Here is a 222,897-nt window from a genome sequence, read left to right on the forward strand (position 1 = left end):
GCGCGATGGCGGGCAAGCTCGAAACGCTGATCGCAGGGCATCAATGGGGCCGGATGGACGAAATCGCCGCGCGCGAGGCGGCACGGCTGAAGACGGAGAAGGCGAAGTGAACGCGCCGTTGCTCGCCAAGCCGATCGCGCTGCGCGTCGCCAACCTGGCCGACGAGATCGAGCGGGCGCGGATCGGCGCGTTCGTCCACGATCATCCCGAGGGCACGCCCTTCCATCTGCCCGCCTGGAGCGTCGCGGTGGCGCGGGGCTGCGGGCAGAAGAGCCATTATCTGGTCGCCGAGGATGCCGGCGGCAACCTGACCGGCGTGATGCCGCTCACCGAGATCCGCTCGCCGATCTTCGGCAAGGTGCTCGCCTCGGCCGGGTTCGGCGTGGGCGGCGGCATCCTGACGCATGATCCGCGCATCGTCTCGCAGATGGCCGAGCATGGCTGGGCGATGGCGCAGGCGCTCAAATGCCCGGTGATGGAAGTGCGCGGCGGCCCGCTGCCGGGCCCCGAATGGAGCGTGGACGACACGCGCTATCTGGGCTTTGTGCGCGACCTGGCGGCGGACGACGATGCCGAGCTGCTCGCCATCCCGCGCAAGCAGCGCGCCGAGGTGCGCAAGGCGCTGGAGAACGACCTGCAGATCTCGATCGGATGTAATCCGGACGACATCGCCGCCCATTATGCCGTCTATGCCGAGTCGGTCCGCAATCTCGGCACGCCGGTATTCCCGCGCAGCCTTTTTTCCGAGGTTTTGCGGGAATTTGGCAATTCGGCGGACGTGCTTATAGTCCGCCATGGCGGGGTGGCAGTGTCGAGCGTATTGAGCCTGTACTGGAAGGGAACGGTCTATCCCTATTGGGGTGGCGGCACGCGCGCGGCGCGCGGCCTGCGCGCCAATGACCGCATGTATTTCGAGCTGATGCGCCACGCTCGCGAGAAAGGGTGCCGCCGCTTCGACTTCGGCCGCTCCAAGACCGGCACCGGGCCGGCCGCGTTCAAGAAGAATTGGGGCTTCGAGCCGAAGCCGCTGAGCTATTATGATCGCATCGCCGAGGGCGCCAAGCCGCGTGACGCGAGCCCGGTGAACCCGAAATATTCGCTGCAGGTCCGCGTCTGGAGCAAGCTGCCGCTGTGGATCGCCAACCGCGCCGGCCCGCTGATCGCGAAGGGGCTCGGCTGATGGGCGACATCCTGTTCCTGGCGCACCGCGTGCCCTATCCGCCCGATCGGGGCGACAAGATCCGCGGCTTCCACATCCTGAAATATCTGTCGGGCAAGCAGCGCGTCCACCTGATCGCGTTCGCCGACGATCCCGCCGACCTGAAGCAGAAGGGCGGGCTGACCAAATATACGGGCAACCGCTCGATCGTGTGGCGCGCCAAGAGCCAGGCGGTGGCGGGCTTCCAGGCGCTGATGCAGCACCGGCCGGTGTCGCTCACCGCGTTCGACAACGACGCGCTGCGCCAGGCAGTGGACAACATCCTCCAGCGCCACCGGATCGATACGATCTACGTCTTCTCCAGCCAGATGGCGCAATATCTGCCGCCCAGGCCGCGCCAGCGCGTGATCATGGACTTTGTCGACATGGATTCGGCGAAGTTCGCGGCCTATGCCAAGAGCTCGAAGGGGCCGATGGGCTGGATGCTCGGCCGCGAGGCACGGCTGCTGCTCGCGCACGAAAAGGCGATCGCGCAGCGGGCCGACGCGAACCTGTTCGTCAGCGAGGCCGAGGCGGAGCTGTTCCGCCAGCGCACCGGCGCCGACCGCGTCCAGGTGATCGAGAACGGCATCGACACCGACTATTTCGATCCCTCGGCGACTTTCAAGCGCGTCGATGTGATGGGATCGACGATCGTCTTCACCGGCCAGATGGACTATCGCCCGAACATCGAGGGCGTGACCTGGTTCGTCGAGACGATCCTGCCGCATGTTCGGCTGGCGCACCCCGACGCGCGCTTCATCATCGTCGGCCGCAACCCGACCGATGCAGTCAAGGCGCTGGGCAAGCACCCCGGCGTCGCGGTGATCGGCGAAGTGCCCGATGTGCGCGGCTGGCTGGCCCAGGCCGCAGTGGTAGTGGCGCCGCTCAAGCTGGCGCGCGGCATCCAGAACAAGGTGCTCGAGGGCATGGCGATGGCGCGGCCTGTGGTGGCGAGCGAAGCCGCTGCGACAGGCATCGACCATGGCGGCACGATCCTGGTCGGCGCGACCGTGGGCGAGATGGCCGAGCATGTGACGCGGCTGCTGTCGAACCGGCGCAAGGCCGCCGAGCTGGGCGACTCCGCCCGCCAGCGCGTGATCGACCGCTACAGCTGGGAAGCGCGGCTGAGCCCGCTCGGCGAAGTACTCGGCCAGCCGCTGCGCCCGGCCAAGGAAGAGCGCGTCGCGCGCGTGACCGACGTGCCGAAGAAGCCGCGGCGCGCGGCGTGATGCGCTGTCCGATGGGCCACTCCATTCGTCATCCCCGCGAAGGCGGGGATCCATCCTGGCCGGTCGCGGTGAGTCTCGCTGCCCTTCGTGCCAATGGATCCCCGCCTGCGCGGGGATGACGGGGGATATTGCAATGGTCGATGTCGCGATCCCGGCAGCGAGTGCCGCGCCGAAGGCCACCGCCTTCGACTCCCGCTGGCAGCGGCATGCCGCGATTTTGGCGGGCGTGTGGGTGGCGCTGCTCGCCATCTTCCACCGCGACACCGCCGACCTGGCGACGATCTACTGGACCAACACCACCTTCGGGCATTGCCTGTTCATCGCGCCGGTGATCGCCTGGCTGGTGTGGCAGCGCCGGGTGGAGCTTGCCGAGGTGCCGCCGCAGGGCTGGTGGCCCGGCCTCGCGATCGTCGCGTGCGGCGGGCTCGGCTGGATGGTGGGCGATGCCGCGGGCGTCGCGCTGTTCCGCCATGCTGGCCTCGTGCTGATGCTGCAGGGGGCGGTGGTGAGCGTGCTGGGGCCGAACGTCGCCCGGGCGCTGCTGTTTCCACTCTGCTACATGGCCTTTCTGGTGCCGTTCGGCGACTTCCTGGAAGGGCCGCTGCAGGACATCACGATCACGATGATCATGCCGATGCTCCATGCCTTCGGGGTGCCGGCGAGCGTCGACGGGGTGCTGATCACCACTTCCAACGGCTATTTCGAAGTGGCAGAGGCCTGTTCGGGCGCCAAGTTCGTGATCGCGATGATCGCATTCGGCGTGCTCGTTGCCAATGTCTGCTACGTCTCGTGGCGCAAGCGGGCGGCGTTCATGGTCGCGGCGATCGTGGTACCGGTGCTCGCCAACGGCCTGCGCGCCTTCGGGACGATCTATGCCGCCTGGTGGACCTCGGTGGAGGCGGCGACCGGCTTCGACCATATCGTCTATGGCTGGGTGTTCTTCGCGATCGTGATGGCCGCGGTGCTGGCGATCGGCTGGAAATGGTTCGACCGCGATCCCGATGCGCGCTGGTTCGATCCTGCGAAGCTGCAGGCCGTGCCGCTGAAGCGCATCGACGCGCCGATTTCGGGCGCGCTGGTGCTGCTGGTGGCGAGCCTGTTCTTGGGCTGGTCGAGCCTCAACGACGCGCGCGCCGCGAAGCTGCCGGCGCAGATCGCGTTGCCGGAAGTGCCGGGCTGGCACCGGGTGCCTTCGAGCACGCGCGCGGCCTGGTCGCCCAATTTCCCGGGCGCCGACCATATGCTGATCGGCCGCTATGCCGATGACGGCGGGCGCACGGTCGATCTCGCGGTGGCGGTCTATGCGACGCAGCATGAAGGGCTCGAGCTGGTCGGCTTCGGCATCGGCGCGATCCGCGAGAATGACCGCTGGGTGAAGATCGAGGACCTCGGGCCCGTCCGCCGCGGCGCGGCGCTGCGGATGACCGGTCCGGGGCGCGTCGAGCGCGAGACGGTTACCTGGTACCGGATCGGCGGCGTGCTGACCGGCAGCGAGAAGCGGGTGAAGCTGGAGACGCTCAAGGCCAAGCTGCTCGGCGGCAACCAGGCTGCGGCGGCGGTGCTGCTCTCGGCCGAGCAGGGCAATGAGAACGGCGCGCATGCGGCGATCCAGGATTTCCTGGGGGCGCTTGGTCCCGTCGAGGGGCTGGCTGATCGCATGACGGGTGCGCGCTGACTTTCCCGCACGCTACTTCGTCACCCCGGCCTTGTGCCGGGGTCCACCGGGAGGCAAGGAACGGACAAGAGGCTCTCGCACACAGCGAGAGGCTTAGTGGACCCCGGCACAAGGCCGGGGTGACGGTTGGTTATCTGGGGGATCTAGCCTGAATGTGCGGCATCGCCGGCCTTTACTATCCCGCCATCCCCAAGCCGGTGGATCCGGCGCGCATCGTGCAGATGACCGATGCGCTGGTGCATCGCGGGCCTGACGGTTCGGGGGTGTGGGCGACCGCCGGGGTGGGGCTCGGGCATCGCCGGCTGGCGATCATCGACCTGGAAGGCGGCGTGCAGCCGATGGCAACGCCGGACCAGGGCGTGGTCGTCACCTACAATGGCGAGATCTACAATTTCCAGGAGGTCCGCGCCGAGCTGGAAGCCAAGGGCGCGCGCTTCACGACAGATAGCGACACCGAGGTGCTGCTGCACGGCTGGCGCGCCTGGGGCCCGCGGATGCTCGACCGGCTGAACGGCATGTTCGCCTTCGCGCTCTATGACGCGAGCAGCCAGAGCCTGTTCCTCGCGCGCGACCGCTTCGGGGTGAAGCCGCTCCATTATGCCGAGCTTTCCGATGGGGCAGTGGCCTTCGCCTCGGAGCTCAAGGGCTTGCTCGCCCACCCGCTGTTCCGCCGCACGCCGGACTTCCGGGCGGTCGAGGACTATCTCGGGCTCGGCTATGTGCCCGACGACACTTCCATCCTGAGCGGCGTGAAGAAGCTGCCCGCCGGGCATTTCCTGTTGCTCGAGCGCGGCAAGCCGGTGCCGCAGCCGCAGCGCTGGTGGGACATCGATTTCTCGAAGCGCGCGACCGGCAAGGCCAAGGACCTCGAGGCCGAGCTGATCGACCTGATGCGCGGCGCGGTGCGTGCGCGGATGATCGCCGATGTGCCGCTGGGTGCGTTTCTCTCCGGAGGCGTCGACAGCTCGGCGGTGGTCGCGCTGATGGCCGAGGCGAGCAAGGCTGCGGTGAAGACCTGCACGATCGGCTTCGACGAGGCCGATCATGACGAGACCGGCTATGCGCAGATGGTCGCCGAGCGCTTCGCCACCGCGCACCAGACGCGCAAGGTGGCGGCGGACGATTTCGCGCTGATCGACACGCTGGTGGGCGCGTTCGACGAGCCCTTTGCCGATGCCTCGGCACTGCCGACCTACCGGGTGTGCGAGCTGGCGCGCGAGAGCGTGACGGTGGCGCTGTCGGGCGACGGGGCGGACGAGGCGCTGGCGGGTTATCGCCGCTACAAGTTCTTCGCCGCCGAGGAGCGGATGCGCGGCCTGATGCCGCAGGAGCTGCGCGAGCGCGTGTTCGGCACGCTGGGGCGGCTCTATCCCAAGGCCGACTGGGCACCGCGCCCGTTCCGCGCCAAGACGACGCTGCTGGCGATGGCCGAGGGCGGCGAGTTCGCCTATCCCAAAGCCGTGGGCGTCACCGGGCCCGCGCTCCGGAACGCGCTTTACAGCGATGCGATGAAGAAGGCGCTGGCCGGGCACAATGCCGAGCAGCGCTATACCGACACGATGCGCCAGGCCCCGGCGCGCGACGGGCTCGACCGCGCCCAATATGCCGATATCAAGCACTGGCTGCCGGGTGACATCCTCACCAAGGTCGACCGCGCCAGCATGGCGGTGAGCCTGGAGGCGCGCGAGCCGCTGCTCGACTATCGGCTGGTCCAGTTCATGGCGACGCTGCCGCTGTCGCTCCGCATCAAGGCGGGACAGGGCAAGTGGCTGATGAAGAAAGCGCTGGAGCCCTATCTGCCGAAGGACGTACTGTACCGGCCGAAAATGGGGTTCGTCACGCCGATCAGCGCCTGGTTCCGCAAGGCGCTGGCCGACGAAGCAGCGGCGCTGGGGCGCTCGAAACTGCTGGCGAGCACGGGCTGGTTCGACCTCTCCGCAATCGAGAAGCTGGCGGCGGACCACAAGGCGGGGCGCGCCGAGCATGGCCGCACGCTGTGGCAGTTGCTGATGCTCGAGCGGAGCCTGACGCGGCTGTTCGGCTAGGGGGATTTCCCCTTCTCTGTTCCCCGGCGAAAGCCGGGGCCCAGGGTTTCTCCGCCGTGTCGCCTGTGGCCCTGGGCCCCGGCTTTCGCCGGGGAACGATTGGATTCACTCGTTGACGAGTGTCGCGTTTGCCACTGTCTCGATCGCGGAGCGGGGTGCTGCATCCGGCAACACTGCCACTGCCGCAAGAACGGTCATCACCGCCAGCACCAGCGTCGATAGCAGGAAGAACAGGAAGCGCACCGCGACCTTGTTGAAGGTCGCCTGCACCAGGCTGTGCGCGATGCGGAGCAGCACATAGGCCCAGGCGAGCCAGAGCGCGGGGCCCTGGCCCTGGCCGGTAAGCGCCAGCACCAGCGCGACCGCGTAGAACAGCGTCGGTTGCTCGTGGAGGTGGTTGTAGTTGTGCGCCTTCCACTGCGCCTGGGGCGGCAGGATCCTGTCGGCATCGCTGCCCTTGGCGCCGACCAGCTTGCCCAGATCGACGCCGGCCTTGCGCATCGCCGGCATGCGGAGCGTCAGCATCCAGAACAGCATGACCAGCGTCCAGGCGACGAGCGCCACCACGGGCGCCAGGATCTCGCTATGCATTGCAGCCCCTCCCACTGCGGCGTCGCGGGGAAGCTGCCGGAAACCTTTCGGAAACGCAACTAGGCCGGGGCGAGCAGGCTGTCGAGCAGCAGGTGAGTCGCGCGGGCGAGCGCCGCTTCGTCCTGCGCGGGCCAGACGGCGTTGCGGCAGAGCACGCCCATCACATGCGCCTGGACGATCCAGCCGATGGCCTCGGCATCGGCATCGGCGCGCGCGTGGCCCGCGGCGATCAGGCTGCACACCGCGGCTTCAACGGCGTGGCGCAATCGTTCGAGATTGGCGGTGTTGCGATCGCGCAGCCCGGAGTCGCCGGCGCTGGCGGCGGTGATCTCGATGCCGAATCGGGCATTGGACGGGGGCAGGGCGGGGGCGATCTGGCGCGAGAAGATCGATTCCGCCAGCCCGGCGACGCTGCTGTCGTCGAGCGGGCCGAGCTCGGCCGAGAGCATGTCGGTCACTGCATGGATCAGCGCCTCCTTGCTCGGAAAGTGGCTGTAGAAGGCACCCTTGCTGATCCCTGCGACGGCGCAGACATCGTCGACCGAGGTGGCGAGCAGGCCACGCTCGAACAGGCAGCGCGCTGCGGCGTTCAAAATGTGCAGGCGGCGTTTGGCGGCGGTCGCTTCGGTCAGACGGGGCATTAGATACTCACTGCGGCGTCAACCACATGACTGCAACCGGATTGATGCCCCGATGTTGCAGCTTGCGGGCGCATAGAAGACTGTATAGTCTCTTTTCTCGGAGCGGGACAGATTCCGTAGCGTCCGAAATGGGGGGACAGGCTGATGCTGCTGGCGGCGATCGGGTGGGTGGTGCGCGCGTGGACGGGGTTGCTGGTAGTGGCCTCGATGGCCCTGGCGCCGATACCGGCGGGGGCCGCCGAGGTGCGTCGCGGGCCGATCGGCACAGCGTTGATGCCGCATTCCTCGTTCTCGATGGTGCCCGACGAGCTGGCGCTCAAGTTCCGGCCGATGGTCAACGGGCCGGGCTGGTGGGAGCGGGTGGTGGGCGTGGTGAAGGGGGTGCTGCCCGCCGACGTGGTCGAGCTGGCGCGCTTCGCGATCGCGCATCCCGAGGAGGCGGCAAGCGTCTATGGCCATGCGGCGGCGCAGGACTATCCGTTCTTCGCGCTGATCGCGGCGGTGAAGATCGCGCGCAAGGCGAGTTCGAGCTTCACGCTGAAGATGTGCCGCACGCCGGTGACGCTGATCGGCACGGTGTTCGGCAAGGCCGCCGACACGGTGAGCAACGGCGTGGGCAAGCAGGATACCAATGCGGTGCTGGCGGCGGCGCAGAGCTACGCCGAGGAAGCGGCGAATGCGGCGAGCCAGCAGGCGCAGGAAGCGATCAACGACCAGCTCAAGCAGACCGTGCCCTATTTCGGCGAGATCGACACGATCTGCCTGTTCGCGTTCGATACCAACCTGAAGGCCGAGAAGGACCTGCAGATGGTGTTCACCGCGACGGTGAACAGCCTGGTCGCGGTGTATGACGCGCTGGCGGGCGGCGACGTGGTCGGCGCGGTGCAGGGGCTGGTGACGCTGGGCGTGGGCTCGGGCGTGGCGTGCAAGCTGATCGACAGCGCGCTCAGCGACGGGCTGCTCGGCAAGGTGCCGGGGCTGAGCATCCTGGCGACCGGCGTCTGCTCGACCTTGATGGCGGTGCTCGTCGCCATCGCCGAGGCAGTGATCGAGCTGGCCAAGGACACGCTGGGCTGGGCCTACAACACCGGCAAGGCGATCTATTGCGGCGCCAAGGAGCTGCTCGGCGGCAGCTGCCCGAGCCCGCCGCCGCCCAATGCGATCAACAAGGGGCTCGACTATTGCAAGCCGTACGGCGGCATCCTGCGGATGATCTACGACGTCAGCAAGAGCCCGGACAAGCCATACTGGGTGGAGTGCAACGACGGGCACATCATGCAGCATGCGCCGGGCTCGCCCGACTGGTTCACCACGCGCGCGGCGGAGGACGCCAAGAAGGCCAAGGCGATGGCCGCCAACAAGCTCGAGGCGGACAAATGGGTGGCCGCGGTGAAGAAGGCGGCGGACACCGAATACCGCCCACGCTGCGCGAGCGGCGACCCGCAGTGCCAGACCGAGATCAACCTGGCGCTCAACAAGGCGATCTCGCAATTCTGGATCGCCTTCCAGAAATACCCGCTCGATAACCCGGGCTGGGTCGCGGACAAGACCACGGCCTATCCGCCGCTCTGGTTCGACATCTACGCGATCACCGAAGCCTCGCGTTTCCGGGTGTTGCCCGAGCGCTGGCACAAGGAGTTCGTGCCGTTCTGGAGCGCGCGCTGCCTGGACGACAAATGCCGGATGGGGATGAAGATCGTCGGGCTGGGCATCAGCCTGTCGATCAAGCAGCGGCACGAGAAGACGCCCAAGGCGACCTATGAGCAGATCGCCCAGCCGCTCTATGCCGAGGCGCTGAAGAATGCGGTGTCGCTGATCAAGGAATCGAAGGCGCGCTTCGCGGCGACGAACAAGGCGATCACCGCCGACGCCTCTGACGGCTGGGCGCAGCTGGCGATCGGCAGCTGGACGCCCAAATGCCGGGATTCGCAATGCGTGCAGGAAGTGAAGGCGCTGGCAGCGGAGATGTCGGCTACGGCGAAGACGCTGCAGGCGCAGCAGCCGGGCTCCTCGTCGCTCAACGTGCAGGGGCAGGCGAGCAAGCTCTACGGGCCGAAGTTCCAGAAGGCGGTGGAGGACTCGGTGGCGCGCGAGAACTTCAAGAAGTTCGGCGGCGTCCAGCAGCCGGGCACGCGACCGACACCGGCGCCGACGGGACGGCCGACGCCTGCGCCGGTGGTCCGCGGCTTGCCGCCGCGCCCCGCGCCGTCGCCGAGCCCCAGCGCGACGCCTGCGCCCGCGCCCACGCCGACGGTGCTCCGACGCCTGCCGGCACGACCGGCGCCGACGCCCAGCCCGAGCCCCACGGCGCGGCCCTGACGGGGCAAAAGAAAAAGGGCGGCCGGGGATGTCCCGGCCGCCCTGTTTGCTTGCGATCGTCAGGCGATCAGGCGAACAGCTTCGCCCAGCCGCGCTTGACGCGCTCGCGCCAGTGGCCGCGGTGATAGGCGTCCGACGCCAGCAGCGGCATGACCGAGCCCGCTTCCGCGAACACCATCTGCTCGATGCCGGTGTTGACCTTGCCCCACGACGCCGCCTCCTGGAGGGTCGAGGACGAGCAGGCGCCGTCGCGCACGTCGGCGACGGTGATCTGCACCGCATATTTGTGCACTTCCACGTCCTCATGGCCGAGGATCTCGGCGCAGACGACGGTGTCCTGGATGAAGTTCTTCGGCACGCCGCCGCCGATCATCAGCAGGCCGGTGGTGCCCGCCTGGATCTTGATCTCGGTCAGCTCGCGGAAGTCGGCGATGGCGTCGAGCACCATGTAGGGGCGGCCTTCCTTGGCGGCGTCCACCTGGTGCTTGACCAGGCCGAAGCCGGCCGACGAGTCGACGAACGCCGGGCAGAAGATCGGCACGTCATGCTCATAGGCGAGCTTGACGAGGCTGTTGTCCTTCTTGCCGTGCTCGACGAGATACTTGCCCATCTCGCGGATGAAGGCGCGCGACGAATAGGGCTTGGGCTCGAGCGATTCCGCGATCACGTTGATCGTGTGGTCGCAGTCCTGGAGCTGCTCCTCGTCGATGTAGGTGTCGTAGATGCGGTCGATGTAGAGCGAGCGCAGCGTGTCGTCGTCGGGGATTTCGAGCGCCTGATAGTGCTTGTGGCCAAGGCCCTCGAAGAAATCCATGTCGACGATGGTGGCGCCGGTGGCGACGATCACGTCGACCATGTTGTTGCGCACCAGCTCGGCATAGAGGTCCATGCAGCCGCCGGCCGAGGTCGAGCCCGCGATCACCAGGACCACGGTGCAGTCCTTGTCGGCCAGCATCTCGTTGTAGATCTTGGTGGCGCGGCCGAGGTCGCGGCTGGTGAAGCTCATGTCGGCCATAGCATCGACGATCGGGCGCGCGTCGAACGACTTGATGTCGATGTGCTTGACCTGCTTCGACAGCAGCTCCGCCTTGCGGGTGTCGTTGATCGGGGCGTTGGCGCTCGCCTGCTTGTTGAGCGTGTTGGTGTCGGTCACTGGGGGTTCTCCCATGCGCAATGGCCGTCGTCGTTAAGGGGACGCGGAAACCCGGTTGCGGGGTCCCTTAGACCCCAAAAAACCATCCGTCATCCCCGCGCAGGCGGGGATCCATTTTCGCCAAACGCAGCGAGTCTCACCGCCATCAGCCGGAATGGATCCCCGCCTGCGCGGGGATGACGAACATAAAGTCCTTGGACGTTACAGCTTGACGACGTTCCAGGCCGGCTGGCGTTCCGAAAGCTCGACATACATCGAGGCCATCGGTTCGTCGGCCACGATAACGGTCGCGTCGGTGCCGAAGCCGTTGAACGCGGTGCGCATCGCCGAGCCATAGGCGCCGAGCATGCCGATCTCGAAATAGTCGCCCGCACGGGTGTCCGCCGGCAGAAGGAACGGGCCCTTCATGTGATCGAGATCGTCGCAGGTCGGGCCGTAGAAGCTGAACTCGACGTCCTTGGCGTTCGATTCGGGCTCGCGCAGCAGCTCGACCGGGAATTTCCAGTCGATATGCGCGGCGTCGAACAGCGCGCCATAGGCACCGTCGTTGATGTACAGCTCGGCGCCGCGGCGACGCTCCACGCGCACCACGATCGAGCTGTACTCGGCGCACAGCGCACGGCCCGGCTCGGCCCAGAGTTCGGCCGAATAGGAGATCGGCAGGCTCTCGAACGCGCGGTGGATCGTCTCGAAATAGGCTTCGAGCGGCGGCGGGGTCATGCCCGGATAGACCGAGGGGAAGCCGCCGCCGACGTCGATGACGTCCACGGTGACCGCCGATTCGATGATCGCGGCGCGCACGCGCTCCATCGCGTTCGAATAGGCGTCCGGCGACATCGCCTGCGATCCGACATGGAAGCAGATGCCCAGCGCGTCGGCGACCTGGCGGGTCTCGAACAGCAGCTTGGCGGCTTCGCCCGGGCCGGCGCCGAACTTCGACGCGAGGCTCAGCTTCGAATGCTCCGACGAGACGCGCAGGCGCACGCAGAGCGTCAGGTCGCTCGCGGGCACGCCGTCGCGGCTGGTGGCGCGGACGATCTTCTCCAGCTCCTCGAGGCTGTCGAGCGAGAAGGTGCGGACGCCGTGGGTGAAGTACGCCTCTTCGATCGCTTCCTCGGCCTTGACCGGGTGCATGAAGCAGAGCGTGGCTTCGGGCAGCGTGCGCGCGACCAGGCGAACTTCGCCGATCGACGCCACGTCATAGCTGGTGATGCCGTTGTCCCACAGGATCTGCAGCAGCTCGGGCGAGGGGTTCGCCTTCACCGCATACATGGCCTTGCCCGGGAACTTCTCGACGAAGAACTGGGCAGCCCGAGCCGCGGCGTGCGGACGGACGAGCGTGACCGGCTGGACCGGACCCTGCTTGGCGATGTCGATGCCGGTGACGTTGCTGCCGGCGGTCGAAAGGGGTGCTAACCCCAGCGCGCAATGATGCTGGTGCAACTCAAGGGACCTCCAAGTGCCTTACGGCGATCGTTGACAAAAGCTGCCTTGCGGTTGGAAGTCCCATGGGGCAGCGGGAGAGCGGCACATAAGGACGTTGGATCGGGGTGTAAAGTGATTCGCTGTCCGGAAATCTACCGCGGGGGTGAACTGTGACGATTGTGCGACAGCCGACGCGCGCCGGGGTGCGGGACGCCGCCGCCAAGATCGCCGGTATATTGCCGCAAACCCCTTTGTTCGTTCACGAAATCCGCGGGGTGCCGGTGTGCTTCAAGGCCGAGTGCCTGCAGCCGATCGGCGCGTTCAAGATCCGCGGCGCCTGGCATCGGCTGACCGCGCTGGACGGCGTTGCGCGCGAGCGCGGCGTGGTCGCCTTTTCCTCCGGAAACCATGCCCAGGGGATCGCCTGGGCGGCGAAGCGGCTGGGGATGCCCGCCGTCATCGTGATGCCGGCCGATGCGCCCAGGGTGAAGCGCGAGGCGACGCTGGCGATGGGCGCCGAGGTGGTCGACTACGACCGCATGGCCGAGAGCCGCGAGAAGATCGCCGCGCATCTCGCCCATGCCCGCGGCGCGACGCTGGTGCCGAGCTTCGACGATCCCTGGATCATCGAGGGGCAGGGCAGTGCCGGGATCGAGGCGATGACCCAGATCGTCGAGGCGAGGCTGCCCGATCCCGTGAACGTGCTGGTGCCGTGCGGCGGCGGCGGGCTGGCCGCCGGGCTGGCGCTGGCGCTGCCCGATGCCGAGATCACCGTGGTCGAGCCCGAGGGCTGGGACGACATGACGCGCAGCCTGGAGGCAGGCTGGATCGAGCCGGTGGGCGACAACCCGCCACCCACCGCGTGCGACGCGCTGCAGACGCTGCGCGTCTCGCCGCTAACCTTCGACGTGCTGTCGCGGCGCGGCGCCACCGGGCTGGCGGTGAGCGAGGCGGAGATCCGCGCGGCGCAGCGCTGGGCGGCCGCAAAGCTGCGCGTGGTGGTGGAGCCGGGCGGCGCCGTGGCGCTGGCGGCGCTGCTCGCCGGCAAGGTGGATGTGAAGCCGGGCTTGCTCGTGGTGCTTTCGGGAGGCAATGCGGATCCCGATGCCTATGCCCAAGTCCTTTCCGGGAAAGACTAAGCCCGTGGCCAGCCGCTTCGGCAGCGTGATCGCAAACGTGATGAGCATCGGCGCCCGCGCGCTCGGCTACATCATCTACGGCGTATTGCTGATGATCTATCGCCGCGACCCCAGGATGATCGCGCTGTTCGGCGGCGTGTTCGCGCTGATCGGCCTGGGCATCTGGCTGCTGCTGCGCTGATGTTCGATCCCGCTCTGCAACCGCTGTGGCTCAGCATCGCGGTCATCGCGATCGGCGTGCTCGTCTGGGGCGGGTGGAAGCAGCTGAAGCAGGACCGGACCAAGGCGATCCTGATGTGGATCTGCGCGCTGGTGATCCTGGGCAATCTGCTGATCCTCCACGCCTGAGGTGTAGTGCCTCCGCGCGTTTGCCCGCGAAGGGTTTCGCCGCGTCCCGCGTTATGCAGGCGGACGGCGGCATCCTGCCGATCCGTGTTGCATGGGTTCGATGAGGTGTTTTCGATGCGCAAGCTGCTGCTATTGCTTTCCTTCTTCCTGGCTGCCGCCACCCCGGCGCTGGCCCAGCCGGCGGCGCGCGAGATCGCCTATGGCTCGGCGCAGCTCCAGAAGCTCGATTTCTACAAGGCGAACCGGGGCGATGCGCCGCTGGTCGTCTTCATCCATGGCGGCGGCTGGAAGCGTGGCGACAAGGACAATGCCACCGGCGCGGAGAAGATCAGCCACTTCACCGGCAAGGGCTATGCGTTCGCGAGCGTCAATTATCGCCTCGTCCCCGATGCCACGGTGGAGCAGCAGGCGCAGGACGTCGCCGATGCGCTGGGCTGGATCGTCGGCCATGCGCGCGAGCTTGGCGTCGACCCGCGCCGCATCGTGGTGATGGGGCACAGCGCCGGCGCGCACCTGGCGGCGCTGATCGCGACCGATCCGGGCTATCTGCAAAAGGCCGGCTGGGGCGTGGACAAGCTTGCCGGCGTGGTGCTGCTCGACGGCGCAGCCTATGACGTGCCCAAGCAGATGCGCGAAGGGCCGCGCGTGATGGGCAAGACCTATCAAGCGGCGTTCGGCAGCGAACCGACGCGCCAGCGGGCACTGTCGCCGACGCTGCAGGCCGCCGCACCCAATGCACGGGACTTCCTGATCCTGCATGTGCAGCGCGACGACGGCACGCGCCAGTCCGAAGCGCTGGGCCGTGCGCTGACGGCGGCGGGGGCGCGGGTGAAGGTGCAGGGATTCGAAGGGCGCGGGCTGCGCGGCCATATGCAGATCAATCGCGAGCTTGGCGATCCCGGCTATCCGGCGACAGCGGTGGTCGATCGCTTCATCGACGCTGTGACGGCGCGCTGAGGATTGGACGTGGCGATATGAGCGCCTAAATGGGCGCCATGTCGCTTCTCGCCGAACTCCATTACGACGCGTCCGATTTCGACGTGATCCGCCCGGGCACCCATGTCGTCTGCGCCGTCACCGGCGATCCGATCCCGCTCGACCAGCTGAAATATTGGAGCGCCGAGTTCCAGGAAGCCTATCGCGGCGCGCACGAGGCCACCGCGGCGATCCTGGCGGGCGGGGCGAAGAACCTCAAACAGGCTTGATCTGCCGCGCGCCGCGATTTGACTCGGCGGCACGTAGCTGACAGCCTGTCGCCCGCTATTCAAAGGGGGGGTGCATGGGTTGGCATTTGCTTTCGCTATTGGCGGTTTCGCTGGCCTCGCCAGCGACGGCGCTCATCGGGCAGGACGTGCCGGCGACTGCCGCGGTTCAGGATAAGCCCGAAGATGCGATCGTCGTGAAGGGCGAGAAGGATCCGAAGAAGAAGATGGTCTGTCGCTCGTCCGTCGCGACTGGATCGATCATGCTCAAGCGCACCTGCATGACCCAGGAGAGCTGGGAAGCGCGCCAGGCCAAGGACCAGGAAACGGCCCAGGCACTCAAGGAAGAGCAGGCTCGCCGCCAGGCGACGAAGCAGGCGATCTGCATGGCCCGCGGGATGTTGTGCTGAGTTGCGGGGCCGTCGTGCTGGGCTTCGCATCCGCCGCGCTCTAGCTGGCCGCGCGGCATGCGGCTGACTGGCCTAAGATGCAGCGGCCCGGCCTGGCTGTTCGGCTGGGTTACGGCCGTGTTCCTGCCGAGCCTTTTGATCGCGTTCGAGCGGCGCGGGCTGGAAGGGTTGCCGGGGCATAGCTGGAAGGTAGCGGACGATGTCGGCCCCTTCGCCAAGCTGCTGCTCGGCGGCTTGCTGATGCTGTGCTTCTGGCTGGCGACGCGGGTGCGGGTGGGGCCGCTTGCGCTTTGGGCCGCGCTGGGCGGGCTGGCGGCGATGGCGCTCAGCCTGGCGCTGATCCCGGCCGGCTATTCGCGCGGCTTCGGCATCGGGCTGACAGGCGCGCGCTTCGATCCGGCGATATTGCCCTGGTATGCGATCGGCGCGGTGGCAGCAGGCTGCGTCTTCGCGCTGGCGCTCGCGCGGTGCCGGGCGCGGCGCTGAGCCCCGCGCCCGTGCGATCTCAGCGGATCGGCGAGTTGGGATCGAGCCGCATGTCGAGATAGCGGTCCACGCTCTTCATCAGGTCGTCCATCTCGTTCTCGAAGAAATGGTTCGCGCCCGGGATGGTGTCGTGGTGGATGGTGATGTGCTTCTGGGTGCGCAGCTTGTCGACCAGCTTCTGGACGGCGCCCGGCGTCACCACTTCATCCTGCTCGCCCTGGATGATGATGCCCGAGGACGGGCAGGGCGCGAGGAAGGTGAAGTCGAACATGTTGGCCGGCGGAGCGACCGAAATGAAGCCGCGGATTTCCGGACGGCGCATCAGCAGCTGCATGCCGATCCAGGCGCCGAAGCCGAAGCCCGCTACCCAGGTGCTGCTCGCTTCCGGATGGAAGCTCTGCACCCAGTCGAGCGCCGAGGCGGCGTCGGACAGTTCGCCGATGCCGTTGTCGAACGTGCCCTGGCTCTTGCCGACGCCGCGGAAATTGAAGCGGAGCGTCGCGAAGCCGCGGCGCTGGAAGGTCTTGTAGAGTTCCTGGACGATGCGGTTGTTCATCGTGCCGCCCGCATTGGGATGCGGGTGGAGGATCATGGCGACCGGCGCGCGCGGCTTGGGCGCGGGAGCAAAACGGCCTTCGAGGCGGCCTTCGGGGCCGGGAAAGATGACTTCGGGCAAGGCTTTTCCCTGTTGAACTGGAGGCGCGCTGTGGAGCGCGGTGAGTTGGGCGCTATATAGGCAGCGCGCGCTTTTGCGCAAACATTACGAGAGCAGCTTGCCAGACCGGATCTATCTCGACCATGCCGCAACCACACCGATGCTGCCCGAAGCGCTGGCAGCGGTGGAAACGGGGATGCGCCATTGGGCCAATCCCAGCTCGCCGCATGGCGAGGGGCGAGCCGCCCGCGCCGCGCTGGAAAAGGCGCGCAGCGACGTCGCGGCAGCCTATGGCTGGGCGCACGAACTGATCTTCACCAGCGGCGCCAGCGAATCGCTGCATCTGGCGCTGACCCGATCGATGGCCGAGCGGCGGCTGATCAGCGCCGTCGAGCATGATTCGGTGCTGCGCCATGCCGAGGGCGCGCAGGTGCTGCCGGTGGACGGCAACGGGGTGCTGAACCTCGACGCGCTCCGGGCGGCGCTGGCCGAAGGACCGCGTGCGCTGGTCGGCGTCCAGCGGACCAACAGCGAGACCGGCGTGATCCAGCCGATCGAGGCGATCGCGGAGATCGTGCACGCGGCGGGCGGGATATTGCTGGTCGATGCGGCGCAGATGCCGGCGCGCGCCTCGGCTGCGGTGCTGCGCCATGCCGATCTGGTCGCGGTGTCGGCGCACAAGCGCGGCGGGCCGCCGGGGATCGGCGCGCTGCTGGTGCGCGACTTCGGCACGCTGCTGCCGATGGGCGGGCAGGAAAAGGGCTATCGCGCAGGCACGGAGAACCTGCCCGGCGCGCTGGGCTATGCCGCGGCGGTGTCGGTGGCCGAGGATCTCGAGCCGATGTTCGCGCTGCGCACCCGGCTCGAGGCGGCGATTTCGGCGGAGGGCGCCGAAGTGGTGGGCGCGGGCACCGCGCGCAGCCCGCTGATCGGGGCATATCGGATGCCGGGCGTCTCTTCCGCGGCGCAGCTGATCCGCTTCGACATGGCCGGCATCTCCGTCTCGGCGGGCAGCGCCTGCTCCTCGGGCAGCATGCGGCCGAGCCATGTGCTGAGCGCGATGGGCTGGGAAGAACCGGCGCTGCGCGAAGTGGTGCGGGTCAGCTTCGGGCGGGGTACCAGCGAAGCGGAGGTGGATGCCTTCACGACGCTCTGGCGTCAGATCGCGATCGAGGCCAGAACCAGGGCCGCATGATCTATCTCGACTATCAGGCGACCACGCCGCTCGCTCCCGAGGCGCTGGCCGCGATGCTGCCGCTGCTGGAGGGCAATTTCGCCAATCCGCACTCGGCGCATGCCCCGGGGCGTGCCGCCAAGGCTGCCGTGGAAGTGGCGCGCGACGACGTAGCCGGGCTGCTGCCGCCGGGCGGGACGGTGAGCTTCACCAGCGGCGCGACCGAGGCGCTCAACTGGGCGATCAAGGGCAGCACCGGCGGGATCGTGACGATCGCCACCGAGCATGCCGCGGTGCTCGACACGGTCGAGGCGGAGCGGCGCAGGGGCAGGGACGTGACCGTGCTGCCGGTCGGGCCGGAGGGGCTGGTCGACCTGGCGGCGGCGCGCGAGGCGATCAAGCCGGGTGTCGGGCTGGTCGCGGTGATGCTGGTCAACAACGAGATCGGGGTGATCCAGCCGATCGAGGAACTGGCGCACCTTGCCCACCAGGCGGGCGCGCTGTTCCTGTGCGACGCGGTGCAGGGCTATGGCCGGGTGCGGATCCCCGATGGCTGCGACCTGATCGCGGTTTCCGCCCACAAGATCCACGGGCCCAAGGGCGCGGGCGCGCTGTGGATCCGCGACGGCGTGACGCTCGAGCCGCTGCTGCACGGCGGCGGGCAGGAGCCCGCGGGGCGATCGGGCACGCTGTCGCCGGCGCTGTGCGCCGGGTTCGGCGCGGCGGCGCGGATCGCCAAGCAGCGCTTCGGGATCGATCACGCGCATGCCGAGCAGCTCTATCGCGCCGCGCTGAACCGGATTGCGGGCGACTGGACGCTCAACGGATCGCAGGAGGACCGCTATCCCGGCAATCTCAACCTGCGCCATGACGGGCTCGATGTTGCCCGGCTGATGAGCGACCTGCGCGACATTGCCTTTTCCGCGGGATCGGCCTGTGCCAGCGGATCGGGGCGGCCCAGCCATGTGCTGGAGGCGATCGGGCTCTCCACCGCCGAGGCACGATCGAGCATCCGCATCGGCTTCGGCCGCTACACCAGCGAGGACGAGCTGCTCCACGCGATCGACCGGATCGTCGCCGCCGCCCGCGCCCAGAGCCGCGCCGCATGATCCGCATCACCTTCGTCAGCGCCGACGGCCATGGCCGGCACGAAGTGGAGGCCGAGACCGGGCTGCGCCTGCTCGAAGTCGCGCAGAACGACGGCCAGCCGCTCGAAGGCACGTGCGAGGGGCAGATGGCCTGCTCGACCTGCCATGTGATCGTCGATCCCGAGCATTTCGCCCGGCTGCCGCGCGCGGCGGAGGAAGAGGAGGACATACTCGACCTGGCGCTGGGCGCGGTGCGCACCAGCCGGCTCGCCTGCCAGATATTGCTGACGCCCGAGCTGGACGGGCTGGTGGTGCGGATGCCGGGCGGGCACCGCGACATGCAGGGGCGCTGAGCCGGGCGGGCAATCGATCCGGATTCCCGCAGCGCCGGAGCCTGTCGGCAGCGCTTACACATTCCAGCAACGCGCCAGACATTCAGCCTCGCGCAATCCGCCGCGTTTCAGGATCGTGCATGGAACCGAAACGATCGTTCCGGTTTCCGCCCCCGTAGGGATTGTCCCTGCCAGCAGGAGAGAGAAACATGAAGCTGCTTCCGACCCTCGCGGCCGCTGCCGCCGCCGCCCTGGCCATTCCGGCCGCGGGCGCCGTCGCGGCCCCGGCTGCCCCGGCGATCGTCGCCAAGGCCGAAATCCAGCACCACCGCCCGCATGTGCGCAAGCGCGTCTATTATCGCACGGTGTGCAAGACCAGCTGGCGCCATGGCCATCGCTATCGTTCGTGCCGCAAGGTGCGCTACTACCGCTAAGACTGGCGCCAAAGGTTGAAGGGGGCGGGAACACGGGAAGGTTCCCGCCCCCTTTCGCCTTATCGTCTTGCCTAACCGACGGACTTTCCCCATATGGCCGGCCGGGAGTCGGGCGGACGTAGTCGTCGCCAACCTGGTCAGATCGGGAACGAAGCAGCCACAACGATTTCGCTGCGGGTCGTTCCGGCTCCCACCTCAGCACAATCGACAGCGTTATTTCGGGCCCTGGCGGCACGCTGCGTCTTGGACGCGGCGGCGAGAACACGCTAGGAACAGGCGGCATGTCCGATTCCCTGCTTGGCCTCGACGAACCCCCGCAGCCGCGCGACAGCGCCTATCGGGTGCTGGCGCGCAAATACCGGCCGCAGACCTTTTCCGAGCTGATCGGCCAGGATGCGATGGTCACCACGCTGGGCAACGCGATCAAGCGTGACCGGCTGGCGCATGCCTTCCTGCTCACCGGCGTCCGCGGGGTCGGCAAGACCTCCACGGCGCGGCTGATCGCCAAGGCGCTCAACTGCATCGGGCCGGACGGGCAGGGCGGGCCGACGATCGATCCCTGCGGCATCTGCGAGCCGTGTCGGGCAATCGCCGAAGGCCGCCACATCGACGTGATCGAGATGGACGCCGCCAGCCATACCGGCGTCGACGATGTCCGCGAGATCATCGAGGCGTCGCGCTATTCGGCGGTCTCGGCGCGCTACAAGATCTACATCATCGACGAAGTCCATATGCTGTCGAAGAGCGCGTTCAATGCGCTGCTCAAGACGCTCGAGGAGCCGCCGGCGCATGTGAAGTTCCTGTTCGCCACGACCGAGGTGAACAAGGTGCCGGTGACGGTGCTGTCGCGCTGCCAGCGCTTCGACCTGCGCCGCATCCCGGCCGAGCTGCTCGCCGAGCATTTCGCCAAGGTCTCGCAGGCGGAGGGCTTCGAGGCGGAGCCGGAGGCGCTGGCGCTGATCGCCCGCGCCGCCGAGGGATCGGCGCGCGACGGGCTGTCGATCCTCGACCAGGCGATCGCGCATGCGGGCCTGGAAGGCGAGGGCGTGAAGGCCGAGGCGGTGCGCCAGATGCTCGGCCTGTCCGATCGCGGCGCGATCCGCACGCTGTTCGGGCTGCTGCTCGAAGGGAATGCGCCGGGCGCCCTCGCCTCGCTGCGCGGGCAGTACGATCTGGGCGTCGATCCGCAGGCAGTGCTGCGCACCTTGCTCGAGACGGTCCACGCCGTCACGCTCGCCAAGCTGGGGACCGACGCCAATTCGGGCCAGTCGGCCGAGGAGCTGAAGTCGCTCGAGCGCTGGGCGGCGGGGCTGAGCTTCCCGGCGCTGCATCGGCTGTGGCAGCTCGTGCTGCGCGGGCATGACGAAGTCGCGAGGGCAGTGCTGCCGATCGAGGCGGCGGAGATGGCGCTGCTGCGCGTGATCCATGCCTCGCAGCTCCCCGATCCGGGCGAGCTGGCGCGGCAGATTGCCAGCGGCAGCGTGACGATCTCGGGCGGGGCACCTGCCGCCGCGCCCGGACCCAATGGTTCGGCGATGCCGACCAGCCTGGGCCAGCTCGCCGATTTCCTCGAGGAGAAGAAGCGCTACCAGCTCGCGACGCAGGTGCGCGATTATCTGCGCCCGGTGCGTTTCGAGGGTACCGAGGTCGAGTTCGCCGCGGCGCGGCCGCTGCCCTATGATTTCATCAAGGAGCTGGGTGCCGCGCTCAAGGAGTTCACCGGCACCAATTGGAAGCTCCAGTGCGTTGACGTTCCTGCGGAAGGGATGACATTGCGCGAGGAGCAGGCCGCCAGCGAGCAGGCCGAGCGCGACGCCGTGCTCGCCTCGCCGATGGTCGCCGCGGCGATGGAAGCCTTTCCCGATGCCGAGCTGATCGGCTGGTCCAAGACAGGAAGTTAGTATGGATCTCGAAAAGATGATGGCCATGGCGCAGAACGTCCAGGCCGAGCTGACCAAGGCGCAGGCCGATCTCGACAAGATCGAGGTCGAAGGTGCTGCCGGCGGCGGGCTGGTCAAGGTCCAGGCGTCGGCCAAGGGCCGGATCATCGGGCTGCACATCGACGATTCGCTGATGAATCCGGCCGAGAAGGGCATGCTCGAGGACCTGCTCGCCGCGGCGTTCAACGATGCCCGCGCCAAGGCCGATGCCGCTTCGCAGGAAGCGATGGCCAAGATGACCAGCGGGCTGCCGCTGCCGCCGGGCTTCAAGCTGCCCTTCTGATTTCCGGAACCATTGCAACGCCTTCTCGGTTTCCGCCGCAGGAGTTCGAGGAGGATGCAATGGTGGAACGCGTAACCGAGCGTACCGACGGTGTGACCGCAGAGCGCGTCACCGAGACGGGTGGCAGCACGGTGGTGGTGGAGCGCAGCGGCGGTGGCGGCGGCCTGATCATCGGGCTGGTGCTGCTGATCGCCGTGGTGATCGGCGCCGTCTATCTGTTCAACCAGAACAACCGCGAGAACGCCAAGACCGATGCGGTGACGCAGGCGGCGAAGGACGTCGGCGGCGCCGCCAAGGACGTGGGCGACGCGGCGCAGGATGCGGCCAAGAAGATCCAGTAACCCGCGCCGGCTTGAATCATGATCATCGATCGGTGAAGCTTTCCCCGGCAGTTCCGGGGGAAGCATGAAACGTCTGATTTGGGGATTGGCGGCAGCCGCGGCGTCGTGCGCCGGACAGGCGGCAATGGCGCAACAGGCCGAGCCGTTGCGTCTGCTAGCGCCGCTGGGTGCCACCGACAGCGACTATCCGCGTTGGGCGATCGACCATTCGCTGGGCGGCCGCGTGGTGATGCGCCTGGAAGTCTCTCCCGAAGGCCGGGTGAGCAAATGCGAGGTCGTGTCGAGCAGCGGCTATGCCTCGCTCGATGCGCGGGCCTGTGAGGTCTATCGGACTCGCGGCTTCTTCAACCCCGGCGCCGGCATGCGCGTGGCGCGGGCGCCGTTCAGCTGGGTGCCGGGCGATGGCGGCACTGCCGATCCGCTGCACGTGCTGGGGCGCTTCGCCGGCGACACGGGTATCGCGCTCGGCCGGCCGGTGGGGCCGCTCGTTCCGTGCGAGCCGCGCGACGCGACCACGGCGACCTGCCGCCCGCCGGTGACCGTGACCGAGCTGTGGCTCGGCAGGAACATCGGCGACGGCGCTTCGGTGCGGATCGATGCGCGGGACCGGCGTGCACTGCTGGTGCGGCTCGCCATCGCGAGCAAGTCGCGTCGGGGTGATGCCGACCGGGTGCTGCGCGAGCGGCTGGGCGCGCCCTGCTTTGCAGTTCCCGAACAGGATGTCCTGGGTTGGCGCAACGGCAAGGCCTATGTCATTCGCGACAGCGGCGGCGTCTCGGTCTTCCTGGCGGCGGGCGATCCGATCGGCGCCCAGTTCATCGAACAGAGCTGTCCGCCGCTTTCGTGATAGCCGGCGCGGCGGCGATGCGGGATCGGCGGCGTCAGCGCAGGCAGGCGTCGAGCCCGTCGCCGCGCACCGTGCCGATGCGCGCGGTGATCGCATTGCCGTAGCGGCGGGTGAAGCCGCGCGGATCGATGGCGGCGCGCTTCTTGGGCAGCGGCAGCACCGCGGCGATCTGGGCGGCCTCGCGCGGGCTCATCTGCGAGGCGTCGTGCTTGAAATAGCGCATCGCGCCGGCGTTGACGCCATAGGTGCCGATCCCCGTCTCCGCGACGTTGAGATAGACTTCCATGATCCGGCGCTTGCCCCAGATATTCTCGATCAGCACGGTGAAATAGGCTTCCAGCGCCTTGCGGGCATAGCCGCCGCCCTGGAACAGGAAGACGTTCTTGGCGGTCTGCTGGCTGATCGTCGAGCCGCCGCGGATCTTCTTCTTGCCGGTGGCATTGCGGGCATAGGCCTGCTCGATCGCAGTGAAGTCGAAGCCGTGATGCGAGCAGAAGCGCGCGTCCTCGGCGGCGATCGCGGCGCGCGGCATGTCGGGATCGATCCGGTCGATCGACATCCAGCGCTTGGTGACGCCGTGGCCGGAGACGACGTCGCCGATCTGCGTCCAGGTGATCGGGGGCGGGACGAACTTGTAGATCACCACCATGCCGATCGAGACGGCGAGGAAGAGCAGGATCGCCTTGAGCAGCAGGAAAGCCAACCGGCGCCAAAGAGGCTTCCGAGGCTTAGGTGCAACCTCTTCTTTCCCCGGCGAAGGCCGGGGCCCAGACTTGGAGTCTGGAATAAGCGCTGCCGCGCTTGAGTCTGATTCAGGGCTGGGCCCCGGCCTTCGTCGGGGAGAAGCTTGGGAAGAAGCGAAAGGATCGGGCTCTTCGCCGAGCGGGCGCAAGTCCGGCATCGGCGGCTGGCCGAGGTCGGGCTGCTGCGCCGTGGTCGCACGCGGCGTCCAGTCGCGCGGGCGGGGCGCGGAATCGGAAGGCGCCGGCGGGATGTCCGCCGGCGCTTCCGGGAGGCGCGGGGCCTCCTCGTCGTTCCGATCACTGTCACTCATGCAGGCGTCTTAGGCGGTGAGGAGCCGCTTTTCACCTGCGATGCGCATCATCGCCTTTTGCAGCTTCTCGAACGCGCGCACCTCGATCTGGCGGACGCGCTCGCGGCTGACGTCATAGACCTGCGAGAGCTCCTCGAGGGTCTTGGGATCGTCGGTGAGGCGACGCTCGGTGAGGATGTGGCGCTCGCGCTCGTTGAGGTCCTCCATCGCCGACACGAGCATCTCGTGGCGGACGGTGGCTTCCTGCGCCTCGGCGACGCGCTCGTCCTGGAGCTGGTCCTCATCGGCCAGCCAGTCCTGCCACTGGCCCTCGCCATCCTCGCGCATCGGCACGTTGAGCGACGTGTCGCCGCCCATCGCCATGCGGCGGTTCATCGAGGTGACTTCCTCCTCGGTGACGCCGAGATCGGTGGCGATCTTGGCGACATGCTCGGGGCTGAGATCGCCATCCTCGAACGCGTCGAGCTTGGCTTTCATCCGGCGCAGGTTGAAGAACAGCTTCTTCTGCGCGGCCGTGGTGCCCATCTTCACGAGGCTCCACGAGCGGAGGATGAATTCCTGGATCGAGGCACGGATCCACCACATGGCGTAGGTCGCCAGGCGGAAGCCCCGATCGGGCTCGAACTTCTTCACGCCCTGCATCAGGCCGATATTGCCCTCCGAGATCAGCTCGGAGACGGGCAGGCCATAGCCGCGATAGCCCATGGCGATCTTCGCCACGAGACGCAGGTGCGAGGTGACCAGCTGGGCCGCGGCATCGGTGTCGCCATGCTCCTGGAAGCGCTTGGCGAGCATGAACTCCTGCTCGGGGCTCAGGATCGGAAACTTCTTGATCTCGGCCAGATAGCGGTTGAGGCTCTGCTCACCGCCAAGCGCGGGGATCGTCGCCGGGACGTTGCTTCCGCTTGCCATGATCACTTCTCCCTTTCACTAGGCGCGCTTCCCCGAAGGCGAAGCGCCGCCGAAAATTCATACGATGAGATTATCGAACAGTTCCTGCATATCCGCAGGGATTTCGCTTTCGAACGCCAAAGCGGTACTATTGATGGGGTGAATGAACCCCAGATGCGCCGCGTGCAAGGCCTGCCGCCGGAAATTCAAGGTTTCCAGAAGTTGACGGTGGGACTTGCGAACACTGCCATAGACCGGATCGCCGACGAGCGGATGACCCAAAGAGGCCATATGCACCCGCACCTGATGGGTACGTCCGGTCTCGAGCTTGCACTCGACCAGCGCGGCATCCGAAAGTTCACGAAGTACACGCCAATGCGTGACCGCGCGCTTGCCGTTGTTCACGATCGCGACCTTCTTGCGATTGTGCGGCGAGCGCGCGAGCGGGGCATCGACTATGCCCTGGAGCGTGCGCGGCTTGCCGCTGACGATCGCCTTGTAGCGCCGGTCGATTGAATGGGCCTTGAACTGCGTAGCCAGGCCGACATGCGCGCGGTCGTGCTTGGCGGCCACCATCAGGCCCGATGTATCCTTGTCGATCCGGTGGACGATCCCCGGCCGCGCCTCGCCGCCGATGCCCGAAAGCGAACCGTGGCAATGGTGGAGCAGCGCGTTGACCAAGGTCCCGTCGAGATTGCCTGCCGCCGGGTGGACGACCAGCCCGGCCTGCTTGTCGATCACGATCAGATGCTCGTCTTCATAGACGATGTTGAGCGGGATTTCCTGCGCCTCGTTGTGCGCCGGCTTGGGGTCCGGCACCGCGACGCTGAACAGCGCGCCACCGGTGGCCTTCTTCGCCGGATCGCGAACCAGGCCCTGCGGGCCGGTCACGGCACCGGACGCGATCAGCACCTTCAGCCGTTCGCGCGACATGGTCGGCACGGCGTCGGCGAGCGCACGATCCAGACGCCAGCCATCGGCTGCGTCCGCGATACGTGCTTCGATGATGGAAACCCCCTGATTCATGTTTTATCGTAGATGGGGATGCGGTTCACGATTTCAAGTTCTGTACTGATCGGTATTCGCGAGATTTCCGCGGTTTCCGGCGCGCGCGAGGCGTGCGGATTGCTGTTCGGAACCGAAGACGCGGTAACCGGCTTCCAAGCTGTTGAAAATGTTCACGAAGCGCCGGATCGGCATTTTGAGATCGATCCCGTTGCATTGTTCGCGGCACTGCGCGCAGAGCGTGCGGGCGGGCCGCGGATCCTGGGCTATTGGCACTCGCATCCGAGCGGCGACCCGACGCCCTCGATCACCGATGCGGCGATGGCCGCCCCCGACGGAAAACTCTGGGTCATCGTCGGGGGAGACCAGGTGACCGCCTGGCGCGCCGTGGAGCGGGGTTCGCTCCACGGGCGCTTCGATCCGGTCGAGATCGAGGGCTAGGGCAGGCGAGATTGCCAGTACCAGTTCCCCGGCGAAAGCCGGGGCCCAGCTGCAATGTCGTTCGAGAGGTTCACGCGCCTGACTTCTTGCGCCGAAACTGGGCCCCGGCTTTCGCCGGGGAACAGCTTTGTGAACCGTCCCGTGACGATCCGCCTCAGTTGCCGGCCGGTGCGGCGGGCGCCGGAGCGTCGGCCGGCGGGGGCGGCGGCGGGCCCATGCGGTGGCCGGGGCCACCCGGGCCGCGCGGGCCTTCGGCGCCGGGACCGCCCTGCGGGCCGCCATGGGGACCGTGCTGCCAGCCACCGGGGCCGCCCGGGCCGCGATGGCCGCGGCCGTGATGCTTGCGCATCTCCTCGAAGCGGCCGAAGCGGATCTCCTCGCGCGACAGCTTGCCGTCCTTGCTCACGTCGAACTTCTCGAAGCGCGCTGCGGCGGCCTTCATCCACTCGTCCTTGGTGACGACGCCGTCCTTGTTGAGGTCGATCGGGTTGTGGCGCGGGCCTTCGGCCTTCTCGGCCTTGGGCGGGGTGCGATCCTGCGGGGCGGCGATTGCGGCGCCGGTGCCGAAGGTGAGTGCGCTGGCTGCGAGCAGCGCGGCGAATTTCAGTTTCATCATGCCTTTTCTCCGCTCCAGGTGATGTCTGGATGAGGAAGAATTAGGCGCCGAGTGTCGCGTGGATTTCTCGTGCCGGAGGCGAAATTGTCGCAACTTGTCGGGTGTGGCGCCGCCCCCAGCGGCGCCTAGGCGGCGCCGATTTCGGCGTTCTCGAGCGTCGGCAGGGTGAAGACGAATTCGGCGCCGCCCTGGGGGGCGTTGCTGGCGGAGAAGACGCCGCCATGCAGCTCGACGATGCGCTTGGAGATCGACAGGCCGATGCCCATGCCGTCGCTGCTGCCATTGGCGGAGAAGCGCTGGAACAGCTGCGCCAGCGTCTCGGGCGGCAGGCCGGGGCCGTTGTCGCGGCAGCGTATCTCGACCATCGCATCCTCGGTGGGGCGGGCAGTGATCCAGATGCGCGGCGCGGGCTGGCCGCTGTCGCGCAGCGCCTCCACGGCGTTGCGCATCAGGTTGACCAATACCTGCTGCACCTGAACCCGGTCGACGAAGACGCTGAGCCCGGCGGGCTCTACGTCATAGTCGAACTGCGCGGCGAGGCGGCTGGAGCCGACCAGCACGAGGCGCGCGGCATCCTCGATCATCGGCTGGAGCGGCTCGACGCTGCGTTCGGTATCGTTGCGCTCGGTGAAGCTGCGCAGGCGGCGGATGATGTCGCCGGCATGCATCACCTGCTCGCGGGCATTGCCGACCAGCTCGGTGCCCGGGCCCTCGGCACCGGTGTTGCGGGCGAGCATCGTCGCGGCGGAGAGATAATTGGCGGCGGCAGTGAGCGGCTGGTTGAGCTCGTGCGCAAGATCGGCTGCGGCTTCGCCCATCGCGCTCTGGCGCGCGAGATGGGCCAGCTCGGCATTGAGCTGGGCGACCTGATCCTCGGCGCCGAACTGCATCGACATGTCGCGGACGAACAGCGTGAGGCAGCGCACGTCATCGGCCTGCACCCGGCCGGCGCGTGCCTCCAGCGGGAAGAGCGAGCCGTCGCTGCGCCGGCCGACGGCGCTCAGCGGCTCGGCGCTCCACGGATTGGGCTCGCGCCCGCCCAGCGCGGCGAGCTCGCCCTGGTAGCGCTCCGCATGCTCCTCGGGCGCAAGCATGGTCACCGGTTTGCCGAGCACTTCCTCTGCCCGATAGCCCCAGAGCCGCTCGGCGGCGGCACTGAATTCGACGATCGTGCCGTTCTCCTCGATCAGCATGACTGCGTCGGGCACCATCGCGAGCACCGCGCTGAGCTTGGCCTCGCGAATGGCGAGCGCCCTGGCCTGGCCATCGGCGTGGCGGATGGCGCGCATCAGCACCCAGGCAAGGATCAGCACGTTGCCGGCCAGCACCAGGAATTGTGCCGCGCTGTAGCCGAGCAGGTGCATCTGGTAGGCGGCGAAGCCCATCAGGGAGGGGATGGCGGGCAGGATGATGATCGCCGGGGCGAGGCGAACCAGCAGGTGCCAGCCCTGTTCACCGTCGCGGCGACGCATCGCGTAGAGGATCACGCCGGCGGCCGGGAGCAGCGCCACCGCGCTCGACACGGCGGAGCGGCCGAGAAAGGCAGGAGAGGTGCCGCCGGACTCGGCGATCAGCGCGGTGGTGGCGAGCAGGGTGAGAGCGATCGAGGCGCTCGACAGGATGATCGCGATCACGCGGTGGATCTTGCGCTCGAAGGTGATGGCAACCGCGGCGAGCGCGCCGATCGCGGCGACCGCGACGGTGCCCCCGGGGCTGAGCCCGTTGTTGCGCACGCCGAGGCGCTGGACGTCCTCGAAGAAGAACCAGCGCTCCACGGCGACGGCGCCGGTCAGATATTCGAGCACGATCAGGCTGAGCAGCAGCACCGCAGGCGCGATGGCGATGCGGGCGAGCCGCGGGCGCCCGCTTACCGCGAGGAAGCCGGAGAGCGTGATGAGGCAGCCGTTGATCGCGCTCAGCGGCGCGACCGCATAGCCGGGATCGCCGAAGCCGCGCAGCACCGGCACGTCGAGCATCCAGCCGATAAAGGGGAGCGACAGGATCAGGCAGCCGATGCCGGTCAGCCATTGCGGCAGGCTGGACGCGCCGAGACCCACCCAGCCGGAGCCGGGAATCGCCTCATCCTGCATGGTCACTGCACTGCGCGTCATCGATGGTCCCAGGAGACGGGTCGCACCCGCATTTGCACATTGTAGCAGGAATGCACCATGGCGACGTAATCAGGAAAAAACCGCAGGCCGAATAGGTTGGAACGTTTCGGTGGCGCAACCCGTTGATGGGGAAACACTGAAACGGAGCGCGTTGCGATGCTTTGGACGATCGTCGTCATCCTGCTGATCCTGTGGTTGCTGGGCTTCACCTTCCACATTGGCGCAGGCCTCATCCACCTCCTGCTGGTCGTCGCCGTGGTGATCGGCCTGATCCAGCTCTTCACCGGGCGCAAGGTAGTCTAGTCGCCCGCCGGGCCCAGATAGGCGTCGCCATAGACCGCCCGGCGAAAGTCGCGGTGGAGGGTCGCCTGGAAGGGCTTGGTCTGGACGAAGAAAACTGCGGCCAGTCGGTTCGCGGGATCGACCCAGAACAGGGTCGATGCCGCACCGTCCCAGAAGAACTCGCCCAGCGCGCCGCGATTCTCCTCGGAAGTGAGCGGCCGGCCGATGCGCACCGCGAAATCCATGCCGAAGCCAACATTGCCCTTGCCGGGCAGCCAGCTCTTCTCGGTGATCCGCGGATCAAGCTGGTTGGTCGCCATCAGCCGCACGGTTGACGGCTTGAGGATGCGCACGCCGTCCAGGCTGCCCTGGCCGAGCAGCATCCGGGCAAATCGCATGTAATCGTCGATGGGCGCGACGATGCCGGCGCCGCCCATCGTCATCGCCGGCCTGGGGAAGTTGCGCGCGCGGGTGATCGCATCGGCCTCGCGGACGAGTTGCTTGTCGGCACCGAGGACATAGGTGGCGGCGAAGCGATCGAGCCGCTCGATCGGCTGGGTCCAGCCGGCTTCCTTGATGCCGAGCGGATCGAGGACGTGCCGGCGCACATAGTCCTCGAACTTCTGGCCGGAGAGTCGCTCGACGAGCAGCGCCTGCACGTCCACCGCCGAACTGTACCGCCATTCGCTGCCCGGCTCGAACAATAGCGGCAGATGGGCGAGACGGTGGCCGAACTCTGCCAGATCGTGATCGAGGCCGAGCGGATCGGCGGCGGCAAAGGCCTTTTCCGCCGCGCTTGGGCCATCCCCGTACGCAAAGCCGGCAGTGTGACGCAGCACGTCGCGGATCGTCACCGGGCGCTTCGACGGGCGCCAGACCGGCTGCCCGGCGGCATCGGTGCCGTCCTGCACCAGCATCGTCGCGAATTCGGGGAGGTAGCGCGACAGGGGATCGTCGAGCCCGAACTTGCCCTGCTCCCATAGCTGCATCAGCGCGACGCCGGTGACCGGCTTGGTCATCGAATAGATCTGGACGAGCGTGTCGCGCCGGAACGGGCGGTTGGCTTCGCGATCGGCAAGGCCGGTGGTGCCGAAATAGACTTCGCGCCCGTCCTTCCACACCAGCGCGGAGACCCCGGTTGCGCGGCCGCTGGCGACCATGTCGGCCAGCGCGCGGTCGATGCGCGCCTTGTCGATCCGGAAAGTCGTGGTGGCGGCGGGCCGTTCCTGCGCCGGGGCGGGCAGGGCCAGGCCGGTGGCGGCAAGCAGCAGGGCAGGCAGCAAGGCCTTGCGCATCATCCCCTCCATCTTTTCCACCGATGCTATCGTTATTGGATGCATCCGCAAAGGGCCGCGCTTGCAGCCGCGGGCGGGGTGCGCCAAAGAGGCTCGACCTTGCGGGGAGCCTGCACCTTGAACATCAGCCCGACCGACTTCGCCAGCCTGCTCTGCTCGCGGCTCTGCCACGATTTGCTGAGCCCGGTGGGGGCGCTCAACAACGGGCTCGAGCTGCTCGCCGATGAACATGATCCCGAGATGCGGGCGCGCTGCCTCGAGCTGCTCAACGAGAGCGCCAAGGCGAGCGCCAACAAGCTGAAGTTCTTCCGGCTGGCGTTCGGCGCGGCGGGCGGCTTCGGCGAGACCGTCGACACGCGCGAGGCGCAGGCGGCGATCGAAGGGCTGTTCGGCGAGAACCACCGCGTCAATGTCGGCTGGATGGTCGAGGACCCGGTGCTCCCCAAGCAGGCGATCAAGGTGCTGATGAACCTGTCGCTGATCGGCGGCGACGCGCTGATCCGCGGCGGCCAGCTCGATATCGGCGCCGAGATCGTTGACGGCCAGATCGAGATCGTGGTGCGCGCCGACGGCCCGCGCATCGTGCTCGATCCCGAGCTGCGCAGCGCGCTGGCCGGCGGCAAGGACGACCTGCCGATCACCCCGCGCGCGGCGGCGGCCTATCTCGTCCATGCGCTGGTTACGCAGGGCGGCGGCGTGCTCCAGGTGAGCCCGCCCGATGCCGATGTGCTGCTGTTCGGGGCGTCGTTCCGGGTGGCATGATGCTCGGGCTGGCGTTCCTGCTGGCCCTGGCCGCGCCGGCACCCCTGTCGATACACCAGCCGGCGCCGGCTGTCGGCACCGAGCGCCAGCTTCTCGGCGGGCGCAGCTTCACCGTTTCGCGAAGCGTCCGCCGCAAACGGTCCGGCCCGTCCGACGACGGCAATTTGCCTCCCGAGCTTCGCTTGAACCGCAGGCTGGTGCAGATCGCCCGGCCGGCCAATGCGAGCGAGCGCGGGTGGAATCGGGCGATGCAGGCCTGGCTGCGCGAAGGCGAGGCGCTGGCATTCCCCGGCGAACCCCGGGGCTTCGCCAGCTGGGAAGGGCCCGGACAGGTCGATGTCGAGGTCGAGCTGGTCGCGGCCTCGCCCGACCTGATCGTCACACGGCTGGGCGCCTCCACCTATTTCGGCGGCCCGCATCCGAACTTCGTCTCGCGCGTGATGCTCTGGTCGGTGCCGCTCGGCCGGCCCCTGCGCAATGCCGAGATATTCGCCGATGTCGCCAATCCCCGGTTGCGGGCGCTGGTGCTGCAGCATTTCGACCAGCAGGGTTGCGAGCTGCCCGACCTCGCGCGCACCAAGTTCCTGCCGATGCCGGATGCAATGGTCTTCGAGTTCGATCCGTACGAGATCGGCCCCTATACCTGCGGCGGGACGAGCCGGGTGGCCTGGCGCGAGGCGGCAGGCTTCCTGCGGGCACGATTGCCCTTTGACCGGACGAAGCTGGAGCGCGCGCCGGAGCGGCGATGATGCTGACTGTTATGGTTGAATAATACACGTCGCCGTGTCACACCTGCTGTCTCGGGAGCAAGGGAGTGGCGTATGCGTGGCTTGAAGATCGCGGCGGCGATGGTGGCGTTCGGAATGGCGGCGCCCTGCGCGGCGCAATCCCAGGGCAGTCCGGCCTATCACGACCTGGTCGATGCCAGCGAAGGCTTCAACGGCGTCGCGCTGGTCGGCACGGGCGATCACGTCACCTTCGTCGAGGGGGTGGGCCGGGCGGATGTCGCCAACGGCGTGCCGATGCGGGCGAACACACGGTTCGAGACCGGATCGGTATCCAAGTGGATCGCTTCGATCGTGATCCTCAAGCTGGTCGACCAGGGCAAGCTCGATCTCGACGCGCCGATCACCCGCTATCTCCCCGAATATCGTGCAGATACCGGCGCCAGGCTTACGCTCAAGCGGCTGATGAGCCATTCGAGCGGCGTGCCCAACGACATCCTGGCGGTGCGCAAGGACCCGGCGATGCGTGGCGTGGAGCTGGAGCAGATGGAAGCGGTGCGGCGCTACGCCAGCGGCGACCTGGCGTTCGAGCCGGGCACCGCCTGGGACTATTCGCATTCCAACTGGCTGATCGCGAAGGCCGTGGTCGAGCGCGTCAGCGGCAAGCCCTATGCCGCGCTGGTCGACCAGCTGCTGGTCAAGCCGCTCGGGCTGAAGGACAGCGGCGTCTATGGCGGGGATTCGGGCGCGGTGAAGGGGATGGCGCTTGGCTATGCCGGGCTGGTGCCCGAGCCGGTGCGCAAGCCCAATCCGGTGCCCGGCTTCATGGCGATGGCCGGCGGCTATTACACCAGCGCGCCCGAGCTGATGAAGCTGATGAACGCGGTGCTCGACGGCAAGCTGCTCAGCCCGGCCTCGCGCAAGGCGCTGATGACGGTGCTGATGCCCGACCAGCATTATGCGCTGGGCGGCCGGGTGCGGACCGAGAAGATCGGCGGCAAGGAGCGCGAGGCGGCGTGGGAGGACGGTTCGAACGGTGGCTTCCGCATGCTGGCGCGCCGCGTGCTCGCCGACGGGCATACGGTGATCGTCTTCACCAATGCCAGCTACGACTATCAGAAGCTCGGCGACCTCGGCACGGCGCTGCTCGACGCGAGCTATGCGCCGGAAGCGCAGGCGGGGCGGCCCAGCCGCTAATTCCCCTCGACCGTCCAGACGGTGCAGCGCGCGATCCAGGTTTCGAGCTGCTCGATCAGCTCGGCATAGGTGGCAATCTCGGCCCGGTGCATCAGCTGGATGCTGGCATCGGGCGCGACCGGCGCCTCCTTCAGCCGCCGCCCGCGCGCGTCCCGCGGCCAGGGCAGATATTCGACGCTCAGGTAGAAGCGGCCCTCGGGATCGTGCTCGGGCCGGAACTCGACGTCGAGGAAGAAGCGCTGGTTCCGGTTGCTGGCGTAGAAGACGCTGGAGCCGCCGAAATCGCCATCCTCGATGCGCTTGTCGCGGTGGAGGTTGTTCCAGCCGATCGTCCAGCCCGCCGGAATGCGCAACGGCACCAGCTCGCGATAGGCGGGCGATTGCTCGAAATTGGCGCCGAGCACGCCGACCGACTTCCTGTACGCGCGGGTGCCGTCCATCGCGGTAGTTTCCATTTTGCAGGCTCTGGAGGCAAGCGACGCCGAAAGGGCCGGCGCAATGCCTGCGCCGGCCCTCCCATCACCCCTTGATGTTGACGATCTGGCAGAGCCGGTGGCGGATCGCCACCAGGTCCTGCTGCGCGTCCATCACCGCGCCGATGTCCTTGTAGGCGGCCGGGCTCTCGTCCAGCACCCCTTCGTCCACCCGCGCCTCGATGCCCCGCATCGCCGCGACATGCTGGTCGAGCGTGATCCGCCGCTTGGCCTCGCCGCGCGACATCACCCGGCCGGCGCCGTGCGAGCAGGAGCAGAAGGACTGTTCGTTGCCCAGTCCCTCGACGATGAAGCTGCCCGTGCCCATCGAGCCGGGGATGATCCCCAGCTCGCCCGCCCGCGCGCTGACCGCGCCCTTGCGGGTGACCCACACATGCTCGCCGAAATGCATTTCCCGCGTGGCATAGTTGTGGTGGCAGTTGATCGCCTGCTTGTCGGTCTTGAAGCCCCGCACATGGCTGCGCAGCGCCTCGAGCACCCGGATCATCATCAGCTCGCGGTTCACCATGGCGTAGTCCTGCGCGAAGTGCATCGCTTCGATATAGTCGTCGAAGAGCTGCGAGCCTTCGCCCAGGAACGCCAGGTCGCGATCGGCCATGTGGAAGTCGAGCCGCTCGCGCGCGATCGCTTCCTTGGCCGCATCGATGAAATAGGTGCCGATCCGGTTGCCCGTGCCGCGCGAGCCCGAGTGGAGCATCACCCACACCCGGTCCTCCTCGTCGAGACAGACCTCGATGAAGTGGTTGCCGCCGCCCATCGATCCCAGCTGGTCGCTGGTCTTGCCATCGACCTTGGGATGCTTGGCGACGATCGCGCGCCAGCGCGCCTCGAACTTGTCGTACCAGGCGCGGGCGACCGAATTGGGCGTGATCGACCAGCCGCCCCGGGCGTGGTTGGCAGACTGGCTGCTTTCCATTCCCTTGGGCACGGCCCGCTCGATCTCGGCGCGGATCGCGGCGAGATTGTCGGGCAGGTCGCCGGCGGTGAGCGAGGTGCGCACCGCCATCATCCCGCAGCCGATGTCGACGCCCACCGCGGCCGGCACGATCGCCGCCCTGGTGGCGATCACCGAGCCGACGGTCGCGCCCTTGCCCCAATGGACATCGGGCATGCCGGCGACATGGTGGAAGACGAAGGGCAGGGCGGCGACGTTGCGGAGCTGCTGCATAGCACCGGCCTCGAACGGGCCGGCGCTGTCCCACAGCTTGAGGGGCGCTCCCTGGGTCTCGTGAATGCTATACTGGTTCATGGCTCACTCCTGTGGTGTGCTGCTTTTCAGGAGTGCCCGCGCGTCTCGCGGTATTTTGCTTGTGCCCAACCAAGCTGCACCCCGACGGGTGCAGCGCCCCGTCTCGTTACCCGTTGCGGGTACCGACTGCTTCACGCAGGCTAAGGGGCATGTTGGTCTTCATAGCGGGAGGGCCGTTAGCGCAGATCGTTACGGAAGGGAAGCGGGGAAGTGTGAGGCACTAACGCCCTTTTAACCACCGCGCGCGCAGAACGGCCCGGCAAATTTGCTTATCCGGGGCCCCATGGACGACCTGCTGCAGGAATTCATCGCCGAAACGCGAGAGACGCTCGAAGCGCTTTCGGGCGAAATCGTCGCGTGGGAAGCGCATCCCGAGGATCGCGCCCGGCTCGATGCGATCTTCCGCTTCGTCCATACCGTGAAGGGCAGCTGCGGCTTTCTAGACCTGCCGCGCCTCGGCCGGCTGAGCCATGCCGCCGAGGACGTGCTTGCCCAGGTGCGCGAAGGCAATCGCGCGCCCGATCGCGCGCTGGTCAACGCGGTGCTCGCCGTGGTCGACCGGATCGGCGAGCTGGTGGAAGCGATCGAATCGGGCACCGGGCTCGACGATAGCGGTGACGAGCTGCTGATCGCGGCGCTGGCCGAAGGCGCCGAAGAGATTTCCGCGGCCACCGGGCCGGTCGGCACCCGCGCCCCGGCGCGCAGCGTGCGGCTGAACGTCGACCTGCTCGACCGGATGATGTCGGGCATGTCGGACATGGTGCTCGCCCGCAACGAGCTGGCCCGGCGCCTGCGCCAGGGCGAGGTCGATCCCACGATCGAGGCCGCGCTTGAACGTCTGTCGCTCACCGTCGGCGAGATGCGCGACACGGTGACGCGCACGCGCATGCAGAAGATCGACGCGCTGTTCTCGGCGCTGCCGCGCATGGTGCGCGACACGGCGGCGGGGCTGGGCAAGTCGGTGATGCTCCAGGTCGAGGGCTCGGACGTCGAGCTCGACCGCGAGATGATCGAAGTGATGCGCGACCCGCTGGTCCACATCATCCGCAACTCGATCGACCATGGCATCGAGGCGCCGGGCGATCGCCGCGCGCAGGGCAAGCGCGAGAATGGCCGGCTGTCGGTCTCGGCGCGCCAGTCGGGCAACCAGATCATCATCGAGATCGCGGACGACGGCCGCGGCATCGATACCGAGCGGCTGATCGCCAAGCTCGTCGCCCATGGCCGCGACGAGGCGCAGCTGCGCAAGCTTTCCGCTCGCGCCAGGCTCGACCTGGTGTTCGAGCCGGGTCTATCGTCCAAGGATGCGGTGAGCGAGATTTCCGGCCGCGGCGTCGGCATGGACATCGTCCGCTCCTCGATCGAGCAGATCGGCGGGCGCATCGAGCTGGACAGCGCGCCGGGCAAGGGCCTGCGCATCGCCATCCATGTGCCGCTGACGCTCTCGATCATCTCGACGATCGTGGTCGGCGTGGGCGGCCAGCGCTTCGCGATCCCGCGCCAGTCGATCGAGGAGATCGTCACCGAGCGCGGCGAGGCGATCCGCGTCGACGAGATCGGCGGCTCGCCCGTCGCAACCGTCCGCGAGCGCCGCATGCCGCTGATCCATCTGGCGAAGATGCTCGGCCTCTCGGCCAACGCCTCGCACGAGGACGGCGGGCAGATGCTCGCCATCGTCAGCGTGAGCGAAGGCAGCTATGCGCTCGCCGTCGACACGGTGCTCGACAATGAGGAGCTGGTGATCAAGCCGGCGTCGCCCGCCGTCATGTCGACCGGCCTCTATGCCGGCCAGACGCTGCCCGATTCAGGGCTGCCGATGCTGCTGCTCGATTGCGCCGGCATGGCCAAGGTCGCCGGGCTGGACTTCGCGCGCGGCGAGCAGATCTTCGAGGAAGAAGAGGAAATCGAGGAAGCGCACGGCCTGCCGGCGCTGCTGTTCCGCGATCTCGACGGCGTGCGCCGCGCGGTGCCGCTGGCGGCGGTCGATCGGGTCGAGCAGGTCGATGCCGGCGCGGTGCGCTTCGCCGCGGGGCGCTTCCGCGTGACCATCGACGACCGCATCCTGCCGCTCGCCGCGCATGGCGACCTGGACGGGCTGGAGCGGATCAACGTGCTGCGCCTGAAGGACGGCACCAACGAAGTTTCCTATGCGATCGACGAGGCGGCCGACATCGTCGTGCTGCCCGAAGAGATTGCGCCGGCGCGGGAGCCGGGGCCGATTGCCGGCGTGGTGCTGGTCGATGGCGAGCAGATCGAGCTGGTCGACATGCTCTGGGTGTTCGACGAGCATGCCGAGCGCGAAGTCGAGGACAGCCCGCCGCTCTGCCTGATCGCCGGCGACAATGACGGCTGGATGGCTTCGTTCGTGAAGCCGTTGCTCGAAGCCTCGGGCTATCGCGTCGCGCTCAAGCTGGCGGCCGGCGAGACCCCGGCAGTGGTGCTTTCCTCCGACGAGACTCCCACTGGCGGCGAGGCCGCACCGGTCGTTCGCCTGCGCAGAAAGCGCGCGGCAGGCGGTTCGGGCGACGACAGCGTCTATAGATATGACAGGGCGGGGCTGCTCTCCGCACTCGAGGCCCGCGTTTCGGGCAAGGCAGGCCGCTGATGTCGCATCTCTATCTCATCGCCCAGATCGCCGGCCGCGCCGTCGCGATCGATTCCGAGCAGGTGGAATCGGTGGTCGATATCGGCGAGGTCACCGCGGTGCCCTGCGCCTCGACGCATGTCCGCGGGCTCGCCGCGCTGCGCAGCCGCGTGGTGACGGTGGTCGATACACAGTCTGCGCTCGGCATGGAGGGCGGCAGCGCCGCCCGCCGCGCCGTGATCACCCATGTCGAGGGGCATCACTATGCGATGCTCGTAGATGCGCTGGACGATGTGGCGCCGTTCGAGCTGCTGCCGCTGGCCAGCGGTGTGGCGCTCGATCCCGCCTGGCGCGAAGCCGGGCGCGGAATCGTGGAGCGGGACGGGGAGCCGATCCTGGCGATCGACCTCGCCAGCCTGGTCCCCGGCACCGCGATGGCGAATTGATCGGGGCGATTAACGTGGCGCTTACGCCTTTCGTGCACTGTCCACTCCTACCTAGACACCTGAAAGCGGGGAACAGGGGAAAATGAAGACTTGTCTGGTTGTCGATGACTCCAAGGTGATCCGGAAGGTCGCCCGGCACATCCTGGAGACGCTCGACTTCGAAGTGCGCGAGGCTGGTGACGGCCGCGAGGCGCTCGACTCCTGCCTGCAGACCCCGCCGGACGTGATCCTGCTGGACTGGAACATGCCCGTGATGAGCGGCATGGACTTCCTGCGCGCGCTCAAGGATTCGGGCCTCCCGCAGCGCCCGAAGGTGGTGTTCTGCACCACCGAGAACGGCATGGCCTATATCCGCGCCGCCATCGAAGCCGGCGCCGACGAATATGTCATGAAGCCGTTCGACCGCGAGACGCTGGAAAGCAAGCTGCAGATCGTCGGCGTCGCCTAAGCGGCGCAAATCAGGAGCCACATGTGGCGCACGCATCTCTTGCGGAACCCGGGTTCGGCGGCACCACCGCCGGGCCGGCGCAGGTGCTCATCGTCGACGATTCGGTCGTCGCGCGGTCGGTGCTCGGGCGCATGGTGGAAGGCACGCGGCGGTTCCGCGTCGCCGCCGCCTATAGCGACGTTCGCGCGGCGCTCGACTATCTCAAGAACCATTCGGTAGATATCATCCTGCTCGACATCGAAATGCCCGGCATCGACGGGCTGACGGCGCTGCCCGACATGATCGCCGCGGGGCGCGGCGCCAAGGTGCTGATCGTCTCGTCCTCGGCGGAGCAGGGCGCGGCAGTGAGCGTCCAGGCGCTCGCGCTGGGCGCGGCGGACACGCTGGTCAAGCCCGGTATCGGCGCGTTCGGCGGCCGCTTCGCCGAAGTGCTCGAGGAGCGGCTGAGCAAGCTTATCGAGACGCACGGCCATAACGAGGTCCAGCATCCGCACGGCCCGGTCGCAACCCCCGACGATTTCGAGCTGGTCGCGATCGGCGCCTCGACCGGCGGCATCCATGCGCTGAGCCAGCTGCTGCGCGCGATCCCGGCGAGCTTCCAGGTGCCGATCCTCGTCACCCAGCATCTGCCGCCCAGCTTCATGAGCTATTTCGCCACCCAGCTCGCCGTGCTCGGCGGGCGGCCCTGCGAAGTCGCGACCGATCGCATGCGCATCCGGCCCGGCCGGATCATCGTGGCGCCGGGTGATGCCCATATGCGCGTCGTCCGCATGTCCGACGGCGCGGCGATCCGGCTGACGCACGAAAAGGCCTCGAGCGGCTGCATGCCCTCGGTCGATCCGATGTTCGAGAGCGTCGCCGAGGTGTTCGGCAACCGCGCACTCGGCGTGGTGCTGAGCGGCATGGGCCGCGACGGCTGCGAAGGCGCCAAGGATCTGGTCGATTGCGGCGCCCGCGTGCTGGTGCAGGACCGCGGCACCTCGGTGGTGTGGGGCATGCCCGGCGCCGTCGCCAATGCCGGCCGTGCCAGCGCGGTGATGCCGCCCGACGAGATCGGCAGGCTGATCGCCCGCCGCGGAGGCGCCGCATGATCCCGCCCGGGAGCGCGCCGATGGCTTCTTCGGGTGCGATGAACATGCTCGCCGCGCTGCTCGAACAGCGCGCGGGCCAGCAGATCGCAGCGAACCGTACCTGGCGGATCGAGACGGCGCTCAAGCCGATCCTGCGCGAGCGGGGTCTGGCCAGCCTGGATGAGCTTGTTGCCAAGCTCATCACGGCGCGGACGGGGGAGTTGGCGGACTTGGTGGTCGATGCGCTTCTCAACCAGGAAACGAGCTTCTTCCGCGATGCCGCGGTGCTCGACATGATCGCAGATGCCGCCCAGGCGATGCAGGAACAGGCCGGTCATCGGCGGCTGCGCATCTGGTCGGCCGGCTGCTCGACCGGGCAGGAGCCGCTGAGCCTGGCCATGCTGTTCTCCGAGCGCGGCATGCCCGATCCCGAGATCGTGGCGACCGACGTCTCGCCCGCCGCGCTCGCCCGCGCGCGCAGCGGCCGCTTCTCGCAGTTCGAGATCCAGCGCGGCCTGCCGGTGCGCCGGATGATGACCTGGTTCGACACGGTGGGCGCCGATTGGGTCGCCAAGCCCGAACTCGTCCGCAAGCTGCAGTTCCGCCAGCACAACCTCACGCAGGATGCGGCGCCGGCCGGGGCCTTCGACATCATCCTGTGCCGCAACGTGATGCTGTATTTCTCGCCGGTGGTGCGCCGCCAGGTGTTCGATACGCTGGCATCGGCGATGCGACCGGGCGGACTGCTGGCGCTGGGCGCGGGCGAGACGGTGATCGGGCTGACCGATCATTTCACGCCCTGCGAGACCTATCGCGGCTTCTATCGCGGCGTGAATGCGCCGGGGGCGATGCGCGCAGCGGGTTGATCCGGGCGGCGGACCGGGGCTAGCCTCGATTGCGATGCATCACGGCCTGCACTTCATCGACGCGCCTTCGCCCAATTTCGACGATCGGGCGCTGCCCGTCACGATGATCGTGCTCCATTACACCGGCATGGAAAGCGCCGAGGCGGCGCTCGAGCGGCTGCGCGATCCCGAGGCCAAGGTCTCCGCCCATTATCTGGTCGACGAGGACGGCACGATCCACCGGCTGGTGCGCGAGGACAAGCGCGCCTGGCATGCCGGTCGCTCGCACTGGCGCGAGATCACCGACGTCAATTCGGCCTCGATCGGTATCGAGATCGTCAATCCCGGCCATGAGCATGGCTATCGCCCGTTTCCCGCCGAGCAGATGGGCACGCTGATCCCGCTCGTGGCCGAGATCAAGGAGCGCTACGGCATCACCCGCGGCAATGTCGTCGGCCATTCGGACGTGGCGCCGGCGCGCAAGCAGGATCCTGGCGAGTTGTTCAACTGGCATGCGCTCGCCCGGCTGCGCCTGGCGCTGCCGCGGCCGACCAAGAACCTGATGGATCCGGGCTGGCCCGATGCAGGCTTCATCATGGCGCTCGAGCGCTTCGGCTATGACGTTACCGACGAGACCGCCGCAGTCACCGCCTTCCAGCGCCGCTTCCGCCCCGAGCTGATCGACGGCGAGATCGACATGGAATGCCGCTGCCTGTTGCTCGCGCTGCTGCTGCCCAAGCCGCAGGGGGACGAGTGAGCGGGATTTAGTTACGGCTCCGTGCACTATTCCCGTGCAGGCTTATGCAAGTATAGGATGGAATATAGGAAGCGGAGGCAGTCCGCTTTGACCAATATCTCGATCTCCCTGGGGCCGGTGCAGGCCTATCTGTCCGGCGTGGCGCGCGCCGATGCGAAGGGCGAAATGCCCTCGTCGGTCAATATCCCCACGGTGCAGGAGGCGACCGAGGCCGTCGACCGGGTCGCCAAGGTGCGCGGCGCGGACGGTGTGGCGGGGATGGGATCGGACTATCGGCGGATCGCGCTGGCATCGGGCCTCAACGTCACCTGGAAGGTGGAGGTGATGGCCTGGGGCACCGCGATGCGCACCGTCGATGGCGAGGACGGCTCCTCCTGAGCCCTTGCGCCGGCGCGTGGGCGCGCTAGAGCGGTCCCCGCCAGAGGGTCGGGCGGCCGCGGGTGCGCAAGCACGCGAGGAAAGTCCGGGCTCCACGGAAACACGGTGCCGGGTAATGCCCGGCGGGGGCGACCCCAGGGAAAGTGCCACAGAGAGCAGACCGCTAAGTCCTTCGGGACCAGCAAGGGTGAAAGGGTGCGGCAAGAGCGCACCGCGCGACCGGTAACGGAAGCGGCATGGTAAACCCCACCGGGAGCAAGACCGAATAGGGGCGGCATATGGGCCTGGTTCCGGCCCGTCGCCCGGGTTGGTTGCTGGAGCGGCGGAGCAATCCGTCGCGTAGAGGAATGGTCGCACATCGCCGAAAGGCGAGGACAGAACCCGGCTTATAGACCCTCTGGCATTTTTTTCCGGGACAGAAGCGGGCATCCCCGCGCTTGCACCTGCGGGCCGAGTGGCTATCTGGACGGCATGGCTAGATCGACACGCTCGACCGACTGGGGCTTCCCGCGCTGGCGCGCCTATGGCGCCGAGCGCGAGGCGGTGCAGGTGCGGATGTGTGATCGCCATGGCTGCGACCAGCCGGGCGACCGGCCCGCGCCGAAATCGCCGAACAGCCGCGAGCGCTGGTATTTCTGCGAGACCCATGCAGCCGAGTACAACCGCAACTGGGACTATTTCGCCGGCCTCACCGCCGAGGAGGCAGCCCAGCGCGAGGCGGACGAGCGGCGCGACGCATCGGGTTTCGCCGAGGCGAAGTACAATGGTTGGGCAGGGCCGGGCGACGGCAGCCGCTCGCGCGACGAGATGAAGGCGCTCGAAGTGCTCGAGCTTGAAGTCGATGCCGATTTCGAAACGGTGCGCATGAGCTATCGCCGGCTCGCCAAGGTAAACCATCCGGACGTGAACCAGAACGACGCCGAGGCGGCCAAGCGCTTCCAGGCGATCCAGGCCGCCTATGACGTGCTCAAGGCCGCCGAGGAGCGGCGCACCTGGAAGGGCGATTGAAGCTCCGCGTCCGCTCCAACTGGGACCATACGATCCTGGTCTGCGCCAAATGCTCGAAGAAGCTGGACGGCGGTTTCGGGCCGAAGGGCCGCACCCCGCTCGCCAAGGCGCTGCGCAAGCATCTGGGCCTCAAGAAGGGTCGCAAGGCCGAGGCGGGGATCGTCGAGGTGAAGTGCATGGGCATCTGCCCGCGCGGCGCGGTGACGGTGATCGACGCCGGCGGGCCGAGGGAATGGCTGATCGTGCCCAAGGGCGCCGATCTCGACGGTGTCGCGGACGAACTCGGGCTCGGCCGCGACCGCTAGCCGCTATTTGCCGTCCACCGGGCGCGACAGGTTGAGCCGGCGGATCTCGCGAATCCGGTCGCCGGTCACCGTGCCTTCGATCAGCTCGGTGCCCGACAGCGCGAAGATCCGCCCGTCGGTGAAGATCGGGCGGGTGTTGCCGTACCAGTCGATGCACGAGACTTCGCATTTGTAGCTCTCGTCGACCGCCGCATCGCCCTTGGTCGATTCCAGCTCGCCGATGCGGCGGGCCTGGCGCCGGGTGTCGACGGCGAGGAAGCTCACGTCCGAGGCTTCGCTGCGCCACCACCAATTGTCGTCGTCGCCGCGCGCAACGGTGGGCAGGCCGAACAGCCCATCGCCCTTGGGCCCGATCATCGCGTTGAACGCATGGCTGCGGCCCTCGCTCTCGAACCGGTCGGCAAGCAGCACCGGCACGGTGAGATGCGGCGTGCGCGACAGGTCGAGCACGCTGACGCTCAGGCCCTTCTGGTCGCGATAGCCGTCGAGCATCATGTCGTCGCCCATCCGCTCGAGCCGGTTGAGATTGTGCGGCACGCTGAGCGTGGTCGGGCTGCCGCCGCGCAGCGGCAGCGCGACCACGGTGGCGCTGCCCGGCACTTCGTCCTTCTCGGGCGGCCGGACGTGCCAGCTCTGGCGGCCGGCATAGACGACGTACTTATCGGTGAAGCGGTTCTCGATATAGTTGCTGCCCACCGAAGGCGCGTAGCGATAGGCGCGGCGCGGGGCCCGGCCGGGCGTGTTGCCGAAGGCGGAGAGCGGCACGTCGAGCAGCTTGAGCGGCTTGACCAGGCTGCGCCGGTCGCGATCGGCATCCCTCTCGTCGCAGGCGATCGGGACGAAGCGGAGCAGCGCACGCAGCCGGCCGCCGCTCACATCGAAGGAGAACTGGTCGCTCGGCAGGCCCGCCGCGGCCATCGCGGTGGGCGGGGCGCCGTTCACCGGCAGGCGGAAGGCCATCGCCGGATGCCCCTCCGACGGGCCCTTGCGGCCCCAGGTGCCGCACTTGCCGCCCTTCGCCCAGCCATAGGTGTCATATTCGTTCCAGCCGGGCGTCACCCACAGATAGACGTCGCTCGGCGTCACATAGAATTCGCGCTGGGGCGGGCCCATCACCGCGGTGGCGCGGCAGGCGAGGTCGCCACCCCTGGCGACGGGGCCGAGCGGGCAGACCGAGACGGTATGCACGGTCGGCTGGAGCGTGGGCTGCACCGGCTTGTAGATGCTGCGCGCATCGAACAGGTGGCGGCCGGGCATCTTGCTGTCGTCACGCTCCTTCTCGGGCACCCAGCGGCGGATCAGCGGCCAGTCGAACTTCTTGTCCGGATCGACGTCGGACAGGTCGAGCGGCGAATAGACGACCAGGCTGTCGCCCACGAGCCGGGTCGCATAGTTGCTGGTGTCGTAATAGTCGTCGGACGAGAGCAGGAAGGTGCCGCGGCGCTCCAGCTTGCCGCTCGGGCCAAGGCGGAAGACCGAAAGCTCGGTCGCGTCCTCGCGATAGGAATAGCCGGTGATGAGGACCTGGTTCCCCGCGACCAGCATCTCGTCATACCACATGTCGTCGCTGGCATCGCGATAGACATTGGCGCGGTCGACCAGCTTGAGGCCGTTGCCGCCGGTATCGATCGAGAAGATGCGCCCGTCCTGCAGCACCAGCAGGAAGCGGCCGATCTGCTTGACGATGTCGCCTTCGTCGACCCCGGCTTCCTGGACATTGGTGATCGTCGCCGGCTTGGACGTGATGCGTGAGCCGGTGACGACGACCGAATCGTTGGCGGTATCCGGCGGGCAGAGCTTCGGATCGGTGCAGGGCACGTCCTGCGGCACGTTCTGGGCGACGCGGAACGGCTGGAACAGCCCGGCCCACAGATCGCGCAGCTTGGCCTCGCGCTGCACGCGGCGCAGATAGGTGCGCAGCTCGGCCTCGCTGGCGAAGCGTTCGAGCCGCGGTGCAACCAGGCCGGGGGGAAGGGGGGCGGTGGGCGATGCCTGCTGCGCCTGAGCAGCCGGCGCTAGCGCGGCGAGCGCCAGCATGAAGGACAAGCCGCGAACCATGGTCATGGAACCCTTCCCCCTTTTGCGGGGAGGATAGGCGATCCGCTCAGCCTGCCAAGCGGATTTCAGTCCGCGTAGCGCTGCGCCGTCTCGCGCACCAGCGCGATCATGTTCGGGATGCCCTGCGTCCGGTTCGAGCTGAGCTGGTTCTTCAGGTCGAACGGGGCGAGGGCGCCTTCGATGTCTGCGTCCAGGATCTCGGCCGGGGCCTTGTCCTGCACCGTCAGCAGCACCAGCGCGATGATTCCCTTGGTGATCGCCGCGTTGGAATCGGCCAGGAAATGCAGCCGACCGTCGTCGAGACGGGTGGGATAGACCCACACCGCGGCCGAGCAGCCGCGGACCAGGGTAGCGTCGGTCTTGAGCGCTTCGGGCATGTCTTCCAGCCCGCGGCCCAGATCGATCAACAGGCGATAGCGGTCATCGGCTTCGAGGAACGCATATTCGTCCTGCAGGTCGGCGAGGCTGGTCATGGGTGGCGCTATAGCGGTCCTGCGCCGCTCGCCTAGCCCCGCTCTGTCTTCCGTCATCCCCGCGCAGGCGGGGATCCAGCGCCAAGAGCGACGTCGCTTGTTACCCTGGATCCCCGCCTGCGCGGGGATGACGGGATGGAAAGCGACGGCTCCTTACAAATCCACCCCGGCCGCGATCGCTTCGAGCTTGCGAATGCGCTCCTTGAGGTCGGCGATCTCGATCCGCGAGCCTGCGGTCGGGGCGCCCACCGGAGCGGCATCCGGCGCGTGCAGCGCGTTCAGCTCCTGGCGCTTGAGGGCGAGCCAGCCGCGCCAGCCCGAAAGCCCGGCGGTGGTGATCATGCCGAGCCCGGCGAGGCCGGAAACGGCGAGCGTGAGATACATGGTCGGATCCTGGGTCACGTCGTGCCTCCCTTGGTCTGACGTCAGTTCTTGTCGCGCAGCGATTCGATCTCGCGATCGAGGCGGACGCTGCCTTCGGTGTCGGTAACCACGCGCTCGAGGACCTGGACGCGCTCCTTGAGAGCGCGGATCTCGTCCTTGAGGCGGGCATTCTCGGCGGCGGAGACGCTATCCGCGGCGCCGCCGCGATAGACCTCGTTGCCGTCCTTGTCCTTGTGGATGCCGTAGCGCGCCTTGAGCACGCTGCCGATCGTGACGATCACGATAATCGCGAAAACCATCTCGAACGGGTTCATTCCACACCTCCTTCAAACACGCTGGGCGGATCAGTTCTGCTGGGCGGCCCGGGCGAGCCGCTCGGCGCGGCGGACGGGGCGATCACGCATTTCCGCGAGGTACATAGCTCCCCCGCACAGTGCCGTCAGCACTGCGACCATCACAATCGCAATCATGTTGGACTTCCTCTTTACTGGCGGCGATCTTGGGCGCCGCGATGGGTCTTCAGTTCAGCGGGTTCTCGTCCCGCAGTCGTTCGATCTCGTCGGAGAGGTCGAGGCCCTTGTCGGTCACGATCCGCTCCAGCACCCGGACCCGCTGCTCCAGCCGCTCGGTCTGGGCGGCATATTGGGCAGCCTTTTCGGCGACCATCTGCGCTTCCAGCTCCATCTTGCGCTGCTGCAGCGCGAGCCAGGGCTTGAGGAACACGCCGCCGAAGATGGCGAGCAGTCCGCAGCAGATGCCCAGGATGGGGATGAGCAGGGGGCTGATCATGATCGTGTCTCCTCAGTTGCGCGGGCTGCGCAGGGCTTCGATCTCGCGATCGAGGCTGTGCGAGCTGTCGGTCACGATCCGCTCGACATTGGCGAGCCGGTCCTTGATCGACCCCAGTTCCGCACGGAGCTGGGCATTCTCCTGGCTCAGGAGCTTGATCCGCTCCATCGCCGCGTCGTCGTTCTTCGGATAGACTGCCTGGCCCCAGGCGCCATCCAGCGGATAGCCGTGCTTGATGCGGAGCCAGGTGGTGAACACCCAGCCTGCCACCGCGAGCGCACCGATGATCAGGGCGACGGGGGCAAAGGCTGCGAAGGGAAAGCTCATCGTCTCGCTCCTCAGCGCAGGCTGTCGATTTCGCGGGCCACTCGCTCGGCGGGATCGGTGGCGATCCGCTCGAGCACTGCGATCCGCTCCTCGAGCCGCGAGATCTGGCCGGTCAGCCGCTCATTCTCGGTGGAGAGCAGGGCGATCTTGCGCTCGGCCTCCAGGTCGCTGCCGCCCCGCTGTCCGCGGTAGCTGCGGCCGCTGCAATTCTCGTCCTCGACCGGATAGCCGTGCTTTGCGCGGACCCAGGTCTGGAAGGCCCGGCTCGCCATCACCGCGGCGACGATCAGAACCGGAACCAGCCAACCAAACTCCCTCATGTCTTCCTCCTGTTGACTGCCCGGCGTTCAGCGCAGGCTGTCGATCTCTGCCTCAAGCCGGCGCGGCTGATCGGTGACGATCTCCTCCAGCACGGCGAGGCGGTTGTGCATATCGAGCGTTTCGCGACGCTGGAGGCCCTGCTCCCGGGCTTCCGGGGCGGTGCGGGCGGCATCTGCCAGTGCCCGCTTCACCTTCCGCTGCGCGAGGGACTGGATGGCCAGCGTTCCCATGCTGCCTGCAACCATTCCCAGTATGATCGGCGTCGGATCCATGTCTCTTCCCCTTTTGACCGCCTGCGCCTCAGCGCAGGCTGTCGATCTCGTCGGCGAGGCGCGTGTTGCGGCTCGTATAATACATCTCGATATCGGCCATGCGGCGGTCGATGTCGCGGAACTTGGAGCGGACCTCGGCGGTGGTGCGGCTCGGGTTGGAGCGGACGCCCTGCCAGAACTTCGCTTCTTCCGGGCCCTGGTAGAGGCCGTAGGGCTTGTTCGGCGCCATCCAGGCGATCAGCACATAGGCGACCAGGTTGATCGGGAAGATCCCGAAGGACAGCAGCACGAAGCCGAGGCGGAGCCAGATGGCGTCGATGCCGGTATAGTCCGCAAGCCCCGAGCAGACGCCCAGCCACTTGCCGTTGGCCTTGTCGAGATAGAATTTGGTACGGCTCGACATGATCAGTTCCTCCGCGAGATATCGTAGGGGCTCTCCTCGGGGCGGTCGCCACGCAGGGGCCGGAAGTCGGGGTTGTCGGCGGCGATGATCCGCTCGATCGTGAGCAGGCGCTCTTCGAGCTGGCGGGCTGTGTAGTGCAGCTCGTCGAGCAGCTTCTCATCCTCGCCCGTGATCGTCGCCGACTGCTTCCACTTCGTGATGTAGTGCATGATCACCCAGGGGAGCCCGATGAAGAGCATCCCGACGATCATGATCGGCAGAAAGACTTCCTCCATGGCTTAGGCTCCCTTTGCCAGGCGGGCCTTCAGCGCCTCGAGTTCGGCATCGACCTTCTCCGACGAGCGGAGTTCGGCGATTTCCTCGTCGAGCGTCTTGGGCGCGCCGCCCAGGCCAGCCGCATCGGCGCGGCCCTCGGCCAGGTCGACCCGGCGCTCGAGCACGTCGAAGCGCGAGAAGGCGTCCTGCATGCGGCTGCCATTGGTCATCTCGCGCAGGCGCACCCGGTTGTTGGCGCTTTCCATGCGGGTGACGATCGAGTTCTGGCGGGCACGCGCCTCGCGCAGCTTGGTCTGGAGCTTGTTGATGTCCTCTTCCGAAGCCTTCAGGGCCTCGTCGAGCACCGAAATCTCCTCCGAAAGCTGCTCGCACATGTCGGCGGCCTTCTGCTTCTCGACCAGCGCGGCCTTGGCCAGGTCCTCGCGGCCCTTCGAGAGCGCCAGCTCGGCCTTCTCGGTCCAGCTCTCCTGGAGCTTCTCGAGCTTGGCGATGTGGCGGCGCATCTCCTTCTGGTCCGCAATCGTGCGGGCAGCAGAAGCGCGGACCTCGACCAGAGTCTCTTCCATCTCGAGGATGATCATGCGGACCATCTTCGCCGGGTCCTCCGCCTTGTCGAGCAGATCGGTGACGTTGGCGGCGATGATGTCCCGGGTTCGCGAGAAGATACCCATTTCGTCGTTACTCCTTCGTTTTGTTTCCTGCCGGGAGGGGCCTAGGGGGTGACCCCTCCCGTCAGGTGTGCCGCTCGCGAGGGGAAGCGAGCGGGGGACCCTGTTGTCAGGCGAGGACCGCCGGACCAACCGCGCCGGCCATGAAGACCAGGCCTGCCGCGACCGAAAAGGCCACTGCGAAGAAGGCGTTGCGGTAGTAGGCGGCGTTGTTGGCGTTGGCGTTCATTGTGTTCGTCCTGAACCTTGGCGTTTCGATTGGCCCGTCAGTGGGCTTGCCCAATGCATTGCAGGGGGCGTGCCAATTTGTGAAAACCGCAGAAATCTGCCGTTTTTGCCGTTCACAAGGCGTTCAGCTGGCGGATTTTACTTGCCAACTGTTGGGAAAATACACCAAGGATTTGGCATGGAGCGCATAACCCAGGTCATCGGCGAATCCTCGGCCTTTCTCGACGCGCTGGAACGCGCCAGCCGCGCCGCCGCGCTCGATCGCCCGGTGCTGGTGATCGGCGAGCGCGGCACCGGCAAGGAGCTGGTCGCCGAGCGCCTCCATCGCCTGTCCCCGCGCTGGGACCAGCCGCTCGTCACGATGAACTGCGCGGCGCTGCCCGAGACGCTGATCGAGGCCGAGCTGTTCGGCCACGAGGCCGGCGCCTTCACCGGCGCGACCAAGGCGCGGGTGGGGCGCTTCGAGGAAGCGCATCGCGGCACTTTGTTCCTCGACGAGCTCGGCACGCTGTCGATGGGTGCGCAGGAACGACTGCTGCGCGCGGTGGAATATGGCGAGGTCACCCGGATCGGCTCGTCGCGGCCGGTTACCGTGGATGTGCGCATCGTCGCGGCGACCAACGAGCATCTGCCCGAGCGGGTCGAGAAGGGGACGTTCCGCGCCGACCTGCTCGACCGGCTGAGCTTCGAGGTCGTCACCCTGCCGCCGCTGCGCCACCGCGGCGGCGACGTCGAGGTGCTCGCCGAATTCTATGGCCGTCGCATGGCTAGCGAGATCGGCTGGGTCGACTGGCCGGGCTGGGGGCCGCACGCGCTTGATATCCTCACCAATTACGACTGGCCCGGCAATGTCCGCGAGTTGCGCAACGTTGTCGAGCGCGCGGTCTATCGCTGGGAGCAGGACGGGCCGATCGATGCGATCGAGATCGATCCCTTCCAGTCGCCCTGGCGGATGCGCCCGATGCAGGGCAGCGCCTCGAGTCAGTCCATGCCGGCCGCCGTCGCCAGCGCGGCGCCGATGGCGCTCGAGGAGCAGCCGGCGACGCTTTCCGGGACGACCGATTTCAAGGGCCGGGTGGCGCGCTTCGAGAAGGAGCTGCTCCAGCGTTCGCTTGCCGATCACCGCTTCAACCAGCGCGCCACGGCGGAAGCGCTGGGGCTTACCTATGACCAGCTTCGCCATGCCTTGAAGCGGCATGAGTTGCTGCAGGCGGGGGGCTAGGGCTCGGCGCCTGCCGCGTTCGTCATTCCCGCGAAGGCGGGAATCCATTCAATACTGATGGTGCCAATGGATCCCCGCCTTCGCGGGGATGACGGAAGAAAAGTCGCAACAGCAGCCTCGAAAGCCGTGTAAATCCAAGCTATTGCCTATCATTCGCAATAGTAATTCTGCCAATTGCCCGCGATCGGAATTTTCATTTGCCGGGTGCAACGATTTTTCCGCGACAGCGGGGATTTTTGCGCGCTAGGGGAGGGACCGCATCGCCCGGCGGTTCGTTGCCCGGGTGAACCCCCTGGTGAACCCTGGAGAGACCAATGGCCTTCGAACTTCCCCCGCTTCCCTTCGACAAGGACGCGCTGGCGCCGCACATGTCGGCCGAGACGCTCGAGTTTCACCACGGCAAGCATCACAAGGCCTATGTCGACAAGACCAATGGCTTCATCGCCGAAAAGGGCCTGGAGGGCCGCAAGCTCAGCGAAGTGATCGCGCATGCGAAGAGCACCGCCGACAAGGGCCTGTTCAACAACTCGGCACAGATCTGGAACCACAGCTTCTTCTGGCAAGGCCTGACCGGCGAGAAGACCGCGCCGAGCGGCAAGCTCGCCGAGATGATCACCGCGCAATACGGCTCGACCGACGAGCTGGTGAAGAAGCTGATCGCGGAATCGACCAACCATTTCTCGAACGGCTGGGGCTGGCTGGTGCTCGACGGCGACCAGCTCAAGGTCACCTCGCTGCACGACGCCGACACCCCGGTGGTCTATGAGGGCATGAAGCCGCTGCTCACGATCGACGTGTGGGAGCACGCCTACTACATCGACTATCGCAACCTGCGTCCGAAGTATCTCGAGACGATCACTGCGAACATCATCAACTGGGACTTCGTCTCCCAGAACCTCGACGGCAACGGCATCAGCCGCGCCGACCAGGACAGCTGATCCTTCGCGATCGGATCTGCAAAGGAGCGTCCGGGCAACCGGGCGCCCCTTTCATTGTCCGGGTAGAGCTTCTGCTGTTCCCCGGCGAAAGCCGGGGCCCAGGGTTTCTCTGCCGTGTCGCTCGTGGCCCTGGGCCCCGGCTTTCGCCGGGGAACGGCTCCGGTTCGGGCCGCATTAAGCCGAGGTTCAACCGGCCGAGGCAACCTTCGGCGCACACTTCTTCGGGGAAAAACGTGATGCGCCGTTATCTGCTCCTTGCACCCCTGCTGCTCGCTGCCGTGCCGGCTTCCGCGCAGATATGGGGCGGGCCGACCATGCGGGGGCCTTCGGGCAGTTCGATGGGGCGCGACCAGAGCGCCGCCGAGACCGCCAGGATCCGCAGCGACATTCGCGATGGTCGTTCGAGTGGCCAGCTGACCCGGCGCGAGGCGAAGCAGCTCAAGCGCGAGGCATTTCAGATCGATACGCTGGAGGAGCGCTATGCCGCCGGCGGGCTCAGCCCCTCCGAGGAGGCCGAGCTGTTCGCCCGGCGCGAGGCGCTGCGCAGCGACGTGATCGCCAAGCGCAGCGGCGCCCGGAAATAATACTCTTTCGTCATCCCCGCGAAGGCGGGGATCCATTGGCGCTGACGGTACTGAGTGGATCCCCGCCTTCGCGGGGATGACGGATGGAGGGCAGCGATCAAGCCTCGCCGTACAGCTCCCGCTGCGAACGCTCCAGCTCCTCGGCATAGCGGCGCCTGGCATGCCGCTCGGTGATCAGCCCGAGTACGGCGCCGTCGGGCGCAACCACCGCCAGGTCGTCGGCGGCGACCCGGTCGAACGTCTCCAGCACTTCGCCGATCCCCATCTCGGGCGCGAGCCGGGCATGGCCGAGCCGGCCGAGCGAGCCGATCTCCGCCACCGGCGCCACGTCGGGCGCCCAGGCCGCCGCGGTCTCGACGATGCCGGCATAGCGGCCCTTCACGTCGAGCAGCACCACGCGGGTGGTCGAGCCGAGCGGGAAGCGATCGCGGAATGCCGAGACGCTGGCATCGGCGGCGAGCCGGGACACGTCGCGGCGCATCATCTGCTTGGCGGTCAACGCGCGCATCCAGCCGACGTCGCGGCCGCTGCGCAGCGTCTCGCCGCGCAGGTGCAGGCGCCAGGTCGAGAAGTTATAGCCGAAGATCGCGCGCGACACGGTCGAGGAGATCAGCGTTGCGGCCACCGCGACGCCGGTGATGCTGAAGTCATGCGTCACTTCGAGCACGAGCAGCGACATCGTCATTGGCCCGCCGACCACCGCCACCGCCAATGCGGCCATGCCCACGACAGTGGCATCGTCGGGCGCCAGCACATGCAGGTGCGGCACCTGCGCCAGCACCACCTGGTAGAGCCGCCCGACCAGCGAGCCGAGGAACAGCGAGGCGAAGAACAGGCCGCCGCGAAAACCGAAGCCGAGCGACAGCGAGGAGGCGAGCAGCTTGAGCAGGATCGTCAGCGCCAGCCCGGCGATCGTCACTTCGGCGGCGAGGTTGAGGTTGAGCGCGCCGTGCCCGCCCGACAGCGCCTGCGGCGTGATCAGGCCGAAGGGGATGAGCAGCAGCCCGCCGACCAGCGGTGCCCAGTGCATCGGCAGTTTCGAGCGGTGCACCGCGCGCTCGACCAGCGACACCGTCCGCATCAGCACGATGCCGGTCAGCGCGCAGATCAGGCCGAGGATGCCGTAGAGCACATAGTCCGCGGTGCCGATCGGATGCATGCCGCCGGCAGCGATCACATAGGGCGTCATCCCCATGCCGCGCGCGACCACGGCGGCGCCGAGTGCGGCGAGCATCACCGGGGCGACGGTTACGGGGGTATAGGCGCCGAGCACCACTTCGAAGGCGTAGAAGGCGCCGGTAAGCGGCGCGCCGAACGCGGCACTCACCGCGGCGCCGGCACCCGCCGCCATCAGCGTGCGCAGGTCGCTGCGGCGAAGCTTGACCTTCTGGCCGAGCAGCGAGGCGAGTCCGCCGCCCGCCTGGGCATAGGCCGCCTCGAGCCCTACCGAGGCACCAAAGGCGTTGGAAAGCAGCGTGGTGCCCACCACGGTCGCGGTGTCGCGCGCCGGGATGCGGCCGCCATGCAGCGCATTGGCCTCGACGATATCGACCGGGGTGCGCCGGCGCAGCAGCCACAGCACCAGCCCGAGCAGCGCGCCGCCCACGGGCAGCGCGATCAGCCGCCAGGGCTCGATGGTTTCGACGGCGCTCAGATGCTCGCCCTGGGGCAGGCCGAACAGCAGCCGCTGGGTGCCGCGCGCGAGCTGGCCCAACGCGATGGCGCTCAGGCCCGCACCGGCGCCGACGAGCAGCGACAGCCCGAGGAACCACAGCGAATTGGAGCGGATCTGGCGCCGCAGCCAGTTGGCGGCGCGCACCGCGCGATAGAGGTTGCTCGACACCGCCAAACTACTCCTGCGGCGGGATCGGCGCCTCCTCGGGCGTCTCCAGCTGCAGGCCGTGCTTGAGCAGCATCGGGATGTTGAGCATCGCGAAGACGAGCGTGACCGGGATCATGATCCACGTCTTGAACAGCACCCACTGGTCCCAGCTGACGACGTGGCGCACGGCCTCGTTGGCGACCGCCGCGACCGCGAAGAAGATCGTCCAGTTGATCGTCAGCAGCCGCCAGCCCTTGGCCGAAAGCCCCGGATAGGCCTGTTCGAGCAGCGTCTGGAGCAGCGGCTTGTCGGCGATCAGGCCATAGCCGAGCACAGTCGCGAACATCGCATAGATGATCGTCGGCTTGATCTGGATGAAGGTCTGGTCGTGGAAATAGAGCGTCAGCCCGCCGAACAGCAGCACGAAGGCGGCGGTGATCCACAGCATCGGCGAGACATGGCGGGTCTTCCACCAGCTCAGCGCGATCGCGCCGGTCATCGCGATCATGAAGGCGATCGTCGCGGCGAAGACGCGCGCCAGCACCGGGCCGTGCGCGAGCGAGTTGACCGCGAAGAACACCGCGAGCGGCCCGTAATCGATCAGCATGCGCACGCCGGGCGAGGCGGCCTTCTTCTCAGCCATTGGTAAGCTCCTCCACGCCCGCGATGATGCGTGCCACTTCCTGCGCGTTGAACGGGCGCAGATCGTCGACCTTCTCGCCCACGCCGATCGCGTGGATCGGCAGGCCGTATTTCTCCGCTGCCGCCACCAGCACGCCGCCGCGCGCGGTGCCGTCGAGCTTGGTCATCACCAGCCCGGTGACGCCGGCGACTTCCTTGAACACCTCGATCTGGTTGAGCGCGTTCTGGCCGGTGGTGGCGTCGAGCACGAGCACCACGTCGTGCGGTGCTGCCGGATTGAGCCGGCCGAGCACGCGGCGGATCTTGGCGAGCTCGTCCATCAGCTCAGTCTTGTTCTGCAGCCGCCCGGCGGTGTCGACGATCAGCACGTCGGTGCCGATCTCGGTCGCCTTCTTCACTGCCTCGAACACGATGCCCGCAGCATCGCCGCCTTCGGGACCGGTGACGATCGGCACGCCGATCCGCTCGGCCCAGGTCCTGAGCTGGCCGATCGCGGCGGCGCGGAAGGTGTCGCCCGCCGCGAGCATCACCGCATAATCCTGTTCCATCAGCAGATTGGCCAGCTTGGCGATCGTCGTGGTCTTGCCCGAACCGTTGACGCCGATGACCAGGATCACCTGCGGGCGCGGGAACGCCTCGATCTCCAGCTTCTTGGCGACGGGCTCGAGTGCCTTGGCGACTTCGTCGGCGACGACCAGGCGGATGCCCAGCTCCTCCATGTTGCGCTCATACTGGCCCTCGGCCAGCCGCTGGCGCACGCGCGCCGCGGTGGCGGGGCCCAGGTCGGAGGCGATCAGCGCCTCCTCGATCTCGTCGAGCGTCGCATCGTCGAGCCGCGCCAGGCCCAGCCCGGCGAGGTTGCCGATCAGCCGGTCGGACGTCTTGCGGAAGCCGCCGAGCAGCTTCTCGTGCCAGCTGCTCACATGCTTTCTCCTTCGTCATCCCCGCGAAGGCGGGGATCCATTATACCCTGCAGCGAGAATGGATTCCCGCCTTCGCGGGAATGACGGGGGAGGGTGGCGGTGAGCGTGTTGCTCTCCACGCCGGTAATCTGAACTTGCACGATTGAACCAATCTCCTGGGCGGAAAACCGTACCTCGGCGAAATTGCCGGCATGCCCGCGATCACCCGGGCGCTCTACCAGCACTTGCTGCGTGCTGCCTACCAGGCTTTGCAGCCAATTGTCCCGCACCCGGCCGGCCTCGGCGCGCAACCGGGCGGCGCGGTCCTTCACGATCGCGGGCGGCACCTGCGGCATCCGCGCTGCCGGCGTGCCCGAACGGGGCGAGTAGGGGAAGATGTGGGCATGGACGATGCCGCAATCCGCGATCAGGGCGAGCGTGTTGGCGAACATCGCCTCGTCCTCGGTCGGGAAGCCGGCGATCAGGTCGGCGCCGATCGCGATCTCCGGCCGCGCCGCGCGCAGCCGCTCGACCAGCGCGACCGACTGGGCGCGGCTGTGGCGGCGCTTCATGCGCTTCAGGATCATGTCGTCCCCCGCCTGAAGCGAGAGATGGACGTGCGGCATCAGGCGCGGCTCCCCGGTGAGCAGCGCAAACAGGCGGTCGTCGACTTCGATCCCGTCGAGCGAGGAAAGCCGCAGGCGCCGGAGCCTTGGCACATGTGCCAGGATGCGCTCGACCAGCTGCCCCAGGCTCGGCGCGCCGGGCAGATCGGGCCCATAGCTGGTCAGGTCGACGCCGGTCAGCACCACCTCGGCATGGCTCTCGGCGAGCTGCGCCACGCGGTCGATCACCGCGCCGGCGGGGACCGAGCGGCTGTTTCCCCGACCATAGGGGATCGCGCAGAAGGTGCAGCGATGATCGCAGCCATTCTGCACTTCGACGAAGGCGCGGGCATGCGTCGAGAAACTCGCCGCAAGGTGCGGCGCGGTTTCGCGGACGCCCATGATGTCCTGCACCACCACCGGCTCGGGCGAGGCCCAGGCGCTCGCCTGCAATTTCTCGGCATTGCCGATCACCCGGTCGACCTCGGGCATCGCCGCGAAGGCGGTGGGATCGATCTGCGCCGCGCAGCCGGTCACCACCAGCTCGGCACCCGGCCGTTCGCGCCTGGCGCGGCGGATTGCCTGGCGCGTCTGCTTGACCGCTTCGTTGGTCACCGCGCAGCTGTTGATCACGACCATGTCCCGATCCGACAACAGCGCACGGATCGTTTCGCTCTCGGCAAGGTTGAGCCGGCAGCCCAGACTGATGACGTGAGGGGATGACATTTGACCGGTGATCTAGGCGCAGCGACCCTGGATGTCCACGCGAAGGCCCGCGAGGTGCTCGGCTTCTGGTTCGCGCTTACGTCCGAGCAGCATTTCAAGCGCTCGGACACGCTCGACGCGGAGATCCGCACGCGTTTCGGCGCCTTGCGCGACCACGTGCTGCGATCGGAGGCCGAAGGCTGGCGCGACGATCCCGAGACGCTGCTCGCCGCGATCCTGCTGCTCGACCAGTTCAGCCGCAACCTCCACCGCGACAGCGGGCAGGCCTATGCCGCCGATCCGTTGGCGCTTGGCCTCGCGCTGGAAGCGATCGAGCGCGGCTGGGAAGTGGCGATGACGCTGGAGGAGCGCCAGTTCCTCTATCTGCCGCTCGAGCACGCCGAGGATCGGGCGATGCAGAAGCTGAGCGTCGAGAAGTTCGGCACGCTGGGGGACGACTATATTCTAGATTTCGCGGTGAAGCATGCCGAGGTGATCGAACGCTTCGGCCGCTTCCCCAGCCGCAACGCCGCGCTGGGGCGGGAGTCGACGCCCGAGGAGCTGGAATTCCTGAAGCAGGAAGGGGCGGGGTGGTAGGCTCAACTCCCCCCAAATACCAACCGTCACCCTGAACTTGTTTCAGGGTCCAACTCGCTACCAAGGATATCCCGTGCGGTGCCTTGGATGCTGAAACAAGTTCAGCATGACGAATTAAGCGCAGTTGTTACCCCGCCAGCCGCCGATCGCCCTCGGCCGCTTCGGGCCCGCTCTGCGTGCCCGAGCCGGTCAGGATCAGCCGCCGCTCGGCGAGCAGGCGCCGCACGCCGCTCACCGAGAGCGGCTTGCCATAGAGCCAGCCCTGCGCCTTGGCGCAGCCGGCGGTGCGCAGCCGCTCCTCGATCGCAGCGTCTTCCACGCCCTCGGCGGTGATCGGCAGGTTCAGGCTCTCGCCCAGGCTGATGATCGCATTGACGATCGCGGCCGAGTCGGCGCTTGAATTGAGCGACATGACGAAGCTCTTGTCGATCTTGATCCGGTCGAACGGCAGCGCGCGCAGATGCGCCAGCGACGAATAGCCGGTGCCGAAATCGTCGAGCGCCAGCCGCGCGCCCTGGTTCTTCAGGCTGCCGACGATCGACTGGGCGAGCGCCAGGTTATCGAACAGCGAGCTTTCGGTGATCTCCACCTCGAGCCGGCTTGCCGGGAAGCCGGTCTCGGCCAGCACCTTGATGATCTTCTGCGCCAGCCAGGCGTCGCGCAGCTGCCAGGGCGAGATATTGATCGACAGGCTCAGCGACGGGTCCCAGTCACGCGCGGCGATGAACGCCTGGCGCATGATCGACAGCGAGAGATCGGCGATCATGCCGGTCTCCTCCGCGATCGGGATGAACAGTTCCGGGCTGATCAGCCCGCGCTGCGGATGTTCCCAGCGCGCCAGCACCTCGAAGCCGTGCAGCCGGTTGGTGCTCAGATCGACCTGCTGCTCGAAATAGGGGACGATCTCGCCGCGCGGGATCGCGGTGCGCAGGCCGTTCTCCAGCTCGTTGCGGATCTGGAGCTCGCGCTCCATCGAATGATCGAACCAGGCATAGCGGTTGCGGCCCGATTTCTTCGCCGCATACATCGCGATGTCGGCCGAGCGCATCAGCGCGTCGATGCTGGCGCAGTCGAAGTCCGAGCGCGCGATGCCCAGCGAGCAGCTGATATGCAGCCGCAGCCCTTCGGCCTCGAAGGGCTGGGCCATGCGGCTCACCAGCCGCTCGGCGATGCGCTCCACCACCGCAGGCTCGCTCGGGTCGAACAGGAAGCCGCAGGCGAATTCGTCGCCGCCCAGCCGCGCGGTCAGCGCGATCGGCGGCATGACGTGCGCGACTTCGCTCGCCACCGCGCGCAGCAGCGCGTCGCCCACGGCATGGCCGTGCATGTCGTTGATCGTCTTGAAGTGATCGAGGTCGAGCATCAGCATCGCCATCGCCTTGCGGCGGCGCTGGGCCCGCACGAACATCGCGGCGCCTTCCTCGGCCAGGCTGCGGCGGTTGAGGAAGCCGGTCAGCGGATCGCGATTCGCCAGCTGCTGGGCGCGCTCCTCCGCGGCGGCGCGGACCTGCACTTCCAGGCTCAGCGCGCTGTGGCGGCGCCAGCCGAACAGGATCAGCGCGACGTTGAGCAGCAGCGCGATCACCAGCGTGCGGTCTGCCGGCGCACCGCCCTCGAAATAATATTGCAGCGTCTTGGAGAGCACCGCGCTGCCCGTGCCGACAAAGAGCAGGATCGCGGACACGCTGATCGCGCCCGAGAGCAGGCCCGGGCGCGCGGCGCTTTGCGATACGGCTTGTTCTTCGTGGTCCAGCGACATGCCGGCAACGATCCCCAACTATGATCGGGGTCGTTTCTCATGCGCACGGTATAGAACGGGTTAAGCTGCCGACACGTTCGTGCAATATTTCTTTCGCCTTGCATTCCTCCCCAGGCGAGCTCGGGGAGGAATAGTCCTATCTACTTGCTTCCTATGCCTCTCTGGGCTAGGGGCCGCCGCGACCGTTCTCTTTGAACGCGAGACATTTGCCACCCCCAGGGGTGACGCCGGCCGACGAGGTTTCGTCCGCCGGCGTGTTTTGCGTTTGGCGATTCGCGGTCCTGATTTGGAGTGTCTTGGTCCATGTTCGAAAGTCTGAGCGAACGGCTGGGTGGCGTATTCGAGCGCCTGCGTGGTCGTGGCGCGCTGACCGACGCCGATGTCCGCACCGCGATGCGCGAAGTGCGGATTGCCCTGCTGGAAGCCGATGTCGCGCTTCCGGTGGCGCGCGACTTCGTCGAGAAGGTGACCGAGCAGGCGGTGGGCCACGAAGTGCTCCGCTCGATCACCCCGGGCCAGCAGGTGGTGAAGATCGTCCACGACGCGCTCGTGGACATGCTCGGCCCGGACACGGCCGAGCTCGAGATCGCCGTCACCCCGCCCGCCGTGATCATGCTCGTCGGCCTCCAGGGCTCGGGCAAGACGACCACTACCGCCAAGCTCTCGAAGCTGCTCAAGGGCCAAGGCAAGAAGGTGATGATGGCGTCGCTGGACGTCAATCGTCCGGCCGCGCAGGAGCAGCTCGCGGTACTCGGCACCCAGACCGAGGTGCAGACGCTGCCGATCGTCGCCGGCCAGCAGCCGGTCGAGATCGCCAAGCGCGCGCTCAACGCCGCCAAGCTCCAGGGCTTCGACGTGCTGATGCTCGACACCGCCGGCCGACTCCATGTCGACCAGGCGCTGATGGACGAGATGAAGGCAGTGGCGGACATCGCTACGCCGAACGAGATCCTGCTCGTTGTCGACTCGCTCACCGGCCAGGATGCCGTCAACGTCGCCACCAGCTTCTCCGAGCAGGTGCCGCTCACCGGCGTGATCCTCACCCGCATGGACGGCGATGCCCGTGGCGGCGCGGCGCTGTCGATGCGCGCGGTCACCGGCAAACCGATCAAGTTTGCCGGCATGGGCGAGAAGCTCGATGCGCTCGAGCCCTTCCACCCCAAGCGCGTCGCCGGCCGCATCCTCGGCATGGGCGACGTCGTCAGCCTCGTCGAGAAGGCGGCGCAGGCGATCCAGGAGGAAGATGCCGAGCGCATGGCGGCGCGGCTCGCCAAGGGCCAGTTCGACATGAACGACCTGCGCGGCCAGCTTGCCCAGATGCGCCGCATGGGCGGCCTCGGCGCGCTCGCCGGCATGATGCCGGGCATGAAGAAGGCGCAGGCCGCGGTCGATCAGGTCGGTGGCGACAAGGTGCTGATCCGCATGGACGCGATGATCACTTCGATGACGCCCAAGGAGCGCGCCAAGCCCGATCTGATCAACGCCAAGCGCAAGATCCGCATCGCCAAGGGCTCGGGCACCACGGTGCAGGACGTCAACAAGCTGCTCAAGATGCACCTCGAGATGCAGACCGCGATGAAGCGGCTCAAGAAGATGGGCGGCCTGAAGGGCCTGGTCGGCATGCTCGGCAAGGGCGGTCCCGGCGGCGGCATGGGCGGCATCGGCAACGCGCTGGGCGGCGCCGAGCTGGGCGACATGATGGGCAAGCTGGGCGGCCCCGGCGGCGCCGGCGGGCTCCCCGGCCTTGGCGGCCCGGGCGCGCCGCAGCTCCCGCCCGGTTTCGAGAATTTTTTGAAGAAGAAATAGCCGTCACCCCGGCGGAAGCCGGGGTCTCAGGCGGCAAGAGTACCACGACAACCACGAGATCCCGGTTCGCGCCGGGTGACGAATACGAAGAAGGAAGATTGTAATGGCTATTTCCCTGCGTCTGTCGCGCGGCGGCTCGAAGAAGCGTCCCTACTACCGCATCGTCGTTGCCGACGCCCGTTCGCCCCGCGACGGCAAGTTCATCGAGAAGATCGGCACCTACAACCCGCTCCTCGCCAAGGATGACGCCAAGCGCGTCACCCTCGACAGCGATCGCGCCACCTACTGGCTGGGCGTCGGCGCGCAGCCGACCGACCGCGTTGCCCGCTTCCTCGACGCCGCCGGCCTCAAGGAGCGCACCGCCAAGAACAACCCGAACAAGGGCAAGCCGGGCGAGAAGGCCGTCGAGCGCGCCGAGGAGCGTGCCGAGAAGCTGAAGGCCGCCGAGGAAGCCGCCGCCGAGGCGAAGGCCGCCGAAGCCGCTGCCGCCGCCGCGCCGGCCGCCGAGGAAGCCCCGGCCGAGGGCTCGAACGAGGAAGCCGAGGCCGTGATCGCCGCGGAAGTCGAAGCCGCGACCGAAGAGCCGACCGCGGAAGCCGAGCAGGTCGCCGAAGCGACCGCCGAAGAGACCCCGCCGGCCGAGGCGTAAGCTTTGTCCAGCGATTCTCCCGTCACGCTTGCCGTCGTCATTGGCGCGCACGGCGTGACGGGCGAGGTCCGCCTCAAGGTCTTTGCCGAGGACCTGTCGGTGCACCGCGAGTTCAATGGCGGTGCGCTTACGCTCAAATCGGTGCGCGGTGGGCCGAACGGCACGATCGCGCGCTTCGCCGAGGTGGCCGACCGCAACGCCGCGGAGGCCCTGCGCGGGACCGAACTGCGTGTTCCGCGCGCGGCGCTGCCCCCGCTCGGCGAGGGCGAATATTATCATGTCGACCTGCTGGGCCTCGCTGCCGTCTCCGATGCGGGCGAGGCGCTGGGCAAGGTCGTCGCGATCGACAATTTCGGCGCGGGCGACGTGCTCGAGATCGAGCGCCCGGCCGACGAGAACGGCAAGGCCAAGCGCTTCATGGTGCCGATGACCCCCGCCGCGGTGCCCGAATGGGATGCCGACCGGCTCGTGGTGAGCGCCGCCTTCGTCGAATGACGAAGACCGCCGTCCTTTCCGATATCCACGGCAATCTGCCGGCCCTGATCGCAGTCGTCGCCGATGCCGAGGCGCGGGGCTGCACGCGCTTCCTCAACCTGGGTGACATCCTGTCCGGCCCGCTCTGGCCCGCCGAGACCGCCGCCTGGCTGATGGCGCGCGACTGGCCGAGCATCGCCGGCAATCACGAGCGCCAGGTGCTGACCGATGCGCCCGAGCGGATCAACGCTTCGGATGCCTTCACCCGGGCCGCGCTCGGGCCTGCTGCGCTGGCCTGGATCGCCGGCTTGCCCGCCACGCTGGCGCTGGACGGCATGTTCCTCTGCCATGGCACGCCCATGAGCGACGTGACGCCGCTGACCGACACGCTGGAAGGCGACTGGCTGCGCATCGCCAATGCCGAAGAGCTTGCCGCCCGGCTGGCGGGGCAGGGCGCTCGGCGGATCCTGTGCGGGCACACCCATGTTCCGCGCCTGATCGGACTTCCCGATGGCCGCCGCGTGCTCAATCCGGGGAGCGTCGGCCTCCAGGCCTATGACGACGATCACCCGCGTCCCTATCGCGTCGAGAATGGCGATCCGCTGGCCCGCTATGCGGTGATCGACGACGACAGGATCACGCTCCACGTCGTCGCCTATGACCACCTCGCCGCCGCGCGAAAGGCCGAGGCGGAGGGCCGTCCCGACTGGGCGATCGCGCTCGCCACCGGGCGGATGGGGTAGGCGGGGTTGATCCAGGGCCCGTTCCCCGGCGAAAGCCGGGGCCCAGGGTTTCTCTGCTCCGTAGCTTGTGATCCTGGGCCCCGGCTTCCGCCGGGGAACATCGTACGGGCACCATAGACGCCGGCCCCCTCCACGGCATAGGATCGCCCCCGCATCGGCTTGAGGGGGCAGGCTATGGGAATCGTCGCGACGAGACGGGACTTGCTGCGGAGCGCCGCGGGGCTGGGACTGGCGGCCACGCTGCCCGCGCTGGCCGGCTGCTCGGATGCGAAGGCGGCCCAGCCGCCCAACATCCTGTTCATCCTCGCCGACGACCTCGGCTATGCCGACCTCAGCTGCTACGGGCGGCGCGACTATGTGACGCCCTATCTCGATACGCTGGCCGCGCAGGGCGTGCGGCTGACCCAGGGCTATGCCAATAGCTGCGTCTGCTCCGCCACGCGCATCGGGCTCGCCACCGGTCGCTATCAGCAACGCCTCGTGGTCGGGCTGGAAGAGCCGATCACCGCGCCCAAGCCCACCGACATGCTGCCCGCCGGCCATCCGACCATCGCCTCGCTGCTCAAGGCGCGCGGCTATCGCACCGCGCTGATCGGCAAATGGCATATCGGCGGCGCCCCCGCGGCGGCGCCGACCAATTACGGCTATGACCATTTCTACGGCTATACCGGCGGCGGCACGAGCTATTACCCGCTGCCCGCCAGCCATCCGATGCCCGACGATCTGATCGCGAACGGCAGCCCGGTCGCCTGGAACGGCTATCTCACCGATGTGCTGGCCGACGAAGCGGTGCGCTGGATCGCCGGCGGCTGGGGGCCGTTCTTCCTCAGCATGCATTTCAACGCCCCGCACGCGCCCTGGACCGCGCCGGGCGACACTGCCGGCGCCCTGCTGTGGAGCGACGCGCTCGATCGCAACCGCGGCAATCTCGATGCCTTTGCCAAGATCGTCGTCAATCTCGACCAGAATATCGGCAAGCTGCTGGCGACGCTCGATGCGCTCAACCTCGCCAACGACACGATCGTGGTGTTCACCAGCGACAATGGCGGCGAGCGCTTCTCGGAGATGTGGCCGTTCACCGGGGTGAAGGGCGAGCTGCTCGAAGGCGGGCTGCGCGTGCCGCTGATCGTCCGCTGGCCGGGCAGGATCGCGCCCGCCACCACCTCGCCCCAGGTGATGGTGTCGATGGATTTCCTGCCGACGCTGCTGGCGGCGGCGGGCGGGGCGCCCGATCCGGCCTATCCCTCGGACGGCGAGAACCTGCTGCCCGTCCTTATCGGTGCCGCGCCGCCGCACGCCCGCAAGCTGTTCTGGCGCCACAAGGCGGGCGACCAGGCGGCGGTGCGCGACGGCGACTGGAAATATCTCCGGCTGGGCGGGAAGGAGCATCTGTTCGATCTCGCCGCCGATGCCCGCGAGCGCGCCGACCGCTCGGCCGACGATCCCGCCCGCTTCGCCCAGCTGCGCGATTCCTGGACCAGCTGGAACGCCGGGATGCTGCCCTATAACGCAGCCAACTTCACCTATGACGTCACCCAGGTCGATGCCGACCGCTATTGAAGGGCTTTGCATGATCCGGTTCGGCACGGCGGTCCTCGCCGCCTTCCTCTGCGGCACCGCGCCCGCGCTCGCCCAGACCAAAGCGGCGGCGCTCGAGCCGCAATTCACCGCGCTCGACCGCCAGTTCGAGGCGTTCCAGCGCGACACGCCGACACCCGGCCTGGTCTATGGCGTGGTCGCCGAAGGTCGCCTCGTCCATGTCCGCGGCTTCGGCGTACAGGACGTGGCGAACAAGCGCCCGGTAACGCCCGATACGCTGTTCCGCATCGCCTCGATGACCAAGGCCTTCACGGCGCTGTCGATCCTGTCGCTGCGCGATGCCGGCAAGCTCTCGCTCGACGACTATGCCGAGAAATACGTGCCCGAGATGCGCGGCTGGAAATATCCGACCAGCGACAGCCCGCGGATCCGCATCCGCGATCTGCTGTCGCACGTCGCCGGCTTCGTCACCGATGATCCCTGGGGCGATCGCCAGACGCCGATGCCCGAGGCGGAGTTCACCCGGCTGCTCCAGGCCGGCGTGCCGTTCAGCCGCGTGCCCGATACCGCGCATGAATATTCCAACTTCGGCTATGCGCTGCTCGGCCACATCGTCGCGAACGTCTCCGGCATGCCCTATCGCGCCTATGTCGAGCGGACGATCCTCAAGCCGCTGGGCATGAATTCGAGCGGCTTCGAAGTCTCCGAATGGCCGATCGAGCGGCGCGCTATCGGTTACCGGTTCGACAAGGGCGGGTGGCAGGAAGAGCCGACTATGGCCAATGGCGCCTTCGGCCCGATGGGCGGGCTGCAGGTCAGCGCCAACGACTATGCCAAATGGATCGCATTTCTGCTCTCCGCCTGGCCGCCGCGCGACGGTCCCGATACCGGCCCGGTGAAGCGGGCCACGGTGCGCGAGCTGGCGCAGGGGCTCAACTTCGTGCGGATGACCCCGCGCTACGGCGCCACCGCCAAGACCGGCTGCATGCAGGGCACTGCCTATGGCAAGGGCCTGCGCGTCTCGCAGGATTGCGAGCTGGGGATGATGCTCCACCATGGCGGCGGCTATCCCGGCTACGGCTCGCACATGCTGCTGGTGCCTGAGGCGGGGGTGGGGATCTTCGTCTTCACCAACCGAACCTATACCGGCGCCGCGGCCACTGCCTGGGACGCGATGTTCGCGCTCGACAAGGCGGGCGCGCTCCATTTCGCCGATACGCCGGTCAGCGCCGACGTCGCCGCCGCGCTCGACACCGCCCGCGCCATCTATGCGGCGGGCGACGTGACGGTCGCCGAAAAGGCACTGGCGATGAACTTCCTGCTCGATCGCTCGGCCGAAGACTGGCGCGGTGACCTCGCCGCGCTCCGCGCCCAGCTCGGCGCCTGCACCGGCAAGGGCGAGCCGCCGCACCCCACCGGCCACCTGTCCAGCGCCTTCCGCTGGCAATGCGACAAGGGCATGCTCGACGGCACCGTGCTGCTCGCGCCGACCACGCCGGTGACGATCCAGGCGCTCAAGTTCACGCCGGTGCCGGCGGCCAAACCTTGACAATTTAAATCCCCTATGTTAGTGGGAATTTAGATGAGCAAGGCCCCCGGTCTGTCTCGAACTCCTACCGACCACCCGGTCTGGACGGCGCTTTCCCGTTACACCATCGGTCCCGAGGACGCGGCGCTCTCCTTTGCCGAGCGGCTGGCGCGCGAGAATGGCTGGAGCCGCGCCACCGCCGATCGGGTGATCGAAGAATATCGCCGCTTCTGCTTCCTCGCGGTGACCGCGGACCACCCGGTCACCCCGTCGGACCAGGTCGACCAGGCCTGGCACCTGCACCTCACCTATACCCGCGATTATTGGGAGCGCTTCTGCCCCCAGGTGCTCGGCCGCCCGCTCCATCACGGCCCCACGGCCGGCGGGCGCGCGGAGGGGCATCGCTACTTCACCCAATATGCCGAGACGCTGCGCAGCTACGAGCACGTCTTCGGCACGCCGCCCGCGGATCTGTGGCCCGACGCGGGGCGGCGCCTGACCCAGGACCACAAGGCGCGTCGCGTGCATCCGCGCGATGCCATCATCGTGCCCCTCGGGGCCGTGCGGATCGCGCTGCTCGTGGCGTTCGCGGCGCTTTCCGCTCTGGCCCTCTGGGCCTTTCTGAGGAGCTAGGATTGTATGTCGCCCTTCGATCTCACCGGCGGGCCGTTTCTCCAACTCTATGGCGTCCTGCTGGTTCTCACCATCATCGCCGGTTTCCTCATTCCGCGCTGGCTCAGGCCCGAGGGCCGCACCCCGCGCCGCATCGACACCGATGACCTGGCCTATCTCGCCGGTGGCGGCACCCGCCTCGCCGAGACGGTCACCGCCCGGCTGCTCGCCGCCAACCAGCTGGCGATGGACGGCAAGAGCCGCTTCACGCCGGGAACGTTCGGCATCGGCACTCCGGCCGAGCGCAGCGTGCTGGCGCTGCCCGGCGGCTCGAGTTGGGGCAAGGTCGCCGCGGCGGTCGGCAAGCATGGCGGCACCGTCCGCGCGCGGCTGGTCGACGGCGATCTGCTGATGTCCGGCGGCGAGGCGCTGCAGATGCGCTTCTTCCAGACGCTGCCCTATCTCCTGCTGCTCGGCTTCGGCACCGCCAAGCTGCTGATCGGCGAGGCGCGGGGCAGGCCGGTGGGCTTCCTGACGGCGCTTCTGGTGGTCACCGCGATCCTCGCGCTGATCCGCTTCGTTGCGCTCGATCGCAGGACCCGGGCGGGCCGGGACGCGCTGGCCGACGCGCGAGAGCGTTCCGAACGGCTCCGCCGCGCCCCGGCGGGCGGGGAGACCGATCTCGGCGTCGCGCTGTTCGGCACTGCGGTGCTGGTCGGCTCCGATTGGGGCGGCTTCCACCAGATGCGCACCGCCAGTTCGGGCAGCGATGGCGGGAGCAGCGGTGACGGCGGGGGAGGCTGCGGCGGCGGCGGCGGAGGTGGTGGCGGCTGCGGCGGCTGCGGCAGCTAAGACAACGATAGCAAAGCTGTTCCCCGGCGAAAGCCGGGGCCCAGTTGCGCCATCTTTCGTGGGGTTCGATAGCCTCACCAAATGCTTCGATACTGGGCCCCGGCTTTCGCCGGGGAACCGAATATCCAAAATGCCGCCCTAGCGCCGGATCGGCTTCTGCTCGGCCAGCAAGTTGCGGATGGTCGTGGCGGCGACGCCGGCCTCGCCCATCGCGTGGCTGATCTGGTCGAGCCCGCGCGCGACGTCCCCGGCGGCGAACAGTCCGGGGACGCTGGTGCGCTGGTGGTCGTCCACCTCCAGGCAGCCCTTCTCGTCCGCCTTCGCGCCCACCTGGATCGCCAGCCCCGATCGGATTTTCGATCCCAGCGCCGGATAGAGCGTGTCGAAGTCCATGCGTCCCTCGGCGGTGTCGAGCGCGATCCGCTCGCCTTCGATCGCATAGCCGCCGCACGGCCCCTCGATCCGGGCGATCCCGGCCTCGTCGAGCGCTGCCGCCTCTTCTTCGGACAGCGCATGCGCCTCGGGCGCGATCAGCGTCACGTCGGCGCTGTAGCCGCGCAGGAACAGCGCCTCGGCCATGCCGTGGCTGCCCGTGCCGATCACGCCGATGCGCCGGTCGGTCACTTCATAACCGTCGCAGATCGGGCAATAGCGGATCAGCCCCCGGGCAAGCGCCGCGTCATGCAGGTCCTTCGGCATATCCGGCCGGTTGTTCACCACACCAGTGGCGAGCAGCACCGTCCGTGCGGCATGTTCGCGCGCGCCCACCCGCACTCCGAATCCCTCCTCCAGCACGCGCAGTCCGGTCACTTCCGCCGCCTCGCGCACCGCGCCATATTTCTCGGCCTGCTCCAGCATCCGCCTCAGCAGTTCCTTGCCCGAAATCCCTTCGGGATAGCCGGCATGGTTGCGCGTGCAGGGGATCAGTGCGGCCCGGCTCGATCCGCAATCGAACATCCGGATACCCAGATGGAACCGCGCCAGATAGATCGCGGCGGTCAGCCCGGCGGGCCCCGCGCCGATGATGATGCAATCGTCCACTTGCCAACCGGCCTCCTTGGGGGGAAAGGCTCCCATGCCTTTCGCCGCAACCGTCCTAACGCTTTACCCGGAAATGTTTCCCGGCCCGCTCGGCATATCGCTTGCCGGGCGCGGGTTGCGCGAGGGGTTGTGGAGCATGGAGGCCGTCCAGATCCGCGACTTCGCCACCGACAAGCACCGCTCGGTCGACGATACGCCGGCCGGGGGCGGGGCCGGAATGGTGATGCGCGCCGATGTCCTCGCTTCCGCGCTCGACAGCGTTGCACCCGGCCGCCCGATCCTTGCCATGACTCCGCGCGGCAAGCCGCTGACCCAGGACCGCGTCCGCCAGCTCGCCGAGGGGGCCGGCGCCGTGGTGATCTGCGGCCGCTTCGAGGGAATGGACGAACGGCTGTTCGAGGCGCGCGAGATCGAGCAGGTCTCGATCGGTGACTATATCCTCTCCGGTGGCGAGATGGCGGCGCTGACGCTTCTCGACGCTTGCATTCGCCTCATTCCCGGAGTAATGGGCGCGCCTTCCAGCGGCATGGACGAGAGCTTCGAAACGGGGCTGCTCGAATATCCGCAATATACCCGACCTGTTGAATGGGAAGGGCGCACGATCCCCGAAGTGCTGCGATCGGGGGATCATGCGAAGATCGAGGCCTGGCGACGCCAGCGTGCCGAGATCGATACACGGTCACGGAGACCGGATCTTTGGGAGCGCCATGAGGGCGCTCGGATCCAGTCTCCCTCTGGCGCGCGGCGACGTAAACAGGACGACAAGAAATGAACCTGATCCAGACGCTCGAAGCCGAGCAGATCGCCAAGTTCAACGAGGCGAAGAAGATTCCGGAATTCCGCCCGGGCGACACCCTCAAGGTCGGCGTGAAGGTCGTCGAAGGCGAGCGCACCCGCGTGCAGAACTACGAAGGCGTGTGCATCGCCCGTGCCAACAAGGGCATGGGCTCGAGCTTCACCGTCCGCAAGATTTCGTTCGGTGAGGGCGTCGAGCGCGTCTTCCCGCTCTATTCGCCGAACATCGACAGCATCGAAGTGGTTCGCCGCGGTGTCGTGCGTCGCGCGAAGCTCTATTATCTGCGTGGCCGCACCGGCAAGTCGGCGCGTATCGCCGAGCGCCGCGACGTGCGCCCGACCGAGGTCGAGGCCGCCGAGTAAGCTTCGGCTTCCACGGAACAGAAAAGGGCGCGGTGGCGATGGTCACCGCGCCCTTTTTCGTGGGGCGGCGGCCTCTCCGTCCGCGCCATCTCCGTCTTCGTCGCATCGTCGTTGAGCCCGGTCGCGCCGGTAGCCGAGCATCCCGCGAAACGGGCGGAGGTGCGATATGGGCTTCGGCAGGAAATGGATCGGCGCGGTTCTGGTCGTCGGCATGACGATCGGCCTTGATGCCGTGGCCCATGCCCAGGGTTGGGTCGATCCCAATATCTGGAACATCGATCAGACCAACGAATATTGGCAACCGCCCGAGCTGGCCCGAAACCTGCGCTGCGCGGCCATGTTCGATGTGGTGACCGACAAATATTTCAAATCGCCCGAGGGCCCGAGTCCGAAATGGCGGGGGCGTATCGGCTATGGCTATGTAGGCTGGGGAGAGGCGCGTCTCACCCCTGAAGACGAGCGCGAGCGCGACGCCTACAATGCCGTGGGCAGGGTTTTCGCCGAGCGCGCCTGGGCCTTGGCCGAGCAGGGCGAGGATGGACCGGTTCGATCCTATGCGGATGCTCGCAATAATGCGGTGGCCAATGGTCAGCGGTTCCTCAAGGCCGGCAAGCTGTGGGACGCGCTGAACAGTCCCTTGGCTCGCTGCATGGAAGAACCCGCTGCTCGTGGCATCGCCGAGCAGCTGCGCGCGCGATTGGCTGCGCCAACCCCGGATAACCGCAAGCCGGCTTCGCCTCGCCTGAAGGCGGAGTGGATGCCATCGCCGATGTTCGGCTATCTCTATCAGGCGAACAGCTATCGCTATCTCGTTTGCAGTGCCCTGGCGCACGCGATCGGTGAACTGCGGTTTGGCCATATCCCCATTCCCGAAGACGGGCCGCTGACCGCGAACTGGGACAAGGCAAGCGGTATCCCCGGCCTGTCTCCCGCTGATGCCGCGCTTCGGCGTCTCTACGCCAAGGCTTCCTTCGATACGTTCGACGCGGGCAAGGTCTTCGTGAGGTCGAAAGCGTATAAGGAAACCGCCAGCTATCGCGTCAGCCACACCATAGCGCGGGGGGAATTGCTGGAAAAGTTGCCAGACCAGGCGCTGCTCGAAGAAGCGATGAAAGAGCCCAACCTGCGCTGCGCCGAACTCCCGAGCATGGCGCCGATATTCGGGGGAGGCGTTCGCGCTGCCGCCGGTGGTGGTACGGCCGGGACAAGCGGCGCGGGCGCGATCGCAGCCGATGACGTAATTCCCGTCTCCGAAATCCCCGGCTGGCCCGGGCGCGATGCGGGCTATATGCGCCGCGCTGCCTCGTTCCGGCCGCTGTTCTGCGGCGCGCTGCTCTACCGGATATACAACAACAACGCGTCCGAGCGCGCCTGGTTCGCGCCGCCTTCGGATGTGCAGGCGGCATGGCCGGGGCAATTCCGGACGCCGGCAGACCCCTATGATCCAAGCGAGCAGGGCGAGCGCGACGCAGTGAAGCGCGCGGTCTATGCGCTCTATTTGTCGGCGCAGATCGACGGCACTGCGCGGAAGACCGCGAACAATCCCAGGAGCGTCTTCGCCGAGAATTTCGAGGATCTGCACATCGGTGCCATCGGCCTGGTCAGCGAGCGCCATGCCGTGATGTCGTTCAACGAGCCTTCGGTGCGATGCGGCGAACTTCCCGAAATCCAGCCGGTGCTCCAGGCCGTGCTCCGGCGGCTGGCGCGGCTGGACAAGGGGGAGCTTCGTCTGCGCTGAGCCGGCGCGATCAGAGCCGGCGCGCGAATACGTGCGACAGCTCCTTGAAGCCGTGCCGCTCGAAGAAGCCGTGCGCGCGCAGATTGTCCTTGCCGCTTTCGAGGAAGATCCACGCCATGCCGCGGCGGCGCGCCTCGCATTCGATCGCGGCGAGCATGTGTGCGCCCAGTCCGGTCGAGCGCTGCCCCGGCGCGACCGAGAGATCGGCCAGCGTCGCGAAGCGCACGCGCCGGGTCACTGTCCATTCCACGATCGCCGCGCCGGCGATCTCGCCGTCCGCCGCACGCGCGACGAGCAGCCCGGTCTCCTCGCCGATATCGCGCATGTCCTCGCGGAAGCGCGCCTCGAGCTCGGGATGCCAGTGCAGGCCGTCGTCGCTCAGCCCGCACTGGATCTCGCCATGGCTTATGTAGCGGGGGTCGTCGCCGATGGTCCGGGCGAAGAAGCGGGCGACCGCTTCGGCGGTGGCGGGGTCATCAGCCCAATCGAGATCAGCCAATGGCCGATCGGCCCCTTCAGCGGCGGGGGTGCGATCGCCCGCTTTTCCGTCTTGTCCAGCCAACCGGCAATCTCCCTGCACTGCATCTGCGCGGCGACGGCAGCATAGAACTCGGCCTTGCGCGCTGCATCGAGGACGGCTTCGGCATCGTCGCCGGCCGGCGCTTCCTCGCCATGCCGGGCGAAGATCGCGGTGCCAAGATCGAAAATGTCGCGGACATCGTCGGTATAGTTGGAACGCAGATCGTACCACATCTCGCGGAAATACCAGTCGTCGAGCGTGTCGTAGAACCACGCCACCCAGCTTGCGAAGACCTGGTGCTCGATGATCGACTGGCGGCGGAAGCGCGCGCACACCTCGAACAGGTTGAGCGTCTGGAAATAGAGGTTGTAGGCGATCTTGGCATTCGATCGGCCGCCCAGCCGCTTGCGGGCAGAAGGCGCGGCATAGACGGTGCGATAGGGCTTGAGTTCCGCGTCCTTCTCCGCCTCGTATTTGAACACTTCGCTCGATGCCATTTCGAGGCTGAGATAGGCGGTGGATTTCTCCACCCGCAGCCCGTCCTCGCGCGCGCGGCGGCTGAACCAATAGGCGGCGAGGAAGGCCAGCAGCGCAACCGCCGCGGAGATGATCGCGATCAGGTCGGTCATCGTCACGGCCTGCAGCGCAAAGCCATGACCCCATCGGTTGATGGTGAAGCGCAGCGTCGAGATTACCGCGATCAGCGCCACGCCCGCGAAAAGCAGCCGCACCAGCGTGTTAAGCAAGCGCGCTACCAGCCTGTCCTGCATGTTCTTTCCCCCTTCGGGGCGGGAACATGCAGGGGAAAGGAGGCTATCGCAATTGTCGTATCATTCGGCGGCCTGCATCAGGTCGCGCAGCTTCCTGGTGGTATCATGGCCCTTGAGCACCGAGGTGTAGCATTCGCGGACCACGCCCAGCGCGCCGGTGGACATGCGCTCATCGTTCAGCACGCGGTCGAACTCTTCCTTCAGATAATCCTCGCCGCGCTCGATCTCGCTCAGGATGGCACCGTCGCCGCCGCCGAGCACGCGGCGCAGGTCCTCCACCCGGCGGTGGATCGTCGCGGCGGTCGAGCCATATTCGGCCGGGGTGCCGCCCAGCTCGCGGCTCTTCTGCGACAGCGCCTCGACCACGCGGCGTCGCTCCTCGGCCATGTCGGCGAAGAATTGCTGGAAGCGGCCGGCATCGGCGTGCTTCGCCGAATGCTCATAGCCGCGCGCGCTGTCGATCGTGGTGACGATCAGGTCATCGAGCTTCGACACGTCATGATTGGTGGACACGCGGGTTCTCCTTGCAGCTTTCTTGCAGGGAAGAACCCGGCGCACCGATCCGGGTTGCCGAAAATTGATGGTTAGCCAGGTGTTTAGGCGTAGCTGGCGATCTCGAACTCGGTGCCGGCCAGCGCTTCACCCTGGTGTCGCAAGATCGCGCCAGGGCTGGACCAAGGTCGAGACTCTCGGGGGACGGAACCCATTGGCCGCCGCCTTTCCTACACACGTTGAACCTGCCATAGCCTCAGGGAACACAGTAGGAACAAGAGCGCCTGTTTTTATGTCCGATAAGCGCGAACTTAGTGAAATTTCACCCCTGCACAGGGGCTTTACCGCACGCCCGTCCGCCGCAATAACGCCGGTCCAAGGAGATCGGAATCCATGCGGAAATACTTGGTTGGGCTTGCAATGCTGGGAGCGCCGCTGATGGCAAAGGATGCGGTGGCGCAGACGAAGGACCTCACGCTCGAGCGCGTTTTCGCCAGCCCCGATCTGAACGGCCCGCAGCCGCGCGCCGCCAAGCTCTCGCCCGACGGCAAGTTCCTCACGCTGCTGCGCAACCGCGCCGACGAGAAGGAGCGGTTCGACCTCTGGGCGATGGACACGCGCACCGGCGAATGGCGGATGCTGGTCGATTCGAAGAAGTTCGGCACCGGCGCGGAGATGTCGGAGGCCGAGAAGATGCAGCGCGAGCGCGCCCGCATCGCCGGCACCAAGGGCATCGTCGCCTATGACTGGGCGCCCGACGGCAAGTCGGTGCTCGTGCCGCTCGATGGCGAGCTCTACCGCGCCGGGCTCGATGGCAGCGTGGTGAAGCTGCCCGCCAAGGCCGGCCCCAAGCTCAATGCCGAGATCAGTCCCGCCGGCGGCTATGTCTCCTATGTGCAGGACCAGAACCTGGTGGTGATGGGTCTGGCGAACGGCAATCCGAAGCCGATCACCGATGACGGCGAAGGCACCGTCCATTGGGGCGAGGCCGAGTTCGTCGCGCAGGAGGAAATGGCGCGGTTCAAGGGCTATTGGTGGGCGCCCAACGACCGCTATGTCGCCGTCGAGCGCTTCGACGAGGCGCCGGTGGGCGTGGTCACCCGCGCCGCGATCGGCGCCGAGGGCACCCAGCTCTTCCAGCAGCGCTATCCCAAGGCCGGCACGCCCAACGCCAGTGTCGAGCTCTACGTCATGGACCCGAATGGGGACCACAAGGTCGGCGTCGAACTGGGCGCCGACAAGGACATCTATCTCGCCCGGGTCGATTGGTCGAAGGACGGCAAGACGCTCTACGTCCAGCGCGAGAACCGCGATCAGACGGTGCTCGATCTGCTCCAGGTCGATCCGGCCACGGGCAAGTCGGTCGTACTGTTCAGCGAGAAGGCGCGCGCCAAGAGCTGGGTCAACCTGTCGACCGCGCTGACCCCGCTCGGCGACGGCAGTCTGCTCTGGTGGTCCGAACGCGACGGCCACGGCCACCTCTATCACTTCGCCAAGGGCAAGTTCACCCAGGTCACCAAGGGCGACTGGGAAGTGACGCCCGACGTCGTCGGCGTCGACGAGGCCAAGGGCCGCGTCTTCTTCCTCGGCAACAAGGACGGCGTGCTCGAACGCCACCTCTACTCGGTCGACTACCGGAAGGGCGGGGCCGTCACGCGCCTGACCGAGGCCGGCTGGTGGAACGAGGCGACGATGGATCCCTCGGGCACCCGCGCGATCGTCAAGCGCTCGAACACCGGCCAGCCCGCCCAGACCTATCTGGCGGACGCCAGCGGCAAGCGCATCGCCTGGGTGAACGAGAACGCGGTCACCGCGGCGGATCATCCCTATAGCGCCTATCTCGCGGCGCATCGCGAGCGGACCTTCGGCACGGTCAAGGCGGCCGACGGCTCGACACTGCACTGGGAGATGATCACGCCCAAGCTGGAGCCCGGGAAGAAATACCCGGTGTTCTTCCAGCATTATGGCGGCCCGCACGTGCAGACGGTCAGCAAGGCGTGGGGCGGCGCGCTCCAGCAATATCTCGTCTCGCGCGGCTATATCTGGTTCCAGATCGACAATCGCGGCTCGGCCAATCGCGGCGTCGATTTCGAGAGCCAGATCTGGCACGCGATGGGCTCGGTCGAGGTCGAGGACCAGGTCGCCGGCGCGACCTATCTGAAGACCTTGCCTTATGTCGATGCGAACAAGGTCGTCACCTATGGCTGGTCGTACGGCGGCTACATGACCCTGAAGCTGCTCGAAAAGGCGCCGGGCGTGTTCGCCGCGGGCGTCGCCGGCGCGCCGGTGACCAAGTGGGAGCTGTACGACACCCATTATACCGAGCGCTACATGGGCGACCCGACCAAGGTGCCCGAGGCGTATGCGGCGTCGGACAATATCGGCGAGGCGGCGAAGATCGCCGATCCGATGCTGCTGATCCACGGCATGGCCGACGATAATGTGGTGTTCGAGAACAGCACCGCGCTGGCTGCGACGCTGCAAAAGGCCGAAGTGCCGTTCGAGATGATGTTCTACCCCGGCCACACCCACCGCGTCGGCGGCCCGGGGATCAGCGTCCATCTATGGAACACGATCCTCGACTTCCTCGATCGCAAGACGGGCGCGAAGTAACCCGGCGTATCTGCGACTCGACGCAGATGTCTTGCTGACCTATCGTCCCCTCGCTTCGGCAGGGGGACGATGGATGACAAGTGAAACGGGGGCGGCGTTCGCGCCGGTTACGGGCAAGGCGCGGATCGACGTGCTGGACATGCTGCGGGGTCTGGCGATCCTCGGCATCTTCTTCATGAACATCCCCTTCATGGGCGCGCAGACGTCCAAGCTGTTCCTCGATCCGCGGCTGATCGGCTGGGGGCCGCTGGACCAGGCGAGCTGGTGGGGCATCCAGGTGGTGCTGGAAGGCACGCAGCGCGGCCTGCTCGAGATGCTGTTCGGCGCCGGGCTGATGGTGTTCGCGCGCGCGGCGATGCAGCCGGACGGGCCGGTCGCAGTCGCCGATCTCTATATCCGCCGCAACCTCTGGCTGCTCGCTTTCGGCGTCTTCGACATCTTCGTCCTGCTCTGGGCCGGCGACATCCTCCACGTCTATGCGCTGGCCGCGCTGCTGCTTTTCCCCTTCCGCCGGGTAGCCGCCAAATGGTTGCTCCTGCTCGGCATGTGCTTTGCGCTCTACACTGCGGGCACGGGCGCCTGGCGCTATGTCGAGCGCACCAATCTGGTCGAGCGCGCGCAGGTCGCCGAACGGAAGATCGCCGCGCACCAGCCGGTTACCGCCGCCGAGAAGAAGGCGCTCGAGGAGTGGCGCAAGAAGGTCGAGAAGCTGCGCACCGGCGGCGAGGAGATCAAGGGCATCGCCGCGATGGAAGCCAAGGGGCACAGCGGCAGTTTCCTCGCCTATGCCGGGATGCAGATCGGCTTCTACCTGATGTTCGTCTGGCCCGAACTTCTGCGCACCGTTGCCGAGGCCTTCTGCATGATGCTGGTCGGCATGGCGCTGTGGAAATGGGGCGTGATCCAGGGGCAGCGGAGCGCGCGCTTCTACCTGCTGCTGATGCTCGCCTGCTACCTTCCCGGCATGGCGCTGCGCGTGGTCGCGGGCTTCGAGTTCCTGTCGAATGTGCCCGGGCCGAAGATCCTGTGGATGACGCAGGAGTTCGCCCGCATGGCGGTCTCTGTCGGCCATGTGGCGCTGATCAACCTGGCAGTGAAGGGCGCCGCCGGGCGCGCGATCCTCAACCCGTTCAAGGCGGCGGGGCGGATGGCCTTCTCGCTCTACTTCATGCAGCAGATCCTCGGCATCTACATCCTCTACGCGCCCTGGGGGCCGAACCTGTGGGGCCGGCAGAGCTGGTCGGACATGGCCGGCACGGTGCTGCTCGTCATCGCCGGGCAGGTGGTGTTCGCCAATCTCTGGCTGCGCGTCTTCGCCGCCGGGCCGCTCGAATGGCTCTGGCGCAGCCTCGCCTATGTGCGCTGGCAGCCGTTCCGCAAGCGCCCGGGCCCGGCGGAGCAGCTGCCCGCCGAGCCCGCGCTCGCCTAGCGTCTTCCCACCACGGCGGGCATCGTCCCGTCGGGCCGGCGGCAGACCGCCCGGGTCTCGGTGCCGTCATAATGGCACAGGTCGATCCACGGTTCGCCGCCGGTGGCTCGGTTGCGGCCATAGTCCATCATGCAGCGCATGAAGTCGGGGATGAACATCATGTTCTTGTTCTTCCGGGCTTCCTTGATCGGCCCGCAGGTGATCTTGCTGTCATAGGTCGGGGTGTAGTTGCGATAGCCGTCGGCGCTGACGAACCAGATCGCGCCGCCCGGCCGGCTGAGCCGCAGCCCGGCGATCGAAGTCACCTCGAGCTGGTTGACCATGATCGCCTCGCCGCGCTGGGCGGCGCGCAGGGCATCGGCCTTCTCGTCGATCTCAGAAGGATAGCCGGGCATCACCACCTGGTCGGGCGGCAGCACGGTGGGTCCGTTCCGGATCACATAGATATCGGCGCCCGGCCCCGGTGCGGGCGCGGGCACGTCGCGGCCCAGCAGCTCGGCGCGCTTGCGGCGGACGATCTCGCGCGCCACGCGCTGCGCGTCCGCGACCGACGCGAGGAATACAGACTGGCGCACGCCGCCGTCATAATAGGTCTTGTACAGCGGCTTCTTGCCCACCCGCACCTGCTGGTAGAAGACCGGCACCGCCGCCGATGCGATCGCCGCGCCCGCCAGGCACTGGGTCGCTTCGCCCAATTCCTTCTTGCTGTCGCCATAGGGCGCGAGCAGTTCCTGCACATCGACATAGCCGAACTCGCCCGAATTGGCCTCGATCATGCCGAGCAGCACCTTGCGCGTCTTGGCGTCGCGCAGCGTCTTGACGATGCACACCCCGGCCTGGCCGGCGGGCGACTTGGGATCATAGATCGCCGGGCAGATGCGCTGCTCGAAGCGGCGCTTGAGCGGCTTCAGGTTCGCCAGCGCGCCGTTGAGCGCGGCGAGCGCCTGGATGCTCTCGCGATCGACGATGTCGCTTTCCTTCTGCGGCGAATAGGAAGTCTCCAGCGCATCGCGGATCGCCTTGCCCTCGGCATCCTGGCGATCGAGCCCTGCGCCGACGAACAGCGATTGCAGCGCCCCGGTGCTCACCCCGGTCACTACCGAGAAATCGGGGAATTGCCGGTTCTCGACCAGCTGGTTCATCAGCCCGACGCCGAACGCGCCCCATTGGCCGCCGCCCGAGAGCAGCAGTACCGGGCGCTCGGGAGAGGGCGGGGCGGCGAGGAAGGCGGGATCGCGCTCCAGCCGCTCGATCTCCGCCGCGGCCAGCCGGTTGGCCAGCTCGCGTTCGGCAGGCGGCAGCGTCTCCAGGTCGAGCGCGCGGATCTGGCGTTCGAGCGGCGTCATCTCGATCGGGTGGATGAAGCTTGCGAAATCGGCGCAGTCCATCTTCAGCGCGCCCCGAAAGGCACAGCTGCCGAGGCTCAGCCCCATCAGCACGATCAGCAAAATCCGGCGCATCGCCCAGGCCCCCTCTGCCTCTGTCCGAGCGAGGGTAACAAAGTTGCGGGAAACCTGTCTTGGACGAAATCGTCCAAAAGCGCAGCAATCGCGCTCGAGAAGCAGCGCTTGCTTGCATGCGGCGCCGCACAAGCGTAGCGCGGCGCCAGTTTCCACCCTGGAGTATGTGATGGGCTACCGTGTCGTCGTCGCAGGCGCCACCGGCAATGTCGGGCGCGAAATGTTGAACATCCTGGCCGAGCGGGAATTCCCGATCGACGATCTGGCCGTGCTGGCCTCGTCGCGCTCGACCGGCGATATTATCGACTTCGGCGAGACTGGTAAAACCTACAAAGTCCAGAACATCGAGCATTTCGACCCGACAGGTTGGGATATCGCGCTGTTCGCGATCGGCTCGGACGGCTCGAAGCAGTACGCGCCGAAGTTCGCCGCGGCGGGCTGCACGGTGATCGACAATGCGTCGCTCTACCGCATGGACCCCGATATCCCGCTGATCGTGCCGGAAGTGAATCCGGAGGCGATCGACGGCTACAAGGTGCGCAACATCATCGCCAACCCCAACTGCTCGACTGCGCAGATGGTGGTGGCGCTGAAGCCGCTCCACGATGCCGCCAAGATCAAGCGCGTCGTCGTCGCCACCTACCAGTCGGTTTCCGGCGCGGGCAAGGCGGGCATGGACGAGCTGTTCGAGCAGTCGCGCAACATCTTCGTCGGCGACCAGGCCGAGCCGAAGAAGTTCACCAAGCAGATCGCCTTCAACGTGATCCCGCACATCGACAGCTTCCTGGAAGACGGCTCGACCAAGGAAGAGTGGAAGATGGTCGTGGAGACCAAGAAGATCCTCGATCCCAAGATCAAGGTCACCGCCACCTGCGTGCGCGTGCCGGTGTTCGTCGGCCATTCGGAGGCGATCAACATCGAGTTCGAGGATGAAATCTCGGCCGAGCAGGCCAAGAAGATCCTGCGCGAGGCGCCCGGTGTGATGCTCGTCGACAAGCATGAGGACGGCGGATACGTCACGCCGATCGAGTGCGTCGGCGAATACGCCACCTTCATCAGCCGCGTCCGCGAGGATTCGACGGTGGAGAACGGCCTGTCGCTCTGGTGTGTCTCGGACAATCTCCGCAAGGGCGCGGCGCTCAACGCGGTGCAGATCGCCGAGCTGCTCGGTCGCCGTCACCTGAAGAAGGCGGCGTAGTCCGATACCGTAAAAGGAAAGGGTGCGGTGGCATCGCGCCACCGCACCCCTTTTTTGTCCGGTTTCCAGGCGCCCCTCCGTCATCCCGGCGAAAGCCGGGATCTCGTGCGGCTCTTGTCCCGCGTCTTTGCCTGAGATCCCGGCTTTCGCCGGGATGACGGCTCTTCGGCTCGGGCTACGCCGTCAGAAGCTCGCCCATGCCTTCGCATCGCCGACCGGCTTGGCCGGTACCGGGCGAGTGTTGGGCAGCGGCGAGAAGCTGCGCGGGCTCGCCGATGCGGCGGCCGGGCGGCGTCCGCCATTATCGATCCTGAAGGTGCTCGCCTGGGTGTCGAGACGGCTCACCTGCTCGCTGAGTGCGCGCGCGGCTGCCGACGTCTCTTCGACCATCGCGGCATTCTGTTGGGTGGCCTGATCCATTGCGCCGATAGCAGTGCTGATCTCGCTGACCGCAGTCGACTGGGCGCGGTTGTCCGAAGCGATCGTGCCGAGCAGCTGGTGCACCTCGCCGACCATGCCGACGATGTTCGACAGCGAGCCGTCGACACGCTCCACCGCCCCGCGCGCAGTCTCGACTTCCGCCTGGGTGACGGTGAGCTGGTCGCGGGCGCGCTTGGCCTCTTCCTCGGCACGCATCGCCAGCGCGGAGACGAGGTCGGCGACCACCGCGAAGCCACGGCCTGCTTCGCCGGCGCGGCCGGCTTCCACTGCGGCGTTCATCGCGAGAACGCGGGTCTGGAAGGCGATCTTGTCGACGCCCTCGATGACCGAGTCGATGCCCTTGGCGCTTTCGCTCACGCGGCCCATCGCCTGCACGGCTTCGTCCGCCGTCGAGCGGCCCGAGCTGACCACCGCGATCGCCGCATCGGCACGCGTGACGGTCTGGCTGGCGGCATCTGCCGTCGCACGCAGGCGCTGGTTCATCTGAGTGACGGCTGCCGAGGTCTCTTCCAGGCTTGCGGCGTTGCCTTCGGTGCGGCGTGCGAGATCCTCCGAGGCGGCGGCGATTTCGGCCGAGCCGGTCTGGATCGTGCCGGTGCTGTCCAGCACGGTGCCGATCAGCGAGCGCAGGCTCGAAAGTGCGCCGTTATAGTTGCCGCCCAGCTCGGCATAGGTGTTCGGGAAGTCGCGGCCGACGTCCGCGGTGAGGTCGCCCCCGGCCACGCGCTCCAGCGCTCCGCCGAGCATCGCCATCGCCTTTTCGCGTTCGATATCGTCGGCACGCTGCTTGGCTTCGGCCGCGGCCTTGTCGTTGGCGGCGACGCGGAAGCGCTCGAGCGCGCGGGCCATCTTGCCGATCTCGTCCTCGCTGCGGCGATCGGGCACGGTCACGGCGGTGTCGCCGGCCGAGAGATGCTCCATCGCATTGGTCATCTGGGCGAGCGGGCGGAACATCGCGCGGCAGATCAGGAAGCCGATCGCGGTGACGAGCAGGGTGATCAGCGTCGCGGTAATCGCCATCGACGAGCGAACCGACTGGATTGCGGAGAGCACGTCCGAGCGCGGGATGCCGACATAGAGCACGCCGATCACCTTGCCGCTGGCGTCCTTGATCGGATCATAGGCGGTGAAGAAGGGCTTGCCGAGGATCTCGGCGGTGCCGCGATAGGGCTTGCCCTGGCCGAGCACCGCGTTCTTGGCGGGCCCGGGGGCGAGGGGGGTGCCCACGGCGCGACTGCCATCGGGCTTCAGCACGTTAGTGGTGATGCGCGTGTCGCCGGCGAAGATCGTCGCGGTGCCGCCCACCAGCTGCTTGATTTCATCGACCGGCTTGTCCCAGCCGTTGAGCTTGTGCTCGCCGACATAGAGGTCGGTGCCGTCGGCGCGGAATTCGCCTTCGTCGCGCAGCACCTTCCAGGCGACGCGCATGTTGGTTTCCTGGCGCTCGGCGGCGATACGCTCGGCATCGGCGGTCAGCACCCGGTCGCTCAGCACATAGGTGGCGAGCGCCAGGATCAGCAGGCTGGAGATCGTGATGATCGTCGTCTTGGTGGCAAGGGGCAGGTTGGCAATTCGGTTGCGCATCGGAAATCTCGTTTGGCCACGCCAGGACGGCGCCGGAAAAAGCGGAATTTCCATCATTATAGGCCGATTTACCGCTAATGCGGTCGAGCCGGTGCCTTTAGCTGCTGTGCCGAAGGAATGCCGGTCAGCCCTCGCAGCTGTAATCGGGCGGGTAGATCGAGCTGCCTAGATCCTTGCGCACGCGGCGCGAAAGCGCGAGCGCCTCGCGGTTGCCGAGCTTCTCCGCGGCGCCCAGCAGGTCGGCGAGCGGGCCGGAGCAGCCGCCGGCCTTGTTGAGCATCGCCACCATGCGCGAGGCACGGACGGCGCCGTCCGCGGCGTTCACCCGCGAGGGCGGGAACCAGCCGAGCTCCAGGGCCGGGTGGCCCGGATCGTCATTGCCATAAACCTTCTTGTCGGTGGGATCGATCACCTTGGTGCCGAGCAGGATCACGCCGGCCGCCGCGGCGACGGTGCCGACGCGCGAGGGGCTGGTGGTCAGCCGCTCGGGATCGGGCATCGCAAAATAGCTGAGCAGCATCGCGGCGAGCGCGCGGGCGCTCTGCTTGTCTTCGACCAGCGCCAGCGCGTCGGGATCGACTTCGATGCGATCGGCCCGAGCCCGGGCAAAGACGCCGCGCTCGCCGTCCGGAATGGTGGCGACGGTGAATTCCGCGCTGGCCGGGGTCAGTTCGTGCAGCGCCACGTCGAGCTGCTCGATGGGGGCGGGGCGAGGCGGGGCCGCGGCGCCCAGCACGAGCGCGGCAGAAACCATGGCGAGCAACTTGAACCGCATCTTCATCCCCTCTTTCCTTGCCCCGATCCTATCCTGAATCGATGCACCGGGCGAGATGGCGCGACGATGGACGATCCGCATGCGACTGGAGCGCTCTTTACCGGGAATTGACTGATCCACGTTAAATGATGCCCCTTCTTTCGGGTGGGTCGCGTCGTGGTCGAAAACAGCAATGCCGATTTGGCGCCGGTGCGCGGCAATGCGCGCATCGATGTGCTCGACATGCTGCGCGGGATCGCGATCCTCGGCATCTTCTACATCAACGTGCCCTATATGGCGGCGAGCGTCTGGACCTTCTCGGCCGATGTCCGCCTGATCGGCTGGACGGTGCCGGACCAGGCTGCCTGGACGGCGATCAACCTGTTCTTCGCCGGCACCCAGCGCTGCCTGCTCGAATTCCTGTTCGGCGCCGGGATGATGGTGCTGGTGCGCAAGGCGATGGTGCCGGACGGGCCGGTGGCGGTCGCCGATCTCTATTATCGCCGCAATCTCTGGCTGCTCGCCTTTGGACTGTTCGACGTGTTCGTGCTGCTCTGGCCGGGCGACATCCTCCACATCTATGCGCTGGCGGCGCTGTTCCTCTTCCCGTTCCGCCTGCTGGGCCCGAAGACCCTGGTGGCGCTCGGGCTGGGCTGGGCGGTGCTCACCGGCATCGGCATCCCCGAATATGGCGCCCGCGAATATGCCGCGCGCACCGAGCTGGTGCAGCGGGTCGAGGCCGGCGAGCCTGCCGCGGTAGCGGAGTGGCGCAAGCTCGCTACGCACAAGCCCGATGCCGTGCTGGTCGCGCGCGAGCACCAGGCGCATCAGGGCGGCTGGCTGCCCTATGCCAAGGAAGCCTGGAGCTATTGGAGCTACCTCGCCAGCCTGTGGCTGGTCTGGGACGTGCTCGAGGCCTTCTGCACGATGCTGATCGGTGTCGCGCTGTGGAAATGGGGCGTGATCCAGGGGCAGCGGAGCACACGCTTTTATGCCTGGCTGCTGCTCGCCGGCTACGGCTTCGGGCTCACCGCTCGGGCGGTCGGCCTGTCGGAGACGCTCGGTTTCCTGCCCGGCCCGCGCAGCCTGTGGGTCACCGGCGAGTTCGCGCGGATCGCGATCGGACTGGGGCATCTGGCGGCGGTGAACCTCGCGGTGAAGAGCCGCGCCGGCGCCGCTCTGCTCGGCGTGTTCAAGGCGCCGGGCCGCATGGCCTTCTCGCTCTATTTCCTCCAGCAGATCGCGGGGATGTACATTCTGTTCGCGCCCTGGGGCTTCAACCTGTGGGGGCGGTTCGGCTGGGCCCAGATGGCGGCGATCTCGACGATCGGGATTGTCGTGCTGGTGGTCCTCGCCAATATCTGGATGCGCTACTTCGTCAGCGGCCCGTTAGAATGGGCGTGGCGCAGCCTTGCCTATGTCAAGCTGCAGCCGTTCCGGCGGGGCGAGGCGGGCAGGGGAATGAAGGTCCGTCCGGTCGGCCCAGCGCCCTTGCCTAATTAAGGGGTGCGCTGGCCCATGTCCTTTGGGGAGGTGGCATCCGCGATCGCCTCCGATGTCTGGGACGGAGTCTGGAACTGTTCAAGTCGCGCGAAATAAGCATCTTCGCCCAGACTGCTTCGACTATAATAGCTGTGCGCATCGCTGAGCGACTGTGCTGCCATAGCCTGCGCATTCGCATCATTGGGGCGCTCTCGGGCATATTCGCGCATGTGCTCGGCCACGCTGAAGCGTATTTCACCTTGCTCGGCGACACGCCTTTGATTTTCTGCCTTATATTCGGCGATGCGGTCTTGATATGCCTTTTCGCCAAGGTTGTTTGTCAGATAGTATCCGCGTAGATTGTCCAACGCATCCTGCAACGCTTCCTGCTTGTCCTGCCTCTCCGGATGCATCACCGTCTCATATCGCAGGTCGTCCAAATCCTCGAGGAGACGGTTTCCTTCGTCCGAAGCGATTTTTGACGAGGACAATCCCGACTTGGCGAGTTTATCTTCCAGCGATTTTTGGCCCAGCCCGGCTGCGTCGTAATAATCCTGTGTCTCGTTGAGGTGTTCTATCAGATAGTTTCTGAGAACCTTATTGTCCGGATCTCTTTCTATGGAGGCCAGGGTTTCCGTGAGGGATCTTACGCGGTTATCAGCAACTTCGTTGATGTAGTCTTCTGAATCTTCGGCGAATTTTTCCATTCTCTCCTGGAAAGCCTCTTCGCCGAGGCCCGACTTGATGTAATAGTCCTCTACTGGGTAGAGCGCATCTTCCAGCGCGGCCTGCTTCGGCATGCTGGCGGGATCGCTGATTAGATCGGACCATTGGTGCCAGATGGCCTGGAGGCGACGCTCACCTTCCTCTAGGGCCAGTGCCTTTGAGGTTTCCATGAATTGAGCCAGGCGCTTCTCATATTCGTCCGGTCCCAGGCCCGTGCCGATGTAATAATCGTTGGCCTCGCGTAGCGCGGCCTTGACCGCCTCGCGCTTTGCTTCATTTGCCGGGTCCTGCACCAATGCTTCTCGCAGGCGCTCTGCCTTTGCGAAGCGCCGTTCCGCATCGGCGCGGATCATCGCATCACTCTTTTCGGCCCCAGCGCCACCCTGCACGTTGATGACCTTCGCGCCTGCGCTTCGCCGTTCGCCCGTATTCGTCTTGGTCGTCTTGCTCGCGCAGTCGGTACCCGGCGTGCTCGCGGTAACATGGTTCATCAGCGCGGTGTTGTCCTGTCCCCGCCGCACCGCGTCCTTGATCCCCTGCGCGTTGCCGGCCGAAAGCGCTGCCAGATACTGCTGGATGAACACCTCGCCCTGCGCCATGCCGCTATCGTTGTTCACCGCCCCCGGCATGCACTTCATGTCGATGTCCGGCGCGGTGCCCAGGCTGGCGCGCTGGGCCTCCAGCACGGTGATATAGGCCTGGCCCTGCTCGGAGTTGGGGTCGACACCCATCTTGGCGACGATGTCCGCGGGCGATCCCGGCTCCGAAAGCCCGCGGATCTGCTTGGCATCCAGTTGTCCGCGCACGCCCTTGTCGAGCGTTTCCGCCGCCTCGCGCCGGTTCTTCGCTACGTCCTTCGCTGCCTGGTCGCCGACCTGCGACAGGGTCTGCGCGGATGCCGCGGTCATGGTCAGGGCGCTCAGCGCGGTTCCCAGCAGGAGCAGGCGAAGCATCGATCGCATTCCTTTCCGTCGAACCCGGCCAGATACCGGGCGGAAAGGGGCGAAGGGCAGCATGGGGCTGCGAAGGGCGCCCGATCCGCGACGAAGCTGGACATATCCCGCACGAGGCGGGGCTCAGTGCCCCGCCGCCGACGGATCGTTCTTCATCGGCGCGCCCGGCTTCTGCAGCAGCACCACCAGCGGCACGCTGACCGCGGTCACGATCGCCATCAGCCAGAAGTCGTTGAGATAGGCGATCATCGCCGCCTGCCGGTTCACTTCCGCATCGATCAGCCCGGTGACCAGCGCGCCCTGCTGGCCCAGGCCCGGGATGATCGAGGCGATGCCGTTCATCGTCGTCGCGGTGACGTGCTCGCCCAGATACTGGTGGCTGCGCTGGATGTTCTGCGCCAGGATCGCGCTGACCGCGGAGATGCCCACCGATGCGCCGATGTTGCGGGTCAGGTTGAGCAGGCTCGAGCCTTCGGTGCGGAAATGCGGGGGCAGGCCGGCAAAGGCCAGGCCGTTCAGCGGCATGAACACCAGGCCCAGGCCCAGGCCCTGGATGAAGCCCGAGATGATGAAGGGCGTGCTGCCCATCTCGATCGTCCAGCCCGACATTTCCCACAGCGATACTGCGGCGATTGCCAGGCCGATTCCCACCGACCAGCGCGGATCGAGCCAGCCGCGCTGGATCAGCTGCGCGCCGACGAACATGGTCAGCACCACGCCCACGCCGCGCGGCATCAGCAGCAGGCCGGTGTCGAACACCGAATAGCCGTAGATGTTCTGCAGCATCGGCGGCAGCAGCGCCATCGTCGCCATCATCACCAGGCCGATCACCATCATGAAGAAGATGCCGGTGACGAGGTTGCGATGCTTCCACAGCTCGCGCTCGAACATCGGGTTCTTGCCGGTGAACAGATGGACGACGAACATCCACAGCGCGATCACCGAGAACAGCATTTCGATCCAGATCTCGGTCGAGGAGAACCAGTCCTGATCCTGGCCGCGGTCGAGCATCAGCTGGAGCGAGCCGATGCCGATGGCGAGCAGGGTGAAGCCGAACACGTCGAACTGGCGCTTGCGGATCGGGCGTGAGGGGAGGAGCCACCACAGGATCGCGAAGCAGATCACGCCCACCGGCAGGTTGACGTAGAACACCCAGCGCCAGTCGAAATTGTCGGTCAGATAGCCGCCGATCAGCGGGCCCATGATCGGGCCGACCATGATGCCCATGCCCCAGATCGACATCGCCTTGCCCTGGTCCTTGGGCGCGTTGATGTCGAGCATCACCGTCTGGCTGAGCGGGTTGAGGAACGCCGCCGAGACGCCCTGGAGCAGCCGGAACAGCACCATCTCCTCGAGCGTCTGCGCCGCGCCGCACAGCGCGGAGGCGACGATGAAGCCGACGGTGGAGATCAGGAACAGGTTGCGCGAGCCGATCCGGTCCGAAAGCCAGCCGGTGATAGGGATCGCGATCGCCGAGGCGACGATGTAGCTCGTCAGCACCCAGTTGATCGTGTCGCGCGTGGCGCCGAGCGACGCCTGCATGTGCGGGATCGCGACGTTGGCGATCGTCGTGTCGAGGATCTGCATGATCGTCGCCATCATGACGCCGAGGGTCAGCAGGCCCTTGTACTTTACCGGGAGAGCGGCGCCGCCAGCTTGCGGGCGGGGAGGCGTAGAGGGGGACGCCTCACCCGCCCTGGTGGCGCGGCCGGGGGCTGCCGTCGCCATTTCAGTTGCAGGCTCCCTTGAACACGACCTTCACGTCGGCCGAGAGGCCGGCGATCAGCGCGCGGGGGCTCTTGTCGTCGATCGCGATGCGCACCGGCACGCGCTGGGTGACCTTCACCCAGTTGCCGTTGGCGTTCTGCGCGGGGAGCACCGAGAATTCCGAGCCGGTGCCGGCACCGAGCGACTCGACATGGCCTTTCAGCTCCAGGCCCGGATAGGCATCGAAGCTGACGATCGCGCACTGGCCGACCCGCATCTTGTTGAGATCGGTCTCCTTGAAGTTCGCGTCGATCCAGGCCGGCTTGCTGGAGACGATCGTCACGGCGGCAAGGCCGGTGATCATCTGCTGGCCCACCTGCAGGCTCTTGGTCTGGCTGACGATGCCGTCGACCGGGGCGACCACGGTGGTGCGCTGTAGGTCGAGCAGCGCCTTGCTCAGCTGCACGCGGGCCGCGGCGATCTGCGGGTTCTCGCCCGGCACGGCGGCGCCGGTGGCGATCTTGGCGCGCGCCTCGTTGGCGCTGGCCTGCGCGTTCTGCAACTGGGCGCGGGCCTGTTCGAGCGCGTGCTGGGCGGACTGGAAGTTCGCGCGGGTGGTGAAGCCCTGCTTCATCAGCGCGTTCTGGCGGTCGTAATTCTCCTGGGCGTTCTGGATCGCGTCCTGCGCCGCCTGGATGTCGGCGCCCTTGCCCTGGAAGCTCACCTGGTCGGTATTGAGCTGCACCTGCGCCGCGGCGATCGCGGCCTGTGCCTGGGCGACGGCGATCTTGTAGGGCTCCGGATCGATGCGGAAGAGCAGGTCGCCGGCCTTGACCGCCTGGTTCTCCTTCACGCCCACCTCGACGATGCGGCCGCCGACATCGGTCGAGACCGAGCTCTTGTCCTGCTGGACATAGGCATTGTCGGTCGAGACGCTGTTGCCGCCCGTCAGGTAGAAATAGCCGACGATCGCCAGCAGCAGCGCGGGCACGCCGAACATCAGCAGCGGGCGCAGCAGGTTGCGCTTCGGCTTGGCCGGAGCCTCGGGCGCCTCGGGCACGGTGGTGCCTTCGGTCGGGATGGTGATCTTGGTCTCTTCGGACGTTTCGATCTTGGGATCTGCGTCAGCCATGTGCGGCCTCTTTGCCCTCTTGAACGTTGGTCAGGTTGTTGCGGAGCGCCTGGAGCGCATCCATCAGTGCGTCACGCTGTTCGGAGTTTAACCCCTGGAGCGCTTCTTCGATCAATTCCGCGGCCAGCTCCTGCAGCTCTTCGAGCACCGGGCTGGCCTTGTCGGTCAGGTGGATCCGCCAGGCGCGGCGATCGGCGGGATCGCGTCGGCGCTCGACGAAGCCGGCTTCCTCCATCCGGTCGATCATCCGGCAGGCGGTGATCGGCTCGACTTCGAGATGCTCCGCCAGCTGGCCCTGGTTGAGGCCGGGGTGGCGGTAGAGGATCTTGAGCACCCGCCACTGCGCCACACTCGCGCCGCTGGTACGCGCGCGCTCGTCGAAACGGCGGCGCAACAGGCGCGAGGTATCGCTGAGAAGAAAGCCCAGACTCTCGGTCATGCGGCGCACATAATAAGCACGCTTATAGATTTCAATCGGCAACCTGATTGTTTTTTGCGATGCAGCAATTGCAGGAGTTGGAACCATGGCGGAGGAAATGCGTGGCGGCTGTCAGTGCGGGCGGGTGCGCTACACGGCGACGGTGCACGATGACGAAGCCTATCTCTGTCATTGCCGGATGTGCCAGCGCGCCACCGGCGGCGTCTCGATCGCGTTCAAGAACGTGAAGAAGGCCGATGTCCGCTGGGAACGCGAGCCCGAGCGCTATGCCTCCTCGCCGATCGCGCGGCGCGGCTTCTGCTACCAGTGCGGCACGCCGCTCACCTTCGAATTCCCCGACAGCGAGAATATGGACCTGACGGTGGGCAGCTTCGATGCCCCCGATCGCTTCCGTCCAGTCCATCATTTCGGGGTGGAGAGCATGCACGAACAGTGGCTCGACACCACCGGGCTCACGCGATACCGAACCGACGAGAACCCGAACGTCGTCAAACGCTGGATGGACAAAGTTGGCAAGCTTCCCGACTGAAACGCACCGCTTCCAAAGCTTCGACGGCGTCGAGCTGGCCTGGACCGAGATGGGGCCGGGGAACGAGGGCGCGCGCCCCGTGGTGCTGATCCACGGCTATTTCTCCACCGCCGAGGTCAACTGGATCAAATATGGCCACGCCGCCAAGCTGGCGACGAAGGGCCTGCGAGTCATCATGCCCGACCTGCGTGGGCATGGGCAGAGCGCCAAGCCGCACGATCCCGCATCCTATCCGCGCGATGTGCTGATGCAGGACGGGCTCGCGCTGATCGCCCATCTCGGCCTCGCCGATTATGATCTGGGCGGCTATTCGCTCGGCGCGCGCACGATCGTGCGGATGCTCGCCAACGGCGCTGCGCCGCGCCGCGTGGTGCTCGCCGGCATGGGGCTCGACGGGCTCACCCATACGCAGGGCCGCGGCCGCTATTTCCACCGCGTGCTCACCAATCTCGGCAGTTTCGAGCGCGGTACGCCCGAATGGCTGACCGAGGCGTTCCTCAAGACCACCAAGGGCGATCCCGAGGCGCTGCTCCGCATCCTCGACACCTTCGTCGACACCCCGCGCGACGCGATCGCCGCGATCGCGCAGCCGACTTTGGTCGTTTCCGGAGTCGAGGATTTCGACAATGGCCAGGCGCACGAGGTGGCGGACCTGATCCCGAACGGGACCTATCGCGAGATTCCCGGCAACCATATGAGCGCGGTGACGCGTCCGGAGCTGGGCGACGCCATCGCCGATTTCCTGGCGGCTTGACCGGCTGGCGGGGCGCGCGCATCGTTCCGCCATCCAGAAAGTCCCAGGGGAAATCTTCACATGATCCGCACCGGCATTTCGATGCTCGCGCTGGCCTCGCTGCTCGCCTCGGCGCCGCTCGGCGCACGCGACCGCGACGGCGATACCAGCCAGTCCGCAACTCCCACCGCTGCCGAGGCCAAGGCGTTCGTCGCCGATGCCGAGGCGAAGCTGTTCGCCCAGGGGGTGATCGCTGCCCGCGCCGATTGGGTGTACAACACCTTCATCACCCAGGACACCGAAGCGATGACCGCGCGCGAGGGCGCGACGCTCACCAAGCTTCAGGTCGATCTTGCGCTTGGCGCCGCCAAGTTCGCCAATGTCCAGGGCCTCGACTACGACACCAGCCGCAAGCTCGGCATGCTGCGCAACAAGATCGTGCTGCCCGCTCCGGTGCGCGCGGGCGCGGCCGACGAGCTTGCCGGCCTCTCGGCCAAGATCACCGGCATGTACGGCGCCGGCAAGGGCACGCTCGACGGCAAGCCGATCAACGGCAGCGATATCGAAGCGGCGATGGGCGAGGTCCGCGATCCCGCCAAGCTCAAGGAGATGTGGGTCAGCTGGAACGACAATGTCGGCGCGCCGATGCGCCCCGACTATGCCAAGCTGGTCGGCATCGCCAATGAAGGCGCCAAGGGCCTGGGCTATGCCGATGTCGGCGCGATGTGGCGTTCGGGCTACGACATGGATCCGGATGCCTTCGCGGCGATGACCGACAAGGTCTGGAGCGACCTCAAGCCGCTCTACGTTGCGCTCCACACCTATGTGCGCCGCAAGCTCAACGAGAAATATGGCGATGCCGTCCAGGCCAAGACCGGCCCGATCCGCGCCGATCTGCTCGGCAACATGTGGGCGCAGGAATGGGGCAACATCTACGACATCGTGGCACCCGCCGGTGCCGGCAATGTCGGCTATGACGTGGGCGAGCTGCTCAAGGCCAAGGGCTATGACCATCTCAAGATGGTCAAGGCGGGCGAGGGCTTCTACTCGTCGCTCGGCTTCGCGCCGCTGCCTGAGAGCTTCTGGCAGCGCTCGCAGTTCGTGAAGCCCGCCGATCGCGAGGTCGTCTGCCATGCCTCGGCCTGGGACATCGACAATGTCGACGATCTGCGCATCAAGATGTGCATCAAGGTCAATGCCGATGACTTCGTGACCATCCATCACGAGCTCGGCCACAACTATTATCAGCGCGCCTACAACAAGCAGTCCTATCTCTATCTCGATGGCGCGAACGACGGCTTCCACGAAGCGATCGGCGATTTCGTCGCGCTGTCGATCACGCCCGATTACCTCGTCCAGATCGGTCTGCTCGACAAGGGCCAGGTGCCGAGCGCGGACAAGGACACCGGCCTGCTGCTGCGCCAGGCGATGGACAAGGTGGCGTTCCTGCCCTTCGGCCTGCTCGTCGACAAATGGCGCTGGGGCGTATTCTCGGGCCAGATCCCGGCGAACGGCTATCAGGCAGGCTGGGACAAGCTGCGCCTGCAATATCAGGGCATCGTACCGCCGGTGGCGCGCGACGAGAGCAAGTTCGATCCGGGCGCCAAGTTCCACATCCCGGCGACCACGCCCTATACCCGCTACTTCCTGGCACGGGTGCTCCAGTTCCAGTTCTACAAAGCGGCGTGCGACCAGGCCGGCTGGAAGGGGCCGCTCCACCGCTGTTCCTTCTACGGCAACAAGGAAGTGGGCGCGAAGCTCGACAAAATGCTGGCGATGGGCGCCTCCAAGCCCTGGCCGGACGCGCTGCAGGAATTCACCGGCACGCGCGAGATCTCGGGCAAGGCGATGGCCGAATATTTCGCGCCGCTGAAGAATTGGCTCGATCAGCAGAACAAGGGCCAGCCCCAGGGCTGGTGATCCTTGAAGGGGCGGGCCGCAGGCTCGCCCCTATTTCTTTGAATGGAGGGGATTTCCAACATGCTCAGATACGCGCTCGCATTCGCTGTCGTTGCGCTGCCGCAGGCGGCCATGGCCCAGTCCGCCCCGGTCGAAGGGCCGGTGACGGTGGAGATCGTCGCCACCGGCCAGGTCAAGGTGCCCGCCAACCGCTTCCGCTTTTCGGTGACGGTCACCGGCAAGGGCGCGAACGAGAAGGCGGCCGAGGTGGCGCTGGCGGCGAACCGCGCCAAGCTGATCCAGGCGCTGACCGTCCAGGGCATTCGCGAGGGCAAGCCGCTCGAAGGCGCAGGCAACGGCAATTCGCTCGCCAGCCTGTTCTCGGCCTTTGCCGGGCGCGGCAAGACGAGCTTCTCGCTCGATCTGGGCGACGAGAACGAGAAGTCGCAATCGACCGCTAGCGAGACGCTGATGTTCGATGCGCCCACCCGCGCGGGCGCGCTGGCGGCCAAGCCGACGGTCGAGGCCAATGGCGGCAAGATGGCCGACGAGGTCATTGGCCTGCTCGACGATTATGCCGGGCCCACGCGCCGGGCCAAGGCGGACGCCATTGCCAAGGCGCGCGGCGAGGCGGCCGGCTATGCCGAGACGCTGGGCCTGCGCCGCGCCGCGATCGCCCGGATCAGCGAGAAGCAGGACATGGTCGCCGGCTCGATGAGCTTCTTCCTCGAGCTGATCTCGATGTTCGCCCCCAAGCCGGCAGGTGCCTCGGACAGCGTTACCGTCACCGCCAATCTCGCGGTGGAGTTCCAGCTCAGCCGGTAAACGGTGCCGCCATCCTGGCGCTCGTCGGGATGGCGGATCAATCCTGCGGCGGATCGCTGTCCGGGATCATGCTCTCGTCGGCGATCTGCGCGTCCCATTCCGCCGAGCTGTCGGTGCCGTCGGGCTGGTGCGCGTGCGGCGCCTCGGCTTCGGGCTGTTCCTCGGGATCGACCATGGTGCGTCTCCTTATCTGAACGGCGGCTCGTTGAACGCGCGCAGCTTGCGCGAATGCAGCTTGGCGCCTTCGCGGCGCAGCTCCTCGCAGGTCTCGATGCCGATCTTGAGATGCTCGGCGATCGCCCGCTCGTAGAACAGATTGGCCTGGCCCGGCAGCTTGAGCTCGCCGTGCAGCGGCTTGTCCGAGACGCAGAGCAACGTGCCATAGGGAACGCGGAACCGGTATCCCTGCGCCGCCAGCGTCGCGCTTTCCATGTCGATGCCGACCGCACGGCTCAGCGAGAAGCGCAGCGCCGATTGCGAGTAGCGCAGCTCCCAGTTGCGGTCGTCGGTGGTGACGATCGTGCCGGTGCGCAGTCGCTGCTTGAGCTCGTCGCCCGACTGGCCGGAGATGGTGCCGGCGGCGCGGGCGAGTGCGAGCTGGACTTCGGCGATCGCCGGGATCGGGATTTCGGGCGGCAGCACATCGTCCATGATGTGATCGTCGCGCAGATAGGCGTGGGCGAGCACATAGTCGCCGATCCGCTGGCTGGGGCGCAGGCCGCCGCAATGCCCGATCATGATCCACGCCTCGGGACGCAGCACCGCGAGGTGATCGGTGATCGTCTTGGCGTTGGACGGGCCGACGCCGATATTGACCAGCGTTATGCCCGATCCGTCCTCGGCCATCAGGTGATAGGCCGGCATCTGGTGCCGCCGCCACGCCGAGCTGTCGTTGAGCAGCCGGTCGGTATCGTCGCCGGCTTCCACCAGGATGCCGCCCGCGCCGGATACGCTGGTGAAGCGGCTGCCTTCCCCGAGCTGGTCGATCGCCCAGCGGACGAACTCGTCGACATAGCGGTGATAGTTGGTGAACAGGATATATTGCTGGAAATGCTCGACCGGGGTGCCGGTATAGTGGCGCAGCCGCGCCAGCGAGAAATCGGTGCGCAGCCCGTCGAACAGCGCCAGCGGGCGCGTGTCGTCGCTCGACATCCACAGCCCGTCGGCGATCTCGTCGCCGATATGCGCCAGCTCGGTCGCCGGGAAGTGCCGGCCCAGCTCGGTGACCGAGATCTGGTCCATCGCCGCGATATGGCTCGGCTCGAGCACATAGGGGAAGGGGATTTCCTGCCGCCCGGTGACGGCATGCACCTCGACGTCATAATCCTCCATCAGCAGCGTCAGCTGCTCGACGAGGTAGCGCGCGAACATCGCGGGCTTGGTAACGGTGATGCGATACTCGCCTTCCTCGACCAGCCGGCCGAACGAGCGCGGCGGGGTGGGACGGTTGCGGTCGTTGCTGCCACGATAGGTCAACCGCAGCTCGGGATAGGCGAAGCTGCCGTCGGTGCGGTCTTCGGGCGCCGGCGGCGTGCCGTCGGCAATATAGCGGTCGAGTGCGGCTTTGAGGCGATTGACCGAGGCGGTGTAGAGGCGCTCGAGGTCTGCGACGATATCGGAAGCTTGAGTCATCTTTCAGGGCTAAGCGCCAAAAATGACTCTGGCAAGACCAGGGGCCGAGGCAAAGCCCCGGCCCGCTGCCGTCCCTCCCCGAAGGGGAGGGAGAAATCCGGCTTACTTCTTGGCCTTGGGCGCCGGTTCCTTCTCGCCGCCCAGCTGCGTGGCGGCATAGGCGGCGCCGCCTACCGCGGCGGCCACGCCGGCGGCGATGCCGGCTGCAGCGATCGGATGCTCCTTCACTGCGGTGACGGTGGCATCGACCGCGTCGCCGATCGCTTCCTGCGCCTGGGCGAGGAAGCTCTTCGCCTGTTCGGTTGCTTCCTCGAGCGTGGTGGGGGTGCTGTTTGCAGTCGCGGTGTCAGTCTCGGCCATGACGGTCCCTTTCTGAAAAGCTCGCCGAATCAACTCCGGCGAGCCTCTCCCGGTTCCGTTACGCCTCCGTGTTTCCGGCGCGTTCAGCTCACAGCTTGCCGAGCAGATATTCGGCCGAGCTCACTTCGAACTGGCCCGGCGCCTCGACATTGAGCTGCTCGATCACGCCGTCGTTGACCAGCATCGAGAAGCGCTGGCCGCGCGTGCCCATGCCGAACTTCGATCCGTCCATGGTCAGGCCCAGCGCCTTGGGGAAGTCGCCATTGCCGTCGGCGAGCATCGTCACCTTGCCCTCGACGCCGCTGGCCTTGCCCCAGGCGCCCATCACGAACGCGTCGTTGACCGCGGTGCAGGCGATTTCGTCCACGCCCTTCGCCTTGATCTCGTCGGCCTTCTCGACAAAGCCCGGCAGGTGCTTGGCCGAGCAGGTGGGGGTGAAGGCACCCGGCACCGAGAAGAGCGCCACCTTCCGGCCGGCGAAATAATCGTCCGAGCTGATCTGCTCGGGGCCGCCCTCGGTCACCTTGACGAAATTGACGCTGGGGATGCGGTCGCCAACCTGGATGGTCATTCTTCTCTCCTCGGAAACTCGGGAAACGAGTCGCTGTCCCAATCGGCTTGTGCACGGCGATTTTCAAGCGTGGCGGAGCCGAAACGGTGCGGCTACGTTGATCGGTGATGGACTCGACGCGCTTCCTCACCGGCCAGTTCCTTCTCGCCATGCCGGGCATCGGCGATCCCCGCTTCGAGCATGCGGTGATCGCGATGTGCGCGCACGACGTGGAAGGCGCGCTGGGCATCGGCATCGGCGACACGATCGAGGGGCTGAGCTTCCACGACCTGCTCAGGCAGTTCGAGATCGATCCCGGCGTCGCGCCCGATCATCCGGTGCATTTCGGCGGCCCGGTCGAGCCGCGGCGCGGTTTCGTCCTCCACTCGCCCGATTGGGGCGGGCAGGACACGATCGATGTCGGCGGCCGCTGGGCGCTGTCGGGCACGGTCGATGTGCTGCGCGCGATCGCGGCGGGCACCGGCCCGTCCAAATATCTCGTCGCGCTTGGCTATGCCGGCTGGGGCGAGGGCCAGCTCGACGGCGAGATGGCGCGCCACGGCTGGTTCAACACCGATGGCACGCCCGATCTGATCTACGAAGTCGATGCCGGGGATCGCTGGGCAGTCGCCTTTGCCGGCGCGGGAATCGATCCCCGCCTGCTGGCGAACAGCGCGGGCACCGCCTGAGCCGCGCTCAATGCGTCGTGTCGGCCGGCGGCGCCTCGTCGTCGCCGCGCACATACACTTTGCCGCCGCCTTCCAGCTTGATGCGCATCAGCGTGTCCTCGTGCGGCGAGCTGCAGAAGCTGCCCGTGGTGTTCACGTCCAGCTTCTCGCGCGTCTCGCGGTGGCGCAGCACGAAGCGCACCGGCAGGTTGCACATGTTCTTGCCGCCGGTCTTGAAGCGCAGCGTCGCCTTGGCCGGCTCCAGCGCGTCGGGCAGCTGGTTCTCGCTCCAGCGCGGGCTTTTGCCCGGGCTCGCGGAATCGACGTAGAAGCCGATCACATCATAGCCGGCGGTCTCGTTGATGATCACCATGCAGCCGAGCTTCCAGCAATTGGTCTTCACCCGCTCGGGCGAATTGCGGATCAGCGTGATCCAGCTCTTGGCATCGGCTTCGGGATTGCCGTGCTCGGGAATGATGCCCGCGCTGTCCTGCGCCGCGGCGGGCAGGGTGGGGGCGAGCGACAGGAGCAACGCGGACGCTACGAGCTTGAGCATGGGAAAACTCGCGGTTGGGGGTGAGGACGATGCAATCCTGCTTCGGCCCGATCCTTTCGTCACGGGCCGAAACATGGGGTACCAAAGCTCCGCACCTGCCGCTGTCTAGTTCTCCGCCGAAGCCGTCGCAACCATCACGAATTCCGCCGATGCCGCGCGCCGTCTTTCACCGCTGAGCAGTTCCTCTGCCCACAACTCCACCCGTACGCGCTGCGAGCGGTTGCCGCGCATCGCCACGCGCGCCGCCAGCTCGATCATCTCGCCTTCCTGGATCGGCGTGGTGAAGTCGACGCGCTCGGATGCGGCCATCACCATCACTTTCCGCGTGTCGCGGGAGGAAGCGATGAAGGCCGCCTTGCCCAGCATCCGCAACGCCTCGCCGCCGAACAGCGTGCCGTAATGGTTGGTCTGGGGCGGGAACACCATGTCGGCCATCACCAGCACACCCTCGGGGTCCGGCTCCGGCAACGCGAGGGCGGGCAGCGGCCCACCCTCGCGCGCCACCAGCGTGAAGCGGCCACGCGTACAAAGACGCCGCTCCCCGCTCAGCAGCGCCTCGGCGACCAGCTCGACCTCGACATCGAGCGAGCGGGTGCCGACGCGGACCACCTTGCCCGTCGCCTCGATCAGTTCGCCCTTCAGCGCCGGGGCGGCGAAGTCGATCCGTTCGGAGGCGGCGGTGACGAAGGGCGCCCGGCCATGGCGCGAGGCGGCGAGGAACGCCACCTTGTCCATGTGCGCGAGCGCCACGCCGCCGAACAGCGTGCCGTGGTGGTTGGTGTCGCCCGGGAACACCATGTCGATGAGGCGGACGACACCCGCCATCACGCCGGCTCCGCCACGCGGACGCGCAACTGGCGCGCCGCCGCGACCATCGCGTCGATCGCCGGCTTCACCTCTTCCCATTTCCGGGTCTTGAGCCCGCAATCGGGGTTTACCCACAACTGCTCGGGCGCCAGATGCGCCTGGGCGAGCTGCATCAGCTTCACCATCTCGTCGACACCCGGCACGCGCGGCGCGTGGATGTCGTACACGCCCGGCCCGATCGCGCTGGGATAGCGATAGGCGGCAAAGCCCTCGAGCAGCTCCATCTGCGAGCGCGCGGTCTCGATCGAGATCACGTCGGTGTCCATCGCGCCGATCGCCGGCAGGATGTCGTTGAACTCCGAATAGCACATGTGCGTGTGGATCTGCGTCGCATCCGCCACGCCCGCCGCCGAGAGGCGGAACGCGTCCACTGCCCAGTCGAGATAGGCAGCCCAGTCGCGCTTGCGCAGCGGCAGGCCCTCGCGCAGCGCTGCCTCGTCGATCTGGATCGCCTTGCAGCCGGCCGCTTCCAGGTCGACCACTTCGTCGCGGATCGCCAGCGCAATCTGCTGGCACGATGCCGAACGCGGCTGGTCGTCGCGCACGAAGCTCCAGTTGAGGATCGTCACCGGCCCGGTGAGCATCCCCTTCATCGGCTTGGTCGTCAGGCTCTGGGCATAGCGCCACCAATCGACGGTCATCGGCCTGGGCCGCGAGACGTCGCCGAACAGGATCGGTGGGCGCACGCAGCGCGAGCCATAGGACTGGACCCAGCCGTTCACCGTGAAGGCGAAGCCGGCGAGCTGCTCGCCGAAATACTGGACCATGTCGTTGCGCTCGAACTCGCCGTGCACGAGCATGTCGATCCCGGCTTCCTCCTGCCAGCGCACCGTGCGCGCAGTCTCCTCGCGCAGGAACCGGGTGTAGGCCTCGTCGGACAGGTTGCCGCGATTATGCTCGGCGCGGGCATGGCGCACCTCGGCGGTCTGCGGGAACGAGCCGATCGTGGTGGTGGGGAAGGGCGGCAGGTCGAGCATCTCGGCCTGCACCGCGGCGCGCGCGGCATAGGGCGACTTGCGTTCGCGCATCGCCAGCGTCACCGAAGCGGTGCGCGCGGCGACCAGCGGATCGTGGATGCGCGGCGAGATCTTGCGTGCCGCGGCGGCAGCCGTGGACGCGGCAAGCTTATCGGCGACCGCTTCGCGCCCGGCGTTGAGTGCGTCCTTCAACGTCACCAGTTCGTCGACCTTCTGCACGGCGAAGGCGAGCCACTGCTTGATCTCGTCGTCGAGCTTGGTCTCCAGCGCGAGGTCCACCGGGACATGGAGCAGCGAGCAGGACGGCGCGAGGATCAGGTCGCGCGTCGCGGCGATCGGCTCGATCCGGTCGAGGATCTTCTCCAGGTCGGCGCGCCAGATGTTGCGGCCGTCGATCACGCCGAGCGAGAGCAGCAGCTTCCTCGGCGCTGCCACCAGCACCTTGTCGAGCTGATCGGGCGCGCGAACCAGGTCGACGTGCAGGCCGGCCACTGGCAGGTTCACCGCCAGCGTCAGATTATCCTCGAGCCCGCCGAAATAGGTGGCGAGCAGGATGTTCAGGCCCAGCCGCGGCAGCTTGGCATAGGCGCGGGTGATCGCCGCGCGCTGGCGCTCGTTGAGATCGGTCGTCAGGATCGGCTCGTCGATCTGCACCCATTCGGCGCCGGCATGCTGGAGCTGGGTGAGCACCGCCGAATAGAGGCCCAGCACTTCGTCGAGATAGTCGAACGGATCGACGTCGCGGCCCTTGGCCAGGCTCAGCCAGGTGACCGGGCCGAGCAGCACCGGGCGCGTCTCATAGCCCAGCGCCTTGGCCTCGCGATATTCGTCGACGATCTTGGAGGAGGAGAGGGCGAGCTTCTGCCCCGCCGCCAGCTCGGGGACCATATAGTGGTAGTTGGTGTCGAACCACTTGGTCATTTCCTGCGCGGTGTGGCCATGGCTGTGCGCGCAGCTCGTGGTCTCGCGCGTGGTGCCGCGCGCCATCGCGAAATAGGTCGCCAGGTCGGCGGTGCCGGCGGCGACGTCGTAGCGCTCCGGGATCGCGCCCAGCATCAGGCTGGTGTCGAGCACATGGTCGTAGAAGGAGAAGTCGTTGCTCGGCAGCCAGTCGGCGCCCAGCGCGGCCTGGCGGGCCCAGGCGGCGGCGCGCAGGCCCTGCGCGGCTTCCTGCAGTTCGGTCTCGGTGGACTTGCCGCTCCAGAACTTCTCGAGCGCGAATTTAAGCTCGCGCCGCGGACCGATCCGCGGAAAGCCGAGCGTGGCAACAGTTACGGTCATGGTCTTCATACCCCGATGAAGGACGGGGGAGACCGGCATGGACACGCATACGGGCCGCGAACGGACGGATGGCCCGGCCGCGGCATGCAAGCGGCCAGACCGGGCACCCCGCCGGTGGACGTTATCGCGTCGGAGGCAGGTCTCCTGGCTCACGGGTCAGCGCGGACGATCCGTCTTCCCAGGGCGGTCAGGCCCCAGTGACATGGCTGGATCGCCGCTCGCCGCTTACAGTTGCGGGGGCAGCGCCGGTTTCGCACCGGCTTCCCGTCTTAGCTTCCGGGCAAGCCGGAAGAACCTCGACTCCCTAAGCATCCGCGCATCGGAGCGCGGCGTCAAGCGACATATAAAGATATCTTTATATCCGGGTTGCGCGCGCCGGTCGAAGCCTGTAGTGCGCCCCCATCCGCAGCCGGCGATTCCCGGCGCGTAAACGATTCACATCTGGAGACAGCTCGTGGCTACCGTGCTCGACAAGGATTACGTCATCAAGGACCTCTCGCTTGCCGCCTTTGGCCGCAAGGAGATCGAGATCGCCGAGACCGAAATGCCCGGCCTGATGGCGCTGCGCCAGGAGTTCGGCGCCTCGAAGCCGCTCAAGGGCGCGCGCATCACCGGTTCGCTGCACATGACGATCCAGACCGCCGTGCTGATCGAGACGCTGAAGGAACTCGGCGCCGAGCTGCGCTGGGCGACCTGCAACATCTACTCGACCCAGGATCACGCCGCGGCCGCCATCGCCGAGGCCGGCATCCCCGTCTTCGCCGTGAAGGGTGAGACGCTCGAAGAATATTGGGATTACGTCATCCGTATCTTCGACTGGGGCCAGGACCAGACCTGCAACATGATCCTCGACGACGGCGGCGACGCCACCATGTTCGCGCTGTGGGGCGCGCGCGTCGAGGCGGGTGAGGAGCTGTTCACCCCGTCGAACGAAGAGGAAGAGATCTTCGTCGCCACGCTGAAGCGCTTCCTCGCCGAGCGTCCGGGCTACCTGACCAAGACCGTCGCGACGATCAAGGGCGTCTCGGAAGAGACCACCACGGGCGTCCACCGCCTGTACGAGCTGTCGAAGAAGGGCAAGCTCCCGTTCCCGGCGATCAACGTCAACGACAGCGTCACCAAGTCGAAGTTCGACAACCTCTATGGCTGCAAGGAATCGCTGGTCGACGCGATCCGTCGCGCCACCGACGTGATGCTCGCCGGCAAGGTTGCCTGCGTCGCCGGCTTCGGTGACGTCGGCAAGGGTTCGGCTGCGTCGCTCCGCAACGGCGGCGCCCGCGTTCTGGTCACCGAAGTCGATCCGATCTGCGCGCTCCAGGCGGCGATGGAAGGCTATGAAGTCGTGACGATGGAAGAGGCTGCCACCCGCGCCGACATCTTCGTCACCGCCACCGGCAACGAAGCCGTGCTCACCGTCGATCACATGCGCGCGATGAAGAACATGGCGATCGTCTCGAACATCGGCCACTTCGACAGCGAGATCGAGATCGCCGGCCTCGCCAACATGAAGTGGACCGAGATCAAGCCGCAGGTCGACGAAGTCGAGTTCCCGGACGGCAAGAAGATCATCGTGCTGTCGAAGGGCCGCCTGGTGAACCTCGGCAACGCGACCGGCCACCCGTCGTTCGTGATGTCGTCGTCCTTCACCAACCAGGTCCTCGCCCAGATCGAGCTGTGGACCGGTTCGGACAAGTACAAGAACGAAGTCTATGTCCTGCCGAAGCACCTCGACGAGAAGGTCGCGGCGCTGCACCTGGAGAAGCTGGGCGTGAAGCTCACCAAGCTCAGCCAGAAGCAGGCAGATTACATCGGCGTCTCGGTCGAAGGCCCGTTCAAGCCGGATCACTATCGCTACTAAGCGATCGACGAACCCAAACAGAAAGGGCCGCGCCTCCCTCGGGAAGCGCGGCCCTTTCCGTTTCCGTCCTTCCGGCGAAATCCGGGATCTCAGGCGAAGGCGCGGGGCAGGGGCGGCTTACCGATACCCCAAAATCTCCCGCACCCCCGGCACGGCGAAGTCGACCAGCCGCTTCTGCATCTCGGGCAGCTCGTCGGGGAACTCGATCTCGACCCCCGCGGTCAGGTTCTCGCGCGCGGTGCCGCTCTGCTTGCGGTCCGAGCCGGTGCGCACCCGCTCGCGCCAGTCGCCCGGCATCTCGATCCCGCAGGCGTCGAGCAGGTTGGCGAAGAAGAACTCGGCTTCGCGGCTCTCGAGGTTCTTGAGCTGCGCCACCAGGTCCTCGTAGCGCACCAGATAGGCGCCGGTGCCCAGCCAGGCGACGGCATTGTGGGTGAATACGTCCACCATCGGCGGCGCCTTCTGGTAGATGCCGAAGATCATCAGGTTGAGCAGCTCGTTGACGGTCAGCTCGCCCTGCTTGAGCCGGTCGATATTGCCTCTGAACTCCTCCGACAGGAAGAAGCGCGCCCGCGCCAGCACCCAGCTATAGGGGTCGCGTACCAGCAGGATCTTGCGGGTGCGCGCCAGCTCCATCGCCGAATCGTCGGCGAAGAACAGGTGCCCCCAGCTCAGCTGCGGCTTGTTGCGGTCGAAGGCGGCGAGGTGCTGGCCGAGAATGGCCCATTGGATGAACTGCGCATGATATTGCTGCTCCACCGGCACGAACATCCGCATGATGTTGCGCAGCAGGTGGCTGCCGCTCTTGGGCACGCTGTTGAGGAACACGCCCTGGCGCAGCGGCGCCTGCTCGAAGCGGAGATTCTCCTGGTTGAGCGTGTCGGGCTTCATCCGGACGATCGGCTGTAGCATTCGGTTTCCCTGCAATCACACGGCCAAAAAAAGACAAACCGGCGACGTGACTGCCGCCGGTTTGCCGTTCGATACGCTTGTCCGCAAGCCCGGGGCTTCCGCGCGGAAGCCCCGGGCCGACGATCAGAAGCGGCCCTTCACGCTGAGGAAGCCGCGGCGACCCAGCATGTCGTACTGCGACGAGAACACGCTCTGGCCGAGCGTCGTGATCTCGCCATTGCCGTAGATCGAGACCCGCGGCGGCTTGGTGTTGAACAGGTTGGTCACACCGAGCGTGATCTGCAGGTGCGGCAGCTCCTTGGTGATCGAGAGGCTGTGGTAGAAGGTCGGCTTCGCCCGCAGCTTCTCGCAATAGCCGCCCGGATAGAGCGCGCTGGTGGTGCAGAGGCTGCCGTTGGTGGCGGGATTGTCCTCCAGCCAGTCGCCCACGTCCGAAGTGCCGCCGACAACGTTCAGCCCGTAGTAGATCGAGAAGCTGCCCTTCTCCCACGAAGCATTGAACGCGCCGGTCCACATCGGCTCGCCGTCCTCGCCATTATAGTTCTGGCGAGTGCCCTCGTAGAGCGCGACATAATCGACCGTCTGCCAGGTCATCTCCGCCGTAACCGACAGCTTGCCGAGGTTGCCGAGGTCCTGCGAGATGTTCGCGGTGACGTCGATGCCCTCGTTCTTCTGCGAGTTGATGTTGATGTACTGGTCACGGATCTGGGTGATCGCGTGGGTGGTCGGATCACGGTCGAACTGGCCGCACAGCGGGTCGCCCGGGAAGAAGTTCGACAGGTAGCAACCGCTGACGATCGCCGAGCCGCCCAGCTTGCTGATCTCGCCCTTCACCTCGATGTTGAAGTAATCGACGGCGAGGTTGATCCGCGTGCTCGGCAGGAAGCCGAACTTCGGGGTCAGGATCACGCTGGCGGTCTTCGCGGTGGAGGTTTCCGCCTTCACCACGCCCAGGCCGCCGCCCGAGACGATCTCGACGCTCGAGTTGTTGCCGCCCGTGAAGTTCAGGCCCATGCCATCGGCCGCGCAGTTCGCCACCAGGATGGCGTTCGGCGAGGGGTTCAGGCCCAGGTTGATGCACGGGTCGACCGAGCGGCGAGCGACGAAGGCCGACTGGTCGGCCAGGAACTGCTCGAACAGTGCCGGTGCGCGATAGCTGGTGCCCCACGACCCGCGGAAGCGCAGGAAGTCGTTCACCTGCCAGTTGGCGCCGACCTTGTAGGTCCAGTTGTTCTTGTCGGTCGCCGTCGCACCATCGGACGCTCTCGTCGCTTTGAACTGGGTGTAGCGGCCCGAAGCGGACAGGTTGAGCGCCTGGATGAAGGACGTGTTGTGGATCAGCGGCAGATCGATTTCACCAAAGGCTTCCTCGGTGATGTTGTGACCTGCCGTCACGCCGGAGGTGGTGACGCCCCAGGCGTTGTTCTCGCAGCCATAGGGATCGCCGACGACTTCGCCGCAGACGATGTCGCCCGGACGGTCATTGATCGAATCCCGGCGCCAGGCGACGCCCGCGGCGACGGCCAGGTCACCTGCGGGCAGCGTGACGATCGGGCCGGTGACGCTGAACTCGGCAGCGAGCTGCTTGTACACGGTCTTGCCGGTGTCGACGCCGAACAGATAGGCGCGCTCGGCAGCGTTGGGAGCACCCGCGAGGAACTCCGGATCGGTCCAGCGCACGTCGACGCAGGGCGCGCCGCGCACCGCCGTCACTTCGCCCGGCTGGCAGGCGTCGAAGCGCCAGCTCTGCTGGTCGATCGCGTCCTGGTAGATCTGGTCCTGGGTGTAGGTGCCGACCGACTTGCTGTACTGGACGTAGCCGTCCCAGGTCCAACCCTTCAGGAACGAGCCGAAGTCGCCGCGCAGGCCGCCCACGGCGCGCCAGTAATCGACGCGCTGGCTCGAATCGAAGTGATCGGTGATCGGAGTCGGGCTGATGAAGCCGTTGCCGGTGAAGCCGGTGGCCGGGCCGCCCCAATCCTCGGTGTACATGTAGTTCCAGAACTGGCGCGAGCCGTTCTGCTTGGACTCGCGGCGGTTCCACAGGCCTTCGGCATAGGCTTCGACATGCTCGCCCAGGTGGATCGAGGCGTCGCCGTAGAAGGTCAGGCGCTTCGTCTCCGGGATCACCGTGTCCTGGCCATAGATCGGGCTGTAGAGATGGTCGATCGAGCCCGAAGCGGGGTCATAGCCCATCTGGTAGAAATTGCCCGGCACGCCGAAGCCGGTGGCGGCGAGCGACGGGCGCAGGTTGGGCACATAGTTGCCCAGATTCTCGCCCGGATAGGAGAAGCCGCCGCGGCCGGAGCCGACCAGCGCGGTGCCGGCGGCGTTGTAGCTGTACAGATAGACCTGGCCCCAGCTCAGCTGCGAGCAGCGCGGCTTGCCGGTGACCGGGTTGACGAGGTCGGTGCGCTGGTTGGCGCTGTTATAGACATAGTCCTCGGGGCAGCTCAGATAGTCGCGGTCGCCCGCGGCCAGCTCGGTCTGCTTGTAATAGTCGGCCGCGAACATCACGTGGCCGCCCATCGAGCCGCCCCATTCGGTGCCCCAGGCGCCGCTGATGCGATACTGGTCGCCGCCGCCGCCTTCGGTGGCCGAGCCGAACGCGTTCAGCTCCAGGCCCTCGGTCTTGGTCTTGGTGAGCAGGTTGACCACGCCGGCAACCGCGTCCGAACCATAGACCGACGAAGCGCCGTCCTTTTCGATCTGCACCTGCTGGATGATCGACTGCGGCAGCACGTTGAGGTCGAACGCGGAAACTGCGCCGCGGGTGCCGGCCGGACCCGCGCGGCGGCCGTTGAGCAGAACCAGCGTACGGTTCGCGCCCAGGCCGCGCAGCGAGATGGTCGAGGCGCCGGGGCCGCCATCGGTGACGAAGTTCGACGAGATCGCGCTGGTGACCTGCGAGGAGCCCGAGGCGATCGGGCTCGACATCAGCATTTCGGCCGTGTCGATCACGCCGCGCTTCTCGGCCTGCTCGGGATCGATCACGGCGATCGGCGAGGGGCTGTTGAAGGTCGAGCGGCGGATGCGCGAGCCGGTCACCACGATGCCGCCGGTATCCTCGGCGGGGGTGGCCTGCTGCGTTTCCGGCACGGTGGCGGGCACGGTCGTCGCAGTCTGGTCAGGCGCGGGGGTTTCCTGCGCGAAAGCGGGCGTAGCGACAAATGCCAGCGTGGCCATTGCCGCCGAACCCAGCGTCGTCGACGCCAGCAAATTCAGTTTCTTCATGATGGTCCCCATGTTTGCCCGAGCCTTGTTTTTTTATGGCTCTGCTGCGCCGCAGGGTAGAACCCGCTGAACCCATGTTTCAAGCAGGTCACAAATGAGCAACAGAGTTGTCGCCCCCATGTGGCGGTCGAGCAACACAATTGTCTGAAATGGCGGTATTTATCGCCTTTTTGCGCGCGAAATTCCCTTAACGCGGCGTCAATTTGAATGATATGTTTCTGATGTGTTGCGGCTAATCGAAGCCGCCGCATTCGGCTTCCCGAGCGGCACGGCTTTGCCTAAGGGAAGAAAATGACTGCAAGGCTGGGCCGCGGGAGCGCGGCTTGATCATCATTCCCCAATCGGCTGCGGTGATCGCGGGCGCCGTGCTGGCGCTGCTCGTGCTGGGCGGCGTCTGGGCGCTGTTCGTCGGGCTGCGCGCCCGTGCAGAGGCTGCCGCCATCGCCGAAGCCAATGTCCGGCTCGCCGCGCTTGTCAGTGGCTCGCCGGCCCAGGCGATGCTGGTGCGCGCGGATGGCCGGATCGAGCTGCCGCGTCGGCTCGGCGACTGGCTCGGCTTCAAGGAATTGCCGCGCGAGCTGGCGGATCTGAGCACGAAGGATGCCGGGCTGCTCGCCGAGGACGCCGATGCGCTCGGCGTCCACGTCGCCGCCGCGCAAAAGGCAGGCAAGCCGTTCAGCCTTTCCGTCCGCGCGCGCGGATCCGAACGCGCGCTGCTGGTGATCGGCGAACGCGCGCCGCAACAGGTCAACGCGCCCGGCGGCGTCGTGCTCTGGTTCCTCGACGCCACCGAGAGCCAGGCAGAGCTCAACCGCCTCCAGCGCGAGGCCACGCGCCTGCGCGCCGCCTTCGACGCGCTCACCGCGCTGATCGAGGCTGCACCGATGCCGATGTGGTATCGCGGCGGCGACCTCAGGCTGCTCATGGTCAACTCGGCCTATGTCGAGGCAGTCGAGGGCAAGGATGCTGAGGACGTGGTCGAGCGCGGGCTCGAGCTGGTCGAGGGTGTCGGCATGGGCGGGCCGCTCGCCAATGCCGCGATCGCGCGCGACACCGGCGAGCCGCAGACCGCCGCCATGCCCGCGACGATCGACGGCAAGCGCCGGATGCTGCGCCTGCACGACATGCCATTGCCCACCGGCGGCGTCGCCGGCTTCGCCGTCGACATCGAGGAGCTCGAGCAGGCGCGGGGCGGCCTCAAGCGCTTCGCCGCGGCGCAGCGTGCGATGCTCGATCGCATCTCGGCGGGCGTGGCGCAGTTCGGCGCCGATCGCAGCCTGATCTTCTCGAACCAGCCCTTCCGCCGCATGTTCGCGGTCAAGAACGAGTGGCTGGCCGATCGCCCCGAATTCGATCGCGTGCTCGATCGCATGCGCGAGGCCAATCGCCTGCCCGAAGTGCGTGACTATCCGGCCTGGAAGGCGGAGCGGCGCGAATGGTTCGTCGCGGCCGATGCGATCGAGGAGAATTGGAGCCTGGGCCAGACCCATCTCCGCGTCGTCGCCCAGCCGCTGCCCGAGGGCGGGCTGCTCCTGCTGTTCGAGGACCGTACCCAGCAGTTCGAGCTGCAGCGCGAGCATGGCGAGATGCAGCAGGTGCGCACCGCCACGCTGGAGAGCCTGGCCGAAGCCGTCGCGGTGTTCGGCAAGGGGCGGCTCCAGCTGTGGAACCGCAAGTTCCGCCAGGTCTGGGACTTCGAGGAGAGTTTCCTCGACGGGCACCCCCAGGTCCAGCAGCTCGTCCGCGCCGCCGGGCCGAAGCTCGCCAAGGCGTCGCGCGCCGACATCATCGGCGATCTCATCCGCATCGCCGCGCAGGACCGCCAGTCGCGCGGGTCGAGCATCGCGCTGGCCAATGGCCGGCATTTCGACATCACCGCGGTGCCGCTGCCCGACGGCAACGCGCTGGTGACGATGCTCGACACCACCGATCATCACCGCGCCGAGCGCGCGCTCAGCGCCCGCAACGAGGCGCTGGAGGCGGCGGACCGGGTCAAGACCTCGTTCCTCGCCAATATGAGCTACGAGCTGCGCACCCCGCTCACCTCGATCAAGGGCTTTGCCGAGATGCTGCACAGCGGCCTGGCCGGCCCGCTGAGCGACAGCGGCACGGAATATTCGGAGGCGATCCTCGTTTCGGTCGAGCGGCTCGGCACGATGATCGACGAAGTGCTCGACCTCACCCAGAGCGAAGGCGCGCCGCTGGAAAGGGCGCCGGTCGATATCGAGATCGCCGCGCAGAACGCCGCCGAGGCGGTCGCGCCGCTCGCCAAGGCCAAGCAGATCGAGCTGGTGGTCGAGAATGCCGGCAGCGCGGGCACGATCACCGGTGATGCCCGCCGCATCCGCCAGGTGATCGAGCATCTCCTGCGCCACGCCGTGGCGGCGACGCCCGAACAGGGCAGGGTGCTGCTCCATCTCGACGGCAATGGCCGCGTCGCCCGCGTCATCGTGTCGGACAATGGCCCGGGCATGAGCCGCGAGGCGGCGGCGAACGCGTTCGATCGCTTCGCCCAGTTCGGCAATGCCCGCGGCTCGGAGCGCACGCTGGGGCTGGGGCTTCCGATCGCCAGGCAGTTCGTCGAGGCGCATCGCGGCCGCATCGAGCTGATCTCCGAGCCGGGCGAGGGCACGCTGATCACCGTCGAGCTGCCGCGCGCATGATCCTGGTCGGCCCCGAAGCCTCGCTCGAACTCGGCCGCCGCCTCGCCGAACTCGCCCGCCCGGGCGACGTGATCGCGCTGTCCGGCCCGCTCGGCGCGGGCAAGACCAGCATCGCCCGCGGGCTGCTCGCCGCGCTCGGGCTGGAGGGTGAGGCGCCGTCGCCCAGCTTCGCGATCGTCCAGCCCTATGATCCGCCCGAGGTGCGCTTCCCGGTCCTCCATGTCGACCTCTACCGGCTCGACGATCCGTCCGAGGCCGAGGAACTGGGCCTCGACGATGCCCGGATCGATTCGCTGCTCGTCGTCGAATGGCCCGAGCGGCTGGGGGATGCGGCGTGGCACGATGCGCTGTGGTTGTCCCTGGATGTGGCACCGGACGGCGCGCGCGCCTTGACAGCCAAAGTCCCGGCGGCATGGAAGGACCGATGGTTCCTGACATGAATCCGCCCGCCGCGGCGCCCGACTTCCTCGTTGCCGCCGGTTGGGGCGGCGCCGAGATTCGTCCGCTCGCCGGCGATGCCTCGTTCCGCCGCTATTTCCGCGTGGTCGAGCATGACCGCACCGCGATCCTGATGGACGCGCCGCCGCCGCACGAGGATCCGCGCCCCTTCATCGACATCGCGCGCTGGCTGACCAGCCACGGCTTCGCCGCGCCCGAGATCCTCCACGAGGACCTCGCCGAGGGGCTGGTGCTGATCCAGGACTTCGGCGACGCCCGCATGCGCGAGACCGTCGACGCCGCGCCGGAGAGCGAGCTGCGCCTCTACGAAGAGGCGATCGACCTGCTCATCCGCCTCGCCGAGCATCCCGCCGCGGACATCCTCAAGCCCTACAGCCTTGCCGAATATCACCGCGAGGCCGATCTGCTGCCCGAATGGTATTGCCCCGCGGTCGGCCTCGAGGTCGATCTTGACGGCTACCGCGCCGCCTGGGACCAGGTCCTTGCTCCCGTGCTGGCGGGTCACACGCCTGTCACGGTGCTGCGCGACTATCATGTCGAGAACATCATGCTGATCGACGGTAGCGCGGAGACCCTGGGCCTGCTCGACTTCCAGGACGCCCTGGCGGGCCATCCCGCCTATGACCTCGTCTCGCTGCTGCAGGACGCCCGCCGCGACGTGCCCGAAAGCCTCGAGACCGCGATGCTCGATCGCTACAAGCGTATCACCGGTGCCGGCGACGCGTTCGACGTGGCCTATCACGTGCTCGGCGCCCAGCGGAACGCCAAGATCGTCGGCATCTTCACCCGGCTCTGGGTGCGCGACGGCAAGCCGCGCTACCCCGGCCTGTGCCCGCGCGTCTGGACCTATCTCAACCGCGACCTCCAGCACCCCGCCTTGAAGCCCGTCGCCGACTGGTTCGAGGCCAATGTCCCGCTCGATCTGCGCGGCGACCCGCTCGCGCTGACCAAGGCCTGAGACCGGGGCATGAAACCCGCCGCCACCTATTCGCTGCGCCCGAATCCGGACGTCGCCATGCCCGAGACCGCGATGGTGATGGCCGCCGGCCTCGGCAAGCGCATGCGCCCGCTCACCGTCACCCGGCCCAAGCCGCTGGTCGAGGTGGCGGGCAGGACGCTGCTCGACCACACCATGGATCATCTGCGCGAGGCGGGGATCAAGCGCGCGGTGGTCAACGTTCATTATCTCGCCGACCAGGTCGAGGCGCATCTCAAGGCCCGCGCCGGCGATATCGACGTGCTGATCTCCGACGAGCGCGCCCAGCTGATGGAGACCGGCGGCGGCATCGTCCAGGCCCGCGCGATGCTCGGCGACAAGCCCTTCTTCACGGTGAACAGCGACACGCTCTGGGTCGACGGCCCGATCACCTCGCTCCATGCGCTCGCCGCCGCCTGGGACGACGACAAGATGGACGCGCTCCTCCTGCTCGTCCCGCTTGCGCGCGCCTATAGCCACAAGGGGCAGGGCGATTTCCGCCTCGATCCGCTCGGCCGCATCACCGAGCGCCGCAAGCCCGGCCGCCTCGCGCCCTTCGTCTATGCCGGCGCCCAGATCATCCACCCGCGCGTGATCCGCGACTGGCCCGAGGGCCCGTTCTCGACCAACCTGTTCTGGACCCGCGCGATGGAAGCCGGCCGGCTCTGGGGCGTGGTCCATCAGGGCCTGTGGTTCGACGTCGGCACCCCCGGCGCGGTGAAAGAGGCCGAAGAGATACTGGCGACGGTGTGAACCAAATCCGTCATCCCGGCGAAAGCCGGGATCTCAGGCGAAGGCGCGAAAAGAGCCGCATGAGATCCCGGCTTTCGCCGGGATGACGATTACGGCTAAGTCTCATGCGACCCATGCCCGACGCCCTCCACCTCTACACCATCCCCCCGCACCGCGCCTTTGCCGATGCGCTGGCGAACGGGCTGATCCGGCGCTTTGGGGCCGACCCGATGGGCCTAGCCCGCGGCCTCGTCCTCCTCCCCAACAACCGCGCCAAGAAGGCGATCCAGGACGCGTTCGTCCGCGCCAGCGGCGGCGGCCTGCTCTTGCCGCGCCTCGTCGCGGTCGGCGATCCCGAGCTGGACGAAGCGGTGTTCGATGCCGCCGCCGACCCGGACCCCGTGCCCCCCGCGGTCTCGCCGCTCCAGCGCCAGCTCATCCTCGCTCGCCTCATCCAGCAGGCCGAGCCCCGCCACGATGCCGCCGAAGCCGTCCGCCTCGCCGGCGACCTTGCCGAGACGCTCGACCAGCTGCTCATCGAGGAGGTGCCGCCGCGCCGGCTCGCCGATCTGCAACTCGAAGGCGAACTACAGGGCCATTGGGACAAGTCGCTCCAGCTCTTCCGCATCGTCCTCGATCGCTGGCCGGCGGAGCTCGCCCGGCTCGGCCGCATCGATCTCGCCGATCGCCGCCGCCGGCTGATCGACAAGGTGGCGAAGCGCTGGCGGGCAGCTCCGCCCCAGGGTTTCGTCTGCGCCGCCGGCATCACCGCCAGCGCGCCCGCCATCGCCCGGCTCCAGCGCGTCGTCGCCGAGCTGCCCCAGGGCATGGTCGTCCTCCCCGATCTCGCAATCTCGATCAGCGAGGCCGAATGGGACATGCTCGGTCCCCACGCGCCCGATCCGGCCACCGGCCGCCGCAAGCGCAACCTCGAGACCCACCCGCAATTCCACCTGAAATTGCTGCTCGAGCGGATGGGCGTCCACCGCGACGAGTTCGATCCCTGGATGTTCGCCAGCGAGCATGACGCGGCGCCTTCGCGCAGCAAGGCGATCGCCTCGGCGATGCAGCCGCCCGAACTCACCCATGGCTGGACCACGCTCCCCGAGCAGGAGCGCCGGCTGGGCGGCGTCCGCGTCCTCGAAGTCGCCACGCCCGCGGAGGAAGCCCAGGCCATCGCGCTGGCGCTCCGCCAGGTGCTGGAAACTCCCGAGCGCACCGCGGCCCTCGTCACCCCCGATCGCGCGCTCGCCCGCCGCGTCGCCGCCCACTGCGCCCGCTGGGGCATCGCCGTGGACGATTCCGCCGGCCAGCCGCTGTCGATCCTGCCGCCCGGCACCTTGCTGCTCGCGCTCGCCGATGCCGCCGCCCAGCGCTTCGCCCCGCTGCCGCTGCTGACGCTGCTCAAGCACCCGCTGGTGATGCCCGAGGCGCGCACCCTGTGGCTCGATGGCGCCCGCCTGCTCGATCGCGCGCTGCGCGGGCCCCGGCCGGCGCCCGATCTCGCCGGCATCGACCGCCATCTGGCGGAGCAGGAGGGCAGGGACGGGCCGCTGCGCAAGGCGGCACAAGCCTGGTGGCCCGAGGCGAAGGCGCTGCTCGTCCCGCTCGAAGCCGCCTTCGCCGCCGGCACCCAGCCGATCCCACAGCTCCTCGCCGCGTTGCGCGAAGCCGCCCAAGCGCTTGGCGGAGACGCGCTGTGGAGCCGCGCCGAGGGCCGTGCCGCCGCGACCCTGCTCGACGATCTCGAACGCGAAGCCGCGGACGGCCCCCAGCGCGCCGATCCGGACACGCTTGCCCCGATGCTGCGCACGCTGATGGACGGCATCGCGGTGCGCCCGCCCCAGGGCGGTCATCCGCGCCTCGCCATTCTCGGCCAGCTCGAAGCCCGCCTCCAGACCGCCGACCTGATGATCCTCTCCGGGCTCAACGAAGGCGTCTGGCCGGCGCTGCCCGCACCCGATCCTTGGCTCGCCCCGCGCATCCGCGCCGAGCTCGATCTGCCCGGCCTCGAACGCCGCATCGGCCTTGCCGCGCACGATCTGGCCGGCGCGCTCGGTGCCCCCGAAGTGCTACTCACCCGCGCCCGGCGCGACGCCACCGCGCCTACGATCGCCTCGCGCTTCTGGCTCCGCCTCGAAGCCTTGTCCGGTGGCCTCGATCGCGCGCCCGATCTTGCCGCCTGGGTTCGCGCAATCGACAATCCTGGCGTCCATGAATACGCCAAACAACCTGCGCCAAGGCCTCCGGTGGAAGCGCGCCCCAAGGCGATCTCGGTCACCGAAGTCGATCGCCTCAAGGCCGATCCCTATGCCTTTTACGCGCGCCGCATGCTCAAGCTTGCACCGCTCGATCCGGTCGATGCCGATCCCAGCGCGGCGTGGCGCGGCACGGCGGTACACGATGTTCTTCAGAAATGGTTTGAACTCGATAATTGCGATCCGGCCAGGCTCCGCGCCCGGGCCGAGGCGATGCTGGTCGACGAGCGCACCCATCCGATGATGCGCGCGCTCTGGCAGCCGCGCCTGATGGAAGCGATCGACTGGATTGCCCGCCAGATCGCCGAGAACCCGGATCGCAAGGTGCTCGCGGTCGAGCTCGACGGCGACGTGGAGTTCGAGGGCGTCAAGCTGCGCGGCAAGTTCGATCGCATCGATCGCCTGCCCGATGGCAGCCTCGCGATCATCGACTACAAGACCGGCCAGCCCCCCAGCACCCGCGCCGTCCGCGCCGGGTTCAGCCTGCAATTGGGCCTGCTCGGGCTGATCGCCGAGCGGGGCGGGTTCAAGGATATCGACGGCATGGCCCGCGCCTTCGAATATTGGTCGCTCGCCCGCTCCCCGCGCACCGGCGGCTTCGGCTATGTCGACAGTCCCGTCGATCCGAAGAAGAAGGAGCCGATCCCGGCGGAGGAATTCGTCGACCTTGCCGCGCACCATTTCGGCGAGGCGGTGCGGATGTGGCTGACGGGCGACGAACCCTTCACCGCCAAGCTCCACCCCGAATATGCGCCCTACGCCGAATACGACCAGCTGATGCGGCTCGACGAATGGTATGGCCGTGAGTGAGGTTCGGCTCGCCGTGAAGGGAGCGCGCGCCCCCGCGCCGTTGTCCTTCTTTTACCCCGGCGAAGGCCGGGGGCCAGTCTCGGCGTGCGCGGCGAAGGCGCGCCAGGGCGCGCGACTTTCAAGTCTGGGCCCCGGCCTGCGCCGGGGAAAGGCTGGGCTCGATCACCGACTTCTTCACTGTTCCCCGGCGAAAGCCGGGGCCCAGGGTTTTTCTGCCGGCTCGCTTGTGGCCGTGGGGCCCGGCGTTCGCCGGGGAACAGCAGCACCTCAATCCTACAACCGTCATTCCCGCGAAGGCGGGGATCCAGGGTTACTCTGCCCGTCCAGTACTGCTTGGCTCTGGATCCCCGCCTTCGCGGGGATGACGGAACTAGAAAATGTCTGAAGTCCGTCAGCTCCATCCCCTGAAGGGTAACCAGAGCCGAGCGAGCGACCCGGAGCGCCATATCTGGCTGTCTGCGTCCGCAGGCACCGGCAAGACGCAGGTCTTGGCTGCACGGGTCTGGCGGTTGCTGCTGCACGGCACCGACCCTGGCGCGATCCTTTGCCTCACCTTCACCAAAGCAGGCGCGGCTGAGATGTCGGAACGCGTCACCAGCCGCCTCGCTAGATGGGTGCGAATCGACGAAAGTAGCCTGCGTGCCGACCTCGCTTCGCTGGGCGAGACTGCGACAGAGCAGATGATCGGCAAGGCCCGCCAGCTCTTCGCCAAGGTGCTCGATGCGCCCGGTGGCGGCATCCGCATCCAGACGATCCACAGCTTCTGCCAGTCGCTGCTCGCCGCCTTCCCGATGGAAGCGGGCCTCGTTCCCGGCTTCCGCCCGCTCGACCAGCGCGAAGAGGCCGTGCTGGCCCGCGAAGCGCTCGCCGAGATGCTCGTCGATGCCGAGCGCGAACATCGGGATTGGGTCGTGGATGCAGTCGGCGCGCTGTCGCTGCGGCTGGGGGAGGGCAAGGCCGAGGATTTCCTCAAGGCCTGTGCCAGGGAAAGGGAGTCGCTGTCCCAGCTTCCGCTGCTGATCCAGCCCTATCTGCGCGAAGCGCTCGGGCTTCCTCTGGGAGACATCGACGCCGAGATCACCCGCCGCTGCGCCGACGATCAGTTCGATCTCGGAAGCTTGCGCGCGCTGACGATCATGAACGCCGATTGGGGCACGGGCAGGGGCCTGGAGCGCGCCGATATCGCCGCCGCCTGGCTGTCGAGGAGCCCCGAAGCCCGCGCCGCCGGCCTCGCGGATCTCCACGGTATCTGGGCCACCGCCAAGGGCGAGCCGCGCTCCTTCGGCAAGGGCCAGGCGCCGCAGGAGCCGGCCTATGCCGATTATGCGATGCGCCTGTTCGAGAGTTGCTCGCAGCTGCTCGGCATGAAGACCCAGGCCGCATACGCCGATCTGCTAGCCCGCGGGCTTGAGGCAGGCCGCGTCTATGCCAAGACCTATGCCCAGGCCAAGCGCCGCCTCGGCGCGGTCGATTTCAACGATCTGATCCACCGCACCGTTGCGCTGCTCGCCGAGCCCGGCATGGGCGAGTGGGTGCGCTACAAGCTCGATCAGGCGACCGAGCATGTCCTGATCGACGAGGCGCAGGATACCAATCCGCAGCAATGGCAGATCGTCGCCGCGATCGCCGACGAGTTCTTCGTCGGCGAGGGCGTTCGAGCCACGACGATGCGCACGCTGTTCACCGTCGGCGACTACAAGCAGGCGATTTTCGGCTTCCAGGGCACCGATCCGATCTTCTTCCGTGCCGCGTTCGAACGCTTCCTCCGCTTGTCCAGGGTCGAGGCCGATCCCGATTACGAATTCGACGAGGGCAAGCCCGAGCCGCGTGAGGTCGAGGAGTTGTCGCTCACCCACAGCTTCCGCTCGACTCGCCCGGTGCTCGAGTTCGTCGACGCCGCGCTCGGCGTCTTGCCGCTGCCGGGCATGGGCGAGCTTTCGGACCGCGAGGAGCATGCCAGCGAAGTGCCCGGCCCGGGCAGCGTAACGCTCTGGCCGCCGGTCACCGAAGGCGGCAGCGAGGCGGACGAAGAGGAATGGGTTAGCGATGCCACTCGCAAGCTTGCCGGCGACATCGCCAAGGCGATCAAGGGCTGGATCGGCACGCTCCCGCTGGAGAGCAAGGGCCGCATGCTTGCGCCCGAGGATGTGATGATCCTGGTCAAGCGCCGCGGCGAACTGGCATCGTTGATCGTCGCCCGCTTGTATGCCGAGGGCGTGCCGGTGGCGGGCGTCGATCGCCTGCGGCTGAACGCGCCGCTGGCGGTGCAGGACCTGCTCGCCGCGATCCGCTTCGCGCTTCAGCCCGAGGACGATCTGTCGCTTGCTTCACTGCTGGTCTCGCCGCTGATCGGGTGGAGCCAGCAGGAGCTACTGGACGCTGCGGTCCGCGATGTTGGCGGGCTCTGGCGGCACCTGCGGCGGACCCAGCCGGAGGAGCGGCTGGCGCCGCTCTACGCGCTGCTTGCCCGTGCCGATATCGCGACACCCTATCGCTTCCTCGAGGAAATTCTCTCCGGGCCGCTCGATGGCCGCCGCAAGCTGCTCCGCCGGCTGGGGGAGGAGGCGCGCGATCCGATCGAGGAGCTGCTCAACGCGACGCTCAACTTCGAGAAGACCGCGACGCCGTCGTTGCAGCGCTTCCTCGACTGGTTCGATCGCGGCGATGTCGAGATCGTCCGCGATGCCGCCCAGCCGCAAGGGGCGGTGCGGGTGATGACGGCGCACGGCGCCAAGGGGCTGCAGGCGCCCCTGGTCATCCTCGCCGATGCCACGGTCGACCCCACACGTTCCCCGCGCGACTTTCTGGGTTGGGAAGTGTCTGAAGCGTCCGGAAAGCTGCCGATCTTCCGGCCCCGGTCCTCTGAGCGGGGTGCCCTGGCCGACGTCATCGAAGCAGCCGATGCGCGCGAACTTAGCGAGCATTGGCGTCTGTTCTACGTCGCCGCCACCCGCGCCGAGGAAAAACTGGTCGTCGCTGGGGCTTTAGGCCCCATGGCCAAGGGCATGCCCCCGGCGAAGAGCTGGTACGCCGCCAGTGCCGCCGCGCTCGACGCGCTCGGCGTGCCCGAGGGAGAAGTGCGCGAATTCAGGGGCTTGAACCCCCAGCCGCCGGTGGCGTCGAGGCCGCGCCCTGCCGAGATCACGGCCGAGGTTGCGGTCCTGCCCGGCTGGGCCCGGCGCCCGGCGCCCGAGGAAGCCAGTCCGCCGCGCCCCCTCGCGCCCTCGTCGCTGGGTGACGATGCCGTTGCCGATCCGCCTCCCACCCCGGCGATGCGCGCCGCTGCCGAGCGCGGCCGGCTCCTCCACGCGCTTTTCGAGCGATTGCCGTCGGTTAGCCCCGCCGATCGCCCTGCCGCCGCCGAGCGCTGGCTGGCCGGGGCAGGGGGCGTGGCCGACCCCGCCCTTCGCGCCGAGCTGTCCGGCGCCGCGCTGGCGGTGACCGAGGACTCGCGCTTTTCCGCGCTGTTCGGCCCCGATTCGCTCGGCGAGGCGCCGATCGCCGCGGTGGTGGGCGAGGGGCTGGTCGTCTCGGGCACGGTCGATAGGCTGGTGGTGACCGACAGCCATGTCCGGGTGATCGACTTCAAGACCGGCCGCCGCGCGCCGGCCAGCCTCGAGGCGATCCCGCCCTATCATCTCCGCCAGATGGCCGCCTATGCCGCCGCGCTGGCGGTCATCTTCCCTGGGCGTACGGTCGAGGCGGGGCTGCTCTATGCGGCAGGCCCCGTCCTCCACCTGCTGCCCCCGGATTTGCTCGCTGCGCACAAGCCCGGCTTGTTGCCGATGGAGCAAAGCTTGGGCTCGCGCGCTTGACCCGGCGAGGTCGCATCATAGATTAGCCCCAACATCGTATCAGGAGTTCTACCCATGGCCACCAAGGCGACCACCGACGCCAGCTTTTCCGCAGACGTGCTCGAGGCCGGCAAGCCCGTCCTCGTCGATTTCTGGGCGGAATGGTGCGGGCCGTGCAAGATGATCGCTCCCGCGCTCGAGGAGCTGGCCGAGGAGCTGGCCGATCAGGTGCAGATCATCAAGATCGACATCGACGAGAACCCCGATGCTCCCACCAAGTACGGCGTGCGCGGCATCCCCACGATGATTCTGTTCAAGGACGGCCAGCCCGCCGCCACCCAGGTCGGCGCGATGCCCAAGAATGGCATCAAGAAGTGGCTGGAGAGCGCGCTCTAAGCGCTGCCTGATTCCCGGCGCGAGCGGGGGTGGCGCGGCAGGTCGTCGCCGGCCTCCGCCCAGCCGATCCGGCTCTCGTAGAAGATGTGGAAGCCCGGCCGCACGCGGCCGGGCTCATCCAGCGTCGCCAGGCTGAAATCCACCGTGGTGGCGCCCTTGTCCTGCATCAGCAGCGGCGTTCCGCAGTGCGTGCAGAAGCGGCGCTCACCGGTCTCGCTGGAGGCGACGCTGCCGACTAGGTCTGCGCCCGCCAGCAGTACGAAATCCGCGACTGGCACAGTGGCGAAGGCCATGGCCGGACTACCCGAGTTCAGCTGGCACGTACGACAATGGCACCAGCCCGCGTCGGTGGGTTCGGAAGCCAGCCGGTAGCGGATGCCACCGCAAAGGCAGCCGCCCTCCATGCCCGGCTGCACCAATCTCAGCTCCGGTAGTCGGCGTTGATCGAGATGTACCCGTGGGTCAGGTCGCAGGTCCACACGGTGGCGCGGCCTTCGCCCAGGCCCAGCTCGACCCCGACCTCGATCTCGCGGCCCTTGAGATGCGCGGCGACCGGGGCCTCGTCATAGCCTTCCACCGCCAGCCCGTCGCGCGCCACCTGGGTGGCGCCGAAGCGGATGGCGAGTCTGTCGCGCTCGGCGGGTTCGCCGGCCTTGCCCACGGCCATGACGACACGGCCCCAATTGGCGTCCTCGCCGGCGATCGCGGTCTTCACCAGCGGCGAATTGGCGATCGACATGGCGATGCGATGCGCGCTTGCGTCGCTCTCGGCGCCTTCCACGGTGATCTCGATCAGCTTTTGCGCGCCTTCGCCGTCGCGCACGACGAGCTGGGCGAGCTGGTGGCAGACGTCCTGCAGTGCGGCGCGGAAGGCGTCGGCGCCGTCGTCCTCGTCGCTGGCGATCGTAGCATTGCCCGCGGCGCCGGTGGCGAAGGCGAGCACGGTGTCGCTGGTCGAGGTGTCGCCGTCGACGGTGATGCACGAAAAGGTCCTGCCGTTGGCGTCGCTCAGTGCTGCCTGCAGGAAGCCGGGATCGACCGCGGCATCGGTGAAGAGGAAGCCGAGCATCGTCGCCATGTCCGGGGCGATCATGCCCGATCCCTTGATGATGCCGATCAGGTTGACCGTCTTGCCGCCGATCACCGCCTGCGCGGTCGCGCCCTTGGTGAAGGTATCGGTGGTCATGATCGTCGCGGCGGCGTCTTCCCAGCTGCACGGCTCGGCGGTGAAGGCGGCGTCGAGGCCCGCTTCGGCCTTGTCGATCGGCAGCGGCACGCCGATCACCCCGGTCGAGGAGACGAACACGTCCGACGGCTGGCAGTTCAGATGCGCGGCGGCGCGGGCGGCGATCGCCTCCACCGCGGCGCGGCCGCGATTGCCGGTGAACGCGTTCGAGTTGCCGGCATTGACCACCAGCGCACGCGCCTGGCCGAGCGGCAGCGCCTTGCGGCACCATTCCACCTCGGGCGAGGGGCATTTGCTGTTGGTCAGCACGCCCGCCACCGTGGTGCCCGGCGCCAGCTCGATGAAGGTCAGGTCGCAGCGGTCCCAGTTCTTGTAGCGCGCCCGCGCCACGCGGGTGGTGACGCCGGAAATCGCTGGAATGGCGGGGAAGGGCAGCGCGAGCGGGGAGCGTTCGATGGACATGGGCGGACCTGTTGCTAAGCTGGCGACCGCTTCGGGCAAGCGGGGGGAAAGATCAATTGCTTTCGGCGGCCATGGCGGTGCTCTTGCCGCCCCGTTGCAGCGGTCCGGCGCGCTAACCTGCGCGATGCGTGGACTTCCTTCGCGCCGATGATACCAAGGATGCAGGTCGCTTCTGACTTGAAAGGCTTTCCATGATTCTCGCAACCCTGCTGGCGCTGGCCGGCCAGTCCGCTTCCGCTCCGATCATGACGATCACCGTGCAGAAGCTGCCCGCCAGCTACACCTCGGCGCCGATCGTCCATCTCGATTTCGACAAGAAGGGCGCAGTCACGGCCTGCACGCTCGAGCAGTCGAGCGGCAGCCCGGGCATCGACAAGGTTGCCTGCCAGCAGGTGCAGACGATCAAGCTGCCGGTCGAGGGTGGCAAGGCGCCGGCATCGCGCTCGGCTGCCGTGGAATTCGTCACCGGCGGTGCGCCGGGCAAGTGATCTGCGCGGGCCCGGGCGCCCTGCGCGCGGGCCCGCACCGCCCTGTGACAGGCGGAAAATTCGCTTTCGATTGGACGAAGCCGATCGGAATTACTATGTCGCCGAAGCACGTCCCCGCGTTCTGGGGCGCCTAGGGCATTTGCGAGCTTCGTTTTTGGAACTGCTGCTTCTCCTGACTGCCTTCCTCGCGAGCCTGACCGGCGTCGGTCAGGCCGATCGCGGCGGGATGCGGCAGGTGCAGGGCGTGGCGGTGGTCCAGGCGGCGCAGGCAGCCCAGGCGGCGGTGCTTCCTGCCCGGCGCGCGGCGCCTGCGGTGGCCGTGCCGCTGCTCCGGCCCGAAAAGGCCCTTCCGCTCTCTGCCCTTCAGCAGCCCATCGTGGCGCTGCATCTGCCGTTCGAGCGCCGGCTCGAATGAGCTTTTTCGCGGCCCGCTGAACCCTAGCGGCCGCTTTTTCCGTTTCAGCATCCAAACGGGCGCCGACCCTGGTGGCGCGCCCGTCCGACCACCCTAGATTTAGACTGGAAAATCCATGTTCGGCGGCATTGCCAAGACCCTGCTCGGTTCCTCGAACGATCGCTATGTGAAGTCGCTGGGCGGCATCGTGAACAAGATCAATGGATTCGAACCTTCGATCGCGGCGATGAGCGACGAGGAGCTTTCGAGCCAAACCGTGAAGTTCCGCGAGCGTCTCGCCAATGGCGAGAAGCTCGACGCGCTGCTTCCCGAAGCCTTCGCCACGGTGCGCGAGGCGGCCAAGCGCGTGCTCGGCCAGCGCCATTACGATGTGCAGATGGTCGGCGGCATCGTGCTCCACCGCGGCGAGATCGCCGAGATGCGTACCGGCGAGGGCAAGACGCTGGTCGCCACGCTGGCGACCTATCTCAACGCGCTGCCTGGCGACGGCGTGCACGTCGTCACCGTCAACGACTATCTCGCCTCGCGTGACGCGGAGTGGATGGGCCGCGTCTATCGCTTCCTCGGGCTGACCACCGGCGTGATCATCCCGAACCTGTCGGATCACCAGCGCCGCGAGGCCTATGCCGCGGACATAACCTACGGCACCAACAACGAGTTCGGCTTCGACTATCTGCGCGACAACATGAAGTACGAGCGCGCCTCGATGACGCAGCGCCCGTTCAACTTCGCGATCGTCGACGAAGTCGACTCGATCCTGATCGACGAGGCACGCACCCCGCTGATCATCTCGGGCCCGACCGACGACAAGTCCGAGCTCTACATGGGCGTCGATGTGGTCGTGAAGCAGCTCGTCAAAGACGATTACGAGATGGACGAGAAGCAGCGCACCATCGTGCTGACCGAGGACGGCACCGAAAAGGTCGAGCGCATGCTCGAAGCCGCAGGGCTGCTCCAGGGCGCCAATCTCTACGATTTCGAGAACACCCAGGTCGTCCACCACCTGAACCAGGCGCTGCGCGCGAACGTGATGTTCAAGCGCGACATCGACTACATCGTGAAGGACGACAAGGTCGTCATCATCGACGAGTTCACCGGCCGCATGATGGACGGCCGCCGCTGGTCGGACGGCCTGCACCAGGCAGTGGAAGCCAAGGAAGGCGTCAACATCGAGCCGGAGAACCAGACGCTCGCCTCGATCACCTTCCAGAACTATTTCCGCATGTACCCCAAGCTGGGCGGCATGACCGGCACGGCTGCGACCGAGGCGCCGGAATTCTTCGACATCTACAAGATGAACGTCGTCACCATCCCGACCAACCTGCCGGTGCAGCGCGTCGACGAGGAAGACGAGTTCTACAAGACGCTCGAGGAAAAGTTCGCGGCGATCGCCAAGAAGATCAAACTGCATGCCGCCAAGGGGCAGCCGGTTCTGGTCGGCACCGTCTCGATCGAGAAGTCCGAAATGCTCTCCGAGTTCCTCAACAAGGAAGGCGTCGAGCATAACGTGCTGAACGCGCGCCACCACGAGAGCGAAGCGCATATCGTGGCGCAGGCAGGCCGCCTGGGCGCCGTGACGATCGCCACCAACATGGCCGGCCGCGGCACCGACATCCAGCTCGGCGGCAACCTCGAGTTCCGCGTCCATGACGAGCTTTCCGAGATGGAGGAAGGCCCTGCCAAGGAAGCCGCGACCCAGCAGATCAAGGCCGAGATCGAAGCCGAGAAGCAGAAGGTGAAGGAAGCCGGCGGTCTGTTCGTGCTCGGCACCGAGCGCCACGAGAGCCGCCGCATCGACAACCAGCTGCGCGGCCGTTCGGGCCGCCAGGGCGACCCGGGCCTCAGCCGCTTCTACCTGTCGCTCGACGACGATCTGCTGCGTATCTTCGGCTCGAACACGCTGTTCGCCAAGATGATGCGCAACAACATCGAGGATGGCGAGGCGATCGGCTCAAAGTGGCTGTCCAAGGCGATCGAGACCGCGCAGCGCAAGGTCGAGGCGCGCAACTACGACATCCGCAAGCAGGTCGTCGAGTATGACGACGTGATGAACGACCAGCGCAAGGTCATCTACGAGCAGCGCGCGGACATCATGGATGCCGATACGGTGGGCGATGTCGTCACCGACATGCGCGCCGAGACGGTGAACGCCATCATCGGCGAATATTGCCCGCACGGCTCGTATCCCGAACAGTGGAAGCTCGACGAGCTGAAGGAGAAGCTGGTCGGCACGCTCAACCTGGACGTGCCGGTTGATCAGTGGATCAAGGACGAGGCGCAGATCGAGCCGGAGATCGTCGAGGAGCGCGTCCGCGAGATGGCGGACAAGCTGGTCGAGGCCAAGGCCGCCGATCTCGAGCCCGAGACCTGGAGCCAGATCGAGAAGTCGATCCTGCTGCAGAATCTCGACCATCACTGGAAGGAGCATCTCGCGATGCTCGATGCGCTCCGCCAGGTCGTCCATCTGCGCGCCTATGCGCAGAAGACGCCGATCAACGAGTACAAGCACGAGGCCTTCGCAATGTTCGAGCGCATGCTCGGCCAGATTCGCGAGGACGTGACCCGAACGCTCGCTTTCGCCCAGTTCCGCATGGAGCCGGCGCCCGAGCTGCCGCAGCTGCCCGACTTCCTGACCACGCATATCGACCCGCTGACCGGCGAGGACGACAGCTACGACTATGATGGTGGTGCTGCGGGCCTCGTGACCACCCGTCTGCCGCAGATGGGCATTCCCCAGCCGTCGGCCGAGGATCTCGGCACCGATCCGGCGCAGTGGGAAGGGCTGGTCAGCCGCAACGCGCCGTGCCCGTGCGGCTCGGGCCGCAAGTACAAGCACTGCCACGGCCAGGTGGCGTAAGGCACCCAATTCCTCCCCCAGCTTGTCTGGGGGAGGGGGACCAGCGAAGCTGGTGGAGGGGCCGGCGCATTGCGCCGGTCTTTTCGTATCCGCCCCTCCACCACCGGCCTGCGGCCGGCGGTCCCCCTCCCCGAGACAAGCTCGGGGAGGAATTCAGGCAATGAAAAGGGGAGGCGCCACAAGCCCTCCCCCGACCCCTCCCGCAAGCGGGAGGGGAGTTTTGCTTGCGCTTACTTCGGCGCCGGCATCTGGATCGAAGGGCCGAGGCGGGCGACGACTTCGTGCGCGTCGAAGGCGCGGACATTGTCATTCGGCTTCGGGCCCTTGCCCATCACCACTTCGGCCATAGCCTCATATTGGGTGACGGTGCGGTAGTCCCAGTCGCGGTCGCGCCAGAAGGGATCGTCATAGAAGGGGTCCCAGCTGCGCCAGCCCCAGCGCGGGCCGCGATAGAAGCGCCAGGACGGGCTCCAATAGCCCCAGGGGCCGGAGCCCCAGGCGCTGGGCGTGCTGACGATGTCCGTCTTCTTCTCGGTGTCGCGATCGGACAGCACGAAATAGTCGAAGCCCTGCTGGAGCGTGAGCTCGGCAGCGCGATAGAGCAGGTAGCGCTCGACCGTCTCGCGGGCGGTGAGGCTGTTGCCGGCAAAGCTGACGCGGAAGCGGTTGCCCTCGATCTGCTGGTCCGAATAGCCGGCGCGGGCGCTGCCGGAGCCGGTTGCAGGCTGATAGGGCGTTGCCGTCATACAGGCCGACAGCGGGATGCTGCCGGCGAGGACGAGAGCAAGCGCTGCGAACCGGGGGCGCTTGGGAGTTCTCAACATGGTTCCTCCGAACTTAGAATATTGGGCACTGCTATGACGGAACGAACGCGCGCCGGCAGGGATGTGTCCGCGGCGGAGCGTGGCATAAGCGCGATTGACCGTGGGTGAATGAACGCGATTTCATGCAAGGCGTTCAGGAACCTCCATCGCCTCGGCAGCCAGCGTGTCGCGCGGCGCCATCGCCTCCCATGGGAAGACGAACCAGTCCTTGTCGACCGAGCGGTCGATCGTGCGCGCGCGATAGTCGACTTCCTGCGAGGAGCGGACATTGTCGAGCAGCACGGCGAACTTGACGCGGCTGGCAATGGCGCCTTCGTCGGCGAGCGCTGCGCGGATCTCGCCGATCGTGCGGCCGCTGTCGTTGATGTCCTCGACGAAGAGCAGCCGGTCGCCGTCGCGGGTGCGCCGGGCGAGCACCGACACCAATTCCTCGCCGAACTGGGCGATCTTGGTCGAATAGTCGATCGAGACCAGTGGCAGCCCCATCCGGTGCGACAGGAATACCGCCGGCGTCAGCCCGCCGCGGCCGACCCCGACGAGCAGGGTGGGCGTCCACGCCTCGCAGGCTTCGGCGATGGCGTGGATGCCGATCACCATCTCGTCATGGGTGAAGTGGGTGAAGATGATGCTCATGCGTTGGCCTCTGCATAGGCGTCGATCCGGGCGAGATGCGCGGCAACCGCGTCGTCGGGAAGGAACGAGCCAAGAAACGAATTTCGCGCCAGCGTCACCAGGTCACGCTTGCTGAGCGTGCGGCCCTGGGCGATCGCGCGGAAATTGTCGGCGACATAGCCGCCGAAATAGGCCGGGTCGTCGGAATTTACGGTGGCGCGCAGGCCGAGTTCCAGCATCCGGTCGATCGGATGCACGTCGACCGAGGCGACGTTGCACAGCTTCACGTTGGAAAGCGGGCAAACGGTGAGCGTCATCGACGAGCGGGCAAGGCGGGCGACCAGTGCCGGATCCTCGAGGCTGCGATTGCCATGATCGAGCCGATCGACCTGCAGCAGGTCGAGTGCTTCCTCGACATAGGCGGGCGGACCTTCCTCGCCGGCATGGGCGACGCGCTTGAGGCCCATCGCCGCGGCCGCAGCGAAGACGCGCTCGAACTTGGAAGGCGGGTGGCCGACTTCGGATGAATCGAGGCCGACGCCCGCGATCCGGTCTATCCAGGGCTGCGCCTGGGTCAGCGTCTTGAAGGCGTCTTCCTCATCGAGATGGCGCAGGAAACAGAGGATCAGCTTCGAAGTGATGCCCAGCCGTTCCTCGGCCTCGCCCATGCCGGCGAGCAGGCCGTTGGCGACCACGCCGAAGGGAATGCCGCGGTGCGTGTGCGTCTGCGGATCGAAGAAGATTTCGGCATGGACGACGCCGTCTTTCGCGACGCGCTCGAAATAGGCGAGGGCGAGGTCGCGGAAATCCTCCTCGGTGCGCAGCACGTCGGCGCCGGCATAATAGATGTCGAGAAAGTCCTGGAGATTGGAGAATTCATAGGCTGCCCGCACTTCGTCGACCGAGGCGAAGGGGATGGCGACCCCGTTGCGCTGGGCAAAGGCGAACATCTGTTCGGGTTCCAGGCTGCCTTCGATATGAAGATGCAGCTCGGCCTTGGGCAGGCCGGTGATGAAGGCGTCGAGGTCGGTCATCGACGAAGCATCGCAGGCGCGGGGAGGAGTCGCAAGACCGGCCTGGTCTCAGGATGCGGCGCGGGCCCTCACATCGGCCATGCCGGCCGTGAGAGGAAGCCGCTGGCTTCGATCGGGGAGGGACCGCTCGATGCGGAAGGCGGCGCGAAGCCCGGATCGTCATGCGCGGAGCGCCGCCAGGCGCTGGGTGAGATGCCGAACTCGGAGTTGAACCAGCGCGTGAATGCCGCGGGCGAGGTGTAGCCGAGCATCTCGCCGATCGAGGCGAGCGAATGAACGCTGTTGAGCAGGTGACGCACGACCAGTTCGCGGCGCACGCTGTTGAGCACTGCGCTGAACCCGGTGCCTTCCGATTCCAGCTTCCTCTGGAGCGTGCGCGACGCGATGCCGAGATGCCGGGCGACATTGTCTATCGAGCCGTGGCCCGAAGGGAGCAGCACATAGAGCGCGCGACGGGTGCGATCGACCTGGCTGAGCAGCGGCGCCGAGGGCAGCAGCGTCTCGAAATAGCTGTTGGCATAGGCCGCCAGGTTTGACCGGTAGCCGGGGTTGCGCGCCTGGAGCGTCGCACGGCTATAGGCGACGCCGTTCAGGTCGCTGCCGAACATCACCGGGCAACCAAGCACCCGATGATGTACCTCGAGCGACCGCGGTGCTGCGTGCATGAAATGCACGCATTCCGGCCTCCATGCCTCGCCGGCAATCTCGGTGAAGGCGCGCGAGAGGATCGCCCCGACCGCCTCATGCGCCTGGCGCGGCACGAAATCGATGTTGCTGACGATCTGGGTGCGTACCAGCCCCATGTCGCCATGCATTTCGAGGGTGAAGGTCAGCAGGTCGCTGAGCAGGTGCTGGTAGCGGATCAGCGTGCGGATCGCATCTTCCAGCGTCTCCTGCTGCTGCAGCACGAGACTTACCGGGCCCATTGCGGAGAGATCCCTCCGCTCCGCAATCAGCATCGCGAATTGCGGGCAATTGGCCTCCATCGCCGAACGTTCGAGGATCGATGCGATTGCACCACGAGGCAATCGCTCTTCCGGATTTCGCAACTGCGAAGGATTTACACCAGTGTCAGCAAGAATTCGATACGGATCGAGCCCGACTTCCAAGGCGACCGTTACGTAGTTCATCAATATCGCTGCACGTCCCGAGGTCATGCAGGGCCCTCCCCATGCCCGGAATGCATCCGGGACATTCCGAAGCTTATGTAGGTTGACGCCAACTGCCAAGTAGATGGCGTGAATTGCAAAGCAGTTTCCTTCGCGGAGCCCTAAGGGTCGCTCCAGACACCGGTTTCCTTGGGCAGGGGGGCGGGGGCACGGAGAAAATTTAATGGGGTTCGAAGGCGTTTCGGTTGCCAGGCGTAGCGGGCAGGAAGTTGCGCAGCCGCTGTCGATTGTAAGTGATTCGGGTTCGTTGAAGCTCGAAGTGATCGAAATGGACGATTGCGCCCCCAGCGACTCGGCCGCGCGCGCGCGCCTGACCGCAATGAGCGCGATGGCCGCGGCGATGGCGCACGAGCTGAGCCAGCCGCTGACTGCGGCGAGCAACTATATGCAGGGCTGCGCCGCCGTTATCCGCCAACGCATCCACGGGCTGGAACAGTTGCTCGGCTTCATCGAGGATGCCGCGGCACAGACCGCACGCGCGTCGGACATCGTGCTGCGCATGCGGTCTTTCGTGAAGACGGGCCGGATCGACGCGCAACCGGAGTGCCTGGTCGAGATGCTCGACGCGGTAAGCGCCCGGCTGTCGTGCCTCGGCAATGTCGAAGTGGTCCGCGCATTCGAGCCGGGCGCGACCTGCGTGCTCGGTGACCGCATCCAGCTCGAGATGGTGCTTTCCAATCTGCTGCTCAACGCTGCCCAGGCGATGTCGGACAGCAAGGTGCGCCGGATCGCGATTTCGGGCTGGAGCGAGGGCGCGCGCATCCGCATTCGGGTCGCCGACACCGGGCCGGGCGTGCCGCCCGAAATTCGCGAGCATCTGTTCGAGCCGATGGTCAGCACCAAGGTGGATGGCACCGGTCTCGGCCTGGCGATCTCGCAGACGATCGTCGACGCGCATCGCGGCACGCTGACCATCGAGCCGTCCGAGCCCGGCGAAGGCGCCGTGTTCGTCCTCGCGCTGCCGAAGGGCGAGGAACGCTTCTAAAGGTTGCCCCCCAAGAGCGGTCCGTCCCCCCGGACCCTCGAGCCCCGCCCGACCCCCCTCGGGCGGGGCTTTTCGTTACGCGATGTTGGGAAAGGGGCAAGCGCGCGCGGCGGCGCAGGCGTAGGAGAACGGGTGTCTCCACACGGGTAAATCCAAGGATTTCAGTAGTTTGTGGTGGCTCCCTGAGTAGGATTCGAACCTACGGCCGCTCGATTAACAGTCGAGAGCTCTACCGCTGAGCTATCAGGGATCACCATCTCTCCGCTGGGCTGTGCCGCGGCGGAGGCGGCCCTATGCAGCGGGTTTTCTGGAATTGCAAGGGGTCAGGCGACGAATTGTTCCATCGTTATGCGATCGTCCAGCGCATGCTCTGGATCGAAGAGCAAGGTGAGGTCGCGGTGATGGTCGATTTCGATATCGACCCGCGCGACGTCGCGCACTTCGCGCTGGTCCGCCACCGCGCTGACCGGGCGCTTGTCGGCCTCGAGCACGCGAATCGCGATGCGTGCCTTGTCGGGCAGGATCGCGCCGCGCCACCGTCGCGGACGGAACGGGCTGATCGGCGTCATCGCCAGCATCGCCGAACCGAGCGGCAGGATCGGGCCCTGCACCGAGAGGTTATAGGCGGTGGAGCCGGCGGGGGTCGCGATGAGCATCCCGTCACACACAAGCTCGGGCAGCACGATGCGATCGTTGACTGTGATCTCCAGCTTCGCGGTCTGGCGGGTTTCGCGCAGAAACGAGACTTCGTTGATCGCCGGCAGCTCGAAGCGTTCCCCCACCGCATTGACCGCATTCATCTTGAGCGGGCTCACCTTGAACGGCTTGGCACGGGCGAGCCGCTCGTCGAGCCCTTCGCGACGCCAGTCGTTCATCAGGAAGCCGATCGTGCCGAGGTTCATTCCGAACACGGGAATGTTGCGGCGATTCTCCAGCAGCATGTGCAGCGTCTGGAGCATGAAGCCGTCGCCGCCCAACGCGACGATCGAATCTGCCTGATCGACAGACACCCAGTCATACGCCGCGCGCAGCTCCTCGGCGGCAAGCTGGGCGGGTTCGGTTGGCGAGGCGACGAGCGCGCGCAGCTGACTCATCCGCCGGTTACGCTCATATGGCGGCGCGTAGCAGGCGCGGCGCCGGTGGCAATGCGGAAGGCGTGGCGTGCGGGCTTGATCGCCAGCGCACCGTCGATCGCCTGGTCGAGGCCGGTGGGCCCGTCGACGCGCAAGGCTGTCTTCAGATCGACACCCTCGTCATGGCCGAGGCACATATAGAGCTTTCCATCGGTAGCGAGGCGGACACGGTTGCATCCGTCGCAGAAATTGGCGCTGAGCGGCGTGATCAGGCCCAGCCGCGTCGCGGTGCCGGCGACGCGCCAGTAGCGCGCGGGGCCGCCGGTGCGGTGCGTGTCGGGAATCAGATCAAAACTTTGCTTGAGATCGGCGAGCACGCCGGTGAGCGGAAGGAAGCGATCTTCACGATTTTCGTCCACATCGCCAAGCGGCATCGTCTCGATCAGGGTGAGGTCCATGCCCTGCGAGGCTGCCCAGGCGAGCATCGGGGCGATTTCGGCCTCGTTCAGGCCCTTGAGCGCGACCATGTTGAGCTTCACCGCCAGCCCGGCCGCCTGCGCGGCTTCGATACCGGCCAGCACCTTCGCCACATCGCCATGGCGAGTGATGTGGCGGAACCTCTCGGGATCGCGGCTGTCGAGGCTGACATTGACGCGGCGCACCCCGGCCTCGCGCAGCGCCGCGGCATGCTCGGCAAGGCGCGTGCCGTTGGTGGTGAGGGTGATCTCGTCGAGCCCGCCGCCCAGATGGCGCGCGATACGGCGGATGAGGTCCAGCGTGTCGCTGCGCACCAGCGGCTCGCCGCCGGTGAGGCGGATCTTGCGCACCCCGCGCGCAACGAAGCGGTCGGCGATCAGCGCCAGCTCGTCGAGGCTGAGCAGCGCGGCACGCGGCAGGAACGTCATCGTCTCGGACATGCAGTAGCGGCAGCGCAGGTCGCAGCGATCCGTGACCGAAATGCGCAAATAGTGGATCGCGCGGCCATGGGCGTCGATCAAGGCGGGCGCGGCTGCCATGTGGGACGAGTTACGCATGATGATAGCGGTGGGCAAGCGTTCGCGTTATCGAGGGCGGAATGTCTGAAGATTTCACAGTCATCGAAAGCACCAACAGCGCGAATGCAGACGCGGCTCCGGTGTTCGTCCTCAGCTTTCGCCAGCGCGACGAAGTCGCGGCGGCGGCAGCGGGCGGCGGCTGGCGCGTGGTGGCGGCGCGGCGTTCGGATGCGCTCGAACGGCGCTTCCTGGCGAGCGGTGCCGCAGTCGCGGTGATCGACGCGCGCGGCGCGCTTTCCGAGGGAATGGACGCCGCCAAGGTGCTGGGCCCGACGATCGAGGGACATGGCGCGGCGATGCTGATCCTCGTCTCGCAGAGCGACACGGTGCACATGCGCCATTTCTTCGACGCAGGCGCGACGCATTTCCTGTCGAGCCCGATGTCCTCCGCGGCGATGGCGCATGCGATCCGCTTCGCCCAGCGCCATGTCGAGCGGCTGGCCGGCTGGAACGGGCAGGAGAAGGGGCCGCCCGAGCCGCTGGGCTGGCGCTTCGATCCGGCGATGCGATCGCTGCAGCTCACCCCGGCGCTGGCCGGCCTGCTCGGCTTGCCCGAGGCGCCGGGCACGCGGGCCTTTTTCGCCCGGCTCGATTCGGCGGATCGCGGGCTGGCGCGCAGCGCGCTGCGCCGGCTCAATGCCGAGACGCCGTCGACTGCCTTCGCCCACGACCTGACCGGGGTGGGACGGGTGGTGCAGCATCTGCAATATGATGCGCAGACCAACCGCCTCCATGCACTCGTCGAGGCGCTGGGCGTCGCGCCCGACGCCAATGCCGCGGTGCGCGACGCGCTGACCGGCGCGCGCGACGGGCCAAGCGCGCGCCGCTGGATCGACCGGCGGCTGGCCGAGGGCGGCGCGATCGGGATCGTGCTGATCGGGCTGACGCGATTCGAGACCGTGAACACCGCCTATGGCCGGGCCGCGGGCGACGAGCTGCTGCGCAGCGTCTCGCGCCGCGTCGGCGAAGTGGCGCGGGACCTGCTGGGCAAGGGGGCGATCATCGCGCGGATCGGTGGATCGGAATTCCTGGTCGCCAGTGACGACGCCGACGCCGCGAAGATCGCCACCGCGGCGGCCCGCCTGGAAGATGCGCTGGCGCGGCCCTTCGTCGCGGGCGGCGACATCGCGCCGCTCGGCGCACGACTGGTGACGGGGGCGAGCCAGCCGGGGGACAATGCCGCGGGGCTGCTCCGCCGGGCGAGCGAGGCGCTGCTGGGCGACGTGCCGCTCGAAAAGGGTGCGCCGCCAGTCGACGTGCTGGTCGACAGCCTGCACCGGGCGCTGGAACGCAGCGAGATCGGCGTGCTGTTCCAGCCGCAGGTGTCGATCGCGACCGGGCAGATCATCGGCGTCGAGGCGCTGGCGCGCTGGAACCATCCCGAGTTCGGCGAGCTGGGTGCCGAGACGCTGTTCGCCGCGGCCGAGCGCGCCGGGCTCGATGCGACCTTGTCCGATCATGTGCAGCGCCGTGCGCTGGCGGCCGCGTCCAACTGGCCGATGTCCCTCAGCAAGCTCCGGCTCTCGATCAACGTCACTGCGGCGGATGTTGCCCGACCGGGCTTTGTCGACGCGCTGCTCGGCCGGATCGACACGAGCAACTTCCCCCGCACCCGGCTGACGGTGGAGATCACCGAGAGCGGCATCATGTCGGATCTGGGCGAGGCCGCGCGGCTGCTCACCATGCTGCGCGCCGCGGGCTGCCGGGTGGCGATCGACGATTTCGGCACCGGCTATTCGAGCCTTGCCTATCTGAAGGCGCTGCCGCTCGACTATCTGAAGATCGACAAGAAGCTTTCGCAGGACATCACCGGATCGCACCGCGACCGCGTGGTGGTGCGCGGGGTGATCGACATGGCGCGCTCGCTCGGCCTGTCCGTGGTCGCCGAAGGCGTGGAGACGACCGAGCAGCTCGACCTGCTGGCCAAGGAAGGCTGCCAGTATTTCCAGGGCTTCCTCTGCTCGGCGCCGGTCGACGTGCCGGCGCTTGCCCAGCTGGTGAGCCGCGCATGAGCGACCCGCGTGACGTGAGCGGCGTGTGGTATGGCCGCTATGTCAGTGCCTCCGGCAGGCAGGACAGCGGCTTCATCGCGATGTTCGAAGAAGCGGGGGGTGTCTTTTCCGGCAGCATCAGCGAGCCGGACGAAGGCGGCGGGGTGCGCCGCGCCACGGTCGCCGGGCGGCGAAACGGCTCGCAGATTCAGTTCGTGAAGCAGTATCACGGCCGCTGGAAGCATGCCGTCTTCTACGAAGGCAGCCTGGACGATCAGGGCACCCAGGCGAGCGGCAACTGGACGGTCGAGACGGTGCATGGCGGTTTCGACATGCAGCGCGAGAAGTTCACGATCGAGGAACTCGAAGACGAGATCGAGGCACGGCTGGAGCTTTAGGGCTTTGCGAACAAATCTCCGTCATCCCCGCGAAGGCGGGGATCCAGAGCCAAATGTGGAAACGCGCTCGGCAAGCGCGCGTGGCTCCGGCCGCTATTCAGCTCGATTGCTTTGCTATCCCGAACCACCCTGGATCCCCGCCTTCGCGGGGATGAAGACAGGGGCGCGGGATGACGAGGGGCGCGCGGGATGACGAGAAGGGTGCGCGGATGATGGGCAGGGGAGCTAGGCCGGATCGGCGCCCCGGCCTTCGGTGACGCGGCCGAGCGTGACCCCGGCATAGCGCGCCAGGCTGGCGAGCAGCGCGGAGGCGCCGGGATCGATCGTCCCCGACTTCGCCCAATAGGCGCCCATCGCCATGCTGGGTCCCATCAACCCGATCGGATACATCGCCATGCTGCGCACGAAGGTGGGTTCATAGGCGTCGATCGGCACGCGCGGATCGTCATAGATGTCGGGGATGTGAATCGGCCGCGCTTCGAGGATGGCGAGCCCGGAGATGCAATTCTCGATCGGGAAGTCCGCCCCGGCCCAGAGCGGCGTCAGTGCATCCTCGGCGATATAGGCGACGCGGTTGCCCTGGCGGCGGATAACGGTGATGCCGTCGGCGCGCGCGATCGTACGCGCGCATACGCGCAGGATGTCGATGATCTCCTCGATCGAGCCGGCACGCGACAGGCGCGCCATCGCTTCGGTCAACAGCCGGCGCTGCTCGAAACTATCCGGCTGATCCAAGCGCTGCTCCCCGCGCGCAGACCCCTTGAGAGTCCCGCCCATTTCCACAACATCCGTCACGGCCAGATACGCAGCCTTGCTCTTGTTATTACAACAGGAAATGGCGCCAGATCGGTGATGCAAAAACGCCCGGGACGACTCAAGATCGCCCGTGCTCCTCTACGCACTGCGACCATGGGCATCACGCCGATCAGGAACATTTCTGCGGATATCCTGAACCCGATCGCTTTTTCGGCAATTACGCAAAAATACCGGGGACGCCGTTAACCCCGAAATCCGGGGGCGGGCAGCCTGAGCCCGTTGCTCCCCGGCGAAAGTCGGGGTCCAGTTGCAATTTCGTTCGTGAGGTACGCGCGCCCAACCGGCTGCGCCGAGACTGGACCCCGGCGTTCGCCGGGGAACAGAAATCGGTGAATGTCGATACAGCCTGGTTCAATTCGGAGCCTGCTATCTCAGCCCGCTGCCTTGGCAAGCCCGCGGGAGAGCTGGAGCGCGCCGTTCAGCCGGGCCTGTGGCGTGGCCCAGGCGCGGGTGATCACCAGCTTCATGTCCGGGCGAAGCTTCGCGGTGCCTTCCAGCTTGTCGACATAGGCGAGCAGCCCTTCGACGTTCGGGAACTTGTCGTCGTGGAAGCTGACCAGCGCCCCCTTGGGGCCGACATCCAGCTTGGCGATGCACGCCTTCTTGGCGTTGAGCTTGGCCTCGATCAGGGTGATCAGATTCTCGGTCGCCTCGGGCAGCTTGCCGAACCGGTCGATCAGCTCGGCGGCGAAGGCTTCGATGCCGCGGCGGTCCTCAACTTCGTTGAGGCGGCGATAGAGGCCCATGCGCAGGTCGAGATCGGGGACATAGTCCTCCGGGATCATGATCGGCGCATCGACGGTGATCTGGGGCGACAGGTCGCGCGGGCGCTCGTCGCGCAGGCCGCCAGCCTTGGCGTCGAGGATCGCTTCCTCGAGCATCGACTGGTAGAGTTCGTAGCCGACTTCCTTGATGTGGCCCGACTGCTCGTCGCCCAGCAGATTGCCGGCACCGCGGATGTCGAGGTCGTGCGACGCGAGCTGGAAGCCGGCGCCGAGCGATTCGAGATCGGACAGCACCTTGAGCCGCTTCTCCGCCGCATCGGTCATCAGCCGCTGAGCCGGCGTGGTCATATAGGCATAGGCGCGGGTCTTGGAGCGCCCGACGCGGCCGCGCAGCTGGTAGAGCTGGGCGAGGCCGAACTTGTCCGCCCGGTTGATGATCAGCGTGTTGGCCGAAGGGATGTCGATGCCGGACTCGATGATCGTCGTCGAGACGAGCAGGTCGTATTTGCGATCGTAGAAGGCGGACATCCGCTCCTCGACCTCGGTCGGCGTCATCTGGCCGTGCGCGACGACATAGGAGATCTCGGGCACGTCGTTGCGGAGGAACTCCTCGATCTCGGGCAAGTCCGAGATGCGCGGCGTAACGAAATAGGCCTGGCCGCCGCGATAATGTTCCCGAAGGAGAGCCTCGCGCAGGACGACCGGGTCCCAGGGCATCACATAGGTGCGCACCGCGAGGCGATCGACCGGCGGGGTCTGGATCACGCTCAGCTCGCGCAGGCCCGACATCGCCATCTGGAGGGTGCGCGGGATCGGGGTGGCGGTGAGGGTGAGGACATGGACGTCCGCCTTCATCGCCTTGAGCCGCTCCTTGTGGGTGACGCCGAAGCGCTGTTCCTCGTCGACGATGACGAGGCCGAGGCGCTTGAACTCGACGCCCTTGGCGAGGACCGCATGCGTGCCGACGACGATGTCGATCGTGCCGTCGGCGGCGCCGTCCTTCGTTGCCTTCATCTCGGCGGCGCCGACGAGGCGCGAGAGGCGGCCGACCTTGATCGGGAACCCTTCGAAACGCTGGGTGAAGTTGTTGAAGTGCTGGCGGGCGAGCAGGGTGGTCGGGCAGACCACCGCGACCTGCATCCCGGCCATCGCCGCGACGAAGGCGGCACGCAGCGCGACCTCGGTCTTGCCGAAGCCGACATCGCCGACGATGAGCCGGTCCATCGGGCGGCCCGCGGCGAGATCCTCGAGCACGTCGCCGATCGCGCGGTCCTGATCGTCGGTTTCCTCATAGGGGAAGCGATCGACAAAGGCGGGGTAGCCGCCCGCATCGGGCTCGGCGATTTCGGCGGGGCGAGTGGCGCGCTTGGCCGCGGTGGCGATGAGCTCGCCCGCGATCTCGCGGATCCGCTCCTTCATCCGGCTCTTGCGCCGCTGCCACGCCTCGCCGCCCAGCCGGTCGAGCGCGGCACCTTCCTCGCCCGCGCCGTAGCGGCTCAGGACCTCGAGATTCTCGACGGGGACGTAGAGCTTGTCGCCACCGGCATAGCTGAGCGCGACGCAGTCGTGCGGCGCCTTCTGCACCGGAATCTGGGTGAGCCCCTCGTACCGGCCGATGCCGTGATCGACATGGACGACCAGGTCGCCCGGCGAGAGCGTCGCCAGTTCGTTGAGGAACGCGTCGGTCGACTTGCGGCGCTTGGCGCGGCGGACCAGGCGATCGCCGAGCATGTCCTGCTCTGTGAGCACGGCGACGTCGGGCGCGGAGAAGCCGTGATCGAGCGGCAGCACGATCATCGCGACGGCGCTGTCGGCGATGCCCATGGCCTCGTGCCAGCTCTCCGCCTTGCGCGCGGTCTTGAGCCCGTGATCGGCGAGCAACCCGGTCAGCCGCTCGCGCGCACCGCCCGAATAGCTGGCGAGGATCGGCTTCTTGCCCGCCTTGCGGAACTTGGCGATGTGCTCGACCACGGCTTCATAGACGTTGGTGTTCGCCGCGCGCTCGGGTGCGAAGTCGCGCGGGCCATCGACGTTGAAGTCGAGCACCGTTGCGCTTTCGGGCTCGTGGAAGGGCGTGGCGGTGTGGGCGGGCCAGTCGGCCAGCCGCTTCTCCCACTCGCTCGCCACCAGATAGAGCGCATCGGCGGCGAGCGGGCGATAGCTGCCCGGATCGGCCGACTGGGCACGGACGCGGTTCGACTGATAGTCCGCGATCGCCTCGAAGCGGGCCTCGGCGGCGCCGGCATCGCCCGCGTCGCGGATCAGGATCGCGTCGTCGGGGAGATGTTCGAACAGCGTTTCGAGGCGATCCTCGAACAAGGGCAGCCAATGCTCCATGCCGGCGAGGCGGCGGCCGTCGCTGATCGCCTGGTAGAGCGGATCGCCGGTGGCGGTGGCGCCGAACTTCTCACGATACCGGGTGCGGAAGCGCTTGACCGACTCCTCGTCGAGCAGCGCTTCGGAGGCGGGGAGCAGGGTGAAGCCGTCGATCCGGCCGGTGGTGCGCTGGTCGGCGGGATCGAAGGTGCGGACGGATTCGATCTCGTCTCCAAAGAAATCGAGACGCAGCGCCTGCTCGGCGCCACTTGGGAACAGATCGACCAGGCCGCCGCGCACCGCGAACTCGCCGGCATCGTTGACCGTGTCGACGCGGACATAGCCGTTGGCCTGGAGCAGGGTGGAGAGCCGGTTGAGGCTGATCCGCTCGTTCGGCGCCAGCCGGGCGACGAGCTGGCGGATGCGGAAGGGCGTGAGGGTGCGCTGGGTGGCGGCGTTGACCGTGGTGACCAGCAGGCGCGGCTTGTCGCCGGGCGCCTGGAGCGCGTGCAGCGTGGCGAGCCGCTCGGCCATGACGCGCAGCGTGGGGCTGGCGCGGTCATAGGGAAGGCAGTCCCAGGCGGGGAAGCTCAGGACCTCGAGCTCGGGCGCGAAATAGGGCGCGGTCCCGGCCACCGCGCGCATCGCCGCCTCGTCGGGCGCGACGAACACCGCCATCCGCCCGGTGCGCGCCAGATCGGCGAGCATCCAGGGAAGGAAGCCGGCGGGGGCGCCCGACAGGGTGAGGGGCTTTTGGGCGGAGAGGATGGTCTTGAGGTCGGGCATCTTGGCTCAGCTAAAGCCCTCTCCCCATCGGGGAGAGGGTTGGGAGAGGGGCAGGAGAGGAGAGTGCGCCGCACTTCCCCTCTCCCCGGCCCTCTCCCCGTAGGGGAGAGGGAGTTATCTGGAAATCGGCACGTAGTTCAGCGCCTTGAGGGCAGTCATCACGGTTCCGGCATAGCGCGGCGGCACGGGCGCGACGCCCATCGCCCAGGCCATGATGTCGACGTCCTGCTCCTCGAGCAGTTCCTCGAACAGGTCCATCTCGGTCTCGCTCCAGCCGGCGCCGTGCTTGTCGAAAAAGCCGCCGATCAGCAGATCGGCCTCCTTCACGCCGCGGTGCCAGGCGCGGAAGCGCAGGCGCTTGAGACGGATTTCGCGGTCCATTCGGGTCCTCAACGGCAATTGGCCGGCAGCGCGAAAATGCGCAGTCGGCGGAGGGAAAATGTGCGCTCCAGATAGGTCGCCGGGCGCCGGAAAGCCAGCCCACAACTTAATCGCGCGAACACATCCGCTGCGCCCGCAATCTTCCTATGATGGAAGACAGTCTGCGTAGAGGTCGGCCAAAAATGCGTTTCGTGATGCTGAAATCGATCAACGGCGATCCGATGCTGGTGAACATCGAGTCGGTGCGCACCGTCTCGACGATCAACATGGCCGGCGACGATGTCGGCGTGCTTTCCTTCGACGGTGCGCATGAAGTGGTGGTCGGCTCGTCGGTCAGCGAGGTCCATGCCGCGATCGAGGCCGCCGGCCAGGCCGTGGCGCCCGCGCGCAGCTTCGCCCCCGAACCGCTGCGCACCCTCTAGCGGCGCGCCGGAGCAGGGGCTAGTTCGGGCTGGATGCGGCCCGATATGCTCAACCCGCTCTTCGCCGAAGTCACCGCGCTCAAGGGCATTGGCGCGGCGCTCGCCAAGCCGCTCGAGCGGCTCGGGCTGGCGCGCGTCGTCGACGTCGCCTTCCATCTCCCCACCGGCTTCATCGACCGGATCCCGCGCGACGAACTCATGGCCTCCGATGTCGGCCGGGTCATCGCGATCGAGCTGACCGCGGCCAATTACCGCTTCGGCGGCAGCGCCCGCTCGCCCGCCCGCGTGCAGGCGGTGGACGCGCACGGCAACTTCGTCAGCCTCGTCTTCTTCGGCGGCAATTCGGGCTGGGCCAAGAAGCTGCTGCCGCTCAACGAGAAGCGCTGGGTCTCCGGCCGGCTCGACCAGTACGGCCAGGAGCTCCAGATCGTCCACCCCGAGGTCGCCGTGCCCGAAGAGGCCGATGGCGGCGGGCGCGAGGCGATCTATCCCTGCTCCGAAGGCATCACCTCGAAGCGGATCGCGGCGCTGGCCGCCCAGGCGATCGAGCGCGCCCCCGACCTGCCCGAATGGATCGAGCCGAGCCTGAAGGACCGCCACCAATGGCCGGGCTGGAAGGAAGCGCTGGCGCGCATCCACGCCGATCCCGCCGACGCCAAGGCGCGCGAGCGGCTCGCCTATGACGAAGTCTTCGCCAACCAGCTCGCGCTGATGCTGGTGCGCGGCGAGGCGCGGGCCAAGCGCGGGCGTTCGCTGCAGGGCGACGGGCGGCTGCGCGACAAGCTCCAGCTCCCCTACACGCCCACCGGCGCCCAAACGCGGACGATCGGCGAGATCGAAGGCGATATGGCGCAGAGCCAGCCGATGCTCCGACTGCTCCAGGGCGATGTCGGCGCGGGCAAGACGCTGGTGGCGACGATGGCGCTGCTGATCGCCGCCGAGGCCGGCGCGCAGGGCGCGATGCTGGCGCCCACCGAGATTCTGGCGCGCCAGCATTACGAGAATCTCTCGCGGATGCTCGCCGGGCTCGACGTGCGGATCGCGATCCTCACCGGGCGCGACAAGGGCAAGGCCCGCGAGGCGACGCTGATGGGACTCGCGGCGGGCGAGATCGACATATTGGTCGGCACGCATGCGATCTTCCAGCAGGGCGTGACCTATCGCGACCTCGGGCTGGTGGTGGTCGACGAGCAGCACCGCTTCGGCGTGGCCGAGCGGCTGATGCTCCAGGCCAAGGCGCAGGTGCCGCCGCATCTCCTCGTCATGACCGCCACGCCGATCCCGCGCACGCTCCAGCTCGCCTCGCACGGCGAGATGGACGTGAGCCGGCTCGACGAGATGCCGCCGGGCCGCCAGCCGATCCAGACGACGGTGATCGCCGAGGACAAGTTGGACGCCGTGGTCGCCGGGCTGGGGCGGCATCTGGAGGCGGGCAAGCAGGCCTATTGGGTGTGCCCGCTGGTCGAGGAGAGCGAGAAGACCGACCTTGCCGCCGCCGAGCATCGCGCCGCGACGCTGACCGCGAAATTCGGCGCCAAGGTCGGGCTGGTCCATGGTCGGATGAAGGGGCCGGAGAAGGACGCGGTGATGGCGCGCTTTGCCAGTGGCGAGCTGGGTGTGCTGGTGGCGACGACAGTGATCGAAGTCGGCGTCGACGTGCCCAACGCCACGCTGATCGTGATCGAGGCGGCGGACCGGTTCGGCCTCGCACAGCTCCACCAGCTGCGCGGGCGCGTGGGGCGGGGCGGCGGGCAGTCGCACTGCATCCTGCTGCGTGGGGAGAAATTGAGTGAGACGTCGCGCGCGCGGCTGGCGCTGATGCGCGACACCACCGACGGCTTCCTGATCGCCGAGCGCGACCTGGAACTGCGCGGCGCGGGCGAGATCCTCGGCACCCGCCAATCGGGCGAGCAGACCTTCCGGCTGGCAACGCCCGAGAGCCTGGCGACGCTGATCGCGGCGGCGAATGGGGATGCGCGGCTGCTCGAGGACCAGGACCGGAGGCTGAACACGCCGCGCGGCGAGGCGGCGCGGGTGGCGCTGTATCTGTTCGAGCGGGATGCGGCGGTTAGTTTGCTTAGGGCGGGGTGACGAAGACCCTGTTTCATAAAGAGATTTTGCAATTCGATGATTGCCTCTCGGCAGGCTAGGAAGGGGCGGAATGGCGCTTGCAGAGATGAATGAAGAGGAGCTGATCCAGCGGCTGGGACCTGTATTCCAGCCGTACGCCGCTCGTAAAATCGCAGAAGCCCGGAATACTGGACAGAGGTTTGTTCACTACACCAGTTGTGATGCCGCAATCTCGATTATCGAGAATAACTCAATGTGGCTCCGCAATGCCACTCTCATGAACGACTTCTCGGAGATACAGCACGGCCTCGGCTGTCTACGGGCATATTGGCAAACTGAGCGGGGCGAAACCCTCAGGCAGGCAATCGCAGCGATCAATCCTCAAGGGGTAGATGCCCTCGTTACGGCCTTCGATTCCAACGTATTCAATCTACTTAACAACACCTTCCTGATTTCGGTTTCAGAGCATGATCCGTCGGAAGACGAGTTTGGTAGATTGTCGATGTGGAGAGCTTATGGGCAGAGAACCGGCGCGGCTCTGGTTTTCAACAATGGTCCTATCCTCTCGCCTACGAACGCGATTTCGGCAGTTTCCATCCCCGTCATGTACGCTTTCTCTGAGGGGTTTGCCGATCACATGGATGAGATCGCGGCTAAACTCGTCGATGAAGGCGACCTACTGCGCGAGATAGAAGCTGCTCAGCTGGCCCATGACGGCAGGAGTTTGATTAGCGAGAACATGGAGCAGGTGTTCAGACATGCCTGTGTTGCTACAAAGCACCCGGGCTTTCGTGAGGAGCGCGAGTGGCGGGTCGTCTATCAGCCCGGGCTTAACCCGACGCAACCGGATCGGATTGCCCCTGCCACTTGCACGCTAGGTGGCATCCCGCAAAACATCCACAAGCTCTTTTTCCAGAATTATCCTGACGAAGGATTTGTTGGGGCAACGCTACCCGAGATACTTAGCCGGGTTATCATAGGGCCGACCGCTCATCCCTACGTTGTATTCACTCGTATGTTTGACGCCCTTCAAGCGAAAGGCGTTGATACCAATAACCTGCTGATAAATTCGCACATCCCATTGAGGCACTAACTGCCGAAACCGGCTCTACTTCGCCTTCACCATCGTCGAGATCAGCTCGTAATAGCTTGCCAGGTCGATCGCGCGTTCGAACTGGCAGCCGAGGCGGCCGCCCAGGGCCCAGCGGACTTCGGCGACCACGGTGCCGGCATGGGGGAGCGCCACGCGGATGCGGTCGCCGGTCTCGAGCGGGTCGTCGCAGCGGGCCATCAGGCCGTGCGGCGAGATGTTGACGATGATGAAGCCGAGCTGCTTTGCGTCCGGGCCGAATGCGCGTGCGCGGTAATAGACGTCTTCACGCCCTTCCCGACGGGGATCCGAATAAGCCAGATTCGATCCAAAACTCACGCACGGCCTCATGAAACGCTTGAGGTACGTATGCGGTGATAACGCTACCGCGTGAATCCTGTTGCAACGAAGCTGCTTAACATCAACTTATCAGACAATCCGGAAATTTACGCAGAAACCAGCAGGCCGTGCTTCTTCTTGCCGAAGCTGAGCTTGACTTGTTGCGTGACCGAAATGGCCTGCATCGGATCGCTCACCACCTGATCGTCGATCCGGATCGCACCTTCGGCCACCTTGCGGCGGGCCTCGCCCTTGGACGGGCAGAGGCCGAGCGCGACCAGCGCATCCGCCACCGTGATGCTGCCGCCCTCGACCGCGAAGGTCGGGAGCGAGCCGCCGGCCGAGCCTTCCTCGAACACCTTGCGCGCGGTGTCGGCGGCTTCCTCGGCAGCGGCGCGGCCGCGGCACATCGCGGTGGCCTCGTTGGCGAGGATCTTCTTGGCCTCGTTGATCTCGGCGCCTTCGAGCGCTTCGAGGCGGGCGATCTCGTCGAGCGGCAGATCGGTGAACAGGCGCAGGAAGCGGCCGACGTCGCGATCATCGGTGTTGCGCCAGAACTGCCAGTAATCGAAGTGGGGCAGCTGATCGGCGTTGAGCCAGACGGCGCCCGACATGGTCTTGCCCATCTTGCCGCCGTCCGCCGTGGTGATCAGCGGGGTGGTGACGCCATAGACTTCGGTGCCGTCGACGCGGCGCGACAGCTCGATGCCGTTGACGATGTTGCCCCACTGGTCCGAGCCGCCCATCTGGACGCGGCAGCCGGCACGGCGCGACAGCTCCAGGAAGTCATAGGCCTGGAGGATCATGTAGTTGAACTCGAGGAAACTCAGCGACTGCTCGCGCTCGAGGCGCAGCTTGACCGAATCGAAGCTGAGCATCCGGTTGACCGAGAAATGCTGGCCATAGTCGCGCAGGAAGGGGAGATATTCGAGCGCGTCGAGCCATTCGGCATTGTCGAGCATCACCGCGTCGGTGGGGCCGTCACCGAAGGTGAGGAAATTCTCGAACACGGTCTTGATCGAGGCGATGTTGGCATTGATCGTATCGACCGTCATCAGCTTGCGCGCCTCGTCCTTGAACGAGGGATCGCCGACCTTGCCGGTGCCGCCGCCCATCAGGACGATCGGCTTGTGGCCGGCCTGCTGCAGGCGGCGCAGGAGCATGATCTGGACGAGGCTGCCGACGTGCAGCGACGGCGCCGTCGGATCGAAGCCGATATAGCCGGGCACGATCTGCTTGGCGGCGAGCGCGTCGAGGCCCTCCGGGTCGGTCACCTGGTGGATATAGCCGCGGGTGGAGAGCAGGCGGAGCAGATCGGACGTGAATTCGGTCATGGTTCGGGCCGCATAGCCGAGGCGGAGGGGCGCGTCACCATCCAGATGCCGGCGCAGACGAGCAGCAGCGCGGCGAGATAGCTCCAGCGCAGGATCGATTCGCCGAGGAAGAGCGCCGAGAGGGCGACGCCGAACACCGGGATCAGGAAGTTGAAGGCGGCGATCAGCCCGACGGGGTTATGCTTGAGCAGCAGGCTCCACAGCGCGAAGGCGACCGAGGATAGCAGCGCGAGATAGAGCAGCAGCGCGGCGGAGGGCGGGGTAGCGGCTGCCAGCTGCCCGCCGCCGGCGAGGCCGGTGCCGGTGAGCAGCAGCCCGCCGATCAGGAGCTGCCAGCCGGTCATCACCAGCGGATCCAGGTCGCGTGACAGCCGCTTGCCGTAGATCGATGCGGCGGCGAGGACGAAGGCGGCGAGGATCACGAAGCCTTCGCCGATCAGGCGGAAATCGAAGTCGAAATGGCCCTTGGCGCCGCCGAGGTTGACCACCACCACGCCGAGAAAGCCGATCAGGCAGCCGAGCGCCTTGCGGCCGGTCAGCCGGTCGTCGGCATAGAGGAAATGCGCGAGCACCACGCTGAAGAACACGCCGGTGCCGTTCATGATCGAGGATTTGACCCCGGTCGCATGGGCGAGGCCGACATAGAAGAAGACATATTGCACGGCGGTCTGGGTGAGGCCGAGCAGGGCGACCTGGCCCCATTGCCGGCGGTTGAGCGCCAGCACCGGCCTGCGCAGGGCCGCTGCCGCCGCGATCAGGAAAATGCCTGCCAGCGCAAAGCGATAGCCCGCGAACAGCAGCTGCGCGGCGGTGTCCGCCCGGCCGATGCCGAACAGGACATAGCCGGTCTTGATCGCCGGATAGGCGCTGCCCCACAGCAGGCAGCACAATGTGGCGATCAGGAAGACGCCGCTACGGCGCTGGTAGAAAGGACTGGACACGCCGGGCCCGTAACGCATCTTCGCGCGCGTACAAACCGCCAGGTCAAAGCATGCTCCTTCGCGTTCCGCTTGTGCCGCATCCCGACTTCCCGAGCGCGATCGATCGCATCGAGGTGAAGGTGACCCGGTTTGCCCCGCATCTGCTGGGGCTGCGCTATTTCGTGTTCGGCCCGCTCAAGAAGCTGGTGATTCCGCCTGCCGCGGAGCAGCCGGAGCGGCGCGACGAATTGTGGAAGACCACCTGCTTCGAAGCGTTCGTGCGCGGCGAGGGGGAGAGCTATTACGAGCTCAACTTCGCGCCGTCGGGCGATTGGGCGGCCTATGGCTTCACCGGCTATCGCCAGGGCATGGCGGACGCCAAGGTGACCAACCCGCATGCCGTGTGGAAGGACGGCGGCGTGCTGGCGGCGGAAGTGGAGCTGCCGCTCGACGGGCCCTGGCGGCTGGCGATCACCGCGGTGATCGAGGAGAAGCGCGGGCGCAAATCCTATTGGTCCGCCGCGCATGGCGAGGGCGCGCCCGATTTCCACGCCGATGCCGGTTTCGTGGTCGATCTGCCGGCGCTCGGCTGACGCGATCAGGCCGGAGCGCTGTGTCCCGGGGTGGCGGGCGTCGTGAAATGGGTGAGGCGATCCGGGAAGGGCGCGATCGCGGCGGCCGTCGCGGCAGACAGGGTCAGCGCATCCTCGACCAGCCCCGTCGCGACCTGGTGCTTGCCGTTCATCGCCCGCATCCGCAGCGCATAGCTGGCATAGGAGGCGAGAGCGGCGGTGGCGCCGGCGACGACCCCGGCGGCGAAGCGGTGGTTGCGCGGCGCCATCACCATGCCGGCAAAGGCGGCGTTCCAGCTGCGCACGAGGACCGCCGGGGTGATGATGCGATCGGGCGCGCTGCGCTGCTTGTCGCCGACCAGTTCATAGGCGGCGAGTGCCGTGGTGCCGAGCGAGATCAGCGGATGGGCCAGGAAGCGGGGCGCGGCATTGCCGGCAGGAAGCCGCCCGGTGCGTGCCGCGTTCGCTACCACGGCGAGCGGGGTGATGGCGCGTGCGCCGGCTGCTAGGCCCATCAGAACGGATCGGATCATGTCATGCTCCCACGGTTTCACAGGCTCAACCGACGAGGCGGCGCGACGATCCGGCTTGCGTCGCGCCCCGCTTCCCGGCACCCAGCGGCACATGAAATTCGGCATCGACCGGCTGCTCGCCGACCCTGAGCTTCGCAAACCCCTGGAAGGCAAGCGCGTGGCGCTGCTCGCGCATCCGGCCTCGGTGACGGCGGACCTGACGCACTCGCTCGATGCGCTGGTGGCGAGCGGGCTCAACGTATCGGCGGTGTTCGGCCCGCAGCACGGCGTGCGCGGCGACCTGCAGGACAATATGATGGAATCGCCGGACTATACCGATCCCACCTATGGGATGCCGGTGTTCAGCCTCTATGGCGAGGTCCGCCGGCCGACCGGCCAGTCGATGGGCACGTTCGACGTGATGCTGATCGACCTGCAGGACGTTGGCTGCCGCATCTACACCTTCGTCACCACCCTGCTCTATGTGCTCGAGGCCGCCGCCCAGCACGGCAAGAGCGTGTGGGTGCTCGATCGCCCCAATCCCGCCGGGCGCCCGGTGGAAGGCACGACCCTGCTGCCGGGCTGGGAGAGCTTTGTCGGCGCGGGGCCGATGCCGATGCGCCACGGCATGACCCTGGGCGAGATGGGGCACTGGTTCATCGCGCAGTTCGGGCTGGACGTCGATTACCGGGTAATCGCGATGGAAGGCTGGCAGCCCGATGCGGCGCCCGGCTTCGGCTGGCCGCCAGAGCGCCCCTGGATCAACCCGAGCCCCAATGCCGCCAACGTCAACATGGCGCGCGCCTATGCCGGGACGGTGATGCTGGAGGGGACTCTGCTCTCCGAAGGGCGCGGCACCACGCGGCCGCTCGAGCTGTTCGGCGCGCCCGACATCGATGCGAAGCAGGTGATCGCCGAGATGCACCGCCTGGCCCCTGAATGGACCGCGGGCTGCACGTTGCGCGACATCTGGTTCCAGCCGACCTTCCACAAGCATGTGGGCGCGCTGTGCTCGGGCGTGTTCATCCATGCCGAGGGGGCGGGCTATGATCATCAAGCCTTCAAGCCGTGGCGGCTCCAGGCTTTGGGCTTCAAGGCGATCCGCAACCTTTACGGCGACTACCCGCTGTGGCGCGATTTCCCGTACGAATATGTGTTCGACAAGCTGGCGATCGACGTGATCAACGGCGGCACCGACCTGCGCGAATGGGTCGACGATGCCGCCGCCGCGCCGGGTGACCTCGAGGCGCGCACCGCGCCGGACGAGGCGGCGTGGATCGAGTCCCGTGCCGGGCATCTGATCTACTAACCGTCATTCCCGCGAAGGCGGGAATCCATTCTTCCTGCAGTGCCAATGGATCCCCGCCGTCGCGGGGATGACGAAAGGAAGCGGATTTGCTTGTCGTGTCTGAACCGCCTAACCACCGCCACATGCTCGCGGGGCTCATATTTGCTGTCGAGGAGGCGGAAGGCCGCCCGGGTACGCTGATGGCGACATTGCCGTTCGGCGGGATGACGCTGCTCGAATATCAGGCGCGGCTGCTGTTTGGCGCCGGCGCGGAGCAGGTGCTGGTCGCAGTCGGCAAGATGACGCCGGCGCTGCTGACCGCGGTCAACCGTGCGGCCAAGCGGCATCCCCGGATCGAGATCGTTCGATCGGCTGAGGAAGCCGCCGAGAAGATCACTCCGGGCGCGCAGGTGCTGGTGATGGCCGACGGCCTGGTCACCACCGATCCGGTGATGGACAAGATGGCGAAGGCGGGCGGCGAAGCGCTGCTCGTCACCGACGATCCGACTTCGCCCGCCGCGATCGAGCGGCTCGACATGCGCGACAGCTGGGCAGGGGTGGCGCGGATCACGCTCGACCAGCTCGGCCAGATCGCCCAGATGCCCGAGGATTACGACTTCCAGTCGGCACTGCTGCGCGTTGCCGCGCAATCGGGTGCGGAGCATGTGCCGCTCACCGCGGGCTGGCTGAAGGGCGGCCATGCGGTGGAGCGCAGCGTCGAAGGGCTGGCCGCGCGCAACACCGGCGTGCTCGCCGCGCTGACCGAGCGCCGCACCGACTGGGCGGACCGCTGGGTGTTCACCCGCGCAGCCCGCATCGTGCTGCCCGAGCTGGTGGGCCGCAACGTGCCCGGCTGGGCAGTGAGCATCGCTGGCGGCGTGGTTTCGGCTGCGGCGCTGGTCCTCACCGCGATGCGCTGGGAAGGGGCGGGCGCCGTCGTCGCGCTGATCGGCACCGCGACACTGGCCACCGGTGCGGCGATGGCGGTTCTCCGCGGCGAGGAAAGGCGGGCGCAGCTGCTCGAATGGGCGATCTTCGCGCTGTTTGGCCTGATCGCGCTCCTGATGGGCTGGGCCGAATATGCCGCGACGCTGAGCACCACGCCGCCGGTGCTCGCGCTGATTGCCGCAGCTGCGCAACTGCTCGTCGAGCGCGTGCCCGCGCGGCCGAAGCGCTGGTGGGCCAGCCCCTCGGCGCATCTGCTTGTTTTGGCGCCCTTTGCCCTGGCCGGGTTCGCGACGATCGGCCTTGCTGCAGTTGCGATATATTCCTTCGCAACCCTCGCGGCAGCAGTTGAGAGCACGCGCGAAAAAGCTTAGTCTCGTCTTAAGGACATTTCCGTTAGCTTGGGGTCGATGTCGGATAATCCCGTCGACATGCGCGATGGCCTGGCCGTCAGCGCCCGGGAGCTGCTTGCACGTGCGGCGGCTGCGGAGCTGCGCGCCTATAAGGGTCTGATGGTCGCCGTCGAAGATTTCTTTCTGCCCGAGGAGGCACGGCTCGACGAGCATAGCCGCGCAGGCCTGGCCGCGCTGTTGCGCAGCCTTGTGGAGACGGTGGAGGGCGAAATCCGCGAGCATGCGGTGCGTCTGCTCACCGGGCGCGGCGAATCGGCGCTGGTCGCGGCGCTGATCGAGCCGGGCACTTCGGTGCTCATCCGGCTGTGGCATTCGGGCCTGCTGCGCGACGGCGAGCTGATGGCGGAGCTGATCGCCCGCGTCCGCCAGGAGATGCTGGGCGCGGCGCTGCCGATGAGCGCGCCGGACGATCCCGAGCGCCCCAGCCTGATCAACCGATTCGTCCAGCATCCCGATCGTGTGGTCGCCGCGAGCGCGATGGCGGTGCTGATCGCCGAAAGCCGGCGCAGGACAAGTCCCGATACGGGACAGTACCAGACCGAGCTGCCCGCCGAGCTGCATCACAAGCTGGTGTGGTGGACCGCGGCCGCCCTTCGCGAACGTGTGGAAGGCAGCCGCGAGGCGCTCGACCAGGCGCTGTGCGACGCTGCCCAGCGCAGCCTCTCGGCCTATGACGAGGGTGACCGGCTCGAGGCCGCCGCCATGCGCTTCGCCGCCGCGATCGATGCCCAGCCGGGCGAACTGGCCGGCATGTTCGCCGAGGCGCTGGGCGATCGGCGGATCGTGCTGTTCATTGCGCTGCTCGGCCATGCGCTGGGCGTACCCTATGCGCTCGCCCGCGACCTGGTGCTCGATCCGGCCGGCGAGCGGCTGTGGCTGGCGCTGCGCGCGCTGGAGATCGGCCGCGAGGGCGTTGCCCAGATCGGTTATGCGCTGAGCGAAGCCGATCCGCGCCGCGATCTCGAGAAGTTCGCCGATACGCTCGACACCATCGCCGCGATCCCGCCCGCCGAGGCGCGTGCCGCGCTGGCACCGCTCAAGCTCGATCCCGATTATCGCGCCGCGCTGATCGCCCTCCAGCGGGGCGGCGCGAAGTGAACGTGATCGACCCCTCCTTGCCCCTGGCGATCGGCCGGCTCGATGCCGAAGGCCGGCTGCTCGATGCCGAAGCGCGGCTGTTCGAACTGAACATGCGCGCGGGCGGCACGATCGGCACCCCGCTCGCGGTGCCGCAGATCGCCACGCTGGCGCGCCTTGCCCAGCGGCTGGGCATCGCCATCTCGCGCAACGTGATCGCCGCCGACGGCGAGGACGACCTGGAGCTGTGGGTCCGTGCCGAGCCCGATCAGGGCGGCGTCCGCCTCGAGGTCAGCGGCTGGCGGCTGCGGCCGGGCTGGCGCGCGCCGGCGAGCGAGCCCGAGCGCGACGGGGACTTCTTCCGTTCCGCGGCAGACTGGCTGTGGGAAACCGATGCGTCGCTGCGCATCACCTTCCTCTCGATCGAGGCCGGCGCTCGCTACGGCTTCGACAGCTCGGCGATGCTCGGACAGCCGCTGACCCGGCTGTTCCGCCTCGAGCAGGACGAGAGCGGCGAGCTGCCGATCCTCACTGCCGTCGCCGCCCAGGGGCGGTTCGACGGGCAGAAGGCCGAATTGCGCGGGACGGGCCGGATGGTCCGCCTTGCCGCGACGCCGCGCACCGATCCGGGCGGGCGCTTCGCCGGCTTTGTCGGCGCTGCGCACATGCTCGATCAGGCGGTGCCCGCCGCGCCCAAGGTAGATGCGCCGGTGCCCGCGGCTGCGGTGCCGTTCGGCGGCTTCCCCGATTCGTTCAGCCAGCGGCTCGATCGCGCCCTGCGCGGGCCACTCGGCAAGATCATCGCCAACGCCGATTCGATCAGCGCACAGACCGAGGGGCCGCTCAAGCCCGACTATGCCGAATATGCGAGCGACATCGCCAATGCCGGGCGCCACCTGCTCGGGCTGGTCGACGATCTGGTCGACCTCCAGGCGATCGAGCGCGACGATTTCGATACCGCCGACGAGGCGATCGACCTGGCCGATGTCGCGCGCCGCGCCGCCGGGCTGCTCGCCGTGCGCGCGGCCCAGGCCGAGGTGCGGATCGATCGCCCGGCGATGGACGAGGGGCTGCCCGTCCATGGCGAGTTCCGCCGCGCGCTGCAGGTGCTGGTCAACCTGATCGGCAATGCGGTGCGCTATTCGCCGCCGGGCGCGATGGTGTGGATCCGGATCGAGCGCGACGAGGCGCGCGGCCATGTGATCGTCGCCGACCAGGGCAAGGGCATCGCCCATGCCGATCAGGACAAGATCTTCGAGAAGTTCGGCCGCGTCGACCCGACCGAGCCGGGCGGATCGGGCTTGGGCCTCTACATCGCCCGCCGCCTGGCCCGCGCGATGGGCGGTGACCTGGTGGTGGACAGCGCACCGGGGCAGGGCGCCCGCTTCGTGTTCAGCCTGCCGATCCGGCAGCAATAGCAGCAACAAGGGCGCCCGCCATTTCCGGCGGACGCCCCATCGGCCTCCTCAGGCCTGTCGCTTAGCGACGATAGCAGACCGTCACGCGGCGGTGATGGCGCCATTCGGTGCGGCAATAGCGATGCGGCCGATGATAGCGGCCACGGTTGTAGTAGCGGCCGCGATCATAGCGATGATGGCGGTCGTACCGGTCATGACGGTCGCGATAGCGCCAGTCCTGTGCGGCAGGGGCCGCGGCAGCCAGCGCGATCACGCTGGTGGTGGGAACCGGTGCGGCCGCCGCCGGGGTGGCAGCGCTCGCGACGCCAACGGTGGCCAGGGCGGCCGCGGCGATCAGCTTGGCAAGGTTCATCGTAACTCTCCATTCCTCTCTTCCCGCATGAGCAGAACGATAGGGGCGCGATCGAGTCGCGTTGCTGAACCGGGTTGTACGCTGAGGTTAAGGTTAATCGCGTTCGGCTGCGCGCTTCGTCGCCTTGCGTTCGGCCCGCGTGGGGACGAGCCGGACGCCGCCGATCAGGATCGCGCTGAGCGCAGCGATGATCGCGCCGCGGATCACCCAGGCCTGGCTGCCGATCATCGGGCTGGAGACGGGCGCGCGCAGCACCCCGAGCCCCTGGAGCATGAACACCAGCCCGGCGATCACGCCCAGGATGCCGATGAGGATCAGGATGTTCTGGCGCATTCTGCGACTCCGTGAGCGAGGTCGCGTGATGGTTAACCGAAAACGCCGCCCCCGCGAAGGCAGGGACGGCGTTATCCTGATTTCGTCATCCCGGCGTTCGCCGGGGTGACGGCTCGTTAGCGCTTGCCGACCGGCACGTAGTCGCGCTGCACCGGGCCGGTGTAGAGCTGGCGCGGGCGGCCGATCTTCTGCTCGGGATCCGAGATCATCTCGTTCCACTGCGCGACCCAGCCCACGGTGCGGGCCAGCGCGAAGAGTGCGGTGAACATCGTGGTCGGGAAGCCGATCGCCGAGAGGATGACGCCCGAATAGAAGTCGACGTTCGGGAACAGCTTCTTCTCGATGAAGTACGGATCGCTGAGCGCCATTTCCTCGAGCTGGAGGGCGACCTCGAAGACCGGATCGTTGACCTTGAGCGCTTCGAACACCTCGCGCACGGTCTTCTGCATCACGGTCGCGCGCGGATCGTAGTTCTTATAGACGCGGTGGCCGAAGCCCATCAGGCGGAACGGATCGTTCTTGTCCTTGGCGCGCGCGATGTACTCGGGGATGCGCTCCGGACGGCCGATCTCGCGCAGCATGTTGAGCGCCGCCTCGTTGGCGCCGCCATGCGCCGGGCCCCACAGGCAGGCGATGCCGGCCGCGATGCAGGCGAACGGGTTGGCGCCCGACGAACCGGCGAGGCGCACGGTCGAGGTCGAGGCGTTCTGCTCGTGATCGGCATGGAGGATGAAGATGCGGTCGAGCGCCTTCTCCACCACCGGGTTCACCTCATACTCCTCCGCCGGCACGCCGAAGGTCATGCGCAGGAAGTTGCCGGTGTAGCTCAGCGAGTTGTCCGGATAGAGGAAGGGCTGGCCGACCGAATACTTGTAGGCCATCGCCGCGATCGTCGGCATCTTCGCGATCAGGCGATGCGACGCGATCATGCGCTGCTTCGGATCGGTGATGTCGGTCGAGTCGTGGTAGAAGGCCGAGAGCGCGCCGGCGACGCCGCACATCACCGCCATCGGGTGCGCATCGCGACGGAAGCCGCGATAGAAGGTCGCGAGCTGCTCGTGCAGCATCGTGTGGCGGGTGATCGTGTTCTCGAACTTGGTGAGCTCTTCCTGGTTCGGCAGCTCGCCGTTCAGCAACAGGTAGCTGACTTCCATGAAGCTCGACTGCTCGGCGAGCTGGCCGATCGGATAGCCGCGGTGGAGCAGCACGCCCTGGTCGCCGTCGATATAGGTCAGGCCCGATTCGCACGACGCCGTCGACGTGAAGCCGGGGTCATAGGTGAACATGCCGGTCTGGCCGTAGAGCTTGCGGATGTCGATGACATCCGGTCCGACGCTGCCCGACAGGACCGGATACTCAACATCCTTCCCCGGAACCTGCAGCTTCGCGGTGTCGCTCATAACGTTCGTCCTTAGTCTGGGCCAAACCTGGGATCAGGCCGGCACGGTCATCTGGTCTGCGATACGGGCCAGGCTCTCCTCGCGTCCCAGCAGCGCCAGGACGTCGAAGATGCCCGGGGACGTCCGGCGCCCGGTGAGCGCGGCGCGCAGAGGCTGCGCAGTCGCACCGAGCTTGACACCCGCATCTTCCGCGACGGTGCGTACCGCCGCTTCGAGCGCCTCCGTATCCCAGCTTTCCACGCCGTCAAGCGCGGTGTGCAGCTGAGCGAGAAGGGCTCGCGCGTCGCCCTCTAGCAGAGGCTTTGCGTCCTCGTCCAATTCCAGTGGGCGAGTGCGAAACAGGAAGGCTGCGCCTTCCGCCAATTCGAGGAGATTCGCGGCGCGCGGCTTCAGTGCGGCCATGCTGCGGCGCAGAAGATCGCGCTGCGATTCCGAAATTTCGAAACCGAGTCGCGCGGCGACCAGATCGGCCAGGCGATCGTCGTCGGCGGCGCGGATATAATGGCCGTTGAGGCTCTCCAACTTCTTGAGGTCGAAGCGCGACGGGCTGCGGCCGACTCCGGCCAGCTCGAACCACGCGATCGCCTGCTCGCGGCTGATGATCTCGTCGTCGCCATGCCCCCAGCCGAGGCGGAGGAGATAGTTGGACAGCGCCTCCGGCAGGATGCCGAGCTGGTCGCGATATTCGTCGACCGCCACCGCGTTCTTCCGCTTCGACATCTTGGTGCCGTCCGGATTGAAGATCAGCGGAATGTGCGCGTATTCCGGCTCTTCCCAGCCCATCGCGCGATAGATCGGCAGCTGACGGAACGCGTTGTTCAGGTGATCGTCGCCGCGGATGACATGCGTCACGCCCATGTCGTGATCGTCGACCACCACTGCGAGCATGTAGGTCGGCGTACCGTCCGAGCGGAGCAGGACGAGATCGTCAAGCTCGCTGTTGTTGACGGTCACCGCGCCCTGGACATGGTCCTCGATCGTCACCGCGCCTTCGCGCGGCGCCTTGAGGCGGATGACATAGGGCGCGCCCGCGGGGGCTTCGCTCTCGTCGCGATCGCGCCAGCGGCCGTCATAGCGCAGCGGCTGCTTGTTCGCCTTCTGCTCGGCGCGCATCGCCTCGAGTTCTTCGGCGGTGGCGAAGCATTTGTAGGCGTGACCATTGGCGAGCATCGCGCGCGCGACTTCGGCATGCCGCTCGGCACGCGAGAACTGATAGACCTCGTCGCCGTCCCAATCGAGGTTCAGCCAGCGCATCCCGTCGAGGATCGCGGCGATCGCCGGTTCGGTCGAGCGCGCGCGATCGGTATCCTCGATGCGCAGCAGGAACTTGCCGCCGTGATGGCGGGCGAACAGCAGGTTGAACAGCGCGGTTCGCGCGCCGCCGATGTGAAGGAAACCCGTAGGCGACGGCGCGAACCGCGTGACGACCTGTTTCGCGCCCGTATCAGATGTTGCGCCCAACCGCGCTTGCTCCCAGACTAGATTTTCGATGGCCCATTCAGCCGCCGAGGGCGCCCCTAGCACGGGGTCTTCCTCCCTTCAAATGGGAGCGGGGGCGGTATTTCGCCAGATCGCGGCGGCGATCGAGCAACGGCTCGAAGCGGAGCGGGCGCAACTGCCGCTCTGGATCCCGGTAGCGCTGGGCGCGGGGATCACGGCCTGGTTCCTGCTGCCCGATGCCCCGCGCTGGACCGGATTCCTGCTGGCGAGCGGTGCGGTGGCGCTGCTCGGGCTCGCGCTGCCCGGGCGATTGGGGCGGGGGCTGCTGATCGGCGGGCTCGCCATGGCCGCGGGTTGCGCGCTGATCTGGTGGCGGGCGGAGCGTGTCGCAGCGCCGGTGCTGGCCCGACCTGCTGTGGTGGAGATGACGGCGCGCGTCGTGCGGGTCGAGCGGCTGCCGGCGCGCGAGATCGTACGCGTGACGCTGTTGCCGGGGCGCCGCGACTTGCCGCCGCGCGTACGGGTGAACTTGCCGATCGAGGACGTGCCCGCCGGGCTGGCGCGCGATGCGGTGGTGAAGCTGCGTGCCCGGCTGATGCCGCCCGCCGAGGCTTCGGTGCCGGGCGGCTATGATTTCGCCCGCTCGGCCTGGTTCGCGGGGCTCGGAGCAACCGGCAAGGGTTTCGCGCCAGTGGAAGTCGTCACGCCGGCCACTGCGCCGGCGGCGGACCTGCGCGCCGCGCTTTCGGCGCACATCCAGGCGCGCATCGACGGCAGCGCGGGCGGTATCGCCAGCGCGCTTGCCACCGGTGACCAAGGCGCCATTGCCACCGACGATGTCGAGGCGATGCAGCGTTCGGGCCTTGCCCATCTTCTCTCGGTGAGCGGACTGCACGTGACGGCGGTGACGGCCGCGGCGATGCTGCTCGTGCTCAAGCTGCTCGCACTCAGTCCTACCCTGGCGCTGCGCTGGCGGCTGCCATTGGTCGCGGCCGGGGCGGGGGCGCTTGCCGCGATCGGCTATACCTGGCTCACCGGGGCCGAGGTGCCGACGATCCGCTCCTGTGTCGCCGCGCTGCTGGTGCTGCTGGCGCTCAGCCTGGGGCGCGAGGCGATCACGCTCAGGCTGGTCGCCGCGGGCGCCGTGCTCGTGCTGCTGCTCTGGCCCGAGGCGCTGGCGGGCGCGAGCTTCCAGCTCAGTTTCGCGGCAGTGACCGCCATCGTGGCGCTGCACGAGAGCCCGCGGATGGAGCGCTGGTTCGGCAAGCGCGAGGAGAGCCGGCTTGCGGCATGGTCGCGGGGGCTGGGCTCGCTGTTGCTCACCGGCGTCGCGGTGGAGCTGGCGCTGATGCCGATCGGGCTGTTCCATTTCCACCAGGCGGGCATTTACGGCGCGCTGGCCAATATCGTCGCTATCCCGCTGACGACCTTCGTGATCATGCCGCTCGAGGCACTGGCGCTGCTGCTCGACATGGCGGGCCTCGGCGCGCCGGCCTGGTGGCTGACCGAGCGGGCGCTGGCGCTGCTCCTCTGGATCGCACGCACCACCGCCGCGGCGCCCGGCGCGGTTGCCGCCTTTCCGACCATGCCGGGCGGCGCATTCGCCCTGATGGTCGCCGGCGGGCTTTGGCTGGCCCTGTGGCGTACCGGCATGCGCTGGGCGGGCGCGCTGCCGCTGGCGCTGGGCCTTGGCTGGATGCTCGCCACGCCCGCACCGGACCTGATCGTCACCGGCGACGGCCGGCACCTGGCGATCCGCATGGCCGATGGCAGCATGGCGCTGCTGCGCGACCGGGCGGGGGATTATACCCGCGACATGCTGGCCGAGACCGGCGGCAGCGACATGGAGCCGGTCCTGCTGTCGGAGCAGCCGGGCGCGCGCTGCAGCCCGGACGCCTGCCTGATCGAGCATCGCGCCGGCGATCGGATCTGGCGCGTGGCGGCGACGCGAAGCGGCTATACCTTGCCCTGGGCGGAGTTCGTGGCGCTGTGCCGCAGCGTCGACGTGATGATCAGCGACCGCCGCCTGCCCGCGGGCTGCACGCCGCGCTGGCTCAAGCTCGACCGGCCGGCGCTGGCGCGAACCGGGGGCGTGGCGATCGCCTTTGCCAGCGGCCGGGTGACGATGGTGCGGGGCGCCGGCCAGCATCCCTGGCTGCATCCGGACAAGGTGCAACCGCCTTATGTGCCCGAACCCGGAAACGCCGCTGTCCGGACACGAAATCACTAGCGTCGGTGGAAGGTTGGAGCTTTGCTTTTGCCATGATCAGGACCCCGAAAAAGAGCGACACGATCGAGGTGCGTCTGCCGCATGCGGTGAAGCGCATCTTCATGGAGCGATGCCGGGCCGAAGGGCGCACCGCCAGCGACGTGGTGCGCGGCTTCATCGAGGCGCAACTGGCCGGAGAAGTGCCGCCGCCAGCCGCCCCATCGGCGGCGCGGCGCTGGTTCCGTCCGGCCGCTGCGGGGGCGATGCTCGGCGCGCTGGCGTTGGCCATGCCCTTCGCCGTGACCGCCGCACCGGATTTTCGGCCCAGCTTCGCGGTGGCCGATCGCAACCATGACGGGCTGCTGACTCCCGACGAATATGGCGCTCGGCCGCAGCCGTCCGGCCGGGAATGCGGCGCGCATCATGTGCTGGCGCTGCCGCTGCGCGATGCGTCAATCCCGCACCCGCGCGGCCTGCGGCCCTTCGTCATCGGCGTCGCGGATTTCAGCTTCGCCGGCACCGATGCGAACGGCGACGGCAAGGTGAGCTTTGCCGAATATGCCGCGCATCGCCTCAAGATGCTGCGCGCCGGCTTCGACGAACTCGATACCAATCGCGACGGTAGCCTGACGCCCAGCGAATATGCCACCGCCTGGAAGATCTTCAGCTTCCGCGGAGATCAGCCCGATCTGGCGCCGTTCCAGGAACTCGACCGCAACGGAGACGGGAAGGTCGGCTGGACCGAGTTCCTGGCCTGAACGATCAGTATTTCCGCAGCAGACCCGCGAGGCGGCCCTGCACGCGGACCTGGTCGGGGCGGTAGCGCTGGGGGTTGTAGTCGCGGTTCGCCGGATCGAGCCGGATCATCGCGCCTTCCTTGCGGAAATACTTCAGCGTCGCCTCATTGTCATCGATCAGCGCCACGACGATTTCGCCGTCGCGTGCCGTCTCGGTGCGGCGGATCAGCGCATAGTCGCCGTCGAGAATGCCGGCCTCGACCATCGAGTCGCCTGCCACTTCGAGCGCATAATGCTCGCCCGAGCCCAGAAGGGCTGCGGGGACGGGGAGGGTCGCCGAATCCTGGAGCGCCTCGATCGGCGTGCCCGCCGCGATACGGCCGTGCAGCGGAATCTCGATCACGTCATTGGCCGGCGCAGGCAGCGTCGCGGGTGCGGAAGTTGACGAAGTTGATGCCACGGGCGCCGTGACCTTGGCGCCTGCGCCCTTCTTGGCCTCGCCGCGCTCCGGCATGCGCAGCACTTCGAGCGCGCGGGCGCGGTTGGGCAGGCGGCGGATGAACTCGCGTTCCTCCAGCGCGGAAATCAGACGATGCACGCCCGACTTCGACTTGAGATCGAGCGCTTCCTTCATTTCCTCGAACGAAGGCGACACGCCGGTCTCGGCAAGCCGGTCGGCAATGAAGCAGATGAGCTCGTGCTGCTTGCGCGTGAGCATCCCGTTTCTCCTGGCGTGGAACAGACTGCGAACGTTTATGCAATGTTCCGCGCGCTTGTCAAGCGATGTCGAGGATTTCTGCCGAGTCGCCCGTTTTCGCCTCCGGAGCCCCTGCCGGGCGCACGATCAGGCAGGTGGCGCGCGCCAGCGTACGCAGCATCGAGCTGTCCTGGATCGTCGCGGCATGCGCGCGCCCGTCGATCAGCTCGGCGCGGAGATAGTCGGCGCGTGGGCCGGTGGCGGGGAGTGCCTCGCCGAGCGGGACGATGCGCGGCCTGGGCAGCGGGTCGGCGGCGCCGGCCAGTCGCGCGATCAGCGGGCGGACGAACAGCGTGGCGGTGACGAAGGCGGAGACCGGATTGCCCGGCAGCCCCAGCACGAGGGCATCGCCCAGCCGGCCCGCCATCATCGGCTTGCCGGGGCGGACCGCAACCTTCCAGAAATCGATGTCCGCGCCCGCTGCCTCGAGCGCAGGCCGGACCAGATCGTGATCGCCGACCGAGGCACCGCCGGTGGTGACGAGCAGGTCGCAGTCGAGCGCGCGGAACGCCGCTTCGAGCGCGGCGCGATCATCGGGCAGGATGCCGAGATCGATCAGTTCCACCGGCAGGTCCGCGAGCAGCGCGGCGAGCAGCAGCCGGTTGGTCTCGGGAATCTGGTCCGGGCCGAGCGGCGCGCCGGGCGGCGCCAGCTCGTCGCCGGTCGAGAGCAGGGCGACGCGGACCCTCCGGCGGACGGGGAGTTCGGTATGGCCGGCGATCGCCGCCAGCGCCAGGCGGGCGGGAGTGATGCGCGTGCCCGCGGCGATGATCATCTCTCCTTCGGCGAAGTCGAGCCCCCGCGGGCGCACGCTGCCGCCCAGGCGGAGCGGGCCTTCGCCGGTGAGGGTGAGGCGTGCGCCGTCGCGCTCGGCTTCTTCCTGGATCAACACGGTGTCCGCGCCGGGGGGCAGCGGCGCGCCGGTGAAGATGCGCACGGCCTGGCCGGGGGCGACCTCGCCCGCGAAGCCGCGGCCGGCAGCGCTTTCGCCGATCACCTGCCACGGGCCGGGCAAGTCGGCGAAGCGGATCGCATAGCCGTCCATCGAGGAGAGATCGGAGGCGGGCTGGGTGCGCAGCGCGGCGACGTTGCGCGCGGCGTAGTAGCCGGCGGCCTGGGCTAGCGGGCGGAGCTCCTCCGGCAGCGGCGTGGCCAGGGCGAACAGGTGTTGCTGGGCTTCGGCGACGGGAAGGAGGGCGGGCATTTAGCGGGACTAAGCCATCCCCATTCCACCGTCACCCTGAACTTGTTTCAGGGTCCAACGCGCCTCAAGCGATATCGCTCGTGGGAAATTGGATGCTGAAACAAGTTCAGCATGACGAACTATGAGGTCATCATCCGCTCAGTGCGGGTTGGCGATCAGCCCCAGGTCGCGCGGCTTGAGCGGCAGGCGGAACTCGCAGAGATAGCGGTTGCGCTCGTCGCTCTCGATCACCGAGGCCGGGCCGCCGCCGATATGCGGCAGCGAGATCCACAGCTGCGCACCTGTGGCGAAGGGGGCGCTCGTCTCGAACTCGACCATCTGCGGCGTGATCGCGCGCAGCTTGACGTTCCACCAGCGCACGCCCTCGCGCACCCGCGCCGGCGCGTCGAGGCGGATCGCCTGCTTGTCCGGGATCAGGCCGTTGGGCTCGTTCATCATCGCCATGCGCGTGTGGTGCGGCGGCGTCTGCTGCACCTGGCGCAGCCAGGGCATCAGCATCTGCCAGGGGATGTCCTCGTCGAACGAGACGCCGGCGAGGTTGCCCTGCGACCATTTCACCACGCCGTCGAGCGGGCGCAGGCCGTCGAAATTGATCTGGACCGCATCGCCGACCTGGAGCGCGATGTCGGTCTCGAAGCCGCAGCCGCCCTGGGAGAGGTTGCGGCTGCGGGTGAATTCCACCTGGTTGCCGCGGCGCACGCAGATCGTCTGGTGCAGCTCGACGCGCGGCACGCTGCGGCGCTCGGCGGGCAGGGCGGCGAGGTTGCGGGCGATCGTGCCGATCACGTCGATCGGTGCGTCGAACAGGAAGCCGGCCGAGCCCTGTTCGGTCCAGCCGATCCGGCCCGGCAGCGACTGGCCGTGGGCGAGCTCGAGGTGCAGCGCTTCGCTTTCGACCACTTCGCCGTCGAGCTGGAGCATCGCGCCGGCTGCGCTCAGCTTGCGGATCGTGCAGGCGAGGCGGCTGCTCGCGCCGACCAGTGTGGCGGCGTCGAAGGCAGCATGTTCGGCGGGTTCGGACAGCGCGTGCGCTGCCGGCGGTTCGGCCGAGAGGCTGAAAATGGTGGAGGACGCAAGTCCCTGTCGCATAACTGATTTTTCCCGCCCCGGCGCCCGTGCGGATAGTGCGGCTCAGGGTCTGAAGGCGGGGTTAATCCGCAGGGTTGCGGAATCCCTAATGCACCCCTGAAACGATCAGTCGCGGTCGGGCGCGCCGAGGGGGAAATAGCCGCGATAGGGTCGCGCTTCCTCGACGCAGCGCGACACCGAGGGCCGGGCGAGCAGCCGGGCGCGATAGGCGCGCAGGTTCGCGTATTGCTCCGGAATGCGATGCACCCAATCGGCGTAGAAGAGCGACGGGGCGGCGGCGCAATCGGCGAGCGAGAAGCGGCTGCCCACCGCCCATTTGCGGCCCGCGAGATGCGCATCGAGCCAGGCATAGATCTTGTCGAGCCGCGCCTTGGCCTCGTCGATGCCGGCGGGATCGCGCCGTTCCTCGGGGCGCAGCGCGTCGGCCACGGGCACCTGCATCGCACCCATCACGTAATTGTCGAAGATCCGGTCGAGCATCCGCACCTGTACGGCGAGATCGGCATCGGCGGGGATCAGCGGGACCGGGCCGGGATGATGGACGTGGAGATATTCGATCACCGCGGTCGCCTCGACGACGGTGCGGTCATCCTCGGCCAGGACCGGGAACAGCTTGAGCGGCCAGCGGGCTTCCAGCTCCTCCGCGGCACCCGGCTCCTCGAGGTTGCGGAAGGTGAAGGGGATGCCGTTCTCGTAAAAGGCGATCAGCGCCTTCCAGGTGTAGGAAGAGAAGGGGTGGCCGAAGAGCTGGAGGGGCATGGCGTCCTCTAATAGTTAGGTTTTAGGCTAAGTATATCGACGCGCTGATGTTGTCACGCATTTTCCCGTCATCTCCGCGCAGGCGGGGATCCAGGATTTTCCGCAGTCTCGCTTGTGGCTCTGGATCTCCGCCTGCGCGGGGATGACGGTTAGGGGGCCGCCCAGTCGCCCGATTTGCCGCCCTTCTTGGAAAGCAGCCGGATCTCGCCGATCACCATCGCCTTATCGAGCGCCTTGGCCATGTCGTAGAGCGTGAGCAGTGCGGTGGAGACTGCGGTGAGCGCTTCCATCTCGACACCGGTCTGCGCCTCGGTGGCGGCGGTGGCGGTGACCGTCACGCCGGTCTCGTCGGGCGCGAGATCGACAGCGACCCTGGTCAGCGGCAGCGGGTGGCAGAGCGGGATCAGTTCGGCGGTGCGCTTGGCGGCCATGATCCCGGCGATGCGCGCGGTGGCGAGCACGTCGCCCTTCTTTACGGCGCCGGCGCGGATCGCCGCGGCCGCCTCTGCCGACATGGTTATCCGGCCGCTGGCGACCGCCTCGCGCGCGGTGACGGCCTTGCCCGCGACATCGACCATGCGCGCGGCGCCGGCCTCGTCGAGGTGGGTGAGGTTCGTCATTCCCCCTCTCCCCGTCGGGGAGAGGGAAGGAGCCGACGAAGTCGGCGGGAGGGAGAGGGGCAGTAATGGAGAGTGCGTCGCACTTCCCCTCTCCCCGGCCCTCTCCCCGGAGGGGAGAGGGAGAAGATCGTTTCCCTATTCACCCACCAACGCCCGGGTCGCCGCCTCGACATCGGCTTGGCGCATGAGGGACTCGCCGACCAGGAAGCAGCGGATGTCGTGCGCGGCCATCGCGTCGAGATCGGCGCGGCTGTTGAGCCCGCTTTCCGCGACGAAGGTGCAGTCCTTCGGAGCATGGCTGACCAGCTCATAGGTCTTCTGCACATCGACTTCGAAGGTCTTGAGATTGCGGTTGTTCACCCCGATCAGGCGTGACCTGAGCTTGAGCGCGCGCTCGAGTTCCTGGGCATCGTGTACCTCGACCAGCACGTCCATGCCCAGGCTCATCGCCGACTCCTCGATCTCGGCCATCTGGCCGTCCTCGAGCGCGGCGACGATGATCAGGATCGCGTCGGCCCCGATCGCGCGCGATTCGAGCGCCTGCCAGGGATCGACCATGAAGTCCTTGCGGATCACCGGCAGGTCGCAGGCGGCGCGGGCGGCGATCAGATAGTCCTCATGCCCCTGGAAATATTCCTGGTCGGTCAGCACCGAGAGGCAGGCGGCGCCGCCGGCCTGATAGGCGCGGGCATGCGCCGGCGGATCGAAATCGGCGCGGATTAGCCCCCTGGACGGGCTGGCTTTCTTGATCTCGGCGATCAGGCCATAGCCCCCCGCCGCGGCCCTGGCGTCGAGCGCTGCCTTGAAGCCGCGCGGTGGCGTGCGGGTGAGCGCCATGCCGTGCAGGTCCGCCACCGGCACTGCCTTGCGGCGCGTGGCGACTTCGTCGTGCTTGGTGGCGATAATGGTATCGAGGATCGTGGACATCAGAAGGCGATCCAGCAGTCGAGCAGCGCCTTGGCAAGGCCCTTGTCGATCGTCTCGGCAGCTTCCTCGGCACCTTCGCGCAAGTCGCTGGCCTCGCCGGCGATGACGAAGGCGGCGGCGGCGTTGAGCAGCACGGCATCGCGATAGGGGCCGGGCTCGCCTTCGAGCAGGCGGCGCAGCGCGAGCGCGTTGTACTCCGGGCCGCCACCGCGGATCGCGGCGAGCGGGTGGCGGGGCAGGCCGGCATCCTCGGGCGTGATCCGCGACGGCAGGCCCGAGCTGCCGATGCTCACCACCACGCTGGCATGTTCGGTGGAAAGCTCGTCCAGACCTTCCTCGCCCGAGACGATTGCGGCGCTGTCGACGCCGAGCTGCTGAAGCGCTTCGGCATAGATCGGTGCATAGTCCGGCCGGGCGATGCCGATCAGCTGGCGGCGGACATGGGCAGGGTTCGCCAGCGGGCCCATCAGGTTGAAGATGGTGCGGCGGCCGATCCGGCGGCGCAGCGGGCCGATCCGGGCGAGCGAGGGGTGGTGCGCCTGGGCGAAGAGGAAGGCGATGCCGAGCTCGTGCAGCGATTCCTGCGCACGGGCGCCGGCGCGGTCGAGATCGAGGCCAAGCGCCTCGAGCGTGTCCGCGGCGCCCGACTTGGACGAGGCGGCGCGGTTGCCGTGCTTGGCGACCGGCACACCGGCGGCGGCGACGACCAGGCTGACGGCGGTCGAGACGTTGAGCGTGTGGTGCCCGTCGCCGCCGGTGCCGCACACATCGATCGCGCCTTCGGGCGCGGTGATCGGGATCACCCGGTTGCGCATCGCGCGCGCCGCCTCGGCGATCTCGACGCTGGTCTCGCCGCGCTCCGAAAGCGCGATCAGGAAGCGCTCGATCTCGGGCTCGGGCACGTTACCGTCGAGAATGTCGGCAAAGGCCTGGGCGGCGGACTCGCGGGCGAGCGGCGATGCGGGATCGGGGAGGAGGGTAAAGGTGGTCACGCGCGCTCTATCGCGCTTCGCATCATGCGAAGTCGAGCAAATCCTGCTTTAGCCCTGTTCGATCAGCGTGCGCCCCTCGGGGCTGATCGCGAGGTCGCGCCAGTCGAGCTCTTCCTGGAGCTGCTCGTACAGGTCCTGGCCGATCACGTCGCTGTCGCGCAGATGGTCGAGCTTCTCGCGCTGGGCGGCGACGGCGGCGAGCTGGAGGCGCTGGCGGGCGTCGAACTCGGGGCAGATCGCGTCGGCGCCGTTGCGGTCGATCTCGAACTGGCGGCGCGTTTCCTCGGCGACCTTGCCGTCTTCGCCCTCCAGCACCGCGAGCGCAGCTTCCGCAAGCTTGTGCCGGGCCTTGTTGAGCAGTTCCTCGCCATCGCCCTTGCCGGCGAGGCCGAGCAGCCGGATCAGCGGCGCGAGCGTAAGGCCCTGCAGCACCAAGGTGGCCAGCACCACGGCGAAGGCGGAGAGCATGATCAGGTCGCGCTGGGGGAAGTTGTGCGGCAGCGCCATCGCGGTGGCGAGGGTCACCAGCCCGCGCATCCCGCACCAGCCCACCACCACGCTTTGGGCGAGCGTGGGCGCGGGCAGGTTGCCGCGGATCATCGGGAAGGTGCGGACGAGCAGATTATAGGTCAGCGACCAGGCCATGCGGGTGAGGATCACGCCCAGCACCACCAGCCCCGCAAAGCCCGCCGCCTCGCGCAGGCGCTCGGGGCTCATCGCGGCGACGATCTGGCGCGCCTGCATGCCCATCAGCAGGAAGGCGACGACGTTGAGCACGAACACCGCCACGCCCCAGACCGCGAAGGACTGGACGCGGTTGCGTGCGCTGATCGGCACCGCGGGCGAGTTGGCGACGTACATCGCGCAGGTGACCACGCAAAGCACGGCGGACAGGCCAAGCCGCTCGGCGAGGATCCAGGCGATGAAGGTGTTGACGAATTCGAACAGATTGCCGCCGAACGAGCCGCGGACAAAGGGCATCAGCTTGCCCATCAGCCAGCCGCAGAACAGGCCGAGCACGATGCCGCCGGGCACCGCAAAGGTAAGCCGCGTGGCGACCATCGCGTCGATCCCGCCATTGCTCTGCACCGCGATCGCGGCGCCGAACAGGAGGAGCGCGGTCGCGTCGTTGAGCAGGCTCTCGCCGGTGAGCACCTGGACCGTGCGGCGTGGCAGCGCGGCGGATTGCAGCACCGTGGTGGCCGCCGCGGCATCGGGCGGCGCAACGATCGCGCCCAGCGCGATGGCGGCGGCGATCGGCAGGCCGGCAAAGGCCCAGCCGATCCAGGCGACCACCGCGGTGGTGAGCAGCACCGCTACCACGGCGAGTGCGACGAGCGGGCGCCACAGCCGGCGGATCGCGGCGAGAGGGAAGTCGAAGGCGGCGTCGAGCAATACCGGCGCGATGAACAGCGCCATCGCGGTATGGCCATCGAGCGCGATATCGGGTGAGCCTGGGATGGTCGCGACGATCACCCCGGCGGCGGCGAGCATGGTCGGATAGGGAATGGGCGTCCGCCGCGAGACCTGCAGAAGCAGGACCGCCAGAGCCAGCAGCGCGACGAGGCTCTCGAAGAAGCTCATCGCGCGAGGCTAGCGCGGTGCTGCCCTGCGTCAAACCCTACTGACGGATGAGCTACCTTCTGCCGTCATGCTGAACTTGTTTCAGCATCCAATTCTCCACCGGCGATAGCCTCCGTGGTGCGTTGGACCCTGAAACAAGTTCAGGGTGACGGAGGAGAAGGTCAGTTAGCATTGCCGGGCTGGACCGGCGCCGCATCCTCCTCCGGCGCATCGAACCCGCGCGGGCCGTGGTGACGGCCATGGCCGCGCGGCGGGGCGGGCGGAATCTCGCCGACGATCAGCTTGCCGTCCTTGTTGGTGTCGAACCGGTCGAAACGGGCATTGGCCGCCGCGACCCATTCGGCGCGGGTGATCGTCCCGTCGCCATTGGCATCGGCGCGGGCGAAGGGGCCCATCGGCCCGCGGCCCATGCTTGCGAAGGCGATGCCGCCCGCTGCCACCGTGACCAGCACGCCGGCGAGCGTCGCGCCGACCAGCTGCAGCTTGTGGTTCATTGCACTCTCCATCTGCCCGGGGATCGGGCCATGATGGAGGGAATGGCAGCGCCAGGTCGCGCGGCTATGTCACCGCACGGGCGAAATTGTCGCAAAGATTTGCAGGTTCAGGCGAGCGCGTGCGCCTCGATTCCCGCCAGCTTGAGGAAGTTCGCCAGCATCGCATGGCCATGCTCGGTGGCGATGCTTTCGGGGTGGAACTGGACGCCGTGGATCGGCAGCTCGCGGTGGCGGAAGCCCATCACGTGCGCGTCGTCGGCGGTGGCGTTCACCACCAGATCGTCGGGAATGTCGGTGACGATCAGCGAATGGTAGCGCGTGGCGGTGAAGGGTGAGGGCAGGCCGGTGAACAGGCCGGTGCCGTCATGGCTCACCGGGCTGGTCTTGCCGTGCATCAGCCCGCCGCGCACCACCGATCCGCCGAAATGCTGGCCGATCGCCTGATGGCCGAGGCAGACGCCGAGCAGCGGCTTCTTCAGGTCGGCGCAGGCGGCGACGATGTCGAGGCTGATGCCTGCCTCGTTGGGCGTGCACGGGCCCGGCGAGATCAGGAAGGCCTGGGCGTTGCTGGCGACGGCGTCACGGGCGGTGAGCGCATCGTTGCGCACCACCTGCACTTCGGTGCCCAGCTCCATCAGGTAATGGACCAGGTTCCAGGTGAAGCTGTCGTAATTGTCGATGACGAGGATCATGGGGATGCCTTAGCGGGCGCGTTCCCTCCCGTCATCCCCGCGCAGGCGGGGATCCATTCGGGCTGGCCGAAGTGAGTCCAACAACGTTCAGCGACAATGGATTCCCGCCTGCGCGGGAATGACGGTGGGAGCGAGGGAATGAGAGGCCGGAGGGAGAGCGCTTAACGCTGCAGCGCCACCACCATCGGCCCGATCGGCGTGCCGCCGTCGAGCCGCTTCGAGACCGGGTCCCACAGCCGTGAGACGGCCCCGTCGAGATAGAGTGCGTCGGGCGCGGCGAGCCGGTCGCGAAACAGCCGGGCGAAGCGGCCGAACGACACCGGCTCGTTGCTGATCGCGAACCATGCACTGCCGTTGAGCCCCACGCCCACCGCGTTGCGCACGGTGAGCGAGGTGCCGTTGTCGGCGAGCTTGGGATGGAGCTTGCCGTCGATCAGCAGCATCGGCCCCGATTGGGTGGCGAAGCGGACGTGATCGGGCTTGTTCGCCGCGAAATCGTCGGTGGTGGCGACGTGCCAGCCCTTGGCATCGCCCCAGAACACGCCGTTCGGCTGCATATGGAAATTGCCGGGGCCCGGGCGGCGGTTGAGCGGCTTCTGCTCGGCACCGTCCTCGACATAATAGCCGATCGGCAGGCCGGTGGCGTCGAACATGCCGGCGTTCATGGCAAAGGCGATGCGCGGGAAGCGATCGCCCAGGCGCGGCTCGATCCCGGTAAAATCGCGCATCGGGCGGCCATCCATGCCCTTGTCGACCAGAAGCAGGTCATGCTTCTGCGGGTCGGCGCGGCACACGGTGAAGCGCGTGCCTTCGAAGCTGAGGTCCTGGCACGCCGCGTCGATCCCCCCGCGGGAGGAACAGGCGGCGAGCATCAGGAAGGCGCCGGCAGCGGCGATCGGCCGGATCATGCCTGCCACTTAGGAGGAAATGACGGCGAGGCAAGCCGCATGCGTGCCTTGGGCTTGCCACAGTGCGGCGGCACCTCGGGCCAAGAGGGGCGTTGTTACGCCAGAAGGAGTGTTCATGATCGTTCGTTTGCTCGTTGCCGCCGCGCTGCTCGCCGGCCCTGCCATGGCGCAGGACAGCAAGCAGTCCCAGGATGCCAGCAGCGGCCCGCCCAAGCGCGTGCGCTCGATCCTGCTCTACGGGCAGGAGGAATGCCCCAAGCCGCAGAGCGAGGAAGAGATCGTGGTGTGCGCCAATGCCGGCGAATCGCCCTATCGCATCCCCAAGCAGTTCCGGAACCAGCCCAAGGAAGACGCTGCTTCCCAGGCCTGGACCAATCGCGTGGAGACGGTGGAAGAGGTCAACCGCGCCGGCCTGCCCAACAGCTGCTCGCCCGTCGGCACCGGGGGCCAGACCGGCTGCACCCGCGCGATGATCCGCCAATGGTATCAGGAGCGCCTCGACCAGAAGGCCAAGGCTTCGCAGGTTCCTTGAGGTGATCAATTCCTCCCCCAGCTTGCTGGGGGAGGGGGACCGCCGAAGGCGGTGGAGGGGCGGCGGACATAGTCCGCCGGCTTCGCCGTCGGCCCCTCCACCATTCGCTGCGCGAATGGTCCCCCTCCCCGAGACAAGCTCGGGGAGGATTTTAGGGAACTACTGCCCGAAGCCCGCTTCGCCGGCCTGCCGCACCGCTTCGCGCGCGGCGGCGAAAAGCGCGCCGGCCTTGGCTTCGCATTCGCGCTGCTCATAGGCCGGGTCCGAATCCGCGACGATGCCGGCGCCGGCCTGAACGTGCATCACGCCATCCTTCACCAGCGCGGTGCGCAGCACGATGCAGCTGTCCATCGATCCGTCGGGCGAGAAATAGCCGACGCCGCCGGCATAGGGCCCGCGCGTCTCCTGCTCGAGCTCGGCGATGATCTCGCAGGCGCGCACCTTGGGCGCGCCGCTCACCGTGCCCGCCGGGAAGCCGGCGAACAGCGCGTCGAGCGCGTCCTTGCCCGGCGCCAGCTTGCCAACCACGTTCGAGACGATGTGCATGACGTGGCTGTAGAACTCGACCGTGTAGCTGTCGGTCACCTTCACGCTGCCCGCTTCCGCCACGCGGCCGACATCGTTGCGGCCGAGATCGAGCAGCATCAGATGCTCGGCGCATTCCTTGGGATCGGCGAGCAGGCTGGTGCGGTTTTCCTCATCCTCGGCCGCGGTCTTGCCGCGCGGACGGGTGCCGGCGATCGGGCGGATCGTCACCTCGTTGTCGCGCACCCGCACCAGGATCTCGGGGGAAGAGCCCGTCAGCGCGAAGCCCGGCAGGTCGAGATGATAGAGGAAGGGCGAGGGGTTGATCCGCCGCAGCGCCCGGTAGAGCTCGAAGGGCGGCAGCGCGAACGGCGTGGTGAAGCGCTGGGCGAGCACGACCTGGAAGATGTCGCCGGCGGAGATGTACTCCTTGGCGGCGGCGACCATCTCGCCATAGCGGCCGGGGCGCAGCACCGGGGTTAGCTGCACGTCCTCGGGCTCGGCGCGCACCGGAGCGGGCAGGGCGGCGCTGGCGAGCTGGGCGGCCACCGCTTCGATCCGCTCGGCCGAAAGGTCGACATCGCCGTCGGGCCAGACCGGCGCAACGAGGAACAGCGCGTCGGCGAGCCGGTCGAACACCAGCACCACCGTGGGACGCACGAACATCATGTCGGGCACGCCGATCGGGTTCTCGGGCGGGCGCGGCAGCTTCTCGACCAGCCCGACCGTCTCGTAGCTGAAATAGCCGACCAGGCAGGCGAGCGCTCGGGGCAGTTCGGCGGGCACCTCTGTGCGGCAGCGCGCGGCGAGGCTGCGCAGCGCATCGAGCGCGGGTTCGGCGCAGGGCTTGAAGGCATCGCGATCGGTGAGCCACTCGGCGTTGATCGCGGCTTCGTTGCCGGTGGCGCGAAACACCAGGTCCGGCGCCAGGCCGATCAGGCTGTGGCGCCCGCGCACGGAGCCGCCCTCGACCGATTCGAGCAGGAAGTCGCCGCGGCCCGGCTCGATCAGCTTGAGCGCGGCGGCGACCGGCGTTTCGGTATCCGCGATCTGGCGCCGCCAGAGCAGCGCAGGCCGCCCGGCGGCCAGCGCCGCGCGGGCGGCTTCGATCCCCTCGATGCCCTGCGGCACGTCCTTAACGGACGCCCTGGCGGGTCAGGTCGGCGCGCAGGCGGGCGATCGCCGCCTCGTTGCGCGTGATCTTCACTTCGCCGCGGACCGCACGGATGAACTGGCGGGCATATTCGGCGCCCACCTGCTGCTGCAGCGCGCTGCGCATGCCGGCCATCGCCATCGGATCGCCCGAGGCGTCATGCGGCTCCGCCATGTCGAGGAACACGATGTAATAGCCCTTGCGATCGGGCGCCTCGAGCATGCGGGCCTTCTTGGGCTGCATGCTGAAGGCCATCTTGATGAACTGTTCCTTGTCCGCGATGTCCTTGCGCTGGAAATCGAACGGCTTGGCCGGCGGACCCTTGGCGCCGGCATCGGCGAAGGCCTTGGCCATCGGCACGCCCTTGTCCATCGCGGCGATCACCTTCAGCGCGGCCGCCTTGGCCTTTTCCAGCGCCTTGTCGACCAGATAGTCGGTCTTGACCTTGTCGCGCACGGTAGCGAGCGGGCGCGGCGCGGCGGCGACGATGCGATCGAGCTTCACGATCGCGAAGCCGCCTTCCTGCGAGACCTGGACGAGCTGGGGATCGTCGTCCGGGTTCTCCATCGCGAAGCCGCCGCGCATGATCGCCGTCATCGCGGGATCGGGCTTATAGGCTTCGTTGTCCGGATCGGTGCCCTGGGCGGTGAGCGCCGGGGTGACCTGCGGCGCCAGCTTGGCGTCGGCGAGCAGCTCGGCGAAGTTCTTGCCGTCGCCGATGCCGTCCTCGATCTTCTGGCGGATATCGGCCAGCGCCTGCGCGGTCTTGCGCTGGGTGATCTCGCTGGCGAGCTCGTCATGCGCCTGGGCGAGCGACTTGGCGGCGATCTTCTCGACCTTCTCGACCACGACGATGTGCCAGCCGAGCGACGACTTGACCGGCGGGATCGCGGCGCCCTGCGCCGCAGCGAAGGCGGCGTCGGCAACGGCAGCGCTGGTCTGGCGCGTCAGCTCGGGCTTTTCGATGCCTTCGAAGTTGGTCGGCTCCAGCCCGGCGGCCTTGGCGGCGTCGGCCAGCGACTTGCCGCCCTTCACTTCGCCCGCGATCTTGTTGGCGGTCGCCTGGTCGAGCACGACGAGCTGGCGCACATTGCGCTTCTCGGTCGCCGCATAGCGCTTGCCGGCCTTGGCGAAGGCGTCGCTGATCTCGGCCTCGGTCGCGGTCTGCTGGGCGCGGATCGTCTCGGGCAGGATCGTCGCAAAGCGAACGACGCGGCGCTGCGGGACGAGGTAGCGGGCGCGGTGGCTCACATAATAGGCGTTGAGCGTCTTGTCGTCCGGATCGCCGCCCGGATCCATCTGGGCGGTGTTGATCAGGCCGACCAGGCCGGTGCGGCGCTCGAGCAGCAGCGATGCATAGGGAGCGACCACGCCGTCCGGGATCTCGCTGCCGATCGTGGCGCGGTTGACCAGCCAGTTGCCGTAGCGCTCCTGCGTCAGGCTCTCGCGATAGGTGGCGGGGGCGATGCGGTTGTCGGCGAGCAGCTTCTCGAACGCCTTCTGATCGAACTTGCCGTCGATGCCGGCAAAGGCCGAGTTGCTGGCGATATCGGTATCGATCAGCTTCTTCGACACCTGCATGCCGTTCTTCTGGGCGAATTCCACCAGCGCGGCGGAGTTGATCATCTCGTCGATCGCGATCTCGAGGCCGCCCTGCGCGAGGAACTGCTCCATCGTCACGTTCTGGCCACCGCGCTGGGCGTTGCGCAGGAAGCGCTCGATCCGGTCCTTCACATCGGCATCGCTGATCTTCTGGCCGCCGACGGTGGCGAGCGTGCTGCTCGATGCGCCGCTGCCCATGTTGCGGATGCCGGTCACGTCGCCTGCCGCGAAGGCGATCGCGATCAGGCCGAGGAAGAGGAACACCGCGATCAGGCCGTAGCGCGACTTGGTGAAATTGCGGAAGAAGCTGAGCATGAACTGCCGATCGTTGGAAGGATTTGGGGCTGCTTTAGGGCGCTCCATCGCGGCCATCAAGCTTGTGCGAACGCGCGCGCCTGCTATCCGCGACCGAAACAGACAAAAGCGGAGGTTGGGGTGATGCGGCGCAAGCTGGTGGCCGGAAACTGGAAAATGCACGGGCTGCGCGCGCAGCTGCCGGAGATCGAGGCGATCGCGGCGGCGGCGGCGGCGAACCCGTCGGTCGATGCGGCGCTGTGCGTGCCCTATACGCTGATCCATCCGGCGGCGCAGGTGGCAGGAGCGCTGCCGATCGGCGCGCAGGACCTGCACGAGGCCGACAAGGGCGCGCATACCGGCTGCGTCTCGGCGCCGATGCTGGTCGAGGAGGGGGCGACCCTGACCATCGTCGGCCATAGCGAGCGGCGCGGCGACCAGCACGAAACCAGCCATGACGCCTATATGAAGGCCGCCGCCGCGCACCGGCACGGCCTCCAGGTAATCCTGTGCTGCGGCGAGCTCGAGGCCGAGCGCGCCGCCGGCCGCGCCGAGCGCATCGTCCAGTCCCAGATCGAGAAGTCGTTGCCCGACGATGCCGATCCGAGCTGGCTTACGCTTGCCTATGAGCCGCGCTGGGCGATCGGCACCGGCAAGACGCCGACGCCCGAAGAGATCGCATCGATGCACGCGATCATCCGCGCCAAGCTGCGCATGATGATCGGCGAGGAAAAGGCGGATGGGATTCGCATCCTCTATGGCGGATCGGTGACCGGCGCCAACGCGGCGCAGATCCTGGCGCTCGACAATGTCGACGGCGCGCTCGTCGGCGGCGCGAGCCTTACCGCCGAGAAGTTCGTGCCGATCATCGAGGGGGCGGCGTCGGTTTCCTGATCCGACGCTTTCGCCGGGGAGCAGCTAGGTTCAGGCCGAATTTTTCCCAAGCGTGAGAAACGCCGTCGCGCCCGAAAGCGCGGCAGCGGCGGCGCCGACCAGCGCGCCGATGTGGAAGGCGCTGACCAGCCCCTCGCCGGCGGCCGCGATCACCGCGCCGGCGATCGCGGTGGCGATCAGCCCGCCGGTGCGCGCGATCGCGCTGTTGAAGCCCGATGCGGTGCCGGTGTGCCGGTCATCGACCGAGGCGAGCACTGCGGTGGTGAGCGGCGCGGCGACGCTGGCCATGCCGATCGCGATGACGAGCGCGCCGGGGAAGACCGAGCTCCAATAGGGCGCGCCTTCGTCGACGCGCAGCAGCAGCGCGAAGCCGATCGCGACGATCAGCGGCCCGATCGTCAGCGGCCAGCGCGGCCCGATCCGTGCGGTGACCTTGCCCATGATCCGGCTGGCGATGCCCATGCCGAGCGGCATCGGCAGCAGCGCGAACCCGGCATGGAGCGCCGAATAGCCGCCCGCCTCGATCAGTACATAGGGCAGGAGCAACAGCACGCCGCCCAGCGCGCCGTAGAGCAGGAAGGTGAGCAGTGTGAGCCCGGCGAAAGCGCGCGAGCCGAACATCGCCACCGGCATCATCGCCCGGTTGCCGCGGTGATGCTCGATCCACAGGAACAGGCCGATTGCTGCCAGGCCGGCGGCGAGCCCGATCGTCACCGCCGCGTCAATTGCGTGATGGCTCGACCAGATCGTGAGCGCCCAGGTGAGAGCACCCAGCGCCAGCGTCGCGGTGAGCGCGCCGGGCAAGTCGAGCGGCAGATCGCCCTCGGCGCTTTCCTCGACATAGAGGAGCGCGATGCCGATCGCGGCAAGCGCGACGGGCACGTTGACGTAGAAGATCGCGCGCCAGCCGATCGCGTCGACCAGCCAGCCGCCGAGCGGCGGTCCCACTGCGCCGGCGATCGCGCCGACGCCGGCCCAGGTGCCGATCGCCTTGCCGCGCGCCTCGCCGGTGAAAGCGTGACCCAGGGTCGCCAGGCTGTTGGGCAGCAGGATCGCCGCGCCGATCCCCTGCGCTGCGCGCGCCGCGAGCAGCAGCGTCAGGTCTGCTGCCACTGCGCAGGCGATCGAGGCGAGGGTGAAGATCGCGATGCCGATCACCAGCAACAGGCGCCGGCCGAACCTATCTCCCGCCGCGCCGCCGATCAGCAGCAGCGCGGAGAGCGGGAGCATGTACGCATTGATCGTCCATTGCAGCTCGGCCGGGGTGGCGTGCAGGTCGGCGCCGATCGCCGGCAGTGCGACATTGGTCACCGATCCGTCGATGAACGCCAGGCTCGATGCGAGGATGCAGGCGGTGAGGGTCAGGTTGGGATGCTTGGCCGCCATGGTGCGTGCCTAGCAGAGCGCGGCGCGCGCGGGGAAGGGTGTGCGGCGGTTCGCGCGCCAATCTACTGAAATTGCGTAATCTTCGCCCGCGGTCGTCACCCGCCTTCCTATATATGAATATGCTGAGGCTGACGCTTCCTGACCGGCGAGAGGATGGCGAGTGGAATCAGGCGATTCTGCTCGAGCAGTTCGCTGCGCTCCGCCAGCAGGTGCCGCTGATGTATGCGATGATGTTCGCCGATGCGGCGTTCCTTGCCTTCGCCGCCTATGACACGGTGAGCCCTTGGTGGAGCCTCGGCATGCCGACGCTGCTTGCCGTGCTCTCGGCGGTGCGTGCCGCCTTCTGGGTGGCGCGGCGCGGTTTCACGCCAAGACCCGAATCGATACCTCGCTATCTGCGCGGCACGATCGTCGTCGCGGCGCTGCTCAGCCTCGGCTTCGGCGGCTGGGGGCTGCTACTCTATGCAGAGGGCGACCTGGTGCGGCGAGCCTGCATCGCGCTCTACATCTTCATCGGCGCGATCAGCTGCTGCTACTGCCTGCAATCGGTGCCGCGCGCCGGGCAGGCGGTGGTGGTGTTCGGCGCGATGCCGGTCACGCTCTGCCTCCTCTTCTCGGGCGACTGGTTCCTGCGTGGGCTCGGCATCAATATCCTGCTGGTGGCGATCGTGGTGCTGCGGATGATGCGCACCAGCCATGCCGGCTTTGTCGAGATGCTCGCCTCGCGCACGCACATGGCGGCCGAGCAGGAGCGGGCGAAAGGCGCCGAGCAGCGGGCGCACGAGCTCGCCTATCACGATCCGCTCACCGGCCTGCCCAATCGCCGCGCGCTGGCCGAGGCGCTGGAGCAGCGCACTGATCCGGCGGGCGGCAGCGTGCCGCTCGGGCTGCTGATCATCGATCTCGACCGGTTCAAGTCGATCAACGACGTGCACGGCCATCCCGCTGGCGACCAGCTGCTGCGCGACGTCGCGGCGCGGCTCAACAGCGTCGTCGGCGAGCAGGGCACCAGCTACCGGCTGGGCGGCGACGAGTTCGCGGTGATCATCGATGGCGACGGCGATGCCGCGCGCCGCGCCGCGCACGCCATCGTCAACGCGATGCTGCGCCCGTTCGCCAGCCTGGACCTGGTCCACCATATCGGCGCCAGCGTGGGCATCTCGCTCTATCCGCACGACGCGCTCGATCTCGACACGCTCATGCGCCGCGCCGACATCGCGCTCTACAAGGCGAAGCATTCGGGGCGCAGCCAGCATTGCGCGTTCGAGCCGATGCTCGATGCCGAGATCCGCCGCCGCGCCGAGATCGAGCGCGAAATGCGCGAGGCGATGGGAAGCGATGCCTTCATCCCGCACTATCAGCCGATCGTTTGCCTGAAGAGCGGCGAGGTGGTCGGCTATGAGCTGCTTGCCCGTTGGGCGCGGGCGGAGGGCGATGCGATCGGCCCTGAGCAGTTCATTCCGATCGCTGAGGAATGCGGGCTGATCGACGCGCTGATGCTCCGCCTGCTGCGCCGCGCCTGCCGCGAGACGCGCGACTGGAAGGTGCCGATCTCGATCAACGTCTCGCCGACTCAGCTCAAGGATCCCTGGTTCAGCCAGAAGCTGCTGGCGGTGCTGGTGCGTGAACGCTTCCCCGCGCAGCGCCTCACCGTCGAGATCACAGAGAATGCGCTGATCGTCGATGCCGAGAGCGCGCAGCAGGCGATCGCATCGCTGCGCAACCAGGGCATCCAGCTGGCGCTCGACGATTTCGGCACCGGCTATTCCTCGCTCCAGCATCTTCAGATGCTGCCGTTCGACCGGCTCAAGATCGACCGGTCGTTCGTCGCGGCGATGGGGCGCGACCCGCAGGCGATGCGGCTGGTGCTGGCAATCGTCACGCTGGCCAACACGCTCGGCCTGCCGGTGGTAGCGGAGGGCATCGAGAGCGCCGCCACCGCGGAGACGCTTGCCCAGCTCGGCTGCGCGATGGGGCAGGGCTTCCTGTATGGGCACCCGATGTGTGCGATGGACATCGTGGCGGTGCGGAACGCCAGCGCCGCCTAGGCGCTAACGATCAATTCGTCTTAGCCATCTCGTCACCCCGGCCTTGTGCCGGGGTGACGCGTGGATGGGCTGCTGAAATGATCTACTTTGTGTACCGGTCCTTCAGCACCTTCCACACGGCGCGCAGGCTCACTGCCTCGGCGCCCTTGGGGCGGCCCGGCTTGTGGCTGCCGTTCCAGCAGAAGATGTCGAGATGCGCCCACTGCGCCTTCTCCGGCACGAACTCCTTGAGGAACAGCGCGGCGGTAAGCGCGCCGCCGAAGGGTGCCTCGGCCGCGTTGACCATGTCGGCCACGTCTGACTTCAGCATCTCCTTGTACGGATCGTAGAGCGGCAGGCGCCACATCGGATCCGCCTCGGTCTCGGCCGCGGCCATCAGCTCGCTGGCAAGCGTATCGTCATTGGCGAACAGCGCCTGCAGGTCGGCACCCAGCGCGACGCGGGCGGCGCCGGTGAGCGTCGCATAGTCGATCACCAGCTCGGGGCCCTTTTCCTCGGCCTTGGTCAGCGCATCGGCGAGGATCAGGCGGCCCTCGGCGTCGGTGTTGCTGTTCTCGACGGTGATGCCCTTGCGCGAGCGCATGATGTCGCCCGGGCGCGTCGCTTCGCCGTTGATCGAGTTCTCGACTGCGGGGACGAGCATGTGCAGCCGCACCGGCAGGCGCGACGACATGATCAGCTCGGCAGTGGCGAGCGCGTGCGCGGCGCCGCCCATGTCCTTCTTCATCAGCCGCATGCCGCTGGCCGGCTTGATGTCGAGGCCGCCCGAATCGAAGCAGACGCCTTTGCCGATGATGGCGATCTTCGGATGATCCGGGTTGCCCCACTCGATCTCGATCAGGCGTGGCTCGCGGCCCTTGCCGGCGGCCTTGCCGACCGCCCAGAGCAGGCCATAGCCCTTCTCGACCTCGTCGCCCTTCACCACGGTCAGCTGGCCGCCATAGGCCTTGACCAGATCGGCGGCGGCGGCCTCGAGATCGGCCGGGCCCATGTCGTTGGCGCCGGTGTTGATCCGGTCGCGCAGCTTGTAGGTCGCGTTGGCCATGCGCACCGCTTCCTGGATCCGTGCCGGATCGCTGGTCAGCAGCACGCGCGGGCCTGTGGGCGCCTTCTCGTCCTTCTTGTAGGCGTCGAACTTGTACTGGGCGGCGAGCCAGCCGTGCAGCGCCTTGCCCGGCTCGGCGCCGTCGAGGCGGTAGCTGCCCTCGGGCAGCGTCTCGGCGAGCTTGGCGAGGCACCAGGGCGAGAGGCGATCGGCATGCGCGACGACGGTGACCACCGACCAGTCCTCGGCGCCGTCGCCGGGCAGGATCGCGCTGGCATAGGGCGTGGGAGCAAGCTTCTGCGCGGCGGCGGCAGTGCGGTGGCGCGGCGGCTGGGCGGATAGCCAGGCATCGAAGCCCTTGGCGTCGATCACGTGGATGGTGCGGGCGGACTGGCCCTTGTCGGGCTGAACGAGCGTGTTGGGATCAGGCATGTGCCTTGATCTAGGTAATGGGCGCGGCGAGGGCTAGCCCCCAAGGCGAACATGAATTTTCGTTCATGATGGAACAGTATCGTTTCGCAACCGGTTTTCCGGAGGTTCACGTACCTCCCGGGAGAAACCGATGACCGACACCCGCTATGAAGGGGAGCGCATCCCCTATCTCGAGCCGGTGGAGGAAGCGCCGCCCCGGCGCAGCATCGCCGCAATGATCGTCGGCGGGGTGATCGCGCTGATCGGGCTGGTGCTGGCGATCGGCGGCGCCTGGCTCGCGGTGCTCGGCGGCTCGCTCTACTATGTCGTCACCGGCGCGCTGATGCTCTGGTCGGGCGTGCTGCTGATCCGCGGCCGCATGACCGGCGGCTGGCTCTACCTCGCCATCGTCATTGCCAGCGTTCTCTGGGCCTGGTGGGAATCCGGCGCCAACCCGTGGGCACAAGTCCCTCGGGTCATTGCTCCGGTGGTCCTCGCCATCGCCGTGATTCTGGTGCTGCCGACGCTGACCTTCTCTCCCGGCAAATGGCGGCTGGCGCTCGGCGGAGTCGCCGTCACGATCGTGCTCACCGTGATCAACTTCTGGGCCGCCGCCGCCGGCATGCCCAACCCGGTGCTTGCCGGGCTGCCATCGCCGGGCACCAGCGGAATGATGGATCCCTCCGGCCAGCAGACCGGCGCCGACTGGCCCGTCTATGGCGGCACCACCAGCGCGCGCCGCTATTCGCCGCTGGTCCAGATCACCCCGGCCAACGTATCCAAGCTCAAGCAGGTGTGGCTGACGCATACCGGCGACCTGCCCAGCTCGGCGATGATCAAGAGCACCTATGGCGCCGAGAACACGCCGTTGAAGATCGGCGACAGCCTTTATGTCTGCACGCCGAAGAACATCATGATTTCGCTCGATGCCTCCACCGGCATGGAGAAGTGGCGCTACGATCCCAAGGTGCCGGACAGCGCGATCCCGTACACCGCGGCCTGCCGCGGCGTGGTCTATTATCAGGTGCCGAACGCGCCGGCCGATCAGGCCTGTAGCACGCGCATCATCGAAGGCACGCTCGACGCGCGGCTGATCGCGGTCGATGCGAAGAACGGCAAACCGTGCGCCGATTTTGGCACCAATGGCCAGATCGATGCCAAGCAGGGCATGGGCAAGGTTCCGGACGGCTTCGTCTCGATCAACTCGCCGCCCACGCTGGTACGCGGCGTGCTGGTCACCGGGCACCAGGTGCTCGACGGGCAGGATCGCTGGGCGCCTTCGGGGGTGATCCAGGGCTTCGACGTCGTCACCGGCAAGCTGCGCTGGGCCTGGGACATGATGAACCCGAGCTGGAGCGGCATGCCGCCCGCCGGCAAGGAATGGGCGCGCGGCACGCCGAACATGTGGACGCTGGCGTCGGGCGACGAGCAGCTGGGCCTGGTCTATCTGCCGATGGGCAATGCCGCGGCCGACTATTACTCGTCCGAGCGCCGGCCGGAGGAGAATTTCTACGCCACCTCGCTGGTCGCGCTCGACGTGACCACCGGCAAGCCGAAATGGCGGTTCCAGGCGGTCCGCAATGACGTGTGGGACTATGACTTCGGCGCGCAGGCGACTTTGGTCGACTATAAGGGCGCGCCGGCGCTGGTGCTGCCGTCCAAGCAGGGCGACATCTACATCCTCGATCGCCGCACCGGCCAGCCGCTCACCCCCGTGGGCGAGATGAAGGCTCCCGGCGGCGGCGTCGAGCCGCAGCAGCGCGCCGCCACCCAGCGCGTCTCGCTCTGGCATACGTTGCGCAAGCCCGACCTGACCGAGCGCGACATGTGGGGCATGTCGCCGATCGACCAGATGCTCTGCCGGATCCAGTTCCGCCGGGCGAGCTACAAGGGCTTCTTCACCCCGCCCGAGGCGAGCCGTCACTCGATCGAATATCCCGGCTATAATGGCGGCACCGATTGGGGCGGCATCGCGGTCGATCCGCAGCGCGGGGTGATCGTCGCCAACTATAACGACATGCCCAACTATGTCCGGCTCGTCCCGCGCGCCGAGGCCGACAAGCTCGGCTGGGCACCGCGCGACCAGGCGCGTGGCAAGATCGGCGGCGCGGAAGGCGCGGGCGATCCCCAGGCCAACACGCCCTATGCGATCAACGTCAATGCCGGCTGGCGGATGCCGTTCACCGGGCTGCTCTGCAAGCAGCCGCCCTATGGCGGGATCCGCGCGATCGACATGGCCACGGGCAAGACGATCTGGGACCGTCCGTTCGGCGAGGCGCGCACCAACGGCCCGTTCGGCATTCCCTCGATGCTGCCGGTGTCGATCGGCACGCCGAACAATGGCGGCTCGGTGGTCACCGCCGGCGGGCTGATCTTCGTGGCGGCCGCGACCGACAACCTGATCCGCGCGATCGACCTCAAGACCGGCAAGACCTTGTGGAAGGCGGTGCTCCCCGCCGGCGGCCAGGCCACGCCGATCACCTATGAGGCGGGCGGCAAGCAGTATCTCGTCATCTATGCCGGCGGGCACCATTTCATGGAGACGCCGGTGGGCGACGAGGTGGTGGCGTACGCTTTGCCTTGACAGGAAACCGTCATCCCGGCGAAAGCCGGGATCTCGTGCGGCTCTTTCCCCGCGCTTCCGCCTGAGATCCCGGCTTTCGCCGGGATGACGGTTATTGTGGATGCCCCTTCACATAATCGATAAACGCCCGGAGCGGCGCCGGCACCAGGCGCCGCCCGGGATAATAGAGGAACGGCCCCGGGAAGCTTTCCCACCACTCCTCCAGCACCGGCACCAGCGTTCCCTTGTCGAAGCTCGGGCGCAGCCAGTCCTCGAACAGCGCGATGATCCCGGTACCCGCCATGGCGGCCTCGTGAAGCAAGTCGATCGCGGTGCCGACGCCGACGATCAGCGGGCCGCTCGGCTCGACCACGATGGTCTCCCCGTCGCGCTCGAACTCCCAGGGGATCAGCCGCCCGCTCTCGAAGCGGCCGCGCAGGCAGCGATGGCCGAGCAAGTCGCGCGGATGCTCCGGTGCGCCGTGCGCCGCGACATAAGCAGGTGCGGCGCCGAGGGCGAAGCGCTGGATGCGCGGGCCGATCGGCACCGCGATCATGTCCTGTGCCAGCCGCTCGTCATAGCGGATGCCCGCGTCGCAGCCGGTGGCAAGCAGGTCGACGAAACTGTCCTGCGCGACGATCTCGACCTGGATGTCGGGATAGGTGGCGAGAAACCCGGGCAGGATCGCGGGCAGCACCAGTCGCGCCGCGCTGATCGGCACGTTGAGCTTGAGCGTGCCCGCAGGCCGGTCTCGGAAGATGTTGACCACGTCGAGTGCGGCCTCGACCTCTCCCAGCGCCGGGCCGAGCCGCTCGATCAGCCGCGCCCCCGCTTCGGTAGGCGCGACGCTGCGGGTGGTGCGGTTGAGCAGGCGGACCCCCAGCCGCGCTTCCAGCCGCCGTACCGCTTCGCTCAGCCCCGAGGCGCTCGCCCCGGTCGCGCGTGCGGCGTCGCGGAAGCCGCCGGCGCGGGCGACGGAGAGAAAGGCGTTCAGCTCGCCAAGGTCGAGATCCATTGTTCGAAATTCCGCACAGCCTGTACGGATTGTGCCTGATTATCGCGCAAGGCCGCAAGGCCTAGATGGGCGTTGTGCTTCCAACCGGAGAACAGCGATGACCGACTATCCGATGACCTACAAGCTGGGCGACCGCACCGTGAACCGCGTCGGCTATGGCGCGATGCAGCTCGCCGGGCCCGGCGTCTTCGGCCCGCCACGTGATCGCGACCAGGCGATCGTGGTGCTGCGCGAGGCGATCGCCTCGGGCGTCGACCATATCGACACCAGCGACTTTTACGGCCCGCACGTCACCAACCAGATCATCAAGGAGGCGCTGCACCCCTATCCCGATGACCTGGTGATCGTCACCAAGCTGGGCGCGGTGCGGGGCGACGACGCTTCCTGGCTGCCGGCGCAGGGCGCGGACGATCTCAAGCGCGGGCTGGAGGACAATCTGCACAACCTGGGGCTCGAGGCGATGGACGTCGTCAACATGCGGATCATGGGCGATGTCCACGCCCCCAGCGAAGGTTCGATCGCCGCACAGGTCCATGCGCTCGCCGACCTCCAGCGCCAGGGGCTGATCCGGCATATCGGCCTGAGCAATGTCACGGCCACGCAGGTGGAAGAGGCGCGCGGCATCGTCGACATCGTCTGCGTGCAGAACCAGTATAATCTCGCCCACCGCGAGGATGAGGCGCTGGTCGACAGCCTGGCCGAGGCGGGGATCGCCTATGTGCCCTTCTTCCCGCTCGGCGGCTTCTCGCCGATCCAGTCGGGCACGCTCGACGAGGTGGCGAAGGGGCTGGGCGCCACGCCGATGCAGGTCGCGCTCGCCTGGCTGCTCCAGCGTTCGCCCAACATCCTGCTGATCCCGGGCACCTCGTCGCTCGGTCATCTGCGCGAGAACCTGGCGGTGCGCGACCTGAAGCTGCCGGCCGAGGCAGTTAAGGTGCTCGACGGGATCGGCCAGTAATCGTCACCCTGAAGACAACCGTCATCCCGGCGAAAGCCGGGATCTCAGGCGATGGCGGGAAAAGAGCCGCACGAGATCCCGGCTTGCGCCGGCATGACGGATCATTGGACCGCCTTCACCTTCGGCGCACACATCGCCAGCGCGCGGTCGATCATGAAGCTCAGGCGGTCGCGGGCCAAGGCGAGCTCGGCCGGGTCCAGCCCCCGGTCGAGCGTCTCGAAGTTGAGATAGCTGAGGCCGTGCAGCACCGCGTAGTTGGAGAGCGACCCGTCGCTCGCCACCACGCGTTCCTGAACGACGTTGAAGTCCGCCTGCACCATCGCGTCGCGGCAAAAGGCGTCGCTCGGCTGGTTGCGGGCGAGGAAGGTGGCGAAGGCGACAGTGTCGTCGTCGTCGAACGGATAGACCCGGGAGACCGACGGGCTGGGGATCAGCGTGTCGTCGCAGAAGCGGATCGAGATCACGCCGCTACCCTGCGGATCGCCCTTGTTGCATCGGGAATCGCCGGTGTCGAAGCCCTTGGCATTGGTATGGAGCGCGATGATCGGCCAGGCGCCCTTGGCCAGATCGGCAAGGATGTTGTGCGCATAGCCGGGCAGGGCGGTGTCGAAGTTGCGGTTGGGGTCGATCGGACGGCCATAATCGACTGCCCGGTTGTACCGAACCCCGTCATTGCCCGGCGAGATGCCGGCATCGACTGCGATCAGTACCCCGCCATATTTCTTCACCGCGGCGAGCCCCGCCTCGAACCCGGCATTCTCATTATCGTGCGGCACGAAGAACAACGGGCCCCTGGGGTGATGTACATTGGCGATCCGCCACAACCGCCACGGCGCACGTTCCTCGCGGAACTCGTGCGCGGTGACCGCCAGCCCCTTCCATTCCGCCGGATCGCGGTGTCGGGCGAAGTCGTCGTCCTGCACCGTGATCGGATCCACCGGGCGCACCGTTACCGCGTCGGGCGGGGTGGCGCTGAACAGAGCGGCGGCGGCTAGGGCAATCAGGCGCATCAATCCCTCGGCTGGATCAGGAACTGCTCGAACTTCCCGTAATAGCCGGGCTCGGCATAGGTGATGGCGATCAGCTTCTGCCCATTGGCATAGGTGATCGAATAGTTGCGGTTGACGAAGCCGCCGCGCAGTCGCGGCTTGCCGAGCGCAGTGAAACCCACCGGATCGCCGAGCGGGGCGAGGCTGGTGTGATAGTCTTCGGTCGCCTGAGGCGTGAAATAATAGGCGGCGTTCTCGGTCAGCTTGGTGCGATCGAGCTTGCCCCCGCGCAGCTGGTCGAACACGCGCCTGGCCAGCGCGTCGCGGGCCTGGTCGATGCTCACCGCGACGGGCGGGGGCGGGCCCTGGGGAATCAGCAGATCGGTGATGCCGCCGGTGATCGCGTCCTGCGCCCCGCCGAAATCGGCATTGACCAGCGCCACCACCGCGAAGCGCTTGGCCGGGATCACGTAATTGTCCGAGAGGAAGCCGACCGCTTCGCCGCCATGCTCGACGCTGCGATCTCCGTTGCGGTAGCCGACCGAAACGCCGAGGCCGTAGCTGGTATAGCTGTCATCGGCGAGGCGCACCGGGGTCTCCTGCGTCTCCCAGTCCTCGGGGCTCAGGATCTTGCGGTCGATCCGGGCGATGTCCCACTTGGCCAGGTCGCTGGCCGACATGGCGAGCTCGCCCGCTGCCCACAGCCAGCCATGCGCGGCCGGCCTTGCGGGCCGAACAGGACCGAGCGCGAAGCGGTGGTTGCCCTGGGGGAAGCCCTTCCCAACCGCATAGTCCTGATCCATCGCGTCGATGCGGAGCGGCTTGAAGATCTTCGCCTTGAGATAGTCGAGCAGCTTCATTCCCGAAGCCTTCTCGATAATCATGCCGGCGACGACATAGCCGGTGTTCGAGTATTGCCACGCCGTGCCCGGCTGGAAATCGAGCGGCTTTTTCGCCCAGCGATCGAGGATCTCCTGAGGGGTGACCGGCTTCTCCATCGCGGCGAAGTCATAGTCCTGCGGCCAGTAATCCTGGATTCCGGCAGTGTGGCTGAGCAGCTGGCGGATGGTGATCTTGTCGGCGTCGGTGATGTCCGGGACCCATTTCGACACCTTGTCGTCGAGGCTCAGCTTTCCCGCATCCTCGAGCAGCAGGATCGCTGCGGCGGTGAACTGCTTGGAGATCGACGCGATCTGGTACTTCGCCGCGGGGCTGGTCGCCTTCATGCCTGGCCCCTGGTCGCCATAGGCCCTGGCGAAGACGATCTTGCCGTCGCGCACGATCGCAACCGAAGCGGAGGGCACGCCAGAGGATTTCAGGGCGTCGGCGACGATGCTGTCGACCTTGGCGGTTTCGTCAGCGGTGAGCTGCTGCGCGGCGGCGGGGGTGGCGATCAGGAGTGCGGCGGCAAGGGCGGAACGGAACATCGGGCCTCCGGAAAGATTGCGCGGAGCTTAGGGCAGCATGGACTGCCCGTCATCCCACGAGATGTTTCCAAATCAGCGTGCGCCCTTGCCCGTCGGATATGGCTGTATCTCCGAAATGGGCGAATTGGTCGCCGATAATCCCTGACTTACCTCGGTAATGGCGGCGTTAGTCGGGCTGGTGGGCAAGTGAATGATGCTATGACACTGGTGCTTTGAAGTACGAATGGGCTTAGCCGCACCTTCAAATCGGGGGAAATATTGCCATGCCTGATTTTGGTTTCGTCAGGGCGCTCGCCCATGTCGCGCGAATTATTGGTGTGGCCGCTGCGAGCTTGCTGCTTCACGCCGAAGCATACGCCGCCAGCCAGCCCATTTCGATCCAGCAATTCTCGTCGAAGGGCGCCTATGGCACACAGGTCGCCAACCCGCTGCCGATCTACACCCTGCACATATCCAACGGGAAACTGGTGGACAGCAACGGTGTCACCTTCAATTCCTACCTGCCACAATGGACCACCAGCTCGCCGCAATGGTCCCCCGTGGCTGGCTCGGGCTGCATCATTCCCAATCTTCGATGGGCCGCGGTCTATACGACCTTCTACGTCGTCCTGGCCAGCGACCCGGACCATATGCGCGTGGTGCGGTCGTGCGGGAAATCGCCGCTGCAGCTGAACAGCAACGCGCAATACAGCAATATCGGCAGCGGCAACTTCATCAACCATGCGCAGATCGCCGGTGCGATCAACGGCAACACCAACAACGTCAACCAGGTGATCGCTGCGGGCGAGCTTGACGTGATCAACGGCAAGATCGTGTACATGGACACCTGCAGCGGGCATTTTCAGCCCAATGTCGGCTCGTTCCTGGCCTATGCGAGCGGACTGGACGAGGGCGGCGTGCTCAGCCTGACGTCGTCGTTGAAGAGCATCATCCAGTCGGGATCGATCTCAGACCAGCAAATCTCCGCCAATCTAACGCCGATGGTGAGCGGCGGCACGACGCCGAGCCGGAATGTGCGGGTCGGCACGAGTGGCTGCTACAGCTACACGACGGTGTTCGCGATCGGCACGTCGAACGGCACGACGACCCTGTCGGGCGGGCTATTGGCGCTGAACCAGGGCGGGGTTCAGGTATTCATGAACAACATCAATGCGATCACCAACCAGAACGTCAAGGATATCACGCTGACCGGCAACTGCTGCATCTACAGCTATGCCGCCAACGTGATCACCGATCTTCACTTCTGGAACAATGCGCTGAACTTCACCTTCACCGACGAGACGAACGACACCTACAGCCTGTCGGTGCACGTTTATTCGTACAACCATGAGGTGGATTACAATTCGGCCAAGCCGAACATCAACAAAATCACCTTCGACTGGGCTCCGTCGAGTTCGAGCTCGAGCTCGAGTCAGCCCAAGGACGAACTCTGATCGCCGCGCCGCTCAGACCGCGTCAAGCGGCACGCCGTACAGGTCGTGCTCGTCGGCGTCCTCGATCTCGACCATGACGATGTCGCCCTGGCTCAGATGGCCGGCGTCGCGCAGGAACACCTCGCCGTCGATTTCCGGCGCGTCGGCCTGGCTGCGGCCGGTGGCACCGCCTTCGTCGCCGACTTCGTCGATGATCACTTCGAGCGTGCGGCCGACCTTGGCCTGGAGCTTGGCCGCACTGATCGCCGCGGTCTTTTCCATGATCCGGGCGTAGCGTTCCTCCTTGACCTCTTCAGGCACTGCGCCGGGCAGGTCGTTGGCGGCCGCGCCTTCGACCGGCTCGAAGCGAAACGCGCCGACGCGGTCGAGTTGCGCTTCGTCGAGCCAGTCGAGCAGATACTGGAAATCCTCCTCGGTCTCGCCGGGGAAGCCGACCACGAAGGTCGAGCGGATCGTCAGGTCCGGGGCGATCGCGCGCCAGTTCTTCAGCCTCTCGAGCACCTTGGCCTCGTTGGCCGGGCGCTTCATCGTGCGCAGGACCGACGGGCTGGCATGCTGGAACGGGATGTCGAGATAGGGGAGGATCAGCCCCTCGGCCATCAGCGGGATGACTTGGTCGACATGCGGATAGGGATAGACATAATGGAGCCGCACCCAAGGCGCGATCTTGCCGAGCTCGCGGGCGAGATCGGTCATGTGCGGGATCACTTCGCCGCCCTTCCACGGGCGCGGCTGCTTGCGGATGTCCACGCCGTACGCCGAGGTGTCCTGGCTGATGACCAGCAGCTCCTTGGTGCCGGCCTCGACCAGCTTCTCCGCCTCTCGCAGGATCGCGTCGGGGCGGCGGCTGACCAGGTCGCCGCGCAGCGCCGGGATGATGCAGAAGGAGCAGCGGTGGTTGCAGCCCTCGGAAATCTTCAGATAGCTGTAGTGACGCGGCGTGAGCTTGAGCCCGGCATCGGGCACCAGATTGACGAAGGGCGAAGGCGGCATCGGCGCCGCATCATGCACCGCGCCGACCACTTCCTCGTACTGATGCGCACCGGTGACCGCGAGCACGTTCGGGAAGCGCGCGCGGATCGTCTCGGCTTCCTTGCCCATGCAGCCAGTGACGATAACGCGGCCATTCTCGGCGATCGCCTCGCCGATCGCCTCGAGCGATTCTTCCTTGGCGGAATCGAGAAAGCCACAGGTGTTGACCAGCACGACGTCGGCGCCGGCATAGTCGGGCGACATCGCATAGCCGTCTGAGCGGAGCTTGGTGAGGATCCGCTCGCTGTCGACCAGGTTCTTGGGACAGCCGAGCGACACCATGCCCACGCGGGGCGCCTCGGGAAGTTTAGTTGCCATGATTGGCGCGCCACATAGGGATTTTCGGCGAAAAAGCTAGGCCGGGGCTTTCCCGGGGGTGAGTTTGACCGCCGACAAGGCGTGCGCGGGCAAAGCGGTACAGGCAGGGTACGGCCGCGCAGCACCGGCGCGGCATGGGCAATAGAAGGGCATTTCCATGTCTGCGGAGCTTGCGGACCCCATCACTCTCACCACCCGCTCGGGCCTTGCGATCGAGGTTCGCCCGGCCATGCCCGGGGACGAGGCAGCGCTGCGCCAGTTGTTCGAGAGCGTATCGAGCGACGATCGCCGCTTCCGTTTCCTGACTGCCTGCGATCAGCTTTCGAACGAGCAGATCGCGGCGATGACCCAGGTCGATCACTGGCAGACCGACAGCTTCCTGGCCTTTGCCGATGGCGAGCTGGTAGCGAGCGCGGTGCTTGCCTGCGACAAGCCGATGGTGATGGCCGAGGTGGCGATCTCGATCCGCTCGGACCGCAAGGGACAGGGGATCGGCTGGTCGCTGCTCGACTATATCACTGGCGAGGCGGCGCGGCGGGGGGTGAAATACCTGCTCTCGATCGAGAGCCGCGAGAACCACCAGGCGATCGCGCTGGAGCGCGAGATGGGCTTTATCGCGCGGCCGGTGGAGGGCGATTCGACGCTGGTGCTGCTCGAACGCCGCTTCTAGGCAAGGCCCGCATTCGGGCGTATCTTCGCCTCCCTGCAGATAAATGGGAGGGGAAGATGCAAATCCACTGGCTGGCGATCCTGGCCGCTGCGGTGGCCGGGTTCGTGGTAGGCGGGATCTGGTACGGCCCGCTGTTCGGCAAGGCATGGATGAAGGCGCGGGCGATCGATCCCGAGGAGGCGGCGAAGGGTGCGAACATGCCGATGATCTTCGGCACTACTTTCGTGCTCAACCTGATCGCCGCCTTCATGCTCGATCACCTCTACAACACCTATGACGCGCAGATCGGTTTCCACCATTCGCTCGTGATCGCCGGGATCATCGGCGTCGGTTTCATCGCCACCTCGGTGGGGGTGAACTACCTGTTCTCGCGCCTGCCGCGGTCGCTGTTCCTGATCGACGCTGGCTACTGGATCGTCACCTATCTGGTGATGGGCGCGATCTTCGGGCTGCTCGTCTAGCCCGGCTCAGGCTTGGGGGCGGAAGATGAACCAGGCGCCCGCCGCGATCAGTGCGAAGCCGATCAGGTGGTTGAGGGTGACCTTCTGTCCCAGATAAAGTGCCGAGAAGATGACGAAGACGCTCAGGGTGATCACTTCCTGCATCGCCTTGAGCTGTGCCGCCGAATAGACCGCGCTGCCCCAGCGATTGGCCGGCACGGCGATCAGATATTCGGGCAGTGCAATCAGCCAGCTGGTGAGGATCACCAGCGCCAGCGGCACGGCCTTGAAGCGCAGATGGCCATACCACGCGATCGTCATGAAGACGTTCGAGGCGATCAGCATCAGGATCGGCAGGGCACGGGCAGTGAGGTCGACGGGCATGGCGCGACCTTGGCCGGGATGGCATGCACGTCAAGATGGAGATGATTCCGAAAACGCGCCTGATCGAGCAGCTCCGCGCGCTGGGCGTGCGCGAAGGTGGGGTGCTGCTCGTCCATACCAGCTTCCGGAGCGTCCGCCCGGTGGAGGGCGGGCCCGAGGGGCTGATCGCGGCGTTATGCGCGGCGCTGGGGCCGGAGGGCACGCTCGCCATGCCCTCGGCAACCGGCGACGATGATCGCCCCTTCGATCCGACCACGACCGACAATCGCGACGACCTGGGTATTGTCGCCGACCTGTTCTGGCGGATGCCGGGCGTGATGCGCAGCCCGCATTTCGATGCGGTTTCCGCGTGGGGCCCGCAAGCGGCCTGGATCACCGGGGGACCGTTAGTGCTGCCGCCCGCGGCGCCGGGCAGCGCGATCGACCGGATCCGCGAACTCGGTGGCCAGGTGCTGCTGCTTGGCGTTACGCATCACGCCAACACCATGCTCCACCTCGCCGAGCTGCTCGGCGGCGCGCCCTATCGCAGCGATTTCCACTACATCGATGCCGAAGGCCGGGAGGTCCATTACGGCGAGAATGACAGCTGCTGCGCGAAGTTCGAGCTTGTCGAGGACTGGCTCGCCGCCGAAGGGTTGATCGCCACGGGCATGGTCGGCCACGCCGAGGCGCGGCTGATGGATGCAGAGGCTCTGGTGCGGATCGCGGCGAAAAAGGTGCGCGAGAACCCGCTAATCTTCCTCCACGACCCCGAAGAGGGTTGTGAGGAATGCGACGAGGCGCGGGAGAGTCTCCCCGATTGAACACATCCTGTTCCCCGGCGAACGCCGGGGAACAGAGTCACAAGCGAGTCGGCAGAGAAATCCTGGGCCCCAGCGTTCGCCGGGGAACAGCCAGCGGGATCAGCGCGCCGGCAGTCGCGGCAGCGGGTCGACCGGATTGCGGCCCTGGCGAATCTCGAAGTGCAGCTCGGGCCGGTCGGCAAAGCCCGAATTGCCCGAGAGCGCGATCATCTGGCCCTTCTTCACTGCCTGGCCGCGCTGCACCAGCAACTGGCCGGCATGGCCATAGACGGTCGTCCAGCCATCGCCGTGTCGCAGGATCACCAGCCCGCCCAACGCGGGAATGTCCGAGCCGACATAGGCGACGACGCCGTCCGCCGATGCCAGCACCGGCGTGTCGAGCGGCGCGGCGATCTTGATGCCGTCGTTGCGCTCGCCGGAAGCCCCCGGGCCGAAGCGCTTCACCACATTGCCCTTGAGCGGCCATTGGAAGCCACCGGCGAGTCGGGCAGGCGCCGCTACCGGCGTCGTCGGCGAGAGCACGCGGGCCGAGGAAGCGGTCGGCTGCGCCGGCTTGGCCTTTTCGGCGATGGCGGGCTGGCCGCCAGTGACGATGTCGTCGACGCCCAGGTCGAGATGGAAACGCGCCGCGCGCTGCTCGATGGTCTCCGGCCGGCCCGAAGGCGCCGCGTCGTCCGGGATCAGCAGCCGCTGGCCGGTGCGCAGGATATAGGGCTCTTCGAGCTCGTTGACCGCGATGATCCGCGACCAGGTGACGCCATAGGCGACGGCAATCGCGATGCCGGTCTCGCCATCGCGGACCAGGTGATAGCGCCCGCCCGGGATGGTCAGCTTCTGGCCGACGCGGATCACGAAGGGCGGGGGGATGTCGTTGGCCCGTGCGATCGCTTCCGATCCCGCGCCGGTCTTCGCCGAGATCGAGCGCAGCGAGTCGCCCGGCTGGACGACATAGGTACGCCCGGCGATGGAACGGGCGTCGGCCGATACCTTGCGCGATTGCCAGGCGGGCGGCGGCGCGGGCAGGCGGCGCACGTCCTGCTCGTTGCCGAGCGCCGGGCGCTCCCAGCGCTCCTGCGGTGCCTGGGGGTAGCGATCCTGGCGCGGCGACTGCTGCGGCGCCGGGCGATAGCCGGTATCCTGATATGCGCCGCCGGACTGCGGAATGCAGGCAGCGAGCAACAGCAGCGCCATAGGCGCCATCCGCTTTGCTGCCTTCATCACCACCCCCGTGTTAACCATATCGTGCCGCACTCATAACGCGCATTTCCCCGCGCGTCAGGTACGTCTGGATACGGAGGTGCCTAGTTTGACGGTTCCAGCCGGTTCAGGCCCTTGAGATAGGGCTTCAGCACCTCGGGGATCGCCACCGATCCGTCTTCCTGCTGATAGTTTTCCAGCACCGCGACGAGCGTGCGGCCCACCGCCAGCCCCGATCCGTTGAGCGTGTGGACGAAGCGCGTGATCTTTTCGCCGGCCGGGCGGAAGCGCGCGTTCATCCGGCGCGCCTGGAAGTCGCCGCAGGTCGAGCAGGACGAGATCTCGCGGTAGCGGGCTTGGCCGGGCAGCCACACTTCGAGGTCATAGGTGCGCGCGGCGGTGAAGCCCATGTCGCCGGTGCACAGCTTCATCCGCCGGAAGGGCAGGCCGAGCGCGGTGAGGATGCCCTCGGCGCATTGGGTCATGCGCTCGTGCTCCGCCTCGCTCTGCTCGGGCGTGGTGATCGAGACCATCTCGACCTTCTCGAACTGGTGCTGGCGGATGAAGCCGCGCGTGTCGCGGCCCGCCGCGCCCGCTTCGGAGCGGAAGCAGGCGGTGAGCGCAGTGAAGCGCAGCGGCAGCTCCTCCTCGGCGAGGATCTTCTCGCGGACGATGTTGGTGAGCGAGACCTCGGCGGTAGGGATCAGCCAGCGGCCGTCGGTGGTCTTGAACAGGTCTTCGGCGAACTTCGGGAGCTGGCCGGTGCCGAACACTGCCTCGTCGCGCACCAGCAGCGGCGGGATGGTCTGCTCGAAGCCCTGGCCCTCGAGCGTGTCGAGCATGAACTGGCCGAGCGCGCGGTGCAGCTTCGCGGCGGCGCCGCGCACCAGCGTGAAGCGTGCGCCGGAAAGCAGCGCACCGGTCTCGAAGTCGAGCCCGATCGCCGGGCCGATCGCGTCATGCTCCTTCGCCGCAAAGGCAAGCCTGGTCGGCTCGCCGACGGTCGCCATCAGTGCGTTGTCTTCCTCGTCGGCGCCCTCGGGCACGTCGGCGTAGGGCAGGTTGGGCAGGCTCGCGAGCCGGGCGTCGAGTGCCTCGCCCGCGGCCTTCTCCGCCGCTTCGAGCGCCGGGAGCGTTTCCTTGAGGCCTGCCACCTCGGCCATCAGTGCGGCTGCGGTCGCTTCGTCCTTCGCCGCCTTGGCCGCGCCGATTGCCTTCGAGGCCTCGTTGCGGCGGGCGAGCCCGGCCTGGACCTCGGTGACCAGCGCCCGGCGCTTCTCGTCGAGCGCGACCAGCTCGGCAGCCTGGGGTTCCAGCCCGCGGCGGGCGAGGCCGGCGTCGAAGGCTGCGGGATTCTCACGGATGGCGCGGATATCGTGCATGGCCGGGCGTATGACTGCGCGCCCGCCGCTGCGCAACCCTGCCGCGCGCGGCGGCGTTTAGGGAGGACAACCAAAGCAAGGAGAAGTGAGATGCAGGTTCCGCATGATGCAGTCGTGATGGTCGCGGACGGGCGCAAGCTGCTGATGCTGCGCAACGAGGGCGACGCCGTGCATCCGAACCTGCTGGTCGAGCACAAGGACGAGCAGGAAAACCCGGCCAACACCGATCAGGCGACCGATTCGCCCGGACGCTCCTTTCAGAGCGTGGGGTCGCGGCGCAGCGCCTTCGAGGAAACCGACTTCCACCAGCTTGAGGAGGACCGCTTCGCCGCTGATGCGGCCGCGCTGCTCAGGGATCGTGCGCTGCGCAACGAATTCGAGACGCTGATCATCGTCGCCCCGCCCAGGACGCTGGGCGAGCTGCGCAAGCATTACCACAAGGAAGTCAGCGACCGGCTCGCCGGCGAGCTCGCCAAGGACCTGACCGGTCATCCGGTTCCGGAGATCGAGCAGGCGTTGCTGAAGGCGGAATAGGCTTCACGCTGTCATCCCGGCGTATGCCGGGATGGCGTTTACTCGGCGCCGGTCGTGTCGTCCGACTTCTTCTTCGAGAAGCGCTTGCGGGCGACCAGCGCCGCCGCGGCGCCGCCGAACAGCAGGATCATCGGCGGGGCAGGGACCGGCGCAGGGCCGCCAGAGCCGCTGCCGCCGCAGCCACGCCCGCAGCTGCTGCTGCCATGGCTGCTCGATCCGTGATGCCAGCCGCTCGAACTCCAGCCGCTCGAATTGCTCCAGTGGCTGCTCGATCCGTTCGACGAGGAAGAGGTCGACGACGAGTTGGACGAGCTGGTCGAGGAGCTGTTCGACGACGAGGTCGAGACATCACCGCTCGAGCTGGTCGAGGAACTGGTCGAAGTCGACACGTCACCGCTCGACGAGGTCGAGGTGGACGAAGACACGTCACCACTCGACGAGGACGAGACATCGCCGCTCGAGGAGGAAGTGGAGCTGACTTCGCCGCTTGAGGTCGAGGTCGACGAGGTCGAACTGATCTCGCCCGACGACGTCGAGGTCGACGAGCCGCCGGTCGAGGTGGAAGTCGACGAGCCGCCGGTGGAGGTGGAGGTCGAACCGCCCGACGAGGACGAGTTGGACGACGATATCTCGATGTTGATGCCGCTAGAGCCGCTCGAGCTGCCCGAGGTGCTCGATCCGCCGAAGAAGCCGCCGGCGAAGAAGCCGCCCATGAAGCCGCCGCCGCCCGAGCCGCCGATCACGCCGCCCGAAGAGGAGGACGAGCCGCTGCTGCTCGAAGAGACCACCGGCATCTCGCCATAGGAAGGGGGCGTCGGGATCGGCGCGCCCTGCGCGGTGACGACGACGACCTGGGGCTGGCCGCCCTGGGTCGTCGTGGTGACGGTGCGCTTCACGACTCGCTTCACGGGTCGGGCGACAGTGCGCTTCACGACCCGCTTCTTTGCGACGGTGACCTGCTTCACCACGCGTGGCTGATGAATGCGTTCGGTGACATATACGCCACCGCCGCCGATCACCGCGCCTCCGCAGGTGCAGGCGCACAGTTTGGCCAAGGCCATGCGAACCGACATTGTTCCCACTCTTCCTGTTGCTGGCGTGCCGCTCCCCACGGGACCGTCAGCAGCTTCACGCCCGTCAATGCAGGAAAAGTGCAAAACAAACTATTAAGTGCAACGGCGTAAGAGTTCGTTAACCATATTATCGGTCGATTTTTGCGCCGGGGATTTCTGTTGCGAAGGTTAATGTTCAACTTCGGTACGAAAGCACCTGTTCTTGATGCGCCGTTCGTGAAGATTGTCGGTTAATTTTCATGGGTCCTGGCGCCCGCGGTTCAGCCCGCGCTAATTTCCCCCCATTTACGGGACATTACGCCTGTGGATTAAAGCAACGCGCCGCTTGTTAACGCCCTCGCGCGTAAGTATAGGCCGCGCAGGGCAAACGGTCACCGTGCGGCTCGGGCCTGACGGGGACCGGAGTGGAGAGTGGGGATGGCTACTGTTTTGGATCGCTTCGACGAACCGGGTAAACGCGTTCCTCCCGCCGCCAATGACGGCGACGATGGCTATCGGCCGAGCAACGACGAACCCTTCATGAACCCGCGCCAGCTGGAATATTTCCGCAACAAGCTGAACGCGTGGAAGGACGACATCTTTCGCGAGGCCGCGGGGACGCTCAATCAGCTGCAGACCGATACGTTGCGCGAGGCGGATCTCACCGATCGCGCTTCGAGCGAGACCGACTGGTCCATCGAGCTGCGAACCCGTGATCGCCAGCGCAAGCTGATCTCGAAGATCGACGCCGCGCTGCGCCGGATCGAGGACGGTGAATATGGCTATTGCGAGGTAACCGGTGAGCCGATCAGTCTCGGTCGCCTGGAAGCCCGGCCGATCGCGACGATGACTGTCGAGGCGCAGGAGCGTCACGAGCGCAACGAGAAGGTATCGCGAGACGAATAGCGGGAGGCGGAAGCCTCCTTTTTTGTGTCGCTTCCGGACAAGGGCGTGGGCACATTTTCGGCTCTTGTTTACGCTTTCGACAAGGTTTGCTGGTCTATTCTGCGCGCGTAACCCCCTTGGTTTCGAGCGACACGATGGACCAGTTCTCCTTTGACCCGTTGAACGCGCTTTCGGCGGACGATTTCGCCAGCCAGCGCACCGACTCGCGCGACAGCCTGATGCTGGCCGCGCAGTTTCGCGTCGCGGGGCGCCCGGACGAGCAGGTGCGGGTCCGCAACCTCTCCTCGGGTGGACTGATGGCCGAATATGCCCAGCCGATCGATCGCGGTTCGCATGTCGAGGTCGAAGTGCGCGGCGTGGGCTGGGTGAGCGGCCGGATCGCCTGGGCGACCGATGGTCGCGTCGGCATCGCATTCGATTCGTCGATCGACCCGATGCTCGCCCGCAAGCCGGTGGGCAAGGGCACGCACACGCCGAGCTTCGTGAAGCCGATCCTCACCCGGCGCTGAGCCGCCTTCCAAGACTGATTTTCAGATATCGCGCCGTCGGGGTGCGGCATCGCCACACCCCTTTTCGCGCGGCGCGATCAGCGCGCCATCTCTTCCTTGATACGAAGCTTCTGCTTCTTCAGGGACGCCAGGACCATCTGGTCCGGCAGGGGCCTTTGCGATTCGGCGGCGATTCGCTGGTCGAGCACGTTGTGCTTGGCCGAAAGTGCCGAGAAATGCGCGTTCTGCATCGAAGCAGTCTCCTTCATCGGTGGCCGGAACCTGAGAGTAGATCACTTTTCCACAGCTTTGTCGCGGGAGAATCGCGGCTAACCGGGCCCTAATCGACAGTGTGCGGAAATCGCGCGATGATCCGTTGCGGAGCTTCCCGGGGTGGTGCAGGGAGGTTCGGGTACCGGGGGCGTTCGCGATGGACGAAAGAGAGATTGTGCGGCGGCTCGAGGCGGTGCGATCCGAGCATCGGGACCTCGATGCGGCGATCGGAGCGCTGCTGGCCACCGGCACTGCCGACCAGCTCCAGGTCGCCCGGCTCAAGAAGCGCAAGCTGATGCTGCGCGACGAGATCGCGATGCTGGAAGATCAACTTATCCCCGACATAATCGCCTGATCCGTAACGGGACGTAATTCCTGCGAAATTAAGCATTTCGTTACCATGAAGGCTGTGGCAGCGTCGGGTTCATGGGGAAACAGGGCACTTCAACGATCCATCGCAGGCTGATCGACTCGCTCTATGTCGAGGCGATGTTGCTCGCCGATGAGGCTCGCGCCTATTTCGACGAGCTGGGGCGTGACGAGCGCGAGGCGCTGGAAGCGCTGAACCGCGTCGCTTTTTCCTGCGAATCGCTCAAGGTGACCACGCGGCTGATGCACATCATCGCCTGGCTGCTCACCCAGCGGGCGGTCGATGCCGGCGAGCTAACCCCCGGCGACGCGCTTTCGCCGTCGCGCCGGCTGGGAGATGGCCCGGAGACCGAGGACGCGCTGCTGAGCGCGATGCCCGAGCATGCGGTGTCGATCATCCATACCAGCATCGATCTCTATCGCCGCGTGGCGCGGCTCGACGAATCGCTGGAAGAGCAGGTCGTGGTCCAGAGCCCGGCGCGCTCGATGATGGACCGCCTCGCCGCCGCCTTCTGATCAAATCGCATGGACCGTCATCCCGGCGAAAGCCGGGATCTCAGGCGATGGCGCGTCCTGATCCACAGGCAATACCGGCTTCCGCCGGGAGGACGGCTATTTGCAGAGCGCCGCCTTGGCCGCGGCATATTCCGCCTTCATCCGCTCGATCTTCACCGCTGCCGGCTCGACCGCATGGACCGCACCGATGCCTTGGCCCGATCCCCAGATGTCCTTCCAGGCCTTGGCCCCGCCGAAGTTCATCGCGCTGGGATCGCTGACCGGCAGGTTCTCCGGATCGAGCCCGGCATTGACGATCGACGCCTTCAGATAATTGCCGTGCACGCCGGTGAAGAGGTTCGAATAGACGATATCCTCCGCCGTGCCCTCGACGATGCCCTGCTTGTACTCGGGCTGGGCATTGGCCTCGTCCGTCGCAATGAACGGCGAGCCGATATAGGCGAGGTCGGCGCCCATCGCCTGTGCGGCCAGCACCGATCGGCCATTGGCGATCGCGCCCGACAGGATCACCGGCCCGTCGAACCATTCGCGCACTTCCTGGACAAGTGCAAAGGGGCTCAGCCGCCCGGCATGGCCGCCGGCGCCGGTGGCGACCAGGATCAGCCCGTCGGCGCCCTTTTCCACTGCCTTGTGGGCGAAGCGATTGTCGATCACGTCGTGCAGCGTGATGCCGCCCCAGCCGTGCACCGCGTCGTTGAGCTCGGGCCGCGCGCCGAGCGAGGTGATCACGATCGGCACCTTCCACTTGGCGCACACCGTCACGTCATGCTCGAGCCGCGGGTTCGAGCGATGGACGATCTGGTTGACCGCGAAGGGCGCGGCCGGCGTCTCGGGGTTGTCGCGGTCCCAGGCGGCCAGCTCCTCGGTGATCTGGTGCAGCCATTCGTCGAGCCTGGTGTCCGGCCGCGCATTGAGCGCGGGGAAGGAGCCGACGATGCCCGCCTTGCACTGGGCGATGACCAGCTCGGGCACGGAGATGATGAACAGCGGCGAGCCGATGACCGGGAGCCGCAGGCGATCGAAGAGCGAAGGCAATGCCATGGATCGGTTTTGTAGCGAAACCCAACGCCAGTCCAGCCCGGCGCTGGCGACGTTACGGAAGCGCGGACTTGCTGCAATGCAGCGATAGGCCCGGCTCGGGCCGAATCGCCTTCCCGCATTGAAGCGGCGCCGGTGCGGCCCCATTTCCGCCGGGTCACCAGTCCGGGGAGCGCCATGGTCACCAACGAAATCTACGTCATCGTCCGCGACGCGATCCGCGCCGCTGCGCTCCAGAGCGGCAAGCTCTATGACGAAGGACAGGAGAGCCATTATCAGGCGCTCGCCGCAGTGATGGCGCTGCGTCAGGCCGGTTATGAGGTCACCAAGCGGCGCGACAACTAGTCGAGCTGCCGCTGCCAGATCACGAAGGTGTCGACCTCGGGCGAGCGCACTGCGGCGGCATAGGTGTGGTGGCGGAAGCCCGGCAGCGCGGCGAGGTGCTCGACCATTCCGCCTTCGCCGCGCGCGCCCAGCGGCAGGGTGAAGGCGATGTCCTCATCGAGCCCGTAGAAGAGCCACCAGGCACCGCGCCCGTCGGGGCCATAGTCGCTGGTCTCGATCGCGATCGCGGCCAGCGCGTCGATCGGCGCCGCGCGCCGCGTGCCGTCCGGGTCGATCGACCAGACCGTGTCGGCCTCCACGCCGGTTCGCCACTGGCCTTCGAGATCGGGCTCGGAGGCAGGCGCAGGCGGTTCGGCGGGGGCGGGTGCAGGAACCGAAGCCTTGCGGCGGCGCGTCAGCCAATCGAACAAACCCATTGCGACCTCTCGACTCGAAGGGGCCCAGGCTAGTCCGGCAATGTGACGGCCGATCAGCCGACTTGTTTCAGGTCCGCAACATATTCGCGCTGCTTGGCGGCGTAGAGCGTGGCGCTGGCCTTGAGCATCGCCTTCTGCATGTCGTCGAGCGGACGGATCGCCTTGGCAGGGCTGCCGACGATCAAATGACCCGCCGGGAAGGTCTTGCCTTCGGTCACCAGCGCGCCGGCGCCAACCAGGCAATCCTCGCCGATCACCGCGCGGTTGAGGATCGTCGCGCCCATGCCGATCAGTGTGCGATTGCCGATCGTGCAGCCATGCAGGATCGCGTGATGGCCCACGGTTACGTCCTCGCCCACGGTGCAGGGGGCGCCGGGGTCGCTGTGGAGCATCGCGCCGTCCTGGATGTTCGAGCGCGCGCCGATCAGGATCGGGGTATTGTCGGCCCGGATCACGGCGCGAAACCACACCGAGGCGAGTTCGGCGAGCTGGACGTCACCGATCAGATCGGCGCTCGGCGCGATCCAGGCGGTGTCGGCGATCCGGGGGCGATGCCCCGCAAATTCATAGAGCGGCATCCGCTCAGAATAGCGGCGCGTTCAGCTCCGGGGGAAGGGGGATATTGGCGCCGAGTGCCAGCGCCAGCGCAACGGCACCGAGCAGCACCGCCAGCGTCGATGACAGCGAGAACAGGCCCCAGCCGACCATCGTGACCATCTGCGAATTGGCGCGCTGCTCGCGCTGGTTGCGCTGCATCGACATGATCACGAACATCGCCAGCATCGCATAGGCGAAGACAAGAAATTCGGTCATCAACCCCACCCCGATAAGCCCCGGGGCCAAGCTTACGGGACGAGGGTTAACGCTTCAATGCCGCCGCCCTCCGGTTTACCGCAGTGCAGCAAGGATTGGCCGCGCCCGTAACAATTAATGATGTGCCGCCGCTTCGGGCTTGGCCGATTTGCAGCTGCAGATGCAGGCGCAGCTGGCGGGAACGCAGTGGCAGGCCTGGGGAACCACGCAGAAGCAGGCCTGATGCTTCGGCTCTTCCTTCTTGTCCCTCTTGGCCGGCGCTGCCGGCGGCACGATCAGGATAAGGCGGGGATCGTTGCTCACCCAGGCGGTATGCGGCGCGCCGTCGCAGGCAGGGCAGCTCGAATGGCTGTTGTGATTGTCATGACCGCTGGAGGGCCAGAAGCCGCCGCTTTGCGCCTTCTCCAGGATGGGCTCGCCCTCCGCGCAGATCGCGATGGCACAGGTGATGACTTGGCCGATGCTGTAGCCGAGCGGCGCCTGCTCGGTGGTGTAGTAATGGACGAGCATCTGGTCGCGATGCGTGTCCACCGGCTCGCGTACCGCTGGATAGCTCAGCATCTGCTGCATGTCGGCCAGCTGCGATTCGATCGCGCTGACCTTGCCCGCCCAATTGTCGAAGGCGGCGAACAGTTCGTAGCTGGGCCAGTCCGCCGGGGCATGCCCCCGCATCCGCTCGATGAATCCAACCGGCGCGGCCAGGTCCTCGCGGAGCAGGCGCAGCAGCACGCGCAGGGTGACCACGTCGCTCTGCGGCTGGCGCAGCCGCTCGTGGAAGGTCCCCTTGATCACGTCTGTGTGCTTCCACACCTGCTTGCAGACCATCCGCGTGAAGTCTTCGTCGCGCTTCTTGGGCTTGGCGGTCAGCGCTGCCTTGATCGAGCCGAGCACGCCGATCACGATCAGCAGCGCGATCAACACGCCGCCGACCAGGATCCAGGCCGGCCAGTAGATCGCGTCGGCAGTGAGCGGCTGGGCGACGGTGCTGGCGTGGGCGACCGAAGCATTCGTCGCACCCGCCGCCATATTGCCGATCGAAGCCAGAATAATCGCCACGCCATCCCCCCTGAGTCGCGAACGATATGGTTAACAGAAATGAACGGGGATCACAGTCGTGACTCGCTCGTTTCGAAACAGGGCCGTTCAGATCTTTGTCTTTATTGCCGCTGTCAGAGGGTGACGCCGCGCTTCCAGATCGCGATTTCGCGCTCGCCATTGCGTTCGGCGGCAGTTTCCTTGCCCGATGCGATCGCGGCGATCGTGTCGAGCAGCGCGTCGGCGGCGGGCTCCATGCCTTGATCGAGCACCTGGCCTGCATCGAAGTCGATCCAGCCCGGCTTGCGTGTCGCCAGGTCGCTGTTCGAGGCGATCTTGATCGTCGGCACCGGGAAGCCCAGCGGCGTGCCGCGGCCGGTGGTGAACAGGATCGCGGTTGCCCCCGCCGCGGCCAGCGCCGTCGAGGAGACTGCGTCGTTGCCCGGCGCCTCGAGCAGGGTCAGCCCCTTACGGCGGACGCGCCCGCCATAGGGGATCACGTCGGTCACGGTCGCATGGCCGGCCTTCTGCACCGCGCCGAGCGATTTTTCCTCCAGCGTGGTGATCCCGCCGGCGATGTTGCCGGGGGACGGGTTCTCGGAGACCGGCTCGCCGTGCCGGACGAAATAGTCTTTGAAGTCGTTCACCAGGTGGACGATCCCGTCGAACACCGCCTCGTCTTGCGCGCGCGCCATCAGCAGCTGTTCGGCGCCGAAGATTTCGGGAATCTCGGTGAGGATCGCAGTGCCGCCCGCCCGGGTCACCGCGTCGGCCATGCGTCCGACCAGTGGATTGGCGGTCAGGCCCGAAAAGCCGTCCGATCCGCCGCACTTCACGCCCAGCACCAGCTCGGAGAGCGGGGCAGGGGTGCGCGTCGCCCGGGCGCCCTCGACCAACTCCTCGATCAGCGCCAGCCCTTCCTCGACTTCGTCGCTCGCCATCTGTGCGCCGAGCGTGCGCAGATTGGGGTGGTCGATGCCCTCCAGCATGCCCTTGATCTGGTTGTTCTCGCAGCCCAGCCCGACGATCAGCACGCCGCCGGCATTGGGATGATTGGCCAGGGCGGAGAGGATTGCACGGGTGCCCTGCAGGTCGTCGCCGAGCTGCGAGCAGCCGAACGGGTGGGGGAAGGCGTGAACCCCGTCGATCTTGCCTGCGTGCAGCCTGTCGGCGCGCTCGGCGATCTTCTGCGCAGTGCGGGCGACGCAGCCCACGGTGGGGATCACCCAAATCTCGTTGCGCGTGCCCACCCGGCCATTGGCGCGCCGATAGCCGAGAAAGCCCGGCCCCTCGAATGCTACCTCGGCAGGTTCGGAAGGGACGAAGGCATAGTCGCCGCTGCCCTTGAGCGCAGTCGACACATTGTGGGTGTGGACATGCTCGCCGGGCTGGATCGCGCGGGTCGCCACGCCGATCGGGAAGCCGAACTTGAGCACCGGCTCGCCCGCCGCGATCGGCTTCACCGCCACCTTGTGCCCCTTCGCCACCGGCTCGGCGAGCGTCACGCCCAGCGCTTCCTCGCCGGCTTCGAGGTCGCGCAGCGCCGTGGCGGTGCTGTCCTGGGGATCGATACGGAACAGGGCGGGGATCATGTCGCACGATATAGGAGCGCGGCGGCGCCGAGGAAACCGGTTTCCTTCGGCATCGGGCTAGGCCTGCCGGACGATCTGGCGCTGCTCACCCAGCCCGTCGATCCCCAGCCGGACCTCGTCGCCCGGCTGAAGGAACACCGGCACCGGCTTCTGCGCCATGCCGACGCCGGGCGGCGTGCCGGTCGAGACGATGTCGCCGGGCTGCAGGCTCATGAACTGGCTGATGTACGAGACGAGGAAGCCCGGCTTGAACACCATCGTCGCGGTCGAGCCGTCCTGATAGCGCTTGCCGTTCACTTCGAGCCACATGCCGAGCGCATCGGTGTCGACGATCTCGTCGGGGGTGACCAGCCACGGCCCGATCGGCCCGAACGTGTCGCAGCCCTTGCCCTTGTCCCAGGTGCCGCCGCGCTCGTTCTGGAATTCGCGTTCGGAGAGATCGTGGCAGACGAAATAGCCTGAGATCGCCGCCCAGCCCTCCGCCTCGGTCACATAGCGACACTCGCGGCCGATCACGATGCCCAGCTCGACTTCCCAATCCATCTTGGTCGATCCGCGCGGGCGCAGGATCGGGTCGTGCGGACCCGAAAGCGCGCTCGTGGCCTTGCTGAAGATCACCGGTTCGCTGGGTAGCTGCTGACCGGTCTCGGCGGCATGATCGGCATAGTTGAGGCCGATGCACAGGAACTTGCCCGGCCGTGCCACGCAGGGGCCGAGCCGGGGCTGGCCCTCGACGATCGGCAATGTCGCGGGATCGGCCGCAGCGATGCGGGCGATGATCTCGTCGCTGCCGTCGATGTCCGTCACCAACCCCGAAAGGTCACGCAGCTGCCCGTCGCCGTCGATTAGGCCCGGTCGTTCGGCGCCTGCATTGCCGTAGCGAACCAGTTTCATGCGATCCCTCCCGCGTTTCTCTGGCTCCAGCCTTCCACATTTCCTATGCCGGCGCCATGACCACGCCGCTCTTCCATCTGGCCATCCCCGTCGACGACATCGAGGCGGCGCGCGCCTTTTATGGCGGCACGCTTGGCTGCCCGCAGGGGCGCGAGGATCCGGGCCACTGGATCGACTTCGATTTTCGCGGGCATCAACTCGTCGTCCACAAGGCCGATGGGGCGGGGGTGAAGGCGCGCAACGCCGTCGATGGCGACGCGGTACCCGTCCCGCATTTCGGGCTGGTGCTGGGCTGGGAGGAATGGGAGGCGCTGGCCGAGCGGCTGCGCGCTGCCGGCACTGCGTTCGTGATCGAGCCGCACATCCGCTTCGTCGGCAAGCCCGGCGAGCAGGCGACGATGTTCTTCTACGACCCCGCCGGCAATGCGCTGGAGTTCAAGGCCTTCCGCGATCTCGGGCAGCTCTTCGCCACCTAGCGCTGATATTTGTCCTTCTTGCGCTTGCCGAACAGCATGCCGCGCTCGAGCCGCTGGCACAGCGCGGTGTAATAGGCTTCGAGAAATGCATATTCGTCGCCTTCCACGCCGATGATGCCGATCCGCTCCCGGATCGTCCGGGCGACGACGATCATCGAATATTCCTCGTTCCGTCGGATCACTTCCTCGAGCTTCTGCAGCTCGAACTCGCCATAGACGGCCAGTTGCGCGTCGCTGAAGGTGTAGCGGGCATGCTCGGGCGCCACGCTGGTTGCAACGCTGTGGCTCAGGCTGCGCTTCGGCACCCGTACCACCCATGTGCCGGCGATCAGGTCGCCGACCCGCAGCCGGTCGCGATTGAACAGCGGGAACAGCGCGAACAGCCCCGTCCAGATCAGGCCGAACAGTCCGGTTGCGAAACTGCCCAGCCCCTGCGCGCTCTGCGAGGCGGCGAAGGCCAGCGGCAGGAACAGTTCCAGCTCGCGCATCGCATTGCGCGCGATCACCTGGTGGCCGCGAAGCCGCGAGCCGTTCCGCGAGATCACGCGCAGCTTCATGATCCGCTTGCCGGGAGTCGCGGCGCGCGGCCCCAGCTCGAAAAAGGCGAAATAGCCGTTCCGAAGCGCGAAGAAGCCGAGCAGCCAGAGCATCGCGAGTATCTGGCCCAGCGCCGGGCCGCTACCGGAGAGGGTGAACAGCAGGAGGAGGGTGAAGGCCACCAGCGTCAGCACGATGAAGATGATGTCGAGCATCACCGCGCCGGCGCGCTCGCTCACGCTGGCGATGTCGAGCTTCAAATCGACGCCTTCGGGCGTGACGAAGGTGCGGCGGTTGGCGTTCTTGTCGGTCCGCCGGCTAGGCAGGGTGCGCGCCTCAGTCATCGACGTCCGCCGCACGCACCGGCATCGCGTAGAAATAGGAGAGCCAGAGGACGAGGGCGATGCCGCCGATCGCGACGCGGATCACGTCGGACTGGATAACCTGCCGCCCGACGCCTTCGAGCAGCCCTGCGACCGCGAGCATCAGCACCACGCCGATCATCGCGAAGGTGGCGGTGCGGCCCGCCTCGCGCGTTGCCGCGGTGCGCGCCTGCTTGCCCGGAAAAGCGACTGCCATGCCGATGCGCAGCCCGGCGGCGCCGGCGATCGCGATGGCGAACATCTCGGTGGTGCCGTGGATCGTCAGCCAGGCGGCGAGCGGTAGTCCGAGCCCCTTGGAGGCGAACACGCTGAAGAATGCGCCTAGCACGGCACCCTGATAGACGAGCAGCAGCAGCGTCGGCACGCCGAAGGCGAAGCCGAGCGCGAAGCACATCAGCGCGACCTGTGCATTATGCGTGAACAGATAGGTGGCGAAGGCGCCGAGCATGTTGTCGCCGCCGCCGTCGTAGAGCGTCTTGCGCAGCTCCTCCGCGCTCGATTGCGGCCCGCGCCCGCCGGCAAGGTCGCCGGGGATGATCGAGTGGTACCAGGCCGGATCGCTGGCGACGAGGTAATAGGCCGCGATCGCGCCGAGCAGCATCATCAGCACCGCGATCAGCGTCTCGCGCCACAGGCTGCGCAGCGCCAGCGGCCAGCTCGCGCCGACAAAGGCGGCGATGCGCCGGCGAAGCGGTGGCTGCACCCCGTACAGCACGAAATAGGCGCGGGCGCAGAGCGCCTCGAGATAACCGACCAGATCTGCATCGAGCGACGTCTCGCGCGCCACCGAGAGCGAGGAGAGGGCCGTACGATAGAGCACCGGCAGCTCGAGCAGGTCTTCGTCCGAAAGCGTGTTCGCCCGGCCGCGCTCGATCTGGATGACGCGCTGTTCGAGCTCGGCCCAGTCGATCGCGCGGGCCTCGCGAAAGCGCGCGCTGGCGAAGTGTCCGGAGGCGCCGCGGCTCACAGCAGGTTCCTCCGCTTGAAGTCGAGATACTGACGTACCAGCGCGGGGCCGACTTCGCGGTGCGGAGCTTCGAGCACATGGATGCCGGCATGGCGCAGTCGCGACATCACGATCCGCCGCTCGCGCAGCATCGACGCGGCGATCACCGCGCGCGAGACGTCGTCGATCGCCACCGGCTCGGCCGCGGCAAGCTCTTCAAGCTCGGCATCGGCTAGGATCACGAACAGTACGAGATGTCCGCGCAGCAAATTGATGGCCGCCCGGATCATCAGCTCTGCCCCGGTGGGATCGGTGAACTCGGTGAAGATCATGATCAGCGAGCGCCGGGTCAGGTCGCCCGCCAGCGTGGCGAGTCCCAGCGTGTAATTGGTCTCGGCTGTCGAATAGTCGAGCTGACCGGCCAGGCGCTGCATCAGCGGAAAGGCGCGCGTGCCCGAAACCGCGCCCGAAGCGACGCGGGGCTGTGAATCGAAGCCGAACAGCGAGACCCGGTCGCCGAGCTTGAGGCCGGCATAGGCACCGAGCAATGCCGCGCTGATCGCCCGATCGACACGGGGCAAGCCGTCGATCGGCTCGCACATCACCCGGCCGGTATCGATCGCGAAGACGATCTGGTTGTTGCGCTCGATCCGGTTCTCGCGTGCAAGCAGCTTGAGGTGGCGGGCGCTGTGGTTCCAGTCGATCGTGCGGCGTTCCATGCCCGACTGCCACTCGCTCAGCGCCTCGAACTCGCTGCCTTCGCCGCGATCGACCCGCGCCATGTCGCCGACCTGGGCGTCGCGCAGCAGCAAATGCGCGGACTGGCGGACCGGGCGGATATCGGGCGTGATCAGCACGCTGCGGTTCAGCATGTCGGTGCGCTGGCGCCAGATCAGGCCGAACGGACCGGTCCAGCGGCTCCACAGTGCCTGCACCGCATCGGTGCCGCGACGCACCGGCAGGAAGGCGATCGCGGCCCGGCTTTCGCCGGCCTTGAGCGTGACCCGGCCATCGGCCATCGGCTCGAGCCTGGGGCCGGTGGCGACGGCAAGCTCCAGCCCGTCGACCGGCTTACCCGCAACCGTCACCTCGACGATCAGCGGCGCGCCGATCTCGATCGCGCCCGGGCATTCGGCATGCAGCTTCGGCCCGGCGGGCGCCAGGAACAGGTCGATCGCGGCAAAGGCCAGCACCACCGGCACCCAGATCAGTCCCAAAAACCATAGCTGCGGCGCAAAGACGCCGACGAGCAGCGCCGGCGGCGCTCCCGCGGCCATCAGCAGCACGCAGCGAAGGCTGGGTCGGATCAACGCGGCGCCTCGACCTGCTCGACCAGCCCGGCGATGATCGCATCGGCGCTGCGCCCGTCGATCTCGGCCGCGGGCGACAGGATGACGCGGTGGCGCAGCGCGGCAGGCGCGAGCTTCTTCACATCGTCGGGCAGCACGAAATCGCGCCCGTCGAGCGCGGCATGCGCGCGGGCGGCGGCGGCGAGCGTGGCGGCGGCACGGGGGCTGGCACCGGTCTGCAGATCGCCGGTCGCCCGCGTCGCGCGGATCAGGCGGACGACATAGTCGACCACCTCGCCGGCGAGCCGCGCGCCCGCCACCGCATCGGCGGCGGCGCTGATCGTCGCATGATCGGCGACCCGGTTCACACCCCATTCGTCCGGGCGGGGCATGCCGAAGCGGCTGCCCTGCTGCATGACGATCTTCCGCTCCTGCTCGAGGTCGGGATAGCCGACCTCGAACTTGAACAGGAAGCGATCGAGCTGCGCCTCGGGCAGCGGATAGACGCCCTGGCTCTCGATCGGGTTCTGCGTGGCGACGACCATGAACCGATCGGAGAGCTTGTGGTCGATCCCGTCGATCGTGACGGTGCGCTCCTGCATTGCCTCGAGCAGCGCCGCCTGCGTCTTGGGCGGGGTGCGATTGATCTCGTCGGCGAGCAGCAGCTCGGTGAAGATCGGGCCGCGGGTGAGGGTGAACTGGCTCGTCTGGAAGTTGAACAGGTTGGAGCCGAGAATGTCGCCGGGCAGCAGATCGGGGGTGAACTGGATGCGGCCATAATCGAGCCCGGCGGCGCGCGCGAAGCACTGGGCCAGGAAGGTCTTGGCGGTGCCCGGCGGACCTTCGAGCAGGATGTGCCCCGAGGCGAACAGCGCGACGAGCATCAGCTCGACCGCCTCGTCCAGCCCCACCACGGCCTTGCCCACCTCGGCGCGGATCGTGTCGCCCAGCGCCTTCACTTCCTCAATGTTCACGCGTGACGGTCCTTTTCCATTGATAGAGGGCGCGGGCGGCATCGAGCAGCGCCCGCGTGTCCTGGGCATGATCCGCGCGGGCGGCCATGGCAGTGAAAGGCTCGCCGTTCTTGTCGAGCCGATCGAGATAGGCGTCGAGCGCCTCGGGCGGCAGGTTGGCGGGGGCGCCGGTGGCGCTTGCCGCAGCCTCGCGGATCAGCGCGGCATAGCGGTCGCCGGTACGATGCCGCCGCCCGGCAAGGCGGAGCAGTGCCGCACCATTCTCCGCGATCATCCGCTTGCCGAAGGCAATGCCACGCGCCTCATGCAGCGCCGGGCCGAAGCGCAGCATCGCATGCCAGCCGGCGAGCAGCGCGGCGACGATCAGGCAGAGCGTGAGCGGCAGGAAGGGCGCCTCGAAGGCGAGCTTGAGCAGATTGGGGCTCTGGGTGAAGCCGTGCAGGGTCAGGTCGAAGGCGACGGGCCAGTCGTCGAACGCGCCGAACAGCTGCATCGCCCGCTCGGCAGCGGCCAGCGTCTTCAGTCCCTGATTGTCCAGAAGATCCGGATCGGCGACGAGGATCAGCGGCCGTTCGCCCATCCGCGCGGCGAGCAGCTTGCCGTTCGCATCGGTGAGGATCGGCTCGACGTCGTCGTCCGGGGTATCCACATATACGGGATCGAGCCCCTCGCCCGATATCGTGCGCAGGCCGCCGGGAGTCTCGCTGATCCTGGCCTTGGTGAGCTTGGCGATCTGCCGCTCCGCCATTTCGGTCGGCATCGTGCCGAACGAACTCACCCAGGCGGGCTTGTCGCGCCGCGGCGTGGTCAGCCATTTCGGCAGCACCAGGATCGTCGGCAGCTCGGCGCGGTGCTTCAGCAGCTTGTCGATCGCGTCGGGATCGGTTCCGGGGGACAGGGTGACGACGAGCACGCTCCGGGTGCCGAGATCGCCCTCGCGGCGGACCATCTGCACCGATCCCTGCACCTGGCGCACCAGCTCGGCCGCACCGGCAAAGCCCACCGCCGAAGTGGCGAGCGCGTGATTGCCCGGGCGCTGTGCCGGTTGCAGATCCTCGCCATAGGCACCGAGCAGCAGGAAGGCGAGGAAGGCGACAGTGCCGAGCACCGCCATCACCAGCACGGTGCGCATCGCAAAGGGCGCGGTGCCGGTCTCGGCGCTCATTTCCAGGCCCCGGGAAGGGCGAACTCGCCATAGGCGGCGCGTGCCTCTTCCCAATCGGCCTGCGCCAGGCTGCGTCCGCCGAACAGGCTGCGCTCGACCGGGGCGGCCATCGCGGCAAAGGCCCGGCGGACGATCGCGGGCATCCACTCGGCCCCGGCGATCTCGCGGCTGGTAAGGGCAGGGCGGAGCAGCCGCGGCCGATTGCGCTGGATGTCCTCCAGGCTGCGATGGAGCAGCAGGTGCACCGCCGCGGCATAGTCGCCCCGCGCGGCCAGCGCCTCGGCATCGGCGAGCAGGGCGCGCGCGACCTTCTCGGTCGGGCGCCAGGCGGCGGCATCGGGCGCGGCCTCGGCCTCGGCGTCACGAGACGGCAGGTTGCGGATGATCGTGCTGACGATGAGGTAGAGGATGATCGCGGCCCCGACGGCCACGCAGATCCAGAAGATCGTCGGCGCATAGGGCGCGACGTGCGATAGCTGCTTGCCGAGCCAGCGCATCCATTGCGGCACTTCGGGCGGCTTTGCGGCCGCCATCTCGAACTGGATGTCGGTGCGCGCGCGCAATGCCTCGTGCGCCTTGGCGACGGACTGCGCAGTCGATGCCCGAACGGTCACGTCGAATCCCCCACGCCTCAATTGCTACCGGAACAACCGGCGCGAGGAAAGCCGCGCAACGCTGGACTTTGGAACCGTTTTTGTTCAGCTCTTCGCCCGCGTCGATGCACATGACGAAAGAGGGAAAACATGGCTGAGACTGGACTGGGTGAAGCGCGCTTCGAGATCGGCGCGGTGATTTCGCGCGCGTTCGAGGCGATGGGATCGAATTTCCTGCTGTTTTTCGGACTGTCGCTGGTGCTTGCCGGCCTGCCCGCCTTCATACTCGAATATTGGCAGGCGACGCAGATCGACATGACCGGCAACCTGGCCGACGGAAGCTATTTCTTCAGCAGCGGCTACTGGAGCGCGATCGGCGTGAGCGTCATCGTCTCGATGGTCACCGGTGCGATCCTGCAATCGGCGCTGACTCGTGCCACGGTGATGAGCCTGGCCGGCGAGAAGCCGCAGTTCGTCCCGTGCCTGATGGTGGGGCTCACGCTGCTGCTGCCGATGATCGCGATCGGCCTGATCGAAGGCATCGCGTTGTTCGTCGGCTTCATGTTGCTGGTGGTGCCGGGCGTGATCCTGTGGCTGGTCTGGTCGGTCGTCACGCCTGCCTATGTGCAGGAGAAGATCGGCATCTTCGAAGCATTCGGCCGCAGCGTGGAGCTGACCAGCGGCTCGCGCTGGCGCATCTTCCTCACCGTGCTGATCATGGTCGTGCTGCTCTGGGTGCTGAGCATCCCGGTCGGCTTCGTGGTCTCGGCAGTGACGCTTACCGGCAATGCCGTGCTGGTCGCGCTGATCGGCGCAGCCGTTGCCGCGCTGCGCAGCATGATCATGGTGACCCTGGTCGCCAGCATCTATGTCGAGCTGCGCAAGCTCAAGGAAGGCATCGCCCCGGCCGAGCTGGAAGCGATCTTCGCCTGAAGCCGGAGCCGCTGCCCGGCGCAGGGCCGGGCAGCGGCTGCCGCGCGATTAGAACTTCAGGTTCAGCGTCGCGCGTCCGCCATGCTCGCGGGCACCGCTACAGCGCGACGAAAATCCGCCGGCGCGAAGCAATCCGCCCCGCGCCGCCGGTAGGACCCGGCGGCGCGAAGCAGCTGGCATCGGCACCCCTTAGAAAGCGACGCGCACGCCGCCATAGCCGGCGACGCCCGGCGTCGCGAAGCTGAACACTTCCTCGTACTTCGCGTCGAACAGGTTCTCGACCCGGCCGAACACCGACACGCCCTTGCGCACTTCATATTGCGCGTTGAGGTTCACCAGCGTGTACGGCTTGAGCGAGACCCGCACCGGGATGTAGCTCGGGTCGATATAGGCGACGTCGTCGATGCGGCCGTTATAGCGCACCGTCAGCGTGCCCGAAAAGCGCTCGTCCTTGCTGAACAGCGTCGCGTTGAAGCTGGCGATGTCGCCCGGACGGCGCACCTCGGTCACGCCGTCTTCCTTGGCAGTGAGGTGGGTGTAAGCCGCGTCGAGGCGGATCTGGCGGATCGGCCGGACATTGGCGAACACTTCGACGCCGTGCTGCTTGGATTCGGTCGCGCGGTTCGCCGGCGTGGCGACATAGAGCGGCGCCGGATAGGCGGTGTAGATCTCGTCCTTCAGCGTCGAATCGAACCAGGTCGCCCCGATGGTGGCGGCGCCGCCCAGGAAGCTCTGGTCGATCCCGGCTTCCCAGCCTTCCGACTTCTCCGGCTTCAGGTTCGGGTTGCCGATATATTTGCCGTCCGAATAGCCATAGAGCTCGTAATAGCCCGGGTTCTTCACGCCGGTGCCATAGGCGGCATGGATCCGCGTGTCGGTCGGCAGCCGATAGCCGGCCTGGACGCGCCAGGTGGTCGTGTCCGCGAAGCGGTTGTTGTCGTCGTAGCGGATCGAGGCGCCGCCGGTGAAGGCGCCCGCGGTCAGCTCATACTGGCCGACCAGGCCGAGATTGTCGGTGGTGCGCTTGCCGGTGAAGGCATCATAGGGCGAACCGCTCGACGGCGTGGTGTTGCGGAACTGCTCGCGCTCCCAGTCGACCGCGCCGGTGATGCGGTGGCTGATCGCGTCGGTGCCGAAGCGGAAGCTCGACACGAACGAGCCCTTGTAGCGCTGGCCCTTGTCGCCATAGCTCACGCCGAAGGTCGTGAGGCCGGTGCGCGTGGTGTCGCTGAACTGGCCGGTGAGCGTGTTGGTCCAGCGGCCGTCGAGCGCAGTCAGCTCGGCCGAGAGCAGACCGTAAAAGGCATCGTTCGAGAAGCGCGTGCCCGGCGTGTCGACGGTGTAGCCGAAGGTGGGGCTCGTCGGATCGGCGTCGCTGTCGTTGCTCTCGGCGTTGGTGTAGCTGTAGCGCAGCACGCCGGTCAGCTTGAAATTGTCGCTCGGCTTCCAGTTCACCTTGGCGCTGGTGCCGACATTGTCCGAGCTGATGTCACGGCTGCCGCCGCGCGCGGTGGGGTAGCCCTTGGTGTGATACCAGGTGCCCGAGACCGCATAGTCGAACGTATCCGAGTTGCCGGCCATGCGCGTGGCGGCACTCACCGTGCCGAACGAGCCGCCCTCGGCGCGAACGCTGAAGCCCGGAGCCTCGGCGCCGGTCAGGGTGATGTAGTTGATCACGCCGCCGATCGCGTCCGAGCCGTAGAGCGAGCTCTGCTGGCCGCGCAGCACTTCGATGCGGGCATTGGGGTCGGCGATCAGCGTGCCGAAATCATATTCGCCATAATAGGGATCGGCAGCCTCGATGCCGTCGATCAGGACGAGGACGTGGTTGCTCTCCGAGCCGCGGATGCGCACCTGGGTCTGCGCGCCGATCGCGCCGACGCGGCTGACCGAGAGGCCCGGCACGTCGCGCAGCACGTCGGAGACGATGCGGGTCTGGCGCTGGTCGAGCGCTTCGCTGTCGATCACGGTGACCGAGGCGGGCAGGTCCTTCACTTCGACGCCTTCGCCCGAGCGTGACGCGGTGACGACGATCTGGTCCTGCGCGTCGGTGGCCGGCGCCTGGCTGTCGGTCTGGGCGAAGGCCGGCGTGGCGGCGGCGATCGCGATCAGCGAAACGAAACTGGTCTTCAACATGGGTATTCCCCCCGCGCCGGATGCAACGAGGGCCGGGTCCTGCCGTACGCGGATCGCGAACGACCGGTGCATACGTGGCGGCGGGCGCTTGGTCGCCTGGCACGCAGCACCGAAGCGGCCCCGGCCGCTTGGTCGTCGCTCAGACGGAGAAATACCGTGCCGTGACCAACCCCTGGATCATGGCAAGAGCGACCGGTGCGCTGGCAGGTCTCCTGGCTCGCGGGTCGTCGCGCGATGCACGGCCTTCCCGGATCGCAGATCCAGTGGCCGCTCCCTCGGAAAAGGGGAGCAAGTGCAGTGCGCTCGCCGCTTACAGTTGCAGGGACAGCCGCGGATTTGGACGGAAAACCCGTCCGCACCGCATTCCCGTTTTAAGCCCCTTGCGGGGCACCGGCGCGATCATTCGAGGGCAAGCCCTCGAGCGGGGCCCATAGCGGAATGGCGCGCGGGTGCAATCGGGATTTGCGTGCCGCCGCAGCCTATCGGGGCAAAAGCGCTTCGATGATCCTGCAATCGGCGATCGTTTCGCGCGCGCAGGCATCGAGCCGCAGCACGAGTTCGCTGCGCAGCGCCTGCAGATCCGCCAGCTTGCGATCGATCGCATCGACATGCGCCTGGGCAAGAGCGTCCACCGCGCAGCATGGTGCCCCGCGATCATCGGCGAGGCGAAGCAGCGCGCGCACCTGATCGAGCGTGAAGCCCAGGTCGCGCGAGCGGCGGATGAAGGACAGCCGATCCAGATGGGCGCTCTCGTAGATGCGATAATTGCCGCCATTGCGGGCAGGCGCGGGGAGTAGCCCCTCTGCCTCGTAATAGCGGATCGTCTCCACCCTGGTGCCGGTGGCGCGGGCAAGGTCGCCGATCTTCATCCTTGACCCTATAGCCACTTCAGGGTGCAGAGGTCGAGCCACAGGGTTCGACTCAGGTGGTGGCAATGGCTGGTGATCGGCGTGCAATGACAATGCGATCCTCCGCGGCTATGCCTGCGTCCATGCTCCGCCGGGCCTGGATACTGCTTCTTTGCCTGCTGGCGTCGTCGCTGATGGCGACGGCGACCGTCCACGCGCAAGAGAATTATGGTGCGGCCAGCGTTTCCTGCGAGGGCGCCGCGCATGCCGAGGGCGATGCCGATCAGGTTCCCGCCGACGGCGATCAGCCGTTCCCGCATCATCATGCGACATGCCACGGGCACGGGCTTTCCGCCGCCATTGCCCTCGCGGCGTTTCCGCCGGTCACGCGCGTCCGCGCGCTTCCGCGGGCTCCCGGGGCATCGGCACTGGCGGAGCGCATGGTCGGCCCGGCGCTCGAGCCGCCGCGCAGCTGATTCCTGGGGCCACCGGCCCGTCGCCCATCCTCATTGGCTCGACCGGCTAGAAATTTCCGCCGGTCCAGGAAGATATCCATGCATCTCAAATTCGCGGCCCTGCCGTTCCTTGTCGTCCTCGCTGCCTGCGGTAGCGCCGGGCAAGACCCCGATCCCACGGGAAATCACCCCGAGGCTGTCGCCCGCCATGGAGCGGAAGGCACGGTCACGCTGACGCCCCAACAGATCGCCACCGCCGGCATCGAGCTCACCCGGCCGAGCATCGGCGGCAGCGGCGGAGCAATCGAGTTGCCCGCGACGATCGATAGCGATCCCGATCGCACGCGCGTGGTCGCCGCGCCGATCGAGGGCAGGGTGATCGCACTCACCCGCAATCTGGGCGATTTCGTCCGCCGCGGCGAGACGCTGGCGATCCTCGAAAGCCGTGCCGCCGCCGATCTGCAGGCCGAGGTAGAGCGCGCGCGCTCGCGCCTGAACCTCGCCCGGGTGACGCTCGATCGCGACGAAGCACTGTACCGGCGCGGCTTCCGGCCGCTGAGCCAGGTCCAGATCTCGCGCGCCGATTTCGAGCAGGCGGAGACCGGCCTGCGGCTCGCCCGTCAGCAGCTCGCCGCCTCCGGCGTGCGCGGGGGCAGCCTAAATCGCATCGTCGTCACCGCGCCGATCGCGGGCCGCATCGTCTCTCGCAGCGCCACGCTGGGGCAGGTGTTCATGGCCGATGCGGCGGACACCGAGTTGTTTCGTGTAACGGACACCGGCCAGCTCAACGTCGTGCTGGCGCTGTCGCCGGCGGATGCGGCACGGGTAAAGCCGGGCAGCCCGGTGGCGGTCACCGCGCCCGGGCGGCGTGCCACCGCAACGCTTCGCTTCCTGTCGCCGGCGCTCGATCCGCAGACGCGGCTGGTGCGTGCCATGGCTTCGCTCGACAATCGTGCCGGCACCTGGCGGGTGGGGGAGAGCGTCAGCGCAGCGGTTCAGCTTCCCGGCGGCAGTGGCGATGGCACGATCCGCGTACCGACCACTGCAGTGCAGACCGTCGAGGGCAGGACGGTCGTGTTCGTCCGCACCGATGCTGGCTTCCGCGCCGTACCGGTCCGGCTTGGGCGGCAGGATGGGGGTGCCGTGGTCGTGACTGGCGGGCTCACCGGACGCGAGCAAATCGCCGCGACGAACAGCTTCACGCTCAAGTCCGCGCTCGGCGCATCCGAAGCCGGGCACGAGGACTGACCAATGATCGGCCATATCGTCACCTGGGCAGTCGACAGGCGCTGGCTCGTCCTGCTGCTCACCGCTGTTGCCGCGCTCGTCGGTGCCGCCAGCCTCTGGCGGCTGCCGATCGACGCGGTTCCCGATATCACCAACAACCAGGTGCAGGTGAATGTCCTCGCGCCGGCGCTGTCGCCCGAGTTGATCGAGAAACAGGTCGCTTTTCCGATCGAAACTGCGCTGGCCGGCATCAAGGGGCTGGAGAGCACACGCTCGCTGAGCCGCAACGGCTTCGTACAGGTCACCGCAGTGTTCAGCGATTCGACCGACATCTATTTCGCCCGCCAGCAGGTGCAGGAGCGACTGATCGCGGCCGAGGAGAGCCTGCCCTCCGGCGTACGGCCCGAGATGGGGCCGATCGCCACCGGCCTAGGCGAAGTCTATATCTGGACATTGCGCTATGCCGAACGTGGCCATGCCCAGCATCGGCTCGGCGAGCCCGGGCTCCAGCCCGACGGCAGCTACATCACGCCCGAGGGCGACCGGCTGGCCAGCGAGGCAGGCAAGGCGACCTATCTCCACACCGTCCAGGACTGGATCGTCGCGCCGCAGATCAAGGCGGTGGAGGGTGTGGCCGGTGTGGATTCGCTCGGCGGCCATGAGAAGGAATATCTCGTTGTCCCCGATGCCCAGCGGCTGGCGGCGCTTCGGCTGTCGCTCACCGATCTGGCGGCGGCGCTCGAACGCAACAACGTCGCCACAGGCGGCGGCACGGTGAACCGCAACGGCGAAGGCCTGGCGGTGCGCGCCGATGCCCGCATCCGCAGCCTCGCCCAGCTTCGCGACCGGGTGATCGCGACGCGCGATGGCGTGCCGATCACGCTCGGCCAGGTCGCAGACGTGCGGCTGGGGCAGGGTGTCCGCATGGGTTCGGGTTCCGAGAATGGCCGCGAAGTGATCACCGGCACGGCGATCATGCGGATCGGCGAAAACAGCCGTACTGTATCCTCAGGCGTCGATGCCAGGCTCAAGGCGATCGGCCCCGCGTTGCCGCGCGACATCGTCATCGAACCCGTGCTCGATCGCACCCGCCTCGTCGATGCGACGATCGCGACCGTCGTGCGCAACCTGTCCGAAGGCGCGCTGCTGGTGATCGCGGTGCTGTTCCTGCTGCTCGGCAACCTCCGCGCAGCGCTGATCGCGGCCCTGGTCATTCCGATCACGATGCTGATGACCAGCTTCGGGATGTTGCGGGTCGGCGTTTCGGCCAACCTGATGAGCCTCGGCGCGCTTGATTTCGGGCTGATCGTCGACGGCGCGGTGATCATCGTCGAGAACGCCCTGCGGCGCATCGCCGAGCGCCAGCAGGAGGAGGGGCGCCCGCTGCTGTTGCCGGAGCGGCTCGAGGTGGTTGCAGCCGCCGCGCGCGAGATGATCCGCCCCTCGGTCTATGGCCAGGCGATCGTCATCCTCGTCTACGTGCCGCTGCTCACCCTGAGCGGGGTGGAGGGGCGCACCTTCGAGCCGATGGCGCTCACCTTGATCCTCGCGCTGGCCTGTGCCTTCCTCCTGTCGCTCACCTTCGTGCCCGCTGCGATCGCCTGCCTGCTCTCGCGTCCGGTGGAGGAGAAGGAGAACCGCATCCTCGCCTGGCTCCGCCGCCGCTACGAGCCGGGGCTGGACGGGGCCCTGCGCAAGCCCCGTACCGTCATCGGCGTCGCGATCGGCACGGCGGCGCTGGGCGGTGCCGCGTTCCTGGCGCTCGGTCAGGAATTCCTGCCCCAGCTCGACGAAGGCGATGTGCTGGTTTCCGCCTTCCGCGTGCCCGGCACCTCGGTCGAGCAGAGCCAGAAGATGCAGTTCCAGATAGAGAAGGCGCTGCACGGCATGCCGGAGATCCGCACGGTGTTCTCGCGTACCGGCACGGCCGAGGTCGCTTCCGATCCGATGCCGCCCAACGCCACCGATACCTTCATCATGCTCAAGGACCGCAAGGAGTGGCCGAACCCGTCCGAGCCGAAGTCCGCGCTGGTCGAACGGATCGAGGCGCGGCTCGCGACGGTCCCCGGTCATGCCTATGAGGTGACCCAGCCGATCCAGATGCGCTTCAACGAGCTGATCGCCGGCGTACGCTCCGATGTGGCGATCAAGATCTTCGGCGAGGATTTTGCCGAGATGAACGCCACTGCCGAACGCATCGCCACAGTGCTGCGTCGCACGGCGGGCGCAGCGGACGTCAAGGTCGAGCAGACCGAAGGCCTGCCGATGCTCGACATCGCCTATGCCCAGGACCGCGCCGCGGTCGTCGGCGTCAGCGCACAGGATGTCGCCGATACCGTGGCGATCGCCGTCGGCGGGCGCGAGGCGGGACGGATATTCGAAGGCGACCGCAGCTTCCCGGTGGTGATCCGCCTCGACGACGCGTCGCGGGCCGATATCGATACGCTCGGCCAGACTCCGGTGCCGACGCCCGCCGGCGGCTTCGTGCCGCTCGCCTCGGTCGCCGATATCCGGCTGGCCGAGGGGCCGAACCAGATCAGCCGCGAGAATGGCAAGCGGCGCGTCGTCGTCCAGGCGAATGTCCGCGGTCGCGATGTCGCGAGCGTTGTCGGCGATGCCCGGGCCGCGATCGCCCGCGAGGTCCAGCTCCCCGCCGGCACCTGGCTCGAATGGGGCGGGCAGTTCGAGAACCTCGCCTCGGCACGCGACCGGCTGATGCTGGTGGTGCCGGGTTGCTTCGCGCTGATCCTGCTGCTGTTGTTCGGCGCGCTCGGCAACATTCGCGATGCCGCGATCGTGTTCACCGGCGTGCCGCTCGCGCTGGTGGGCGGCGTGCTGGCGCTGCTGCTCAGGGGCATGCCTTTTTCGATCTCCGCCGCGGTGGGATTCATCGCCCTGTCAGGCATCGCGGTGCTCAACGGACTCGTCATGCTCACGGCGATCCAGCAGCTCGCCGCGCAAGGCCGCGGCCGCGCCGCCGCGGCGCGGGAAGGGGCGCTCGCCCGGCTGCGGCCCGTCGCGATGACTGCGCTCGTGGCGAGCCTCGGCTTCGTCCCGATGGCGCTGGGACACGGCGCGGGCGCCGAAGTGCAGAAGCCGCTGGCGACGGTGGTGATTGGCGGGCTGATCAGCGCGACGCTGTTGACGCTGTTTGTGCTGCCGACGCTCTATGCGAAATTCGGCCGCGTGCCGGCCTAGCCGAGATCCGGCAAGCGATGCCCGGCAATGCCGCGGCATCGCTTGCAGGGCGTCGGATCTGGGAGGGGAATGGTGGACGCACTAGGGCTCGAACCTAGGACCCGCTGATTAAGAGGCGAACCAAATAGGTTCCATTAAAAGTCACTGCGTCTTGATAACAAAGACTTACGTGTCATGCTGTCCCAATCAATACCGCGCTATTTCGGTTAGTTTTTACCTAAGGTAGCGAAGGTGATGGGAGATTCAGATGGCGCTAGGTAACAGCCGCACCGGCAAACAGGTATCGAAAGTAGCGACGGTCCCGAAAGTGTCGGGCCCGCTGAGCGACGCCAAGATCATGGCGCTGCGGCCTGCTACTTCCGGCCAGATCGAGTATCGGGACTCCATGGTCCCTGGGCTCAGGGTTCGCGTCGGAACGACCGGTATCAAGACGTTCGTACTGCGTAAGCGGATCGCCGGAAAGAATCGCAACCTTACGCTGGGGCGGTTCGGTGAGCGACTGACCATCGCCGAGGCGCGAAAGAAGGCGCGCCAGATTCTTTCCGATGTAGAGCTGAAGGCTGATCCGGCCGCGGCGGTTCCGAAACCTCAGCGCCGTGTCGTTCATGCTCATACACTCAATGCGATGTGGCCCGATTACCGGCAGGCGAAAGCGCATCTGCGCACCGTTGGTGAGGTGGAGCGCATCTTCAAGCAGCACATCCTGCCCGAATTTGGCGACCGCGCGGCGGACGGTATCACGCGGAGCGAGATCACCCGCTTCATCGACCGGATCGCCAAGCGCACCCCCGTTATGGCGCGCAATGTCCTCTCCCAGTTCTCCGCTTTCTATAGCTGGGCCATGCCGCGGCTGGATCGCCTTCCCGGCAATCCATGCCGAGACGCTGGTCGCCCGCCCAAACCCAAGGCGCGCGAGCGGGTGCTGACGGACGCCGAGATCGGTGCCCTGTGGCATGTGCTCGACGGCGAGGGGCACCCGTTCGGGCCCGCGATCAAACTGCTGTTGTTGACCGGCCAGCGGCGCAATGAAGTCTTCGAGGCCGAGCGATCCGAGTTCGATCTGGAGAAGCGGCTCTGGACGATCCCGGCTGCCCGCGCGAAAAACGGCGTCGCGCATTTCGTCCCGCTGTCCAATCCAGCGTTTGCCCTCGTGAAGGGGCTGCTGGAGCATGACCGGGGCGACAAGCTGATCCCTGCGCGCGGGAACTGGGAGGCCGGTCCAAGCGGGTTCAGTAAGGCGATGACGCGTCTGCGCGCGGGTCTGGAGGAACGCGTCGGCGAACCCGTGCCGCATTGGACTCTTCACGACCTGCGTCGGACGATGGCGACGGGGCTGCAGCGGTTAGGCGTCCGGCTCGAGGTTACGGAGGCCGCGCTCAACCACCTTTCGGGCGCTCGTTCCGGTATCGTCGGCGTCTATCAGCGACATAACTATTTCGATGAGAAGGGTGCTGCCCTCAAACTATGGGCGGCAGAGGTCGCGCGACTGGCCCGAGCCGCGAAGGCGAAATCCAAGCGACCCCGATGACCCATCGGTGAAAGCCGATAGGTGTTGACGCGGCTCGATTGCATCGGGTATTGCCGATGCATGAACGACGAAGTTGCTCTCGCGGCGCTTGCCGCACTCGCACATCCGACGCGGCTCGCCGCGTTTCGCTTGCTCGTCCGGCACGAGCCGGACGGGCTGGCGACCGGCCAACTCGTCGAAGCAAGCGGCCTGAGCCAGAGCACCTTCTCCACGCATCTGGCGGTCCTCGCCAAGGCGGGGCTGGTCCGCGCAGAAAAGCGCGGGCGCAATTTCATTCAGCGCGCCGAGATCGATGCGCTCCGCGCCCTGATGCTCTTCCTCGCCAAGGACTGCTGCCAGGGGCGCGCCGATCTGTGCGAGCCGCTGCTTGCCGAACTCGCTTGCTGCTGACCGGAGGCACCATGTCGATCGACATCATCATCTATCACAACCCCGAATGCGGCACGTCGCGCAACACATTGGGCATGATCCGCGAGGCGGGCATCGAGCCGCATGTGGTCGAGTATCTGAAGACGCCTCCGACCCGCGCACTGCTTGTTCAACTGATGGCGCGCGCCGGGATCGCACCGCGACAATTGCTGCGCGAGAAGGGCACGCCCTTTGCCGAGCTGGGCCTCGAAGACGAGACGCTGAGCGACGACGCGCTGATCGATGCGATGATCGCCCATCCGATCCTGATCAACCGGCCACTGGTCGTATCCCCGCTGGGCGTCGCGCTGTGCCGTCCTTCCGAAAAGGTGCTTGCGCTGTTGCCGGACGGGCAGTCGATCCGGTTCGTGAAGGAGGATGGCGAAGTCGTGCGGGGCACGAGCGCATGACGGTCGCCATTCGGCCAGCAGTGCAGGGAGACGCGGAGGCGATCGCCGCCATCTACGCCCACCATGTCCTGCACGGCACCGCGACCTACGAGCTGGTGCCGCCGCGCGCCGCCGACTTCCGCGCTAAGGTCGAAAGCCTAGCCGAGCGCGGTTGGCCGTTCCTCGTCGCCTGCGATGCGGAGGCTGTGGTCGGCTATGCTTATGCAACCCAGTTCCGCGACCGCCCGGCCTATGCCTATGCGTGCGAGAATAGCATCTATGTCGCGCATGACCGCCGCGGCGGCGGCATTGGCCGCCAGTTGCTCGCTGCGCTTCTGGTGCAAGCGGAGGCCTATGGCTTCCGCCAGATGGTCGCGGTCATCGGTGGCGCCGAGCCCGCTTCGATCGCGCTGCATCGCACCTGCGGCTTCGCCGAGGTCGGGCGCATGCCCGGCACGGGGTGGAAGGCCGGCCGATGGCTGGACAGCGTCTATATGCAGATCGCTCTCGGTTGCGGCACCGCAACGCCCCCGGCGGAACGCGGCCCGGACGCCCGCGCATGACACTGTTCGAACGGTATCTGACGCTCTGGGTGGCGCTCTGCATCGTGGTCGGCATCGGCCTCGGTCATCTCTTCCCGGGCGCGTTCGCGCTGATCGCGTCGGCGGAAGTCGCCCGGGTCAATCTGATCGTCGCCGCGCTGATCTGGCTGATGATCGTGCCGATGCTGCTCAAGATCGACTTCGGCGCGCTGGGATCGGTTCGGCAGCATTGGAAGGGCGTCGGCGTGACGCTCTTCGTCAACTGGGCGGTGAAGCCTTTCTCGATGGCGGCGCTCGGCACCTTCTTCCTCGGCTGGCTGTTCGCGCCGCTGCTGCCTGCCGGTGAGATCTCGTCCTACATCGCGGGGCTTATCCTGCTGGCAGCCGCGCCTTGCACCGCGATGGTCTTCGTGTGGTCGAACCTGTGCGATGGCGAGCCGAACTTCACGCTCAGCCAGGTCGCGCTGAACGACATGATGATGGTGTTCCTGTTCGCGCCGCTTGTGGGGCTGCTGCTCGGCGTCGCGTCTATCACCGTGCCTTGGGACACGCTGCTGCTGTCGGTCCTGCTCTATATCGTCGTGCCCGTTATCGTCGCGCAGTTGATCCGGCGGGCGTTGCTCGCCCGAGGCGGGGCACCGGCGCTCGACCGTTTGCTGGCGCGCCTTGGCCCGATCTCGCTCGTCGCGCTGCTTGGCACCCTGGTCCTGCTGTTCGGTTTCCAGGGGGAGCAGATTGTGCGCCGCCCGATGGTGATCGGGCTGATCGCCGTGCCCATCCTAATCCAGGTCTATCTCAATGCCGGCATCGCGTACTGGCTGTCGCGCCGCTTCGGCGTGGCCTGGTGTGTTGCCGCGCCGGCCGCCCTGATCGGTGCCTCGAACTTCTTCGAGCTGGCGGTGGCCGCCGCCATCTCGCTGTTCGGGCTTCAGTCCGGCGCGGCGCTGGCGACCGTGGTCGGAGTGCTGGTGGAAGTCCCCGTGATGCTCTCGGTCGTCGCGATCGTGAAGCGGTCGCGGGGCTGGTACGAAGCAGGCGCGCGCGGATGACCGATCGGACGCTCGAACTTTGTCCATTCCGCGCCGGTCGATGCCCGGCGCGCCTCAAGAAAGATCTGGAATGACCCGCCTGCGTACGCTGACCGACCCGGACGTCCTGCCGGCGCTCGACCCCGATTACGTGATCGGGCGTCCCGGCGCCGGGCTCGGTGACGACCAGCCGCCGCCGCGCATCCTCCTGCTCTATGGTTCGCTTCGTGAGCGCTCCTTCTCCCGCCTCGCGGTGGAGGAGGCGGCGCGGCTGCTGCAACTGTTCGGGGCCGAGACACGGATCTTCGATCCCACGGACCTTCCGCTGCCCGATCAGGTGAAGGGCGATGACCATCCCGCCGTCCATGAACTGCGCGAACTGTCGATGTGGTCTGAGGGGCAGGTCTGGTGCAGCCCCGAGCGCCACGGTCAGGTGTCGGGCATCATGAAGGCGCAGATCGACCACCTCCCACTCTCGATGGGGGGCATGCGGCCGACCCAGGGCCGGACCTTGGCTGTGATGCAGGTGTCCGGCGGGTCGCAGTCGTTCAACGCGGTCAACACGCTGCGCTTGCTCGGTCGCTGGATGCGCATGGTGACGATCCCCAACCAGTCTAGCGTCGCCAAGGCGTTTCAGGAATTCGACGAGGCCGGCCGGATGCGCCCCTCGAGCTATTACGATCGCATCGTCGACGTGATGGAGGAATTGGTTCGCTTCACGGTGCTGCTGCGACCCCATGCCGGGCAACTGGTCGACCGCTATTCGGAGCGCAAGGCTAGCGGGATTATGGTCGACGCCGCCCGGGACCTCTCGGCGATCGCGATCGCCCAGCAATAAGGCGGGACGAGCGCCGACGAGTAGTTCCGCTTCGCCATCTAGCCGGCGGGATTGTCGTCCACCGAATAGAACATCGGATTGCGCAGCCAGGCGGCGATGGCGGACTCGCGCCAGCCGGCGCAGCGCTCGCTGATCTGGATGTTCTTCGGGAACGTGCCTTTCTGCATCTTGCGATACATGGTCGAGCGGCTGAGACCGGTGCGTTCGAGCACGGCGTTGATCCGGAGGATGCGGTCGGGGGTTTCGGTATGCATTGCTATCACCTTGGAGCTTATGCGTTTGCGTGGTTCTCCCCGGCAAAAGTTGGACAGAAATTCGCCTCTGCGAAAAGGGTCTTTCTGGGGACAGCGGGTGCCATTGCGGTCCTTTGCGTCACTTTCGTAGGTTAGCGTAGGTTACCGTATGCGGCCTGAATCCGGGCCATCGTGTCAGGGCGTCTCACGCTGCGCGTGAAGGCGCTCTACGCCGCTTGCGCGCCGCCGAGTCGCGGTGCGTCTCGGCCCATTCGGGTGACGATCGCGGACGCGGGATCGGTTCGCAGAACCGATCCGCCCGGCAGTGCCGGGCAGCGGAACGCGATAGCGGATGGGCGTGCGCTGGCGGGCTTCTGCGAAGCCGCCAGGGTCCGCAGCACCTTTTGTTTACCGCGTCGCACACTCGGTCCGTCCGGAGGGCGCGGCGGCGGCTGGCGCACAGGCGCGCGCGCACGCCGCCACGACGGCCGCCCGGATTCGAGAGAGCGGCTTTGGTGCAGCGCCTGTGGCGCTGGGCAGCGCTACGCGCTGAATGGCTGCGGACGCGCCGCTGCGCGGCGCGGCGTTTGGCCTCCGGCACTCGAACTGGCGGGGTGGGCGTCGCTACCCTCTAGTCCCGCCGCGGCGTGCCGCAAGCTGGCTGCGCCAGCTCCTACTCTTCGTTGCGGCCCTTCGGGTGCGGCCCACCTCTGCCGGCGGGACTGCCGGTCCGCTCCTGCCGCCCACCCCGCCATTCCGGCGCCGGTTGCGGTGGTTTTGAGGAGTAGGGAAGATGGAACTCAGGCACATCCATATCGGCAATCTCTCTGTCTCGGCGGCCAACATGCGGGCCAAGGGAGCCAAGCCGGACATCACCAACATCCTGCCGTCGATCCGGGCGCGGGGCGTGCTGGTGCCGCTGATCGTGCGGCCAGCGCAGGACGAGGGGCGGTTCGAAGTCGTGGCGGGCAAGCGGCGCTATCATGCGGCGCTGACGGTCGCGGCCGAGAGCGGCGAAGGTGACGCGCTGCCCTGCGCGGTGATCGCGGCGGGTGACGATGCGGCGGCGCTCGAAGCATCGCTGATCGAGAATGTCGCGCGGTTGGACCCCGACGAGGTGACGCGCTGGGAGAGCTTCACCCGGCTGGTCAAGGAAGGGCGGACGCCCGAGGATATCGCGCTGACCTTCGGCCTCACCGAATTGCAGGTGAAGCGGACGCTGGCGCTGGGCAATCTGCTCCCGCGTATCCGGGGGCTGTATCGCAAGGGCGACATCGACGCGGCGACCGTGCGGCATCTGACCCTCGCGTCCAAGGCGCGGCAGCGCGACTGGCTGGGGCTGTTCGATGACCCCGAGGCTTATTGCCCGAGCGGTCATCAGCTCAAGGCGTGGCTGTTCGGCGGCGCATCGATCCCGGTCAGCGCTGCGCTGTTCGACATGGCCGACTATCCGGGCGAGGTAATTTCGGACCTGTTCGGCGACGAGCGCTATTTCGCCGACACCGCCAGCTTCTGGGCGGCGCAGGCGCCTGCCATCGAGGCCAAGGCCGAAAGTTACCGGGAAGTCGGGTGGTGCGAGGTGATCGTTCTTCCTACCGGCGAGACGTTCCAGAGCTGGGAGCATGAGCGCTGCGCCAAGCGCAAGGGCGGCAAGGTGTTCTTCACCGTGGGAACGCGCGGCGATGTCACCGTCCATGAGGGCTATGTCTCGCGCAAGGAGGCCAGGAAGCTCAAAATGGCGGACGTGGCCGAGAAGCCGGTGCGGCCCGAGATCAGTTCGGCGATCCGCAACTATGTCGATCTGCATCGGCACGCGGCGGTGCG

At 67.2% G+C, this 222,897-nt stretch carries 220 protein-coding genes, 1 tRNA gene, 2 other RNA genes and 2 riboswitches (2 of these 225 only partly in view); of the genes, 114 read left to right on the forward strand and 109 right to left on the reverse strand.

Annotated elements, in window-relative coordinates; translation table 11 throughout:
* The 5 genes from P6144_RS01665 to P6144_RS01685 form a co-directional block, all read left to right on the forward strand.
* A protein-coding gene (locus P6144_RS01665) for an XrtA system polysaccharide deacetylase (RefSeq protein WP_277765983.1) crosses the window boundary here: on the forward strand, positions 1-110 show its 3' end. It extends 748 nt beyond the left edge of the window; the window shows 110 of its 858 coding nt (coding positions 749-858); its start codon lies off the left edge, out of view; its stop codon occupies positions 108-110.
* Complete coding sequence (locus P6144_RS01670) at positions 107-1,180, forward strand: FemAB family XrtA/PEP-CTERM system-associated protein (RefSeq protein ID WP_277765984.1); 1,074 nt, start codon at positions 107-109, stop codon at positions 1,178-1,180. The genes P6144_RS01665 and P6144_RS01670 overlap by 4 nt, the downstream gene beginning before the upstream one ends.
* A complete protein-coding gene (locus P6144_RS01675) occupies positions 1,180-2,430 on the forward strand; it encodes a TIGR03087 family PEP-CTERM/XrtA system glycosyltransferase (protein WP_277765985.1) in 1,251 nt (416 codons plus the stop codon). Before P6144_RS01670 ends, P6144_RS01675 begins: the two co-directional genes overlap by 1 nt.
* 115 nt (positions 2,431-2,545) lie before the next feature.
* Positions 2,546-4,105 (forward strand): exosortase A, encoded by a 1,560-nt coding sequence (gene xrtA / locus P6144_RS01680; protein ID WP_277765986.1) that lies wholly within the window; start codon positions 2,546-2,548, stop codon positions 4,103-4,105.
* Positions 4,106-4,257: 152 nt separating this feature from the next.
* Entirely contained in the window at positions 4,258-6,150 is a 1,893-nt protein-coding gene (locus P6144_RS01685) for an XrtA/PEP-CTERM system amidotransferase (protein WP_277765987.1), read from the forward strand.
* Positions 6,151-6,255: 105 nt separating this feature from the next.
* Here the strand turns inward: P6144_RS01685 and P6144_RS01690 are convergent, their stop codons facing one another.
* Positions 6,256-6,741 (reverse strand): MAPEG family protein, encoded by a 486-nt coding sequence (locus P6144_RS01690; RefSeq protein WP_277765988.1) that lies wholly within the window; start codon positions 6,739-6,741, stop codon positions 6,256-6,258.
* Between the two features lie 59 nt (positions 6,742-6,800).
* Entirely contained in the window at positions 6,801-7,382 is a 582-nt protein-coding gene (locus P6144_RS01695) for a TetR/AcrR family transcriptional regulator (protein WP_277765989.1), read from the reverse strand.
* A 144-nt stretch (positions 7,383-7,526) separates the two neighbouring features.
* On the opposite strand from P6144_RS01695, the gene P6144_RS01700 reads away from it, so the two are divergent.
* On the forward strand, positions 7,527-9,701 hold the full coding sequence (locus tag P6144_RS01700) for a hypothetical protein (protein ID WP_277765990.1): 2,175 nt from the start codon (positions 7,527-7,529) through the stop codon (positions 9,699-9,701).
* A 67-nt stretch (positions 9,702-9,768) separates the two neighbouring features.
* Here P6144_RS01700 and P6144_RS01705 read toward each other — a convergent pair whose 3' ends face one another.
* Both P6144_RS01705 and P6144_RS01710 read right to left on the reverse strand, forming a co-directional pair.
* A complete protein-coding gene (locus P6144_RS01705; protein ID WP_277765991.1) occupies positions 9,769-10,869 on the reverse strand; it encodes a deoxyhypusine synthase in 1,101 nt (366 codons plus the stop codon).
* A 186-nt stretch (positions 10,870-11,055) separates the two neighbouring features.
* Positions 11,056-12,297, reverse strand: a complete 1,242-nt coding sequence (locus tag P6144_RS01710) for a type III PLP-dependent enzyme (protein ID WP_277765992.1) — start codon at positions 12,295-12,297, stop codon at positions 11,056-11,058.
* 152 nt (positions 12,298-12,449) lie between these two features.
* Here P6144_RS01710 and P6144_RS01715 point away from each other — a divergent pair, with 152 nt between their 5' ends.
* The 7 genes from P6144_RS01715 to P6144_RS01745 all read left to right on the forward strand — a co-directional run bounded on the left by P6144_RS01715 (position 12,450) and on the right by P6144_RS01745 (position 15,864).
* A complete protein-coding gene (locus P6144_RS01715) occupies positions 12,450-13,418 on the forward strand; it encodes a pyridoxal-phosphate dependent enzyme (protein WP_277765993.1) in 969 nt (322 codons plus the stop codon).
* A gap of 4 nt (positions 13,419-13,422) precedes the next feature.
* On the forward strand, positions 13,423-13,599 hold the full coding sequence (locus P6144_RS01720; protein ID WP_277765994.1) for a hypothetical protein: 177 nt from the start codon (positions 13,423-13,425) through the stop codon (positions 13,597-13,599).
* Positions 13,599-13,766 carry a hypothetical protein gene (locus tag P6144_RS01725; RefSeq protein ID WP_277765995.1) on the forward strand — a complete coding sequence of 56 codons (168 nt, stop codon included), beginning with the start codon at positions 13,599-13,601 and terminating at the stop codon, positions 13,764-13,766. The genes P6144_RS01720 and P6144_RS01725 overlap by 1 nt, the downstream gene beginning before the upstream one ends.
* A 114-nt stretch (positions 13,767-13,880) precedes the next feature.
* Positions 13,881-14,723, forward strand: a complete 843-nt coding sequence (locus tag P6144_RS01730) for an alpha/beta hydrolase (RefSeq protein ID WP_277765996.1) — start codon at positions 13,881-13,883, stop codon at positions 14,721-14,723.
* Between the two features lie 29 nt (positions 14,724-14,752).
* The gene (locus P6144_RS01735; RefSeq protein WP_277765997.1) at positions 14,753-14,971 is read left to right on the forward strand and encodes a DUF2093 domain-containing protein; all 219 of its coding nucleotides are present in this window, start codon (positions 14,753-14,755) and stop codon (positions 14,969-14,971) included.
* A 74-nt stretch (positions 14,972-15,045) separates the two neighbouring features.
* Positions 15,046-15,378, forward strand: a complete 333-nt coding sequence (locus tag P6144_RS01740; protein ID WP_277765998.1) for a hypothetical protein — start codon at positions 15,046-15,048, stop codon at positions 15,376-15,378.
* Positions 15,379-15,435: 57 nt separating this feature from the next.
* Entirely contained in the window at positions 15,436-15,864 is a 429-nt protein-coding gene (locus P6144_RS01745; protein ID WP_277765999.1) for a hypothetical protein, read from the forward strand.
* A gap of 19 nt (positions 15,865-15,883) precedes the next feature.
* Here P6144_RS01745 and P6144_RS01750 read toward each other — a convergent pair whose 3' ends face one another.
* Entirely contained in the window at positions 15,884-16,540 is a 657-nt protein-coding gene (locus P6144_RS01750; RefSeq protein WP_277766000.1) for an alpha/beta hydrolase, read from the reverse strand.
* A gap of 97 nt (positions 16,541-16,637) precedes the next feature.
* Here P6144_RS01750 and P6144_RS01755 point away from each other — a divergent pair, with 97 nt between their 5' ends.
* The 9 genes from P6144_RS01755 (at position 16,638) to P6144_RS01795 (ending at position 22,958) form a co-directional block, all read left to right on the forward strand.
* Positions 16,638-17,714, forward strand: a complete 1,077-nt coding sequence (locus P6144_RS01755; RefSeq protein ID WP_277766001.1) for an aminotransferase class V-fold PLP-dependent enzyme — start codon at positions 16,638-16,640, stop codon at positions 17,712-17,714.
* On the forward strand, positions 17,711-18,802 hold the full coding sequence (locus P6144_RS01760; protein ID WP_277766002.1) for a cysteine desulfurase family protein: 1,092 nt from the start codon (positions 17,711-17,713) through the stop codon (positions 18,800-18,802). The genes P6144_RS01755 and P6144_RS01760 overlap by 4 nt, the downstream gene beginning before the upstream one ends.
* Positions 18,799-19,134, forward strand: coding sequence for a 2Fe-2S iron-sulfur cluster-binding protein (locus P6144_RS01765; RefSeq protein ID WP_277766003.1), 336 nt, complete (start codon positions 18,799-18,801; stop codon positions 19,132-19,134). The genes P6144_RS01760 and P6144_RS01765 overlap by 4 nt, the downstream gene beginning before the upstream one ends.
* Positions 19,135-19,322: 188 nt before the next feature.
* On the forward strand, positions 19,323-19,547 hold the full coding sequence (locus P6144_RS01770; protein ID WP_277766004.1) for a hypothetical protein: 225 nt from the start codon (positions 19,323-19,325) through the stop codon (positions 19,545-19,547).
* A 100-nt stretch (positions 19,548-19,647) separates the two neighbouring features.
* Positions 19,648-19,745: signal recognition particle sRNA small type (ffs, locus tag P6144_RS01775), an RNA gene on the forward strand.
* Between the two features lie 83 nt (positions 19,746-19,828).
* The gene (locus tag P6144_RS01780; RefSeq protein ID WP_277766005.1) at positions 19,829-21,448 is read left to right on the forward strand and encodes a DNA polymerase III subunit gamma/tau; all 1,620 of its coding nucleotides are present in this window, start codon (positions 19,829-19,831) and stop codon (positions 21,446-21,448) included.
* A gap of 1 nt (position 21,449) precedes the next feature.
* Entirely contained in the window at positions 21,450-21,770 is a 321-nt protein-coding gene (locus P6144_RS01785; RefSeq protein WP_277766006.1) for a YbaB/EbfC family nucleoid-associated protein, read from the forward strand.
* 59 nt (positions 21,771-21,829) lie between these two features.
* On the forward strand, positions 21,830-22,111 hold the full coding sequence (locus P6144_RS01790; RefSeq protein ID WP_277766007.1) for a hypothetical protein: 282 nt from the start codon (positions 21,830-21,832) through the stop codon (positions 22,109-22,111).
* A 64-nt stretch (positions 22,112-22,175) separates the two neighbouring features.
* Positions 22,176-22,958 carry a TonB family protein gene (locus tag P6144_RS01795; RefSeq protein ID WP_277766008.1) on the forward strand — a complete coding sequence of 261 codons (783 nt, stop codon included), beginning with the start codon at positions 22,176-22,178 and terminating at the stop codon, positions 22,956-22,958.
* A 34-nt stretch (positions 22,959-22,992) separates the two neighbouring features.
* On the opposite strand, the gene mtgA is transcribed toward P6144_RS01795, so the two are convergent.
* The 3 genes from mtgA to P6144_RS01810 form a co-directional block, all read right to left on the reverse strand.
* Positions 22,993-23,661 carry a monofunctional biosynthetic peptidoglycan transglycosylase gene (gene mtgA, locus P6144_RS01800; RefSeq protein ID WP_277766009.1) on the reverse strand — a complete coding sequence of 223 codons (669 nt, stop codon included), beginning with the start codon at positions 23,659-23,661 and terminating at the stop codon, positions 22,993-22,995.
* A gap of 360 nt (positions 23,662-24,021) precedes the next feature.
* A complete protein-coding gene (gene rpoH / locus P6144_RS01805) occupies positions 24,022-24,924 on the reverse strand; it encodes an RNA polymerase sigma factor RpoH (protein WP_277766010.1) in 903 nt (300 codons plus the stop codon).
* A 57-nt stretch (positions 24,925-24,981) separates the two neighbouring features.
* The gene (locus P6144_RS01810; protein WP_277766011.1) at positions 24,982-25,929 is read right to left on the reverse strand and encodes an RluA family pseudouridine synthase; all 948 of its coding nucleotides are present in this window, start codon (positions 25,927-25,929) and stop codon (positions 24,982-24,984) included.
* Between the two features lie 18 nt (positions 25,930-25,947).
* Between P6144_RS01810 and P6144_RS01815 the strand changes: the two genes are divergently transcribed.
* Positions 25,948-26,349 carry a M67 family metallopeptidase gene (locus tag P6144_RS01815; protein ID WP_277766012.1) on the forward strand — a complete coding sequence of 134 codons (402 nt, stop codon included), beginning with the start codon at positions 25,948-25,950 and terminating at the stop codon, positions 26,347-26,349.
* Positions 26,350-26,503: 154 nt separating this feature from the next.
* Here P6144_RS01815 and P6144_RS01820 read toward each other — a convergent pair whose 3' ends face one another.
* A complete protein-coding gene (locus tag P6144_RS01820) occupies positions 26,504-26,965 on the reverse strand; it encodes a hypothetical protein (RefSeq protein WP_277766013.1) in 462 nt (153 codons plus the stop codon).
* Positions 26,966-27,090: 125 nt separating this feature from the next.
* Positions 27,091-29,076, reverse strand: a complete 1,986-nt coding sequence (locus P6144_RS01825; protein ID WP_277766014.1) for an ATP-binding protein — start codon at positions 29,074-29,076, stop codon at positions 27,091-27,093.
* 156 nt (positions 29,077-29,232) lie between these two features.
* Here P6144_RS01825 and P6144_RS01830 point away from each other — a divergent pair, with 156 nt between their 5' ends.
* Positions 29,233-29,379, forward strand: coding sequence for a lmo0937 family membrane protein (locus P6144_RS01830; RefSeq protein WP_277766015.1), 147 nt, complete (start codon positions 29,233-29,235; stop codon positions 29,377-29,379).
* Here the strand turns inward: P6144_RS01830 and P6144_RS01835 are convergent.
* A complete protein-coding gene (locus P6144_RS01835) occupies positions 29,376-30,656 on the reverse strand; it encodes a serine hydrolase domain-containing protein (RefSeq protein WP_277766016.1) in 1,281 nt (426 codons plus the stop codon). The genes P6144_RS01830 and P6144_RS01835 overlap by 4 nt on opposite strands.
* 114 nt (positions 30,657-30,770) lie before the next feature.
* On the opposite strand from P6144_RS01835, the gene P6144_RS01840 reads away from it, so the two are divergent.
* The 3 genes from P6144_RS01840 (at position 30,771) to P6144_RS01850 (ending at position 33,337) form a co-directional block, all read left to right on the forward strand.
* Positions 30,771-31,415, forward strand: a complete 645-nt coding sequence (locus tag P6144_RS01840; protein ID WP_277766017.1) for a histidine phosphotransferase family protein — start codon at positions 30,771-30,773, stop codon at positions 31,413-31,415.
* Positions 31,412-32,164 (forward strand): hypothetical protein, encoded by a 753-nt coding sequence (locus P6144_RS01845; RefSeq protein ID WP_277766018.1) that lies wholly within the window; start codon positions 31,412-31,414, stop codon positions 32,162-32,164. The genes P6144_RS01840 and P6144_RS01845 overlap by 4 nt, the downstream gene beginning before the upstream one ends.
* 72 nt (positions 32,165-32,236) lie before the next feature.
* Positions 32,237-33,337 (forward strand): serine hydrolase domain-containing protein, encoded by a 1,101-nt coding sequence (locus P6144_RS01850; protein WP_277766019.1) that lies wholly within the window; start codon positions 32,237-32,239, stop codon positions 33,335-33,337.
* On the opposite strand, the gene P6144_RS01855 is transcribed toward P6144_RS01850, so the two are convergent.
* The gene (locus tag P6144_RS01855) at positions 33,334-33,792 is read right to left on the reverse strand and encodes a hypothetical protein (RefSeq protein WP_277766020.1); all 459 of its coding nucleotides are present in this window, start codon (positions 33,790-33,792) and stop codon (positions 33,334-33,336) included. The genes P6144_RS01850 and P6144_RS01855 overlap by 4 nt on opposite strands.
* Before the next feature lie 64 nt (positions 33,793-33,856).
* Complete coding sequence (locus tag P6144_RS01860; RefSeq protein ID WP_277766021.1) at positions 33,857-35,080, reverse strand: RtcB family protein; 1,224 nt, start codon at positions 35,078-35,080, stop codon at positions 33,857-33,859.
* Between the two features lie 283 nt (positions 35,081-35,363).
* Here P6144_RS01860 and P6144_RS01865 point away from each other — a divergent pair, with 283 nt between their 5' ends.
* The 10 genes from P6144_RS01865 to P6144_RS01910 all read left to right on the forward strand — a co-directional run bounded on the left by P6144_RS01865 (position 35,364) and on the right by P6144_RS01910 (position 42,921).
* Positions 35,364-37,685, forward strand: coding sequence for a chemotaxis protein CheW (locus P6144_RS01865; protein ID WP_277766022.1), 2,322 nt, complete (start codon positions 35,364-35,366; stop codon positions 37,683-37,685).
* On the forward strand, positions 37,685-38,110 hold the full coding sequence (locus P6144_RS01870; protein ID WP_277766023.1) for a chemotaxis protein CheW: 426 nt from the start codon (positions 37,685-37,687) through the stop codon (positions 38,108-38,110). Before P6144_RS01865 ends, P6144_RS01870 begins: the two co-directional genes overlap by 1 nt.
* Before the next feature lie 82 nt (positions 38,111-38,192).
* Positions 38,193-38,558 (forward strand): response regulator, encoded by a 366-nt coding sequence (locus P6144_RS01875; RefSeq protein WP_086129096.1) that lies wholly within the window; start codon positions 38,193-38,195, stop codon positions 38,556-38,558.
* Positions 38,559-38,581: 23 nt separating this feature from the next.
* The gene (cheB, locus tag P6144_RS01880; RefSeq protein ID WP_277766024.1) at positions 38,582-39,649 is read left to right on the forward strand and encodes a chemotaxis-specific protein-glutamate methyltransferase CheB; all 1,068 of its coding nucleotides are present in this window, start codon (positions 38,582-38,584) and stop codon (positions 39,647-39,649) included.
* Positions 39,646-40,494, forward strand: a complete 849-nt coding sequence (locus P6144_RS01885) for a protein-glutamate O-methyltransferase CheR (RefSeq protein WP_277766025.1) — start codon at positions 39,646-39,648, stop codon at positions 40,492-40,494. The genes cheB and P6144_RS01885 overlap by 4 nt, the downstream gene beginning before the upstream one ends.
* A 34-nt stretch (positions 40,495-40,528) precedes the next feature.
* The gene (locus P6144_RS01890; protein ID WP_277766026.1) at positions 40,529-41,230 is read left to right on the forward strand and encodes an N-acetylmuramoyl-L-alanine amidase; all 702 of its coding nucleotides are present in this window, start codon (positions 40,529-40,531) and stop codon (positions 41,228-41,230) included.
* A gap of 87 nt (positions 41,231-41,317) precedes the next feature.
* Positions 41,318-41,608 carry a hypothetical protein gene (locus P6144_RS01895; protein ID WP_277766027.1) on the forward strand — a complete coding sequence of 97 codons (291 nt, stop codon included), beginning with the start codon at positions 41,318-41,320 and terminating at the stop codon, positions 41,606-41,608.
* Between the two features lie 40 nt (positions 41,609-41,648).
* An RNA gene (gene rnpB, locus P6144_RS01900) (RNase P RNA component class A) lies at positions 41,649-42,013 on the forward strand.
* Positions 42,014-42,079: 66 nt separating this feature from the next.
* Complete coding sequence (locus P6144_RS01905) at positions 42,080-42,616, forward strand: J domain-containing protein (protein WP_277766028.1); 537 nt, start codon at positions 42,080-42,082, stop codon at positions 42,614-42,616.
* Positions 42,613-42,921: a (2Fe-2S) ferredoxin domain-containing protein gene (locus P6144_RS01910; RefSeq protein WP_277766029.1), complete on the forward strand. Its 309-nt coding sequence runs from the start codon at positions 42,613-42,615 to the stop codon at positions 42,919-42,921. The genes P6144_RS01905 and P6144_RS01910 overlap by 4 nt, the downstream gene beginning before the upstream one ends.
* 3 nt (positions 42,922-42,924) lie before the next feature.
* On the opposite strand, the gene P6144_RS01915 is transcribed toward P6144_RS01910, so the two are convergent.
* The 12 genes from P6144_RS01915 to pspA all read right to left on the reverse strand — a co-directional run bounded on the left by P6144_RS01915 (position 42,925) and on the right by pspA (position 48,895).
* A complete protein-coding gene (locus P6144_RS01915; RefSeq protein ID WP_277766030.1) occupies positions 42,925-44,985 on the reverse strand; it encodes a beta-propeller domain-containing protein in 2,061 nt (686 codons plus the stop codon).
* Between the two features lie 59 nt (positions 44,986-45,044).
* Positions 45,045-45,452, reverse strand: a complete 408-nt coding sequence (locus P6144_RS01920; RefSeq protein WP_277766031.1) for a SufE family protein — start codon at positions 45,450-45,452, stop codon at positions 45,045-45,047.
* 153 nt (positions 45,453-45,605) lie between these two features.
* Positions 45,606-45,836, reverse strand: a complete 231-nt coding sequence (locus P6144_RS01925; protein WP_277766750.1) for a hypothetical protein — start codon at positions 45,834-45,836, stop codon at positions 45,606-45,608.
* 41 nt (positions 45,837-45,877) lie between these two features.
* Positions 45,878-46,150: a hypothetical protein gene (locus P6144_RS01930; protein WP_277766032.1), complete on the reverse strand. Its 273-nt coding sequence runs from the start codon at positions 46,148-46,150 to the stop codon at positions 45,878-45,880.
* Positions 46,151-46,180: 30 nt separating this feature from the next.
* Positions 46,181-46,306 carry a hypothetical protein gene (locus tag P6144_RS01935; RefSeq protein WP_277766033.1) on the reverse strand — a complete coding sequence of 42 codons (126 nt, stop codon included), beginning with the start codon at positions 46,304-46,306 and terminating at the stop codon, positions 46,181-46,183.
* Between the two features lie 49 nt (positions 46,307-46,355).
* On the reverse strand, positions 46,356-46,625 hold the full coding sequence (locus tag P6144_RS01940) for a hypothetical protein (protein ID WP_277766034.1): 270 nt from the start codon (positions 46,623-46,625) through the stop codon (positions 46,356-46,358).
* Between the two features lie 12 nt (positions 46,626-46,637).
* Positions 46,638-46,952 carry a hypothetical protein gene (locus P6144_RS01945; RefSeq protein ID WP_277766035.1) on the reverse strand — a complete coding sequence of 105 codons (315 nt, stop codon included), beginning with the start codon at positions 46,950-46,952 and terminating at the stop codon, positions 46,638-46,640.
* An 11-nt stretch (positions 46,953-46,963) separates the two neighbouring features.
* The gene (locus P6144_RS01950; RefSeq protein WP_277766751.1) at positions 46,964-47,224 is read right to left on the reverse strand and encodes a hypothetical protein; all 261 of its coding nucleotides are present in this window, start codon (positions 47,222-47,224) and stop codon (positions 46,964-46,966) included.
* Between the two features lie 75 nt (positions 47,225-47,299).
* Positions 47,300-47,545: a hypothetical protein gene (locus tag P6144_RS01955; RefSeq protein WP_277766036.1), complete on the reverse strand. Its 246-nt coding sequence runs from the start codon at positions 47,543-47,545 to the stop codon at positions 47,300-47,302.
* A 28-nt stretch (positions 47,546-47,573) separates the two neighbouring features.
* Positions 47,574-47,951 carry an envelope stress response membrane protein PspC gene (gene pspC / locus P6144_RS01960; RefSeq protein WP_277766752.1) on the reverse strand — a complete coding sequence of 126 codons (378 nt, stop codon included), beginning with the start codon at positions 47,949-47,951 and terminating at the stop codon, positions 47,574-47,576.
* Positions 47,951-48,223, reverse strand: a complete 273-nt coding sequence (gene pspB / locus P6144_RS01965) for an envelope stress response membrane protein PspB (protein WP_277766037.1) — start codon at positions 48,221-48,223, stop codon at positions 47,951-47,953. Before pspB ends, pspC begins: the two co-directional genes overlap by 1 nt.
* Positions 48,224-48,226: 3 nt before the next feature.
* Positions 48,227-48,895 (reverse strand): phage shock protein PspA, encoded by a 669-nt coding sequence (gene pspA, locus P6144_RS01970; protein WP_277766038.1) that lies wholly within the window; start codon positions 48,893-48,895, stop codon positions 48,227-48,229.
* Positions 48,896-49,298: 403 nt separating this feature from the next.
* Here pspA and pspF point away from each other — a divergent pair, with 403 nt between their 5' ends.
* The 3 genes from pspF to P6144_RS01985 all read left to right on the forward strand — a co-directional run bounded on the left by pspF (position 49,299) and on the right by P6144_RS01985 (position 51,864).
* Positions 49,299-50,342 carry a phage shock protein operon transcriptional activator gene (gene pspF, locus P6144_RS01975; RefSeq protein ID WP_277766039.1) on the forward strand — a complete coding sequence of 348 codons (1,044 nt, stop codon included), beginning with the start codon at positions 49,299-49,301 and terminating at the stop codon, positions 50,340-50,342.
* Positions 50,343-50,656: 314 nt separating this feature from the next.
* Positions 50,657-51,280 carry a superoxide dismutase gene (locus P6144_RS01980; RefSeq protein WP_277766040.1) on the forward strand — a complete coding sequence of 208 codons (624 nt, stop codon included), beginning with the start codon at positions 50,657-50,659 and terminating at the stop codon, positions 51,278-51,280.
* A gap of 236 nt (positions 51,281-51,516) precedes the next feature.
* Positions 51,517-51,864, forward strand: a complete 348-nt coding sequence (locus P6144_RS01985; RefSeq protein WP_277766041.1) for a hypothetical protein — start codon at positions 51,517-51,519, stop codon at positions 51,862-51,864.
* Between the two features lie 97 nt (positions 51,865-51,961).
* Here the strand turns inward: P6144_RS01985 and P6144_RS01990 are convergent, their stop codons facing one another.
* From P6144_RS01990 to mtaB, 4 genes are read right to left on the reverse strand one after another with little or no spacing between them, the layout of a single operon-like run.
* The gene (locus tag P6144_RS01990; protein ID WP_277766042.1) at positions 51,962-53,707 is read right to left on the reverse strand and encodes a chloride channel protein; all 1,746 of its coding nucleotides are present in this window, start codon (positions 53,705-53,707) and stop codon (positions 51,962-51,964) included.
* Between the two features lie 7 nt (positions 53,708-53,714).
* Positions 53,715-54,329 (reverse strand): inner membrane-spanning protein YciB, encoded by a 615-nt coding sequence (locus P6144_RS01995; protein WP_277766043.1) that lies wholly within the window; start codon positions 54,327-54,329, stop codon positions 53,715-53,717.
* The gene (gene ftsY, locus P6144_RS02000; RefSeq protein WP_277766044.1) at positions 54,322-55,251 is read right to left on the reverse strand and encodes a signal recognition particle-docking protein FtsY; all 930 of its coding nucleotides are present in this window, start codon (positions 55,249-55,251) and stop codon (positions 54,322-54,324) included. The genes P6144_RS01995 and ftsY overlap by 8 nt, the downstream gene beginning before the upstream one ends.
* Complete coding sequence (gene mtaB / locus P6144_RS02005) at positions 55,248-56,561, reverse strand: tRNA (N(6)-L-threonylcarbamoyladenosine(37)-C(2))-methylthiotransferase MtaB (RefSeq protein WP_277766045.1); 1,314 nt, start codon at positions 56,559-56,561, stop codon at positions 55,248-55,250. Before mtaB ends, ftsY begins: the two co-directional genes overlap by 4 nt.
* On the opposite strand from mtaB, the gene P6144_RS02010 reads away from it, so the two are divergent.
* Positions 56,562-57,137 carry a DUF924 family protein gene (locus tag P6144_RS02010; RefSeq protein ID WP_277766046.1) on the forward strand — a complete coding sequence of 192 codons (576 nt, stop codon included), beginning with the start codon at positions 56,562-56,564 and terminating at the stop codon, positions 57,135-57,137.
* 127 nt (positions 57,138-57,264) lie between these two features.
* Here the strand turns inward: P6144_RS02010 and P6144_RS02015 are convergent, their stop codons facing one another.
* Positions 57,265-58,896 (reverse strand): EAL domain-containing protein, encoded by a 1,632-nt coding sequence (locus tag P6144_RS02015; RefSeq protein WP_277766047.1) that lies wholly within the window; start codon positions 58,894-58,896, stop codon positions 57,265-57,267.
* Between the two features lie 303 nt (positions 58,897-59,199).
* Between P6144_RS02015 and ffh the strand changes: the two genes are divergently transcribed.
* The 8 genes from ffh (at position 59,200) to P6144_RS02055 (ending at position 67,099) form a co-directional block, all read left to right on the forward strand.
* Positions 59,200-60,702, forward strand: coding sequence for a signal recognition particle protein (ffh, locus tag P6144_RS02020; RefSeq protein ID WP_277766048.1), 1,503 nt, complete (start codon positions 59,200-59,202; stop codon positions 60,700-60,702).
* Positions 60,703-60,805: 103 nt separating this feature from the next.
* Positions 60,806-61,351 carry a 30S ribosomal protein S16 gene (gene rpsP, locus P6144_RS02025; protein ID WP_277766049.1) on the forward strand — a complete coding sequence of 182 codons (546 nt, stop codon included), beginning with the start codon at positions 60,806-60,808 and terminating at the stop codon, positions 61,349-61,351.
* Between the two features lie 3 nt (positions 61,352-61,354).
* Positions 61,355-61,846, forward strand: a complete 492-nt coding sequence (gene rimM / locus P6144_RS02030) for a ribosome maturation factor RimM (protein WP_277766050.1) — start codon at positions 61,355-61,357, stop codon at positions 61,844-61,846.
* Complete coding sequence (locus tag P6144_RS02035; protein ID WP_277766051.1) at positions 61,843-62,568, forward strand: metallophosphoesterase family protein; 726 nt, start codon at positions 61,843-61,845, stop codon at positions 62,566-62,568. The genes rimM and P6144_RS02035 overlap by 4 nt, the downstream gene beginning before the upstream one ends.
* Positions 62,569-62,769: 201 nt before the next feature.
* Complete coding sequence (locus P6144_RS02040) at positions 62,770-64,128, forward strand: sulfatase-like hydrolase/transferase (RefSeq protein WP_277766052.1); 1,359 nt, start codon at positions 62,770-62,772, stop codon at positions 64,126-64,128.
* Positions 64,129-64,138: 10 nt separating this feature from the next.
* A complete protein-coding gene (locus P6144_RS02045; RefSeq protein ID WP_277766053.1) occupies positions 64,139-65,656 on the forward strand; it encodes a serine hydrolase domain-containing protein in 1,518 nt (505 codons plus the stop codon).
* 33 nt (positions 65,657-65,689) lie between these two features.
* Positions 65,690-66,268, forward strand: a complete 579-nt coding sequence (locus P6144_RS02050) for a hypothetical protein (protein WP_277766054.1) — start codon at positions 65,690-65,692, stop codon at positions 66,266-66,268.
* 6 nt (positions 66,269-66,274) lie between these two features.
* Positions 66,275-67,099, forward strand: coding sequence for a TIGR04222 domain-containing membrane protein (locus P6144_RS02055; protein ID WP_277766055.1), 825 nt, complete (start codon positions 66,275-66,277; stop codon positions 67,097-67,099).
* A 138-nt stretch (positions 67,100-67,237) separates the two neighbouring features.
* Here P6144_RS02055 and P6144_RS02060 read toward each other — a convergent pair whose 3' ends face one another.
* Positions 67,238-68,140, reverse strand: coding sequence for an NAD(P)/FAD-dependent oxidoreductase (locus P6144_RS02060; protein WP_277766056.1), 903 nt, complete (start codon positions 68,138-68,140; stop codon positions 67,238-67,240).
* 34 nt (positions 68,141-68,174) lie between these two features.
* On the opposite strand from P6144_RS02060, the gene trmD reads away from it, so the two are divergent.
* The 3 genes from trmD (at position 68,175) to P6144_RS02075 (ending at position 71,036) form a co-directional block, all read left to right on the forward strand.
* Entirely contained in the window at positions 68,175-68,912 is a 738-nt protein-coding gene (gene trmD, locus P6144_RS02065; protein ID WP_277766057.1) for a tRNA (guanosine(37)-N1)-methyltransferase TrmD, read from the forward strand.
* Positions 68,909-69,298, forward strand: a complete 390-nt coding sequence (gene rplS, locus P6144_RS02070; protein ID WP_277766058.1) for a 50S ribosomal protein L19 — start codon at positions 68,909-68,911, stop codon at positions 69,296-69,298. Before trmD ends, rplS begins: the two co-directional genes overlap by 4 nt.
* Before the next feature lie 166 nt (positions 69,299-69,464).
* Entirely contained in the window at positions 69,465-71,036 is a 1,572-nt protein-coding gene (locus P6144_RS02075) for a hypothetical protein (RefSeq protein ID WP_277766059.1), read from the forward strand.
* A 10-nt stretch (positions 71,037-71,046) separates the two neighbouring features.
* Here the strand turns inward: P6144_RS02075 and P6144_RS02080 are convergent, their stop codons facing one another.
* The 3 genes from P6144_RS02080 to P6144_RS02090 are packed head-to-tail and all read right to left on the reverse strand — an operon-like array spanning position 71,047 to position 72,839.
* Positions 71,047-71,535: a GNAT family N-acetyltransferase gene (locus tag P6144_RS02080; protein ID WP_277766060.1), complete on the reverse strand. Its 489-nt coding sequence runs from the start codon at positions 71,533-71,535 to the stop codon at positions 71,047-71,049.
* Positions 71,442-72,326: a hypothetical protein gene (locus P6144_RS02085; RefSeq protein ID WP_277766061.1), complete on the reverse strand. Its 885-nt coding sequence runs from the start codon at positions 72,324-72,326 to the stop codon at positions 71,442-71,444. The genes P6144_RS02080 and P6144_RS02085 overlap by 94 nt, the downstream gene beginning before the upstream one ends.
* Positions 72,327-72,386: 60 nt before the next feature.
* A complete protein-coding gene (locus P6144_RS02090; RefSeq protein ID WP_277766062.1) occupies positions 72,387-72,839 on the reverse strand; it encodes a PA2169 family four-helix-bundle protein in 453 nt (150 codons plus the stop codon).
* A 417-nt stretch (positions 72,840-73,256) separates the two neighbouring features.
* On the opposite strand from P6144_RS02090, the gene P6144_RS02095 reads away from it, so the two are divergent.
* Both P6144_RS02095 and P6144_RS02100 read left to right on the forward strand, forming a co-directional pair.
* A complete protein-coding gene (locus tag P6144_RS02095) occupies positions 73,257-75,431 on the forward strand; it encodes a S9 family peptidase (protein WP_277766063.1) in 2,175 nt (724 codons plus the stop codon).
* Positions 75,432-75,504: 73 nt separating this feature from the next.
* Positions 75,505-76,860: a DUF418 domain-containing protein gene (locus P6144_RS02100; RefSeq protein WP_277766064.1), complete on the forward strand. Its 1,356-nt coding sequence runs from the start codon at positions 75,505-75,507 to the stop codon at positions 76,858-76,860.
* Here the strand turns inward: P6144_RS02100 and P6144_RS02105 are convergent.
* A complete protein-coding gene (locus P6144_RS02105; RefSeq protein ID WP_277766065.1) occupies positions 76,857-78,320 on the reverse strand; it encodes a patatin-like phospholipase family protein in 1,464 nt (487 codons plus the stop codon). The genes P6144_RS02100 and P6144_RS02105 overlap by 4 nt on opposite strands.
* 169 nt (positions 78,321-78,489) lie before the next feature.
* On the opposite strand from P6144_RS02105, the gene P6144_RS02110 reads away from it, so the two are divergent.
* Positions 78,490-79,518: an aspartate-semialdehyde dehydrogenase gene (locus P6144_RS02110; protein WP_277766066.1), complete on the forward strand. Its 1,029-nt coding sequence runs from the start codon at positions 78,490-78,492 to the stop codon at positions 79,516-79,518.
* A 183-nt stretch (positions 79,519-79,701) separates the two neighbouring features.
* Here P6144_RS02110 and P6144_RS02115 read toward each other — a convergent pair whose 3' ends face one another.
* Both P6144_RS02115 and P6144_RS02120 read right to left on the reverse strand, forming a co-directional pair.
* Positions 79,702-81,543, reverse strand: a complete 1,842-nt coding sequence (locus tag P6144_RS02115; RefSeq protein WP_277766067.1) for a cache domain-containing protein — start codon at positions 81,541-81,543, stop codon at positions 79,702-79,704.
* Between the two features lie 124 nt (positions 81,544-81,667).
* Positions 81,668-82,324 carry a hypothetical protein gene (locus P6144_RS02120; protein WP_277766068.1) on the reverse strand — a complete coding sequence of 219 codons (657 nt, stop codon included), beginning with the start codon at positions 82,322-82,324 and terminating at the stop codon, positions 81,668-81,670.
* 138 nt (positions 82,325-82,462) lie between these two features.
* Between P6144_RS02120 and P6144_RS02125 the strand changes: the two genes are divergently transcribed.
* A complete protein-coding gene (locus P6144_RS02125) occupies positions 82,463-83,800 on the forward strand; it encodes a DUF418 domain-containing protein (protein WP_277766069.1) in 1,338 nt (445 codons plus the stop codon).
* Here P6144_RS02125 and P6144_RS02130 read toward each other — a convergent pair.
* From P6144_RS02130 to P6144_RS02145, 4 genes are all read right to left on the reverse strand, one after another.
* Positions 83,797-85,458: a hypothetical protein gene (locus P6144_RS02130; RefSeq protein ID WP_277766070.1), complete on the reverse strand. Its 1,662-nt coding sequence runs from the start codon at positions 85,456-85,458 to the stop codon at positions 83,797-83,799. The two genes, P6144_RS02125 and P6144_RS02130, sit on opposite strands and share 4 nt — an antisense overlap.
* A 123-nt stretch (positions 85,459-85,581) precedes the next feature.
* A complete protein-coding gene (locus P6144_RS02135) occupies positions 85,582-87,186 on the reverse strand; it encodes a DHA2 family efflux MFS transporter permease subunit (RefSeq protein ID WP_277766071.1) in 1,605 nt (534 codons plus the stop codon).
* A gap of 1 nt (position 87,187) precedes the next feature.
* The gene (locus P6144_RS02140) at positions 87,188-88,297 is read right to left on the reverse strand and encodes an HlyD family secretion protein (protein WP_277766072.1); all 1,110 of its coding nucleotides are present in this window, start codon (positions 88,295-88,297) and stop codon (positions 87,188-87,190) included.
* Positions 88,290-88,736 carry a MarR family transcriptional regulator gene (locus P6144_RS02145; RefSeq protein WP_277766073.1) on the reverse strand — a complete coding sequence of 149 codons (447 nt, stop codon included), beginning with the start codon at positions 88,734-88,736 and terminating at the stop codon, positions 88,290-88,292. Before P6144_RS02145 ends, P6144_RS02140 begins: the two co-directional genes overlap by 8 nt.
* Positions 88,737-88,821: 85 nt before the next feature.
* Between P6144_RS02145 and P6144_RS02150 the strand changes: the two genes are divergently transcribed.
* Genes P6144_RS02150 through P6144_RS02165 form a run of 4 tightly spaced genes read left to right on the forward strand, consistent with a single transcriptional unit; the run spans position 88,822 to position 92,722 of the window.
* Positions 88,822-89,265, forward strand: a complete 444-nt coding sequence (locus P6144_RS02150) for a GFA family protein (RefSeq protein ID WP_277766074.1) — start codon at positions 88,822-88,824, stop codon at positions 89,263-89,265.
* Positions 89,246-90,019 (forward strand): alpha/beta hydrolase, encoded by a 774-nt coding sequence (locus P6144_RS02155; RefSeq protein ID WP_277766075.1) that lies wholly within the window; start codon positions 89,246-89,248, stop codon positions 90,017-90,019. The genes P6144_RS02150 and P6144_RS02155 overlap by 20 nt, the downstream gene beginning before the upstream one ends.
* A gap of 60 nt (positions 90,020-90,079) precedes the next feature.
* Positions 90,080-91,918: a M2 family metallopeptidase gene (locus P6144_RS02160; RefSeq protein ID WP_277766076.1), complete on the forward strand. Its 1,839-nt coding sequence runs from the start codon at positions 90,080-90,082 to the stop codon at positions 91,916-91,918.
* 60 nt (positions 91,919-91,978) lie between these two features.
* On the forward strand, positions 91,979-92,722 hold the full coding sequence (locus tag P6144_RS02165) for an SIMPL domain-containing protein (RefSeq protein WP_277766077.1): 744 nt from the start codon (positions 91,979-91,981) through the stop codon (positions 92,720-92,722).
* A 37-nt stretch (positions 92,723-92,759) separates the two neighbouring features.
* Here the strand turns inward: P6144_RS02165 and P6144_RS02170 are convergent, their stop codons facing one another.
* The 4 genes from P6144_RS02170 to P6144_RS02185 form a co-directional block, all read right to left on the reverse strand.
* Positions 92,760-92,897: a hypothetical protein gene (locus tag P6144_RS02170; protein WP_277766078.1), complete on the reverse strand. Its 138-nt coding sequence runs from the start codon at positions 92,895-92,897 to the stop codon at positions 92,760-92,762.
* Positions 92,898-92,908: 11 nt separating this feature from the next.
* The gene (locus P6144_RS02175) at positions 92,909-94,354 is read right to left on the reverse strand and encodes an AMP nucleosidase (protein WP_277766079.1); all 1,446 of its coding nucleotides are present in this window, start codon (positions 94,352-94,354) and stop codon (positions 92,909-92,911) included.
* 102 nt (positions 94,355-94,456) lie between these two features.
* Complete coding sequence (locus tag P6144_RS02180) at positions 94,457-94,714, reverse strand: hypothetical protein (protein ID WP_277766080.1); 258 nt, start codon at positions 94,712-94,714, stop codon at positions 94,457-94,459.
* 88 nt (positions 94,715-94,802) lie between these two features.
* The gene (locus P6144_RS02185; RefSeq protein WP_277766081.1) at positions 94,803-95,285 is read right to left on the reverse strand and encodes a peroxiredoxin; all 483 of its coding nucleotides are present in this window, start codon (positions 95,283-95,285) and stop codon (positions 94,803-94,805) included.
* 107 nt (positions 95,286-95,392) lie between these two features.
* On the opposite strand from P6144_RS02185, the gene P6144_RS02190 reads away from it, so the two are divergent.
* A complete protein-coding gene (locus P6144_RS02190; RefSeq protein ID WP_277766082.1) occupies positions 95,393-95,953 on the forward strand; it encodes a YqgE/AlgH family protein in 561 nt (186 codons plus the stop codon).
* A gap of 7 nt (positions 95,954-95,960) precedes the next feature.
* Here P6144_RS02190 and P6144_RS02195 read toward each other — a convergent pair whose 3' ends face one another.
* From P6144_RS02195 to metE, 3 genes are all read right to left on the reverse strand, one after another.
* Entirely contained in the window at positions 95,961-96,488 is a 528-nt protein-coding gene (locus P6144_RS02195) for a hypothetical protein (protein WP_277766083.1), read from the reverse strand.
* Between the two features lie 105 nt (positions 96,489-96,593).
* Positions 96,594-97,313: a hotdog domain-containing protein gene (locus P6144_RS02200; RefSeq protein WP_277766084.1), complete on the reverse strand. Its 720-nt coding sequence runs from the start codon at positions 97,311-97,313 to the stop codon at positions 96,594-96,596.
* Positions 97,313-99,613: a 5-methyltetrahydropteroyltriglutamate--homocysteine S-methyltransferase gene (metE, locus tag P6144_RS02205; RefSeq protein ID WP_277766085.1), complete on the reverse strand. Its 2,301-nt coding sequence runs from the start codon at positions 99,611-99,613 to the stop codon at positions 97,313-97,315. Before metE ends, P6144_RS02200 begins: the two co-directional genes overlap by 1 nt.
* A 116-nt stretch (positions 99,614-99,729) precedes the next feature.
* A riboswitch (cobalamin riboswitch) is annotated at positions 99,730-99,927 on the reverse strand.
* Between the two features lie 140 nt (positions 99,928-100,067).
* Here metE and ahcY point away from each other — a divergent pair.
* Complete coding sequence (gene ahcY, locus P6144_RS02210) at positions 100,068-101,471, forward strand: adenosylhomocysteinase (protein WP_277766086.1); 1,404 nt, start codon at positions 100,068-100,070, stop codon at positions 101,469-101,471.
* Between the two features lie 117 nt (positions 101,472-101,588).
* Here the strand turns inward: ahcY and P6144_RS02215 are convergent, their stop codons facing one another.
* Both P6144_RS02215 and P6144_RS02220 read right to left on the reverse strand, forming a co-directional pair.
* Positions 101,589-102,383 carry a hypothetical protein gene (locus P6144_RS02215; protein ID WP_277766087.1) on the reverse strand — a complete coding sequence of 265 codons (795 nt, stop codon included), beginning with the start codon at positions 102,381-102,383 and terminating at the stop codon, positions 101,589-101,591.
* A 123-nt stretch (positions 102,384-102,506) separates the two neighbouring features.
* Complete coding sequence (locus tag P6144_RS02220; RefSeq protein WP_277766088.1) at positions 102,507-105,617, reverse strand: TonB-dependent receptor; 3,111 nt, start codon at positions 105,615-105,617, stop codon at positions 102,507-102,509.
* A 323-nt stretch (positions 105,618-105,940) separates the two neighbouring features.
* Between P6144_RS02220 and P6144_RS02225 the strand changes: the two genes are divergently transcribed.
* The 7 genes from P6144_RS02225 to trxA all read left to right on the forward strand — a co-directional run bounded on the left by P6144_RS02225 (position 105,941) and on the right by trxA (position 117,705).
* The gene (locus tag P6144_RS02225) at positions 105,941-108,280 is read left to right on the forward strand and encodes a HAMP domain-containing sensor histidine kinase (RefSeq protein ID WP_277766089.1); all 2,340 of its coding nucleotides are present in this window, start codon (positions 105,941-105,943) and stop codon (positions 108,278-108,280) included.
* Positions 108,277-108,720 (forward strand): tRNA (adenosine(37)-N6)-threonylcarbamoyltransferase complex ATPase subunit type 1 TsaE, encoded by a 444-nt coding sequence (gene tsaE, locus P6144_RS02230; RefSeq protein ID WP_277766090.1) that lies wholly within the window; start codon positions 108,277-108,279, stop codon positions 108,718-108,720. The genes P6144_RS02225 and tsaE overlap by 4 nt, the downstream gene beginning before the upstream one ends.
* Positions 108,717-109,697 carry a phosphotransferase gene (locus tag P6144_RS02235; protein WP_277766753.1) on the forward strand — a complete coding sequence of 327 codons (981 nt, stop codon included), beginning with the start codon at positions 108,717-108,719 and terminating at the stop codon, positions 109,695-109,697. The genes tsaE and P6144_RS02235 overlap by 4 nt, the downstream gene beginning before the upstream one ends.
* A gap of 9 nt (positions 109,698-109,706) precedes the next feature.
* Entirely contained in the window at positions 109,707-110,468 is a 762-nt protein-coding gene (locus P6144_RS02240; protein ID WP_277766091.1) for a nucleotidyltransferase family protein, read from the forward strand.
* A 113-nt stretch (positions 110,469-110,581) separates the two neighbouring features.
* Positions 110,582-113,515, forward strand: a complete 2,934-nt coding sequence (gene addB / locus P6144_RS02245; protein WP_277766092.1) for a double-strand break repair protein AddB — start codon at positions 110,582-110,584, stop codon at positions 113,513-113,515.
* Between the two features lie 377 nt (positions 113,516-113,892).
* A complete protein-coding gene (gene addA, locus P6144_RS02250; protein ID WP_277766093.1) occupies positions 113,893-117,330 on the forward strand; it encodes a double-strand break repair helicase AddA in 3,438 nt (1,145 codons plus the stop codon).
* 54 nt (positions 117,331-117,384) lie between these two features.
* Entirely contained in the window at positions 117,385-117,705 is a 321-nt protein-coding gene (gene trxA, locus P6144_RS02255) for a thioredoxin (RefSeq protein ID WP_277766094.1), read from the forward strand.
* Here trxA and P6144_RS02260 read toward each other — a convergent pair.
* Together P6144_RS02260 and argJ are read right to left on the reverse strand one after the other, a co-directional pair.
* The gene (locus tag P6144_RS02260; protein ID WP_277766754.1) at positions 117,702-118,109 is read right to left on the reverse strand and encodes a GFA family protein; all 408 of its coding nucleotides are present in this window, start codon (positions 118,107-118,109) and stop codon (positions 117,702-117,704) included. The genes trxA and P6144_RS02260 overlap by 4 nt on opposite strands.
* 17 nt (positions 118,110-118,126) lie before the next feature.
* Positions 118,127-119,353, reverse strand: a complete 1,227-nt coding sequence (gene argJ, locus P6144_RS02265; protein ID WP_277766095.1) for a bifunctional glutamate N-acetyltransferase/amino-acid acetyltransferase ArgJ — start codon at positions 119,351-119,353, stop codon at positions 118,127-118,129.
* Between the two features lie 191 nt (positions 119,354-119,544).
* On the opposite strand from argJ, the gene P6144_RS02270 reads away from it, so the two are divergent.
* The 3 genes from P6144_RS02270 to secA all read left to right on the forward strand — a co-directional run bounded on the left by P6144_RS02270 (position 119,545) and on the right by secA (position 123,113).
* Positions 119,545-119,841 (forward strand): hypothetical protein, encoded by a 297-nt coding sequence (locus P6144_RS02270; protein WP_277766096.1) that lies wholly within the window; start codon positions 119,545-119,547, stop codon positions 119,839-119,841.
* Positions 119,842-119,995: 154 nt separating this feature from the next.
* Positions 119,996-120,256, forward strand: a complete 261-nt coding sequence (locus P6144_RS02275) for a hypothetical protein (RefSeq protein ID WP_277766097.1) — start codon at positions 119,996-119,998, stop codon at positions 120,254-120,256.
* Positions 120,257-120,371: 115 nt separating this feature from the next.
* Positions 120,372-123,113 (forward strand): preprotein translocase subunit SecA, encoded by a 2,742-nt coding sequence (secA, locus tag P6144_RS02280; protein ID WP_277766098.1) that lies wholly within the window; start codon positions 120,372-120,374, stop codon positions 123,111-123,113.
* 230 nt (positions 123,114-123,343) lie between these two features.
* Here the strand turns inward: secA and P6144_RS02285 are convergent, their stop codons facing one another.
* The 4 genes from P6144_RS02285 to P6144_RS02300 form a co-directional block, all read right to left on the reverse strand.
* A complete protein-coding gene (locus P6144_RS02285) occupies positions 123,344-123,937 on the reverse strand; it encodes a hypothetical protein (RefSeq protein WP_277766099.1) in 594 nt (197 codons plus the stop codon).
* 120 nt (positions 123,938-124,057) lie between these two features.
* Positions 124,058-124,570 carry a phosphoribosyltransferase family protein gene (locus P6144_RS02290; RefSeq protein WP_277766100.1) on the reverse strand — a complete coding sequence of 171 codons (513 nt, stop codon included), beginning with the start codon at positions 124,568-124,570 and terminating at the stop codon, positions 124,058-124,060.
* A complete protein-coding gene (locus P6144_RS02295) occupies positions 124,567-125,583 on the reverse strand; it encodes an adenosine deaminase (RefSeq protein ID WP_277766101.1) in 1,017 nt (338 codons plus the stop codon). The genes P6144_RS02290 and P6144_RS02295 overlap by 4 nt, the downstream gene beginning before the upstream one ends.
* A gap of 68 nt (positions 125,584-125,651) precedes the next feature.
* A complete protein-coding gene (locus P6144_RS02300) occupies positions 125,652-126,740 on the reverse strand; it encodes an AraC family transcriptional regulator (protein WP_347275040.1) in 1,089 nt (362 codons plus the stop codon).
* Positions 126,741-126,999: 259 nt separating this feature from the next.
* Here P6144_RS02300 and P6144_RS02305 point away from each other — a divergent pair, with 259 nt between their 5' ends.
* Positions 127,000-127,737 (forward strand): ATP-binding protein, encoded by a 738-nt coding sequence (locus P6144_RS02305; RefSeq protein WP_277766102.1) that lies wholly within the window; start codon positions 127,000-127,002, stop codon positions 127,735-127,737.
* A 175-nt stretch (positions 127,738-127,912) separates the two neighbouring features.
* Here P6144_RS02305 and P6144_RS02310 read toward each other — a convergent pair.
* The 3 genes from P6144_RS02310 to moaA all read right to left on the reverse strand — a co-directional run bounded on the left by P6144_RS02310 (position 127,913) and on the right by moaA (position 129,826).
* Positions 127,913-127,987, reverse strand: a tRNA-Asn gene (locus P6144_RS02310).
* A 73-nt stretch (positions 127,988-128,060) separates the two neighbouring features.
* Complete coding sequence (locus P6144_RS02315; protein ID WP_277766103.1) at positions 128,061-128,831, reverse strand: NAD kinase; 771 nt, start codon at positions 128,829-128,831, stop codon at positions 128,061-128,063.
* Positions 128,828-129,826 (reverse strand): GTP 3',8-cyclase MoaA, encoded by a 999-nt coding sequence (gene moaA, locus P6144_RS02320; RefSeq protein ID WP_277766104.1) that lies wholly within the window; start codon positions 129,824-129,826, stop codon positions 128,828-128,830. Before moaA ends, P6144_RS02315 begins: the two co-directional genes overlap by 4 nt.
* Positions 129,827-129,885: 59 nt before the next feature.
* Here moaA and P6144_RS02325 point away from each other — a divergent pair, with 59 nt between their 5' ends.
* Together P6144_RS02325 and P6144_RS02330 are read left to right on the forward strand one after the other, a co-directional pair.
* Positions 129,886-131,877, forward strand: coding sequence for a bifunctional diguanylate cyclase/phosphodiesterase (locus tag P6144_RS02325; RefSeq protein ID WP_277766105.1), 1,992 nt, complete (start codon positions 129,886-129,888; stop codon positions 131,875-131,877).
* A complete protein-coding gene (locus P6144_RS02330) occupies positions 131,874-132,254 on the forward strand; it encodes a hypothetical protein (RefSeq protein ID WP_277766106.1) in 381 nt (126 codons plus the stop codon). Before P6144_RS02325 ends, P6144_RS02330 begins: the two co-directional genes overlap by 4 nt.
* 225 nt (positions 132,255-132,479) lie before the next feature.
* On the opposite strand, the gene P6144_RS02335 is transcribed toward P6144_RS02330, so the two are convergent.
* The 3 genes from P6144_RS02335 to P6144_RS02345 all read right to left on the reverse strand — a co-directional run bounded on the left by P6144_RS02335 (position 132,480) and on the right by P6144_RS02345 (position 137,278).
* Positions 132,480-132,989 (reverse strand): GAF domain-containing protein, encoded by a 510-nt coding sequence (locus P6144_RS02335; protein ID WP_277766107.1) that lies wholly within the window; start codon positions 132,987-132,989, stop codon positions 132,480-132,482.
* 452 nt (positions 132,990-133,441) lie between these two features.
* Positions 133,442-136,897 carry a transcription-repair coupling factor gene (gene mfd / locus P6144_RS02340; protein ID WP_277766108.1) on the reverse strand — a complete coding sequence of 1,152 codons (3,456 nt, stop codon included), beginning with the start codon at positions 136,895-136,897 and terminating at the stop codon, positions 133,442-133,444.
* A gap of 114 nt (positions 136,898-137,011) precedes the next feature.
* Positions 137,012-137,278 carry a succinate dehydrogenase assembly factor 2 gene (locus P6144_RS02345; protein WP_277766109.1) on the reverse strand — a complete coding sequence of 89 codons (267 nt, stop codon included), beginning with the start codon at positions 137,276-137,278 and terminating at the stop codon, positions 137,012-137,014.
* 182 nt (positions 137,279-137,460) lie between these two features.
* Here P6144_RS02345 and P6144_RS02350 point away from each other — a divergent pair, with 182 nt between their 5' ends.
* The 3 genes from P6144_RS02350 to P6144_RS02360 all read left to right on the forward strand — a co-directional run bounded on the left by P6144_RS02350 (position 137,461) and on the right by P6144_RS02360 (position 140,863).
* Positions 137,461-137,700 carry a hypothetical protein gene (locus P6144_RS02350; RefSeq protein WP_277766110.1) on the forward strand — a complete coding sequence of 80 codons (240 nt, stop codon included), beginning with the start codon at positions 137,461-137,463 and terminating at the stop codon, positions 137,698-137,700.
* A 33-nt stretch (positions 137,701-137,733) separates the two neighbouring features.
* Entirely contained in the window at positions 137,734-139,791 is a 2,058-nt protein-coding gene (gene recG, locus P6144_RS02355) for an ATP-dependent DNA helicase RecG (RefSeq protein ID WP_277766111.1), read from the forward strand.
* A gap of 70 nt (positions 139,792-139,861) precedes the next feature.
* A complete protein-coding gene (locus P6144_RS02360) occupies positions 139,862-140,863 on the forward strand; it encodes a DUF2971 domain-containing protein (RefSeq protein WP_277766112.1) in 1,002 nt (333 codons plus the stop codon).
* 15 nt (positions 140,864-140,878) lie between these two features.
* On the opposite strand, the gene P6144_RS02365 is transcribed toward P6144_RS02360, so the two are convergent.
* From P6144_RS02365 to P6144_RS02375, 3 genes are all read right to left on the reverse strand, one after another.
* Positions 140,879-141,199 carry a PilZ domain-containing protein gene (locus P6144_RS02365; protein WP_277766113.1) on the reverse strand — a complete coding sequence of 107 codons (321 nt, stop codon included), beginning with the start codon at positions 141,197-141,199 and terminating at the stop codon, positions 140,879-140,881.
* 107 nt (positions 141,200-141,306) lie between these two features.
* Complete coding sequence (tyrS, locus tag P6144_RS02370) at positions 141,307-142,533, reverse strand: tyrosine--tRNA ligase (protein ID WP_277766114.1); 1,227 nt, start codon at positions 142,531-142,533, stop codon at positions 141,307-141,309.
* Positions 142,530-143,474: a DMT family transporter gene (locus tag P6144_RS02375; RefSeq protein WP_277766115.1), complete on the reverse strand. Its 945-nt coding sequence runs from the start codon at positions 143,472-143,474 to the stop codon at positions 142,530-142,532. The genes tyrS and P6144_RS02375 overlap by 4 nt, the downstream gene beginning before the upstream one ends.
* Before the next feature lie 50 nt (positions 143,475-143,524).
* On the opposite strand from P6144_RS02375, the gene P6144_RS02380 reads away from it, so the two are divergent.
* Positions 143,525-144,046, forward strand: coding sequence for a DOMON-like domain-containing protein (locus P6144_RS02380; protein WP_277766116.1), 522 nt, complete (start codon positions 143,525-143,527; stop codon positions 144,044-144,046).
* A gap of 5 nt (positions 144,047-144,051) precedes the next feature.
* On the opposite strand, the gene P6144_RS02385 is transcribed toward P6144_RS02380, so the two are convergent.
* Complete coding sequence (locus P6144_RS02385; RefSeq protein ID WP_277766117.1) at positions 144,052-144,558, reverse strand: DUF4126 family protein; 507 nt, start codon at positions 144,556-144,558, stop codon at positions 144,052-144,054.
* Between the two features lie 91 nt (positions 144,559-144,649).
* Here P6144_RS02385 and P6144_RS02390 point away from each other — a divergent pair, with 91 nt between their 5' ends.
* The 4 genes from P6144_RS02390 (at position 144,650) to P6144_RS02405 (ending at position 149,678) form a co-directional block, all read left to right on the forward strand.
* Positions 144,650-145,846 (forward strand): DUF1343 domain-containing protein, encoded by a 1,197-nt coding sequence (locus P6144_RS02390; RefSeq protein ID WP_277766118.1) that lies wholly within the window; start codon positions 144,650-144,652, stop codon positions 145,844-145,846.
* A gap of 122 nt (positions 145,847-145,968) precedes the next feature.
* Positions 145,969-147,144 (forward strand): hypothetical protein, encoded by a 1,176-nt coding sequence (locus tag P6144_RS02395; protein ID WP_277766119.1) that lies wholly within the window; start codon positions 145,969-145,971, stop codon positions 147,142-147,144.
* Between the two features lie 36 nt (positions 147,145-147,180).
* Positions 147,181-148,281 (forward strand): DUF2336 domain-containing protein, encoded by a 1,101-nt coding sequence (locus P6144_RS02400; RefSeq protein ID WP_277766120.1) that lies wholly within the window; start codon positions 147,181-147,183, stop codon positions 148,279-148,281.
* Complete coding sequence (locus P6144_RS02405; protein ID WP_277766121.1) at positions 148,278-149,678, forward strand: ATP-binding protein; 1,401 nt, start codon at positions 148,278-148,280, stop codon at positions 149,676-149,678. The genes P6144_RS02400 and P6144_RS02405 overlap by 4 nt, the downstream gene beginning before the upstream one ends.
* A gap of 61 nt (positions 149,679-149,739) precedes the next feature.
* On the opposite strand, the gene P6144_RS02410 is transcribed toward P6144_RS02405, so the two are convergent.
* The 4 genes from P6144_RS02410 to gltX all read right to left on the reverse strand — a co-directional run bounded on the left by P6144_RS02410 (position 149,740) and on the right by gltX (position 153,224).
* Entirely contained in the window at positions 149,740-150,030 is a 291-nt protein-coding gene (locus tag P6144_RS02410) for a hypothetical protein (RefSeq protein WP_277766122.1), read from the reverse strand.
* 93 nt (positions 150,031-150,123) lie between these two features.
* On the reverse strand, positions 150,124-150,363 hold the full coding sequence (locus P6144_RS02415) for a hypothetical protein (RefSeq protein ID WP_277766123.1): 240 nt from the start codon (positions 150,361-150,363) through the stop codon (positions 150,124-150,126).
* 116 nt (positions 150,364-150,479) lie between these two features.
* On the reverse strand, positions 150,480-151,763 hold the full coding sequence (locus P6144_RS02420) for a citrate synthase (RefSeq protein WP_277766124.1): 1,284 nt from the start codon (positions 151,761-151,763) through the stop codon (positions 150,480-150,482).
* A gap of 33 nt (positions 151,764-151,796) precedes the next feature.
* Positions 151,797-153,224 (reverse strand): glutamate--tRNA ligase, encoded by a 1,428-nt coding sequence (gene gltX, locus P6144_RS02425; protein ID WP_277766125.1) that lies wholly within the window; start codon positions 153,222-153,224, stop codon positions 151,797-151,799.
* 82 nt (positions 153,225-153,306) lie between these two features.
* On the opposite strand from gltX, the gene P6144_RS02430 reads away from it, so the two are divergent.
* Both P6144_RS02430 and P6144_RS02435 read left to right on the forward strand, forming a co-directional pair.
* Positions 153,307-155,433, forward strand: a complete 2,127-nt coding sequence (locus P6144_RS02430) for a ComEC/Rec2 family competence protein (protein ID WP_277766126.1) — start codon at positions 153,307-153,309, stop codon at positions 155,431-155,433.
* A 32-nt stretch (positions 155,434-155,465) separates the two neighbouring features.
* Positions 155,466-156,170 (forward strand): EF-hand domain-containing protein, encoded by a 705-nt coding sequence (locus tag P6144_RS02435; protein WP_277766127.1) that lies wholly within the window; start codon positions 155,466-155,468, stop codon positions 156,168-156,170.
* Positions 156,171-156,174: 4 nt separating this feature from the next.
* Here the strand turns inward: P6144_RS02435 and lexA are convergent, their stop codons facing one another.
* The 11 genes from lexA to P6144_RS02490 all read right to left on the reverse strand — a co-directional run bounded on the left by lexA (position 156,175) and on the right by P6144_RS02490 (position 166,175).
* A complete protein-coding gene (gene lexA / locus P6144_RS02440) occupies positions 156,175-156,867 on the reverse strand; it encodes a transcriptional repressor LexA (RefSeq protein WP_277766128.1) in 693 nt (230 codons plus the stop codon).
* Positions 156,868-156,925: 58 nt separating this feature from the next.
* Positions 156,926-158,110 carry a gephyrin-like molybdotransferase Glp gene (glp, locus tag P6144_RS02445; RefSeq protein WP_277766129.1) on the reverse strand — a complete coding sequence of 395 codons (1,185 nt, stop codon included), beginning with the start codon at positions 158,108-158,110 and terminating at the stop codon, positions 156,926-156,928.
* A gap of 138 nt (positions 158,111-158,248) precedes the next feature.
* Positions 158,249-159,199: a PilZ domain-containing protein gene (locus P6144_RS02450; RefSeq protein ID WP_277766130.1), complete on the reverse strand. Its 951-nt coding sequence runs from the start codon at positions 159,197-159,199 to the stop codon at positions 158,249-158,251.
* A gap of 105 nt (positions 159,200-159,304) precedes the next feature.
* Positions 159,305-159,958: a glutathione S-transferase family protein gene (locus P6144_RS02455; protein WP_277766131.1), complete on the reverse strand. Its 654-nt coding sequence runs from the start codon at positions 159,956-159,958 to the stop codon at positions 159,305-159,307.
* 149 nt (positions 159,959-160,107) lie between these two features.
* Complete coding sequence (moaC, locus tag P6144_RS02460) at positions 160,108-160,578, reverse strand: cyclic pyranopterin monophosphate synthase MoaC (RefSeq protein WP_277766132.1); 471 nt, start codon at positions 160,576-160,578, stop codon at positions 160,108-160,110.
* A gap of 135 nt (positions 160,579-160,713) precedes the next feature.
* The gene (gene trpC / locus P6144_RS02465) at positions 160,714-161,505 is read right to left on the reverse strand and encodes an indole-3-glycerol phosphate synthase TrpC (protein WP_277766133.1); all 792 of its coding nucleotides are present in this window, start codon (positions 161,503-161,505) and stop codon (positions 160,714-160,716) included.
* Positions 161,505-162,497: an anthranilate phosphoribosyltransferase gene (gene trpD, locus P6144_RS02470; protein WP_277766134.1), complete on the reverse strand. Its 993-nt coding sequence runs from the start codon at positions 162,495-162,497 to the stop codon at positions 161,505-161,507. Before trpD ends, trpC begins: the two co-directional genes overlap by 1 nt.
* A gap of 48 nt (positions 162,498-162,545) precedes the next feature.
* Positions 162,546-164,081 carry a cation:proton antiporter gene (locus P6144_RS02475; protein ID WP_277766135.1) on the reverse strand — a complete coding sequence of 512 codons (1,536 nt, stop codon included), beginning with the start codon at positions 164,079-164,081 and terminating at the stop codon, positions 162,546-162,548.
* A gap of 161 nt (positions 164,082-164,242) precedes the next feature.
* Positions 164,243-164,575 (reverse strand): hypothetical protein, encoded by a 333-nt coding sequence (locus P6144_RS02480; RefSeq protein ID WP_277766136.1) that lies wholly within the window; start codon positions 164,573-164,575, stop codon positions 164,243-164,245.
* A gap of 107 nt (positions 164,576-164,682) precedes the next feature.
* Positions 164,683-165,267 (reverse strand): aminodeoxychorismate/anthranilate synthase component II, encoded by a 585-nt coding sequence (locus tag P6144_RS02485; protein ID WP_277766137.1) that lies wholly within the window; start codon positions 165,265-165,267, stop codon positions 164,683-164,685.
* Between the two features lie 161 nt (positions 165,268-165,428).
* Complete coding sequence (locus P6144_RS02490) at positions 165,429-166,175, reverse strand: phosphodiester glycosidase family protein (RefSeq protein WP_277766138.1); 747 nt, start codon at positions 166,173-166,175, stop codon at positions 165,429-165,431.
* Positions 166,176-166,290: 115 nt separating this feature from the next.
* On the opposite strand from P6144_RS02490, the gene P6144_RS02495 reads away from it, so the two are divergent.
* On the forward strand, positions 166,291-166,707 hold the full coding sequence (locus tag P6144_RS02495; protein WP_277766139.1) for a hypothetical protein: 417 nt from the start codon (positions 166,291-166,293) through the stop codon (positions 166,705-166,707).
* 159 nt (positions 166,708-166,866) lie between these two features.
* Here the strand turns inward: P6144_RS02495 and trpE are convergent, their stop codons facing one another.
* A complete protein-coding gene (trpE, locus tag P6144_RS02500) occupies positions 166,867-168,351 on the reverse strand; it encodes an anthranilate synthase component I (RefSeq protein WP_277766756.1) in 1,485 nt (494 codons plus the stop codon).
* Positions 168,352-168,367: 16 nt separating this feature from the next.
* Positions 168,368-170,302 carry a peptidylprolyl isomerase gene (locus P6144_RS02505; protein WP_277766140.1) on the reverse strand — a complete coding sequence of 645 codons (1,935 nt, stop codon included), beginning with the start codon at positions 170,300-170,302 and terminating at the stop codon, positions 168,368-168,370.
* 120 nt (positions 170,303-170,422) lie between these two features.
* On the opposite strand from P6144_RS02505, the gene tpiA reads away from it, so the two are divergent.
* On the forward strand, positions 170,423-171,175 hold the full coding sequence (gene tpiA / locus P6144_RS02510; protein WP_277766141.1) for a triose-phosphate isomerase: 753 nt from the start codon (positions 170,423-170,425) through the stop codon (positions 171,173-171,175).
* 30 nt (positions 171,176-171,205) lie between these two features.
* Here the strand turns inward: tpiA and P6144_RS02515 are convergent, their stop codons facing one another.
* A complete protein-coding gene (locus P6144_RS02515; protein WP_277766142.1) occupies positions 171,206-172,561 on the reverse strand; it encodes an MFS transporter in 1,356 nt (451 codons plus the stop codon).
* 119 nt (positions 172,562-172,680) lie between these two features.
* Between P6144_RS02515 and P6144_RS02520 the strand changes: the two genes are divergently transcribed.
* The gene (locus P6144_RS02520) at positions 172,681-174,609 is read left to right on the forward strand and encodes an EAL domain-containing protein (protein WP_277766143.1); all 1,929 of its coding nucleotides are present in this window, start codon (positions 172,681-172,683) and stop codon (positions 174,607-174,609) included.
* A gap of 82 nt (positions 174,610-174,691) precedes the next feature.
* Here P6144_RS02520 and P6144_RS02525 read toward each other — a convergent pair whose 3' ends face one another.
* Entirely contained in the window at positions 174,692-176,086 is a 1,395-nt protein-coding gene (locus tag P6144_RS02525) for a leucyl aminopeptidase family protein (protein WP_277766144.1), read from the reverse strand.
* A 130-nt stretch (positions 176,087-176,216) separates the two neighbouring features.
* Between P6144_RS02525 and P6144_RS02530 the strand changes: the two genes are divergently transcribed.
* Positions 176,217-178,649, forward strand: a complete 2,433-nt coding sequence (locus tag P6144_RS02530; protein WP_277766145.1) for a membrane-bound PQQ-dependent dehydrogenase, glucose/quinate/shikimate family — start codon at positions 176,217-176,219, stop codon at positions 178,647-178,649.
* A 91-nt stretch (positions 178,650-178,740) separates the two neighbouring features.
* On the opposite strand, the gene P6144_RS02535 is transcribed toward P6144_RS02530, so the two are convergent.
* The gene (locus P6144_RS02535) at positions 178,741-179,643 is read right to left on the reverse strand and encodes a LysR family transcriptional regulator (protein WP_277766146.1); all 903 of its coding nucleotides are present in this window, start codon (positions 179,641-179,643) and stop codon (positions 178,741-178,743) included.
* 97 nt (positions 179,644-179,740) lie between these two features.
* Here P6144_RS02535 and P6144_RS02540 point away from each other — a divergent pair, with 97 nt between their 5' ends.
* Positions 179,741-180,601 (forward strand): aldo/keto reductase family oxidoreductase, encoded by an 861-nt coding sequence (locus P6144_RS02540; RefSeq protein WP_277766147.1) that lies wholly within the window; start codon positions 179,741-179,743, stop codon positions 180,599-180,601.
* Positions 180,602-180,702: 101 nt separating this feature from the next.
* Here the strand turns inward: P6144_RS02540 and P6144_RS02545 are convergent, their stop codons facing one another.
* Both P6144_RS02545 and P6144_RS02550 read right to left on the reverse strand, forming a co-directional pair.
* Entirely contained in the window at positions 180,703-181,611 is a 909-nt protein-coding gene (locus tag P6144_RS02545) for a hypothetical protein (protein WP_277766148.1), read from the reverse strand.
* Positions 181,611-183,017, reverse strand: coding sequence for a serine hydrolase domain-containing protein (locus tag P6144_RS02550; RefSeq protein ID WP_277766149.1), 1,407 nt, complete (start codon positions 183,015-183,017; stop codon positions 181,611-181,613). Before P6144_RS02550 ends, P6144_RS02545 begins: the two co-directional genes overlap by 1 nt.
* 263 nt (positions 183,018-183,280) lie before the next feature.
* Between P6144_RS02550 and P6144_RS02555 the strand changes: the two genes are divergently transcribed.
* Entirely contained in the window at positions 183,281-184,450 is a 1,170-nt protein-coding gene (locus tag P6144_RS02555) for a hypothetical protein (protein ID WP_277766150.1), read from the forward strand.
* Between the two features lie 12 nt (positions 184,451-184,462).
* Here the strand turns inward: P6144_RS02555 and rimO are convergent, their stop codons facing one another.
* Positions 184,463-185,800: a 30S ribosomal protein S12 methylthiotransferase RimO gene (rimO, locus tag P6144_RS02560; RefSeq protein WP_277766151.1), complete on the reverse strand. Its 1,338-nt coding sequence runs from the start codon at positions 185,798-185,800 to the stop codon at positions 184,463-184,465.
* Positions 185,801-185,957: 157 nt separating this feature from the next.
* On the opposite strand from rimO, the gene P6144_RS02565 reads away from it, so the two are divergent.
* The gene (locus tag P6144_RS02565) at positions 185,958-186,470 is read left to right on the forward strand and encodes a GNAT family N-acetyltransferase (RefSeq protein ID WP_277766152.1); all 513 of its coding nucleotides are present in this window, start codon (positions 185,958-185,960) and stop codon (positions 186,468-186,470) included.
* Positions 186,471-186,526: 56 nt separating this feature from the next.
* Entirely contained in the window at positions 186,527-186,931 is a 405-nt protein-coding gene (locus P6144_RS02570; RefSeq protein WP_277766153.1) for a DUF1761 domain-containing protein, read from the forward strand.
* A gap of 6 nt (positions 186,932-186,937) precedes the next feature.
* Here P6144_RS02570 and P6144_RS02575 read toward each other — a convergent pair whose 3' ends face one another.
* Positions 186,938-187,294, reverse strand: coding sequence for a DMT family protein (locus tag P6144_RS02575; RefSeq protein WP_277766154.1), 357 nt, complete (start codon positions 187,292-187,294; stop codon positions 186,938-186,940).
* Between the two features lie 23 nt (positions 187,295-187,317).
* On the opposite strand from P6144_RS02575, the gene P6144_RS02580 reads away from it, so the two are divergent.
* Entirely contained in the window at positions 187,318-188,097 is a 780-nt protein-coding gene (locus P6144_RS02580; protein ID WP_277766155.1) for an AAC(3) family N-acetyltransferase, read from the forward strand.
* 99 nt (positions 188,098-188,196) lie between these two features.
* Here the strand turns inward: P6144_RS02580 and P6144_RS02585 are convergent, their stop codons facing one another.
* Positions 188,197-189,297, reverse strand: a complete 1,101-nt coding sequence (locus P6144_RS02585; RefSeq protein ID WP_277766757.1) for a M23 family metallopeptidase — start codon at positions 189,295-189,297, stop codon at positions 188,197-188,199.
* Between the two features lie 101 nt (positions 189,298-189,398).
* A complete protein-coding gene (gene serS / locus P6144_RS02590) occupies positions 189,399-190,676 on the reverse strand; it encodes a serine--tRNA ligase (RefSeq protein WP_277766156.1) in 1,278 nt (425 codons plus the stop codon).
* A gap of 90 nt (positions 190,677-190,766) precedes the next feature.
* Here serS and P6144_RS02595 point away from each other — a divergent pair, with 90 nt between their 5' ends.
* The 5 genes from P6144_RS02595 to P6144_RS02615 all read left to right on the forward strand — a co-directional run bounded on the left by P6144_RS02595 (position 190,767) and on the right by P6144_RS02615 (position 193,677).
* Complete coding sequence (locus P6144_RS02595) at positions 190,767-191,210, forward strand: host attachment family protein (protein WP_277766157.1); 444 nt, start codon at positions 190,767-190,769, stop codon at positions 191,208-191,210.
* A gap of 252 nt (positions 191,211-191,462) precedes the next feature.
* Positions 191,463-192,014 (forward strand): hypothetical protein, encoded by a 552-nt coding sequence (locus tag P6144_RS02600; protein ID WP_277766158.1) that lies wholly within the window; start codon positions 191,463-191,465, stop codon positions 192,012-192,014.
* A 33-nt stretch (positions 192,015-192,047) separates the two neighbouring features.
* Positions 192,048-192,188 carry a hypothetical protein gene (locus P6144_RS02605; protein ID WP_277766159.1) on the forward strand — a complete coding sequence of 47 codons (141 nt, stop codon included), beginning with the start codon at positions 192,048-192,050 and terminating at the stop codon, positions 192,186-192,188.
* A gap of 512 nt (positions 192,189-192,700) precedes the next feature.
* Positions 192,701-193,168 carry an RNA polymerase-binding protein DksA gene (dksA, locus tag P6144_RS02610; protein WP_277766160.1) on the forward strand — a complete coding sequence of 156 codons (468 nt, stop codon included), beginning with the start codon at positions 192,701-192,703 and terminating at the stop codon, positions 193,166-193,168.
* Positions 193,169-193,326: 158 nt separating this feature from the next.
* Complete coding sequence (locus tag P6144_RS02615) at positions 193,327-193,677, forward strand: PilZ domain-containing protein (RefSeq protein ID WP_347275062.1); 351 nt, start codon at positions 193,327-193,329, stop codon at positions 193,675-193,677.
* Between the two features lie 77 nt (positions 193,678-193,754).
* Here the strand turns inward: P6144_RS02615 and P6144_RS02620 are convergent, their stop codons facing one another.
* Positions 193,755-193,907 carry a YdcH family protein gene (locus P6144_RS02620; protein ID WP_277766758.1) on the reverse strand — a complete coding sequence of 51 codons (153 nt, stop codon included), beginning with the start codon at positions 193,905-193,907 and terminating at the stop codon, positions 193,755-193,757.
* A gap of 179 nt (positions 193,908-194,086) precedes the next feature.
* Here P6144_RS02620 and P6144_RS02625 point away from each other — a divergent pair, with 179 nt between their 5' ends.
* Together P6144_RS02625 and P6144_RS02630 are read left to right on the forward strand one after the other, a co-directional pair.
* On the forward strand, positions 194,087-194,284 hold the full coding sequence (locus tag P6144_RS02625) for a DUF465 domain-containing protein (protein WP_277766162.1): 198 nt from the start codon (positions 194,087-194,089) through the stop codon (positions 194,282-194,284).
* A gap of 71 nt (positions 194,285-194,355) precedes the next feature.
* Positions 194,356-194,814 (forward strand): DUF1465 family protein, encoded by a 459-nt coding sequence (locus P6144_RS02630; RefSeq protein ID WP_277766163.1) that lies wholly within the window; start codon positions 194,356-194,358, stop codon positions 194,812-194,814.
* Positions 194,815-194,910: 96 nt separating this feature from the next.
* Here the strand turns inward: P6144_RS02630 and P6144_RS02635 are convergent, their stop codons facing one another.
* On the reverse strand, positions 194,911-195,855 hold the full coding sequence (locus P6144_RS02635) for a nitronate monooxygenase family protein (RefSeq protein ID WP_277766164.1): 945 nt from the start codon (positions 195,853-195,855) through the stop codon (positions 194,911-194,913).
* Between the two features lie 174 nt (positions 195,856-196,029).
* Here P6144_RS02635 and P6144_RS02640 point away from each other — a divergent pair, with 174 nt between their 5' ends.
* Complete coding sequence (locus P6144_RS02640) at positions 196,030-196,197, forward strand: hypothetical protein (protein WP_277766165.1); 168 nt, start codon at positions 196,030-196,032, stop codon at positions 196,195-196,197.
* Here the strand turns inward: P6144_RS02640 and P6144_RS02645 are convergent.
* The 6 genes from P6144_RS02645 to P6144_RS02670 form a co-directional block, all read right to left on the reverse strand.
* Positions 196,194-196,613 carry a hypothetical protein gene (locus P6144_RS02645; protein ID WP_277766166.1) on the reverse strand — a complete coding sequence of 140 codons (420 nt, stop codon included), beginning with the start codon at positions 196,611-196,613 and terminating at the stop codon, positions 196,194-196,196. The two genes, P6144_RS02640 and P6144_RS02645, sit on opposite strands and share 4 nt — an antisense overlap.
* A gap of 53 nt (positions 196,614-196,666) precedes the next feature.
* Positions 196,667-197,191 (reverse strand): gamma carbonic anhydrase family protein, encoded by a 525-nt coding sequence (locus P6144_RS02650; protein ID WP_277766167.1) that lies wholly within the window; start codon positions 197,189-197,191, stop codon positions 196,667-196,669.
* A 4-nt stretch (positions 197,192-197,195) separates the two neighbouring features.
* Entirely contained in the window at positions 197,196-197,426 is a 231-nt protein-coding gene (locus tag P6144_RS02655; RefSeq protein WP_277766168.1) for a hypothetical protein, read from the reverse strand.
* Between the two features lie 114 nt (positions 197,427-197,540).
* On the reverse strand, positions 197,541-198,482 hold the full coding sequence (locus P6144_RS02660; RefSeq protein WP_277766169.1) for a hypothetical protein: 942 nt from the start codon (positions 198,480-198,482) through the stop codon (positions 197,541-197,543).
* A gap of 113 nt (positions 198,483-198,595) precedes the next feature.
* Positions 198,596-200,053 (reverse strand): altronate dehydratase family protein, encoded by a 1,458-nt coding sequence (locus P6144_RS02665; RefSeq protein WP_277766170.1) that lies wholly within the window; start codon positions 200,051-200,053, stop codon positions 198,596-198,598.
* 57 nt (positions 200,054-200,110) lie between these two features.
* Positions 200,111-200,947 (reverse strand): fumarylacetoacetate hydrolase family protein, encoded by an 837-nt coding sequence (locus P6144_RS02670; RefSeq protein ID WP_277766171.1) that lies wholly within the window; start codon positions 200,945-200,947, stop codon positions 200,111-200,113.
* A gap of 56 nt (positions 200,948-201,003) precedes the next feature.
* Here P6144_RS02670 and P6144_RS02675 point away from each other — a divergent pair, with 56 nt between their 5' ends.
* Positions 201,004-201,423, forward strand: coding sequence for a VOC family protein (locus P6144_RS02675; protein ID WP_277766172.1), 420 nt, complete (start codon positions 201,004-201,006; stop codon positions 201,421-201,423).
* Here P6144_RS02675 and P6144_RS02680 read toward each other — a convergent pair.
* Genes P6144_RS02680 through P6144_RS02705 form a run of 6 tightly spaced genes read right to left on the reverse strand, consistent with a single transcriptional unit; the run spans position 201,420 to position 207,331 of the window.
* Positions 201,420-202,304, reverse strand: coding sequence for an RDD family protein (locus tag P6144_RS02680; RefSeq protein WP_277766173.1), 885 nt, complete (start codon positions 202,302-202,304; stop codon positions 201,420-201,422). The genes P6144_RS02675 and P6144_RS02680 overlap by 4 nt on opposite strands.
* A complete protein-coding gene (locus tag P6144_RS02685) occupies positions 202,297-203,310 on the reverse strand; it encodes a stage II sporulation protein M (protein ID WP_277766174.1) in 1,014 nt (337 codons plus the stop codon). Before P6144_RS02685 ends, P6144_RS02680 begins: the two co-directional genes overlap by 8 nt.
* A complete protein-coding gene (locus P6144_RS02690; RefSeq protein ID WP_277766175.1) occupies positions 203,307-204,599 on the reverse strand; it encodes a DUF58 domain-containing protein in 1,293 nt (430 codons plus the stop codon). The genes P6144_RS02685 and P6144_RS02690 overlap by 4 nt, the downstream gene beginning before the upstream one ends.
* Positions 204,596-205,552: a MoxR family ATPase gene (locus P6144_RS02695; RefSeq protein WP_277766176.1), complete on the reverse strand. Its 957-nt coding sequence runs from the start codon at positions 205,550-205,552 to the stop codon at positions 204,596-204,598. The genes P6144_RS02690 and P6144_RS02695 overlap by 4 nt, the downstream gene beginning before the upstream one ends.
* The gene (locus P6144_RS02700; protein ID WP_277766177.1) at positions 205,542-206,717 is read right to left on the reverse strand and encodes a hypothetical protein; all 1,176 of its coding nucleotides are present in this window, start codon (positions 206,715-206,717) and stop codon (positions 205,542-205,544) included. Before P6144_RS02700 ends, P6144_RS02695 begins: the two co-directional genes overlap by 11 nt.
* The gene (locus P6144_RS02705; RefSeq protein ID WP_277766178.1) at positions 206,714-207,331 is read right to left on the reverse strand and encodes a hypothetical protein; all 618 of its coding nucleotides are present in this window, start codon (positions 207,329-207,331) and stop codon (positions 206,714-206,716) included. Before P6144_RS02705 ends, P6144_RS02700 begins: the two co-directional genes overlap by 4 nt.
* Before the next feature lie 129 nt (positions 207,332-207,460).
* On the opposite strand from P6144_RS02705, the gene P6144_RS02710 reads away from it, so the two are divergent.
* Positions 207,461-208,243: a hypothetical protein gene (locus P6144_RS02710; RefSeq protein WP_277766179.1), complete on the forward strand. Its 783-nt coding sequence runs from the start codon at positions 207,461-207,463 to the stop codon at positions 208,241-208,243.
* 189 nt (positions 208,244-208,432) lie between these two features.
* On the opposite strand, the gene P6144_RS02715 is transcribed toward P6144_RS02710, so the two are convergent.
* On the reverse strand, positions 208,433-210,379 hold the full coding sequence (locus tag P6144_RS02715) for a TonB-dependent receptor (protein ID WP_277766180.1): 1,947 nt from the start codon (positions 210,377-210,379) through the stop codon (positions 208,433-208,435).
* Between the two features lie 184 nt (positions 210,380-210,563).
* Positions 210,564-210,789, reverse strand: a riboswitch (cobalamin riboswitch).
* Between the two features lie 69 nt (positions 210,790-210,858).
* Positions 210,859-211,248 carry a helix-turn-helix domain-containing protein gene (locus tag P6144_RS02720; RefSeq protein ID WP_277766181.1) on the reverse strand — a complete coding sequence of 130 codons (390 nt, stop codon included), beginning with the start codon at positions 211,246-211,248 and terminating at the stop codon, positions 210,859-210,861.
* 122 nt (positions 211,249-211,370) lie between these two features.
* Between P6144_RS02720 and P6144_RS02725 the strand changes: the two genes are divergently transcribed.
* The 9 genes from P6144_RS02725 to arsH all read left to right on the forward strand — a co-directional run bounded on the left by P6144_RS02725 (position 211,371) and on the right by arsH (position 220,840).
* Positions 211,371-211,703 (forward strand): hypothetical protein, encoded by a 333-nt coding sequence (locus P6144_RS02725; RefSeq protein WP_277766182.1) that lies wholly within the window; start codon positions 211,371-211,373, stop codon positions 211,701-211,703.
* 78 nt (positions 211,704-211,781) lie between these two features.
* Positions 211,782-212,930 (forward strand): efflux RND transporter periplasmic adaptor subunit, encoded by a 1,149-nt coding sequence (locus P6144_RS02730; RefSeq protein WP_277766183.1) that lies wholly within the window; start codon positions 211,782-211,784, stop codon positions 212,928-212,930.
* Between the two features lie 3 nt (positions 212,931-212,933).
* On the forward strand, positions 212,934-216,107 hold the full coding sequence (locus tag P6144_RS02735; RefSeq protein ID WP_277766184.1) for a CusA/CzcA family heavy metal efflux RND transporter: 3,174 nt from the start codon (positions 212,934-212,936) through the stop codon (positions 216,105-216,107).
* Positions 216,108-216,354: 247 nt separating this feature from the next.
* Positions 216,355-217,635: a site-specific integrase gene (locus P6144_RS02740; RefSeq protein ID WP_277766185.1), complete on the forward strand. Its 1,281-nt coding sequence runs from the start codon at positions 216,355-216,357 to the stop codon at positions 217,633-217,635.
* Between the two features lie 60 nt (positions 217,636-217,695).
* Positions 217,696-218,025, forward strand: coding sequence for a metalloregulator ArsR/SmtB family transcription factor (locus P6144_RS02745; protein WP_277766186.1), 330 nt, complete (start codon positions 217,696-217,698; stop codon positions 218,023-218,025).
* A gap of 11 nt (positions 218,026-218,036) precedes the next feature.
* Entirely contained in the window at positions 218,037-218,453 is a 417-nt protein-coding gene (gene arsC, locus P6144_RS02750) for an arsenate reductase (glutaredoxin) (RefSeq protein WP_277766759.1), read from the forward strand.
* Entirely contained in the window at positions 218,450-218,995 is a 546-nt protein-coding gene (locus P6144_RS02755) for a GNAT family N-acetyltransferase (RefSeq protein WP_277766187.1), read from the forward strand. Before arsC ends, P6144_RS02755 begins: the two co-directional genes overlap by 4 nt.
* A complete protein-coding gene (gene arsB / locus P6144_RS02760) occupies positions 218,992-220,023 on the forward strand; it encodes an ACR3 family arsenite efflux transporter (protein ID WP_277766188.1) in 1,032 nt (343 codons plus the stop codon). The genes P6144_RS02755 and arsB overlap by 4 nt, the downstream gene beginning before the upstream one ends.
* Positions 220,024-220,093: 70 nt before the next feature.
* The gene (gene arsH, locus P6144_RS02765) at positions 220,094-220,840 is read left to right on the forward strand and encodes an arsenical resistance protein ArsH (protein ID WP_277766189.1); all 747 of its coding nucleotides are present in this window, start codon (positions 220,094-220,096) and stop codon (positions 220,838-220,840) included.
* Between the two features lie 38 nt (positions 220,841-220,878).
* Here the strand turns inward: arsH and P6144_RS02770 are convergent, their stop codons facing one another.
* A complete protein-coding gene (locus tag P6144_RS02770; RefSeq protein ID WP_277766190.1) occupies positions 220,879-221,094 on the reverse strand; it encodes an AlpA family phage regulatory protein in 216 nt (71 codons plus the stop codon).
* A 772-nt stretch (positions 221,095-221,866) separates the two neighbouring features.
* Here P6144_RS02770 and P6144_RS02775 point away from each other — a divergent pair.
* Positions 221,867-222,897 carry the 5' portion of a ParB N-terminal domain-containing protein gene (locus tag P6144_RS02775; protein ID WP_277766191.1) on the forward strand. Its footprint extends 697 nt past the window's final position, so 1,031 of the gene's 1,728 nt are visible here — the first part of the coding sequence; the start codon lies at positions 221,867-221,869; its stop codon lies beyond the right edge, outside the window.

It is taken from the genome of Sphingomonas sp. HITSZ_GF, assembly GCF_029543155.1.
In the GTDB taxonomy this organism is placed as follows: Bacteria; Pseudomonadota; Alphaproteobacteria; order Sphingomonadales; family Sphingomonadaceae; genus Sphingomonas.

What these genes read in the sequence shown, in the direction of transcription:
- P6144_RS02285 (WP_277766099.1), bottom strand. Translation starts at nt 123,937, where the DNA reads ATGTTGAGAACTCCCAAGCGCCCCCGGTTCGCAGCGCTTGCTCTCGTC.
- P6144_RS02015 (WP_277766047.1), bottom strand. Translation starts at nt 58,896, where the DNA reads ATGTCGCTGGACCACGAAGAACAAGCCGTATCGCAAAGCGCCGCGCGC.
- P6144_RS02715 (WP_277766180.1), bottom strand. Translation starts at nt 210,379, where the DNA reads ATGTTGAAGACCAGTTTCGTTTCGCTGATCGCGATCGCCGCCGCCACG.
- P6144_RS02455 (WP_277766131.1), bottom strand. Translation starts at nt 159,958, where the DNA reads ATGCCCCTCCAGCTCTTCGGCCACCCCTTCTCTTCCTACACCTGGAAG.
- P6144_RS01815 (WP_277766012.1), top strand. Translation starts at nt 25,948, where the DNA reads ATGCGGTTCACGATTTCAAGTTCTGTACTGATCGGTATTCGCGAGATT.
- P6144_RS02575 (WP_277766154.1), bottom strand. Translation starts at nt 187,294, where the DNA reads ATGCCCGTCGACCTCACTGCCCGTGCCCTGCCGATCCTGATGCTGATC.
- arsH (WP_277766189.1), top strand. Translation starts at nt 220,094, where the DNA reads ATGACCCGCCTGCGTACGCTGACCGACCCGGACGTCCTGCCGGCGCTC.
- P6144_RS02480 (WP_277766136.1), bottom strand. Translation starts at nt 164,575, where the DNA reads ATGAACCACAAGCTGCAGCTGGTCGGCGCGACGCTCGCCGGCGTGCTG.
- P6144_RS02620 (WP_277766758.1), bottom strand. Translation starts at nt 193,907, where the DNA reads ATGCAGAACGCGCATTTCTCGGCACTTTCGGCCAAGCACAACGTGCTC.
- metE (WP_277766085.1), bottom strand. Translation starts at nt 99,613, where the DNA reads ATGACCGTAACTGTTGCCACGCTCGGCTTTCCGCGGATCGGTCCGCGG.
- glp (WP_277766129.1), bottom strand. Translation starts at nt 158,110, where the DNA reads ATGCCCGCCCTCCTTCCCGTCGCCGAAGCCCAGCAACACCTGTTCGCC.
- P6144_RS01875 (WP_086129096.1), top strand. Translation starts at nt 38,193, where the DNA reads ATGAAGACTTGTCTGGTTGTCGATGACTCCAAGGTGATCCGGAAGGTC.
- pspB (WP_277766037.1), bottom strand. Translation starts at nt 48,223, where the DNA reads ATGGAGGAAGTCTTTCTGCCGATCATGATCGTCGGGATGCTCTTCATC.
- P6144_RS01865 (WP_277766022.1), top strand. Translation starts at nt 35,364, where the DNA reads ATGGACGACCTGCTGCAGGAATTCATCGCCGAAACGCGAGAGACGCTC.
- P6144_RS01935 (WP_277766033.1), bottom strand. Translation starts at nt 46,306, where the DNA reads ATGATTGCGATTGTGATGGTCGCAGTGCTGACGGCACTGTGCGGGGGA.
- P6144_RS02635 (WP_277766164.1), bottom strand. Translation starts at nt 195,855, where the DNA reads ATGGCATTGCCTTCGCTCTTCGATCGCCTGCGGCTCCCGGTCATCGGC.
- P6144_RS01780 (WP_277766005.1), top strand. Translation starts at nt 19,829, where the DNA reads ATGTCCGATTCCCTGCTTGGCCTCGACGAACCCCCGCAGCCGCGCGAC.
- mtaB (WP_277766045.1), bottom strand. Translation starts at nt 56,561, where the DNA reads ATGTCATCCCCTCACGTCATCAGTCTGGGCTGCCGGCTCAACCTTGCC.
- rpsP (WP_277766049.1), top strand. Translation starts at nt 60,806, where the DNA reads ATGGCTATTTCCCTGCGTCTGTCGCGCGGCGGCTCGAAGAAGCGTCCC.
- P6144_RS02675 (WP_277766172.1), top strand. Translation starts at nt 201,004, where the DNA reads ATGACCACGCCGCTCTTCCATCTGGCCATCCCCGTCGACGACATCGAG.
- P6144_RS02700 (WP_277766177.1), bottom strand. Translation starts at nt 206,717, where the DNA reads ATGAGCGCCGAGACCGGCACCGCGCCCTTTGCGATGCGCACCGTGCTG.
- P6144_RS02180 (WP_277766080.1), bottom strand. Translation starts at nt 94,714, where the DNA reads ATGGCCGAGACTGACACCGCGACTGCAAACAGCACCCCCACCACGCTC.
- P6144_RS02295 (WP_277766101.1), bottom strand. Translation starts at nt 125,583, where the DNA reads ATGACCGACCTCGACGCCTTCATCACCGGCCTGCCCAAGGCCGAGCTG.
- P6144_RS01770 (WP_277766004.1), top strand. Translation starts at nt 19,323, where the DNA reads ATGAAGCTGCTTCCGACCCTCGCGGCCGCTGCCGCCGCCGCCCTGGCC.
- lexA (WP_277766128.1), bottom strand. Translation starts at nt 156,867, where the DNA reads ATGCTCACGCGCAAGCAGCACGAGCTCATCTGCTTCATTGCCGACCGG.
- P6144_RS01940 (WP_277766034.1), bottom strand. Translation starts at nt 46,625, where the DNA reads ATGATCAGCCCCCTGCTCATCCCCATCCTGGGCATCTGCTGCGGACTG.
- P6144_RS01700 (WP_277765990.1), top strand. Translation starts at nt 7,527, where the DNA reads ATGCTGCTGGCGGCGATCGGGTGGGTGGTGCGCGCGTGGACGGGGTTG.
- P6144_RS02315 (WP_277766103.1), bottom strand. Translation starts at nt 128,831, where the DNA reads ATGAGTCAGCTGCGCGCGCTCGTCGCCTCGCCAACCGAACCCGCCCAG.
- P6144_RS02580 (WP_277766155.1), top strand. Translation starts at nt 187,318, where the DNA reads ATGCACGTCAAGATGGAGATGATTCCGAAAACGCGCCTGATCGAGCAG.
- trxA (WP_277766094.1), top strand. Translation starts at nt 117,385, where the DNA reads ATGGCCACCAAGGCGACCACCGACGCCAGCTTTTCCGCAGACGTGCTC.
- P6144_RS01820 (WP_277766013.1), bottom strand. Translation starts at nt 26,965, where the DNA reads ATGATGAAACTGAAATTCGCCGCGCTGCTCGCAGCCAGCGCACTCACC.
- P6144_RS02105 (WP_277766065.1), bottom strand. Translation starts at nt 78,320, where the DNA reads ATGCGCCGGATTTTGCTGATCGTGCTGATGGGGCTGAGCCTCGGCAGC.
- P6144_RS02300 (WP_347275040.1), bottom strand. Translation starts at nt 126,740, where the DNA reads ATGACCTCGGGACGTGCAGCGATATTGATGAACTACGTAACGGTCGCC.
- P6144_RS02195 (WP_277766083.1), bottom strand. Translation starts at nt 96,488, where the DNA reads ATGCTCAAGCTCGTAGCGTCCGCGTTGCTCCTGTCGCTCGCCCCCACC.
- P6144_RS01765 (WP_277766003.1), top strand. Translation starts at nt 18,799, where the DNA reads ATGATCCGCATCACCTTCGTCAGCGCCGACGGCCATGGCCGGCACGAA.
- arsB (WP_277766188.1), top strand. Translation starts at nt 218,992, where the DNA reads ATGACACTGTTCGAACGGTATCTGACGCTCTGGGTGGCGCTCTGCATC.
- P6144_RS02400 (WP_277766120.1), top strand. Translation starts at nt 147,181, where the DNA reads ATGTCGGATAATCCCGTCGACATGCGCGATGGCCTGGCCGTCAGCGCC.
- P6144_RS02475 (WP_277766135.1), bottom strand. Translation starts at nt 164,081, where the DNA reads ATGAGCTTCTTCGAGAGCCTCGTCGCGCTGCTGGCTCTGGCGGTCCTG.
- argJ (WP_277766095.1), bottom strand. Translation starts at nt 119,353, where the DNA reads ATGTCCATCGAACGCTCCCCGCTCGCGCTGCCCTTCCCCGCCATTCCA.
- trpC (WP_277766133.1), bottom strand. Translation starts at nt 161,505, where the DNA reads ATGTCCACGATCCTCGATACCATTATCGCCACCAAGCACGACGAAGTC.
- P6144_RS02515 (WP_277766142.1), bottom strand. Translation starts at nt 172,561, where the DNA reads ATGGCGGCCAAGCATCCCAACCTGACCCTCACCGCCTGCATCCTCGCA.
- P6144_RS02525 (WP_277766144.1), bottom strand. Translation starts at nt 176,086, where the DNA reads ATGCCTGATCCCAACACGCTCGTTCAGCCCGACAAGGGCCAGTCCGCC.
- P6144_RS02390 (WP_277766118.1), top strand. Translation starts at nt 144,650, where the DNA reads ATGAAATTCGGCATCGACCGGCTGCTCGCCGACCCTGAGCTTCGCAAA.
- P6144_RS02535 (WP_277766146.1), bottom strand. Translation starts at nt 179,643, where the DNA reads ATGGATCTCGACCTTGGCGAGCTGAACGCCTTTCTCTCCGTCGCCCGC.
- P6144_RS01790 (WP_277766007.1), top strand. Translation starts at nt 21,830, where the DNA reads ATGGTGGAACGCGTAACCGAGCGTACCGACGGTGTGACCGCAGAGCGC.
- P6144_RS02095 (WP_277766063.1), top strand. Translation starts at nt 73,257, where the DNA reads ATGGCAAAGGATGCGGTGGCGCAGACGAAGGACCTCACGCTCGAGCGC.
- P6144_RS02330 (WP_277766106.1), top strand. Translation starts at nt 131,874, where the DNA reads ATGAGCGACCCGCGTGACGTGAGCGGCGTGTGGTATGGCCGCTATGTC.
- P6144_RS02710 (WP_277766179.1), top strand. Translation starts at nt 207,461, where the DNA reads ATGGCTGAGACTGGACTGGGTGAAGCGCGCTTCGAGATCGGCGCGGTG.
- P6144_RS02435 (WP_277766127.1), top strand. Translation starts at nt 155,466, where the DNA reads ATGATCAGGACCCCGAAAAAGAGCGACACGATCGAGGTGCGTCTGCCG.
- P6144_RS02345 (WP_277766109.1), bottom strand. Translation starts at nt 137,278, where the DNA reads ATGGACCGCGAAATCCGTCTCAAGCGCCTGCGCTTCCGCGCCTGGCAC.
- P6144_RS02630 (WP_277766163.1), top strand. Translation starts at nt 194,356, where the DNA reads ATGGGGAAACAGGGCACTTCAACGATCCATCGCAGGCTGATCGACTCG.
- P6144_RS02395 (WP_277766119.1), top strand. Translation starts at nt 145,969, where the DNA reads ATGCTCGCGGGGCTCATATTTGCTGTCGAGGAGGCGGAAGGCCGCCCG.
- tsaE (WP_277766090.1), top strand. Translation starts at nt 108,277, where the DNA reads ATGATCCTGGTCGGCCCCGAAGCCTCGCTCGAACTCGGCCGCCGCCTC.
- P6144_RS01985 (WP_277766041.1), top strand. Translation starts at nt 51,517, where the DNA reads ATGCGCCGTTATCTGCTCCTTGCACCCCTGCTGCTCGCTGCCGTGCCG.
- P6144_RS02240 (WP_277766091.1), top strand. Translation starts at nt 109,707, where the DNA reads ATGAAACCCGCCGCCACCTATTCGCTGCGCCCGAATCCGGACGTCGCC.
- P6144_RS02730 (WP_277766183.1), top strand. Translation starts at nt 211,782, where the DNA reads ATGCATCTCAAATTCGCGGCCCTGCCGTTCCTTGTCGTCCTCGCTGCC.
- P6144_RS02655 (WP_277766168.1), bottom strand. Translation starts at nt 197,426, where the DNA reads ATGACCGAATTTCTTGTCTTCGCCTATGCGATGCTGGCGATGTTCGTG.
- P6144_RS02550 (WP_277766149.1), bottom strand. Translation starts at nt 183,017, where the DNA reads ATGTTCCGTTCCGCCCTTGCCGCCGCACTCCTGATCGCCACCCCCGCC.
- P6144_RS02670 (WP_277766171.1), bottom strand. Translation starts at nt 200,947, where the DNA reads ATGAAACTGGTTCGCTACGGCAATGCAGGCGCCGAACGACCGGGCCTA.
- P6144_RS01690 (WP_277765988.1), bottom strand. Translation starts at nt 6,741, where the DNA reads ATGCATAGCGAGATCCTGGCGCCCGTGGTGGCGCTCGTCGCCTGGACG.
- recG (WP_277766111.1), top strand. Translation starts at nt 137,734, where the DNA reads ATGCGGCCCGATATGCTCAACCCGCTCTTCGCCGAAGTCACCGCGCTC.
- P6144_RS01905 (WP_277766028.1), top strand. Translation starts at nt 42,080, where the DNA reads ATGGCTAGATCGACACGCTCGACCGACTGGGGCTTCCCGCGCTGGCGC.
- P6144_RS02145 (WP_277766073.1), bottom strand. Translation starts at nt 88,736, where the DNA reads ATGACCGAGAGTCTGGGCTTTCTTCTCAGCGATACCTCGCGCCTGTTG.
- moaC (WP_277766132.1), bottom strand. Translation starts at nt 160,578, where the DNA reads ATGACGAACCTCACCCACCTCGACGAGGCCGGCGCCGCGCGCATGGTC.
- P6144_RS02430 (WP_277766126.1), top strand. Translation starts at nt 153,307, where the DNA reads ATGGGAGCGGGGGCGGTATTTCGCCAGATCGCGGCGGCGATCGAGCAA.
- P6144_RS02415 (WP_277766123.1), bottom strand. Translation starts at nt 150,363, where the DNA reads ATGCGCCAGAACATCCTGATCCTCATCGGCATCCTGGGCGTGATCGCC.
- P6144_RS02545 (WP_277766148.1), bottom strand. Translation starts at nt 181,611, where the DNA reads ATGCGCCTGATTGCCCTAGCCGCCGCCGCTCTGTTCAGCGCCACCCCG.
- trmD (WP_277766057.1), top strand. Translation starts at nt 68,175, where the DNA reads ATGCCTTTCGCCGCAACCGTCCTAACGCTTTACCCGGAAATGTTTCCC.
- P6144_RS02665 (WP_277766170.1), bottom strand. Translation starts at nt 200,053, where the DNA reads ATGATCCCCGCCCTGTTCCGTATCGATCCCCAGGACAGCACCGCCACG.
- P6144_RS01995 (WP_277766043.1), bottom strand. Translation starts at nt 54,329, where the DNA reads ATGGCTGAGAAGAAGGCCGCCTCGCCCGGCGTGCGCATGCTGATCGAT.
- pspF (WP_277766039.1), top strand. Translation starts at nt 49,299, where the DNA reads ATGGAGCGCATAACCCAGGTCATCGGCGAATCCTCGGCCTTTCTCGAC.
- P6144_RS01955 (WP_277766036.1), bottom strand. Translation starts at nt 47,545, where the DNA reads ATGGATCCGACGCCGATCATACTGGGAATGGTTGCAGGCAGCATGGGA.
- tyrS (WP_277766114.1), bottom strand. Translation starts at nt 142,533, where the DNA reads ATGACCGAATTCACGTCCGATCTGCTCCGCCTGCTCTCCACCCGCGGC.
- P6144_RS02485 (WP_277766137.1), bottom strand. Translation starts at nt 165,267, where the DNA reads ATGATCCTCGTCATCGACAATTACGACAGCTTCACCTGGAACCTGGTC.
- P6144_RS02720 (WP_277766181.1), bottom strand. Translation starts at nt 211,248, where the DNA reads ATGAAGATCGGCGACCTTGCCCGCGCCACCGGCACCAGGGTGGAGACG.
- P6144_RS02135 (WP_277766071.1), bottom strand. Translation starts at nt 87,186, where the DNA reads ATGGCGACGGCAGCCCCCGGCCGCGCCACCAGGGCGGGTGAGGCGTCC.
- P6144_RS02520 (WP_277766143.1), top strand. Translation starts at nt 172,681, where the DNA reads ATGCTGAGGCTGACGCTTCCTGACCGGCGAGAGGATGGCGAGTGGAAT.
- P6144_RS01830 (WP_277766015.1), top strand. Translation starts at nt 29,233, where the DNA reads ATGCTTTGGACGATCGTCGTCATCCTGCTGATCCTGTGGTTGCTGGGC.
- P6144_RS01725 (WP_277765995.1), top strand. Translation starts at nt 13,599, where the DNA reads ATGTTCGATCCCGCTCTGCAACCGCTGTGGCTCAGCATCGCGGTCATC.
- P6144_RS02050 (WP_277766054.1), top strand. Translation starts at nt 65,690, where the DNA reads ATGAGCAAGGCCCCCGGTCTGTCTCGAACTCCTACCGACCACCCGGTC.
- P6144_RS02735 (WP_277766184.1), top strand. Translation starts at nt 212,934, where the DNA reads ATGATCGGCCATATCGTCACCTGGGCAGTCGACAGGCGCTGGCTCGTC.
- P6144_RS02110 (WP_277766066.1), top strand. Translation starts at nt 78,490, where the DNA reads ATGGGCTACCGTGTCGTCGTCGCAGGCGCCACCGGCAATGTCGGGCGC.
- P6144_RS01685 (WP_277765987.1), top strand. Translation starts at nt 4,258, where the DNA reads ATGTGCGGCATCGCCGGCCTTTACTATCCCGCCATCCCCAAGCCGGTG.
- P6144_RS01925 (WP_277766750.1), bottom strand. Translation starts at nt 45,836, where the DNA reads ATGTATCTCACGCTCGCCGTTTCCGGCCTCGCCGGGCTCGGCATGATC.
- P6144_RS01930 (WP_277766032.1), bottom strand. Translation starts at nt 46,150, where the DNA reads ATGAACCCGTTCGAGATGGTTTTCGCGATTATCGTGATCGTCACGATC.
- P6144_RS02740 (WP_277766185.1), top strand. Translation starts at nt 216,355, where the DNA reads ATGGCGCTAGGTAACAGCCGCACCGGCAAACAGGTATCGAAAGTAGCG.
- P6144_RS02565 (WP_277766152.1), top strand. Translation starts at nt 185,958, where the DNA reads ATGTCTGCGGAGCTTGCGGACCCCATCACTCTCACCACCCGCTCGGGC.
- addA (WP_277766093.1), top strand. Translation starts at nt 113,893, where the DNA reads ATGTCTGAAGTCCGTCAGCTCCATCCCCTGAAGGGTAACCAGAGCCGA.
- P6144_RS02215 (WP_277766087.1), bottom strand. Translation starts at nt 102,383, where the DNA reads ATGCTACAGCCGATCGTCCGGATGAAGCCCGACACGCTCAACCAGGAG.
- P6144_RS02150 (WP_277766074.1), top strand. Translation starts at nt 88,822, where the DNA reads ATGGCGGAGGAAATGCGTGGCGGCTGTCAGTGCGGGCGGGTGCGCTAC.
- P6144_RS02130 (WP_277766070.1), bottom strand. Translation starts at nt 85,458, where the DNA reads ATGCTTCGCCTGCTCCTGCTGGGAACCGCGCTGAGCGCCCTGACCATG.
- P6144_RS01785 (WP_277766006.1), top strand. Translation starts at nt 21,450, where the DNA reads ATGGATCTCGAAAAGATGATGGCCATGGCGCAGAACGTCCAGGCCGAG.
- P6144_RS02140 (WP_277766072.1), bottom strand. Translation starts at nt 88,297, where the DNA reads ATGGCTGACGCAGATCCCAAGATCGAAACGTCCGAAGAGACCAAGATC.
- P6144_RS02325 (WP_277766105.1), top strand. Translation starts at nt 129,886, where the DNA reads ATGTCTGAAGATTTCACAGTCATCGAAAGCACCAACAGCGCGAATGCA.
- dksA (WP_277766160.1), top strand. Translation starts at nt 192,701, where the DNA reads ATGGCTACTGTTTTGGATCGCTTCGACGAACCGGGTAAACGCGTTCCT.
- P6144_RS02055 (WP_277766055.1), top strand. Translation starts at nt 66,275, where the DNA reads ATGTCGCCCTTCGATCTCACCGGCGGGCCGTTTCTCCAACTCTATGGC.
- P6144_RS01835 (WP_277766016.1), bottom strand. Translation starts at nt 30,656, where the DNA reads ATGATGCGCAAGGCCTTGCTGCCTGCCCTGCTGCTTGCCGCCACCGGC.
- P6144_RS01760 (WP_277766002.1), top strand. Translation starts at nt 17,711, where the DNA reads ATGATCTATCTCGACTATCAGGCGACCACGCCGCTCGCTCCCGAGGCG.
- ffh (WP_277766048.1), top strand. Translation starts at nt 59,200, where the DNA reads ATGTTCGAAAGTCTGAGCGAACGGCTGGGTGGCGTATTCGAGCGCCTG.
- P6144_RS02035 (WP_277766051.1), top strand. Translation starts at nt 61,843, where the DNA reads ATGACGAAGACCGCCGTCCTTTCCGATATCCACGGCAATCTGCCGGCC.
- P6144_RS02540 (WP_277766147.1), top strand. Translation starts at nt 179,741, where the DNA reads ATGACCGACTATCCGATGACCTACAAGCTGGGCGACCGCACCGTGAAC.
- P6144_RS01705 (WP_277765991.1), bottom strand. Translation starts at nt 10,869, where the DNA reads ATGGGAGAACCCCCAGTGACCGACACCAACACGCTCAACAAGCAGGCG.
- P6144_RS02745 (WP_277766186.1), top strand. Translation starts at nt 217,696, where the DNA reads ATGAACGACGAAGTTGCTCTCGCGGCGCTTGCCGCACTCGCACATCCG.
- P6144_RS02220 (WP_277766088.1), bottom strand. Translation starts at nt 105,617, where the DNA reads ATGAAGAAACTGAATTTGCTGGCGTCGACGACGCTGGGTTCGGCGGCA.
- P6144_RS02555 (WP_277766150.1), top strand. Translation starts at nt 183,281, where the DNA reads ATGCCTGATTTTGGTTTCGTCAGGGCGCTCGCCCATGTCGCGCGAATT.
- P6144_RS02360 (WP_277766112.1), top strand. Translation starts at nt 139,862, where the DNA reads ATGGCGCTTGCAGAGATGAATGAAGAGGAGCTGATCCAGCGGCTGGGA.
- P6144_RS01735 (WP_277765997.1), top strand. Translation starts at nt 14,753, where the DNA reads ATGGGCGCCATGTCGCTTCTCGCCGAACTCCATTACGACGCGTCCGAT.
- P6144_RS01745 (WP_277765999.1), top strand. Translation starts at nt 15,436, where the DNA reads ATGCGGCTGACTGGCCTAAGATGCAGCGGCCCGGCCTGGCTGTTCGGC.
- P6144_RS02585 (WP_277766757.1), bottom strand. Translation starts at nt 189,297, where the DNA reads ATGGCGCCTATGGCGCTGCTGTTGCTCGCTGCCTGCATTCCGCAGTCC.
- P6144_RS02190 (WP_277766082.1), top strand. Translation starts at nt 95,393, where the DNA reads ATGGACTCGACGCGCTTCCTCACCGGCCAGTTCCTTCTCGCCATGCCG.
- P6144_RS02725 (WP_277766182.1), top strand. Translation starts at nt 211,371, where the DNA reads ATGCTCCGCCGGGCCTGGATACTGCTTCTTTGCCTGCTGGCGTCGTCG.
- P6144_RS01695 (WP_277765989.1), bottom strand. Translation starts at nt 7,382, where the DNA reads ATGCCCCGTCTGACCGAAGCGACCGCCGCCAAACGCCGCCTGCACATT.
- P6144_RS02625 (WP_277766162.1), top strand. Translation starts at nt 194,087, where the DNA reads ATGGACGAAAGAGAGATTGTGCGGCGGCTCGAGGCGGTGCGATCCGAG.
- P6144_RS02420 (WP_277766124.1), bottom strand. Translation starts at nt 151,763, where the DNA reads ATGAGCGACACCGCGAAGCTGCAGGTTCCGGGGAAGGATGTTGAGTAT.
- P6144_RS02100 (WP_277766064.1), top strand. Translation starts at nt 75,505, where the DNA reads ATGACAAGTGAAACGGGGGCGGCGTTCGCGCCGGTTACGGGCAAGGCG.
- P6144_RS02570 (WP_277766153.1), top strand. Translation starts at nt 186,527, where the DNA reads ATGCAAATCCACTGGCTGGCGATCCTGGCCGCTGCGGTGGCCGGGTTC.
- P6144_RS01980 (WP_277766040.1), top strand. Translation starts at nt 50,657, where the DNA reads ATGGCCTTCGAACTTCCCCCGCTTCCCTTCGACAAGGACGCGCTGGCG.
- P6144_RS01855 (WP_277766020.1), bottom strand. Translation starts at nt 33,792, where the DNA reads ATGGAAACTACCGCGATGGACGGCACCCGCGCGTACAGGAAGTCGGTC.
- P6144_RS01860 (WP_277766021.1), bottom strand. Translation starts at nt 35,080, where the DNA reads ATGAACCAGTATAGCATTCACGAGACCCAGGGAGCGCCCCTCAAGCTG.
- P6144_RS01885 (WP_277766025.1), top strand. Translation starts at nt 39,646, where the DNA reads ATGATCCCGCCCGGGAGCGCGCCGATGGCTTCTTCGGGTGCGATGAAC.
- P6144_RS01870 (WP_277766023.1), top strand. Translation starts at nt 37,685, where the DNA reads ATGTCGCATCTCTATCTCATCGCCCAGATCGCCGGCCGCGCCGTCGCG.
- P6144_RS01950 (WP_277766751.1), bottom strand. Translation starts at nt 47,224, where the DNA reads ATGGCGAGCCGGGCCTTCCAGACCTGGGTCCGCGCAAAGCACGGCTAT.
- P6144_RS02170 (WP_277766078.1), bottom strand. Translation starts at nt 92,897, where the DNA reads ATGGTCGATCCCGAGGAACAGCCCGAAGCCGAGGCGCCGCACGCGCAC.
- P6144_RS01825 (WP_277766014.1), bottom strand. Translation starts at nt 29,076, where the DNA reads ATGACGCGCAGTGCAGTGACCATGCAGGATGAGGCGATTCCCGGCTCC.
- secA (WP_277766098.1), top strand. Translation starts at nt 120,372, where the DNA reads ATGTTCGGCGGCATTGCCAAGACCCTGCTCGGTTCCTCGAACGATCGC.
- P6144_RS02640 (WP_277766165.1), top strand. Translation starts at nt 196,030, where the DNA reads ATGGTCACCAACGAAATCTACGTCATCGTCCGCGACGCGATCCGCGCC.
- arsC (WP_277766759.1), top strand. Translation starts at nt 218,037, where the DNA reads ATGTCGATCGACATCATCATCTATCACAACCCCGAATGCGGCACGTCG.
- P6144_RS02045 (WP_277766053.1), top strand. Translation starts at nt 64,139, where the DNA reads ATGATCCGGTTCGGCACGGCGGTCCTCGCCGCCTTCCTCTGCGGCACC.
- P6144_RS02260 (WP_277766754.1), bottom strand. Translation starts at nt 118,109, where the DNA reads ATGGAGGGCGGCTGCCTTTGCGGTGGCATCCGCTACCGGCTGGCTTCC.
- P6144_RS02165 (WP_277766077.1), top strand. Translation starts at nt 91,979, where the DNA reads ATGCTCAGATACGCGCTCGCATTCGCTGTCGTTGCGCTGCCGCAGGCG.
- moaA (WP_277766104.1), bottom strand. Translation starts at nt 129,826, where the DNA reads ATGGCAGCCGCGCCCGCCTTGATCGACGCCCATGGCCGCGCGATCCAC.
- P6144_RS02120 (WP_277766068.1), bottom strand. Translation starts at nt 82,324, where the DNA reads ATGAAGATGCGGTTCAAGTTGCTCGCCATGGTTTCTGCCGCGCTCGTG.
- P6144_RS01795 (WP_277766008.1), top strand. Translation starts at nt 22,176, where the DNA reads ATGAAACGTCTGATTTGGGGATTGGCGGCAGCCGCGGCGTCGTGCGCC.
- rpoH (WP_277766010.1), bottom strand. Translation starts at nt 24,924, where the DNA reads ATGGCAAGCGGAAGCAACGTCCCGGCGACGATCCCCGCGCTTGGCGGT.
- P6144_RS02645 (WP_277766166.1), bottom strand. Translation starts at nt 196,613, where the DNA reads ATGGGTTTGTTCGATTGGCTGACGCGCCGCCGCAAGGCTTCGGTTCCT.
- P6144_RS01675 (WP_277765985.1), top strand. Translation starts at nt 1,180, where the DNA reads ATGGGCGACATCCTGTTCCTGGCGCACCGCGTGCCCTATCCGCCCGAT.
- P6144_RS02495 (WP_277766139.1), top strand. Translation starts at nt 166,291, where the DNA reads ATGATCGTTCGTTTGCTCGTTGCCGCCGCGCTGCTCGCCGGCCCTGCC.
- P6144_RS02450 (WP_277766130.1), bottom strand. Translation starts at nt 159,199, where the DNA reads ATGCGACAGGGACTTGCGTCCTCCACCATTTTCAGCCTCTCGGCCGAA.
- P6144_RS02385 (WP_277766117.1), bottom strand. Translation starts at nt 144,558, where the DNA reads ATGATCCGATCCGTTCTGATGGGCCTAGCAGCCGGCGCACGCGCCATC.
- P6144_RS02770 (WP_277766190.1), bottom strand. Translation starts at nt 221,094, where the DNA reads ATGCATACCGAAACCCCCGACCGCATCCTCCGGATCAACGCCGTGCTC.
- pspA (WP_277766038.1), bottom strand. Translation starts at nt 48,895, where the DNA reads ATGGGTATCTTCTCGCGAACCCGGGACATCATCGCCGCCAACGTCACC.
- P6144_RS02350 (WP_277766110.1), top strand. Translation starts at nt 137,461, where the DNA reads ATGCGTTTCGTGATGCTGAAATCGATCAACGGCGATCCGATGCTGGTG.
- P6144_RS01915 (WP_277766030.1), bottom strand. Translation starts at nt 44,985, where the DNA reads ATGACCATGGTTCGCGGCTTGTCCTTCATGCTGGCGCTCGCCGCGCTA.
- P6144_RS02680 (WP_277766173.1), bottom strand. Translation starts at nt 202,304, where the DNA reads ATGACTGAGGCGCGCACCCTGCCTAGCCGGCGGACCGACAAGAACGCC.
- mfd (WP_277766108.1), bottom strand. Translation starts at nt 136,897, where the DNA reads ATGCCCGACCTCAAGACCATCCTCTCCGCCCAAAAGCCCCTCACCCTG.
- P6144_RS02490 (WP_277766138.1), bottom strand. Translation starts at nt 166,175, where the DNA reads ATGATCCGGCCGATCGCCGCTGCCGGCGCCTTCCTGATGCTCGCCGCC.
- P6144_RS02595 (WP_277766157.1), top strand. Translation starts at nt 190,767, where the DNA reads ATGCAGGTTCCGCATGATGCAGTCGTGATGGTCGCGGACGGGCGCAAG.
- P6144_RS02650 (WP_277766167.1), bottom strand. Translation starts at nt 197,191, where the DNA reads ATGCCGCTCTATGAATTTGCGGGGCATCGCCCCCGGATCGCCGACACC.
- P6144_RS02200 (WP_277766084.1), bottom strand. Translation starts at nt 97,313, where the DNA reads ATGGCGGGTGTCGTCCGCCTCATCGACATGGTGTTCCCGGGCGACACC.
- P6144_RS02160 (WP_277766076.1), top strand. Translation starts at nt 90,080, where the DNA reads ATGATCCGCACCGGCATTTCGATGCTCGCGCTGGCCTCGCTGCTCGCC.
- P6144_RS02115 (WP_277766067.1), bottom strand. Translation starts at nt 81,543, where the DNA reads ATGCGCAACCGAATTGCCAACCTGCCCCTTGCCACCAAGACGACGATC.
- P6144_RS01730 (WP_277765996.1), top strand. Translation starts at nt 13,881, where the DNA reads ATGCGCAAGCTGCTGCTATTGCTTTCCTTCTTCCTGGCTGCCGCCACC.
- P6144_RS02290 (WP_277766100.1), bottom strand. Translation starts at nt 124,570, where the DNA reads ATGAGCATCATCTTCACCCACTTCACCCATGACGAGATGGTGATCGGC.
- P6144_RS01850 (WP_277766019.1), top strand. Translation starts at nt 32,237, where the DNA reads ATGCGTGGCTTGAAGATCGCGGCGGCGATGGTGGCGTTCGGAATGGCG.
- rimO (WP_277766151.1), bottom strand. Translation starts at nt 185,800, where the DNA reads ATGGCAACTAAACTTCCCGAGGCGCCCCGCGTGGGCATGGTGTCGCTC.
- P6144_RS01890 (WP_277766026.1), top strand. Translation starts at nt 40,529, where the DNA reads ATGCATCACGGCCTGCACTTCATCGACGCGCCTTCGCCCAATTTCGAC.
- xrtA (WP_277765986.1), top strand. Translation starts at nt 2,546, where the DNA reads ATGACGGGGGATATTGCAATGGTCGATGTCGCGATCCCGGCAGCGAGT.
- P6144_RS02075 (WP_277766059.1), top strand. Translation starts at nt 69,465, where the DNA reads ATGGGCTTCGGCAGGAAATGGATCGGCGCGGTTCTGGTCGTCGGCATG.
- P6144_RS02185 (WP_277766081.1), bottom strand. Translation starts at nt 95,285, where the DNA reads ATGACCATCCAGGTTGGCGACCGCATCCCCAGCGTCAATTTCGTCAAG.
- P6144_RS01945 (WP_277766035.1), bottom strand. Translation starts at nt 46,952, where the DNA reads ATGAGCTTTCCCTTCGCAGCCTTTGCCCCCGTCGCCCTGATCATCGGT.
- P6144_RS02380 (WP_277766116.1), top strand. Translation starts at nt 143,525, where the DNA reads ATGCTCCTTCGCGTTCCGCTTGTGCCGCATCCCGACTTCCCGAGCGCG.
- P6144_RS02270 (WP_277766096.1), top strand. Translation starts at nt 119,545, where the DNA reads ATGATTCTCGCAACCCTGCTGGCGCTGGCCGGCCAGTCCGCTTCCGCT.
- P6144_RS01920 (WP_277766031.1), bottom strand. Translation starts at nt 45,452, where the DNA reads ATGACCAGCCTCGCCGACCTGCAGGACGAATATGCGTTCCTCGAAGCC.
- P6144_RS02410 (WP_277766122.1), bottom strand. Translation starts at nt 150,030, where the DNA reads ATGAACCTTGCCAAGCTGATCGCCGCGGCCGCCCTGGCCACCGTTGGC.
- P6144_RS02505 (WP_277766140.1), bottom strand. Translation starts at nt 170,302, where the DNA reads ATGCTCAGCTTCTTCCGCAATTTCACCAAGTCGCGCTACGGCCTGATC.
- P6144_RS01740 (WP_277765998.1), top strand. Translation starts at nt 15,046, where the DNA reads ATGGGTTGGCATTTGCTTTCGCTATTGGCGGTTTCGCTGGCCTCGCCA.
- rplS (WP_277766058.1), top strand. Translation starts at nt 68,909, where the DNA reads ATGAACCTGATCCAGACGCTCGAAGCCGAGCAGATCGCCAAGTTCAAC.
- P6144_RS02175 (WP_277766079.1), bottom strand. Translation starts at nt 94,354, where the DNA reads ATGACTCAAGCTTCCGATATCGTCGCAGACCTCGAGCGCCTCTACACC.
- serS (WP_277766156.1), bottom strand. Translation starts at nt 190,676, where the DNA reads ATGCACGATATCCGCGCCATCCGTGAGAATCCCGCAGCCTTCGACGCC.
- P6144_RS02235 (WP_277766753.1), top strand. Translation starts at nt 108,717, where the DNA reads ATGAATCCGCCCGCCGCGGCGCCCGACTTCCTCGTTGCCGCCGGTTGG.
- P6144_RS02530 (WP_277766145.1), top strand. Translation starts at nt 176,217, where the DNA reads ATGACCGACACCCGCTATGAAGGGGAGCGCATCCCCTATCTCGAGCCG.
- P6144_RS01845 (WP_277766018.1), top strand. Translation starts at nt 31,412, where the DNA reads ATGATGCTCGGGCTGGCGTTCCTGCTGGCCCTGGCCGCGCCGGCACCC.
- P6144_RS01810 (WP_277766011.1), bottom strand. Translation starts at nt 25,929, where the DNA reads ATGAATCAGGGGGTTTCCATCATCGAAGCACGTATCGCGGACGCAGCC.
- addB (WP_277766092.1), top strand. Translation starts at nt 110,582, where the DNA reads ATGCCCGACGCCCTCCACCTCTACACCATCCCCCCGCACCGCGCCTTT.
- P6144_RS02085 (WP_277766061.1), bottom strand. Translation starts at nt 72,326, where the DNA reads ATGCAGGACAGGCTGGTAGCGCGCTTGCTTAACACGCTGGTGCGGCTG.
- P6144_RS02755 (WP_277766187.1), top strand. Translation starts at nt 218,450, where the DNA reads ATGACGGTCGCCATTCGGCCAGCAGTGCAGGGAGACGCGGAGGCGATC.